184 protein-coding genes, 1 tRNA gene, 3 pseudogenes and 1 riboswitch (1 of these 189 cut by a window edge) are annotated in these 206,968 nt (G+C 67.3%); of the genes and pseudogenes, 110 read left to right on the forward strand and 78 right to left on the reverse strand.

What is annotated here, in order from left to right; all coding sequences use genetic code 11:
• Positions 1-247 carry the 3' portion of a cobyric acid synthase gene (locus H9Q09_RS04065; RefSeq protein WP_187389982.1) on the forward strand. 1,238 nt of this gene lie to the left of the window's left edge, so 247 of the gene's 1,485 nt are visible here — the last part of the coding sequence; its start codon lies off the left edge, out of view; its stop codon occupies positions 245-247.
• A 10-nt stretch (positions 248-257) separates the two neighbouring features.
• On the opposite strand, the gene H9Q09_RS04070 is transcribed toward H9Q09_RS04065, so the two are convergent.
• The 9 genes and pseudogenes from H9Q09_RS04070 to H9Q09_RS04110 all read right to left on the reverse strand — a co-directional run bounded on the left by H9Q09_RS04070 (position 258) and on the right by H9Q09_RS04110 (position 14,071).
• Positions 258-1,103, reverse strand: a complete 846-nt coding sequence (locus H9Q09_RS04070) for an SDR family NAD(P)-dependent oxidoreductase (protein ID WP_187389983.1) — start codon at positions 1,101-1,103, stop codon at positions 258-260.
• A 142-nt stretch (positions 1,104-1,245) separates the two neighbouring features.
• The gene (locus H9Q09_RS04075; protein ID WP_187389984.1) at positions 1,246-2,532 is read right to left on the reverse strand and encodes an FAD-dependent oxidoreductase; all 1,287 of its coding nucleotides are present in this window, start codon (positions 2,530-2,532) and stop codon (positions 1,246-1,248) included.
• A 1-nt stretch (position 2,533) separates the two neighbouring features.
• Positions 2,534-2,689 (reverse strand): DUF3096 domain-containing protein, encoded by a 156-nt coding sequence (locus H9Q09_RS04080; protein ID WP_081451439.1) that lies wholly within the window; start codon positions 2,687-2,689, stop codon positions 2,534-2,536.
• A 56-nt stretch (positions 2,690-2,745) separates the two neighbouring features.
• Positions 2,746-3,525: a 3-hydroxybutyrate dehydrogenase gene (locus H9Q09_RS04085; RefSeq protein ID WP_187389985.1), complete on the reverse strand. Its 780-nt coding sequence runs from the start codon at positions 3,523-3,525 to the stop codon at positions 2,746-2,748.
• Positions 3,526-3,719: 194 nt separating this feature from the next.
• A pseudogene (locus H9Q09_RS04090) lies at positions 3,720-4,670 on the reverse strand (methyl-accepting chemotaxis protein); the annotation flags it as partial.
• A gap of 692 nt (positions 4,671-5,362) precedes the next feature.
• Entirely contained in the window at positions 5,363-5,683 is a 321-nt protein-coding gene (locus H9Q09_RS04095; RefSeq protein ID WP_155898396.1) for a hypothetical protein, read from the reverse strand.
• 277 nt (positions 5,684-5,960) lie between these two features.
• A complete protein-coding gene (locus tag H9Q09_RS04100; RefSeq protein WP_246715990.1) occupies positions 5,961-7,832 on the reverse strand; it encodes a methyl-accepting chemotaxis protein in 1,872 nt (623 codons plus the stop codon).
• A 461-nt stretch (positions 7,833-8,293) separates the two neighbouring features.
• Positions 8,294-10,213: a methyl-accepting chemotaxis protein gene (locus tag H9Q09_RS04105; protein WP_187389987.1), complete on the reverse strand. Its 1,920-nt coding sequence runs from the start codon at positions 10,211-10,213 to the stop codon at positions 8,294-8,296.
• Between the two features lie 198 nt (positions 10,214-10,411).
• Positions 10,412-14,071: a hydantoinase B/oxoprolinase family protein gene (locus H9Q09_RS04110; RefSeq protein ID WP_187389988.1), complete on the reverse strand. Its 3,660-nt coding sequence runs from the start codon at positions 14,069-14,071 to the stop codon at positions 10,412-10,414.
• 108 nt (positions 14,072-14,179) lie between these two features.
• Between H9Q09_RS04110 and H9Q09_RS04115 the strand changes: the two genes are divergently transcribed.
• The 7 genes from H9Q09_RS04115 (at position 14,180) to folD (ending at position 19,334) form a co-directional block, all read left to right on the forward strand.
• The gene (locus H9Q09_RS04115) at positions 14,180-15,160 is read left to right on the forward strand and encodes a TRAP transporter substrate-binding protein (RefSeq protein ID WP_187390147.1); all 981 of its coding nucleotides are present in this window, start codon (positions 14,180-14,182) and stop codon (positions 15,158-15,160) included.
• Positions 15,161-15,242: 82 nt separating this feature from the next.
• Complete coding sequence (locus H9Q09_RS04120) at positions 15,243-15,779, forward strand: TRAP transporter small permease (protein ID WP_040325996.1); 537 nt, start codon at positions 15,243-15,245, stop codon at positions 15,777-15,779.
• Positions 15,779-17,086, forward strand: a complete 1,308-nt coding sequence (locus H9Q09_RS04125; protein WP_187389989.1) for a TRAP transporter large permease subunit — start codon at positions 15,779-15,781, stop codon at positions 17,084-17,086. The genes H9Q09_RS04120 and H9Q09_RS04125 overlap by 1 nt, the downstream gene beginning before the upstream one ends.
• 2 nt (positions 17,087-17,088) lie before the next feature.
• Positions 17,089-17,649, forward strand: coding sequence for a winged helix DNA-binding protein (locus H9Q09_RS04130; protein ID WP_187389990.1), 561 nt, complete (start codon positions 17,089-17,091; stop codon positions 17,647-17,649).
• A 68-nt stretch (positions 17,650-17,717) separates the two neighbouring features.
• Complete coding sequence (locus tag H9Q09_RS04135; RefSeq protein WP_187389991.1) at positions 17,718-18,020, forward strand: BrnT family toxin; 303 nt, start codon at positions 17,718-17,720, stop codon at positions 18,018-18,020.
• The gene (locus H9Q09_RS04140) at positions 17,956-18,252 is read left to right on the forward strand and encodes a BrnA antitoxin family protein (protein ID WP_187389992.1); all 297 of its coding nucleotides are present in this window, start codon (positions 17,956-17,958) and stop codon (positions 18,250-18,252) included. The genes H9Q09_RS04135 and H9Q09_RS04140 overlap by 65 nt, the downstream gene beginning before the upstream one ends.
• Positions 18,253-18,416: 164 nt before the next feature.
• On the forward strand, positions 18,417-19,334 hold the full coding sequence (gene folD, locus H9Q09_RS04145; RefSeq protein WP_187389993.1) for a bifunctional methylenetetrahydrofolate dehydrogenase/methenyltetrahydrofolate cyclohydrolase FolD: 918 nt from the start codon (positions 18,417-18,419) through the stop codon (positions 19,332-19,334).
• Positions 19,335-19,389: 55 nt separating this feature from the next.
• On the opposite strand, the gene H9Q09_RS04150 is transcribed toward folD, so the two are convergent.
• From H9Q09_RS04150 to hrcA, 3 genes are all read right to left on the reverse strand, one after another.
• The gene (locus tag H9Q09_RS04150) at positions 19,390-19,848 is read right to left on the reverse strand and encodes a DUF411 domain-containing protein (protein ID WP_246715991.1); all 459 of its coding nucleotides are present in this window, start codon (positions 19,846-19,848) and stop codon (positions 19,390-19,392) included.
• Between the two features lie 79 nt (positions 19,849-19,927).
• A complete protein-coding gene (grpE, locus tag H9Q09_RS04155; RefSeq protein WP_187389995.1) occupies positions 19,928-20,656 on the reverse strand; it encodes a nucleotide exchange factor GrpE in 729 nt (242 codons plus the stop codon).
• A 121-nt stretch (positions 20,657-20,777) separates the two neighbouring features.
• On the reverse strand, positions 20,778-21,887 hold the full coding sequence (hrcA, locus tag H9Q09_RS04160; protein WP_024349400.1) for a heat-inducible transcriptional repressor HrcA: 1,110 nt from the start codon (positions 21,885-21,887) through the stop codon (positions 20,778-20,780).
• Positions 21,888-22,125: 238 nt separating this feature from the next.
• On the opposite strand from hrcA, the gene rph reads away from it, so the two are divergent.
• The 11 genes from rph (at position 22,126) to H9Q09_RS04215 (ending at position 30,803) form a co-directional block, all read left to right on the forward strand.
• Positions 22,126-22,851, forward strand: a complete 726-nt coding sequence (gene rph, locus H9Q09_RS04165; RefSeq protein ID WP_187389996.1) for a ribonuclease PH — start codon at positions 22,126-22,128, stop codon at positions 22,849-22,851.
• Positions 22,848-23,492 carry an RdgB/HAM1 family non-canonical purine NTP pyrophosphatase gene (rdgB, locus tag H9Q09_RS04170; protein ID WP_024349398.1) on the forward strand — a complete coding sequence of 215 codons (645 nt, stop codon included), beginning with the start codon at positions 22,848-22,850 and terminating at the stop codon, positions 23,490-23,492. The genes rph and rdgB overlap by 4 nt, the downstream gene beginning before the upstream one ends.
• Positions 23,489-24,685, forward strand: coding sequence for a radical SAM family heme chaperone HemW (hemW, locus tag H9Q09_RS04175; protein WP_187389997.1), 1,197 nt, complete (start codon positions 23,489-23,491; stop codon positions 24,683-24,685). Before rdgB ends, hemW begins: the two co-directional genes overlap by 4 nt.
• A 71-nt stretch (positions 24,686-24,756) precedes the next feature.
• On the forward strand, positions 24,757-25,038 hold the full coding sequence (locus tag H9Q09_RS04180) for a type II toxin-antitoxin system ParD family antitoxin (RefSeq protein ID WP_187389998.1): 282 nt from the start codon (positions 24,757-24,759) through the stop codon (positions 25,036-25,038).
• The gene (locus H9Q09_RS04185) at positions 24,971-25,345 is read left to right on the forward strand and encodes a type II toxin-antitoxin system RelE/ParE family toxin (protein ID WP_210315200.1); all 375 of its coding nucleotides are present in this window, start codon (positions 24,971-24,973) and stop codon (positions 25,343-25,345) included. The genes H9Q09_RS04180 and H9Q09_RS04185 overlap by 68 nt, the downstream gene beginning before the upstream one ends.
• Positions 25,346-25,360: 15 nt before the next feature.
• Entirely contained in the window at positions 25,361-26,260 is a 900-nt protein-coding gene (rsmI, locus tag H9Q09_RS04190) for a 16S rRNA (cytidine(1402)-2'-O)-methyltransferase (RefSeq protein WP_210315201.1), read from the forward strand.
• Complete coding sequence (locus H9Q09_RS04195) at positions 26,257-26,640, forward strand: YraN family protein (protein ID WP_187390001.1); 384 nt, start codon at positions 26,257-26,259, stop codon at positions 26,638-26,640. Before rsmI ends, H9Q09_RS04195 begins: the two co-directional genes overlap by 4 nt.
• A 111-nt stretch (positions 26,641-26,751) precedes the next feature.
• Positions 26,752-28,623: an ABC transporter ATP-binding protein gene (locus H9Q09_RS04200; RefSeq protein ID WP_246715992.1), complete on the forward strand. Its 1,872-nt coding sequence runs from the start codon at positions 26,752-26,754 to the stop codon at positions 28,621-28,623.
• Between the two features lie 32 nt (positions 28,624-28,655).
• Positions 28,656-29,465 carry a 4-hydroxy-tetrahydrodipicolinate reductase gene (gene dapB / locus H9Q09_RS04205; RefSeq protein WP_246715993.1) on the forward strand — a complete coding sequence of 270 codons (810 nt, stop codon included), beginning with the start codon at positions 28,656-28,658 and terminating at the stop codon, positions 29,463-29,465.
• 59 nt (positions 29,466-29,524) lie between these two features.
• Positions 29,525-30,145 carry a 2,3-bisphosphoglycerate-dependent phosphoglycerate mutase gene (locus H9Q09_RS04210; protein WP_187390002.1) on the forward strand — a complete coding sequence of 207 codons (621 nt, stop codon included), beginning with the start codon at positions 29,525-29,527 and terminating at the stop codon, positions 30,143-30,145.
• Positions 30,146-30,254: 109 nt separating this feature from the next.
• Positions 30,255-30,803: a formaldehyde-activating enzyme gene (locus tag H9Q09_RS04215; RefSeq protein WP_187390003.1), complete on the forward strand. Its 549-nt coding sequence runs from the start codon at positions 30,255-30,257 to the stop codon at positions 30,801-30,803.
• 21 nt (positions 30,804-30,824) lie between these two features.
• Here the strand turns inward: H9Q09_RS04215 and nth (H9Q09_RS04220) are convergent, their stop codons facing one another.
• The 3 genes from nth (H9Q09_RS04220) to H9Q09_RS04230 all read right to left on the reverse strand — a co-directional run bounded on the left by nth (H9Q09_RS04220) (position 30,825) and on the right by H9Q09_RS04230 (position 33,137).
• Positions 30,825-31,493: an endonuclease III gene (nth, locus tag H9Q09_RS04220; RefSeq protein WP_187390004.1), complete on the reverse strand. Its 669-nt coding sequence runs from the start codon at positions 31,491-31,493 to the stop codon at positions 30,825-30,827.
• A 122-nt stretch (positions 31,494-31,615) separates the two neighbouring features.
• Positions 31,616-32,536: a bifunctional helix-turn-helix domain-containing protein/methylated-DNA--[protein]-cysteine S-methyltransferase gene (locus H9Q09_RS04225; protein WP_187390005.1), complete on the reverse strand. Its 921-nt coding sequence runs from the start codon at positions 32,534-32,536 to the stop codon at positions 31,616-31,618.
• Between the two features lie 91 nt (positions 32,537-32,627).
• Positions 32,628-33,137, reverse strand: coding sequence for a DUF2244 domain-containing protein (locus tag H9Q09_RS04230; RefSeq protein WP_187390006.1), 510 nt, complete (start codon positions 33,135-33,137; stop codon positions 32,628-32,630).
• A 151-nt stretch (positions 33,138-33,288) separates the two neighbouring features.
• Between H9Q09_RS04230 and nth (H9Q09_RS04235) the strand changes: the two genes are divergently transcribed.
• Positions 33,289-33,963 carry an endonuclease III gene (gene nth / locus H9Q09_RS04235; RefSeq protein ID WP_187390150.1) on the forward strand — a complete coding sequence of 225 codons (675 nt, stop codon included), beginning with the start codon at positions 33,289-33,291 and terminating at the stop codon, positions 33,961-33,963.
• Here nth (H9Q09_RS04235) and H9Q09_RS04240 read toward each other — a convergent pair.
• Positions 33,920-34,699, reverse strand: a complete 780-nt coding sequence (locus tag H9Q09_RS04240) for a sulfate transporter family protein (RefSeq protein WP_187390007.1) — start codon at positions 34,697-34,699, stop codon at positions 33,920-33,922. The two genes, nth (H9Q09_RS04235) and H9Q09_RS04240, sit on opposite strands and share 44 nt — an antisense overlap.
• Before the next feature lie 130 nt (positions 34,700-34,829).
• Between H9Q09_RS04240 and H9Q09_RS04245 the strand changes: the two genes are divergently transcribed.
• The 17 genes from H9Q09_RS04245 to H9Q09_RS04325 all read left to right on the forward strand — a co-directional run bounded on the left by H9Q09_RS04245 (position 34,830) and on the right by H9Q09_RS04325 (position 56,177).
• Positions 34,830-35,831, forward strand: coding sequence for an adenosine kinase (locus tag H9Q09_RS04245; protein ID WP_187390008.1), 1,002 nt, complete (start codon positions 34,830-34,832; stop codon positions 35,829-35,831).
• Positions 35,832-35,916: 85 nt separating this feature from the next.
• Entirely contained in the window at positions 35,917-36,909 is a 993-nt protein-coding gene (locus H9Q09_RS04250; protein ID WP_187390009.1) for a Gfo/Idh/MocA family oxidoreductase, read from the forward strand.
• 146 nt (positions 36,910-37,055) lie between these two features.
• Entirely contained in the window at positions 37,056-38,051 is a 996-nt protein-coding gene (mepA, locus tag H9Q09_RS04255; protein ID WP_187390010.1) for a penicillin-insensitive murein endopeptidase, read from the forward strand.
• A gap of 141 nt (positions 38,052-38,192) precedes the next feature.
• Complete coding sequence (locus H9Q09_RS04260) at positions 38,193-39,218, forward strand: glucokinase (protein WP_187390011.1); 1,026 nt, start codon at positions 38,193-38,195, stop codon at positions 39,216-39,218.
• Between the two features lie 116 nt (positions 39,219-39,334).
• Positions 39,335-40,273 (forward strand): glutathione synthase, encoded by a 939-nt coding sequence (gshB, locus tag H9Q09_RS04265; RefSeq protein WP_024349379.1) that lies wholly within the window; start codon positions 39,335-39,337, stop codon positions 40,271-40,273.
• 121 nt (positions 40,274-40,394) lie between these two features.
• Positions 40,395-40,982, forward strand: a complete 588-nt coding sequence (locus H9Q09_RS04270; protein WP_188075253.1) for an SH3 domain-containing protein — start codon at positions 40,395-40,397, stop codon at positions 40,980-40,982.
• Between the two features lie 100 nt (positions 40,983-41,082).
• Positions 41,083-41,874: a 4'-phosphopantetheinyl transferase superfamily protein gene (locus H9Q09_RS04275; protein ID WP_187390012.1), complete on the forward strand. Its 792-nt coding sequence runs from the start codon at positions 41,083-41,085 to the stop codon at positions 41,872-41,874.
• Entirely contained in the window at positions 41,871-42,683 is an 813-nt protein-coding gene (locus tag H9Q09_RS04280; protein ID WP_187390013.1) for a metallophosphoesterase, read from the forward strand. The genes H9Q09_RS04275 and H9Q09_RS04280 overlap by 4 nt, the downstream gene beginning before the upstream one ends.
• A gap of 56 nt (positions 42,684-42,739) precedes the next feature.
• Positions 42,740-44,074, forward strand: a complete 1,335-nt coding sequence (locus H9Q09_RS04285; protein ID WP_210315203.1) for a YeeE/YedE family protein — start codon at positions 42,740-42,742, stop codon at positions 44,072-44,074.
• Between the two features lie 242 nt (positions 44,075-44,316).
• Entirely contained in the window at positions 44,317-45,291 is a 975-nt protein-coding gene (locus H9Q09_RS04290) for a hypothetical protein (RefSeq protein ID WP_187390014.1), read from the forward strand.
• Positions 45,257-46,813: a DNA polymerase Y family protein gene (locus H9Q09_RS04295; RefSeq protein WP_246716007.1), complete on the forward strand. Its 1,557-nt coding sequence runs from the start codon at positions 45,257-45,259 to the stop codon at positions 46,811-46,813. Before H9Q09_RS04290 ends, H9Q09_RS04295 begins: the two co-directional genes overlap by 35 nt.
• A complete protein-coding gene (locus H9Q09_RS04300) occupies positions 46,810-50,325 on the forward strand; it encodes an error-prone DNA polymerase (RefSeq protein ID WP_187390015.1) in 3,516 nt (1,171 codons plus the stop codon). The genes H9Q09_RS04295 and H9Q09_RS04300 overlap by 4 nt, the downstream gene beginning before the upstream one ends.
• 137 nt (positions 50,326-50,462) lie before the next feature.
• The gene (coxB, locus tag H9Q09_RS04305; protein ID WP_348646273.1) at positions 50,463-51,524 is read left to right on the forward strand and encodes a cytochrome c oxidase subunit II; all 1,062 of its coding nucleotides are present in this window, start codon (positions 50,463-50,465) and stop codon (positions 51,522-51,524) included.
• Positions 51,521-54,082 (forward strand): cytochrome c oxidase subunit I, encoded by a 2,562-nt coding sequence (gene ctaD / locus H9Q09_RS04310; protein WP_187390017.1) that lies wholly within the window; start codon positions 51,521-51,523, stop codon positions 54,080-54,082. The genes coxB and ctaD overlap by 4 nt, the downstream gene beginning before the upstream one ends.
• A gap of 9 nt (positions 54,083-54,091) precedes the next feature.
• Positions 54,092-54,469, forward strand: a complete 378-nt coding sequence (locus H9Q09_RS04315) for a hypothetical protein (RefSeq protein WP_009211180.1) — start codon at positions 54,092-54,094, stop codon at positions 54,467-54,469.
• Complete coding sequence (locus H9Q09_RS04320) at positions 54,469-55,761, forward strand: c-type cytochrome (protein ID WP_187390018.1); 1,293 nt, start codon at positions 54,469-54,471, stop codon at positions 55,759-55,761. Before H9Q09_RS04315 ends, H9Q09_RS04320 begins: the two co-directional genes overlap by 1 nt.
• The gene (locus H9Q09_RS04325; protein ID WP_187390019.1) at positions 55,758-56,177 is read left to right on the forward strand and encodes a metallopeptidase family protein; all 420 of its coding nucleotides are present in this window, start codon (positions 55,758-55,760) and stop codon (positions 56,175-56,177) included. Before H9Q09_RS04320 ends, H9Q09_RS04325 begins: the two co-directional genes overlap by 4 nt.
• On the opposite strand, the gene H9Q09_RS04330 is transcribed toward H9Q09_RS04325, so the two are convergent.
• From H9Q09_RS04330 to H9Q09_RS04340, 3 genes are read right to left on the reverse strand one after another with little or no spacing between them, the layout of a single operon-like run.
• Positions 56,123-56,371, reverse strand: coding sequence for a phage holin family protein (locus H9Q09_RS04330; protein ID WP_187390020.1), 249 nt, complete (start codon positions 56,369-56,371; stop codon positions 56,123-56,125). The two genes, H9Q09_RS04325 and H9Q09_RS04330, sit on opposite strands and share 55 nt — an antisense overlap.
• A gap of 53 nt (positions 56,372-56,424) precedes the next feature.
• Positions 56,425-56,631, reverse strand: a complete 207-nt coding sequence (locus H9Q09_RS04335; protein ID WP_187390021.1) for a DUF1737 domain-containing protein — start codon at positions 56,629-56,631, stop codon at positions 56,425-56,427.
• The gene (locus H9Q09_RS04340; RefSeq protein ID WP_246715994.1) at positions 56,628-57,512 is read right to left on the reverse strand and encodes a CoA ester lyase; all 885 of its coding nucleotides are present in this window, start codon (positions 57,510-57,512) and stop codon (positions 56,628-56,630) included. The genes H9Q09_RS04335 and H9Q09_RS04340 overlap by 4 nt, the downstream gene beginning before the upstream one ends.
• 147 nt (positions 57,513-57,659) lie before the next feature.
• Between H9Q09_RS04340 and leuD the strand changes: the two genes are divergently transcribed.
• Both leuD and H9Q09_RS04350 read left to right on the forward strand, forming a co-directional pair.
• A complete protein-coding gene (gene leuD, locus H9Q09_RS04345; RefSeq protein ID WP_187390023.1) occupies positions 57,660-58,265 on the forward strand; it encodes a 3-isopropylmalate dehydratase small subunit in 606 nt (201 codons plus the stop codon).
• Between the two features lie 164 nt (positions 58,266-58,429).
• Positions 58,430-59,044 carry a hypothetical protein gene (locus tag H9Q09_RS04350; protein WP_246715995.1) on the forward strand — a complete coding sequence of 205 codons (615 nt, stop codon included), beginning with the start codon at positions 58,430-58,432 and terminating at the stop codon, positions 59,042-59,044.
• A gap of 304 nt (positions 59,045-59,348) precedes the next feature.
• Here the strand turns inward: H9Q09_RS04350 and leuB are convergent, their stop codons facing one another.
• Positions 59,349-60,470 (reverse strand): 3-isopropylmalate dehydrogenase, encoded by a 1,122-nt coding sequence (gene leuB, locus H9Q09_RS04355; RefSeq protein ID WP_187390024.1) that lies wholly within the window; start codon positions 60,468-60,470, stop codon positions 59,349-59,351.
• 263 nt (positions 60,471-60,733) lie between these two features.
• Here leuB and H9Q09_RS04360 point away from each other — a divergent pair, with 263 nt between their 5' ends.
• The 4 genes from H9Q09_RS04360 to H9Q09_RS04375 all read left to right on the forward strand — a co-directional run bounded on the left by H9Q09_RS04360 (position 60,734) and on the right by H9Q09_RS04375 (position 66,460).
• On the forward strand, positions 60,734-61,633 hold the full coding sequence (locus H9Q09_RS04360; protein ID WP_348646274.1) for a mechanosensitive ion channel family protein: 900 nt from the start codon (positions 60,734-60,736) through the stop codon (positions 61,631-61,633).
• 249 nt (positions 61,634-61,882) lie between these two features.
• Positions 61,883-62,914: an aspartate-semialdehyde dehydrogenase gene (locus tag H9Q09_RS04365; protein WP_024349361.1), complete on the forward strand. Its 1,032-nt coding sequence runs from the start codon at positions 61,883-61,885 to the stop codon at positions 62,912-62,914.
• A 248-nt stretch (positions 62,915-63,162) separates the two neighbouring features.
• On the forward strand, positions 63,163-63,825 hold the full coding sequence (locus tag H9Q09_RS04370) for an OmpA family protein (protein ID WP_009211190.1): 663 nt from the start codon (positions 63,163-63,165) through the stop codon (positions 63,823-63,825).
• 301 nt (positions 63,826-64,126) lie between these two features.
• Positions 64,127-66,460, forward strand: coding sequence for an EAL domain-containing protein (locus H9Q09_RS04375; protein ID WP_024349359.1), 2,334 nt, complete (start codon positions 64,127-64,129; stop codon positions 66,458-66,460).
• A gap of 31 nt (positions 66,461-66,491) precedes the next feature.
• Here the strand turns inward: H9Q09_RS04375 and H9Q09_RS04380 are convergent, their stop codons facing one another.
• Positions 66,492-68,333 (reverse strand): thioesterase family protein, encoded by a 1,842-nt coding sequence (locus tag H9Q09_RS04380; protein ID WP_187390026.1) that lies wholly within the window; start codon positions 68,331-68,333, stop codon positions 66,492-66,494.
• Between the two features lie 228 nt (positions 68,334-68,561).
• Between H9Q09_RS04380 and H9Q09_RS04385 the strand changes: the two genes are divergently transcribed.
• The gene (locus H9Q09_RS04385; protein WP_024349357.1) at positions 68,562-69,215 is read left to right on the forward strand and encodes a hemolysin III family protein; all 654 of its coding nucleotides are present in this window, start codon (positions 68,562-68,564) and stop codon (positions 69,213-69,215) included.
• A gap of 37 nt (positions 69,216-69,252) precedes the next feature.
• Here the strand turns inward: H9Q09_RS04385 and H9Q09_RS04390 are convergent, their stop codons facing one another.
• The gene (locus H9Q09_RS04390; protein WP_187390027.1) at positions 69,253-71,637 is read right to left on the reverse strand and encodes a transketolase; all 2,385 of its coding nucleotides are present in this window, start codon (positions 71,635-71,637) and stop codon (positions 69,253-69,255) included.
• A gap of 166 nt (positions 71,638-71,803) precedes the next feature.
• Between H9Q09_RS04390 and H9Q09_RS04395 the strand changes: the two genes are divergently transcribed.
• Positions 71,804-72,274 carry an Lrp/AsnC family transcriptional regulator gene (locus tag H9Q09_RS04395; RefSeq protein WP_187390028.1) on the forward strand — a complete coding sequence of 157 codons (471 nt, stop codon included), beginning with the start codon at positions 71,804-71,806 and terminating at the stop codon, positions 72,272-72,274.
• A 24-nt stretch (positions 72,275-72,298) separates the two neighbouring features.
• Here the strand turns inward: H9Q09_RS04395 and H9Q09_RS04400 are convergent, their stop codons facing one another.
• A complete protein-coding gene (locus H9Q09_RS04400) occupies positions 72,299-73,891 on the reverse strand; it encodes a gamma-glutamyltransferase family protein (RefSeq protein WP_187390029.1) in 1,593 nt (530 codons plus the stop codon).
• A 296-nt stretch (positions 73,892-74,187) separates the two neighbouring features.
• Here H9Q09_RS04400 and H9Q09_RS04405 point away from each other — a divergent pair, with 296 nt between their 5' ends.
• From H9Q09_RS04405 to H9Q09_RS04435, 7 genes are all read left to right on the forward strand, one after another.
• Positions 74,188-75,123, forward strand: a complete 936-nt coding sequence (locus H9Q09_RS04405) for a dihydrodipicolinate synthase family protein (RefSeq protein WP_187390155.1) — start codon at positions 74,188-74,190, stop codon at positions 75,121-75,123.
• The gene (locus H9Q09_RS04410; RefSeq protein WP_187390030.1) at positions 75,113-75,901 is read left to right on the forward strand and encodes an SDR family oxidoreductase; all 789 of its coding nucleotides are present in this window, start codon (positions 75,113-75,115) and stop codon (positions 75,899-75,901) included. The genes H9Q09_RS04405 and H9Q09_RS04410 overlap by 11 nt, the downstream gene beginning before the upstream one ends.
• Positions 75,902-76,115: 214 nt before the next feature.
• On the forward strand, positions 76,116-76,979 hold the full coding sequence (locus H9Q09_RS04415) for an STAS domain-containing protein (protein ID WP_187390031.1): 864 nt from the start codon (positions 76,116-76,118) through the stop codon (positions 76,977-76,979).
• A gap of 3 nt (positions 76,980-76,982) precedes the next feature.
• On the forward strand, positions 76,983-77,351 hold the full coding sequence (locus tag H9Q09_RS04420) for an STAS domain-containing protein (protein ID WP_029702749.1): 369 nt from the start codon (positions 76,983-76,985) through the stop codon (positions 77,349-77,351).
• 10 nt (positions 77,352-77,361) lie between these two features.
• Positions 77,362-77,766 carry an ATP-binding protein gene (locus tag H9Q09_RS04425; protein WP_024349352.1) on the forward strand — a complete coding sequence of 135 codons (405 nt, stop codon included), beginning with the start codon at positions 77,362-77,364 and terminating at the stop codon, positions 77,764-77,766.
• Positions 77,763-78,764 (forward strand): ATP-binding protein, encoded by a 1,002-nt coding sequence (locus H9Q09_RS04430; protein ID WP_246716010.1) that lies wholly within the window; start codon positions 77,763-77,765, stop codon positions 78,762-78,764. Before H9Q09_RS04425 ends, H9Q09_RS04430 begins: the two co-directional genes overlap by 4 nt.
• Positions 78,761-79,879, forward strand: coding sequence for an ATP-binding protein (locus H9Q09_RS04435; protein ID WP_024349350.1), 1,119 nt, complete (start codon positions 78,761-78,763; stop codon positions 79,877-79,879). The genes H9Q09_RS04430 and H9Q09_RS04435 overlap by 4 nt, the downstream gene beginning before the upstream one ends.
• Before the next feature lie 49 nt (positions 79,880-79,928).
• On the opposite strand, the gene ltnD is transcribed toward H9Q09_RS04435, so the two are convergent.
• Positions 79,929-80,822: an L-threonate dehydrogenase gene (ltnD, locus tag H9Q09_RS04440; RefSeq protein ID WP_024349349.1), complete on the reverse strand. Its 894-nt coding sequence runs from the start codon at positions 80,820-80,822 to the stop codon at positions 79,929-79,931.
• A gap of 230 nt (positions 80,823-81,052) precedes the next feature.
• On the opposite strand from ltnD, the gene H9Q09_RS04445 reads away from it, so the two are divergent.
• On the forward strand, positions 81,053-82,315 hold the full coding sequence (locus H9Q09_RS04445; RefSeq protein WP_187390033.1) for an FAD-dependent oxidoreductase: 1,263 nt from the start codon (positions 81,053-81,055) through the stop codon (positions 82,313-82,315).
• Here the strand turns inward: H9Q09_RS04445 and H9Q09_RS04450 are convergent.
• Positions 82,312-83,253, reverse strand: a complete 942-nt coding sequence (locus tag H9Q09_RS04450; RefSeq protein ID WP_230787775.1) for a D-alanyl-D-alanine carboxypeptidase family protein — start codon at positions 83,251-83,253, stop codon at positions 82,312-82,314. The genes H9Q09_RS04445 and H9Q09_RS04450 overlap by 4 nt on opposite strands.
• A 316-nt stretch (positions 83,254-83,569) precedes the next feature.
• Here H9Q09_RS04450 and purU point away from each other — a divergent pair, with 316 nt between their 5' ends.
• Positions 83,570-84,424 carry a formyltetrahydrofolate deformylase gene (purU, locus tag H9Q09_RS04455; RefSeq protein WP_024350696.1) on the forward strand — a complete coding sequence of 285 codons (855 nt, stop codon included), beginning with the start codon at positions 83,570-83,572 and terminating at the stop codon, positions 84,422-84,424.
• A 74-nt stretch (positions 84,425-84,498) separates the two neighbouring features.
• Here purU and H9Q09_RS04460 read toward each other — a convergent pair.
• From H9Q09_RS04460 to H9Q09_RS04475, 4 genes and pseudogenes are all read right to left on the reverse strand, one after another.
• A pseudogene (locus H9Q09_RS04460) lies at positions 84,499-85,533 on the reverse strand (ABC transporter ATP-binding protein); the annotation flags it as partial.
• On the reverse strand, positions 85,530-86,354 hold the full coding sequence (locus H9Q09_RS04465; RefSeq protein ID WP_187390035.1) for an ABC transporter permease: 825 nt from the start codon (positions 86,352-86,354) through the stop codon (positions 85,530-85,532). The pseudogene H9Q09_RS04460 and the gene H9Q09_RS04465, both read right to left, overlap by 4 nt.
• Positions 86,351-87,268: an ABC transporter permease subunit gene (locus H9Q09_RS04470; protein WP_187390036.1), complete on the reverse strand. Its 918-nt coding sequence runs from the start codon at positions 87,266-87,268 to the stop codon at positions 86,351-86,353. The genes H9Q09_RS04465 and H9Q09_RS04470 overlap by 4 nt, the downstream gene beginning before the upstream one ends.
• A gap of 72 nt (positions 87,269-87,340) precedes the next feature.
• On the reverse strand, positions 87,341-88,369 hold the full coding sequence (locus tag H9Q09_RS04475; RefSeq protein WP_228239312.1) for an ABC transporter substrate-binding protein: 1,029 nt from the start codon (positions 88,367-88,369) through the stop codon (positions 87,341-87,343).
• Positions 88,370-88,828: 459 nt separating this feature from the next.
• On the opposite strand from H9Q09_RS04475, the gene H9Q09_RS04480 reads away from it, so the two are divergent.
• The 6 genes from H9Q09_RS04480 to H9Q09_RS04505 all read left to right on the forward strand — a co-directional run bounded on the left by H9Q09_RS04480 (position 88,829) and on the right by H9Q09_RS04505 (position 94,065).
• Positions 88,829-89,512 (forward strand): DUF1045 domain-containing protein, encoded by a 684-nt coding sequence (locus H9Q09_RS04480; protein ID WP_187390038.1) that lies wholly within the window; start codon positions 88,829-88,831, stop codon positions 89,510-89,512.
• A gap of 1 nt (position 89,513) precedes the next feature.
• Complete coding sequence (locus H9Q09_RS04485; protein ID WP_187390039.1) at positions 89,514-90,650, forward strand: alpha-D-ribose 1-methylphosphonate 5-triphosphate diphosphatase; 1,137 nt, start codon at positions 89,514-89,516, stop codon at positions 90,648-90,650.
• Entirely contained in the window at positions 90,640-91,239 is a 600-nt protein-coding gene (gene phnN, locus H9Q09_RS04490) for a phosphonate metabolism protein/1,5-bisphosphokinase (PRPP-forming) PhnN (RefSeq protein WP_187390040.1), read from the forward strand. Before H9Q09_RS04485 ends, phnN begins: the two co-directional genes overlap by 11 nt.
• 127 nt (positions 91,240-91,366) lie before the next feature.
• Complete coding sequence (locus H9Q09_RS04495; protein ID WP_187390041.1) at positions 91,367-92,251, forward strand: SMP-30/gluconolactonase/LRE family protein; 885 nt, start codon at positions 91,367-91,369, stop codon at positions 92,249-92,251.
• A 33-nt stretch (positions 92,252-92,284) separates the two neighbouring features.
• Positions 92,285-92,893 carry a glutathione S-transferase N-terminal domain-containing protein gene (locus tag H9Q09_RS04500; protein WP_187390042.1) on the forward strand — a complete coding sequence of 203 codons (609 nt, stop codon included), beginning with the start codon at positions 92,285-92,287 and terminating at the stop codon, positions 92,891-92,893.
• Positions 92,894-92,991: 98 nt separating this feature from the next.
• Positions 92,992-94,065 carry a tartrate dehydrogenase gene (locus tag H9Q09_RS04505; RefSeq protein WP_009211212.1) on the forward strand — a complete coding sequence of 358 codons (1,074 nt, stop codon included), beginning with the start codon at positions 92,992-92,994 and terminating at the stop codon, positions 94,063-94,065.
• A 66-nt stretch (positions 94,066-94,131) separates the two neighbouring features.
• Here the strand turns inward: H9Q09_RS04505 and H9Q09_RS04510 are convergent, their stop codons facing one another.
• The gene (locus tag H9Q09_RS04510) at positions 94,132-95,073 is read right to left on the reverse strand and encodes a hypothetical protein (RefSeq protein WP_187390043.1); all 942 of its coding nucleotides are present in this window, start codon (positions 95,071-95,073) and stop codon (positions 94,132-94,134) included.
• Between the two features lie 215 nt (positions 95,074-95,288).
• Here H9Q09_RS04510 and H9Q09_RS04515 point away from each other — a divergent pair, with 215 nt between their 5' ends.
• Together H9Q09_RS04515 and H9Q09_RS04520 are read left to right on the forward strand one after the other, a co-directional pair.
• Positions 95,289-96,038 (forward strand): response regulator transcription factor, encoded by a 750-nt coding sequence (locus H9Q09_RS04515; protein ID WP_187390044.1) that lies wholly within the window; start codon positions 95,289-95,291, stop codon positions 96,036-96,038.
• A complete protein-coding gene (locus tag H9Q09_RS04520) occupies positions 96,035-97,288 on the forward strand; it encodes an ATP-binding protein (RefSeq protein WP_187390045.1) in 1,254 nt (417 codons plus the stop codon). The genes H9Q09_RS04515 and H9Q09_RS04520 overlap by 4 nt, the downstream gene beginning before the upstream one ends.
• A gap of 3 nt (positions 97,289-97,291) precedes the next feature.
• Here H9Q09_RS04520 and H9Q09_RS04525 read toward each other — a convergent pair whose 3' ends face one another.
• Together H9Q09_RS04525 and H9Q09_RS04530 are read right to left on the reverse strand one after the other, a co-directional pair.
• Complete coding sequence (locus tag H9Q09_RS04525) at positions 97,292-97,849, reverse strand: metallophosphoesterase family protein (RefSeq protein WP_187390046.1); 558 nt, start codon at positions 97,847-97,849, stop codon at positions 97,292-97,294.
• Between the two features lie 213 nt (positions 97,850-98,062).
• Positions 98,063-98,275, reverse strand: coding sequence for a cold-shock protein (locus H9Q09_RS04530; protein ID WP_009211216.1), 213 nt, complete (start codon positions 98,273-98,275; stop codon positions 98,063-98,065).
• Positions 98,276-98,595: 320 nt separating this feature from the next.
• On the opposite strand from H9Q09_RS04530, the gene H9Q09_RS04535 reads away from it, so the two are divergent.
• The gene (locus H9Q09_RS04535; RefSeq protein WP_187390047.1) at positions 98,596-100,335 is read left to right on the forward strand and encodes a DEAD/DEAH box helicase; all 1,740 of its coding nucleotides are present in this window, start codon (positions 98,596-98,598) and stop codon (positions 100,333-100,335) included.
• Between the two features lie 82 nt (positions 100,336-100,417).
• Here the strand turns inward: H9Q09_RS04535 and H9Q09_RS04540 are convergent, their stop codons facing one another.
• Positions 100,418-101,548, reverse strand: coding sequence for an iron-containing alcohol dehydrogenase (locus H9Q09_RS04540; RefSeq protein ID WP_187390048.1), 1,131 nt, complete (start codon positions 101,546-101,548; stop codon positions 100,418-100,420).
• A gap of 341 nt (positions 101,549-101,889) precedes the next feature.
• On the opposite strand from H9Q09_RS04540, the gene ugpB reads away from it, so the two are divergent.
• The 8 genes from ugpB (at position 101,890) to H9Q09_RS04580 (ending at position 111,102) form a co-directional block, all read left to right on the forward strand.
• Entirely contained in the window at positions 101,890-103,197 is a 1,308-nt protein-coding gene (ugpB, locus tag H9Q09_RS04545) for a sn-glycerol-3-phosphate ABC transporter substrate-binding protein UgpB (protein WP_187390049.1), read from the forward strand.
• 108 nt (positions 103,198-103,305) lie between these two features.
• Positions 103,306-104,187, forward strand: coding sequence for a sn-glycerol-3-phosphate ABC transporter permease UgpA (gene ugpA / locus H9Q09_RS04550; protein ID WP_009211220.1), 882 nt, complete (start codon positions 103,306-103,308; stop codon positions 104,185-104,187).
• 18 nt (positions 104,188-104,205) lie between these two features.
• Positions 104,206-105,054 (forward strand): sn-glycerol-3-phosphate ABC transporter permease UgpE, encoded by an 849-nt coding sequence (gene ugpE, locus H9Q09_RS04555; protein ID WP_187390050.1) that lies wholly within the window; start codon positions 104,206-104,208, stop codon positions 105,052-105,054.
• 2 nt (positions 105,055-105,056) lie between these two features.
• Positions 105,057-106,130, forward strand: coding sequence for a sn-glycerol-3-phosphate import ATP-binding protein UgpC (locus H9Q09_RS04560; protein ID WP_187390051.1), 1,074 nt, complete (start codon positions 105,057-105,059; stop codon positions 106,128-106,130).
• A gap of 113 nt (positions 106,131-106,243) precedes the next feature.
• Positions 106,244-106,333: riboswitch (glycine riboswitch) on the forward strand.
• A gap of 150 nt (positions 106,334-106,483) precedes the next feature.
• A complete protein-coding gene (locus H9Q09_RS04565; RefSeq protein ID WP_187390052.1) occupies positions 106,484-107,779 on the forward strand; it encodes a D-amino acid dehydrogenase in 1,296 nt (431 codons plus the stop codon).
• Between the two features lie 126 nt (positions 107,780-107,905).
• On the forward strand, positions 107,906-108,739 hold the full coding sequence (locus tag H9Q09_RS04570; protein ID WP_187390053.1) for an N-acetylmuramidase domain-containing protein: 834 nt from the start codon (positions 107,906-107,908) through the stop codon (positions 108,737-108,739).
• A 125-nt stretch (positions 108,740-108,864) separates the two neighbouring features.
• Positions 108,865-109,608, forward strand: a complete 744-nt coding sequence (otsB, locus tag H9Q09_RS04575) for a trehalose-phosphatase (protein WP_228239250.1) — start codon at positions 108,865-108,867, stop codon at positions 109,606-109,608.
• Between the two features lie 78 nt (positions 109,609-109,686).
• The gene (locus tag H9Q09_RS04580; protein ID WP_024350717.1) at positions 109,687-111,102 is read left to right on the forward strand and encodes a trehalose-6-phosphate synthase; all 1,416 of its coding nucleotides are present in this window, start codon (positions 109,687-109,689) and stop codon (positions 111,100-111,102) included.
• Positions 111,103-111,127: 25 nt separating this feature from the next.
• On the opposite strand, the gene H9Q09_RS04585 is transcribed toward H9Q09_RS04580, so the two are convergent.
• On the reverse strand, positions 111,128-112,279 hold the full coding sequence (locus tag H9Q09_RS04585; protein ID WP_187390055.1) for a YbfB/YjiJ family MFS transporter: 1,152 nt from the start codon (positions 112,277-112,279) through the stop codon (positions 111,128-111,130).
• 211 nt (positions 112,280-112,490) lie between these two features.
• Here H9Q09_RS04585 and H9Q09_RS04590 point away from each other — a divergent pair, with 211 nt between their 5' ends.
• Positions 112,491-113,294 (forward strand): polyphosphate kinase, encoded by an 804-nt coding sequence (locus H9Q09_RS04590; protein ID WP_187390056.1) that lies wholly within the window; start codon positions 112,491-112,493, stop codon positions 113,292-113,294.
• 33 nt (positions 113,295-113,327) lie between these two features.
• Here H9Q09_RS04590 and H9Q09_RS04595 read toward each other — a convergent pair whose 3' ends face one another.
• Positions 113,328-113,738, reverse strand: coding sequence for a hypothetical protein (locus tag H9Q09_RS04595; RefSeq protein WP_050767596.1), 411 nt, complete (start codon positions 113,736-113,738; stop codon positions 113,328-113,330).
• Positions 113,739-114,027: 289 nt separating this feature from the next.
• Between H9Q09_RS04595 and glgX the strand changes: the two genes are divergently transcribed.
• Positions 114,028-116,262 (forward strand): glycogen debranching protein GlgX, encoded by a 2,235-nt coding sequence (glgX, locus tag H9Q09_RS04600; RefSeq protein WP_024350721.1) that lies wholly within the window; start codon positions 114,028-114,030, stop codon positions 116,260-116,262.
• 27 nt (positions 116,263-116,289) lie between these two features.
• Here glgX and H9Q09_RS04605 read toward each other — a convergent pair whose 3' ends face one another.
• The 7 genes from H9Q09_RS04605 to H9Q09_RS04635 all read right to left on the reverse strand — a co-directional run bounded on the left by H9Q09_RS04605 (position 116,290) and on the right by H9Q09_RS04635 (position 123,263).
• Positions 116,290-116,541, reverse strand: coding sequence for a DUF3329 domain-containing protein (locus H9Q09_RS04605; protein WP_187390057.1), 252 nt, complete (start codon positions 116,539-116,541; stop codon positions 116,290-116,292).
• A 62-nt stretch (positions 116,542-116,603) separates the two neighbouring features.
• Complete coding sequence (locus H9Q09_RS04610; protein ID WP_187390058.1) at positions 116,604-117,881, reverse strand: TRAP transporter large permease; 1,278 nt, start codon at positions 117,879-117,881, stop codon at positions 116,604-116,606.
• Positions 117,881-118,432 carry a TRAP transporter small permease gene (locus H9Q09_RS04615; protein ID WP_024350724.1) on the reverse strand — a complete coding sequence of 184 codons (552 nt, stop codon included), beginning with the start codon at positions 118,430-118,432 and terminating at the stop codon, positions 117,881-117,883. Before H9Q09_RS04615 ends, H9Q09_RS04610 begins: the two co-directional genes overlap by 1 nt.
• A 90-nt stretch (positions 118,433-118,522) precedes the next feature.
• Positions 118,523-119,488 carry a TRAP transporter substrate-binding protein gene (locus H9Q09_RS04620; protein ID WP_187390059.1) on the reverse strand — a complete coding sequence of 322 codons (966 nt, stop codon included), beginning with the start codon at positions 119,486-119,488 and terminating at the stop codon, positions 118,523-118,525.
• 358 nt (positions 119,489-119,846) lie between these two features.
• Positions 119,847-121,391: a tripartite tricarboxylate transporter permease gene (locus tag H9Q09_RS04625; RefSeq protein WP_187390060.1), complete on the reverse strand. Its 1,545-nt coding sequence runs from the start codon at positions 121,389-121,391 to the stop codon at positions 119,847-119,849.
• A 9-nt stretch (positions 121,392-121,400) separates the two neighbouring features.
• Positions 121,401-122,165, reverse strand: coding sequence for a hypothetical protein (locus tag H9Q09_RS04630; protein ID WP_187390061.1), 765 nt, complete (start codon positions 122,163-122,165; stop codon positions 121,401-121,403).
• A 90-nt stretch (positions 122,166-122,255) separates the two neighbouring features.
• Positions 122,256-123,263, reverse strand: coding sequence for a tripartite tricarboxylate transporter substrate binding protein (locus tag H9Q09_RS04635; protein ID WP_024350728.1), 1,008 nt, complete (start codon positions 123,261-123,263; stop codon positions 122,256-122,258).
• Between the two features lie 138 nt (positions 123,264-123,401).
• Between H9Q09_RS04635 and H9Q09_RS04640 the strand changes: the two genes are divergently transcribed.
• From H9Q09_RS04640 to H9Q09_RS22745, 3 genes are read left to right on the forward strand one after another with little or no spacing between them, the layout of a single operon-like run.
• Positions 123,402-124,421, forward strand: coding sequence for an SMP-30/gluconolactonase/LRE family protein (locus tag H9Q09_RS04640; RefSeq protein WP_187390062.1), 1,020 nt, complete (start codon positions 123,402-123,404; stop codon positions 124,419-124,421).
• 27 nt (positions 124,422-124,448) lie between these two features.
• Positions 124,449-125,504 carry a Gfo/Idh/MocA family oxidoreductase gene (locus H9Q09_RS04645; RefSeq protein WP_187390063.1) on the forward strand — a complete coding sequence of 352 codons (1,056 nt, stop codon included), beginning with the start codon at positions 124,449-124,451 and terminating at the stop codon, positions 125,502-125,504.
• Positions 125,501-126,205, forward strand: coding sequence for a GntR family transcriptional regulator (locus tag H9Q09_RS22745; protein ID WP_348646275.1), 705 nt, complete (start codon positions 125,501-125,503; stop codon positions 126,203-126,205). Before H9Q09_RS04645 ends, H9Q09_RS22745 begins: the two co-directional genes overlap by 4 nt.
• Positions 126,206-126,301: 96 nt before the next feature.
• Here H9Q09_RS22745 and H9Q09_RS04655 read toward each other — a convergent pair whose 3' ends face one another.
• The 4 genes from H9Q09_RS04655 to H9Q09_RS04670 form a co-directional block, all read right to left on the reverse strand.
• On the reverse strand, positions 126,302-126,631 hold the full coding sequence (locus tag H9Q09_RS04655; protein WP_187390064.1) for a putative quinol monooxygenase: 330 nt from the start codon (positions 126,629-126,631) through the stop codon (positions 126,302-126,304).
• A complete protein-coding gene (locus H9Q09_RS04660) occupies positions 126,628-127,716 on the reverse strand; it encodes an isocitrate/isopropylmalate family dehydrogenase (RefSeq protein WP_187390065.1) in 1,089 nt (362 codons plus the stop codon). Before H9Q09_RS04660 ends, H9Q09_RS04655 begins: the two co-directional genes overlap by 4 nt.
• A 361-nt stretch (positions 127,717-128,077) precedes the next feature.
• Positions 128,078-130,873, reverse strand: a complete 2,796-nt coding sequence (gene fdhF / locus H9Q09_RS04665) for a formate dehydrogenase subunit alpha (protein ID WP_187390066.1) — start codon at positions 130,871-130,873, stop codon at positions 128,078-128,080.
• Positions 130,870-132,549 (reverse strand): NADH-ubiquinone oxidoreductase-F iron-sulfur binding region domain-containing protein, encoded by a 1,680-nt coding sequence (locus H9Q09_RS04670; protein WP_187390067.1) that lies wholly within the window; start codon positions 132,547-132,549, stop codon positions 130,870-130,872. The genes fdhF and H9Q09_RS04670 overlap by 4 nt, the downstream gene beginning before the upstream one ends.
• A 270-nt stretch (positions 132,550-132,819) precedes the next feature.
• Between H9Q09_RS04670 and H9Q09_RS04675 the strand changes: the two genes are divergently transcribed.
• Positions 132,820-134,013, forward strand: coding sequence for a mandelate racemase/muconate lactonizing enzyme family protein (locus tag H9Q09_RS04675; protein WP_187390068.1), 1,194 nt, complete (start codon positions 132,820-132,822; stop codon positions 134,011-134,013).
• Between the two features lie 43 nt (positions 134,014-134,056).
• Here H9Q09_RS04675 and H9Q09_RS04680 read toward each other — a convergent pair whose 3' ends face one another.
• The 6 genes from H9Q09_RS04680 to H9Q09_RS04705 all read right to left on the reverse strand — a co-directional run bounded on the left by H9Q09_RS04680 (position 134,057) and on the right by H9Q09_RS04705 (position 137,665).
• Positions 134,057-134,413 carry an SH3 domain-containing protein gene (locus tag H9Q09_RS04680; RefSeq protein WP_187390069.1) on the reverse strand — a complete coding sequence of 119 codons (357 nt, stop codon included), beginning with the start codon at positions 134,411-134,413 and terminating at the stop codon, positions 134,057-134,059.
• A gap of 129 nt (positions 134,414-134,542) precedes the next feature.
• Positions 134,543-135,439 (reverse strand): YiiX/YebB-like N1pC/P60 family cysteine hydrolase, encoded by an 897-nt coding sequence (locus tag H9Q09_RS04685; RefSeq protein WP_187390070.1) that lies wholly within the window; start codon positions 135,437-135,439, stop codon positions 134,543-134,545.
• The gene (locus H9Q09_RS04690) at positions 135,436-136,359 is read right to left on the reverse strand and encodes an MBL fold metallo-hydrolase (RefSeq protein WP_187390071.1); all 924 of its coding nucleotides are present in this window, start codon (positions 136,357-136,359) and stop codon (positions 135,436-135,438) included. The genes H9Q09_RS04685 and H9Q09_RS04690 overlap by 4 nt, the downstream gene beginning before the upstream one ends.
• A 201-nt stretch (positions 136,360-136,560) precedes the next feature.
• Entirely contained in the window at positions 136,561-136,851 is a 291-nt protein-coding gene (locus H9Q09_RS04695) for a YARHG domain-containing protein (protein WP_050767741.1), read from the reverse strand.
• 118 nt (positions 136,852-136,969) lie between these two features.
• A complete protein-coding gene (locus tag H9Q09_RS04700) occupies positions 136,970-137,155 on the reverse strand; it encodes a hypothetical protein (protein ID WP_187390072.1) in 186 nt (61 codons plus the stop codon).
• A 425-nt stretch (positions 137,156-137,580) separates the two neighbouring features.
• Positions 137,581-137,665 (reverse strand) — tRNA-Leu (locus tag H9Q09_RS04705).
• Positions 137,666-138,191: 526 nt separating this feature from the next.
• On the opposite strand from H9Q09_RS04705, the gene H9Q09_RS04710 reads away from it, so the two are divergent.
• Positions 138,192-139,196, forward strand: a complete 1,005-nt coding sequence (locus tag H9Q09_RS04710) for a complex I NDUFA9 subunit family protein (protein WP_187390073.1) — start codon at positions 138,192-138,194, stop codon at positions 139,194-139,196.
• A 56-nt stretch (positions 139,197-139,252) separates the two neighbouring features.
• Positions 139,253-140,002, forward strand: coding sequence for a sulfite exporter TauE/SafE family protein (locus H9Q09_RS04715; RefSeq protein WP_246715996.1), 750 nt, complete (start codon positions 139,253-139,255; stop codon positions 140,000-140,002).
• Between the two features lie 21 nt (positions 140,003-140,023).
• On the opposite strand, the gene H9Q09_RS04720 is transcribed toward H9Q09_RS04715, so the two are convergent.
• Complete coding sequence (locus tag H9Q09_RS04720) at positions 140,024-140,917, reverse strand: undecaprenyl-diphosphate phosphatase (RefSeq protein WP_187390075.1); 894 nt, start codon at positions 140,915-140,917, stop codon at positions 140,024-140,026.
• 313 nt (positions 140,918-141,230) lie between these two features.
• Here H9Q09_RS04720 and H9Q09_RS04725 point away from each other — a divergent pair, with 313 nt between their 5' ends.
• From H9Q09_RS04725 to H9Q09_RS04740, 4 genes are read left to right on the forward strand one after another with little or no spacing between them, the layout of a single operon-like run.
• Positions 141,231-141,923 carry a glutathione S-transferase family protein gene (locus H9Q09_RS04725; RefSeq protein ID WP_009211238.1) on the forward strand — a complete coding sequence of 231 codons (693 nt, stop codon included), beginning with the start codon at positions 141,231-141,233 and terminating at the stop codon, positions 141,921-141,923.
• A gap of 58 nt (positions 141,924-141,981) precedes the next feature.
• A complete protein-coding gene (queG, locus tag H9Q09_RS04730; protein ID WP_187390076.1) occupies positions 141,982-143,127 on the forward strand; it encodes a tRNA epoxyqueuosine(34) reductase QueG in 1,146 nt (381 codons plus the stop codon).
• A complete protein-coding gene (locus H9Q09_RS04735) occupies positions 143,108-143,443 on the forward strand; it encodes a hypothetical protein (RefSeq protein ID WP_246715997.1) in 336 nt (111 codons plus the stop codon). The genes queG and H9Q09_RS04735 overlap by 20 nt, the downstream gene beginning before the upstream one ends.
• Positions 143,444-143,447: 4 nt before the next feature.
• Entirely contained in the window at positions 143,448-144,368 is a 921-nt protein-coding gene (locus H9Q09_RS04740; protein WP_187390077.1) for an SDR family oxidoreductase, read from the forward strand.
• Between the two features lie 15 nt (positions 144,369-144,383).
• Here H9Q09_RS04740 and H9Q09_RS04745 read toward each other — a convergent pair whose 3' ends face one another.
• The 5 genes from H9Q09_RS04745 to H9Q09_RS04765 all read right to left on the reverse strand — a co-directional run bounded on the left by H9Q09_RS04745 (position 144,384) and on the right by H9Q09_RS04765 (position 148,853).
• The gene (locus tag H9Q09_RS04745) at positions 144,384-144,773 is read right to left on the reverse strand and encodes a PIN domain-containing protein (protein WP_187390078.1); all 390 of its coding nucleotides are present in this window, start codon (positions 144,771-144,773) and stop codon (positions 144,384-144,386) included.
• On the reverse strand, positions 144,770-144,973 hold the full coding sequence (locus tag H9Q09_RS04750; protein ID WP_187390079.1) for a type II toxin-antitoxin system VapB family antitoxin: 204 nt from the start codon (positions 144,971-144,973) through the stop codon (positions 144,770-144,772). The genes H9Q09_RS04745 and H9Q09_RS04750 overlap by 4 nt, the downstream gene beginning before the upstream one ends.
• Before the next feature lie 118 nt (positions 144,974-145,091).
• Entirely contained in the window at positions 145,092-146,609 is a 1,518-nt protein-coding gene (locus tag H9Q09_RS04755; protein WP_187390080.1) for a RimK family protein, read from the reverse strand.
• 9 nt (positions 146,610-146,618) lie between these two features.
• On the reverse strand, positions 146,619-147,881 hold the full coding sequence (locus tag H9Q09_RS04760) for a GNAT family N-acetyltransferase/peptidase C39 family protein (RefSeq protein WP_210315205.1): 1,263 nt from the start codon (positions 147,879-147,881) through the stop codon (positions 146,619-146,621).
• A gap of 753 nt (positions 147,882-148,634) precedes the next feature.
• Entirely contained in the window at positions 148,635-148,853 is a 219-nt protein-coding gene (locus tag H9Q09_RS04765) for a hypothetical protein (RefSeq protein WP_187390081.1), read from the reverse strand.
• A 170-nt stretch (positions 148,854-149,023) separates the two neighbouring features.
• Between H9Q09_RS04765 and H9Q09_RS04770 the strand changes: the two genes are divergently transcribed.
• The gene (locus H9Q09_RS04770) at positions 149,024-149,755 is read left to right on the forward strand and encodes a glutathione S-transferase (protein WP_187390082.1); all 732 of its coding nucleotides are present in this window, start codon (positions 149,024-149,026) and stop codon (positions 149,753-149,755) included.
• An 82-nt stretch (positions 149,756-149,837) separates the two neighbouring features.
• On the opposite strand, the gene H9Q09_RS04775 is transcribed toward H9Q09_RS04770, so the two are convergent.
• Entirely contained in the window at positions 149,838-150,668 is an 831-nt protein-coding gene (locus H9Q09_RS04775; RefSeq protein ID WP_187390083.1) for a lytic murein transglycosylase, read from the reverse strand.
• Positions 150,669-150,974: 306 nt separating this feature from the next.
• Positions 150,975-151,925 (reverse strand): TAXI family TRAP transporter solute-binding subunit, encoded by a 951-nt coding sequence (locus H9Q09_RS04780; protein WP_187390084.1) that lies wholly within the window; start codon positions 151,923-151,925, stop codon positions 150,975-150,977.
• A gap of 188 nt (positions 151,926-152,113) precedes the next feature.
• Between H9Q09_RS04780 and H9Q09_RS04785 the strand changes: the two genes are divergently transcribed.
• Positions 152,114-154,285, forward strand: coding sequence for a malate synthase G (locus H9Q09_RS04785; RefSeq protein WP_187390085.1), 2,172 nt, complete (start codon positions 152,114-152,116; stop codon positions 154,283-154,285).
• 957 nt (positions 154,286-155,242) lie between these two features.
• On the opposite strand, the pseudogene phaZ reads toward H9Q09_RS04785, so the two are convergent.
• The 5 genes and pseudogenes from phaZ to polA form a co-directional block, all read right to left on the reverse strand.
• Positions 155,243-156,451 (reverse strand): annotated as a pseudogene (gene phaZ / locus H9Q09_RS22750) (polyhydroxyalkanoate depolymerase); the annotation flags it as partial.
• Positions 156,452-156,706: 255 nt separating this feature from the next.
• Positions 156,707-157,000, reverse strand: coding sequence for a DUF1330 domain-containing protein (locus H9Q09_RS04795; protein ID WP_187390087.1), 294 nt, complete (start codon positions 156,998-157,000; stop codon positions 156,707-156,709).
• A gap of 72 nt (positions 157,001-157,072) precedes the next feature.
• Positions 157,073-157,789 carry an orotidine-5'-phosphate decarboxylase gene (pyrF, locus tag H9Q09_RS04800; protein ID WP_187390088.1) on the reverse strand — a complete coding sequence of 239 codons (717 nt, stop codon included), beginning with the start codon at positions 157,787-157,789 and terminating at the stop codon, positions 157,073-157,075.
• Positions 157,786-159,033, reverse strand: coding sequence for a PAS domain-containing protein (locus tag H9Q09_RS04805; protein WP_187390089.1), 1,248 nt, complete (start codon positions 159,031-159,033; stop codon positions 157,786-157,788). Before H9Q09_RS04805 ends, pyrF begins: the two co-directional genes overlap by 4 nt.
• A gap of 92 nt (positions 159,034-159,125) precedes the next feature.
• Positions 159,126-162,056 carry a DNA polymerase I gene (gene polA, locus H9Q09_RS04810; protein WP_187390090.1) on the reverse strand — a complete coding sequence of 977 codons (2,931 nt, stop codon included), beginning with the start codon at positions 162,054-162,056 and terminating at the stop codon, positions 159,126-159,128.
• Positions 162,057-162,692: 636 nt separating this feature from the next.
• Here polA and H9Q09_RS04815 point away from each other — a divergent pair.
• The 4 genes from H9Q09_RS04815 to H9Q09_RS04830 all read left to right on the forward strand — a co-directional run bounded on the left by H9Q09_RS04815 (position 162,693) and on the right by H9Q09_RS04830 (position 167,314).
• Positions 162,693-163,802 (forward strand): S-(hydroxymethyl)glutathione dehydrogenase/class III alcohol dehydrogenase, encoded by a 1,110-nt coding sequence (locus tag H9Q09_RS04815; RefSeq protein ID WP_009211254.1) that lies wholly within the window; start codon positions 162,693-162,695, stop codon positions 163,800-163,802.
• Positions 163,802-164,638, forward strand: coding sequence for an S-formylglutathione hydrolase (fghA, locus tag H9Q09_RS04820; protein WP_187390091.1), 837 nt, complete (start codon positions 163,802-163,804; stop codon positions 164,636-164,638). The genes H9Q09_RS04815 and fghA overlap by 1 nt, the downstream gene beginning before the upstream one ends.
• 169 nt (positions 164,639-164,807) lie before the next feature.
• A complete protein-coding gene (locus H9Q09_RS04825; protein ID WP_187390092.1) occupies positions 164,808-166,199 on the forward strand; it encodes a M20/M25/M40 family metallo-hydrolase in 1,392 nt (463 codons plus the stop codon).
• A gap of 281 nt (positions 166,200-166,480) precedes the next feature.
• Positions 166,481-167,314 carry a MipA/OmpV family protein gene (locus H9Q09_RS04830; protein ID WP_187390093.1) on the forward strand — a complete coding sequence of 278 codons (834 nt, stop codon included), beginning with the start codon at positions 166,481-166,483 and terminating at the stop codon, positions 167,312-167,314.
• Positions 167,315-167,404: 90 nt separating this feature from the next.
• On the opposite strand, the gene H9Q09_RS04835 is transcribed toward H9Q09_RS04830, so the two are convergent.
• Positions 167,405-168,199 (reverse strand): SDR family oxidoreductase, encoded by a 795-nt coding sequence (locus tag H9Q09_RS04835; RefSeq protein ID WP_187390094.1) that lies wholly within the window; start codon positions 168,197-168,199, stop codon positions 167,405-167,407.
• Between the two features lie 397 nt (positions 168,200-168,596).
• Between H9Q09_RS04835 and H9Q09_RS04840 the strand changes: the two genes are divergently transcribed.
• From H9Q09_RS04840 to H9Q09_RS04880, 9 genes are all read left to right on the forward strand, one after another.
• Positions 168,597-170,864 carry a transglycosylase domain-containing protein gene (locus tag H9Q09_RS04840; protein WP_187390095.1) on the forward strand — a complete coding sequence of 756 codons (2,268 nt, stop codon included), beginning with the start codon at positions 168,597-168,599 and terminating at the stop codon, positions 170,862-170,864.
• A gap of 507 nt (positions 170,865-171,371) precedes the next feature.
• Entirely contained in the window at positions 171,372-173,300 is a 1,929-nt protein-coding gene (gene dnaK, locus H9Q09_RS04845) for a molecular chaperone DnaK (protein WP_024350766.1), read from the forward strand.
• Positions 173,301-173,539: 239 nt separating this feature from the next.
• Complete coding sequence (locus tag H9Q09_RS04850; protein WP_187390096.1) at positions 173,540-174,622, forward strand: acyltransferase; 1,083 nt, start codon at positions 173,540-173,542, stop codon at positions 174,620-174,622.
• 150 nt (positions 174,623-174,772) lie between these two features.
• Entirely contained in the window at positions 174,773-175,915 is a 1,143-nt protein-coding gene (gene dnaJ / locus H9Q09_RS04855; protein WP_024350768.1) for a molecular chaperone DnaJ, read from the forward strand.
• A 118-nt stretch (positions 175,916-176,033) separates the two neighbouring features.
• Positions 176,034-176,660 carry a phospholipid methyltransferase gene (locus H9Q09_RS04860; RefSeq protein WP_187390097.1) on the forward strand — a complete coding sequence of 209 codons (627 nt, stop codon included), beginning with the start codon at positions 176,034-176,036 and terminating at the stop codon, positions 176,658-176,660.
• Positions 176,661-176,690: 30 nt separating this feature from the next.
• On the forward strand, positions 176,691-177,332 hold the full coding sequence (locus H9Q09_RS04865; RefSeq protein WP_187390098.1) for a methyltransferase domain-containing protein: 642 nt from the start codon (positions 176,691-176,693) through the stop codon (positions 177,330-177,332).
• Positions 177,329-177,913 carry an NADPH-dependent FMN reductase gene (locus H9Q09_RS04870; protein WP_009211266.1) on the forward strand — a complete coding sequence of 195 codons (585 nt, stop codon included), beginning with the start codon at positions 177,329-177,331 and terminating at the stop codon, positions 177,911-177,913. The genes H9Q09_RS04865 and H9Q09_RS04870 overlap by 4 nt, the downstream gene beginning before the upstream one ends.
• 101 nt (positions 177,914-178,014) lie before the next feature.
• A complete protein-coding gene (locus H9Q09_RS04875; protein WP_187390099.1) occupies positions 178,015-178,620 on the forward strand; it encodes an HdeD family acid-resistance protein in 606 nt (201 codons plus the stop codon).
• Between the two features lies 1 nt (position 178,621).
• Positions 178,622-179,269, forward strand: a complete 648-nt coding sequence (locus H9Q09_RS04880; protein ID WP_187390100.1) for a hypothetical protein — start codon at positions 178,622-178,624, stop codon at positions 179,267-179,269.
• Between the two features lie 9 nt (positions 179,270-179,278).
• On the opposite strand, the gene H9Q09_RS04885 is transcribed toward H9Q09_RS04880, so the two are convergent.
• Positions 179,279-180,034: an SDR family oxidoreductase gene (locus H9Q09_RS04885; protein WP_024350773.1), complete on the reverse strand. Its 756-nt coding sequence runs from the start codon at positions 180,032-180,034 to the stop codon at positions 179,279-179,281.
• Between the two features lie 144 nt (positions 180,035-180,178).
• On the opposite strand from H9Q09_RS04885, the gene H9Q09_RS04890 reads away from it, so the two are divergent.
• From H9Q09_RS04890 to H9Q09_RS04910, 5 genes are all read left to right on the forward strand, one after another.
• On the forward strand, positions 180,179-181,423 hold the full coding sequence (locus H9Q09_RS04890; RefSeq protein WP_187390101.1) for an ABC transporter substrate-binding protein: 1,245 nt from the start codon (positions 180,179-180,181) through the stop codon (positions 181,421-181,423).
• Between the two features lie 67 nt (positions 181,424-181,490).
• Positions 181,491-183,221 carry an ABC transporter permease subunit gene (locus H9Q09_RS04895; RefSeq protein ID WP_187390102.1) on the forward strand — a complete coding sequence of 577 codons (1,731 nt, stop codon included), beginning with the start codon at positions 181,491-181,493 and terminating at the stop codon, positions 183,219-183,221.
• Positions 183,218-183,874: an ATP-binding cassette domain-containing protein gene (locus H9Q09_RS04900; RefSeq protein WP_187390103.1), complete on the forward strand. Its 657-nt coding sequence runs from the start codon at positions 183,218-183,220 to the stop codon at positions 183,872-183,874. Before H9Q09_RS04895 ends, H9Q09_RS04900 begins: the two co-directional genes overlap by 4 nt.
• Positions 183,871-186,357 carry an ATP-dependent helicase HrpB gene (gene hrpB / locus H9Q09_RS04905; protein WP_187390104.1) on the forward strand — a complete coding sequence of 829 codons (2,487 nt, stop codon included), beginning with the start codon at positions 183,871-183,873 and terminating at the stop codon, positions 186,355-186,357. Before H9Q09_RS04900 ends, hrpB begins: the two co-directional genes overlap by 4 nt.
• A 444-nt stretch (positions 186,358-186,801) precedes the next feature.
• Complete coding sequence (locus tag H9Q09_RS04910) at positions 186,802-189,345, forward strand: EAL domain-containing protein (protein ID WP_187390105.1); 2,544 nt, start codon at positions 186,802-186,804, stop codon at positions 189,343-189,345.
• 138 nt (positions 189,346-189,483) lie between these two features.
• Here H9Q09_RS04910 and H9Q09_RS04915 read toward each other — a convergent pair whose 3' ends face one another.
• A complete protein-coding gene (locus H9Q09_RS04915; RefSeq protein ID WP_187390106.1) occupies positions 189,484-189,909 on the reverse strand; it encodes a hypothetical protein in 426 nt (141 codons plus the stop codon).
• A 166-nt stretch (positions 189,910-190,075) separates the two neighbouring features.
• Between H9Q09_RS04915 and H9Q09_RS04920 the strand changes: the two genes are divergently transcribed.
• Positions 190,076-191,062: a site-specific integrase gene (locus tag H9Q09_RS04920; RefSeq protein ID WP_187390107.1), complete on the forward strand. Its 987-nt coding sequence runs from the start codon at positions 190,076-190,078 to the stop codon at positions 191,060-191,062.
• Between the two features lie 75 nt (positions 191,063-191,137).
• Here the strand turns inward: H9Q09_RS04920 and H9Q09_RS04925 are convergent, their stop codons facing one another.
• Positions 191,138-192,406 (reverse strand): PAN domain-containing protein, encoded by a 1,269-nt coding sequence (locus tag H9Q09_RS04925; protein ID WP_246715998.1) that lies wholly within the window; start codon positions 192,404-192,406, stop codon positions 191,138-191,140.
• 279 nt (positions 192,407-192,685) lie between these two features.
• Here H9Q09_RS04925 and H9Q09_RS04930 point away from each other — a divergent pair, with 279 nt between their 5' ends.
• Positions 192,686-193,048, forward strand: coding sequence for a hypothetical protein (locus H9Q09_RS04930; protein ID WP_187390108.1), 363 nt, complete (start codon positions 192,686-192,688; stop codon positions 193,046-193,048).
• 218 nt (positions 193,049-193,266) lie between these two features.
• Here the strand turns inward: H9Q09_RS04930 and H9Q09_RS04935 are convergent, their stop codons facing one another.
• Positions 193,267-194,487 (reverse strand): hypothetical protein, encoded by a 1,221-nt coding sequence (locus H9Q09_RS04935; protein WP_187390109.1) that lies wholly within the window; start codon positions 194,485-194,487, stop codon positions 193,267-193,269.
• A 202-nt stretch (positions 194,488-194,689) separates the two neighbouring features.
• Between H9Q09_RS04935 and H9Q09_RS04940 the strand changes: the two genes are divergently transcribed.
• The gene (locus H9Q09_RS04940) at positions 194,690-195,679 is read left to right on the forward strand and encodes an IS1595 family transposase (RefSeq protein ID WP_187390110.1); all 990 of its coding nucleotides are present in this window, start codon (positions 194,690-194,692) and stop codon (positions 195,677-195,679) included.
• A 25-nt stretch (positions 195,680-195,704) separates the two neighbouring features.
• On the opposite strand, the gene H9Q09_RS04945 is transcribed toward H9Q09_RS04940, so the two are convergent.
• Positions 195,705-196,187, reverse strand: a complete 483-nt coding sequence (locus H9Q09_RS04945) for an ImmA/IrrE family metallo-endopeptidase (RefSeq protein ID WP_187390111.1) — start codon at positions 196,185-196,187, stop codon at positions 195,705-195,707.
• Positions 196,180-196,617: a hypothetical protein gene (locus tag H9Q09_RS04950; RefSeq protein ID WP_187390112.1), complete on the reverse strand. Its 438-nt coding sequence runs from the start codon at positions 196,615-196,617 to the stop codon at positions 196,180-196,182. Before H9Q09_RS04950 ends, H9Q09_RS04945 begins: the two co-directional genes overlap by 8 nt.
• A 212-nt stretch (positions 196,618-196,829) precedes the next feature.
• On the opposite strand from H9Q09_RS04950, the gene H9Q09_RS04955 reads away from it, so the two are divergent.
• Positions 196,830-197,393, forward strand: coding sequence for a hypothetical protein (locus H9Q09_RS04955; protein ID WP_187390113.1), 564 nt, complete (start codon positions 196,830-196,832; stop codon positions 197,391-197,393).
• 479 nt (positions 197,394-197,872) lie between these two features.
• On the opposite strand, the gene H9Q09_RS04960 is transcribed toward H9Q09_RS04955, so the two are convergent.
• The 4 genes from H9Q09_RS04960 to H9Q09_RS04975 form a co-directional block, all read right to left on the reverse strand.
• The gene (locus H9Q09_RS04960; protein WP_187390114.1) at positions 197,873-198,049 is read right to left on the reverse strand and encodes a hypothetical protein; all 177 of its coding nucleotides are present in this window, start codon (positions 198,047-198,049) and stop codon (positions 197,873-197,875) included.
• Between the two features lie 265 nt (positions 198,050-198,314).
• Complete coding sequence (locus H9Q09_RS04965; protein ID WP_187390115.1) at positions 198,315-198,692, reverse strand: hypothetical protein; 378 nt, start codon at positions 198,690-198,692, stop codon at positions 198,315-198,317.
• On the reverse strand, positions 198,689-199,207 hold the full coding sequence (locus tag H9Q09_RS04970; protein ID WP_187390116.1) for a hypothetical protein: 519 nt from the start codon (positions 199,205-199,207) through the stop codon (positions 198,689-198,691). The genes H9Q09_RS04965 and H9Q09_RS04970 overlap by 4 nt, the downstream gene beginning before the upstream one ends.
• 129 nt (positions 199,208-199,336) lie before the next feature.
• The gene (locus tag H9Q09_RS04975; RefSeq protein WP_187390117.1) at positions 199,337-199,849 is read right to left on the reverse strand and encodes a hypothetical protein; all 513 of its coding nucleotides are present in this window, start codon (positions 199,847-199,849) and stop codon (positions 199,337-199,339) included.
• Between the two features lie 249 nt (positions 199,850-200,098).
• On the opposite strand from H9Q09_RS04975, the gene H9Q09_RS04980 reads away from it, so the two are divergent.
• Positions 200,099-201,352: a cation:proton antiporter gene (locus H9Q09_RS04980; RefSeq protein WP_187390118.1), complete on the forward strand. Its 1,254-nt coding sequence runs from the start codon at positions 200,099-200,101 to the stop codon at positions 201,350-201,352.
• Between the two features lie 546 nt (positions 201,353-201,898).
• Here H9Q09_RS04980 and H9Q09_RS04985 read toward each other — a convergent pair.
• Positions 201,899-202,180 carry a hypothetical protein gene (locus H9Q09_RS04985; RefSeq protein ID WP_187390119.1) on the reverse strand — a complete coding sequence of 94 codons (282 nt, stop codon included), beginning with the start codon at positions 202,178-202,180 and terminating at the stop codon, positions 201,899-201,901.
• Between the two features lie 1,156 nt (positions 202,181-203,336).
• Here H9Q09_RS04985 and H9Q09_RS04990 point away from each other — a divergent pair.
• Positions 203,337-203,786 carry a hypothetical protein gene (locus tag H9Q09_RS04990; protein ID WP_187390120.1) on the forward strand — a complete coding sequence of 150 codons (450 nt, stop codon included), beginning with the start codon at positions 203,337-203,339 and terminating at the stop codon, positions 203,784-203,786.
• A 447-nt stretch (positions 203,787-204,233) separates the two neighbouring features.
• On the opposite strand, the gene H9Q09_RS04995 is transcribed toward H9Q09_RS04990, so the two are convergent.
• The gene (locus H9Q09_RS04995) at positions 204,234-206,156 is read right to left on the reverse strand and encodes a methyl-accepting chemotaxis protein (protein ID WP_187390121.1); all 1,923 of its coding nucleotides are present in this window, start codon (positions 206,154-206,156) and stop codon (positions 204,234-204,236) included.
• A gap of 470 nt (positions 206,157-206,626) precedes the next feature.
• Here H9Q09_RS04995 and H9Q09_RS05000 point away from each other — a divergent pair, with 470 nt between their 5' ends.
• Positions 206,627-206,815 (forward strand): excalibur calcium-binding domain-containing protein, encoded by a 189-nt coding sequence (locus H9Q09_RS05000; protein ID WP_246716017.1) that lies wholly within the window; start codon positions 206,627-206,629, stop codon positions 206,813-206,815.
• Positions 206,816-206,968 lie beyond the last annotated feature (153 nt).

Consider the following 206,968-nt stretch of genomic DNA (forward strand, 5'->3'; position numbering starts at 1 on the left):
GGTCTGCCTCATCGACGGATCGCCGGACGGAGCGACGTCGCCCGACGGCCGGATCTTCGGCACCTATCTGCACGGGCTGTTCGGCGCCGATGGCTGGCGCCGCAGCTTCCTCGCCCGCTTCGGCCTCGAGGCCGCCGAAACCGGCTACCGGGACGGCGTCGAAGCGGCGCTGGACGCAATCGCGGACGAGCTGCAGCGGGTGATCGCCGTCGATCGCCTGCTCGCCCTCGCCCGCAACCGCGATTGAACCCGGAGCCTCAGCGCCCCGCGGCCCAGGCCTTGAACTTCTCGGCCCAGTCGCTGTGCCAGCGCGACAGCGGCGGCCGGTTCTCGACGATGTCTCCCGCCGCCCAGGCGATGCGCTTCTCGTCCATCTCGCGGGTCACCTCGCCATCCGGGCAGAGGATGTAGAAATCGTCGGTGCCGAGCTTCTCCAGCATGAAATCGGCGGTCTGTTCCGGCGTCCAGGCGCCCTCGGGCTTCTCGACCCGCTCGCCCCGCGTCAGCGGGGTGAAGACGAAGCCCGGAATCATCAGCCGCGCCTCGACCCGGCAGCCCTCGCGGTTGCGCAGATCGTGCTGCAGCGCCTCGGTGAAGGCCTTCAGCCCGGCCTTGGAGACGTTGTAGGCCGGGTCTCCCGGCGGCGTGGTGATGCCCTGCTTGGAACCGCTGACGACGATCAGCCCGGACTCGCCGCCGGCCACCATGCGCTCGCCGAAGATCTGGGCGACCTGGATGGCGCCGTGCAGATTGACCCGCAGCACCGCGTCCCAATTGGCCTGCGGCCCGAAGATGCTGCTGCCCGGCTGGATGCCGGCATTGTCGAACAGCAGGTGAATCGTGCCAAAGCGGCCGAAGAGGTTCTTGGCCAGCGCCTCGACCGCGGCGCGGTCGCCGACATCGGTGTTCGACGTCAGAACCGTGCCGGACGGGCTTTCGGCGGCGACGGCCTCCTTGGCGGCGGCGAGCCGCTCCTCGATCCGGTCGACCAGGCAGACGGTCATACCGGCGGCGGCAAAGCGCTTGGCGGCGGCAAGGCCGATGCCGGACGCGCCACCGGTGACGACGGCGACATTGCCGTCCGCAATGACGGGATGGGTCATTGTTGGTTCCTTCTCACGGGGCATGGCTTGTGGAAATGATCCGACGCCGGGGGCGTGCGACGGGCTAACATCGGCATTTCACGTCGATCCGCAAGGGGTCGGCGAACCGCCTGCCGCCACGGGAGAGCGACGGGCGGCAGCTCTAGCCGTGCAGCTTCAATGCGGGCCCGCGCGCCGGGCTGATGACGTCGGCGACGATCGCCACCGTGCCCCGCAGCGGTCCCAGCACCGCCCATTGATGCTGGCGCTGCAGGGCGTGATAGGCGGCGGTGGCGAACTGGCCGGCGACGTAGAAATCGTCCTTGCGGGCAAAGCCGATCAGCCCCACCGAACCGGCCCGGCCCAGCGACACCAGCTTGCCCTTGTCGCGGAAGACGAAGGGGCCCGGCGTTTCGCCGGCCAGTGCCTTCGGGATCGCCGAGGCGAGATAATCGGCCTGCTGGCTGGCGCATTGCGCCGTCGGCGGCAGCGGCATCGCGGCGCCTGCCGGCGTATGGCTGGCCGCGTCGCCCAGGACGTAGATCGCCGGATCGACGGTGGTGCGCAGCCGGTCGTCGACGACGATGCGGCCCTTGCGGTCCATCTCGAAGTCGGCGAGCCCCTTCAGGCAGGGATGGCCGACCAGCCCGGCCGCCCAGACGGCGATGTCGGCGGGCCAGCTCTTGCCGTCGGCGGAGCGGACCTCGCTGGCCGTGACTGCCGCGACCCTGGCGCCGGTCTCGACCGCGACGTCGAGCGCCTTCAGCCGGTCGGCAACACCGGTCCGCAGCTCGCCATTCGCCCCCGGCATCAGTTCGGGCGCCGCTTCCAGGATCGTCAGGTCGAGCAGCTTGCGGCGCGCGTGCTCGTCCTCGGGTTCGAAGAAGGCCTGTTCGGACAGGCGCAGATGGGCGGCAAGCTCGGTGCCGGTCGCGCCGGAGCCGATGATGACGATCCGCGCCGGATCGGCGCCCGCCCGCGCCGCGATCATCGCCGCGATGAACAATTCGCGGAACTCGTCGGCATCGGTCTTGGTGTCTAGCCTGATGGCGTGCTCGGCGACGCCCTCGGTGCCGAAATCGGTGGTGACGCCGCCCAGCGCGACGACGCAGACATCGTAGGAGAGGTGGCGCGCCGGGGTCAGGAGCCGGCCGTCTTGGTCGTGCATGTCGCCGAGCCGCACGGTCTTCGCCGCCCGGTCGATCGCCTCCACCCGGCCCTGCTCGAAGCGGAAGCCGCGCATCTTGGCCAGCATGTAGAAGCTGATCTCGGCAAGCGTCGAATTCACCGTGCCGGCGGCGAATTCATGCAGGCGCGGCTTCCACAGATGGGTACTGACCGCATCGACCAGCGTCACGGCACAGCTCTTGTCGGCGGCCGGTTCCGCCGCCAGTTCCAGCCCGCCGGCGCCGCCGCCGAGGATCAGGACGCGTTTGCGTTGCGCCTGCATGTCAGCCGGCCAGCCGGGCCAGCGCATCCGGGAACAGCCCGGTCAGACCGATGAAGATCAGATAGAGCGCCACGATGATGTTCAGAAGCCGCGGGATGACGAGGATGAGAACCCCCGCGATCAGTGCGACGATCGGCTGGATACTGATGATTTCCATGATGCTGTCCTTTCCATGGCGGATGCCCCGCGACGGGAGATAGGACCGGCATCGCGTCAGGCCATGTACCAGCCATGGCTGGGGACGATCGACTGGCCGGTCAGCGCATTGGAGCGGAAACCGGCGAGGAACACCGCGATCTCGGCGACGTCCTCCATGGTGGTGAATTCCTGGTCGACGGTGCCGCTCAGCATGACCCGGTCGACCACCTCCTTCTCGGAAATGTTCAGCCTGGCCGCCTGTTCGGGGATCTGCTTCTCGACCAGCGGCGTCTTCACGAAGCCGGGGCAGATCGTATTGGCCCGCACGCCGTGCTTCGCGCCCTCCTTGGCCATCACCCGGGAGAGGCCGAGAATGCCGTGCTTGGCCGCGACATAGGCCGATTTCAGCGCCGACGCCTCATGGCTGTGCACCGAGCCCATATAGATCAGCGAGCCGGATTTCTGCGGATACATGTGCTTCACGCAGGCCTTGGTCAGCAGGAACGAGCCGTCGAGATGGATGGCCAGCACCCTGCGGAAATCGGCATAGGGAAAGTCCTCGATCGGATGGACGATCTGGATGCCGGCATTGGAGACCATGGTGTCGATCCGGCCGAAGCGGCGCGCCACCGCGTCGACGCCGCCGTTCACCGCCTCCTCGCTGGTGACGTCCATCTCCACGGCCATCGCCTCGGCGCCGGCCTCTTCCAGTTCGCCGACGACGCGGCCTGCCGCCGCCATGTCGATGTCGCAGATCGCCAGACGCGCGCCCTCGCGGGCGAAACTCAGCGCGATCTGCCTGCCGATCCCCGATCCGGCGCCCGTGACGACCGCGACATTGCCCTGCATCTGCATGTGATCTCTCCACCGTTGTCGCGGCAGTTAAGAGAGGCAACGCGTGCAGTGCAACACAAACGATCGATCCGGCTTCGGGAACCGTCTCCGCCCCTGAACGCCAGAGCCCGAAGCAGTCACCTGCCCCGGGCTCCGTCTGCGCGTTCATTATTTTCGGATCCTCTGTGGCGCGCTCCGAATGGCGTCCCCTCGGGTCAGGCTGCGCGGCGGGGCGAAGCCGGGCGTCCTGCATGATGCGTGCGGTCGTCCCACCGGGCACCGGCATTGCCGGCACTGGTGCGGAACTTGGCCATGGCATGGGCCAGCTCGTCGGTCTCGTTGGCCAGCGTCTGGCTGGCCGCCGTCGCTTCCTCGACCATCGCGGCGTTCTGCTGGGTCACCTTGTCCATCTGGTCGGCGGCCCCCGAGACTTCCCGCAGGCTCGTCGCCTGTTCACGGGCGCTCGATGCAATGGTCGAGATGACTTCGGCCATGGCGCTGACTTCGGTGACGATCTCTTCCAGCGACTTGCCGGAGGCCGTGACCAGCTCGACGCCGGTGCCGACCTGCTCGCGGGAGGTGGCGATCAGGGTCTTGATCTCCTTGGCGGCTTCCGCCGAGCGCTGGGCGAGGCCCCGCACTTCCTGGGCGACGACGGCGAAGCCCTTGCCCGCTTCGCCGGCCCGTGCCGCCTCGACGCCGGCATTCAGGGCCAGCAGGTTGGTCTGGAAGGCGATCTCGTCGATCACCGAGATGATCGAGTTGATCTTCTCGGACGACTGCTCGATCTGACCCATGGCCGCGACCGCCTTGCCGACGACCTCGCCGCCCTTCTGGGCCTTTTCGCGGGCCCCCGACGCCACCTGCTGGGCCTTGCCGGCCCCCTCGGCAGTCTCGTTGACGGCCTGGGTGACTTCGCCCAGGGCTGCGACGGTTTCCTCGAGGCTCGCCGCCTGCTGCTCGGTACGGTGGGCGAGATCGTTCGAGGCGGTGTTGATCTCGCCGAGACCGGTGCGGATCGAGGCAATGGAGGTCACGACATGGCCGATGGCCTCTTCCAGCGAGGCGACGCTGGCGTTGAACTTGGCGCGGATCGGCTCGAATTCCTCGGCCACCCTGTCCTGCATGCGCACGGTCAGGTCACCGGCCGACAGGCGCTCGAAGCCCGCTTCGACGACGCCGACGAAAGCGCGCAGATCCTCGGCCTTGGCGTTGTCGAGGGCGGCGCGCCGGGCCTCCTTCTGAGCGTCGGCGTCGCGCAGTTCGGCCGCCTGTCGGTTCAGGCGCTCGGCCCGTTCCTGCTCCTCGCGGGCCGCGATGCTCGCGGCGGAGACCGCTGCGAACATGCCGCTTACCTTGATCGCCAGCCAGGTGAGGACGCCGGCCTCGACCAGGAGGATCACCGCATGCAGGCTGACCCGGCCGAGATCGGTGCCGCCGGGATAGATCGCCGCGGGAAGAAGGAAGTTCAGGAGGATGTGATGCAGCGCGGTGGCCACGGTCGCGCCGGCGATCACCCGCCAGTCGAACAGGGCGCCGATCACCGCAAGGCCGGCGAAATAGGCCATGTGCATGTCGACCTGCAGGTAGCTGCCCGACATGGTCGCCACGACGATGGAGATGTTGGCGACCAGCGCCACCGCGACCGCCATGCGGGCCGCTGCCGCAAATTCCGGCCGGGCCGACAGGACGAGGCAGACGATGCCGAGACCCGCCGACGTCAGCGCCGGCATGAAGGCCGCACCGCTGCCCGAGGCCAGGGAGATCAGCAGCAGCAGCGGCGCAACGGCCAGCTGCACCATCGCCAGGAGACGGACGAGACGGCTACGATGACGGTCGAGATCGACGAGGGCATCCATCAAAAACTCCTGTTGGGCGGTGGCGCGCAGCCGATCGTGGCGGCGTCGACGAGAAGGATCGCGCCGGCATTTCGCAGGCGGCGCGCAAGATCGGGGTCGGAAAAGGCGAACACGGCGACGGACGACCATCCACCGACGTCGAGAAGGCTGCCGGCGGAGGCGGCCGTGCGGATGACCCGGGCCTGCGACCACCAGGGCGGGAAGAAGGCTGCAACGCTCCGTGAGCCGGCGAAGCTCGGCTCCGGCAGGCTCGCCACGATGCCGGCCAGCGCGATGACCATCGCCCCGATCCAGACAGTGAGCTGAGAGTTGAGGACCACGACAATGCCCGATCAGGTGCGCGAGGGGCCGTGGCGCGTTCGCCGATGACCGTTGCCGGGACTATGGTGGTGATCGTTTACGAGACGGTTAAACTACGTGAACCATAGGGTTCACAGGGGCGTGAGACGGTCGCTTCCCGCGACCGGATCGGGCCCCGGCGCGCTGCCGTCTTGTCTCGATCCGGCCTCGATCGCGGGCACCCGGACGAACGTCACCCTCAAACAGACATGCCGGCCCGAAGGCCGGCATGAAGCATTTCAGCGGTGGAAGCCGGGATCAGAACTCTTCCCAGCTCTCCTCCTGGGCGCGCGGGGCGCGGGCCGCACCGCCCGCACCGGTCGGGCGAAGCTGGGTCACTGCGGCACTGCGACGCGGCGCCTGCGCAGGGCGGGCCGGGCTGCGATTCAGGTCGCCGGCACTGGTGCGGAACTGCGCCATGGCATGGGCCAGCTCGTCGGTCTCGTTGGCCAGCGTCTGGCTGGCCGCCGTCGCCTCTTCCACCATCGCGGCGTTCTGCTGGGTGATCTTGTCCATCTGGTCGGCGGCACCCGAGACTTCCCGCAGGCTCGTCGCCTGTTCGCGGGCACTCGAAGCAATGGTCGAGATGACCTCGGCCATGGCGCTGACTTCGGTGACGATCTCCTCCAGCGACTTGCCGGACGCCGTGACCAGCTCGACGCCGGTGCCGACCTGTTCACGGGACGTGGCGATCAGGGTCTTGATCTCCTTGGCGGCTTCCGCCGAGCGCTGGGCGAGCCCGCGCACTTCCTGGGCGACGACCGCAAAGCCCTTGCCCGCTTCGCCGGCCCGCGCCGCCTCGACACCGGCATTCAGGGCGAGGAGATTGGTCTGGAAGGCGATCTCGTCGATGACGGAGATGATCGAGTTGATCTTCTCTGAGGACTGCTCGATCTGGCCCATGGCCGCGACCGCCTTGCCGACGACCTCGCCGCCCTTCTGGGCCTTCTCACGGGCACCGGACGCCACCTGCTGCGCCTTGCCGGCGCCCTCGGCGGTCTCGTTGACGGCCTGTGTGACTTCGCCAAGCGCTGCAACAGTCTCTTCGAGGCTCGCCGCCTGCTGCTCGGTGCGGTGGGCGAGATCGTTAGAGGCCGTGTTGATCTCGCCGAGACCGGTGCGGATCGAGGCGATGGAGGTCACGACGCCAGAGAAGGCGGTCTCGAGCTTGGCGATGGCGTCGTTGAAAAGGCCGCGGACGCCCTCGTAATCCTTGGTGAATTCCTGGTCGAGACGCGCGGTCAGGTCGCCGCTGGCCAGTCGCTCGAAGCCTTCGGTCATCTCTGCCATGAAGAACGCATGCGCCTTGACGTAGCCCTCGCCCAGTTCGGCCTGGCGGATCCGCTCGGCCTCCTCGTCGGCGGCAGCGGTGGCGGCCTGCTGCTTCAGCTGATGCTGTTCGATGACAGCGTGTCGCAGATGCTCCACCGAATTGGCCATCCGGCCGATCTCGTCGGAGCGATCGAGCCCGACGACCTCGACGTCGGTCTTGCCGTCGGCCACTTCGGCGACGGTTTCGGTCAGCTTCTGGAGCGGTGCGAACATGCGCTTGGAGATCCACAGGACCGCCAGGCCGATCAGCACGGCGCCGATGACGGAGATGACGCCAAGCCGGATTTCCAGCGCCTTGACGGCGGTGAAGAACTCGGCCTCGGGCATGCCGACATAGAGGACGCCGATGGTCTTGCCGGCGACATTCTTGATCGGGTCGTAGGCGGTGAAGAAGGAGGTGCCCAGAATGTCCGCCTGCCCGCGGAACGGCCGACCCTCGATGAACAGCGCATCATGCACCGGGCCACGGGCGAGAACCGTGCCAACGGCGCGGCCACCATCGGGCTTCATGACGTTGGTGGAGACGCGGGTGTCGTTCATGAACACGGTGGCGGTGCCGCCGACCAGCGCCTTGACCTTGTCCACCGGCTCGAAGAAGTCGTTCAGCGGCTGGTTGCCGGCGTAAAGCGTGTCGCCCTCGAGGCGGAACTCGCCGCCATAATTGCGCAGAACCTCCCATGCGACGCGCATGTTGCTTTCCTGACGCTCGACCGCGCGCTGACGTCCTTCTTCCTGCAGGAGAACGACACCGGCGATGCCGAACATGGCGGTCAGGATCGCCAGGCAGGCGACCACCATCAGAGAGACTTTTGCTGGAAGGGACATTCGCGACAACATCGGCATCGAACCTTAGCTGGGATGCGTCGCCACCGCCGGGCGAACGCCAGTATCCGCGCAATCGGCGGGGTTTCGTGACGGACAGCGGGCCTTGTCGCGGAACGGTTTCCAGAAGGGCCAATCGGGCCGTCAGAAATTTCTAGCCGCGGCTGCTGAAATTTCCGTTACCGCGAAGTCCCTCGCGCCGGATAGTCCACGCCAAAGCTTGCGCGACGCCGGATCAGCACTTCTGCATGGCAGGCTTATTACTTCTCACGCATGTACAGCGGTATTCCGGGCAGTATCGCCGTCCGCACGGGATGCCGCGCGATGCCTGCCAATGTCGTCCAGACCGACGCAGAACGGCCCGGGGCGGCATCCCACCCCGGGCCGTTCTGAACATGTTGCTTCGCCGATTGCCGTGAGGGCGCCGGCGGGGCCGGTCAGAATTCTTCCCAACCATCTTCCTGTGCCTGCGGCGCCCGGGCGGCGCCGCCCGAACCGGTGGTGCGCATCTGCGTCACACCGCGGGACGGCGCATGGCGCTGCGGCTGCGCCCGGCCTTCGCTGCGGCGGGCGCCGGCATTGCCGGCACTGGTGCTGAACTTGGCCATGGCATGGGCCAGCTCGTCGGTCTCGTTGGCCAGCGTCTGGCTGGCTGCGGTGGCTTCCTCGACCATGGCGGCGTTCTGCTGGGTCACCTTGTCCATCTGATCGGCGGCGCCGGAGACTTCCCGCAGGCTCGTCGCCTGTTCGCGGGCACTCGAAGCAATGGTCGAGATGACCTCGGCCATGGCGCTGACTTCGGTGACGATCTCTTCCAGCGACTTGCCGGAGGCGGTGACCAGCTCGACACCGGTGCCGACCTGCTCGCGGGACGTTGCGATCAGCGTCTTGATCTCCTTGGCCGCTTCCGCCGAGCGCTGGGCGAGGCCGCGCACTTCCTGGGCGACGACCGCAAAGCCCTTGCCCGCCTCGCCGGCCCGTGCCGCCTCGACGCCGGCATTCAGCGCCAGCAGGTTGGTCTGGAACGCGATCTCGTCGATGACGGAGATGATCGAGTTGATCTTCTCGGAAGACTGCTCGATCTGGCCCATGGCCGCGACCGCCTTGCCGACGACCTCGCCGCCCTTCTGGGCCTTCTCACGGGCACCGGACGCCACCTGCTGCGCCTTGCCGGCACCCTCGGCGGTCTCGTTGACCGCCTGGGTCACTTCACCAAGGGCTGCAACTGTCTCTTCGAGGCTGGCCGCCTGCTGCTCGGTGCGATGGGCGAGGTCGTTCGAGGCCGTGTTGATCTCGCCGAGACCGGTGCGGATCGAGGCGATCGAGGTCACGACATGGCCGATGGCCTCTTCCAGCGAGGCGACGCTGGCGTTGAACTTGGCCCGGATCGGCTCGAATTCCTCGGCCACCCTGTCCTGCATGCGCACGGTGAGGTCACCGGCCGACAGGCGCTCGAAGCCCACCTCGACGACGCCGACAAAGGCGCGCAGGTCCTCGGCCTTGGCATTGTCGAGCGCCGCCTGGCGCTTCTTGGCGTCTTCCTGGCTGATGCGGGTGGCCTCGGCTTCCTGAGCCAGCTCATCGCGCTCGATCGCGGCCTTCTTGAAGGCCTCGACGGCACCGGCCATCTCGCCGATCTCGTCCTGGCGTCCGGCACCCGGGATCGCCACGGTCTTGTCGCCGGCGGCGAGCGAACGCATGGCGGCGGTCATTTGGGTCAGCGGACGGGAGATGCTGCGGGCCAGCGGCCAGGCGCAGGCGATCAGCAGGCCGAGCAGCGGCAGCGACCAGGCCAGCGACTTGGCGACTTCGCTCATGAAGATCGCGTTGAGATCGTCGACATAGACGCCGGTACCGATCACCCAGCCCCACTGCGGCACGGACGCCGAATAGCTGAGCTTGGCGATCGGCTCCTCGCCCTTGGTGCGCGGCCACAGATAGGGAGTGATGCCGCCGCCCTGGGCGGCCCTGGCGATGATTTCCTGGAACAGCGGGAAGCCGCTCGGGTCGCGGCTGTCCCAGAAGTTCTTGCCGACCAGCGCCGTGTTCGGGTGAACCAGCATGTTGGCCTTGGTATCGGTGACGAAGAAATAGTCGTCCTTGCCGTAACGCATGGACTCGACCACTGCCGCCGCCTGGGCACGTGCCGCATCCTCGGTGAGGACGCCATCGGTGACCATCGTCTGGTAGCGCTCGACGATCGCGACGGCCGATTCCACCTGCGTCTTGATGAGTTCGCCGCGTTGGGCTTCCACGACGTTGCGCAGCGACAGGAGCTGCGCGCCGGTAACGACGAGGCAGATGACGATCGACAGCGCGATCAGCGCGGCCAGTTTCTTCGATATGGTCAGAGGCATGTGAACGATCCCAAAAACGTGATCGTTCGAATTGACACGAAATCCTTTAACGGAACCTATCCGTGTGCCGCACGCTCGCGATTTCGCGACATACGCGACCGATATACTTTCATTCCCCTGGCAGAGTTCCCGCCGCCGGCCCGGCGATCGTGAGGACCGGGCCGACGGCGATGGCGATTGCCGCGTAACGACCGCGGCTTAGGGCCGGCCGTAGCCGCCTGGCGTCGGCGTCGTGACGATCACCGCCTCGCCGGCCTGCAGCACAGTCTGGTCGCAGCCTTCGAGCCGTTCGACGCCGCCATCCGCGCGGCGGATCTCGGTCTTGCCCATCTGGCCGTCCTCGCCGCCGGCGATGCCCCGTGGCGGCAAGGTGCGGTGCGACGACAGGATGGCGCAGTCCATCTCCTGCAGGAAGCGGATGGTGCGTTCGGTGCCGTCGCCGCCGGCCTTCTCGCCGCCGCCGCCGGAACCGGCGCGGATATGGAAGTCCTCCAGCACGACCGGATAGCGCATCTCAAGGATCTCCGGATCGGTGAGCCGCGAATTGGTCATGTGCACATGCACGCCCGACGTGCCGGCGAAGCTGGTGCCGTCGTTCATGCGGCCGGCGGGCGATCCCGAGCAGATGGTCTCGTAATACTGGTAGCGCGCATCCCCGAAGGTCAGATTGTTCATCGTGCCCTCCGAGTTCGACAGCGCGCCGAAGGCGCCGAACAGCGCATTGGTGACATGCTGCGAGGTCTCGACATTGCCGGCGACGACGGCGGCCGGATAGACCGGCTTGAGCATCGAACCGTCCGGCACGACGATGCGGATCGGGCGCAGGCACCCGGCATTCATCGGGATCGGCTTTTCCACCATCACGCGGAAGACGTAGAGGACCGCGGCCCGCGTCACCGGCTCCGGCGCGTTGAAATTGTTGGCCATGGACGGCGACGTGCCGGTGAAGTCGACGGTCGCCTCGCGAGCCTCCCGGTCGATGGTGATCGCCACCTTGATGATCTGGCCGGAATCGGTCGGATATTCGTAGGAACAATCCTCCAGCCCGTCGATGAGCTGGCGCACCGCCTCGGCGGCGTTGTCCTGGACGAAGCCCATATAGGCCCGGGCCGTCTCGAGGCCGAAGGTCTCGACCATCTTGCGCAGTTCGGCGACGCCCTTCTCGTTGGCCGCGATCTGCGCCTTCAGGTCGGCGACGTTCTGGTCGGGATTGCGGGCCGGATAGGGATGGTCGGTCAGCACCCGGCGGAGCTCCTCCTCCTGGAAGGTTCCGCCATCGACGAGGCGCAGATTGTCGATGAGGACGCCCTCCTCGTCGACCCTGGTGGCGCGCGGGGTCATCGAGCCCGGCGCGATGCCGCCGACATCGGCATGGTGGCCGCGCGAGGCGACATAGAAGAGGATCGTCCGCTTCGCGTCGTCGAAGACCGGGGTGACGACGGTGATGTCCGGCAGATGGGTGCCGCCATTATAGGGCGCGTTCAGGGCGAAGACGTCGCCCGGCCGGATCGCGTCCTTGTTCTGGGCGATGATCGTCTCGACCGAGCGGTCCATGGAGCCCAGATGCACCGGCATGTGCGGCGCGTTGGCGACGAGCGCACCGGTGGCGTCGAAGACGGCGCAGGAGAAATCCAGCCGCTCCTTGATGTTCACCGATGAGGCGGTGTTCTGCAGCGTCACGCCCATCTGCTCGGCGATCGACATGAAGAGGTTGTTGAACACCTCCAGCAGCACCGGATCGGCGCCCGCCTCGCCGGAACCGGCTTTGGCCGTGCCGAGCGCGGCATGGCGGGCCTTCTTCTCGGTGCGGGTCAGGAGGACGTCGTTGTGGACCGTGATCCCCGCCGACCAGCCCGGCTCGACGACGATGGTCTGGTTCGGCTCGACGATAAGCGCCGGTCCGGCGAGGCGGGCGCCCAGTTCCAGCGCCTCGCGGCGGAAGATGCCAGCCTCGCGCTCGGCCCCGCCGGTGTAGATGCGGCCGATCTCGGAGGCTTCGGCGTCGTAAGTCGCGACATTGCCCTCGCTCGCGTCGACGACCGTCTCGCGGCGCTCGGCGCCTTCCACCGAAACGTTCTCGACGACGATCGGGCGATCCTCGTAGACGAAGCCGAACTGCGCCCGGTGGGCGTCCTCGAAGGCCGTGCGCGCGGCCGCGAAATCACCAGTATGGACGACCGGCAGCGTGGTGTCGGTGCCATCATAGCGCAGTTGCAGCAGCAGCGTCGTGTCGACGCTCTCGTCGGCGACGCCCTGGGCCGCGAGTTCGGCGGCCACGGCCTTTCCGAGCTCTGCCGCCAGCGCGTCGATGGCGTCGCGGGACGCCTCTTCCAGCGGTGCGACCAGTGCTTGGCTGCGCGAGGAGAACAGCGAGGACAGGCCGATGCCGTAGGCCGACAGGAGGCCGGACATGGGGTGGATCAGCACCCGTTCCATCGACAGGGCATCGGCAACGAGGCAGGCATGCTGGCCGCCGGCGCCGCCGAAGGAATTGAGCAGGTAGCGCGAGACGTCGTAGCCGCGCTGCACCGAGATCTTCTTGATGGCATTGGCCATGTTCTCGACGGCGATGGTCAGGAAGCCCTCGGCCATCTGCCGCGGATCGCGATCCTCGCCGAGCGTCGCCGCCATCGCCTTGAACTTCTCGGCGACGATGCCGGCGTCCAGCGGCTGGTCGCGGCCCGGCCCGAACACTGCCGGGAACAGCTCCGGCTTGAGCTTGCCGAGCATGACGTTGGCATCGGTCACCGTCAGAGGCCCGCCCTTGCCGTAGGCCGCCGGCCCCGGATGCGCGCCGGCCGAATCCGGGCCGACCTGGAAGCGGCCCTGGTCGAGATGCAGGATCGAGCCGCCGCCGGCGGCCACCGTGTGGATGCGCATCATCGGCGCGCGGATGCGCACGCCCGCGACCTCCGAATCCAGCGCCCGCTCATAGGAGCCGGCATAGTGGGTCACGTCGGTCGACGTGCCGCCCATGTCGAAGCCGATGACCTTTTCCTCGCCGGCCAGGCGCGCGGTTTCGGCCATGCCGACGACGCCGCCGGCGGGGCCCGACAGGATCGCATCCTTGCCCTGGAAGAGGTCGGCGGCGGTGAGCCCGCCCGACGACATCATGAACTGCAGGGACGGCGCGGCGGCATCCTGCGTACTGGCGCCGAGCGCGCCGGCGACGCGGCTGACATAGCGTGACAGGATCGGCGTCAGATAGGCGTCGACGACCGTGGTGTCGCCGCGCCCGACGATCTTGACCAGCGGCGAGACCTCGTGGCTGACCGAGATCTGCGAGAAACCGGCTTCTTCCGCCAGGGTGCGGGCGCGCTGCTCATGGGCCGGATAGCGCCAGGAATGCATGAAGACGATGGCGACGGCGTCGATGCCGTCGGCCCTGGCGGCCGCCAGCGCGTCGCGGGTGCCGGCCTCGTCCAGTTCGCGCTCCAGCGTGCCGTCCGCCAGCACGCGCTCGCCGACTTCCGCCACCCGCTCGTAGAGCTGTTCGGGCAGGATAATCTCCTTGGCGAAGATGTCGGGCCGGGCCTGATAGGCGATCTTCAATGCGTCGCGGAAACCGCTTGTGATGAGCAGCAGCGTGCGGTCGCCCTTGCGCTCGAGCAGCGCATTGGTCGCCACCGTCGTGCCCATGCGCACCGTGCCGACGCGGTCCGAGACGATCGGCGCGTCGCTGGCGAGGCCCAGGAGGTCGCGAATGCCTTCGAGGGCAGCGTCCTCGTAGACGCCGGGATTTTCGGAGAGCAGCTTGCGCGGATGCAGGCCCCCATCGGGATCGCGGCCGATGATGTCGGTGAAGGTGCCGCCCCGGTCGATCCAGAAGTCCCACTTGCCGCTGTTGACTGCACTCATCTTCGGCACTCCGCTCAAGATTTCATCTTTATCGGCGATTTATCGACAGATTATCAGTGTGTTTGACGGAGGGCAATTTTCGTGGAAGTCTTTCTTCCGGAAACAGCCATGGAGACTGCGATGAAGCATCTGTCGACGATTACGCTTGCCGCCACTCTGGTTCTGCCGGGCGTGGCCCTTGCCCAGACAGCCTGGGACATGCCGACCCCCTATGCGGAAGGCAATTTCCACGAAAAGAACATCGCCACCTTCATCGAGGAGGTGAACGGCGCCGCCGGCGAGGCGGTCCAGATCACCCAGCACCCGAACCAGTCGCTGATCAAGCACCCCGATATCAAGAACTCGGTCCGCGACGGCATCGTGCCGATCGGCGAGCTGCTGGTCTCGCGGCTCGAGAACGAGAACCCGATCTACGGCGCCGATTCCGTCCCGTTCCTGGCCACCAGCTACGACGAGGCGAAGAAACTCTACGACGCCCAGAAGCCGATGATGGAAGAGGCGCTGGCCAAGGACGGCCTGAAGCTCCTCTTCTCGGTGCCGTGGCCGCCGCAGGGCCTCTACACCAAGCAGGCGGTGGATTCCGTCGCCGAACTCGGCGGCAAGTCGTTCCGCGCCTACAACACCTCGACCGAGGCGATCGCCAACGAGGCCGGCATGGTGCCGACCCAGATCGAGGCCTCGGACGTGCCGACGGCTTTCTCGACCGGCCGCGTCGAGGCGATGATGACCTCGCCCTCCACCGGTGTCGACACCAAGGCCTGGGACTTCCTGTCGAACTACTACGTCCTCAACGCCTGGCTGCCGCGCAACATGGTGATCGTCAACCAGGCGGCCTTCGACGCCCTGCCGCCGGAAGCCCAGACCGCCATTACCGAAGCGGCGGCCGCCGCCGAGACCCGCGGCTGGGAGGCGTCCGTCGCCGAGACCGAAGCGGCCACCAAGACCCTGTCGGAGAACGGCATTGCCGTCGAGGAACCGTCCGAGCAGATGAAGGCGGACTTCCAGAAGATCGGCGAGACGCTGACCGAGTCCTGGAAGCAGTCGGCCGGTGATCCGGGTGCCGCCCTGATCGAAGCCTATCGCAACTGATCATTGCTCCCATGAGACGGGCGGCGTCCATCGCCGCCCGTCTTCTGCCCCGAGCCTGCCCGTCAACCCGCCCGGAGCACCGATGCGTCGGATTCTCGATACGATCTACAGCGTGGCCGGCGGCATCGCCGCCTTCTGCCTTGTCGCCATTCTCGTCCTCGTCGCGCTGCAGGTGGGCGCCCGGCTGCTCGATTTCGCGCTGATCAGCCTCGGGGCGACGCCGACCCGTTTCGCGGTGCCCTCGCTCGCCGAGATCGCCGGCTTCCTGCTGGCGGGCGCCACCTTCCTGGCCCTGGCCGACACGCTGGCCCGGAACGTCCATATCCGCGTCGACCTCGTCACCCAGCGCCTGCCCGAGCGGGCGCGCCAGAATGTCGACGGCATCGTCGCGCTGCTCGGCGCCGGGATCGCCCTGTTCGGCGCCTATGCCACCGGCGGACTGGCGCTGAAGAGCTTCAGCTACGGCGACGTCTCCTACGGGATGATCGCCGTGCCCCTCGCTTTGCCCCAGGCGACGCTGGCGCTGGGCCTGTTCATCCTCGCCATCGCCCTCGTCGACGAAGCCGTGCTGGCCTTTCGCGGCATGGATCGCATTGCCGGCAGCGGAGGCGGCGTCTGATGGGCGTGTTCGAAGTCTCGCTGCTGCTCGTCGTCGTCCTCTTCGGCGCGCTGGCGTCGGGCCTGTGGGTCGCGCTCGCGCTGACGCTGACGGCGCTTGCGGCGCTGCTCACGCGGCCGGCGCTGCCCGACGCGCAGATCCTCGCCACCTCCTTCTGGTCGGCCTCCACCTCCTGGGACCTCACCGCCCTGCCGATGTTCATCTGGATGGGCGAGATCCTGTTCCGCTCGAAACTGTCGGAGGACCTCTTCGCCGGGCTGGCGCCGCTGATGCGGCGGCTGCCGGGCCGGCTGATCCACGTCAATATCGTCGGCTGCGCCATCTTCGCGGCGATCTCCGGTTCATCGGCGGCGACCACCCAGACCATCGGCAAGATCTCGCTGCCGGAACTGAAGGAGCGCGGCTATGACGAGCGCATCGCCATGGGCTCGCTGGCCGGCTCGGGCACGCTGGGCCTGCTGATCCCGCCCTCGATCATCCTCATCGTCTATGGCGCGGCGGTGGAGGAATCGATCGCCCGGCTGTTCATCGCCGGCGTCGTGCCGGGCATCGTGCTGGCGCTGTTGTTCATGGGCTACGTGGCGCTGATCACCACGCTGAAGCCCTCGCTGATCCCGGCCGCCGCCGACGTCATCGTCGAGGAGAGCGCCTTTCGCTCGCTCGGCCGCATTATGCCGACGATCCTGCTGATCGCCGGCGTCATCGGCTCGATTTATGGCGGCATCGCCTCGCCGACCGAGGCGGCGGTGATCGGCGTCATCCTGGCGCTGATCATCGCACGGGCGCAGAACGCGCTGAACTGGCAGAGTTTTCGCGAGGGGCTGATGGCGGCGACGCGGGTGTCGGCCATGATCGCCTTCATCCTCGCCGGCGCGGCGGTGGTCACCACCGCCATGGGCTTCACCGGCCTGCCGCGGGAACTGGCCACCTGGATCGGCTCGCTCGACCTGTCGCCCTTCGCGCTGCTGGCGGCGCTGACGGTGTTCTTCATGGTGCTCGGCTGCTTCCTTGACGGCATCTCCATGGTGGTGCTGACCACCTCGGTGATCATGCCGCTGGTGACACAGGCCGGCTTCGACCTCGTCTGGTTCGGCATCTACCTCGTCATTGTCGTGGAGATGGCGCAGATCACGCCGCCGGTCGGCTTCAACCTCTTCGTCATCCAGGGTCTGACCGGCCAGAACATCTTCAAGATCGCCGCCGCCACGGCGCCGTTCTTCGGCCTTCTGGCGCTGATGGTGGTGCTGCTGGCGGTATTCCCCGATCTTGCGCTCTACCTGCCCCGCACGATGTTCTCCGGAGGGTGACCATGGCCGGCGGGACTGACAAGACCAACCCCGAAGCCCCACCTCCTGGAGGACAAGGGGGCTTCGGCCCCATCGTCTCTTCGGCGCATCTGGCCGACGGCGCCATGCCGGCGCTGTCGGAGGTCGAGTTCGGCATGATCCTCGCCAACCATGCCTTCGAGCGCTGGATGATCCGCTGCATGACGGCGGCCGGCCAGCCCGGCCTGACGGCGACCGAGATCCTCGTCCTCCATACGGTGACCCATCGCGGCAAGCCCAAGCGCCTTGCCGACATCTGTCTCGTCCTGGGCATCGAGGACACGCATCTGGCGACCTATGCGATCCGCAAGCTGGAGGCGAAGGGGCTGGTGGCGCGGGAGAAAGCCGGCAAGGAACGGCTGATCGCGATCACCCCCGAGGGCGAAACTGCCTGCCGCCTCTACAAGGATTTGCGCGAGCGCATCCTCGTCTCCGGCGCCGAGGAACTCGGCATTTCTCCCGAGGCCATGACCAACGTCGCCCGCCTCCTGCGCGTCCTGTCGGGCCATTACGACCAGGCCGCCCGCACCGCAGCGAGCCTGTAGCGACTGCCCAAGGTCCGCTGACCACCGATCTTGAACCGTAAGACATTTTGTAAGACAATGGACGCAAGATGGACTTCGAGTGGGATCCCGCCAAGGACGCCACCAATTTCGAGAAGCACGGGGTCGATTTCGACTACGCCATCGGGATCTTCGAAAGCTTCACTCTCGAATGTGAGGATGATCGGCGGGATTATGGCGAAACCCGCCTGCAGGTGATCGGCGAAACCGCCGGACACATCCTGCTCGTTGTCCTCACGGTACGCGGCTCGAGACTGCGGATCATTTCCGCGCGCAAGGCGAGGCAGGATGAGCGACGACGATACTTCGAAGCCTTGGGTCAGGCGCTCCCTGACGGATCCCAGTCGTCCTAAGGGGCGCTTTCGGGCAACCGCGGACGAGGCCATCGACACCAGCGACATACCGGAACTGGACGCCGCGTTCTGGGAAAATGCCCGGCTTGTCGAGCCGCGCACGCGTCCAACGGTGACGATGCGCGTGTCGCCCGAGGTAAAGGCCTATTTCCAGGCGCAGGACCCCAAAGGCTATACCACCCGTATGGCGGCGATCCTGGAAGCCTATGTGAAGGCAAAATCGGCGGCTTGAGAGCCTGAGGACAGCATTGCCTCCGCCGGCGCCTTGACCGGCCAGCGAGCGGGGCTTTGCCTACCATCGACGCTGTTGCCCGAGAGAGCCTGCATTCCGCCCTTCCCCCGCACCGTGCATCTGACCTAGAACCACCCCGGCACCGGGAATGGGGAGACCGACGCATGACGGCACGGCGGATCGACGGCAAGGCGCGCGCGGCGCGGATCATCGAGGAGGTCACGGCGGCAACGACGTCCCTGACCGCCGAGACGGGCCTTCAGCCCGGACTGGCCGTGGTGATCGTCGGCGAGGACCCGGCCAGCCAGGTCTATGTCGGCTCCAAGGCCAGGCGCGCGGTCGAATGCGGCTTCAAGTCGGTCAAGCATGTGCTCGACGCCGACACGTCCGAAGCGGCGCTGCTCAAGCTGATCGCCGAGCTCAACGCCGATCCCGACATCCACGGCATTCTCGTCCAGTTGCCGCTGCCGCAGCAGATCGACGAGGGCAAGGTGATCCAGGCAATCGACGCCGACAAGGACGTCGACGGCTTCCACCTCGTCAATGTCGGGCGACTGTCCACCGGCGCGATCGACGAGGCCTTCGTACCCTGCACCCCGGCCGGTTCGATGATCCTGATCCGTGACGTCCTCGGCGACGATCTGTCGGGCCTCAACGCCGTGATCGTCGGCCGCTCCAACATCGTCGGCAAGCCGATGGCGCAGCTTCTTCTGGCCGCCAACGCCACCGTGACCATCGCCCATTCGCGCACCAAGGACCTGCCCGCCCTCTGCCGGAACGCGGATATCCTGGTCGCGGCGGTCGGCCGGCCGGAGATGATCGGCGCGGACTATGTGAAGGAGGGTGCCGTGGTGATCGATGTCGGCATCAACCGGATCGACGCGCCCGAGAAGGGCAACAATCCGGACGGCTCGGTGAAGACCCGGCTGGTGGGCGATGTGGCGTTCGCGGCCGCCTCGCAGAAGGCCGCGGCGATCACGCCGGTGCCGGGCGGCGTCGGGCCGATGACCATCGCCATGCTGATGGCCAACACGCTGGTCGCGGCCTGCCGCGCCGCCGGTCGCACGCCGCCTCGCTTCTGAGCCGGGCCAATCCGATCAGGCGCGACGCCCTATCCTGCCCCAAATTGGGGGCCCGTCAGCGGGCGCCGACAGCCTGATAGACAGACGGACCGCCTTCGCCACCGAAGCCGTAGACGTCGTAGCGGGCGTCCGGATCGTCGCCCATGCCGGGCGAGCCCATCGGCATGCCCGGTGCCGACAGGCCGGCCAGGGCGGGACGCTCGGCGAGGAGCCGGTCGATCGCATCCATCGGCACATGGCCCTCGATGACATAGCCGTCGATCCTGGCTGTGTGGCACCCTTCCATCGCCGCCGGCACCTTCGCCGCACGCTTGATCGGGGTCAGTTCATCGATGTTCGTGACGGTGACGTCGAAGCCATGCGCGCGGGCAATGTCCGTCCAGGCCTCGCAGCAGCCGCAGGTCGGCGACTTCCAGACCGACATGTGCCGGTCGGCGTGATCGGCCTTCACTGCCAGCGTGCCGAGCACGAGCAGTCCGGCCGAAACCGCGAACGGGAGGATGGTCTTCGTCATAAGTCGCCTGTCCTTGCCTGACATCCGTATCGCGAGTTGGTCCCGCGATACGGAAAAGCGTCGGCGGGCTTTGTGGCGATCAGATGGTGTCGCCGGCATCCTGCGGGGCGACGTCCGCCTCGGCCTTGGCGGCAGAGGCCTTCGGCCCGCCCTTGGAGACGCCGACCATGGCCGGGCGCAGCACGCGCTCGCCAATGGCGTAGCCTGCCTGCACGACCTGCAGGACGGTGCCGTTCGGCACTTCGGTGTTGGGAATCTCGAACATCGCCTGATGGAAGTTCGGGTCGAAGCGCTGGCCTTCCGGGTCGAGCTTCTTGACGCCGTGCTTCTCCAGCGTGCTGAGCAGCGACCGCTCGGTCACCTCGACGCCGTCGATGAGACCCGCCAGACCACCCTCGCCATCGGCCTTGGCTTCGGCCGGCACGGCTTCCAGCGCGCGGCGCAGATTGTCGGCGACCGACAGGATCTCGCGGGCAAAGCCGGTCACCGCATAGGTGCGCGCGTCCTTGACCTCGCGCTCGGTCCGCCGGCGCAGGTTTTCCATGTCGGCGGCCAGCCGCAGCAGGCGATCCTTGACGTCGGCGTTCTCGGCTTCCAGCGCGGCGATGCGTTCGGCATCGGCGCTGGCGGCCGCATCGGCGTCGGCAAAGCCGCTGGCGGCATCCGCATAGCCGCTGCCTTCGGCATTGGCATTGGCCGCCGCGCGCCGCGCCTCGGCCTCGCTCGCCGGGTCGGCGCGATCGCGGGCGGCCGGGTCAGCCGCCCGGTTGCGGGCTTCGTCGTGTTCGCGCTTGCCGGTATCGCTCATGCGTCATCACCTCGTGTCGGGGCCTGGCTGCGCAAGTCCGGCGGTGGGGGTCCCCACGCGAACCGCGCAGCGCGGCGGAAAATCGTTGTCGCGCCGCATATCGAATTGACGGGACGGAAAATCAAGCCTCGCGGGCAGCCGCGCCGGAGGTCAGAAGCCGCGATACGATGCGCGCGGTATAGTCCACCATCGGCACGATCCGCTTGTAGTTGAGCCGGGTCGGACCGATCACGCCCACCGCGCCGATGACGCTCTCGCCGCCGCCCTGATAGGGGGCGACCACCAGCGAGGATCCGGACAGCGAAAACAGCTTGTTCTCCGACCCGATGAAGATCCGCACGCCATTGCCCTTCTCGGCAAGGCCCAGAAGCTCGATAATGCCGCTCTTGGTCTCCAGGTCGTCGAAGAGCAGGCGCAGCCGCTCGATGTCCTCGGAGGCGGTGACGTTCTCCAGAAGATTTGCGCGACCGCGCACGATCAGCCGCGCCGGCTGGTCGGCCGAGGCGCCGGACCAGACCGCGAGCCCCTTTTCGACGAGCTGGCGCGACAGGAGATCGAGGGCGCTGGACGTGTCGTCCTTCAGCCGAGCGATCTCCTCGCTCGCCTCGCCCAGCGTGCGGCCGACGATATGGGCGTTGAGGAAGTTTCCGGCCTCGACGAGCTGCGAGGCGGTGACGCCGGCCGGCAGGTCGAGAATGCGGTTCTCCACCTCGCCATTGGCGCCGACCAGCACCGCCAGAGCGCGCGTCGGCTCCAGCCGGATGAACTCGATATGCTTGAGGCGCAGATCGGCCTTCGACGTCAGCACGATGCCGGCGCCGCGCGACAGGCCGGACAGAAGCTGGCTCGCCTCGGTCAGAAGCGATTCGAACGGGCGGCCGTCGCCCGACACCCGCACCTTTTCCTCGATTTCCTCGCGCTCGGAGGAGCCGAGATCGCCAACTTCCAGAAAGGCGTCGACGAAGAAGCGCAGCCCCAGTTCGGTCGGCATGCGTCCGGCGCTGACATGCGGCGCATAGATCAGGCCGAGCGCTTCCAGATCGCTCATCACGTTGCGGATCGAGGCCGGCGACAGCGCGTTGGTCAAAAGCCGCGATAGCATGCGCGAGCCCACCGGCTCGCCGATGTCGAGATAGCTTTCGACGATCAGCCGGAAGATCTCCCGCGAGCGCTCGTCCAGCGGCAGTGCTCCGGAAGCCAAATCGCTGACAGGCAAACGGAATTCAGTCATGGCGTCGCATCGTTTCCCGCATGACCGGACTATAGGGAATGCTTGGGCCCTCGCCAAGCCGTCCGGCCGCGATCGCCCTCCGCGCGGGCGCCGTTCCGGGCGATCTTCCGCCATCGCGCGGCGCCCCGCCATGACGGCGACGCGAAAATCTTTGATCCGCCGGGTCATCGTCGATACAAGCCCGGCGCAACCCGAAGCATCTATTCCCTTCTCCAGGACCGATTGTCAGGACCTCATCATGCGGCCATCCAAACGCGCCTTCGACGAATTGCGGCCCGTCAGCCTCGAGCGGAACTACTCGCGGCATGCCGAAGGCTCGTGCCTGGTCCGGTTCGGCGACACCCATGTCCTGTGCACGGCGAGCCTTGAAGAGCGCGTGCCGGGCTGGCTGAAGAATTCCGGCAAGGGCTGGGTGACGGCCGAATACGGGATGCTGCCGCGCGCCACGGGCGACCGGATGCGCCGCGAGGCGGCGTCCGGCAAGCAGTCGGGCCGTACCCAGGAAATCCAGCGCCTCGTCGGCCGCAGCCTGCGCGCCGTCGTCGACCTGCAGGCGCTGGGCGAGCGCCAGATCACCGTGGATTGCGACGTCATCCAGGCCGATGGCGGCACCCGCACGGCGGCGATCACCGGCGGCTACGTCGCACTGGCCGACTGCCTCGCCTGGATGGGCCAGCGCGCCATGGTCGATCCGGCCAAGGTGCTGAAGGACCACGTCGCAGCGATCTCCTGCGGCATCTACAAGGGCGAGCCGGTACTCGATCTCGACTACCCGGAGGATTCCACCGCCGAGACCGACGCCAATTTCGTCATGACCGGCTCCGGCGGCATCGTCGAGATCCAGGGCACCGCCGAGGGCACGCCGTTCTCGCAGGACGAGTTCCTCAAGCTCCTCGATCTCGCCCGCAAGGGGATCAACGATCTCGTCGGCATGCAGCGCCAGGCCATCGAGGCCGCGCAATGAAACGTCTCGATCCGAAGGACGGCCCCCTTCTCGTCGCCAGCCACAATATCGGAAAGATCTGGGAAATCCGCGAGCTGATGGAGCCCTTCGGCTTCGAGGTGACCTCGGCGAAGGACAAGGGCCTCGAGGATCCCGAAGAGACCGGCACGACCTTCGAGGCCAATGCCGAGCTCAAGGCGCTGGCCGCCATGCGCGCCACCGGCCTCGTGTCGCTGTCGGACGATTCCGGCATCGCCATCGACGCGCTGAACGGCGATCCCGGCATCTATTCGGCGCGCTGGGGCGGCCCGGATCGCGATTTCGCCATGGCGATGCGCAATGTCGAGGAAAAGCTGCAGGCGGCCGGCGCCACGACGCCGGAGCAGCGCCGGGCGAAATTCGTCGCGGTACTGTGCCTTGCGGATCCGGCCGGCGGCACGCATCTCTTCCGGGGCGAGGTCGAGGGGACCATCGTCTGGCCGCCCCGCGGCGAGCTCGGCTTCGGCTACGATCCGATCTTCCTGCCCGACGGCAGCGACCGGACCTTCGGCGAGATGATGTCGGCGGAAAAACACGCCTGGAAGCCCGGCCAGCCGACCGCCATGTCGCACCGGGCGCGGGCCTTCCAGAAATTCGCGCGCGACGCACTCGGAGTCGAATGACGATCCATTCCCGCCCAGGCCGTGACGTTCTCGCCTTCGAGCCGCAATCGCGCGCGCCGGGGTTCGGCGTCTATGTGCATTGGCCGTTCTGCGCGGCCAAATGCCCGTATTGCGACTTCAACAGCCATGTCCGCCACAAGCCGGTGGACCAGGAGCGCTATGCGGCGGCCTTCGAGCGGGAACTGGCCGAGATGGCCCGCCGCTCGGCGGGCGAGACGGTCACCTCGGTCTTCCTCGGCGGTGGTACGCCGTCGCTGATGGAGCCGGCGACGGTCGGCCGGATCCTCGATGCCGTGGCCGCCCACTGGACGATCGCCGACGGCGCCGAGATCACGCTGGAGGCCAATCCGTCGAGCGTCGAGGCGGAGCGGTTCCGCGGCTATCGCGAGGCCGGGGTCAACCGGGTGTCGCTCGGCGTGCAGGCGCTGAACGACCGCGACCTTCGGCTTCTCGGCCGGCTGCACAGCGTCGACCAGGCGCTGCACGCCATCGGTCTTGCCCGCGAAATCTTCCCGCGCCTGTCCTTCGACCTGATCTATGCCCGGCCCGACCAGACCGTCGCCGCCTGGGAGAGCGAGTTGAACCAGGCGATAGACCTGGCTGCCGATCATCTGTCGCTCTACCAGCTGACAATCGAGGAGGGCACGCCCTTCTATGCGCTGCACAAGGCGGGCAAGCTGATCGTGCCGGATGGCGACCTGTCGGCCGATCTCTACGAATCCACCCAGCGGATCACCGCCGAACGCGGCCTGCCGGCCTACGAGATCTCCAACCACGCCGTGCCCGGCGCCGAATCCCGCCACAACCTGACCTACTGGCGCTACGGGCTCTATGCCGGCGTCGGCCCGGGCGCCCATGGCCGGCTGATGGGCCCGGGCGGCCGCCACGCCATTTCCAACGAACCATTGCCGGAAACCTGGCTGAAGATGGTCGAATCCTGGGACAGCGGGGCGGTGGTTGATGAATTGCTGAGCCCGACCGAGCAGGCGGACGAATTGCTGCTGATGGGCCTGCGCCTGACCGAGGGCATCGACCTGAAGCGCTGGCGCAAGCTGACCGGCCGCGATCTCGATCCGGTCAGCGAGGCCGACCTGATGGCTCACGGCATGGTGGAACGCCTCGGGCCCGACCGGCTGCGGGCGACGCCCGCCGGCATGCTCGTCCTCGACGCGGTGGTCGCCGACCTCGCCTGAGGGAGCATCGCGGTCGACAGCACAACCGGCCGGAGATAAAATCGCGTCGCTATCAGCAGGAGCGCCTGACGATGACGCGGAATACAACTCCGGTTCTGGTCGATCTGGGCCAGCAGCGTGCGAGCCTCGACGCGCATCTTGAAAGCGGCGATTTCTCCGATGCCAGCGACGTGATCCGCGCCGGACTGCGGGCGCTGGATCGCGAAGCCGCCGGACGGGACGCGGTCGTGAAGGCCGGGATCGAAATCGCTCTCGACGATCCCCGACCGTCCCGCCCTGCCCGCGATGTCTTCGATCGTTTGCGCGACAAGCAAGGCGCGAGGGCCAAACGAACGGGCCCGGATGCGGCCTGAGATCAGGTTTCATCCGCTTGCGGAAGAGGATCTCAACGCGATCGACGACTTCGTCGCCCTGCGTAGCCCGTCAGGTGCGCGGCATCTCGTCGAACGCGTCGAAAACGCGGTCGAGCGGCTTTCCCGGTTTCCGGACAGCGGCAGACGACGAGACGATCTTGCGGCTGGGATCAGGACCCTTGCGATCGACCGCACCCTTCTCCTCGCCTATCGGATCGAGCACGATCACATCGTGATCCTGCGGATTTTCTATGCGGGACGCGACTTCGACGGCAATCTGCGCGAAGACAGCCCCGAACCTCTCTGACAAAGTTGCGTGCGAATGACACAGACTGACGAGCCCGCCCGCCGCTATCGCATCCGGGATGTGGCGCACACGGCGCCGAAGCCGGAGCCGGGCCTCTATCTGGTGGCGACGCCGATCGGCAATCTCGGCGACGTGACCCTGCGCGGGCTGGAACTCATCGCCGGGGCCGACCGCCTTGCCTGCGAGGATACGCGCGTCACCGCCAAGCTGCTGCATCGCTTCGGCATCGAGCGGCGGATGTTCGCCTATCACGAGCACAATGCCGAAGATGCCGGCGCCGCGCTCCTTGCCGATCTCAAGGCCGGCCTGTCGGTGGCACTCGTCTCGGACGCCGGGACGCCGCTGGTGTCGGACCCCGGCTACAGGATCGTGCGGGAGGCAATCACCGCCCAGATTCCAGTGGTGCCGATCCCCGGTGCCTCGGCGGCCCTCGCCGCGTTGCTCGCCTCGGGCCTGCCGTCGGACGCCTTCTTCTTTGCCGGCTTCCTGCCGCAGAAGGAGCAGGCGCGCGCGCAGCGGCTGGAGGAACTTGCCCGCGTTCCCGGAACGCTGGTCTTCTTCGAGGCGCCGCACCGGATCGCCGACAGCCTCGCGGCCATGGACCTGGCCCTCGGCGCGCGCCAGGCCGCCGTCTGCCGCGAGCTGACCAAGGCGTACGAGACCATCTATCGCGGCACGCTGGGCGATCTCGCGACCCGCTTCGCCGCCATGGAACGGGTGCGCGGCGAGATCGTCGTCTGCATCGCGCCGCCCAATGCGCCGCCAGTGGCGAGCGAGGCCGATGCCGACGCGATCCTGTCGGGTCTGCTGGCGGAGATGAAGCCGACCAAAGCGGCGCAGGAAGCGGCCCGGCTGACCGGCCTCGGGCGACGCGACCTCTACCAGCGCGCCCTCGCCCTCAAGGACCGGCAGTGACCTCTGCGGACGCTGCGCGCGCCCGTCGTCGGCAGCGCTTTCGCAAGGGCCATCGCGGCGAGTGGCTGGCGGCCATGGCGCTGCGGCTGAAGGGCTATCGCATCCTCGCCGTCCGGCACCGCACGAAAGCCGGCGAGATCGACCTGATCGCCCGGCGCGGCGATCTCGTCGCCTTCGTCGAGGTCAAGGCCCGCGCGACGCTCGCCGAGGCGATGGACGCGGTCGGCCCGCAGACCCAGCGCCGGATCGAGGCCGCGGCCGATCTGTGGATCGGGCGCCGGGCCGATTTCGCCCGGCTCTCGCGCCGCTTCGACATCGTCGCCGTGCTGCCATGGCGCTGGCCGGTCCATGTCACCGGCGCCTGGCAGGGTCGCGGCTAGGCTTCCAGTCATCCGGACCGTTGCCGATCGGCCAGTGCCGGCGGATTTCCGACGCGGCGCCCGCCCGGCCCCGATAGGCACCGGGCGCATGAGCCTCTATAGGACGTCGCGATGAGCAAGAAAACGACAGCCGGGCAGGCCGCCGGCGCGACGACGAAGAAGCGGATCTCCCTGAAGGAGCCGGGCGAGCGCGGTCTCGTGCTGCGGCTCCTGAAGCGGATCATCCAGGAGAACGGCCGGCAGTTCCTGCGCCAGTACGCGATGGCGATCGTCTGCCTCGTGCTGGTCGCGGCCTCGACGGCGTTTCTGGCCTGGATCATGCGCAGCGTGATCGACGACATCTTCGTCAACCAGAACCGCGCCGCCATCGTCACGCTGCCGATCGTCGTCTTCCTGGCCTTCGCCACGCGCGGCCTTGCCACCTACGGCCAGGGCGTGATCCTCGCCCGCATCGGCAACCACATCGTCGCGCGCTACCAGCGCCGGCTGTTCGCCCATCTGATGGCGCTGTCGGTGGACTTCTTCGGCGAGAACCGCTCGGCCCATCTGGCCGCCCGGATCAACCAGAATGTCGCCGGCATCCGCGACACGCTGAACCTGACGGTCACCTCGATCGCCCGCGATCTCCTGACGCTGATCTTCCTGGTCTTCGTGATGATCTACCAGGATCCGCTCCTGTCGATGATCGCGCTGATCGCAGGACCGCCGATCGCCCTGATGATCGGCATCCTGGCGCGCAAGCTGCGGGTGGTCACCCGCCAGTCGATCGACCTCAATGCGCGGGTGCTCGGCTCGATCCAGGAAGCCGCCCAGGGCATCACCGTGGTGAAGGCCTTCACCATGGAAAAGCCGCTGCGCGCACGCATCGAGACGCTGATCCTCGGCGCCGAGGAACGCTCCAACCGCATCGCCGTCATCACCGAGCGCACCACGCCGGTCACCGAGATCGTCGCCGGCCTCGCGATCGCCGGGGTGATCGCCTATTCGGGCTACCGCGCCATCGTCTACGGCTATTCGCCGGGTGCCATGTTCGCCTTCATCACGGCGCTGCTGCTCGCCTATGATCCGGCCCGCCGTCTCGCCAAGCTGCAGGTGCAACTCGAGCGGGCGCTGGTCAACGCCCAGATGATCTACGAGATCCTCGATCTTGAGCCGGGCCAGGCCGACAAGCCGGGCGCGCCGGCGCTGAAGGTCGACCGGGCCGAGATCGTCTTCGAGAATGTCGGCTTCGGCTATCATCCGGGCGAACCCGTCCTGAAGGGCATGAGCTTCACCGCCCGGCCCGGCCGCACCACCGCCCTGATCGGCGCGTCCGGCGGCGGCAAGTCCACCGTGATCTCGCTGCTGCAACGCTTCTACGACGTCTCCGAGGGTGCCATCCGCATCGACGGCCAGGACATCCGCGACGTGGCGACCGCCTCGCTGCGCGCCCAGATCGCCTACGTTCCGCAGACGCCGTATCTCTTCGAGGGCACGATCCGCGAGAACATCCGCCTCGGCCGGCCCGATGCGACCGATGAGGAGATCGCCGAGGCTGCGCGGCAGGCGCAGGCGGAAGAGTTCATCCTCGCCCAGCCCCAGGGCTACGACACGCCGCTCGGCGAAAACGGCATCTCGCTGTCGGGCGGCCAGCGCCAGCGGCTGTCGATCGCCCGGGCGTTGGTGCGCAACGCCCCCATCCTGCTTCTCGACGAGGCCACCTCGGCCCTCGACACGCGCTCCGAGACCCTGGTGCAGGCGGCGCTGGACGAGGCGATGAAGAACCGCACCGTCCTCGTCGTCGCGCACCGCCTGTCGACCATCGTCGGTGCCGACCAGATTCTCGTCGTCGATGGCGGCGAGATCGTCGAGCGCGGCAGCCACGAGGAACTTGTCGGACGCCGCGACGGCCTCTATGCCCGGTTCCACGGCCTGCAGTCGAGCGATCGCCGCAGCGGCACGGCAACGCGGCCCGAGGAAATCGCCGCATCCGTGCGGAGCTGACGCGCCAGGCCGCGCAACGAGGGAGAGACGCGATGGCACCGATGAAGCTGGTCGTCCTGGGCGCCGCCGGTCGCATGGGCCGCACGCTGGTCACCGTGATCGCCGAGACCGAAGGCGCCGTCCTGTCCGGCGCGGTCGAACGCGAGGGCTCTGAGGCGATCGGCCAGGATGCGGGCCTCCTTGCCGGCATCGGAACCTCGGGCGTCCTCATCACCGACGATATCGACGCGGCGCTCGCCGGCGCCGACGGCATCATCGACTTCACCGCACCGGCGGCCTCCGTCGCCATGGCCGAACGCGCTGCGAGCGGCTCGCTGGTCCATGTCGTTGGCACCACCGGCTGCTCGACCGATCAGGACGCGGCGATCGCAGCCAGTGCCGAGCGCACGCCGATCGTCAAATCCGGCAATATGAGCCTCGGCGTCAATCTTCTCGCCGGCCTCGTCGAGAAGGCCGCCCGGGCGCTCGGCCCCGACGCCTTCGACATCGAGATCCTGGAAATGCACCATAAGCACAAGGTGGATGCGCCGTCCGGCACCGCGCTGCTTCTCGGCGAGGCCGCCGCGAAGGGTCGCGGCATTTCGCTCGCCGACAACAGCGTGCGGGTGCGCGACGGCCATACCGGGCCGCGACCCGAGGGCACGATCGGTTTCGCCACCCTGCGCGGCGGTTCGGTGACCGGCGAGCATTCGGTGATCCTGGCCGGCGAGGGCGAGCGCATCGAGATCTCGCATCTGGCGACCGACCGGGCGATCTTCGCCCGCGGCGCCGTCCGCGCCGCCCTCTGGGCCAAGGACCGGGCGCCCGGCCTCTATACCATGGCCGACGTCCTCGGCCTCTGACAGCTGGCGCCCCGCCTGCCCCGCACGCTTCATCCGACCCACATGAAAGGTCCGCCGCGATGTCCAGAACCCTCGTCCTCGTCCGCCACGGCCAGAGCGACTGGAACCTCAAGAACCTCTTCACCGGCTGGAAGGACCCCGACCTGACCGAGAAGGGCGTCGAGGAAGCCAAGGATGCCGGGCGCCGCCTGAAGGCCGCCGGCCTGACCTTCGACATCGCCTTCACCAGCGAACTCTCCCGCGCCCAGCGCACGCTGACGCTGGCGCTCGACGAACTCGGCCAGCCGGACCTTCAGACGATCCGCAACGTCGCCCTCAACGAGCGCGACTATGGCGACCTGTCCGGCCTCAACAAGGACGACGCCCGCGCCAAATGGGGCGAGGAGCAGGTGCATATCTGGCGCCGCTCCTACGACGTGCCGCCGCCGGGCGGCGAGAGCCTGAAGGACACCGGCGCCCGCGTCTGGCCCTATTACATCCACGACATCCTGCCGAAGGTGATGAACGACGGCACGGTGCTGGTCGCCGCCCACGGCAATTCGCTGCGCGCCATGGTTATGGCGCTGGACGGTCTGACCGGCGAGGAGATCGTCGGCCAGGAGATCGCCACCGGCGTGCCGATCGTCTACCGGCTCAACGCCGATACCAGCGTCGCCGAGAAGACCATCCTCGAAGGCTGACGGCGCTCCGGTTTCGCTTATGCCCGCGCCGCCTTGGCGCGGGTTTGAGTGCGCCGGCGGAAGCTGCTAGGCCGCAGCGGGCGCCGGAAACCAGCGAGAGAATGCCATCATGACCGACCGTATCGTCCTGCGCAGCGGCGAAGCCCTTGTCGCCGGCGGCCCTCCGGGCACCGCCGCCGAACCGGAAGTCGTCATCGGCGAGCTCGACGGGCCGGTCGGCACCGCGCTCGCCACCCTCACCGGCGACCAGGTGAAGGGCCATAGCCGCGTCTTTGCCCTGCTCAACACCGACATCATGGTCCGCCCGGTCACGCTCTGCGTGTCGAAGGTGACCGTCGACGATCCCAAATACACCAACATCCTGATGGGCACGGTGCAGTTCGCCATTGCCAATGGCGTGCTCGACGCCGTGCGCGGGGGCATCCTGCCGAAGGACCGGGTCAACGACCTCGGCATCATCTGCTCGGTCTGGCTCGCCCCGACCATCGTCGACGTGCCGGATCTCGACCACAAGGTGCTGTTCGACATCCATCGCAAGGGCATGACCCAGGCGATCCGCAAGGCGATGGCGAACGAGCCTTCGATCGACTGGCTCCTGGAGAACCAGGACAATATCGTCCACAAATACTACCAGATGGGCCTCGACGGTAAGATCTGAGGCCATCCCGGCGACCGCCGCTCAGGGGGCGGCGGCGTCCCGGTTGGCGGCGAACCAGAGGCAGAGATCGGTGAGCATGCAGGCCTCGCAGCGGGGCCTGCGCGCCACGCAGACCGCCTTGCCGAACTGGATCAGCCAGAAATGCCCGTCGCCCTGCGCCCAGTCCGGGGCGCGTGCGGTGAGTTGGTCGGCGGTGGCGTCGGCCCCGCGTGCCGCCGTCAGGCCGATGCGGTTGGCGACCCGGTGGACATGGGTGTCGACGGCGATGACGTCCTGTCCGAAGGTGAAGCTGAGGACGATGTCGGCGCATTTGCGCCCGACGCCCGGCAGCGCCATCAGCCCGGCCCGATCCTGCGGGACGACCCCGCCATGGGTCTCGAGCAGCGCGTGGCAGAGCCGCGTCAGATTGCGCGCCTTCATGTTGTAAAGGCCGCAGGGTTTGATCGCCCGGGCAATCGCTTCTTCGCCGAGCATCAGCATCGCCTGCGGCGTCGTGGCCAGCGCAAACAGTGCCTCGGCCGCCGCGGCCGTGTTGCGGTCGAGGCTCTGGGCCGAGAGGACGCAGGAGACCAGCGAGCGGAACGGATCGGGCTGGTCCTTCGGCCCCTTGGCCGTTGCCGTGCGCCCCGGCATCCCGGCGGCAAGGCGCCGGAACACCGTCTCCACCGCCGCCTCCGGCAAAACCGCCATGTCGCTCATCCGTCCGGCCACCGGCCTCGTCCTCCCCGATCGGGGAATTCAGATAGGGGCACGTGAGAGCCTGCGGATGCGACTGCTTGCCTCGGCATGGGTCCTCGCCGGGACAAAGCATGTCATCCGTTGTCGCGGGCGAGAAGTCCGCTTTCCCAGCCGAGCATCGCCCGCTTGCGGGTGATGCCCCAGTGATAGCCGGTGAGCGCGCCGGACTTGCCGACCACCCGGTGGCAGGGCACCACGAAGGAGACCGGGTTGCGCCCGACCGCCGCCCCGACCGCGCGGGCCGCCTTCGGCGCGCCGATGCGCTCGGCGACGCTGGCATAAGTGGTCGCCTGGCCCACGGGGATCGTCAGCAGCGTTTCCCAGACCCGGATCTCGAAATCCGTCCCGATCAGCACCACCCGCAACGGCCGCTCGCTCTGCCAGTGGCCAGGCTCGAAGATGCGCCGGGCGAGCGGGGCGGTCCGGTCGGGCGCCGGCCGGAAACTCGCCTTCGGCCAGCGCCGGCGCATGTCGTCCAGCGCCGCCGCCTCGCCGCCGTCGCCGGGTTCGGCGAAGCCGATGCCGGCGAGGCCCCGTTCGGTGGCCACAACCAGCGCCAGGCCGAAGGGCGTCGCATGGAAGCCGTAGTCGAAGGCGATGCCCGCGCCCTTGGCCTTGTAGGCGCCCGGCGACTGGGCCTCGTGCTTGACGAAGAGATCGTGCAGCCGCGAGGGGCCGGAGAGGCCCACCTCGAAGGCGGCATCCAGCAGCGACGCCCCGCCGTCGAGCAGGCGGCGGGCGTGATCCATGGTGACGGCCTGCAGGAACGCCTTCGGCGTCAGCCCGGCCCAGCGGCGGAACACGGCAGTCAGCGCCTCTTCCGAACGGCCGAGCGCCGCGGCAATCTCGCCGAGGCTCGGCTGCTCGCTGTAATGGACCGAGATGAACTCGATGGCGCGGCGGACCGCCTCGTAATCGCCGAGGCTCTCCTGGCCGGCGGATGGCGTGATCACGGCGGGGTCGGTTCGGACCGTGTCGGGTGCGATCGACAACATGGCAATTCTCCCTTGCTGGCCGATCATCGCCTCCGCGGGCGGCGTCCGCCACCCGTTTTCCGACAATCGGCCCGACGGAGACGCCAGCCGGTCAGCGGCCCTTGGCGGTCAGCAGCGCGCGGTTGAATTCGCGGGCGAAGCTCTCGCGGTCGTCGGGATTGAGGAACCCGCCGATCTCGGTGGAAGCAGCCTTGGAATCGACGCTCATCCGTGTGATGCCGATCTCGTCGTGCCGGTCCACCTTGAACCGCGCCCAGAACGGATTGTGATGGGTCTCGCGGACCTCGCCGCGCGGCGAGATCTTGCGGATCGCCAGGTCGGTCCGAGAAACGGTGACGAGTTCGCGCGCCCTGGCCGAGCGGTAGCTGGCGCGAAACGCCCACCAGATCAGCAGCACGTCGACGCCGAAAAAGCCGAAGACCGGCCAGGCGCCCTTGGCGACGAAGGCGATGCCGGTGACGAGGCTGACCCCGCCGACAAAGACCATGAGGATGTTGAAGCCGCGCCGGCCGAGCGAGCGGTAGGGCGTCAGCAAGGCCTCGAAGATCGGCCGTTCCGACGCGGCGTCGGCCTGACCTGTGCCATCGCGATTGTCAGTCACGGCGTCGTCTCGCTATAGGGCAACGATGAGCGACAAGATTGGACCATCCGGCCAAGGGGTCAAGCGCGGCAAAAGCGACGCATCGCCTCGCGCGGCCAGTGCCAAGCGTCCGGCCAGGGCGGCGACACGGCGCCCGGCCCGGCCGCGCCGCGTGAAGATCCCCTATTCGGACGAGGAGATCACCGAGATCTTCCGGCGCTTCTCGGTGCAGCGGCCCGAGCCCGTGTCGGAACTCGCCTACACCAATCCGTTCACGCTACTGGTCGCCGTCGTCCTGTCGGCGCAGGCGACCGATGCCGGCGTCAACAAGGCGACGCGCGAACTGTTTCACGTCGCCGACAATGCCGCGGCCATGGCGGCGCTGGGCGAGGATGCGATCCGCGAGCATATCCGCACCATCGGGCTCTATCGCAACAAGGCCAAGAACGTCGCCGCCCTCGCCGAGACGCTGGTGGCGCAGCATGGCGGAGAAGTTCCCGGCGAGCGCGCCGCGCTGGAGGCCCTGCCCGGCGTCGGCCGCAAGACCGCCAGCGTCGTTCTCAACGTCGCCTTCGGGGAGGAGACGCTGGCCGTCGACACCCACATCTTCCGGATCGGCAACCGGCTGAAGCTGGCGCCCGGCGCAACGCCCGAGGCGGTGGAGCAGGGACTTTTGCGGATCATTCCGCAGCCCTATCGCCGCCATGCCCATCACTGGCTGATCCTGCACGGCCGCTATGTCTGCAAGGCGCGCAAGCCGGACTGCGAGGCCTGCGTTATCGCCGATCTCTGCAAGGCCGAGATCAAGACGAACGACGTTCCGGCGCCGCTGCATCCGATCCCCTGACGCGGCCCGCGGTCCGGTCCGCCTGGACCGGCAGGCCGCCGGTCTTTGCCGCGATGCGCTGGTGCAGATGCACCATCAGCGCCGCCGCAAAGAGTGGCGTCAGCAGATTGACGATCGGGATCGCCAGGAAGCCAGCGATCAAGAGGCCCGCCATGAACACCGTGCCGCCATGGCGCGAACGGATCGCCTTGGCCTCGTCCTCCGACCGGTAGCGCATCGCCGCGAACTCGAAATATTCGCGGCCGAGCAGATAGCCGTTGACCAGGAAGAAGGCGGCGATGTTGACGCCGGGCACCAGCAGCAGCACCAGCGCCAGCAGATTGCCGAGGATGACCACGCCGAAGAACTTCACCGACAGGACGAGCCCCGGCAGGAAGGCCATCGCCGTGCCGGTCGGGGCCTCCGGGTAGCTCTCGCGCTCGACCACCACCGCCACGTCGTCGAGGAAGAGGCTGGCAATGACCGCACTGATCGGGCCAATCAGGAAGGCCAGGAGCACCGCCAGAAGCAGGCCGGCGGCCCAGCCGGCCAGCGTGCCGGCCTGATCGAGCCAGCTCAGATCGTCCGGAAAGAGGTTGGACAAGAACGGCACGGCAAAAATCTCGGCGATGGCGCCGATGCCGAACCAGAGCGCGACGAGCACCACGGCCGTCAGCCCCAGGGTCTTCCAGAGGGCGACCCGGAAGGGCGGCGAGAAGATGTCGGCGAGCGCAAGCCGGGCGGCGGTGAAGATCATCGGGCGTCCTTTCCGTCCAGCCGAGATAGGCACGCCGACGCGCCCCCGCAACGCGGGCCGCGCTTGCCCCGCTGGCCATTTCGGCCTCCGCGGGTTAACCAGACGGCACGCTTCAACGACAGGATGGACCATGGCAGAATACGACGTTCTGACGATCGGCAATGCGATCGTCGACATCATCGCGCGGGCCGACGACGCTTTTCTGGAACGCGAAGGCGTGCAGAAGGCCGGCATGACGCTGATCGACGCCGAACGCGCCGAGCATCTCTACGACGCCATGGGGCCGGGCACCGAGACCTCGGGCGGCAGCGCCGGCAACACCATTGCCGGGCTGGTCAGCCTCGGCGGCACGGGTGCCTATATCGGCAAGGTCGCCAACGACCAGCTCGGCCGGATCTTCACCCACGACATCCGCGCGCTGGGCGTCAAGTTCGACACCACGCCGCTGGACACCACGCCGCCGACGGCGCGCTGCATGGTGCTGGTCACGCCGGATGGCGAGCGCTCGATGAGCACCTTCCTCGGCGCCTGCACCGAGCTCGGACCGCAGGACATCGACGCTTCGCTCGTGGCCGCTGCCAAGGTCACCTATTTCGAAGGCTATCTGTGGGATCCGCCCCGCGCCAAGGAGGCGATCGTCGCCGCCGCGAATATTGCCCATGAGAACGGCCGCGAGGTCGCCATGACCCTGTCGGATTCCTTCTGCGTGCATCGCTACCGCGCCGAATTCCTCGACCTGATCCGCTCGGGCACGGTCGACATCGTCTTCGCAAACGAGGCCGAGGCCAAGGCGCTTTACGAGACCGAGGACATGGACGCGGCGATCGACGCGCTGGCCAAGGACGTCAAGCGCTTCGCCGCGGTCACCCGCAGCGAGAAGGGCTGCATCGTGGCCGAAGGCGAGCAGCGGATCGCGGTGCCGGCGACGGCGGTCGACAAGGTGGTCGACGCGACCGGTGCGGGCGATCTCTTCGCCGCCGGTTTCCTGCGCGGCTATACGATGGGCCTCGACCACGAGAAATCGGCCCGGCTCGGCGTCGCGTCGGCCGGCCACATCATCGGCCAGATCGGCCCGCGGCCGCAGCTGCCGCTGACCGAGCTGGACGCCGTGAAGGCCGTCCTGAACGGCTGACGGGACCTGCGACCGGCCGCCTGGCGAGGGGCGGCCGGTCGCGGCAAGGACAATGACGACCAACGTCCACAAGGGGGGAACCGGCATGCTCAGATGGGGAATTCTGTCCACCGCCAAGATCGGGCGGGAACATGTGATGCCCGCGATCGCCAAGGCGACCAATGGCCGGCTGGCGGCGATCGCCAGCCGTGACGTGGAGCGGGCGCGCGAAGTCGCCGAGATGTTCAGCATCCCGCGCGCCTATGGCAGCTACAACGAGCTCTTGGCCTCCGACGAGGTCGACGTGATCTACGTCCCGCTGCCGACGTCCCAGCACGCCGAATGGACGCTGAAGGCGATCGAGGCCGGCAAGCACGTCCTGTGCGAAAAGCCGATGGGCATGACCGCCGCGGAGATCGCGACGATCGCGGATGCGGCGAAGGCGGCCGGCGTCACGGTGTCCGAGGCCTTCATGGTCACCTATCACCCGCAATGGGCCAAGGTGCAGCAGCTGATCGCCGACGGCGCCATTGGCCGGCTGATGCATATCGAGGCGGCCTTCAGCTACTACAATGTCGACGCCGCCAACATGCGCAACCGGCCCGAGCTGGGCGGCGGCGCGCTGCGCGACATCGGCGTCTATCCCATGGTCACCAGCCGCTTCGCGACCGGCATGGAGCCGGTGCGGGTGCGCGCCAAGGTGGTCACGGATGCCGAGTTCGGCACCGATTCCTTCGTCACCGGCACTGTGGATTTCGGCGACTTCGAGATGAGCCTGTATCTGGGCACCCGCATGGCCAACCGGCAGGGCATCGTCTTCCACGGCCAGGACGGCTTCATCGAGATCGCCGCGCCGTTCAACGCCAGCCTCTATGACGGCGACAAGGTGTTCCTGCACGACCGCACGCACCGCCACACCGAGACCTTCCGCTTCCCCGGCATCGACCAGTACCGGCTGCAGGTGGAGAGCTTCGCCGACGCGATCGCCGGCAAGGGCACCGAACTGTTCTCGCTGGAATCCAGCCGCCGCAACCAGGCGGCGATCGACGCCCTGTTCGAGGCCGGCCGGACCGGCGACTGGGTCGAGGTTTCCGGCTGACGGCCACGAAAACGGCATAAGCCTGCGGCAGTCTTCGCATGATGATCCGGGCCGGCGTCTCGCCGCGCCCGGGCGCCTTCCCGCAAGCCTCGGCCCAACTGCGCCCGATAGGCTCGCGGACGCGACGACGGGGGACGACGAGGCTGATGACGGCAACGGGCAAGACGCGGACACGCACGGCGGCGGGCGCGCTTCTGGTCGCGGCGATGATGGCATGCACGGCCGTCGCGGCCGAGCCGACCGCCAAGCAGATCTTCGGCAGCCAGCATGCGGCGGCGGCCCTGCCCTCGGCGAGCCACGGCTTCTACTCCAAGGGCTGCCTTGCCGGCGCGGCGCAGCTGCCCGCCGACGGCCCGGCATGGCAGGCGATGCGCCTGTCGCGCGATCGCCGCTATGGCCACCCCAACACCATTTCCTTCCTCGAGCGCCTCTCCCGCGAGGCGGCGGCGCGCGGCGTCTGGCCCGGCCTTCTCGTCGGCGACATCTCGCAGGCCCGTGGCGGCCCGATGCCGTCCGGCCATGCCTCGCACCAGATCGGGCTGGACGCCGACATCTGGCTGCAGCCGATGCCGGCCCCCCGGCTGACGCCGGAAGCCCGCGAGGATTTTCCGTTCCGCTCGGTGCTGAAGCCCGGCACCTTCCAGGTCGACGACCGGGTCTGGACCTCGAATTATCGCGACCTCATCCGCATGGCCGCCGAGGACCCCAAGGTGCAGCGCATCTTCGTCCATCCGGGCATCAAGAAGAAGCTGTGCGAGACCTCGGGGCGCGAACGCGCCTGGCTGAACAAGGTCCGCCCCTATTACGGCCATCACGAACATTTTCACGTGCGGCTGTTCTGCCAGCCCGGCTCGCCCGGATGCACGGCCCAGCGCTCCACCGGCAGCGGCGACGGCTGCGGCGATCTCGACTGGTGGTTCGACGTGGCGTTGCAGCCGCCCAAGCCCGGCGGCAAGCCGGCCAAGCCCAAGCCGCCGATGATGCTCGCCGACATGCCCGACGCCTGCCGTCAGGTCGCCAACGCACCGGCCCGCTTCGACGGCGGCGGCGTGGTGGCCGCCAGCATGGCCGCCCCGGCCGGGGCGCTGGGCTATGCGCCCGAAGTGCGGGTTCCGATCCCGACCAACCGCCCGATCCGCTGAACCGCATCGGTCCGTCCTGCGGGCCGCCGCCCGCCCCGCGGGAGGGGCCGGAGCCGGCGCGCGCGGCGGATCGGCGTTTTGCCTTCGTCACGGCAATGGCCTATGTGGCAGTCATACGAATCGATTGAAGCGGGCATTCCCATGGCAGGCAAGCGCGACGAAAACGACGCGTTGAAGTTTCCGGTCCTGATCGGCGATATCGGCGGCACCAATGCGCGCTTTTCCCTGCTGGTCGACGCCTTCGCCGATCCCAAGCCGTTCCCGGTGATCCAGACCGCGGATTTCGAGACGATCGACGATGCGATCCAGGCGACGGTTCTGGACAAGACCTCCATCCAGCCGAAATCGGCGGTCCTGGCGGTTGCCGGCCCGGTGGACGGCGACGAGATCGACCTGACCAACTGCCCCTGGGTGGTGCGGCCGCGCAAGATGCTGGCCGAGTTGGGGATCGAGGAGGTCATCGTCCTCAACGATTTCGAGGCGCAGGCGCTGGCGATCTCCGCGCTGGGCGACACCTCGCGCTCGCAGATCGGCGGCGGCACCGTCCATGAAGGCGCCAGCCGCGCCGTGCTCGGCCCCGGCACCGGCCTCGGCGTCGCCGGGCTGGTGCGGGCCCGAAGCATGTGGATTCCGGTCGCCGGCGAAGGCGGCCATATCGATCTCGGTCCGCGCACGCCCCGCGACTACGCGATCTGGCCGCATCTGAAGACCATCGAGGGACGGGTGTCGGGCGAGCAGGTCCTGTGCGGCCGCGGCCTCGTCAATCTCTACGAAGCGATCTGCGCCGCCGACGGCGTCGACCCGGTCCACAGCTCGCCTGCCGAGATCACCGAGGCGGCGGTCAACCGCAAGGATGAGCCGTCGAGCGAAGCCGTGGACCTCTTCGCCACCTATCTCGGCCGCGTTGCCGGCGACATCGCGCTTCTCTTCATGGCCCGCGGCGGCGTCTACATCGCCGGCGGCATCTTCCAGCGCATCATCCCGATCCTGAAGGCCGACCAGGTGCGCGCCGCCTTCGAGGACAAGGCCCCGCACAGCGCCTTGATGCGCGAGATTCCGCTCTTCGTGGTGACCGAGCCGCTGGCCGCGCTGGCCGGCCTCGCCGCCTTTGCCCGCACGCCGCGCTTCTTCGGGCTGGAGACCACCGGACGCCGCTGGGTCGCCTGACCAGGGCCCCGCCCCGGGGCCTTGCCGGCGACGATCCGTCCATTGCCATTGCGCATGTCGCCGCTCGGCGCTACGTCGCAGCGCGGTCGTACCCGTTCCCAGGCGAAGGAAACCCCATGGCGCTCAAAGTCGCGGTCCAGATGGACCATGTCTCCTCGATCTCGATCAAGGGCGATTCCACCTTCGCCCTCTGCCTGGAAGCGCAGAACCGCGGCCACAGCCTGTTCCACTACACGCCCGACCGGCTGTCGCTGCGCGACGGCCGCGCCACGGCCCGCGGCGAGGTGCTGGAACTGCGCGAGGAAGAGGGCAACCATTTCAGCCTCGGGCCCCAGGAAAAGGTCGATCTGGCCGAGATGGACGTCGTCCTCCTGCGCCAGGACCCGCCCTTCGACATGGCCTACATCACCTCGACCCACATTCTCGACCGCATCCATCCGAAGACGCTGGTCGTCAACGACCCGACCTCGGTGCGCAACGCGCCGGAGAAGATCTTCGTCACCGAATTCGCCGATTTGATGCCGGAGACGCTGATCACCAAGGACCCGGAAGAGGTCATGGCCTTCCGTGCCGAATTCGGCGACATCGTCATGAAGCCGCTCTACGGCAATGGCGGCGCCGGCGTCTTCCACATCACCCCGGACGACCGCAACCTGACCTCCTTCCTGGAGACCTTCGGCCTTCTGTTCCGCGAGCCGTTCATCGTGCAGCGCTACCTGAAGGACGTGCGCAAGGGCGACAAGCGGATCATCCTGGTCGACGGCGAGTTCGCCGGTGCGATCAACCGCGTGCCGGCCGAGACCGACACCCGCTCCAACATGCATGTCGGCGGCCAGGCGACCCCGACCGAGCTGACGCCGCGCGAACGCGAGATCTGCGAGCGCATCGGACCGGCACTGCGCGAGCGCGGCCTGATCTTCGTCGGCATCGACGTGATCGGAGACCTCCTCACCGAGATCAACGTCACCTCCCCGACCGGCATCCGCGAGGTGAAACGCTTCGGCGGCGCCGATATCGCCGCGGTCCTGTGGGACGCGATCGAGGCGAAGCGCTGACTTCCTGCCGTTGCGGAAGATGAACGCCGGATAACAGGTGCGTTCGGGAACCGTTCGGACTGACTGTGGCTTACTGCAGCAAGAGAACCGGAGAGGTTCCGGCTCAGTCCGAGGGAACGCCATGAACAAGATGCTCTTTGCAGCGCTCGCGGTCGCGAGCGCCATCACGCTGCCGGCGAGCGCACAGGCGCAGTCGCGTGCGATCGCCACCACCGACGTCAATCTGCGCGCCGGCCCGTCGACCTCCTATCCCGCCGTCAACGTCGTCGGCGCCGGCGACCGGGTCCGCGTCTTCGGCTGCCTCGACACCCGCGCCTGGTGCGATGTCGGCTATGACGGCCAGCGCGGCTGGATGTCATCCAACTATCTCGCCGACGCCCGCGAGCGCCGCTACACCGGTCCGCGCTATGTCGACCGGATGGACGCGCCGGTCATCTCCTTCTCCATCGGCCGCTACTGGGACGACCATTATCGCGGCCGCAATTTCTATCGCGACAGGGACCGCTACGACGACCGCCGGGGCCGCGACCGCCGCGACTTCGATCGCCGCGACGACCGGCGTGATGCCCGTCGCGATGCCCGCCGGGACTTCCGCGAAGACCGGCGTGACGACCGGCGCGAATTCCGCGAGGATCGGCGGGACGATCGTCGCAACTATCGCGAGGAGCGCCGCGACGAACGGCCGGTGCCCCTCTACCGGGTGGACTGAGGCCTCCCCACATTGAACGATGATCGAGGCGCGGGCGCCCCCCGCGCCTCGATGCTTTTGCGGCCCGCAGTTCCCGGCCGCCGTGCCGCCGAGGACAGCCTTGCCACCGATCGATCCCACCACCAGCGCCCCTGCCCTGCCGGAGAACGGCGTCGCCATCTGGCTGACCTTCCTGGTCGATATCGGCGACAGCGAGCGCGCGGCCTATCGCAAGCTCCTCGACCCGCACGAGGTCGAGCGCCACGACCGCTACAAGGTGGCCGGCGCCCGCGACGAGTTCCTGGTCGGCCGGGCGCTGGTCCGCACCACCCTGTCGCGCTACCGCGACACCGCGCCCGCCGACTGGCGCTTCGAGACCAACCGCCATGGCCGGCCCGCGATCATCGGCGAGGCGGCGGGCGGCCTCGTGTTCAACCTCTCCCATACCCGCGGCCTCGTCGCCTTGGTCGTCTCCAGGGGCTGCGAGATCGGCGTCGACGTGGAGGCGGTCGGCCGGGAAAGCGCCACCTTCGATCTGGCCGGGCGCTATTTCTCGCCGTCCGAAGCCGAATGGGTGCGCGCGGCGACCGGCCCTGCGCTGGCCGAGCGGTTCTTCGCGGTCTGGACCCTGAAGGAAGCCTATATCAAGGCCCGCGGCATGGGGCTGGCCCTGCCGCTGGACGGCTTCTCCTTCGCCCTCGACGACGCCACCGACAGGCCGACCATCGCCTTCCATGAAGGCTGCCCGGACGATCCGGCCCGCTGGGCATTTTTGCGCCGGCGTATCTCGAACGACCATCGCCTGGCCTTCGCGGCCTCGCCGCCGGACCGGATCGACAGCGTGCGATTCCTGCGCACCGTTCCGCTGTCGGGCTCCGTTACCGATATCGGCGCCACGGACGGCGCATCGTGAAGCTCTTCGCCGTCGCAGACCTGCATCTAGGCCACCCGGCCAATCGCGAGGCGATCCACGAGATCGCCGCGCATCCGGACGACTGGCTGATCCTCGCCGGCGACGTCGGCGAGACCGAGCGCCATCTGGATCTGGCCCTCGACGTCCTGCAGCCGAAATACCGGCAGGTCGTCTGGGTACCGGGCAATCACGAACTCTGGGCCGTGGCCTCGGAGGGTGTGCCGCTGCGGGGCGAGGCGCGCTATCACCACTTCGTGGAACGCTGCCGGGCCCGCGGCGTGCTGACGCCCGAGGACGCCTATCCGGTCGTTGCCATCGACGGGCAGGACGTGCGCATCGTGCCAATGTTCCTGCTCTACGACTATTCCTTCCGGCCCTCCGATGTCGCCCATGAGGACGCCGTCGCCTGGGCCCGCGAGGGCGGGCCGGTCTGCTCCGACGAGCAGTTCCTGCCGGCCGATCCACATGCCAGCCGCAGCGCCTGGTGCGCGGCGCGCGTGTCGGCGACCGAAGCCCGCCTCGACGGGCTCGACGACGGCGTGCCCAACATCCTCGTCAATCACTGGCCGCTGCGCCGCGATCTGGCCCGCCTGCCGCGTATTCCGCGCTTCTCGATCTGGTGCGGCACCACCCGCACCGAGGACTGGCACACCCGCTACAACGCCCGGGCCGTGATCTCCGGCCATCTGCACATGCCCTCGTCCAGGACCATCGACGGCGTCGCCTTCGAGGAGGTCTCCTTCGGCTATCCCAAGCAATGGCGCGGTCGCCGCGAACCGGCCGACGCGCTGCGCCGCATCCGGATGTAGCCGGCTCACGAAAGCCTCACGGCAGCTGAGATGATGCCCTTCGCGCGGATCGGCGCTTGCGGGGAACAATCTTCGCCTCCCGCTGCCGGGCGGAGCATGCTGTGCGTCGTCGGTCCCGCAGCCCGACCCTATCTGTCGTCGCAACAGCTTGCATTTCCACGGAGACATCCATGTCGCAGATCACCATGGCGGGCCGCGCCCCCGGCAGCGGCGCCGTGAGCCCGGCCGCCTGGGTCGCGCTCGGCCTCGCCCTTATCGGCGCGCTGGGTCTTGGCTTCGGCCAGAGCCCGCGCATTGCCGCGCTCTTCGTCGTCGGCGGCGCCTTCGGCCTCGTCCTCTACCATGCCGCCTTCGGCTTCACCTCGGCCTGGCGCAACTTCATCCGCGACGGTCGCGGCCGGGGCCTGCGCGCCCAGATGGTGATGCTCGCCATCGCCGTCGCGCTGTTCTTCCCGGCGCTGGCCGCCGGCAGCCTGTTCGGCCAGGAGGTCTCGGGCTTCGTCTCGCCGGTCGGCACCTCGGTGCTGGTCGGGGCGTTCATCTTCGGCATCGGCATGCAGCTGGGCGGCGGCTGCGCCTCCGGCACGCTCTACACCGCCGGCGGCGGCAATGCCCGCATGCTGATCACGCTGGCCTTCTTCATCATCGGCTCGCTGCTGGCGACGATCCATTTCGACTGGTGGATGGCGCTGCCGGCCTTCGAACCGGTCTCGGTCGTCGACAGTGTCGGCGCGCCGCTGGGCATCGTCCTGTCCTTCGCCGTCTTCGCGGCCATCGCGGCGGTGACGATCCTCGTCGAAAAGCGCCACCATGGCGGGCTGGAGCAGGCCGACGCACCAAAGCGCCACGGTCTGGCGCGCTTTGCCCGCGGGCCGTGGCCGCTGGTCGCCGGCGCCATCGCGCTGGCGCTGCTCAACTTCGTCACGCTGGCGCTGGCCGGGCGCCCCTGGGGCATCACCTCGGCCTTCGCCCTGTGGGGCGCCAAGCTGTCGGAACTCGGCGGCGTCGATCCCTCCGCCTGGTCCTACTGGCAGCAGCCGGGCAATGCGACGGCCCTGTCCTCCAGCATCTTCGCCGACATCACCTCGGTGATGAATTTCGGCATCATTCTCGGCGCCCTCCTCGCCGCGGCCCTTGCCGGCCGGCTGGCGCCGAACTTCGCCATTCCGCTGCGCTCCATCCTGGCCGCGGCGGTCGGCGGACTGATGCTCGGCTACGGCGCGCGAATCGCCTTCGGCTGCAATATCGGCGCCTATTTCGGCGGCATCGCCTCGGGCAGCCTGCATGGCTGGCTGTGGCTGGTCGCAGCCTATGCCGGCTCGGTTCTCGGCGTGCGCCTGCGGCCGTTCTTCTTCGTCGGCGAACGGCCGCACGTCACCAAGGACGCCTGACCGCACCCATCATCCACAGACCTTTCGAAAGGCCGTCGCGACACCCTCGCGGCGGCCTTTTTGCGTGGTTGTCGCAAGACAGGCGATTAGGAATCCTGCCCTTTCCGGAAACGGCGCCCGGGCCCTGAGCAGACTCGGCTTGACTCTCCAGGGCCGCTCTGGAATCCATAGGAACATATCAGGAACAAACCTCTTGGTGAGGCGGAGCGATCGCGAATCCCTTGTGATCGAAGGAGAATCCTATGGCCTCGACCGATCCCGCCGCGCTGACCGCCTCCCGGCGCGCGGCCCCGCCCGCGCCCGTTCGCCTGTATGGCACGGACCGGGACTTTGCTAGGAATCGTGCCCTGTCGGATCTGCGCGAGCGCATCGCGCAGATCGAGGGCGAGCCGGTCTGCCGGCTGGAAAACACCGCTGCGGACACCCGCCGCCAGGGCGACGCGGCAGCCGTGCGGCGCGCGGCGCCGAAGCTCCTGTCGCTCGGCAACGCGGCGGCCGATACGGCGCTCGGCGGCGGCTTTCCGGCGGCGGGACTGGCCGAGATCCATCTCGACGAGACCCGCGACGGCGGCTCGCTCGCCGGCTTCGCGCTGGCGCTGGCGATCCGCTTCGGCGCCCGCCCGGGCCGGCCGCTCCTGTGGATCGGCGACATGATGGCGTTTTCCGAGGCCGGGCTTCCCTATCTGCCGGGGCTCGCGAGCTTCGGCCTCGACCCGGCCGCGCTCTGTCTCGTCAAGACCCGCAAGCTCGACGAGGCGGCCTGGGCCGGCGAGGAGGCCGCCACCTCGCGGGCGCTGGCCATGGCGATCCTGGAAGTGCGCGGCAATCCCGCCCGGCTCGGCCTCGACGGCACCCGGCGGCTGCATCTGCGCGCCCGCGAGGCCGGCCTGCCGCTGCTGCTGCTGCGCCAGAGCGCCCGCCCCGAGGCCACCGCCGCGCCGCTGCGGCTGCGGATCCGGCCGGGGCCGGCGAGCCGCGTCGCCGACCTGGCCGACCGCGACAAGCTTATCGGCCACCCGGTCTTCGACGTCACGGTGGAGAAATCCCGCGACGGTCGCCCGCAGCATGTAGTCCTGGAGTGGAATTCCCATGAGCGACGTTTCGGCCCCCCGGCCCGTTCCGAACCGCTATCTCGCCCTGTCGTTTCCACGGCTGTCGACGGACCGGATCCGGCGCGAGCGGATGGGACGGTCGTGGCGCTCCGACGCGCCTCGTAAGGGAGCGGCCGGCGGCGGCGACGGCGAAAGCGGCCGCCCGGCGCCGCTGGCGCTCTACGAGACCGTCGGCAACGCCAACCGCATCGTGGCGACCTGCGAGGCGGCCGAGGCCATGGGGCTTGCGGCGGGCAGCGGCCTTGCCGAGGCGAAGGCGCGGTTTCCGGACATGGAGGTCATGCTTGCCGACCCGGCGGCCGACCGGCGGCTGCTGGAGGCGGTCGCCGACTGGTGCGACCGCTATACGCCACTCGTCGCCCTCGACGCGCCACATGGTCTCGTCCTCGACATTTCCGGCTGCGCCCATCTCTTCGGCGGCGAGAAGGCGCTGATGGACGATCTCCTGGTGCGGTTGTTCCATCAGGGCCTCGCCGCGCTCGCGGCGATCGCCAGCCATGCCGGCACGGCCCTGGCGCTGGTCGGCGGCGGCAGGGGGCGCGGCGGCGCCATCGTCGCCGAGAACGACGAACTGGCCGCGGTTTCGCCGCTGCCCGTCGCCGCGCTGCGGCTGGAGCCGCCGGTCGCGGCGATGTTTCGCCGTCTCGGCCTGAAGACCATCGACGCGCTGCTGGCGCTGCCCCGCGCCGGGCTGGCGCGGCGCTTCGGCGAGGATCTCCTCGCCCGCCTCGACACCGCGCTCGGCCGCGCCTCCCGGCCGATCAGCCCGCGCCGGCCGGTGCCGGACCTGACCGCCGAGCGGCGATTGTTCGAGCCGATCAGCCTGACCGACGACGTCGAGCGCATCCTCCTGTTGCTGGCGGCGCGGCTGAAGGGCGACCTGGAGCGGCGCGGCGTCGGGGCGCGGCAGCTCGAACTGTCGCTGTTTCGCGTCGACGGCGCGGTCAACCGGCTGGTGGTCGGCGCCTCGCGGCCGGTGCGCGAGCCCGCCGCCATCCAGCGCCTGTTCCGCGAGCGCATGAAGGGCCTTGGCGAAGAGTTCGACGCCGGCTTCGGCTACGATCTCGTCAAGCTCGCCATCTACGCCACCGAGCCGATGCCGGACCTGCAGACCGACCTGTCCGGCGAGACCGTCGGCAGCGACGCCTTCGGCAGCCTCGTCGACCGGCTCGGGGCGCGGCTCGGCGAGGCCAGCGTCCTGCGGCTCGACGCCGTCGCCAGCCACTGGCCCGAGCGGGCCGAACGCTGGCGGCCGATGGCGGCGGGCGCGGCCGCTCTGGCAAGGCCGGCACCGGTCGCCGCGCCGCAGACGGCGCCGCGGCCGCTGCGGCTGCTCGCCATGCCGGAAGCGATCGAGGCGAGCTTCGAGGTGCCGGACGGCGCGCCGCTGAAATTTCGCTGGCGCCGGGCGCTGCACGTGGTGCGCCGCGCCGAGGGGCCGGAGCGCATCGCCGGCGAATGGTGGCGCCAGCCCGACGCGGCGGCCCGCGACTATTACCGCGTCGAGGACGAGGCCGGCCGCCGCTTCTGGCTGTTCCGCCAGGGCTGCGCCGATCCGGCCGTCGATCCCGAGCTGCAGGTGCCGGACGGACGCCCGGCCTGGTTCCTGCACGGCATCTTCGCATGAGGATCGAGCCCTATCGCGAGCCCCGGGCCTTTCCCGAAATCGGCGTCGCCAGCTGCTTTTCCTTCCTTGCCGGGGCGTCGCAGCCGGAAGAGCTGGTGGTCACCGCCCACCGCCTGGGGCTTGCCGGCCTCGGCATCGCCGACCGCAACACCGTGGCCGGCGTCGTGCGCGCCCATCAGGCCGCGCGCGAGGCGGAACTGCCCTATGCGCCCGGGGCCCGGCTGGTGTTTTCCGACGCGACGCCCGACATCTTCGCCTATCCGCGCGATCGTGCCGGCTGGGGCCGGCTCTGCCGGCTTCTGAGCCGCGGCAATCTGCGGGCGACCAAGGGAAGCTGCATCCTCACCCTTGCCGACCTCCTGGAATGGGGCGAGGGGCTGAACCTCGCGATGATCGCGCCCCAGGCGCTCGGCTGCGGCCAGGACGGCGACGCCGCGGCAATGGAGGCCGGCCTCGCCGACCCGCTGCACCGGCTGCGCGAGGCCTTCGGCGGCGCCGTCCGTCTCGCCGTCGCGCCGGCCCATGACGGGCTCGACCAGCGCCGCATGGCCCGGGCGGCGCATCTGGCCGCGCGCTGCCGCACGCCGATGCTGGCCACCAACGACGCCTTCCATCACGCGCCCGGCCGGCGCCGGCTGCAGGACGTGATGACCGCGATCCGCGAGCATGTGCCGCTGGCCGAGGCCGGCTTCCTGCTGGCGCGCAACGCCGAGCGGCATCTCAAGGCGCCGCACGAGATGGAGCGGCTGTTCCGCCATTATCCCGAGGCGATCGCCGAGACCGGCCGGTTCTTCGCCGAGCTGCAGTTCGACCTGAAGAGCCTTGCCTACGAATATCCCGACGAGGCGCTGAAACTGTCGCGCTCGCCGGCCGAGGAGCTGCGTTATCTCGCCCATGAGGGCGCCCGCTGGCGCTATCCGGAGGGCGTGCCGGCCAGCGTGACGACGCGGATCGACTACGAGCTGAAGATCATCGGCGAATTGCAGTACGAGCCGTATTTCCTCACCGTCCACCACATCGTGAAGGGCGCCCGCGAGAAGGGCATCCTGTGCCAGGGCCGCGGCTCGGCGGCCAATTCCGTCGTCTGCTTCTGCATCGGCGTCACCGAGGTCTCGCCGGAGCGGGCCGGCCTCCTGTTCGAGCGCTTCATCTCCTCGGACCGGCGCGAGCCCCCGGACATCGACATCGACTTCGAGCACGAGCGCCGCGAGGAGGTGATCCAGTACATCTACGAGCATTACGGCCGCGACAACGCCGCCATCGCCGCCACCGTCATTACCTATCGGGCGCGCTCTGCCGCCCGCGAGGTCGGCAAGGCGTTCGGCCTGTCGGAAGATGCCGTCTCGGCCCTGTCCGGCTCGGTCTGGGGCTATTCCTCCGCCGATCTCGGCGAGCGCGAGGCCGCGGCCGCGGGCCTGTCGGCCAAGGACGCCACCACCGCCAACGTCCTGTCTTTCTCCGCCGAGCTCGCCGGCTTTCCCCGGCATCTGTCCCAGCATGTCGGCGGCTTCGTCATCACCAAGGGCCGCATCGACGAGGTCGTGCCGATCCTCAATACCGGCATGGAGGGGCGCACCATCGTCGAGTGGGACAAGGACGATCTCGACGAGCTCGGCATCCTGAAGATCGACATCCTGGCGCTGGGCATGCTGTCCTGCCTGCGCCGCGCCTTCGATCTCCTGCAGCAGCATTACGACCTGCCGCTGACGCTGGCCGACCTGTCGAAGGCCCAGGACGACCAGCCCACCTATGCGATGATCCAGCGCGCCGACACGCTCGGCGTCTTCCAGATCGAGAGCCGGGCGCAGATGACCATGCTGCCCAAGCTACGGCCCGACTGTTTCTACGACCTGGTCATCGAGGTGGCGATCGTGCGGCCCGGGCCGATCCAGGGCGACATGGTCCACCCCTATCTGCGCCGCAAGATGGGGCTGGAGCCGGTCACCTTCCCCAAGGAGGAACTGCGCGAGGTGCTCGGCCGCACCCTCGGCGTGCCGCTGTTCCAGGAACAGGCGATGAAGATCGCCATCGTCGCGGCGGGCTTCACGCCGAACGAGGCCGACCGGCTGCGCCGCGCCATGGCGACCTTCCGGCGGGTCGGCACCATCCACACCTTCCAGAAGAAGATGGTCGAGGGCATGGTCGCGCGCGGCTACGAGCGCGACTTCGCCGAGCGCTGCTTCAAGCAGATCGAGGGCTTCGGCGAATACGGCTTTCCCGAAAGCCACGCCGCTTCCTTCGCGCTGCTGGTCTACGCCTCCTGCTGGCTGAAATGCCATTATCCGGACGTCTTCGCCGCCGCCCTCCTGAACGCCCAGCCGATGGGCTTCTACGCCCCGGCGCAGATCGTGCGCGACGCCCGCGAGCACGGCGTCGAGATGCGACCGGTCGACATCAATCGCTCCGACTGGGACCAGACACTGGAGGCTGCCGCCTTCGACCCCGGGCGGATGAAGGCCAGCAATGCCGGCATGCGCGACCATATCCGCACGCACCACGCGGTCCGTCTCGGCTTCCGGCAGGTGAAGGGCCTCGGCGAGGTCGACATGCGCACGCTGGTGGCGGCACGGGGCGCGGGCTACGATTCCGTGCGCGACCTGTGGCTGCGCTCGGGGCTGAAACGCGCGACCATCGAGCGGCTGGCCGATGCCGACGCCTTCGCCTCGCTGGGCTACAGCCGCCGCGACGCGCTGTGGGCCTGCCGGGCGCTCGACGCCAAGGGCTCGTCGGAGCGGCTGCCGCTGTTCGAGCAGGCGGCGACCCGCGACCTGCAGGCCGAGCCCGACGCCACGCTGCCGCCGATGCCGGTCGGCGAAGAGGTGATCAACGATTATCGCTTCCTGTCGCTGTCGCTGAAGGCGCATCCGGTGAGCTTCGTGCGCCGCGACCTCGAGGTCCTGCGGGTCATCCCCGACGAACGGCTGGAGCGCCTGCGCTCGGGCAGCTGGGTGACGGTCGCCGGCCTCGTCCTGATCCGCCAGCGGCCCGGCTCGGCCAAGGGCGTCATCTTCATGACCATCGAGGACGAGACCGGCACGGCCAACATCATCGTCTGGCCGAAGGTCTTCGAAAGCCACCGTGCCCTCGTCCTGGGGGCCCGTTTCGTCAAGGTGACCGGCCGGATGCAGTCCGACCACGGGGTCATCCATGTCGTCGCCCAGACCATCGAGGACCTGACGCCGCTCCTGATGCGCGTTGCCGATGGCGGCGCGACGACGGACTACGCCCTGGCCCCGGCCGATCACGTGAAGAGCCCGCTGCGGCGCCCCTCCAGCCGTCCGGCGGGCCTTGCCCCCGATGCGGCGAAGGCCGGCGACGTGGACGCGGCGGAGCTCGCCGTCTCGCTCGGTGCCGCCCTTGCCCGCGCCGACGAGGTGCGCCGGCCGATCGACGAAAAGCGGCTGGCCCACCGGCATCTGCGCATGGTGGCGGCAAGCGACGGCCCGATCCAGCGCAGCATGGCCGAACGCCAGAGCCGGGAGGTGCTGCCCAAGGGCCGCAATTTCCAATGATCCGGCTCGCTGAGAGCGATGTGGGCGCGGTCGTCACTTTCGTTCTGGCCGAAGCCCGGACAGCGCCTATCTGCCGATAAGGGCGCCACGAGGGGCGTCCGGAAATCCGGCGACCGCGCCATATCGAAAGGATGACGATGCCGGCATCGCGGCCGCTCACGACCGGGACCTCCAGCCGTCGCAGATTGCCCGCCGCCTTGCGGCCGGGCCGGCTCGCGCGTCTCGCCGCCCCGGCCGGACTGGCGCTCCTTGCCGGCTGCGCCGGACCGCAATCGGTCTTCGAGGGCGCCGGCGCCGAGGCCACCGACGTCGCCTTCCTGTTCTGGGTCATGCTGGTCGGCTCGGTCGCCATCTGGCTGTTCGTCATCGGCCTCGGCATCTACGCCACCAAGACCCGGCCCCGTGCCCATAGCGAGCGTACCGGCCTCTACCTGATCATCTGGGGTGGCGGTGTCTTTCCGGTCGTCGTCCTCGCCGGCCTGCTGATCTGGGGGCTGGCCATGATGCCGGAGCTGCGCCGCCCCGCAAACGGCCCGACCATCGCGGTTTCGGGCGAGCGCTTCTGGTGGCGCATCTCCTACGATGTCGAGGGCGAGCCGGGCGCGGTGCGCAGCCTGCCCGCCGGCGGCGTCGAAAGCGCCAACGAGCTCTGGCTGCCGCTTGGCCGGCGCACGGAGATCCTGCTCGGCAGCCCCGACGTGATCCATTCCTTCTGGGTTCCCGCCATCGCCGGCAAGACCGACGCCATTCCGGGCCGGGTCAACCGGCTGGTGCTCGAGCCGACCCGCGAAGGCGTCTATAACGGCGTCTGCGCCGAATTCTGCGGCGACGCCCATACCCAGATGGGGCTGCGCGTCGTGGTGGTGCCGCAGGCCGAGTACGAGGCGCGCGTTGCGGCCCTGGCGCAGCCGGCCGCCATCACCGACGATCCCGGCGCGGCGCTGTTTCTGAAGAATGGCTGCGGCGCCTGCCATACGGTCCGTGGCACCGAGGCCAACGGCCGCGTCGGCCCGGACCTCACCCACATCGCCTCGCGCCAGACCATCGCCGCCGGCCTGCTGCCGACGAATGTCGCCAATATCGCCCGCTTCATCCACTCCACCGATCACGTCAAGCCGGGCGTCGAGATGCCGTCCTTCGGCGTCCTGCCGGACACCGAGATCGACGCGATCGCCCAATGGCTCGGACGCCTCGAATGAGCGAGACACCCTTCGACAACCCGGCGATCACTGGCGCGAGCGATCGCGACCAGGAGGATCCGGCCGTCCGCCGCGAGCAGGAGGACCGGCTGCGCACGGTCTGGGCCGCCCCCAAGGGCTGGCGCTACTGGTCGGCGGTCAACAACACCGAAGTCGGCATCTGGTACACCGCCACCTCCTTCGGCTTCATGCTGTTTGCCGGCGTTCTCGGACTGATGATCCGCAGCCAGCTGGCCGTGCCCGACAACGACTTCCTGACCGCGTCCTTCTACAATCAGGTCTACACGCTGCACGGCACCGTGATGATGTTCCTGTTCGCGGTACCGATCTTCGAGGCCGTGGCGATTATCCTGCTGCCGCAGATGCTGGGGGCGCGCGACCTGCCGTTCCCGCGCCTGTCGGCCTTCGGCTACTGGTGCTTCCTGATCGGCGGCGTCTTCGTCTGCGGCTCGATCTTCTTCGATTCGGCCCCCGAGGGCGGCTGGTTCATGTATCCGCCGCTGACGACGCAGGAGCGGTTCTCGCCCGGCTACGGCCCGGACATCTGGCTCTTGGGCCTGTCCTTCATCGAGGTCGCCTCGATCGCCGCGGCGGTGGAGCTGATCGTCGGCACGCTCAAATGCCGGCCGCCCGGCATGCGGCTCAACCTGATGCCGCTCTATGGCTGGTACGTGCTGGTCGTCGCCGGGATGATCCTCTTCGCCTTCCCGCCGCTGATTGCCGGCGACATCCTGTTCGAGCTGGAGCGGCTGTTCAACTGGCCCTTCTTCGACCCGACGCGCGGCGGCGACCCGATGCTGTGGCAGCATCTGTTCTGGATCTTCGGCCATCCGGAGGTCTACATCGTCTTCCTGCCGGCGATCGCGCTTCTGGCGATGATCGTGCCGACCTTCGCCCAGCGGCCGATCCTCGGCTATTCCTGGATCGTGCTGGCGGCCGTCGGCACCGGCTTCCTGTCCTTCGGCCTGTGGGTCCACCACATGTACGCGACGGGCTTGCCGTCGATCTCGCTCGGCTTCTTCTCGGCAGCCTCCGAGGCGGTGGCGATCCCCACCGGCGTGCAGATCTTCGTCTTCCTGGCGACGCTTCTGACCGGCCGGGTGATCTATTCGGTGCCGATGCTGTTCGTCTCCGGCTTCTTGGCGATCTTCGTCATCGGCGGGCTGACCGGCGTGATGATCGCGCTGGCGCCCTTCGACTGGCAGGCCCACGACACCTATTTCATCGTCGCCCATCTCCATTACGTCTTGATCGGCGGCATGCTGTTCCCGCTGATGGCCGGCGTCTATTATTACTGGCCGCTGATCGGCGGACGGAAAATGTCCGACCGCTTCGGCAAGATCGCCTTCTGGCTGATGTTCGTCGGCTTCAACGTCGCCTTCATGCCGATGCACTGGTCCGGCCTGATGGGCATGCCGCGGCGGGTCTGGACCTATCCGGAGGCGCTGGGCCTCGGGATCCCGAACCTGATCTCGACCATCGGCGCCTTCGTCTTCGCCGCCGGTTTCCTGGTGGTCGTGGCCGATGTCCTGCGGCCGCGCGGCAAGGAGCCCTATGCCAAGCGCAATCCCTGGAACGCCGGCACGCTGGAATGGCTCGGCGAGATGCCCGGCGAAGCCTGGGGCGTGCGCTCAATCCCGCTGGTGCGCACGCGCTATCCGATCTGGGACCAGCCGAACTTCATCGACGATGTCGACAAGGGCCGGTTCTATCTGCCCGACGCCGTGGAGATGAAACGCGAGACCATCGTCACCAGCGTTCTCGACGGCCGGCCGATCCAGTGCCTGCGGGTGCCGGGCCCGACCTTCATGACCTTCTGGGCGGCGATCTTCCTCGGCGCGGTCTTCATCCTGGCGACGTTCCATTACTGGTACGCCACCATCGCCGCGATGGTGCTGGCGACGGCGGCGATCATCCTCTGGCTGTGGCGCGGTACCGCCGTCGTCCCGGAGAAGATGGAGAAGGACGTCGGGCGGGGCCTGTCGCTGCCGCTCTATACGTCGGGCCCGCATTCGGTCGGCTGGTGGGCGATGTTCATCACCATGATCGGCGACGGCACCGCCTTTGCCGGGCTCGCCTTCGGCTATTATTTCTTCTTCACCATCCATGCCGACTTCCCGCCGCCGGTCTCGGAAGGCCCGGGACTGCTCTGGCCGCTGGTGTCGCTGGGGCTGTTCGCGGCGGCCTGGATCGGCGCGCAGGCGGCGCTCGTCGCCAACAGCCGCGCCCATGTCGGCCTGTCGCGGCTCCTGATGGGCGGTGCGGCGGCGATCAGCCTGGCGGCCGCGGCGGCCCTGGTCTGGGCACCCTACGCCACCAACATGGACCCGACAGTCCATGTCCATCCGGCGATCGTCTGGACCCTGGTCATCTGGACCGCCGCCCACGGCGCCGTCGGTGCGCTGATGCTGGCCTACTGCCTTGCCCGTTCGCTGGCCGGCAGGCTGACGCCGGTCTTCGACATCGATATCCACAATGTCGCGCTCTACTGGCACTTCATGGCCGCGACCGCGTTGGCAACCGTGGTGACGATCTCGCTCTTCCCGCTCTTGGTCTAGGAGGCGAACATGTCGGTCGACAAACGCACCTATGACGATCTGTGGACGCTGATCGCGGCACCGCTGGTCTGGGCGCTGCACTTCCTGTTCAGCTACACGGTGGCGGCCTATGCCTGCGCGCCCCAGAGCTGGCTGTTCAAGGATCTTGCGACGGCGCGGATCGCCATCGGCGTCGTCACGCTCCTGTCGCTGCTGGCCATCGCCTACGGCTTTCGCCGCGCCTGGCGGGACTGGTCGGCAGGAGGCGGCGGCCATCGCCACGATCGCGACACGCCGGAGGACCGCGAGCGGTTCCTGGAATTCTCGACGCTGCTGCTCGCCGCCCTGTCCTTCGTCGGCGTCATCTTCGACGTCCTGCCCGTCATCATGATCGCGGACTGCCGGTAATGCGCAAGCGGATCGATTTCATCCTGACCTGGAAGCGGATCGGTGCCGCCGCGGCCGCCGGCGTCGTTGCCGCCTTTGCTCTCGGCTGGTCCGGCATGGTGCCGATCTCCGCCTCCTCCGGGCATTTCCCGCCCTTCGGCTGGTTCCTCCACTGGGTCATGGGCAACGCCGCCGAGAAGCAGTCGCTGGCGGTCAGCGTTCCCGACGATCTCGACCTGTCCGACCCGGCGCTGGTCAAGCGCGGCGCCGGGCATTTCGCCACCGGCTGCGCCGTCTGCCACGGCAGCCCGACCGAGGCGCAGTCGCCGGTCGTCCTGTCGATGACGCCGCACCCGCCGCGCCTCGAGGGACGTGTGCCGGAATGGTCGGACCGCGAGCTGTTCTGGATCGTCCAGCATGGCATCAAATATACCGGCATGCCGGCCTGGCCGACGCAGGCGCGCGCCGACGAGGTCTGGGCGCAGGTGGCCTTCCTGCGCGCCCTGCCCGGCATGTCGCCGGCCGCCTATGACGATCTGGCGCTGGCGAGCGGCGCCGATGGCGGGCTCGACGGCGGCAATGGCGGGCAGAACACCATCCTGTCCAACGGCGCGGAACTCGCTTTCGAGGACGCGCTAGCCGATTGCGCCCGCTGCCACGGCCGCGACGGCTATGGCCGCGGACCTGCCGGCGCCTTTCCGGTTCTGGCCGGACAGCCGGCCGACTATCTCCTGGCCAGCCTGCAAGCCTATTCCAACGGCGAACGCGCCAGCGGGTTCATGCAGCCGCCGGCCCGGCGCTACGACGCCGAGATGCTGGCGCGTCTCGCCGAGCATTTCGCCGGCGTCGAAGGACCCGGCAGCCCGGCGGCGACCGGTGGGGTCGGAACAGACGCAGCCGCAGCGACGCCACCTGCCGAAACGCCGAAGACCGAGACCGAACGCGCGGTGCCGGAGGAAGCGGCATCAGGCCCGCCCGACACGCGCGAAGGGCTTCTGGCGCTGGGCCGAAGGCTTGCCGAAGACGGCCTGCCGGAGCGCAAGCTGCCGGCCTGCGAAAGCTGCCACGGCGCCGATGGCGCCAATCGCGAGCCGGCCCGCAATGCCGTCTATCCGCGGCTGGCCGGCCAGCCCGAATGGTATCTGAAGACCCAGTTGCATCTGTGGAAGGAGGGGGAACGCGGCGGCACCGCCTATGCCCACGTCATGACGAACATCGCCAAGCACCTCACCGACGAGCAGATCGACGCCGCCGCGGCCTGGTACGGCCAGACCGCGCCCGGCGCTGGCCCGCATCAGGAGATCCGCTCATGAGCGGCGCGACACCAGCGGATTGGGAAGGGCGGATGGCGCCGGGGCTCGACGTGATCGAGGCCATCGCCATCAAGGCCTATGACGAACTGCCGGCCGAGTTCCGAGCGCTCTCGGGCGAAATCCGCTTCCTCATCGCCGAGTTTCCCGACGAGGACGTCGTCAAGGAGATGGCGCTCGACAGCCCCTTCGACATTCTCGGCCTGTTCGAGGGCCGCGGCATCGGCGATCTTGGCAGCCCGGTCACCGGCGAACTGCCGAACCGGATCCTGCTCTATCGCCGGCCGATCCTCGACTATTGGGCCGAGCACGAGGAGACGCTGGGCAGCCTCGTCTCACATGTCCTGATCCACGAGATCGGGCATCATTTCGGCCTGTCGGACGAGGACATGGAGGCACTGGAAGATTCGGTCGCCTGACGCCGACGCCGCTTGCGCCAACCGAGAAAGGCCAGCACCGCCAGTGTGCCGGTGACGATCGACACAGTCATCGGCATGGCCAGCGCCAGCAGCGCGAAGACCGTCAGGCAGGCGGCGCCGAACAGGCCGAGCACGGCACAGCCGATGCCGTAGCCGACGGCCGATTCCAGATGGCGTTTCGTCTTGTCGGGCATGGCCACGCCGCGGTCCGGGCACCGGCCCGAGCCGCTCCCTTGCAGACTGTCGGCTATTGCTCGCCGAGCTTCATTGCCGGGTCGTAGTCGCGGCCCTCGACGGTCTTGGTGACCGCCTGGCCGCAGCGCATCGCGCCGGCCGCGGCGTCGAAGGCGTAGGTCGGCGAGCCGTACAGTTCCCAGCCCTTGGAGAGGGCCAGCGAGACCTTGTGGCAGAAGCTGGAATCGTCCGGCCCGGACAGGAAGCGGTAGAGTTTCATGCCGTGGTCCCACGTTCGGCGATGCTGTCGCGCATCCGGAGGAGTGCCTGCGCCTGGGTCAGATGCAGCCGCTCGACCATGCGGCCGTCGATCTGCAGCACGCCCTTGTCCCGGTTTTCCAGCTCTGCGAAGGCGGCGACGATCCGCTCGGCCCAGGCGACGGCGTCCGGATCGGGCGAGAAGGCCTGATTGGCCGCCGCGATCTGGCTCGGATGGATCAGCGTCTTGCCGTCGAAGCCCATGCGCCGGCCGGCCGCGCATTCGGCGGCAAAGCCCTCCGCGTTGCGGAAATCGGCATAGACGCCGTCGAGAACGGCCAGGTCGTAGGCCTTTGCCGCGACGACGATCTGCATCATCCACGGCATCATCTCGGCCCGGTCAGGTCCCGGTTCGATGCCCGTCGACAGGGCGATGTCGTTGGGCCCGACGATCAGCGCGCCGAGCCGGTTCCGGCTGCCTTCGCGGGCGATCGTACCGACGTCGAGAATGCCCAGCGGCGTCTCGATCATCGCCCAGAGCTTGAGCGTGTCGGGCGCGTCGGTTTCCGCCAGCGCGACGGCGGCCTCCTGCAGCATCGCAGCAGTCTCGACCTTGGGCAGCAGGATCGCGTCGACCCCGGCGCCGCGCGCCATCAGAAGGTCCTCGGTGCCCCATTGCGTGTCGAGGGTGTTGATCCGCACGATCCGCTCGCCCTTGCAGGAGCTGTCCTGCAGATGCGAGCGCAGCCGCTCGCGCGCCGCGGCCTTTTCGTGCGGGGCGGCGGAATCCTCGAGGTCGTAGATCAGGCCGTCGGCGGCGAGACCGTCGGATTTCTCCAGCGCGCGGGCATTGGCGCCGGGGACGAAGAGCAGCGAGCGGCGGGGGCGAAAGGACGTGATCATGGCCGATGTCATGGCCGATTCAGCCGCGCGAGGCAATCGCCGGGACGGCTGCGCGCGACGCCTCGGTTTGCGCCTTGGCGGCGCCATGCTATCTCCCCGGGCGAGGAACATCCGCCGACACTATCGGCGAGCCAAGGGGATGGAGCCATGCAGAAATTCGACCGCCTGACCGGGATCGCGGCGCCACTGCCGATCATCAACATCGACACCGACATGATCATCCCCAAGGACTATCTGAAGACGATCAAGCGCACCGGCCTCGGCGCCGGCCTGTTCGCCGAGTCGCGCTTCAACCGGGACGGCTCGGAGAACCCGGACTTCGTCCTCAACAAGCCGGCTTACCGCAATGCCGAGATCCTCGTGGCGGGCGACAATTTCGGCTGCGGCTCGTCGCGCGAGCATGCGCCCTGGGCGCTGCTGGACTTCGGCATCCGCTGCGTGATCTCCACGTCCTTCGCCGACATCTTCTACAACAACTGCTTCAAGAACGGCATCCTGCCGATCACCGTGACGCCCGAGCAGCTCGAACTCCTGATGGACGACGCCGAGCGCGGCGCCAATGCCCGCCTGACCATCGATCTGGAAGCCCAGACCATCTCCGGCCCCGACGGCGGCGAGATCACCTTCGAGATCGACCCGTTCCGCAAGCACTGCCTGCTCAACGGTCTGGACGACATCGGCCTGACCATGGAGAAGGCCGAGTCCATCGGCTCCTACGAGCAGGACCTGGCCGAGCGCCGTCCCTGGGCCTGAGCCTGTTCCGCTGTCATCGCAGGGGGCCTTTCCAGCCAGCGGTCGATAGACGGCGGATCATTCGGCCGGTTGCCGCGCGCTCCGGCCGCGGCAGTTAGGCAGAGCATTGCCGGCGCGATCGCCTTCTGGTCGCCGCAGGCGCAGAACCGGAAGGATCGGCCGGCATGCTCACCTGGATGACCGACAACAGCGGCGCGCTCAACGTCGTCCTGAATGCCGCCATGCTCGGCGTCTGGGGTGTCTATCTGCAGATCATGGTGAACAGCTACCGGCGCCAGCGCCGGTCATCCATCCTGATCACCCGCGGCGCCGGCCACGGCATCCGCTCGCGCTGCCTGATCACCAATATGGGCGCCGAACAGGTCTATGTGACAAGCCTTCTGGCCACGGTCACCGCAGGCGACGACACCCGGGAATACACGCTCACCGATCTGCGCGACCTGCCGGAAGACCTTGGCGACGATCCGCACTCCGCCATGCGCCAGGGGAGCCTCGGTACCGGGCGCTACATGGATCTGGGGCATTTCGACGAGTTGCTGAAGGAGATCACCAGCACCGATCCGGAATTCACCCGCAACGCCACGATAGACACCTTCGCGCTGACCGTGGTGGCGCTCTACGGCACCGAGCGGATGCCGGTCGGGGCGACGCGCAGTTTCGCCATCAAGAAAGACGGGGATGGCAACCGGCACATCGTGCCGGATTCGGTGGAGACGCGGCAGATGCGCAGTCGCCGCGACCGCAAGACCCTGCGCAACAAGCTGATGAAGCACATGTAGGCTTCGCCGCCGCGGCTCTCTTCGAGGCCCTCAACGCGAAACGGCCGACCTCTCGCGAGGCCGGCCGTCTTCGTGTCAGCGCCTGTCGGCGGCGGACGGGGTCAGGCCCGGCGCGGTGCCCGGCGGGGCTCTTCGCCACGGCCGAGGAACTTCTTGGCCACCCAGCCGACGATGACTGCCTTGAGAATGCTCTTGATCATCCTGCGCTCCTGTCGAAGTTATCTTGCGCAAACAACGCAGATGTCCCCAACCGGTTGCGTCGCAGTCACGCAGGATGATCGGTCTTGCCGTTGCTCGGCCCCGTTCAGGCGACCTTGGCGAGCGTCTCGCGGAAGCGTGCGGCCACCGCGTCGCCCATCTCCTCGGTACCGACCTGGCGGCAGCCCTCGCCCATGATGTCGCCGGTGCGCACGCCAGATTCCAGCACGTCGGCGACCGCGCCCTCCAGCGCATCGGCCTCGGCGACCATCTGGAAGGAATAGCGCAGGCACATGGCGAAGGAGGCGATCATCGCCAGCGGATTGGCGATGCCCTTGCCGGCGATGTCCGGCGCCGAGCCGTGCACCGGCTCGTAGAGCGCCCGGCGCGTACCGGTCTTCTCGTCGGCAGCGCCCAGCGAGGCCGAGGGCAGCATGCCGAGCGAGCCGGTCAGCATCGCCGCGATGTCGGACAGCATGTCGCCGAACAGATTGTCGGTGACGATGACGTCGAACTGCTTGGGCGCGCGGACCAGCTGCATGCCGCCGGCATCGGCGAGCATATGCTCCAGCTCCAGATCGGAATATTCGTCGCGATGAATGCGGGTGACGACCTCGTTCCAGTAGAGGCCCGACTTCATGACGTTGCGCTTTTCCATCGACGTCACCTTGCCGCGACGGGTGCGGGCAAGATCGAAGGCGGCCCGGGCGATGCGCTCGATCTCGTAGGTATCGTAGACCTGCGTGTCGATGGCGCGCTTCTGACCGTTGCCCAGATCGATGATCTCCTTGGGCTCGCCGAAATAGACGCCGCCGGTCAGCTCGCGCAGGATCAGGATGTCGAGACCTTCAATCACCTCGCGCTTCAGCGACGACGAGCCGGCCAGCGCCGGATAGCAGATCGCCGGGCGCAGATTGGCGAAGAGCTCCATGTCCTTGCGCAGCCGCAGAAGTCCGGCCTCGGGGCGCTTGTCGTAGTCGACGCCATCCCATTTCGGCCCGCCGACGGCCCCGAACAGCACCGCGTCGCTGGCCATGGCAATGTCCATGGTCGCGTCGGAGATCGGCGCGCCTTCCGCGTCATAGGCGCAGCCGCCGACAAGCGCGGTCTCGGTCTCGAAGCCGGCGCCGACCATCTCGTTCATCAGGGCGGTGAGCTTCTCCACCTGTGCCGTCGTCTCGGGGCCGATCCCGTCGCCGGGCAGAAGCAGGAGCTTGCGGGTCGTCATCTTGGCGTATCCTCCATGGTGCCAGTCATCGTGCCGGCTTTACACCAAAGGGCGCCGCTGGACACCCCGCCGATCCGGCACGCGGGCCGCCGATTGTGGCCGGGCCGGCAAGGGCGCTCCGACAAATGCCGCCAAATGGCCTTGTTCCGTCAAGGCGCCGTTAACCGCCCGGGACCATAAGCGGGCGATACAAAGGAAGCCTCGGCGCATGTCTGGCAGCCGGCCCGCCAGGGGCCCGGCGCGGCAACGCCATGGAGAGTAGCGTGCCGTTCTTCATCCCGACCCCGATCGCCGACAATCTGATGTGGAGCCTCGCGATCCTCGTGGCGACGCTCGGCCTGCGCTGGGCCGGCGAATGGTTCGCCACCCGCAACACCGATCCGATCGAGGCCCGCCAGCGCCGCTTCACCATCCGCGCCATCACCCATGCCGTCGTCGCCGTGGCGCTGCTCGGCATCTGGCTGAGCGAGATCCAGAACCTCCTGTTCTCGCTGGCCGCCGTCATGGTGGCGCTGGTTGTGGCGACCAAGGAGCTGATCATGTGCATCGCCGGTTCGGTGCTGCGCTTCGGCGGCCATCTCTTCAAGGTCGGCGACCGCATCGACATCAACGGCATCCATGGCGAGGTGATCGACCACGGCCTGTTCTCCACGACGATCATGGAGCTGCCGCCCCATCATCTTGGCCATTCGGGCACCGGCCGCGTGGTGATGCTGCCGAACGCGATCCTCCTGACCGGGCCGGTGCGCGTCGGCGCCCAGCCCCGGCACTTCTTCCCGCACCGCTTCACCCTGACGCTCGAAGGCCCGGTGCCGGTGCGCGAGACCAAGGCGCGGATCGAGGCGGCCGCCGAAGCCGCGCTCGCCGACGATCTCGACCGGGCAACCCGCTTCCACCGGCTTGCGGCCGGCAAGGCCGGCGCCGAGATCGCCGGGCCGGGCTACGAGGTGACGGTCGGCACCTCCGACATCGGCAAGTTGCAGTTCCACGTCATGCTCTATTGCCTCGTCCAGGATGCGGGCGCCCTGCAGCAGGCGATCACGCTGGAGGCGCTCGAGGGCCTCGGCGCCGCCCGCACGGTCAAGCCCGGCGAGCAGCGGACCTGGGACGAGATCGCCCGGCAGCTCAGGGAAGCGGCGCGACCGCGCGAGGCCGCCGCCTGAGCGGCGACAAGGCCCTGCCAGGCAGGGGCCGAAGCGTGGTCAGCGGGCCCGAGACCAGGGCGTGTCGGGTGGGCCGAACCCGGGCCGCACAATTGACAAGCCCCGTGCATCCGCGCATATCGCGCCTCATGTCCGTACGCTGCACCGTCAAACCGTCGACTCTGTGACGCCGCCTGCCCCGCTGGTCTCCCCCGGGGCAGAGACGCGAGCGTGCGAAGAGTGAGCGGGGAGAGCGAAGGATTGCATCCCATGGGTTACAAGGTCGCCGTCGTCGGCGCTACCGGCAATGTCGGGCGCGAAATGCTGGAAATCCTGGCCGAGCGCGGATTTCCCGCCGACGAGGTCGTGGCGCTGGCCTCGCGCCGCAGCCAGGGAACCGAGGTCTCGTTCGGCGACAAGACGCTGAAGATCGTCGCGCTGGACCAGTATGATTTCAACGGCACCGACATCTGCCTGATGTCGGCGGGCGGCGACATCTCCAAGGAATGGTCGCCGAAGATCGCCGCCACTGGCTGCGTCGTCATCGATAATTCCTCGGCCTATCGCTACGATCCGGACGTGCCGCTGGTCGTGCCGGAAGTGAACGCCGATGCCGTCGAGGGCTTCCGCAAGAAGAACATCATCGCCAATCCGAACTGCTCGACCGCGCAGCTCGTCGTGGCGCTGAAGCCCCTGCACGACGTCGCGACGATCAAGCGGATCGTGGTGTCGACCTACCAGTCGGTCTCCGGCGCCGGCAAGGAAGGCATGGACGAGCTGTTCAAGCAGAGCCGCGCCGTTTTCGTCGCCGACGAGATCGAGCGCAAGAAGTTCACCAAGCGCATCGCCTTCAACGTCATCCCCCATATCGACGTCTTCATGGAAGACGGTTCCACCAAGGAAGAGTGGAAGGTGATGGCCGAGACCAAGAAGATGCTCGACCCGAAGATCAAGGTCACCTGCACCGCCGTTCGCGTGCCGGTCTTCATCGGCCATGCCGAAGCGGTGAACATCGAGTTCGAGAAGCCGATCACCGCCGACGAGGCGCGCGATATCCTGCGCGAGGCACCGGGTTGCCTCGTCATCGACAAGCATGAGGACGGTGGCTACATCACCCCCTACGAGTCGGCCGGCGAGGACGCGACCTACATCTCGCGCATCCGCGAGGACCAGACCCTCGACAACGGCCTGAACATCTGGGTCGTCGCCGACAATCTGCGCAAGGGCGCGGCCCTGAACACGGTTCAGATCGCAGAATTGCTGGTCAATCGCGGTCTCCTGAAGCAGCGCGACGCCGCCTGAGGCACTGTTCCGCGATCGCCCGGTCCGCCGGGCGATCGCTGACGCGCGGCCTTCGTGCCGCGCCCGTTTCGCTCCCCCTTCTTTCCGGTCTGCGTCCGGCTCCGGCGTCTGTGCCGGCAACGCCGCCGCATCTGTGGCCGTGCCGCAACGTTCCAGCCACATTCCAGACATCTGTGCTGTCTAACGGCCATCGGACCGGGACATTTCGTGCGGGCTTCGCCCCGCCTCACACATCTGGACTTTCGCTGATGAAGAAGCTCGCTTTCGTTCTCGCCCTCACCGTGGCCTTCGCCGGCTGCACGACCGACCCCTATACCGGCGAGCAGAAGCTCTCCAACACCGTGGGCGGTGCCGGCATCGGCGCCGGCGTCGGCGCGCTCGGCGGCTATCTGGTCGGCCGCGCCGCCGGCGTGGATTCCGGCCGCGCCGCACTGATCGGTGCCGGTATCGGCACGCTCGGCGGCGGCGCCGTCGGCGCCTATATGGACAACCAGGAAGCCAAGCTGCGCGACCAGCTGCGCGGCACCGGCGTGTCGGTCACCCGCGTCGGCGACCGCATCATCCTGAACATGCCGTCCAACATCACCTTCCCGACCGACCAGTCGTCGATCCTGCCGGCCTTCTACCCGACCCTGAACTCGGTCGCGCTGGTCCTGAAGGAATACGACAAGTCGATCGTCAACGTGTACGGCCACACCGACAGCCAGGGCTCCGACGGCTACAATTTCACCCTGTCGCAGCAGCGCGCCTCCTCGGTCAGCCAGCTTCTGGCGTCCCAGGGCGTCGATCCGCGCCGCCTGAACACCCAGGGCTTTGGCGAGAGCCAGCCGGTCGCCTCCAACGACACCGAGTCCGGCCGCGCCCAGAACCGCCGCGTCGAGATCGCGATCTCGCCGCTCACCGCAGGCTGAACGCGGCGCGCCCATCCGGCGCGGCCATCATCGACGAACATGCAAGGCCGCCCGGGATATCCCGGGCGGCCTTTCCGTCTGTTGGGCGCCTGCGATGGACCGACGTCAGGGCGCCAGAATTGTCGCGAACATGGCGTACAAAGCGTTGCGGGAGATCAATCTCCGGTCGCCTTAACCCCATGCAGGATCAGGCTTTCTCGCTCCGGTTGCGGCCGCCGTTCAGCATAAATTAAGAGCCGGCCCCTAACACTTCGTCGGTGTGCCTGAAACCAGCCCGCTGCGGGCGGTAGGATGGATCGATTTGTTCAGGGCCCTGGCCTCCTATCTGATCGACATGGATCGCAAGCCCCGCCGGCTGGAGCTGCAACTTCAGGAGCGGGTCCGCGTCGAGCAGCTGGACTTTGCCCTCCGCCTCGCACCCTTTACCGTCATCACCAGCATCAGCGTCGTCCAGGTCGTCTCCTACCTGTTCTGGCGGTCCGAGCTGGCCGGCTATCTCGTGCTCCTGCAATGCCTTGCGATCCCCGCGACGGTGATCGCGCTGGAACGCTGCTGGCGCTGGCGCAGCTCGGCCAAGCCGCAACGGGTCGACAGCAGCTATGTCGAATGGTTCGCCCGGCTGGCGCTGTTCGCCGGCACGCTTCTGGGATCCATTCCGCTGGTGCTGTTCGCGCAGGCCGGCGCCGACGGGCGGCTGCTCATCGCATCGACCTGCGCCGGCCTGATCGCCACCGGCATCGGCCTCGCCGTCGTGCCGCGTGCGGCGATCAGCTTCACCGGTCCGATCGTGGCGGGAAGCTTCGTGGCGCTGGCGACCACCGGCGAAGCCTTCTACATTTTCGTGGCCGTGCTCCTGGCCATCTATTCGGGCTTCATCTTCGCCACGATCGTGCATCTCAGCCGGCTCGTGACCATGCGGGCCGCCTCGCAGGTCGAGCTGGAACGCCAGCAGGAACTGACCAATCTCCTCCTCAACGATTTCGAGGAGAATGCCAGCGACTGGCTGTGGGAGACCGACGGCGATCTGCGGCTGCGCCATGTCTCGGCCCGCTTCGGCGAGGTCGCCAATACCCGCATCGAGGATCTGCAGGACCGCCCGCTCGGCGAATTGCTGCCGCCGCCGGTTCGCACCGGCGAGGCCCATGCGGCGGCCATGCTGTGGTCGTCGATCGGCGCGCGCCTGCCCTTCCACAAGATCGTCCTGCCGGTGGATGTCTCGGGCAGCGACCGCTGGTGGGCGCTGAGCGGCAAGCCGATCATCGACACGGCCGGCCGGTTCTCGGGCTATCGCGGCGTCGGCTCCGACGTGACGCAGAAGAAGACCACCGACGACCGCCTCGCCTATCTGGCCAGTCACGACGCCCTGACCGAGCTGCCCAACCGGTCGCTCTTCCAGGAAAAGCTCGCCGAGGCGCGCAACGGCGATCCGGACCAGGTCCGCTTCGCCGTGCTGCGGCTCGATCTCGATGCGTTCAAGAGCGTCAACGACACCTTCGGCCACGGCATCGGCGACGCGCTGCTGCGCAATGTCGCCGGGCGTCTCCTGAGCTTCGCCGACCCGGCCCGGACGATCGCGCGGCTGGCCGGCGACGAGTTCGCCATCGTCGCCAACGGCCACGACCGCGAGGCGGCGGCCGAGCTTGCCGGCCACCTGGTGGACCGGATCAGCGCGCCCTACCGGATCGGCGATCTGAGGATCTCCGTCGGCGTCAGCATCGGCATCGCCACGGCGCCGGAGAACGGCTCGGAAGAGGTCATGCGACGCGCCGACGTCGCGCTCTACCGGATGAAGCAGGAGGGCGGGCGCAGCTTCCGCTTCTACGAAGCGCAGATGGACGAGCAGATCGAGGAATGCCGCGCCCTGACCGGGGAGCTCCGCGGCGCCCTGGAGCGGCGCGAATTCATCCTCCACTTCCAGCCGCTGGTCTCGGCCCGGGCCGCAACCATCGAGGGCTTCGAGGTGCTTCTGCGCTGGCAGCACCCGACCCGCGGGCTGGTGCCGCCGGACGAGTTCATCCCGCTGGCCGAGCAGAGCGGCGCGATCATCCCGCTGGGCCAGTGGGTAATTCGCGAAGCCTGCCGCATCGCCGCCGCCTGGCCGTCGAAGCTGACGGTCGCCGTCAACCTGTCGCCCATCCAGTTCCGCCACAGCGATGTCGTCGCCATCGTCCGCGACGCGCTGCAGGAGAGCGGGCTCGCCGCCGAACGGCTGGAGCTGGAGATCACCGAATCGGTGTTCCTGGAGGCCACGCAGGAAATCCTCGACATCCTGCGGACCCTGCGCGGCATGGGCGTCAGCCTGTCGCTCGACGATTTCGGCACCGGCTATTCGAGCCTCAGCTATCTGCGCCGCGCGCCCTTCACCAAGATCAAGATCGACCGCAATTTCGTCCGTGACCTGCCCGACGCCAAGACCGACGTCGCCATCGTCCGGGCGGTGGTGCAACTGGGCACCAGCCTCGGCATGACGGTGACGGCCGAAGGGGTCGAGACCCTCGCCCAGCAGACCTGCCTCGCCGAACAGGGCTGCCACCAGTTCCAGGGCTATCTCTACAGCCGCCCGGTCCCGGCCGAAGAGGCCGAGGCCCTGATCCGCAAGCCGCGGCTGAACCTCGTAAACCCGCACGCGGCATGAGCGCCGCGCGCCTGCGCCTCTCGGTCGCCGTTCAGATGCTGTTCTGGGCCGCCCGCGTCGGCAGGCCGGCGACATCCGGCGTCTCGCCCAGATGCGGCGATTCCTTCGGCCAGTAGGGCAGGAAGCCGCTGATGATGTCGCGCGGAATGTCCAGCGGCCGGTATTGCTCGGTATCGACGAACATCAGCGATTGCTCGCCGCGTCCGAGCAGACCCTGGCTTTCGCTGTGGATCTCGTGGGCGAGCGTGACGAACTTGCGGTTGTGGCGGGCGATCCTGATGCGCACCGTCACCGGATCGAACTCGCTCGCCTCGCGGCGGAAGTCGTGATTGAACGACTTGGTCAGCACGTAATAGTTCGTCGTCTTCAGGTCGAAATCCGGCATGCAGATGTTGAAGAACAGCTCGCGCGCCTTGCCGACCCAGCGCACGTAATTGGCGAAATAGACGTTGCCGACCGAATTGGTGTCGTCATAGGTCGGCATCAGCTTCATCACGAAGGTCTGGCCGTCGAAGCCGTGGGACAGGCTCGTATTCGTCGCCGGGCTCGGCACGTTCTCGTTGCGCGGGACGAGCTCGACCCGCGTCGGGATCGGTCCGGATGGCATCGGCGCAAGCCCGGTGGCCACTTCCGGCGGCGCGCCGAAGAGCAATTGCCCCAGCATCGGGAAGGCGCCGATCAGCGCCAGCAGCGGCGCCCCGGCAACGAAGGCCGGGATCGGGGCCACATGGCCGATCAGGAAGATCAGCATGGCGGCCAGCCCGATCAGATAGCACAGCACCGGATCGTAGCGCCGTGTCGCCCCCAGCACCTCGCCGACGAGGCAGGCCGCGCCACCCACCAAGAGCGTCGCGAAGGGCAGCATCAGGGCGATCTGGGAGAGCTGCGCCGACAGGGCAAGACCGGCGACGCCGGCGGCGGCCCCCAGAAGCCACAGGGGCGACGACACCAGCCCGGCCGGAACGAAGGCAAGCAGCGGGCTGAGGCTGCGCTCCGTCAGCGCTCCCAGATGCCAGCGAGTCGCCACGTAGAAGCTGTCGATGGTGGTCAGCGCGGCGACCACCGACCAGACCAGATAGGCGAGGATCGCCAGACCCGAGCCGCTGCCGGCCAGCGCCAGCGCCACGGCGGGCTGCGCCTGGGCAACGCCATCGGCCGAGGTGAAGGTGATCAGCCCCGCGGCCCCGGCGAGAACCGCGTTGAGGCACAACAGCCCGAGGAACAGGAGCGATCCCGCACCATAGGCGACGCGCACCGAGCCGCCCTCGCGGTGGATTTCCAGAACCCGCTGCCATTGCTGCACGTCCATCCACGGCCCCAGCAGGAAGCCGACGAGGGTCGGGATGACGAGGCCGTAGAAGGTGGCATCGAGCGAGGCCAGCGGCACATTGGGCAGGTTGGCGTTCGCCGGCAGGCCGGTCAGGGCGACGCCGGCCGCGGTTATGCCGACCAGGAGCATCGCCACATGCAAGAGCTTCAGCCGGACGAGCGGCAGGGCGTGGCCGATGGCGCAGCCCATCAGGACGAGCAGCCCCACCATGATCGCCGCATCGCCGCCGAAGAGCGGCTGCCACACATAGGCGACGAAGCCGAATATGGTCAGCGCCACGGCGCCGAGCTGGCACAGGAGGAAAATACCGCCATAGGCGCTCTGGACCTGCCGGAAGATGGCGGCGGGGTCCCGGTTCGGCGCGCCGAGGACCCAGCCGAACAGGAACAGTCCGGTGATGTTGGCGGTGGCGAAGGCGGCAAAGGCCAGCCACCCATGGGTCAGGGTGACGTGGATCGCATAGAAGAAGCCGAGGCCCCACAGCCAGGACATCGCGATGGTCGGCGCCCAGAGAACGGATCTGAGAATCGAAAACTGGGTCATTGCGCACCATGTTCCTGAGAATCGCGGCTGGCGCGACGGCGCCCGGATGTTAACCTTCGATTAACAAAACCCACACTGCAATCAAAGACTACGGACACAAGTCCACGAGGGGCGACGGCGCTACGGCATGTCGCATCCCCAAGCGAAGACGACGCCGTCACAGTCGGCGAAACGACAGATCCATGGCATTTCGTCGCGGGATCGCAGGAAGAAGGATGATGGAGCCGAATGCCAGACGCACATCCCGGCGCCGTCCGCTGGAGCTATTCCGTCAGTGAACTGCGCGCCGACGCGGCCGTTCACGCCGTCGGCGTCCTTGCGGCGCTGAGCGGCAGCCTCGTCTTCCTGATCGCCATGGTCGGCGAGGTGTCGGCGGGAGTCTTTGCGGCGGTGACGATCTATCTCGCCACGCTGCTGTTCTCGATCGGCATTTCGGCCGCCTACAATGTCTGGCCGGTGTCGCGGATCAAGTGGATGCTGCGCCGGCTCGACCATTCGGCGATCTACCTGCTGATCGCCGGCACCTACACGCCCTTCCTGGTGCGCAGCCAGACCTGGTGGCTGCTTACCGGCGTGTGGAGCATCGCCGCGGTGGGCATCACGCTGAAGATCGCCCGGCCGGGACAGTTCGACCGGCTATCGATCCTTCTCTACCTCGCCATGGGCTGGAGCGGGATCGTCGCCTACGACCACCTGTCGACGCAGCTCCCGCCTCAGGTGCTCTGGCTGATCGTCGCCGGTGGGCTGGTCTATTCGATCGGCGTCATCTTCCATCTGATGGAACGGCTGCGATTCCAGAACGCCATCTGGCACGCCTTCGTCGTGGCCGCTGCGGCGATCCATTTCGTCGCCGTCTGGGATTCCACCCTGATCACCGTCTAGGCGGTCCCGGTCCGCACAGCCGTCCCGTTCGCGCCTGCTAGTGCGCTGCCACGGCCGCGATCTCGGCGGGCAGTTGCAGGGCGCCGTTGGCCGCCGCGACGATCGCCTCGGCATCGATCCCGAAATGGCGGTAGAGATCGCCGATCGTCCCGGTCTGGCCGAAGCGTTCGACGCCGAGGGGGATCGTGCGGTGGCCACCGACGCCGCCGAGCCAGGACAGGGTGGTCGGATGGCCGTCGATGACGGTCACGACCCGGCAATGCGGCGGCAGGCGTGCGAACAGGCGCTCGGCATGGCTGGTCGCCCGGCGATCTCCCTGCCGGCGGGCCCGCTGCGCGGCGCTCCAGCCGGCATGCAGCCGGTCGGCCGAGGTGACCGCCAGGACGCCGATGTCGCGATGGCGCTGGCCGAGCCTGCCGGCGGCGGCGATGGCCTCGTTCGCCACGGCGCCCTGATAGGCGATGACCAGTTCGCAGTTCGGCCCCGGCTCGCGCATCCAGTAGGCGCCGTCGACGACGCCCTGTTCGAAATCGGCGCCGGAGCGGCGGCCCGGCTGTTCCAGCGGGTTGGTCGTCAGCCGCAGATAGACCGAACCGCCGGCCGCATCGCCGAGGCTTGTGCGGGGATCGGGCGTCGGCTCCCCGTCCCGCTGCATATGCGCGAAGCCCCAGCCCATGATGATCGCCAGCTCGTCGACGAAGCCGGGCTCGAAGGCGGCGAGCCCATCCTGGGTCATGCCGATCAGCGGCGAACCGATCGACTGGTGGGCGCCGCCCTCGGGCGCCAGGGTCACGCCGGAGGGGGTACCGACCACCATGAAGCGGGCGTCCTGGTAGCAGGCGTAGTTCAGGGCATCGAGGCCGCGCGCCACGAAGGGATCGTAGACGGTGCCGATCGGCAGCAGGCGCCGGCCGTTCAGCGAATGGGACAGCCCCGCCGCCCCGAGCAGCAGGAAGAGGTTCATCTCGGCAATGCCGAGCTCGATATGCTGGCCCTCCGGCGCGAACTCCCATTTCGCCGTGGACGGGATCTTCTCGGAGATGAAGGTGTCAGTCTGGGCCTTGCGGGCGAACAGCTTGCGCCGGTTCACCCAAGGTCCGAGGCTGGTCGTGCCGGTCACGTCCGGCGACATGGTGACGATGCGCGCGGCCAACTCGGTGTCGGTCTTGGAGATGTCGTCGAGGATGCGGCCGAAGCCGGCCTGGGTGGAAATCTCGCGCTCGGCTCGCGTGGCGATCGCCGGAACGGGAATCGGCCGATCGGCATGGCGGCGCGTGCCCTCGGCGAAGAACGGCACGTCGGCCAGAAAGGCGCGCAGGGCGTCCGGCTCCTCGACGGTGGCCAAGGGGTCCCATTCGGCGCCCTCCGCGACGCCCATATGGGCCTGCCATTCGGCCATCTGCGCCTTGTTCATCAGGCCACCGTGATTGTCCTTGTGGCCGGCAATCGGCGTGCCCCAACCCTTGATCGTATAGGCGAGGAAGCAGACCGGCCGGTCGTGGTCGATAGCGCGGAAGGTCTCGGCCATGGTGTGCACGCAATTGCCGCCGAGATTTTCCATCAGTTCGGCCAGTTCGTCGTCACTGCGCCGGTCGATCAGCGCGGTGACGTCGCCCTGGTCGCCGAGCGCGTCCATCAGCCGGGCCCGCCAGACGGCGCCGCCCATAAAGGTCAGCGCCGCATAGAGCTGGTTCGGGCAGGCGTCGATCCACGCCTTCAGCGTCTGGCCGCCCGGCTCCTCGAAGGCAGCGCGCTGCAGCCGGCCATACTTGATCCGCACCACGTCCCAGCCAAAGGCGTCGAAGATTTTCTCGACCCGCTGGAACAGCCCCTCGCGCACGATGCCGTCGAGGGACTGGCGGTTGTAGTCGATGACCCACCAGGTGTTGCGCAGGTCGTTCTTCCAGCCCTCCTGGAGGCATTCATAGACATTGCCCTCGTCGAGCTCGGCGTCGCCGACGAGGGCGATCATCCGGCCGAGGGGAATGTCGGCGCCCCAGGATTTGGCCTGGACATAGTCCTGGACCAGCGAGGCGAAGGAGGTGATGGCGACGCCGAGGCCGACCGAACCGGTGGAGAAGTCGACGTCGTCCACGTCCTTGGTCCGCGACGGATAGGACTGGACGCCGCCATAGCCGCGGAAATTCTCCATCCGCTCGCGGGTCTGGTGGCCCATCAGATACTGCATCGCGTGGAAGACCGGCGAGGCATGGGGCTTGACCGCCACCCGGTCCTGCGGCCGCAGGGCCGAGAAATAAAGCGCCGTCATGATCGAGACGAGCGAGGCCGAGGAGGCCTGGTGGCCGCCGACCTTGATGCCGTCGACCTTTGGCCGGACATGGTTGGCGTGGTGGATCATCCAGTGCGACAGCCACAAGAGGCGCTGCTCGACGGTTTTCAGATGGTCCATTTCGCTCGACATCGGCAGCTCTCCGGTAGTCTTCTCCCTCCCCGGCGGGGCGCAGCGGCGCGGGCCGCGACTGCCGGAGACCCTGCGGACGCTATCACCGGGCGCGAAGCGCTTTCTTGCGAAGACCTGCGCATGAGGGTAGCGACCCAGCAGCTTTCCACTCTGCGAGAGGCTCACCGTGGTGAATACCCCCAAGATCGACGAGATCGACCTACGCATCCTGCGCGCGCTGCGGGCGGACGGGCGGATGTCGGCGGCCGATCTCAGCCAGCGGGTCGGCCTCAGCGCGACGCCGGTCATCCGCCGGCTGCGCCAGCTCGAGGAGAGCGGGGTGATCACCGGCTATGCGGCGCTGATTGACGAGGTGGCGCTGGGCTTTGCCCTGTCGATCTTCGTCTCGGTCAAGCTCGACCGCCAGGTGGACGTGGCGCTGCGCAGCTTCGAGGCCGCGATCCTGCGCTTTCCCGAGGTCGTCGATTGCTGGCTGATGACCGGCAATCGCGACTATCTGCTGCGCATCGCCGTGACCGGGCTGAAGGAGTTCGAGACGCTGATGATCGAGCGTCTCGTCAAGATCGACGGCGTCGCATCGATCGAATCCTCGATCCCGCTGCGGCGCATCAAGTCGGGCATCTCGCGCACGCCCTGACGCGCCGGCTCTTGGTCAGTACCGTCAGAAACCGACAGCCTGCCCGTCCTTGCGCGGATCGGAGCCGGCGACATAGCCGCCCTCGACCCGGTGGACGAGCTGCGCCCCGCCGAAGCCATAGGAGGTGTCGGGCATCTCGCGGCTGATGCGGTGGCCCATCGCCTCGAGCTGCGCGATCACCGCGTCGCCGGCCGCCGCCTCCACCGCCACGTCCAGCCCCTCGACGATGCGCCAGCGCGGCGCGTCCACGGCGGTCTGCGGATCCTGGCCCCAGAGCTGGGTCCGCAGCACCATCTGCACATGGCCCTGCGCCTGGATCGGGCCGCCCATGACGCCGAAGCTCATCAACGGCTGGCCGTCCTTCATCAGGAAGCCGGGAATGATGGTGTGGAAGGGCCGCTTGCCGCCGGCAACCTCGTTGGGATGGCCCTTTTCCAGCGAGAAGCCGGCGCCGCGATTCTGCAGGCTGATGCCGGTGCCCGGCACGACGACGCCCGAGCCGAAGCCGGCGTAGTTCGACTGGATGAAGGAGATCATCATGCCGTCGGCATCGGCGGCCGACAGATACACGGTGCCGCCCTGCTTCGGCGCGCCGGCCTTGAAGTCCTGCGCCTTCTGCGGATCAACCAGCGTGGCGCGGCTTTCCAGATAGGCCGGATCGAGCAGATGCGTCTCCTCCACCTCGCGCATGTGCTCGCGATCGGCGACGAAGGCCCACATGTCGCGAAAGGCGAGCTTCATCGCCTCGATCTGCAGATGCAGCGCCTCGGCGCTGTCCGGCGCGTAGCGTTCGAGGCCGAGATGCTTGAGGATTCCCAGCGCCATCAGTGCCGCGATGCCCTGCCCGTTGGGCGGGATCTCGTGCAGATCGACCCCGCCGTAATCCTGGCTGATGGTGCCGCACCATTCGTTCTCGTGGGCGGCAAGGTCGGCCTCGGTCATGGCGCCGCCGGTCTCGCTGGCGAAGGCGGCGATGCGCGCGGCCAGTTCGCCGCGATAGAAGGCCTCGCCCCGGGTCTCGGCGATCAGGCGTAGCGAGCGGGCGAGATCGGCACTGCGATAGAGCGTGCCGGCGGCGGGCGTCGTGCCACCCGGCATGAAATGCTCGGCGAAACCGGGCTGCGCAGTGAGGATGTCGGCCCCCCGCGCCCACAATTCGGCAATGATCGGCGACACCAGGAAGCCGTCCTCGGCATAGGCGATGGCCGGCGCCAGCAGGTCGGCGAAGGGCAGCTTGCCGAAGCGCTCCGACAGGTCGCGCCAGGCGGAGACGGCGCCGGGCACGGTCGCGCTGTCCCAGCCGCGCTGGGGCATCGCGGCCTTGCCGGCAAAGCGCTCCGGGTTCCAGGCCATCGGCGCACGGCCCGAGGCGTTGAGGCCATGCAGTTCGCTGCCGTCCCAGACGATGGCGAAGGCATCGCTGCCGAGGCCGTTGCCGGTGGGCTCGACCAGCACCAGGACGGCCGCCGCTGCGATCGCCGCGTCGACGGCATTGCCGCCCTTGGCGATCATCGACAGGCCGGCCTGCGAGGCCAGCGGCTGCGAGGTGGAGACGATGTTGCGGGCAAAGACGGGTGAGCGACGGGACGCGTAAAGCGTGTCGTGACGAAAGTGCATGCGGGACTGTTCCTCCTGAGAACCGGCGAGCCGGACCCCCTCCCGAGTCCTGCGCGGCGAGAATGCGCCGCGTCCGGCACCGATGGCAACCGGCATGCCAGCGCCACGGGATGGACAGCCGCCCAACGATCTTTCCGGCCCGCCTCCCGGGCGCCGGAGAGACGTCGTCGCAGGTTGCATACAATCATGCAGGGGGCTACGCCGTGTCGGGGGAAATCGCGCGCCGGCCGGTTTCGAGGTCTCGAAACGCCGGCCGCAGACAGCATTCAGGGAGAATCATCGCCGTGCCAGCCACAATGATCGACCGCGACAGTCGCGGCGTCTTCATCATCGCCGCAACGCCCTTCACCGACGACGGCGCACTCGATCTCGCCAGCACCGACACGCTGGTCGACTTCTATCTCGACAGCGGCGTCAACGGCATGACGATCCTCGGGATCATGGGTGAGTCGAACAAGCTCACCCCCGAGGAATCCCGCACCTTCGCCAAGCGCGTGCTCGACCGGATCGACGGCCGCATCCCGGTGATCGTCGGCGCTTCGGGTGCCGGCATCGACAACATGAAGCGCTCGGTCGATTCCGTCATGGAAGCGGGCGCGGCCGGCGTGATGATCGCCCCGACGCCGGGACCGGCGGTCGAGGACCGGATCATCAATTATTTCGGACAGGTCTGCGATGCGCTCGGCCCCGACGTGCCGATCTGCTTCCAGGATTTCCCGCAGACCACCGGCGTGCCGGTCTCCTCGGCGACGATCCTGACCCTGACCCGCAACCACAAGCAGATCGTCATGCTCAAGCATGAGGATTCGCCCGGCCTCGCCAAGATCACCGCGGTGCGCACCAAGTCCGGCACCGCTGACACGCCGCGCATGTCGATCCTGTGCGGCAATGGCGGGCTCTATTTGCCGCAGGAGCTGCAGCGCGGCGCCGACGGCGCGATGACCGGCTTTGCCTATCCGGAGATGCTCGTCGAGGTGGTGCGTCGCCACCATGCCGGCGACGTGGACGGCGCCGAGGATCTGTTCGACGCCTATCTGCCGATCTTGCGCTACGAACAGCAGCTGGTCTTCGGCCTTGCCGCCCGCAAGGAAGTGCTGCGTCGCCGCGGCGCCATCGCCTCGGCCCGCGTGCGCGCGCCGGGACCCAAACTCTCACCTGCCGATCACACCGATATCGACCGGCTGATGAAACGCACCGAAATCAAACTGGAAAGGCTCGGCCATGGATCTTGATCTCAACGGCAAGCGCGCCCTCGTCCTCGCCTCCTCGCGCGGCCTCGGCCTCGGCATCGCCGAGGCGCTGGCCGCCGAAGGCGCCAACGTCCTCCTGTGCGGGCGCAGCGCCGACAAGCTGGCGGCCAATTGCGAGGCGATCAACGCCCGCGGCGCCGGCAAGGCCGACTACATCGCCGCCGACCTCGCCGATGCGAGCTTCGTCGAGACGCTGCATCAGGCGGCCCTCGACAAGCTCGGCGGCATCGACATCCTGGTCAACAACACCGGTGGTCCGCCTCCGGGCGGCGCCGTCGGCATGGATGTCGGCGTGCTCGAGAAGCAGTTCCAGATGATGGTGCAGCGGGTCATCGACCTGACCAACCGCGTGCTGCCGGGCATGCGCGAGGCAGGCTGGGGCCGGATCCTGACCATCGCCTCCTCGGGCGTCATCCAGCCGATCCCGAATCTCGCCCTGTCCAACACCCTGCGTTCGGCGCTGGTGGGCTGGTCGAAGTCGCTGTCGAACGAGGTTGCCGGCGACGGCGTCTGCGTGAACATGCTGCTGCCGGGCCGCATCCACACCGAGCGCGTCGACGAACTCGACAACGCCAATGCCTCCAAGTCCGGCAAGGCGGTCGAGGACGTGCGCGAGGCCTCGCGGCTGGCCATTCCGGCCAAGCGCTATGGCGACGTCGCGGAATTCGCCGCGGTGGCGGCGTTCCTCGTCTCCGGCAAGGCCAGCTACGTCACCGGCTCGGTGATCCGCTGCGACGGCGGCGCCACCAAGTCCGTCTGACGCCGATCGGGTGCGTGGCGGGCGGGGCCGACAGGTCTCGCCCGCCGCGCACCGCCGTCGCATCCCCGCCCGACAACTCGAAAACTCCTGCCTGCCACCTGTCCGCCGACGGCCCAAAGGGTTGTTGCGGCTGCATTTCCGGCTGCCGCGTTGCATGCGGCGCCGCGACGGGCCATAGACGGTCAGGGACATATCAGGACAGGCAAGGCACGAAATGGCGAGCGAAACGACGACGACGGCCTCTCTTCTGCAGGACGAATTCGAGAAGATCCTCTCGGCCTGGATGAAGGCCCAGGCCAAGGAAGGCGTCAAGCGGACCGATCTGGTCTCGGCGAAAGAGACCGAGCGTCAGAGCCGGGACCTCCTGACCGCGCTGGCACGGTCCAGCCAGACGGCGGCCACCGACGCCAGCTTCGACTTCGCCAATCCGGGCTGGGACCCGGTGCGCGACGCGATCGAGGAGATCACCGAGAGCCGCACCCAGCGCGGTGTGACGCCCTCGGAGATGGGCTGGTTCATCGCCTCCCTGAAGCAGCCGCTGTTCGACCATCTGGCCGCCGATCTGGCCGAGAAGCCGAAGCAGATGAGCGCCGAGCTGTGGAACACCACCCGCATGGTCGACCAGATCGTGCTGCAGGCGATCGAGTCGCTGGTGTCGAAGCGCGAAGCCGTCATCGAGCGCCAGCGCGAGGAAATGACCGAGGTTTCGGCGCCGGTGGTCAAGATCTGGGACCGCATCGTCACGGTGCCGCTGATCGGTACGCTGGATTCCTTCCGCGCCCAGACGGTGATGGAAAACCTCCTCGACGCCATCGTCCAGTGGGAAGCCGAGGTCGCGATCATCGACATCACGGGCGTGTCCACCGTCGACACGCTGGTCGCCCAGCATCTGCTGAAGACCGCCGCGGCCGTCCGCCTGATGGGCGCCCATTGCGTGATCTGCGGTATCCGCCCGAAGATCGCCCAGACGGTCGTCAATCTCGGCGTCGAGCTGCCCAACATCACCACCCGGGTCGATCTGCAGAGCGGACTCGCCTACGCCTTCGAGCGGATCGGCGTCTCCCCCAAGGAGCGATGACGGGTGGAAGCCTCGGTTGGAACCACCCCGATCGTCACGATCACCGGCTGCGTCATCGTGGCGATCCGCGATGATCTGGACGATCACGACATCCTGGCCCTGCAGGACCAGCTGGTCGAGGAGGTGTCCCGCAAGAATGCCGTCGGCGTGATCATCGACATCGGCAGCCTGGAGATCGTCGACACCTTTGCCGGCCGGATGCTGGGCGCCATGGCGCAGATGGCGCGGATGATGAACGCCCGCACTGTCGTCGTCGGCATGCGTCCGGCGGTCGCCATGACGCTGGTCGAGCTCGGCATGACGCTCGAGGGCGTCGAGACCGCGCTGAACGCCGATCGGGCGATCAACCTGATCCTGGGCGAGCGGAACTAGGCGCCGTTTCTTGGCTGAGAGCGATCTGACCGTCACGCTGTCGCGCCCGAGCGACGTCGCCTACGCGCGCCAGGCCGCGATGCAGGCGATGACGTCGATCGGTGCGAGCGCGATCAAGAGGACGAAATTCGTGACCGCGGTGTCGGAGATCGCGCGCAATGCGATCGTCTATGGCCATGGCGGCAGAATCTCTTTCGAGATCGTGGGGAACGGCTCGCAGCGCCGCGTCGTTGCGGAGTGCACGGACAGGGGGCCCGGCATCGCCGACGTCAATCAAGCTTTGAAAGACGGCTTCAGCACCGGCAAGGGCCTCGGCCTGGGCCTCAGCGGAGCGCGGCGCCTGGTCGACCGGTTCAAGATCACGTCGTCGCCCGATACGGGCACGACCGTCATATTGGAGTGCGCGTGTCGATGATCTCACTGCCGATCCTGGAAACCAGTCAGATCGGCGCCGCGCGCAGAAGAGCCCTGCAGGAAGCCGAGACGATCGGCCTGGCCGAGGATGATCGCGACCGGCTGGCGCTGGTCGTGACCGAAGCGGGCACCAATCTGCTGCGCCATGCCACCGGCGGCGAGATCCTCCTGTGCCCGCACCAGGGCAAGACCACGGCCGGCATGGATGTCATCGCCCTTGACGACGGCCCGGGCCTGCCGAATGTCGAAGCGGCCATGGCCGACGGCTTCACCACGGCCGAGGAAGGCGAGCGCAGCCTCGGCAGCGGCCTCGGCGCAATCGCCCGCATGTCGGACGGTCTCGACATCTACAGCGACAGCCGCGGCACCACCCTGACGGTCAGCATCGGCAAGACCGGCCGCCCGGCCAGGGGGCCGATGGAAACTGCCGGCCTGATCGTGCCCAAGCCCGGCTTCGATGCCGGCGGCGACATCTACGGCATCCGCAAGGATGGCGGCGCCACGATGATCATGCTGATGGACGTGCTCGGTCACGGGCCGACCGCCGCGAAGGACGCCGAGACCGGCCTGGCCGCGTTCCTCGCCGCCAAGGGCAAGTCGCTGGAGGACACCGAGATATTCGTCGCCGACGCCATGGCCGGCAGCCGCGGGGCGGCGTCGCTGATCGTCGAACTGCCCCATGGCGGCGACAGGCTGCGGGCCCTCGGCCTCGGCAACGTCAAGGGCGAGATCATCTCGGCCGACGGCAGCCGGCACGGCATCCCCTCCTCGCCCGGTATCGTCGGCGCTTCGACCCGCCGGCCCCGGGTCACCGAACATGCATGGGGAAAGGGCGCCATGCTGCTCCTCACCACCGACGGCCTGAAGGGCGGCGAGCGCTTCCCCGAACCGTCCGCCCTGTTCTTCCGCGACGTCCTGACCATCGCGGCAACGCTCTACAAGCGGCGCCGGCGCGGGAGCGACGACAGCGGTGTCGTCATCGCGCAGGCCCGCCAATGAAAGCCGTCGTCACCTCGATCAATCTGGAGCAGGATGCGGATGTCTCGCATACCCGCCGCACCGCCCGGCTGATCGCCAAGGTCGCCGGGGCGCCGGCGCGCGACCAGATCCGCTTCGCCACCGCCGTCTCCGAGATTTCCCGCAACGCCCTGCAATACGCCAAGGGCGGCGTGACCGAATTCGCCTTCGACCGCAGCGCCAAGATCACTCGGCTGATGGCGCGGGTGCAGGACAAGGGCGGCGGCATCGCCGCGGTCGAGACCATGCTGCGCGGCCGCCACCAGTCCCATACGGGCCTCGGTCTCGGCCTGAGCGGCTCGCAGAAGCTCGTCGACGATTTCGATTTGAAGACCGGCTCGGGCGGTACCGTCATCACGCTGGGCCTGCAGCTGGCAACGACCAAGCGGCCCGAGGAACTGGCGGTGGCCACCGCCTCGGCGCTGGTGGAAGCGAGCCACGGGTCGCCGATGGAGGAACTGGCCGAGCAGAACCGCGCGCTGCGCGATTCGCTCGCCGAGCAGCAGTTCCTGCTGCGCGAACTGCATCACCGCACCAAGAACAACCTCGCCATCATCCAGTCACTGGCGATCATGCAGGCGCGACAGGCGACCACCGAGGAAACGCAGGACGCGCTGTCGGTGCTGACCAACCGCATCCAGGCCTTCGCCAACGCCCACAATTTCCTGCACCGGGCCGAAGACGTCACCCAGGTCGATCTGCAGCAGCATCTGGAAAGCCTGACCGACCGGCTGGCGTCGGCGATGGGCGATCACCAGCTCACCATCACCTGCAAGGTCGATGCCGTGCCGGTCGCCTTCGACACGGCCACCGAGCTCGCCCTGATCGTCAACGAGCTGGTTACCAACGTCACCAAGCACGCCATGCAGGCGGGCCAGACCAAGGGGCGCGTCACCATCGAGGCGCATCAGTCGGACGGCACGCTGCATCTGCGCATCGCCGACGACGGCGAGGGACTGGCCGACGCCGAGACGGTGCTGCGAAATTCCAAGTCGCTCGGCTGGCGGATCGTCGAGGGCTGCGTGCGCAAGCTCAACGGCACGATCGACGTGGATGGCAGCGACGGGCTCGCCATCTCCCTGACCTTCCCGATCTGACCCGGCGCCAAGGAACGGGCGGCACGCCGTGTGCCGCCCTGCCCGTCGGTCAGTGCTTGCCGGAATCCGGCAGGTCGATGCCCGGGAACACCTTGATGACCGCGCTGTCGTCCCACTGGCCGTAGCCGGCGTTGCTGGCCGTGGCGAACATCGAATAGGCGGTGGTGGCCAGCGGCAGCGGGAACTTCATCGCCAGGCCGGTCTCGGTGACGAGGCCGAGATCCTTGACGAAGATGTCGACCATCGAGGTCGGCGTGTAGTCGCCGTCGACCACGTGGCGCATCCGGTTCTCGAACATCCAGGAATTGCCGGCCGCGTTGGTGACGACGTCGTACATGGTCTCGAGCGGGATATTCGCCTTGGCGGCCAGCGCCATCGCCTCGGCGCCGGCAGCGATGTGCACGCCGGCCAGAAGCTGGTGGATGATCTTCACGGTGGCGCCGTCGCCGATCTTCTCGGAAATCCGGTAGACCTTGCCGGCCACCGCATCGAGCACCGGCTGGAGCTGGTCGAAGACGGCGGCAGGACCGGCGGCCATGACCGTCATCTCGCCCGAGGCCGCCTTGGCGGCGCCGCCCGAGACCGGCGCGTCGAGCATGGTCAGGCCGGCGGCCTCCAGTTCGGCGGCGATGGCCTTGGCGTCGGCGACCGAGATCGTCGCGGAGACCATGACCGGCGTTCCAGCCTTCAGATGCGCGGCGAGGCCCTTCTCGCCGAACAGCGCATCACGGCACTGGGCGGCGTTGACGGTGAGCAGGATGACGGCGTCGAGGTCGCCGGCAAAGTCGCGCCCGTCGCTGGCCGCACCGGCTCCGCCCGCCTTGACGAAGGCCTCGCAGGCCGTGTCGCGCGGGTCGATGCCGTAGGTGGTCAGGCCCGCCGCGACGCAGGAGGTCGCCGCGCCCATGCCCATCGATCCCAGGCCGACCACGGCGACGCGCATCGACCCGCCTGTTGCGCCTGCGGCGGTGTTGTCCTCGTTACCCATCGTCGTCTTCCCCTTTTGGTCGATTCCCGCACGGCGGCGCGTGACATCATCATCGGTCATGCTGACATAGTCGGGCGAGCCCCCGGCAGTCTACCGCCCCGCCCGATCGCGTGCCGCCGGACCACAGGATTGGCTGCGCGCTGGCGTGTTCGTGATCGCGGCGGGATTGCCCTGCGGCCAAGGGGATGCTTGGCGACAGATCAGGACCGGGCGGCGCTGCCGCCCTTGCGAACGGAGCCAAGCCCCTGCCCCAGACCCACAGCGGCCGACGCGAGCATCTGGTGCTTCTGGGCGCCGGCCATTCCCATGTGGCAGTGCTGAAGGCCTTCGGCGAACGACCGCACCCCGATGTCGACCTGACGCTGGTGACGCGGGACGTCGCCACGCCCTATTCCGGCATGCTGCCCGGCTTCGTGTCCGGCGAATACACCCATGCCGACCTGCATATCGACGCCGGCGGGCTTGCCCGCTTTGCCGGCGCGACGCTGGTGACCGGCGACGCGACGGGCCTCGACACCACCGGCCGGACCCTCAGCATCGCCGGCCGGCCGCCGCTCGCCTACGATCTCCTGTCGATCGACATCGGTTCGGCGCCGAGCCGGCCCGCCGGCATGCCGGGCATTCCGGTCAAGCCGATCGGCGGGTTCGTCGAACGGCTGGAAAATCTGTCGGCGGAGCTGGCCGCAAGCCCGGACCCCGTCCGCATCGCCGTGATCGGCACCGGGCCGGCCGGGGTCGAACTGGCCCTGGCGCTGCACCGGCGCCTGTCGGGCGTCGCCTCGCAGGACAAGGAACGCGGCGCGGCGAAGGTCGCGATCCGATTGCTCGGCCGCGCCGACACAATTCTTCCCGAACGCAGCCGGCGCACCCAGCGCCGGATCGCTGCCACGCTCGCGCGCCGGGGGATCGACCTGCGGACCGGATTCGACGTCACGGCCTTCGAGGACGGCACGGTACGGGCGGCGGACGGCCGTACGGTCGCGGCCGACATGCTGCTCTGGGCGACCAACAGCGCCGCCGCGCCCTGGCTGCGGGAGACGGGCCTTGCCTTGGACGAACAGGGCTTCGTGCGGGTGGATGCCTGCTTGCGATCGCTCTCGCATCCCGAGATCTTCGCGGCCGGCGACATCGCCGCGCTGCCCGATCCGCGGCCCAAGGCCGGCGTCTTCGCGGTCAGGCAAGGCCCGGTGCTGGCAGAGAATTTGCGCGGCGCGATCGACGGCGAAGCGCTGCAAGCCTACCGGCCCCAGAAGCACTGGCTGACGCTGCTCTCCACCGCCGACGGCCGGGCGGTCGCCGACAAATGGGGCCTGTCGCTGGAAGGGCGCTGGGTCTGGCGCTGGAAGAACTGGAACGACCGCCGCTTCGTCGACGGCTACAACGCCCTCGCCGCAGCGGCCGGCCGCGATGCCGGCGACGCCGTTCGCAACAGCACCGGACGCGGCTAACGGGTCAGGGAGAGACCCGGCAGACCGGCCATGGTGCCGGATGCGGGGCCGAGATACTGGTCGATCAGCGCCTCGACCCTGGCATTGCGTTCGCGCCCGGTGCGGCCGCCCATCACCACGACGATGATCCGCCGGCCCCGGCGGGTGGCGGTGGCGGCCAGGTGGAAGCCGGCATCGCGGATATAGCCGGTCTTCAGACCATCGACGCCCTCAACGCTGCCGAGCAGCTTGTTGGTGGCGTTGTAGCGGCGGCCATTATAGTCGAAGCCGGTCCGGGTGAAGAGCGAGGCATAGGCCGGAAAGCGGTTCAGCAGGGCCCGGCCGAGGGTGGCCATGTCGCGGGCCGTCGAGATCTGTCCCTCGTCCGGCAGGCCGGAGGCATTGACGAAGCGCGTCCGGCTCATGCCGAGCGCGCGGGCCTTGGCGGTCATGGCATTGGCGAAATTGGCCTCGCTGCCACCGAGATTCTCCGCGATCACCGTGGCGACGTCATTGGCCGATTTCACCGCGATCGCCTGGGCGGCGTCGGCGACCCGGATCGTCTCGCCGGCCTTGAGGCCGAGCTTGGAGGGCGGCTGCGACGCGGCGTTCTCGCTGACCCGCAACTCGCTGCTCATCGACAGCCGACCGGCCTCGATGGTCTCGAACAGGAGATACAGCGTCATCATCTTGGTGAGCGAGGCGGGATAGCGCAGGCCGTCGGCCGCATCCTCGTAGAGCGTGCGGCCGCTGGCAAAATCGAGCACCAGCGTCGATTCCCCGCGCACTTCCGCAACGCCCGGCGAGGCCGTGGCCGCGCCGACCCGGGCATAGGGCAAGAGCCCGGCGGTCGTCAGCTCGGTCGACTGGCAGGCGACGAGCGTCAGCGCCAGGAGCGCGGCAAGCGCGGCCTTGAGGGATGCGAGCGGGCGAAGCCGGAACGACAGGCGCTGGGTCAAGATCATCTCGTCTGGATCGGATGGCCGAAAGCTAAGTCGTCCCGGCACGGCCCTGTCAAATAACAGTCCCGCCTTCATGATCGCTTAACGCTGGTTGTGCTTTCGCGACCACACCTCCCCGGGTTGGCAGAAGACACGCCGTCCGTGTCGCGGCGCCGCGCCGGGGGTGCAAGGCGGCAGTGGCGTTCCCATGTTGCGGCGGTCTAGAAGAGCCGGCAGGACGCAGACCGACGGAGGCGCCCGGTCGCCTCGCCCGTCATCCCCGCCGTGCCCCGTCCCGAACGTCTCCCCGCCGCCCATCCATCCCGGACCCGCCATGACCGAACACGCCTTCATCCTCACCCTGTCCTGCAGCGACCAGCCGGGCATCGTCGCCGCGGTGACGACCGAACTGGCCGATGCCGGCGCCAACATCGCCGAAAGCGCCCAGTTCTGGGATCGCCAGACGGGCCGGTTCTTCCTGCGGATCGCCTTCACGGCGCCGGCGAGCGCCAGCCGCGATGCCCTCGAGCGCCAGCTCGCACCGGTGGCCGCGCGGTTCGACATGAAGCTCGCCATCACCGACGAGGCACGGGTGCCGAAGATCATCCTGATGGTCTCGAAATTCGACCACGCGCTGCTGCACCTGCTCTACCAGATCAGGGTCGGCTGGCTGCGGGCGGAAGTCGTCGCCATCGTCTCCAACCACGAGGATTCGCGCCGCACGGCCGACCATGAGGGCGTGCCGTTCCACCATTGGCCGGTGACCCGCGAGACCAAGGCCGAGCAGGAGGAACGGGTCCTGAAGCTGGTGCGCGACAGCGATGCCGACCTCGTCGTCCTCGCCCGCTACATGCAGGTTCTGTCGGACAATCTCTCGCGCCGGCTGTCGGGGAAGGTGATCAACATCCATCATTCCTTCCTGCCCAGCTTCAAGGGCGCCAAGCCCTACCACCAGGCCCATGAGCGCGGCGTCAAGCTGATCGGCGCCACCGCGCATTACGTCACCGCCGATCTCGACGAGGGGCCGATCATCGAGCAGGAGACCGAGCGGGTCAGCCATGCCATGTCGCCCGACGATTTCGTCGCCGTCGGCCGGGACGTGGAAAGCCGGGTGCTGGCCCGGGCGGTGAAGATGCATCTGGAACGCCGGGTGATGATCAACGACCACCGCACCGTGGTCTTCCGCTGATCGGAGCGGTCGGTCCCGCCTCGGGCGGGCTCGGCTGCCTTTGCCGACGTCGCGTCGTCCGGCTGGAGCGCGAAGACGTCGGCCGGTGAGAAGTGCAGATCGACCTGCGCGCCGCGCGCCGGCGGCGGCGTCGTCGGTCGGTTGAAGGTGTCGGCGAGGACCGTGCCGCCGGCGACATTCAGTTTCAGCCGCACCACCGAGCCGAGGAAATGCGCGTCCTCGACCACGCCGACGAGCCGGTTGGTCCGGTCCGGCGACGCCTCCAGCCGCATCGCCTCGGGGCGAAGCGCCAGGGTCACCGGCGTACCCGCAGCACCGAGAGGCGGTTCGGCGAGGATGATCGGGCAGCCCTCGACCATGACCGATCCGTCCGCCGCGACGATCCCCTCGACCCGGCTCAGCGTGCCGACGAACCCCGCGACGAAGCGGCTTTGCGGCCGGTTGTAGATGGCGAAGGGCGCGTCGCACTGTTCGATCCGGCCTTCGCTCATCACCACGATGCGGTCAGACATGGACAGCGCCTCCTCCTGGTCGTGGGTGACGAAGATGGTGGTGATGCCGAGTTCGCGTTGCAGCGCGCGGATTTCCTCGCGCAGCGACAGGCGGATCTTGGCGTCGAGGGCAGACAGGGGCTCGTCGAGCAGCAGCACCCGCGGGCTCGGCGCGAGCGCGCGGGCCAGCGCAACACGCTGCTGCTGGCCGCCAGAGAGCTGGTAGGGGTAGCGGTCGCCAAGATGCGGCAGGCCGATCAGCGTCAGCATCTCCTCGACGCGCGCCACGACGTCCGGCTTCGACCGGCCTGCGACCTTCAGGCCGAAGGCGACATTGTCGGCCACCGACAGGTTGGGAAACAGCGCGTAGGCCTGGAACACCATGCCGATCCGCCGCCGGTTCGGCGCCAGCGCGGTCACGTCCTCGCCGTCGATAACGATGCGGCCCGCCGAGGGCGTCTCGAAGCCCGCGATCATGCGCAGCATCGTCGTCTTGCCGCAGCCGGAGGGGCCGAGGAAGGACACGAACTCGCCCTTCGCCACGTCGAGGGAGAAGTCGCCCACCACGGTGCTCTGGCCGAAGCTCTTGGACACGCCGTGAATTTCCAGAAAGCTCATCGCGCGGCACGCCTTGCAAGCTTGAACAGGGAACGCCCGGAGCGCCGCCGACCCGGCGCGCGGTTGGCGAAGAGCTGCAGCAGCCCCATGCAGGCCCAGGTGATGGCGAAGGCGATCATCGCCAGCGCCGCCGGCTCGTAGGCCCGGTTGGCGCCGATCAGGGCGAGATAGGGGCCGAAGGCCGGGCGGTTGAGAAGGCTCGCCAGCACGAACTCCCCGATGACGATGGCGAAGGTCAGGAAGGCGCCGGACAGGACCGCGGCCCGCACATTGGGCAGGATCACCCGGAACAGGATCGTCGAACGCTTCGCCCCGAGGCTTTCGGCCGCCTCGGTCAGGGTGCGGATGTCGATCGCCGCCATGCCGGTGTCCACGGCCCGGAACATGTAGGGCAGCGACAGCACCACATAGCCGAAGACGAGAAGGAGGTTGGTTCCGCCCGCACTGTTGGTGAAGGGCAGCCAGGACGACGAATTGTAGAGCCTGATATAGCCGAAGACGAGGACGATGGGCGGGATGACCAGCGGCAGCAGGGTGATGAACTCCACCAGCGGCCGCAGCTTCGCAAAGCGCAGGCGGACCCAGTAGGCCGTCGGCACGACGAGCAGCGCGCCGAGGACGATGGTGGCCAGGGCCGCGATGACGGAGAAGGCGAAGGTCGTGCGGAACTGCGGGTCGGCGAAGACCACACGGTACGCCTCGAAGCTCCAGATGCCGCGCAGCATCGACAGCGAAAACTCGAAGGTCGCGACCAGCGGCAGGACGAAATAGAGGGCGCCGAGGAGGACGATCACGGCCGGTCCGATGCGCGAGGCCGTCATCGCTGCCACCGTTCGGCGCGCGCGCGCAGCCACAGATAGAGAAGGTTGGAGCAGCCGGTGATGACGATCATGCCGAAGGCCAGCGCGTAGCCGAGATTGGGATTGTAGAGAACGTCGCCGCGGATCTGCGCATAGAGCAGGATCGGCACGATGTTCAGCGACGATCCGGTCAGCGCATATGCGGTGGCGATGGCGCCGAAGGAATTGGCGAAGAGCAGGAGGAAGCAGCCGAGGATCGACGGCGCCAGCACCGGCAGCGCCACCATGCGCCAGTATTGCCAGCGCGTTGCCCCGAGGATCGACGCGGCCTCGCGCCATTCGCCCTTCAGCCCGTCGAGGGCCGGCGTGACGATGAGCACCATCAGCGGAATCTGGAAATAGAGATAGGTGATCGTCAGCCCCCAGAAGGACAGGAGGTTGAAGCCGAGAGCGTAGATGTTGACGCCCGCCGCCTCCTTCAGGAACAGCGTCACCAGTCCGAGCCTGCCGAGGGTGGCCAGGAAGGCGAACGCCAGCGGGATGCCGGCGAAGTTCGAGGCGACGCCCGAGAAGGTGACCACGGTGGGACGGATCCAGGCCGGCAGACGGCCGTGGACGATGGCGTGGGCGAGGAAGAAGCCGATCAGCGCGCCCAGCGCCGCCGAGGCGAGGCTGACCTGGATCGAGATGGCGTAGGCCGCCATGATCTGCGGCGTGAACAGGCCGAGAATGTTGTCGAAGGTGAAGGCGCCGCTGCGGTCCTGGAAGGCGCCGGCGACGAGGTAGAGCGTCGGCCCGATCAGGAACAGGATGGCGAAGCCGAAGAAGGGTGCGAGGCCCAGCCAGGCGAGGGAACGCGAAGGCCGGCGCGACGGCGCCGCGTCCGTTTCGCCGTGGGCGGTCCCAGCCGTGGCTGCGTCGATGGCTGCGCCCATGATCCCCCGCTGCTGACAAATCGGGACGGAGGGGGCGGCGAACGGGCCGCCCCTTCCGAACTCGCTGTGTTGTTACTGGACGGTGGCGCCGACGACGCTGTCCCACTTGGCGGCGATCTCGGCCTTGGCGGCGTTCTGATCGTCGAGGGTCGGGAACACGGCCTTCTCGTAGGCTTCGGCCGGCGGCAGCTTGTCGAGCAGGTCCTGCGGGATCTTGCCGGCCTTCGACATGGCGTTGAAGCGGATCGGGTGGCAGTAGCCCTTCAGCCAGGTCAGCTGGCCCTCGTCGGAATACAGATACTCCATCCACAGCTTGGCGGCGTTCGGATGCGGCGCGTAGGCGCTGATTGCCTGCACATAGACGCCGGCGACGACGCCGTCGGACGGCACCACGACCTCGATCGGCGGGTTGCCGTTGAGATTGTCGCGCATCGACAGGAGGTTGTAGTCCCAGTTCATCGCGACCGGCGTGGTGCCCTGGGCGATCGGGGCCGCCTCGGCGTCGACGGTCACGAAGTTACCGGCTTCGTTGAGTTCCTTGAAGAACTCGAGGCCGGCCGTCGCGGCCTCCATGCCGGTCTTGCCGCCCCGGGCGATGCCGGCTGCATAGAGCGACATGATGGCGTTGTTGGCGCTGCGCGGATCACCGGCAAGGGCGACCGAATTGGCGTAGTCGGACTTGAGGAGATCCTCGAAGCTCTGCGGCGCGGTGTCGATGACGTCCTTGTTGATGCCGAAGGCCAGCACGCCGTAATAATCGCCGTACCAGTAACCGTCGGCATCCTTGGCGTCGTCCGGAATCTCGTCCCAGGTCGCGACCTTGTAGGGCATCAGCAGGTCTTCGGCCTTGGCAGACGGGCCGAATGACAGGCCGACATCGATGACGTCTGGCGCCTGCGGGCCGGTGTTGCCCTTGTTGGCCTTGATCGCCTCGATCTCGTCGCCCGAGCCCGCATTCGGGTTCAGCTCGTTGATCTCGATGCCGTACTTGGCCTTGAAGCCCTCGATCATCTCGCCGTAATTGCACCAGTCGTGCGGCAGCGCGATCGTGGTGAGCTGGCCTTCCTTCTTGGCGGCGGCAACGAGATCGTCCATCGACATCTCGCCGGACTGGGCGAAGGCGAGGCTGGTGGACAGCGACAGGACCGTCGCCAGTGCCGTCGTGGACATGCGGGAAATCTTCATGGGTCACCCTCTGGGGAGCCGCGGCCATTGACGGCGCGGGCGAAAAACCGGACTGCGCCTCCGTTGCGGGGAAGCGCCAGTCCGGTAGCACCGGCCCATGACAGTTGCGTGTCGCATGCATCGCCGGGGCCACTGGCGCACAGGGCTTGCCGGTGTCATCAAGCGGACAGGCGCGGGCGCTAGAAGCGGCCGCGATCCGCGCCGGTCCCCGCTGTCGCCGCGACCTTCGGGTGCCGTGCGACACCTCCGCAGGGTGGCCGGATCGAAATGCCGCTTATATCCCCCGCGGACCCACCCTCTCCCGCGACCAAGCCGAACGCGAGCGTCGCCGACCGACATGCCCTTCCGCTGCCCTCCAGTCCCAGGACCCTGACCATGCGCGCCGCGATCTATTTCACGCCCCCCGCCGGCGCGCCGCTGACCCGCACCGCCGCCGAATGGCTGGGCCGCAGCGCCTTCGACGGCGAGCCGACCCGAGACCCCGATCCCACCGTCGATCCGCTCGTCGCCTCACCGGCGCGCTACGGCTTTCATGCGACCATGCGCGCGCCGTTCCGGCTTGCCGAGGGCGTCGATCTGTCCGAGGTGGATGCGCGGCTGGCGGCCTTTTGCGCCTCGCGCGACCCGGTGCGGATCGCAGAGCTTGTGCTGGCGAGGCTCGGGCCGTTCTTCGCGCTGGTACCTGAGACCACGCCACCGGCCCTCGGCGAACTGGAATCGGCCGTCGTCCGCAGCTTCGAGCCGCTGCGCGCCCCCGCCACGGCCGAGGAAATCGCGCGCCGCAAGCCGCACAAGCTGACCGAACGCCAGCGCGACTATCTGGAGAGATGGGGCTATCCTCACGTCTTCGAGGAATTCCGCTTCCACATGACCCTGACCGGCAAGGTTCCGGCCGCCGAGCGCAAGCCCGTCGAAGCGCGGCTGCGCGACAGATTCGCCCCATTCGATGGCGCCCCGCTTGCCATCGACCATCTGGCTCTCTTCATGGAGCCGGAGCCGGGCGCACCGTTCCGCGTCCATTCGGTCCATCCGTTCCGCCGCCCTTCGGAAGAAGCCTGACATGCCCGACGAGACCATCCTCACCAATGCCCGCATCGTCACGCCGGAAGCGGTGATCGACGGCCATGTGGTCTTGCGCGACGGCGTGATCGCCGGCTTCGCCGAAGGCCCGGCCACCGGCGAGGACATGGGCGGCGACATCCTCATCCCCGGCCTCGTCGAACTGCACACCGACCATATCGAGGGCCATTTCAATCCGCGGCCGCGGGTGATGTGGAACAAGATGGCCGCCATCCAGGCGCACGACAATCAGATCGCCGGCTCCGGCATCACGACCGTCTTCGACGCGCTCAGGGTCGGCACCGAGGAGAACGGCACGCTGACCGCCGACGACATGGCGGAGATGGGCCGGACCATCGACCGCGCCGTCGCCGAAGGGCGGGTGCGGGCCGACCATTACATCCATCTGCGCTGCGAGGTCTCGGCGGCGGACGTGGTCGAGGGCTTCGACAAGATCGCCGCCAATCCGCGGCTGAAGCTGGTGTCGCTGATGGATCATGCGCCCGGCCAGCGCCAGTTCGCCGACATGGACGCCTATCGCGCCTATTTCCAGAAGAAGCTGAACCTGTCGGATGCCGATTTCGACGCCTTCAGCGCCCGCCGGCTTGCCGAATCCGAGCGCCATGCGCCGCCCGCCCGGCGCGCCATCGCCGGGGTCTGCCGCGAGCGCGGCATCGCTGTCGCCTCCCATGACGACGCCACCGCCGCCCATGTCGCCGAAGCCATCGAGCTGGGCACCCGCATCGCCGAGTTCCCGACGACGGTCGAGGCGGCCGCCGCTTCGCGGGAGGCCGGGCTGCACGTCCTGATGGGCGCGCCCAATATCGTGCGCGGCGGATCGCATTCCGGCAATGTCTCGGCGATCGACCTCCTGCGCCGGGGCACCCTCGACATCCTGTCCTCGGACTATGTTCCCTTCTCCATGTTGCAGGCGGTGTTCGCTTTGGCCGAGAGCGGCGAATGCGACCTGCCGGCGGCGATCCGGCTGGTCACCGCCAATCCGGCCGCCGCCGTCGGCCTCGCGGATCGCGGCGCCATCGCCCGGGGGCTGCGCGGCGATGTGGTGCGCGTTTCCACCAGCGCCGGCGATCCGCCGGTGGTGCGCGCGGTCTGGCGGGAGGGCCGGCGTGTCGCCTGATCCCGCGCGCAGCGCAGGCGGAACGCCCCCGACCAGCCCCGGCCTGTTCGTCGCCGTCGTCGGCCCGAGCGGCGCCGGCAAGGACACGCTGCTGGCGCTGGCGGCGGAAGATCTGGCGAAGACACAGGGCATCGTCTTTGCCCGGCGGATCGTGACCCGGGACGCCATCGCGGCGATCGAGGATCACGACGTGATGAGCCGCGCCGATTTCGCCGCGGCGGAGGCGTCCGGGGCGTTCTGCCTGTCGTGGCGGGCCCATGGCCTCGCCTATGGTTTGCCGGCGTATCTTGAGACCGCGCTGACGGACGGAACCATTGTCGTCGCCAATGTCTCGCGCCGGGTCCTCGCCCAGGCCGCAGAGCGCTTCACACGGCTTGCCATCGTCGAGATCACCGCGCCGCCCGCCGTGCTCGTCTCCCGCATCGCCGCGCGCGGCCGCGAAACGCCGGAGGAGATCTCCGCCCGCATCGCCCGGCAGGTGGAACTGAGCGTGCCGCCCGGCGCCGAGGCGCATCATCGCATCGTCAATGATGGCAGCCCGCAGGACGGCCGCCGCAGACTGGTCGAGATCCTGCGCGCCGCAAGCTGACCGTCCTCGCAGGCCGAGGCTCGACAGGGGCGGCCGGCCAAGTCATCTTCGGCCCCGATTTGCGGCGGCGCGCGTCCGCCGCGCTGCGGCTGCCGAGCCGCCAAGAGGACAATCCGGACCCAGCATCATGCGCGACGCCGACATATCCGTCAGCCTCTATTCCGACATCGCCTGCCGGCTCGGCGAGGGTCCGACCTACGATCCGGCGACGGACACCGCCTTCTGGTTCGACATTGAGGGCCGGATGCTGCTCGAAAAGCGCGGCGACGCGGCCGAGGCGACGGCGCATCCGCTGCCGGTGATGGCGAGCGCGCTGGCGGTGATCGACGGCGATAGGCAGATGATCGCCGCCGAAGACGGGCTGTATATCCGGGAGACCGCCACCGGCCGTCTGTCCCTGCACACACCGCTGGAAGCCGACAATCCGGTCACCCGCTCCAATGACGGCCGCGTTCATTCCTCCGGCGCCTTGTGGATCGGCACGATGGGCAAGCAGGCCGAGCCGCAGGCCGGGGCGATCTACTGGTACCGCGCCGGCGAGCTGAAGCGCCTCTATGCGGGCATCGGCATTCCGAACTCGATCTGCTTCTCGCCCGACGGCGCCATCGCCTATTTCGTCGACACGCAGACAAACCGCCTGATGCGCGTCGCCGTCGATCCGGCCAGCGGCCTGCCGGCCGGTGACCCGGCACTCTTCCACGACCATTCCGGCGGCGACGGCGGCCTCGACGGCTCGGTCTGCGACGCCGACGGCACGCTCTGGAATGCCCGCTGGGGCGGTGGCACGCTCGACGCCTATTCGCCGGACGGCGTACGCGTCAGGAGCGTCGCGCTCGGGGCGCGGCAGGTCACCTGCCCGTCCTTTGTCGGCCCGAATGCCGACCGGATGATCGTCACCTCGGCCTGGACGGGCCTCGACGAGGCCGGCCGGCGCGCCGATCCCGATGCCGGCAAGACCTTCCTCGTCGACCTGCCGGTGCGCGGCCGGCTCGAACCGAAGCTGGTGCTGTGATGGAAACCGCCTGTTCCGACCGCGAGCGCTGACATGCCGACGCTCCTGAAGAACAACACCTCGCCCTTCGCCCGGATCGCCCATGCCGCGCTGATCGACGCGGCGGTGCCCGATCTGACCGTCCAGATCGCCGACCAGTGGAACGATGATCCCGCGCTGCTGGCCGTCAACAGCGCCGGCCGCGTGCCCTGCCTCGTCCTCGACGACGGCACGGCGATCGCCGAATGCCTGCTGATCGCACGCTACGCCGACAACGTGGGAGAGGCGCCGTCGCCCGGGAATGATGCTCCACAAATCCTGTCGATCGCTGGCCTGGCGCTGGGCGTCTGCGACGCCGCGGTGCAGACGCTGGTCGGCCGCAAGATCGTCAGCGGCGATTTCGCCGACACGACCTTCGACGCCAGCCCGATCGGCCGCAAGCGCCGTCGCACGATGGTGGACGGCTTGGCCGAACTCGACGCCCGGATCGACGCGCCCGGCGAACGGCTAGATCTCGCGACCATCGCCGCGGTCACGGCGCTCGACTATGTCGCGCTGCGGTTTCCCGGGGCCGACTGGGTTCCCGACACGCCGCATCTCGCCGCTCTGCGCTCCGCAACGGCCGAACGACCGGCGTTTCGCGACACCCGGCCATTTCTATGACGGGCTTACTTCCGCTATAGCTCGTCGGCGGGCCGCGCGCGGCCCTCCCATTCCACTTCGCCGGCATCGCCGGCCATCGCAGCCAGAACGAGGTCTCCATGTCATCCAACGCGCTCAGGATCGCGGTCATCGCCGGCGACGGCATCGGCAAGGAAGTCGTACCGGAAGGCCTGCGGGTCCTCGAAGCGGCTGCCGCGAAATTCGACCTGGCGCTGGAGTTCGACGAATTCGACTTCGCCTCCTGCGACTATTTCGCCAAGCATGGCGAGATGATGCCGGGCGACTGGAAGGCACAGATCGGCGGCCATGATGCGATCTATTTCGGTGCCGTCGGCTGGCCGGAGACCGTGCCCGACCACATTTCGCTCTGGGGCTCGCTGCTGAAATTCCGCCGCGAGTTCGACCAGTACGTCAATCTGCGCCCGGTCAAGCTGATGCCCGGCGTCAAGAGCCCGCTGGCCGGCCGCGAGCCGGGCGACATCGACTTCTTCGTGGTGCGCGAGAACACCGAGGGCGAATATTCCTCGGTCGGCGGCCGGATGTTCGAGGGCACCGACCGCGAATTCGTGCTGCAGGAAACGGTGATGACGCGGACCGGCGTCGACCGCATCCTGCGCTACGCCTTCGATCTCGCCCAGACCCGCGAGAAGAAGCACCTGACCTCGGCGACCAAGTCCAACGGCATCTCGATCAGCATGCCCTATTGGGACGAGCGGGTGGAGGAGATGGCGAAATCCTATCCAGACATCGCCTGGGACAAGTACCATATCGACATCCTGACCGCCCATTTCGTGCTGAATCCGGACCGGTTCGACGTCGTCGTCGCCTCGAACCTGTTCGGCGACATCCTCTCCGATCTCGGCCCGGCCTGCACCGGCACGATCGGCATCGCGCCGTCGGGCAACATCAATCCCGAGCGCGACTTCCCCTCGCTGTTCGAGCCGGTCCACGGCTCGGCGCCGGACATTGCCGGCAAGGGCGTCGCCAATCCGGTCGGCCAGATCTGGGCCGGCGCGATGATGCTCGACCATCTCGGCCACAAGGACGCCGGTGCGGCGATCGTTCGGGCGATCGAGACCGTGCTGGCGGAAGACAAGCTGCGCACCGGCGATCTCGGCGGCCCGCTCGGCACGGTCGATTGCGGCAAGGCCATCGCCGACGCGCTCGGCTGAGACCACGCATGAAAACGGCCGGCCCCGAAGGGCCGGCCGCCTGGCGTTCGTCAATGGGCGACAAGATCAGCCGCGGTCGGGGCGCTGCTCGCCGCCGCCATGGTGGCGCTGGTGCCGGCGCTCGCCGCCATCGCGCTTGTCGCCGCCGTGATGCCGGCGATGCATCTCGCCATGGTCACGGCCACCGCCGCGCTCCATCCGGCCGTGATGACCGCCGCGCTCGCCGCCGCGACCACCGCGCATTTCCATGCGGGCATCGCGCATCATGGAGCGCACGATCTTGCGGGCCGTGGTGACCTGCTCCGGCGTCAGCGTCGCCTGCAGATCGGCGAGCGCGCTCTTCAGCGTCTCGGCCTTGTCGCCGCGCTCGATGGCGCGGTCGGCCATGCGGTCGAGCATCCGGAAGGCGCGGTCGCCCCGCGCGGCCGCGTCGTCACCTGCCTCGGGCGCATCGGCCTCGGCCATGGTGTCCGCGTCGTCCGTCTCGTCCGCATCGATCGTGGTCTGGTCGTCGGCGGCCTCGTCATCGGCCGCATCGGCCGGGCCGGCGTCGTCATTCGGCATCATCCGCATGCCGCCGCGGTCGTTGCCCCGGCCCATGCGCGGCGGCTGCGAGGCGTCGGCGAAGTCCACCAGCGCCGCGGTGAAGGCGCGCCAGCTTTCCATCTGGTCGGGCCGCACGCCGATACCGGTCTCGATCGCGGCGAGCGCGCCGGCGACCTTGGCCGGGGTGAACATGCGGTGCATGGCGTGATGTCCGCCACGGCCCCCACGGCCGGCCCGATGATGCTTGCCGCCGCGCTCGCGCCGATGCTCTGCGACCCGCTTGTTGTCGCCGCGCTGGCCGGCATTTTCGGAAGAGGCGGTGGCCGCGGCCGGCGCGGCGGGTGCCGGCGTCGTCTGGGCAAAGGCCGAAGTGGCGGCGGCGCTGGCGAGGAGCGCGGCGCCGGCGAGACCCAGAAGGCGGTGCGAACGGCGGGTGTTCGTCTGGCTGTGCTTGGAGGTCATGGAGATTCCCTTCCCTTGGTGACTACCGAAACCGAAGCTAGTGCGCCGATGTTGCGAGGATGCGGCAGAATGTTGCGAAGCGTGTCGCCGACACGGAAACTTGTTACGCAATGTTGCGGGCCGCGGTTCCTGCAACGCGCCGTTACAAGAATGGTCTCGCGTCCCGCGCGCAGCCCGGTCACAGAAGGGCGAGAGCCATCATTCGAGAGCCCCGCATGAGCCAGCCCCACATCCTCGTCGTCGACGACGACCCCGAGATCGGACGCCTGCTCGGGAAGTATCTGGAGAGCCAGGGCTTCCGTTGCACCATCGCCGCCAGCCGGCGGGCCTGCGAACAAAAGATCGCCGACGCCCGCATCGATCTCGTCGTGCTCGACGTGATGCTGCCCGACGGCTCGGGTCTCGACATCTGCCGCGACCTGAAGGACCGGCGACCGGAGATCGCCATCATCCTCCTGACCGCGCTGAAGGAAGACGTCGACCGGATCATCGGGCTGGAAATCGGCGCCGACGACTATCTGGGCAAGCCGTTCAATCCGCGCGAACTGGCCGCGCGCATTCGCGCCGTGCTGCGCCGTGGCGGCGGCGGGGACGCCGCCCAGGCTGATGCGGCACCGACGCGCTTCACCTTCGAAGGCTTCACCGTCGATCCCGAGCGGCGCCTCGCCACCGACCCGGACGGAGCCGAAGTGGTCCTGACCGGGGCCGAGTTCGATCTCCTGATGATCTTTCTGGAGCGGCCGGGCCGTGTTCTGTCCCGCGACATCCTGATGGATCTTCTGCACGGGCGCACCGCCGATCCCTTCGACCGCTCGGTCGACGTGACGATGAGCCGGCTGCGGCGCAAGTTCAACGACGGCGGCGTGTTCCGCCTGTTCAAGACGGTGCGCAATGGCGGCTACCAGTTCGCCGCCCGGGTGGAGCGGAGCGAAGCTGCCCCGGGCACCGGGGACGGCCAGCCATGAGGTCGCTGCGCTCGCGCCTGGCGCTGCTCCTGGTCCTCGCCATCGTCGGGGTTGTGGCGGTCGCCTCGCTGGTCTCCATCGTCGTCCTGGAACGGCCGGACCGCGACAGTTTTCGCGAGGTCTTCGCCGAGGAGGTACGGATCGTCGCCGCGCTGCTGGTCGAGGACCCGGCGGCCGCCGACAGGCTCGGCATCGAGGTCGGTCCGGAGCCGGTGCGCGAAGACGACATGCGGGTGCGCGACGCCCGCGGCATCGCCAGCGCCGTGGCGGCCAAGGGCTTGTCGATCCCGGTGCGGGTCGTCGGCGACCCGGCCGCGCGCACCCGGCAACTGGCGCTGGAATTTGCGCCGGGCCGCTGGGCCTATCTGCCCTATACCGGGTTTCCGCCCCGCAACTGGCCGATCTTCGTCTTTTACATGACGCTGGTCGTCGTCGGCGCCGCCGCGGTCTCGATCTTCGTCGCCACCAAGATGACCCGCCCCTTGCGCATTCTCGACCAGGCGGTCTCCACCGTCGGCCGCGACGGCCTGCCCGCCCATATTCCCGAGGACGGGCCGGCAGAAGTGCGGGCCACCGCCGCCGCGCTCAACCGGCTGACCACGCGGGTGCGCGAGGCGGTGGAGAGCCGCATGCGCCTCGTGGCGGCCGCCGGCCACGATCTGCGCACGCCGATGACGCGGATGCGGCTGCGCGCCGAGTTCCTGCCCGACGAGGACCGGGAGGTCTGGCTGAAGGATCTGGCCGAGCTCGACCGCATCGCCGACAGCGCGATCCGGCTGGTGCGCGAGGAAGTGGATGCAGGTTCGCTCGAAGAAGTGCGGCTCGACCGCCTGCTGACCGAGATCATCGCCGAGCTGCGCGAGATCGGAAGGCCGGTGGAGCCGCCCCGCCTCGACGGGCCGGCGCTGTCGATCCGGGCCCGGCCGCTGGCGGTCAAGCGGGCGCTGCGCAACCTCGTCGACAATGCCGCCGTGCATGGCGGCGGGGCGCGGGTGGCGCTGACCCGCGACGGGCAGGATGCCGTGGTGAGCCTCGCCGACGACGGGCCGGGCATTCCCGAAGAGCTGCTCGGGCGCGCCTTCGAGCCGTTCTTCCGGGTCGATCTCGGCCGCCGCCAGTTCAAGCCCGGTGCCGGTCTGGGCATGGCCATCGCCAAGGAGATCATCGACCAGACCGGCGGCTCGATCGTGGTCGCCAACCGCGCCGGCGGCGGTCTCGACCAGACCATCCGGCTGCCGCTGGCGGACTGACGCCTACGGCCTCGCGGGGCTCGCCTGGGGCTTGGAAGATGCCTTGTCGACGGGACCGGCCGCCTTGCGGCGCTGCGGCCGCGAGGCCAGCATCTGGTCCAGCGTGACCGGCCGGAAGTCCCAGGCATCGACGCCGACGTCGAACTGACGGGTCATCTTCTTCAGCCGCGCGTGGGAATGGCCGTGCAGGTCGATGGCGCCCTTGCCCATGCCGTTCCAGGTGCGGAAGGCGTAGTGGCACAGGACGATTCGGCGGTCGGCGATGGTGAGTTCGCGATAGGCCTGGACGGTTTCCCAGCCGGGCGCGGCGATCGTGTCGGCATCGTCGTTGTTGCCGGTGACGAGCTGCTTGCGGCCGTTGAGGCGGGACAGAAGGGCGGCCTTGGCGGCGGCATCGCCGCGCGCGAAATCGCCAAGATGCCAGACGATGTCGTCCGGCCCCACAACGGCATTCCAGCGATCGATCAGCGCGGCATCATGGTCGGCAAGATCGGCAAAGGGGCGCCGGTCGATCCGCAGGACGCGTGGATCGTTGAAATGCGTGTCGGCCGTGAAGAACATTGATCGGTCTCGTTGCCGTGCCGGGCCTCAGGAAGGTCCGGCACGGTCGTGTCTGCCACCCGCGGCGGGCATCCGGGCGATCGCTTCGGCCAAGCCGGTGCAGCGATCGAGCCCGTCTGCGGGCAGGTCGATCAGCGGGCGTTTCGGCGCCTGCCGGAAACCGTCTCGCGACGGGCCCGACGGGGAGCGGACGAAACGGTCCAGCTGGCCGAATTATGCGGGCTGAATGTTGACCGCCTTGGGGCCCTTGCCGCGCGGATCGGGTTCCGTGTCGAAGGAAACCTTCTGATTCTCCGTGAGGGAAGTCATGCCGGAGCGCTCGACGGACGAGATGTGCACGAACACATCGCTTCCGCCCGCATCCGGACTAATGAAGCCGAAGCCCTTGTCCATGTTGAAGAACTTCACCGTACCAGTCTGAGCCATTTTACTACCTGTTTTTCCAGTCGGCGCCGGACGTACCGCCCGCGCGCCGGCACAGAATGGTGGGCAATGACGCGCGATGCAAGCGGGGGCTGTCCCGGAATGACGATATTCCGCTGCGGCAGTGCACAGTGCATGCACCATCGGGACGGCGATCGGCGCGCAAAAACTGCCTGCGTGGGCCGCCCGGAGAGCACCGGCAGGCGCCGTTTCGGTTGAGCCGCGGCCCTGCCTGTGCAATAGGGGGCGCGGCTGGGCGGAAATGCCGCCACTCGCGCGCGTGCTCGTTGCCGCCGCCACTGCCGATACCCAAGGATTACCAGATGCCGTTTCGCACGACGAGCACGCCACTCGCTCACGCGCTCGCAGAGCGCGGTTATGTCGACCCGACCCCCGTCCAGGACGCCGTCCTGGAGCCGCAGGCGGCCGACCGCGACCTCCTCGTCTCCGCCCAGACCGGTTCGGGCAAGACCATTGCCTACGGGCTCGCCCTCGCCCCCACCCTGCTCGGCGAAGCCGAGCGCTTCGGCCCGGCCGGCGCGCCGATGGCGCTGATCGTCGCGCCGACGCGCGAACTCGCCATGCAGGTGACGACCGAACTCGCCTGGCTCTACGCCCAGACCGGCGCCGAAATGGTGACCTGCGTCGGCGGCATGGATCCGCGCACCGAGAAGCGCAAGCTCGCCCAGGGCGCCCACATCGTCGTCGGCACGCCCGGCCGCCTGCGCGACCATCTCGAACGCGGCGCCCTGCAGATCGGCGGCCTGAAGGCGCTGGTGCTCGACGAAGCCGACGAGATGCTCAATCTCGGCTTCCGGGAGGATCTGGAGTTCCTGCTGGAGGCCACCCCGCGCGAGCGCCGCACGCTGCTGTTCTCGGCGACGCTGCCGAAGCTGATCTCGTCCATGGCCAAGCGCTACCAGCGCGACGCCCTGCGCATCGAGGCGACGCGCAGCAGCGAAGCCCATGCCGACATCGAATACAAGGCGATCCGGATCGCGCCGAACGAGCTGGAACATGCCGTCGTCAACGTCCTGCGCTACAACGATGCGCCGAGCGCGATCGTGTTCTGCAACACCCGCGAGGCGGTGCGCCATCTGTCCTCCGGCCTTCTGGAGCGCGGCTTTTCGGCGGTGACGCTGTCGGGCGAACTCGGCCAGGCCGAGCGCAACCAGGCCATGCAGGCGCTACGCGACGGGCGTGCGCGGGTATGTGTGGCCACCGACGTTGCGGCGCGCGGCATCGACCTGCCGGGTCTCGCGCTGGTCATTCACGCCGATCTGCCGAGCGACGCCGAAACCCTGCAGCACCGCAGTGGCCGCACCGGCCGCGCCGGGCGCAAGGGCATCTCGGTTCTGCTGGTGCCGATCTCGCGCCGCCGCAAGGCCGAGCGGCTTCTGGCCGAAGCGCGCATCCGGGCCGAATGGGGCGGCACGCCCTCGGCCGACGCGATCCGCAAGCTCGACGAAGACCGGCTTCTGACCGATCCCGTGCTGGCGCAGGAGTCCAGCGAGGAATATCTCGCCGTCGCCCGCAGCCTCCTGGAGAAGCATTCGCCCGAAGCCGTCGCCGCAGCGCTGGCACGGCTCTATCGCTCGCGCCTGCCGGCGCCCGAGGACGTCTTCGATCCCGGCTTCGGCCCCGACCCGAAGGCCGGCAAGGATTTCGCCGGCAAGGAACGCACGCCGCGCAAGGAGCGCGATCAGGCCAGCGGCCCGATGGTGTGGTTCCACATGGATGTCGGCCGCCGCAACAACGCCGATCCGAAGTGGATCCTGCCGCTGCTGTGCCGCCGCGGCAAGATCACCCGGCAGGAGATCGGCATGATCAAGATCTTCGATCGCGAGACGAAGTTCGAGATCTCCGAGAGCGTCGCCAAGCGCTTTGCCGATGCCGCCGAAGTCAGCGACGGCGACGACATCACCATCTCCCCGACGGGCGCACCGGGCGGGGGCGATTCCGACCGCAAGGGCGGCTTCAGCAAGAAGCCGTTCAACCGCAAGGGCGGCACCGGTCCCGGCAGCGCCAAGCCACGCCGTCCGCGGCCCAAGCCGAAGGGCTGATCCAGCCAATGACGACCGGGCGCCCGGCGCCCGGTTCGTCAATCCTCGATAACCTCCCGAGCCAGGCGTTGCGCCTTTCGGCTCAATAGGCCTCTTCGAGCAGTTTCAGGAAGTCGGCTGTGACGGCCGGGCGCGGATTGGTGGCCGTCGAGTGGTCGCGCTCGGCGCCCTCGGCGACGAGGCCGAAGCAGTCGCGCGGCACGTTCATTTCCGACAGGGTCGTCGGCATGGCGAGATCGCGGTTGAGCGCGGTGATCGCCGCGGCCAGATCGGCGCCCGCCTCCAGCCCCATCGCAGCGGCCAGCGCCCGGTATTTCTCCTCGGCGGATGGCGCGTTGTAGCGCAGCACCGCCGGCAGCAGGATGGCGTTGATCGTGCCGTGATGCAGGCGCACGCTCTTCAGTCCGCCCAGCGGATGCGACAGCGAGTGGACCGCGCCGAGCCCCTTCTGGAAGGTCATGCCGCCCTGCAGCGCCGCCATCATCATCTCGCTGCGCGCGGTGATGTCGTCGCCGGCCTCCGTCGCCCGGCGGATCCAGCGCATGGCGCGGGCCAGCCCGTCCAGCGCGATCGCCTCTGCCGGCGGATTGTAGCGCGGCGACAGATAGGTCTCGATGCAGTGGGTGACGGCGTCCATGCCGGTCGCGGCGGTCAGCCCCGAGGGCAGGCCGACGGTCAGTTCCGGATCGCAGATCGCAACGCTCGGAATCATGTGCGGCGAGATGAAGCCGAGCTTGCGTCCGTCGTCGAGCGTGACGAGCGCGGCGCGCCCGACCTCGCTGCCGGTGCCCGCGGTCGTCGGAATGGCGATCAGCGGCGGCTTGTTCGCGGTGATCTTCGGAATGCCACCGAGGATCGCGGCGTATTGTTCCAGCGGTCCGGCATGGGTGGCCAGCAGCGACACCGCCTTGGCCAGGTCGATGGGCGAGCCGCCACCGATCGCCACGAGGCTGTCGCAGCCATGCTCGCGATAGAGCGCCAGCGCCGCGTTGACCGCCGCTTCGGTCGGGTTCTCGGGCGTGCCCTCGAAGACCACCGTGTCGACAGGCAGGCCGCCGGCCGACAGCACCCGCCCCACCAGCCCCGCCGCGACGATCCCCTTGTCGGCGACGATCATCGGCGTGCGCACGCCCAGTTCGCGCAATTCCGCGCCGAGCAGGCTGGCGGCGCCGACCTCGAACTGGATCTTCGTCAGATAGGTGATCAAGGCCATGCGTATCTCCCCAATGGCATTTGGCACGCGGGCCCTGCCCCCTCCGGCGGACGCGCACGGGGACATGTCCTAATCCTTGCGAACGATTTTGGGAATGCCGCCGCAGCTTGCGCGGGCCAGTGCTGCGCGGTTCGCACGTTGCAGCCTGAATCCGGCTGACGGCCGCCAACAGGCGCACGACGTGCGCCGGATCACGGTCGTTACAGCCGCCATACCGAGTTTTTCCACTGTCATCGAACCTTCATGCTTGTGTCACCGATCGGTTTTGAAGCACTCCTAGAGAAGCGGCTTGCAACGAGCTCGGCAACAGGGCCCGAGAGTCGCATCAAGGGTGAGGAAACATGATGAACCGCAAAATTCTGGGCGCCGCCGTCGCGCTGGGCGCGCTGGTCGCTGGCGCAGGTCAGGCCATCGCCGTGACCGAGCTGCAGTGGTGGCACGCGATGTCGGGAGCCAACAACGAAGTCGTTGACACGCTCGCCAAGGAATTCAACGAGAGCCAGGACGCCTACAAGATCACCCCGGTCTTCAAGGGCACCTATCCCGAGACGCTGAACGCCGGCATCGCCGCCTTCCGCGCCAAGCAGCCGCCGGCGATCATCCAGGTCTTCGACGTGGGCACCGGCGTGATGATGGGCGCCGAGGGTGCGGTCATGCCGGTCGCCGACGTCCTGGAAGCCGGCGGCTACAACTTCGACAAGTCGAACTACCTGCCCGGCATCGTCGCCTATTACTCCAAGCCGGACGGCACGATGCTGTCCTTCCCGTACAATTCCTCGTCGCCGATCCTGTACTACAACAAGGACATCTTCGAGAAAGCCGGCCTCGACGTCGACAGCCCGCCGGAGACTTGGCAGGACGTGTTCGCGGCGGCCCGCACCATCAAGGAATCGGGCGCGGCCGAGTGCGGCTACACCTCGACCTGGCTGACCTGGATCCACCTCGAGAATTTCGCGGCGTGGAACAACGTGGCCTATGGCACCAACGAGAACGGCCTGGCCGGCACCGACGTCGAGCTGAAGCTCAACGAGCCGCTCTATGTCCAGCACTTCCAGGACATCGCCGATCTCGCCAAGGACGGCGTCTTCCGCTACGGCGGCCGCACCTCGGAAGCCAAGCAGCTCTTCCTGTCGGGCGAGTGCGGGATCCTGACGGAATCCTCCGGCGGTCTCGGCGACATCGTCAAGTCGGGCATGAACTACGGCATCGGCCAGCTTCCCTATGACGCCAATGCCGAGGGCGCGCCGCAGAACACCATCCCGGGCGGTGCCAGCCTCTGGGTCTTCGGCGGCAAGTCCGACGAGGAGTACAAGGGCATCGCGGAGTTCTTCAACTTCCTGTCCCAGACCGAGATCCAGTCGCGCCTGCACCAGGTGTCGGGTTACCTGCCGGTGACCATGGACGCCTACGAGGCGACCAAGGATTCGGGCTTCTACGAGAAGAACCCGGGCCGCGAGACGCCGATCCTGCAGATGATGGGCAAGGAGCCGACCGAGAACTCCAAGGGCGTGCGCCTGCCGAACCTGCCGCAGCTGCGCGACATCGAGAACGAGCAGTTCGAGCTGATGCTGTCGGGCCAGCAGGACGCCCAGGCCGCGCTCGACAAGATCGTCGAACTCGGCAACGAGGCGATCGCCGAAGCGCAGTAAGCGCCAAAGTCACCGACGCCGGGCGGTTCGACCGCCCGGCGTTGTTCTGCCTGTCGCCCTTTTCCCGTCGTCACGCGCCATGCGCGGCGGCCCAGTCCCAGAGACGCCGTGTCGAAAGCCGTCTTTCCCAACAAATGGCTGCCCTATCTGCTGCTCGCGCCGCAGGTGGCGATCACGCTGGTGTTCTTCTACTGGCCGGCCAGCCAGGCGCTCTACCAGTCGGTGCTGCGCCAGGATCCGTTCGGGCTGAAGACGACCTTCGTCGGCCTCGCCAATTTCCGCTCGGTGCTGAGCGATCCCGGCTATCTCAATGCGGTGAAGGTCACGGCGATCTTCTCCTTCTCCACCGCGATCCTCGCCATGGCGCTGGCGCTGCTGCTGGCGTCGGCGGCCGAGAAGGTCGTGCGCGGCAAGGGCTTCTACCGCACCCTGCTGATCTGGCCCTATGCGGTGGCGCCCGCCGTCGCCGGCATGTTGTGGCTGTTCATGTTCAACCCCGCCATGGGCACCTTCGCCTACATGCTGCGCCGGTCGGGCTACAACTGGGACCCGCTCTTGAACGGTGACCAGGCGATGCTGCTGGTGGTGGTGGCGGCCGCCTGGAAGCAGATCAGCTACAACTTCCTGTTCTTCGTCGCGGCGCTGCAGTCGATCCCGAAATCCCTGACCGAGGCCGCCGCCATCGACGGGGCCGGCTCGACCAAGCGGTTCTGGACCATCGTCTTCCCGCTGATCGCGCCGACGACCTTCTTCCTGCTCGTCGTCAACACGGTCTACGCCTTCTTCGACACCTTCGGCATCATCGACGCGGTCACCGCCGGCGGGCCGGCGCGCGCCACCGAGACGCTGGTCTACAAGGTCTATATCGACGGCTTCGTGAATCTCGACCTCGGCAGCTCGGCGGCCCAGTCGGTGATCCTGATGGCGATCGTCATCGCCCTGACGGCGGTGCAGTTCCGCTACGTGGAACGGCGGGTGCACTATGGCTGATCCCCGGAACCGCCGACCATGATCGAACGCAGCCCCATCGGCCGGCCGGTCGCCCACGTGCTTCTCGTGCTGGGCCTGGCGATCGTCGCCTTCCCGATCTACTACACCTTCGTCGCCTCGACGCAGACGCTGCAGACCATCCTGCGGCCGCCGCTGCCGCTGGTGCCGGGCGACCAGTTTTTCGACAATTACGGCGAGGCGCTGTTCGGCGGCGTCGACCGGATCGGCGGCGTCAGCGTCTGGACCCTGCTGTTCAACACCTCGGTGATGGCGCTGGGCATCGCGGTGGGCAAGATCGTCATCTCGATCCTGTCCGCCTTCGCGATCGTGTTCTTCCGCTTCCCGCTGCGCATGACCTTCTTCTGGCTGATCTTCATCACGCTGATGCTGCCGGTCGAGGTGCGCATCCTGCCGACCTACAAGGTGATGGTCGATCTCGGCATGATCGACACCTATGCCGGGCTGATCCTGCCGCTGATCGCCTCGGCCACCGCGACGCTCCTGTTCCGGCAGTTCTTCATGACCATCCCGTCCGAACTGGTGGAGGCGGCGCGGGTCGACGCGGCGGGGCCGATGCGCTTCTTCCGCGACATCCTGTTGCCGCTCTCCAAGACCAATATCGCGGCGCTGTTCGTGATCCTCTTCATCTATGGCTGGACGCAGTATCTGTGGCCGCTGCTCGTCACCAACGACAACCAGATGAACACGATCGTCATCGCCCTGAAGAAGATGGTGTCCTTCGCCGACGCCGATACGCCATGGCATCTGGTCATGGTGACGGCGATCCTGGCGATCGCGCCCCCCGTCCTGGTCGTCGTCCTGATGCAGCGCTGGTTCGTACGCGGCCTCGTCGAAGCGGAGAAGTAAACTTGGCAGGCATCGAACTGAGGGACGTGCGCAAGGTCTATGCCGGCAATGTGGAGGCCGTGAAGGGCGTCTCGCTGGACATTCCCGATGGCGAATTCGTCGTCCTCGTCGGCCCGTCCGGCTGCGGAAAGTCGACGCTCTTGCGCATGGTGGCCGGGCTGGAAGCGATCTCCTCCGGCACGATCACCATCGGCGACCGGGTGGTCAACGACCTGGAGCCGGCCCAGCGCGACATCGCCATGGTGTTCCAGAACTACGCCCTCTATCCGCATATGAGCGTGCGCCAGAACCTCGAATACGGCCTGAAGAACCGCAAGATGGCGAAGGACGAGATCGCCCGGCGCGTCGAGGAGGCCTCGAAGGTGCTGGAGATCGCGCCGCTCCTGTCGCGCAAGCCCGGCCAGCTCTCCGGCGGCCAGCGCCAGCGCGTCGCCATGGGCCGCGCCATCGTGCGCGAGCCGGCGGCCTTCCTGTTCGACGAGCCGCTGTCCAATCTCGACGCCAAGCTGCGGGTCCAGATGCGCGCCGAGATCCGGCGTTTGCAGCGCCAGTTCGCCACCACCAGCCTCTACGTGACCCACGACCAGCTCGAGGCGATGACGCTGGCCGACCGGCTGGTCGTGCTGAATGCCGGCCGCATCGAGCAGGCCGGCTCGCCGATGGACATCTACGAGCGTCCCGCGAGCCTGTTCGTCGCCACCTTCATCGGCTCGCCGGCGATGAACCTCGTGCCGATCGGCGGCGAGGCCGCGCACGTGGCCGGCATCAGCGGCCTTGATGACGCTGGTGCCAGAACCGCGTCCGGCGTGACGCTCGGCATCCGCCCCGAGCACATGCGGCTTCTCGCCGACGCGCCAGCCGCGCCCGGCGAGTTCGTCTGCGACCTCACCGTCAGCGGCGTCGAGGTGGTCGGCGCCGAGAGCTACGTCTACGGCGCGCTGCCGGACAAGGGTCCGGAGATCGCCGTGCGGGTGGCCGGCTACAGCCATCTGGAGCCGGGCACGAAGGTCCGCGCCGCCGCGCCGGTCTCGGCCCTGCACCGCTTCGACACGTCGAGCGGCCTGCGCATCGACTGAGGCGCGCCGTCAGCGAGCCGCCAACCGCGAGGCTCATACCTGCGTTGCCGACATGGCTGGCCGCGCGCCGACGCCGCTTGCCGGCGCCCCGCGAAAAGCATAGGATAAGCCCACAGACGCTAGCGGGAGAGACCGGCCGCAAGGCCGGCGCCGAAGGAGCAACCGCCCCGGAAACTCTCAGGCAAAAGAACCGCCTGCGTCTCTGCAAATTCCGAAGAGCGACGGCCATTCATCGGGCGTCCGCCGAAGGAGAAAGTGGCTGCCGGAAATTCCTCCGCGGCCGCGAAGCTCTCAGGCTCATGACGGGAGGGGCATGAACGACGCCCCCGCTGCGGCGGGGCGAAAGGATCGTCATGACCTCCATCGCCGTCATCGGCGCCGGCATCACCGGCGTCACCACCGCCTATCAGCTCGTCCAGCGCGGCTTCGACGTGACCGTCTTCGACCGTCACGCCCATGCCGCCATGGAAACCTCCTTCGCCAATGGCGGACAGCTTTCGGCCTCCAACGCCGAGGTCTGGAACCAGCCGAGCACTTTCCTCAAGGGCCTGAAATGGATGCTGCGCAAGGACGCGCCGCTGCTCGTCCATCCCTCGCCCTCGTGGCACAAGCTGTCCTGGATGATGGAATTCGTCCTCGCCGCCCGCAGCTACGAGGCCAACACCATCGCCACCACCCGGCTGGCGATCGCGGCGCGCCGGCACCTGCTGGACGCCGCCGAACGCGAGGGCTTCGACTTCGACGCCGAGAAGCGCGGCATCCTGCATGTCTATGAAAGCCGCGCGGAGATGGCCCATGCCGCCGGCGTGAACCGGCTCCTGGCCGAGGGCGGCCTGCGCCGCGACGCGGTGACGCCGGCCGAGATCGCCGCCATCGAGCCGACGATCCGCGGGGATTTCGTCGGCGGCTTCTTCACCGAATCCGACTTCACCGGCGACATCCACAAATACACCCGCCACCTCGCCGAGGCCTGCCGGCGGAAGGGCGCGACCTTCGCCTTCGATGCCGACGTGCGCAAGCTCGCCTCGCGCGGTGCCGAAGGCGTCGACGTGACCTGGAAGGATGGCCGCCGGCCCCAGGACGCGCCGCGCCAGCAGCGCTTCGACGGCATCGTCGTCTGCGCCGGCGTCGCCAGCCGCGCCTTCGCCCGCCAGCTCGGCGACCGGGTCAACATCTACCCGGTGAAGGGCTATTCGGTGACGGTGAACCTCACCGACGAGGCGAGCCGGGCCGGCGCGCCCTGGGTGAGCCTTCTCGACGACCACGCCAAGGTCGTCACCAGCCGCCTCGGCGCCGACCGGCTGCGCATCGCCGGTACCGCGGAATTCGCCGGCGAGAACCGCGACATCAAGGCGGCCCGCATCCGGCCGCTGGTCGAGTGGTGCCGCACGCGCTTCCCGGAGATCGCCACGGATTCGGTCGTGCCCTGGGCGGGCCTGCGCCCGATGATGCCGAACATGATGCCGCGGGTCGGCGCCGGCCGGGCGGCCGGGGTGTTCTACAACACCGGCCACGGCCATCTCGGCTGGACCCTGTCGGCGGTGACGGCGGACATGATCGCCGGCGAGGTCGAGGCCCGCTATGCACGCCCGCGTGCCGCCGGTTTCCGGCAGATGCCGGCCGAGACGGACCTGCCCGCAGCCGCCTGACGTTGCGGCTTCGCATACATCCACCCCGTCCATTTCGGCCGTCCCTCGCCTGAGGGGCGGCCGTTGTTTTCTCCCCGCCCGCTTTGATGCGGCGACACTGATCGTGGTGACGGGACGGAGGGAGCGATGAGGGTGGATCAGGCGGTTCTCGGCGCAGCGCGCCATGTATCGAAGACGAGCGGCATCGACGCGGCGGTGCTGGTCGCCGTCGCGCTGGTGGAAACCAACGCGGTGGCGTTCGCGCGTATCGGCGATCGCCGCGAACCGCTGATCCGCTTCGAGGGCCATTATTTCGACCGGCTGCTGTCGGGGCCGGCGCGACAGCGCGCCCGGGCGGCGGGGCTGGCCGATCCGCGGGCCGGGCGTATCCGCAATCCCGCCTCCCAGAGCGCCCGCTGGACGCTCTTCGACGCAGCGGCCGCGATCGATGCGGCGGCGGCCGCTGCGTCGGTCTCCTGGGGACTTTGCCAGGTGATGGGCTCGCACTGGAAGGCGCTCGGCTATGGCGATGCCGCCGATCTCGCGGCGGCGGCGCGCGCCTCGGCCGAAGGGCAGTTCGAGATCGCGGCGCGGTTTCTCGCCGCCGGACGGCTCGCGGACCGCCTGATCAATGGCGACGTTGCCGGCTTTGCCCGGCGCTACAACGGCCCGGCCTATCGCCGCAATCGCTATGACGAGAAGATCGCCGCCGCCCTGCGCAAGGCGAGAGGCCTGCTGGGTACGGACCCGGCAACAGGCGAGTTGCGCCGCGGGGCGCGCGGCGACCGTGTCCGCCGGCTGCAGGGCGCCCTCGTCGCCCATGGCCACCGCCTCGTCGTCGACGGCATCTTCGGTCCCGGCACCGAGGCCGCGCTGACGGCTTTCCAGGCAGCGCACGGCTTGCCGGTCTCGGCGGCGGCGGATGCCGCGACCGTGGCGCGGCTGGGTGTTTCGGCAAAGCCCTGCGCCAAGGCCCGCTAGCCGGCAGAGCGGCGATCCGCGCCCGGCGTCACTTCCCCGGGCGCATGCGGTCGGGGAGAAACCGGTCGACTTTCGTATCGATCCTGTGGCCGCGGGCGTTCCGGATGCTATGTACTGCAACCGAGATGGTACAAGAATCCGCATTCCCCCCCGCCCTCGACACGACCCGTCACGCCGTCTTTCTGGACTTCGACGGGACGCTGGTCGAGCTCGTCGACGATCCGCAGGCCGTGGCGATGCAGCCCGCTGCCCAACGGGAGCTGGCCGGCCTTGCCCGGAAGCTGGACGGCGCGCTCGCCGTCGTCAGCGGCCGCCGCATCGCCGATCTCGACCGCTTCCTGTCGCCCGACCGCTTTGCCGCGGCCGGCGTCCACGGGCTTGAGCGTCGGCGCAGCCCCGACGGCGCGGTGGAGATGCTGGCCGGTCCGGAGACCCTCGACCCGGTGCGTGACCGCATCGCCAGCGCGGTAGAGTCCGCCCGGCGCCTGCATCTGGAGGACAAGGACACCGCCCTCGTCCTGCATTACCGCACGGCTCCGGACCTGCAGGATCTGGCCGAGCGCATCATGGCGCAGGCGACCGAAGGCCGCGACGACCTCGTCGTCATGCATGGCGACTGCATCGTCGAGGTGCATCCCGCCGGCATGGACAAGGGCAAGGCCGTCGCCGCGATGATGGAGGATGCGCCCTTTGCCGGCCGCATTCCCGTCTATGTCGGCGACGACACGACGGACGAATTCGCGTTGCGCCACGTGCGCAACCAGGGCGGCGTCTCCATCAAGGTGGGCGGCGCCGAGAAGACCAGCGTGGCGGAGTTCCGGCTGCCGGACATCGCCGCCGTTCACGCCTGGATCGCCGCGGCCTCCTGAGGGAGCGCCGGAGGCTGGACCAAACGGCAATCACGACGACGAAGCCGAAGGCGGCTTTGCAACAGGAGACGGGAGACGATGGCGGACGGGCAGCGGCGACTGGTGGCGGTGTCGAACAGGGTCGGTCCCCTCAATGACGAGGGCAAGGCCGGCGGCTTGGCGGTCGGGCTGTCGGACGCGCTGAAGCGGCGCGGTGGCCTGTGGTTCGGCTGGAGTGGCGACACGTCGGAACAGGGGACCTTCAGCGAAGCCCATACCGAGGTGCAGGACAGCGTGTCGATGACCACCATCGACATGAACCAGGAAGAGCTCGAGGGCTTCTATTTCGGCTATGCCAACCGCTCGCTCTGGCCGCTGCTGCACTACCGGCTCGACCTCGCCCAGTTCGACCGGCAGTCGGAACGCGTCTACCGCTCGGTGAACCAGCGTTTCGCCGCCCGGCTGGCGCCCATGCTGGACGACGACGACATCGTCTGGGTCCACGATTATCATTTCTTCTTCCTCGGCTCCGAACTGCGCCAGTGCGGCTTCGAAGGCCGAATCGGCTTCTTCCTGCACATCCCCTTCTGCCCGCCGGAAATCTTCACGGCGCTGCCGGCCAGCCACGACATCGTCCGGGCGATGCTCGCCTACGATCTCGTCGGCTTCCAGACCGACACCGACCGGCGCAATTTCCTCGCCTTCTGCATCCGCGAACTGGGCGGCCAGAAGCTGTCGGACAATCGCATCCGGGTCGGCGACCGGGTGGTGACGGCGCGGGTCTTCCCGATCGGCATCGACGCCCCCGGCTACGAACGGTTCGCCGTGTCGCCGGAAGCCGGCGAGCACGAGGAGATGCTGCGCGACATGGCCGGCGAGCGGCTGCAGATCGTCGGCGTCGACCGGATGGACTATTCCAAGGGCCTGGTGGAGCGCTTCCGCGGCTTCGAGCGGCTGCTCGAGGATTATCCTGAGAACCGCGGCAACGTGCAGTTCCTGCAGGTGGCGCCGCTGTCGCGATCCGAGCTCGGCGCCTATGTCGAGCTGCGGCGCGAGCTGGAGGAACTGGCCGGCCACATCAACGGCCGCTTCGCCACCCTCGACTGGACGCCGATCCAGATCATGACCCGCGGCTTCACCCGCCGGGCGCTGGCCGGCATCTACCGCGCGGCAAGGGTCTGCCTGGTCACGCCGCTGCGCGACGGCATGAACCTCGTCGCCAAGGAATTCGTCGCCGCGCAGGACCCCGACGATCCGGGCGTCCTGGTGCTGTCGCGCTTTGCCGGAGCGCGGGCCGAGCTGCCCGATGCGTTGATCGTCAATCCCTACTCGACCGACGATGTCGCGCGCGCCCTGCAGCGGGCCCTGACCATGCCCTTCGACGAGCGCAAGCGGCGCTGGGAGGGCATGCGCGAGGCGGTCTTCGCCGGCACGTCGGAAATCTGGTGCGACACGTTCATCGAGGCGCTGGAAAACGCCGACGCCAGCCTGCCGGAGGACGCGCCGCAGCCCTGACCTGCACCCGGGGGATGATGACGGGTCAGACGGTGGCGGGCCGCATCCGGATCGCCGCCGCCAGGGCCACCAGGCCGATCCCGAGCACGGCGGCCGATCCGGCCAGCGCCATGTCGTAATTGCCGTCGCCCGCGACGAGGAAGCCGGCGATCAGCGGGCCGAGCATCTGGCCGAGGCCGAAGCCGGCCGTCAGGACGGCAAAGCCGCGACCGCCGAGACCGTGCCGCCCCAGCGGAATGGTCAGCAGCGTGATGGCCATGAAGGTGCCGCCGAAGAGCACCGCGGCGACGAGCGCGGCCGCGCCGGAGTCCGAGACGACCGGCAGCAGGACGCCGACGATCTGCGCCGCATAGGCGGCCATCAGCGCGGCGGAGAAGCCGAAGCGTTCGGCCATGCGCGACCAGAACAGGCAGCTCGGCAGGCCGGCCAGCCCGGCGATGATCCAGACCCAGTCGCCCATGCCCTCCAGCCCCGGTCGCGACTTGACGATCGCGACGATGAAGGTGGCGAAGACCGAATAGCCGAGCCCTTCGCAGCTGTAGTTCAGCATCAGCGGCCAGAACGGCAGCGGTCGTGGCACACGGCGGCGCGGATCGGGCGCCCGCAGGGTGGCGGGCAGATCGCGCTCGCCGATCTCGATGAAGACGATGGGCGCCAGGATCGCCGTCAAGAGGCCCGCCGCCATCCACAGCCCGGCCGAATCGATGAAGGGCGCGGCGAAATGGACCAGCAGCCCCGATCCGGCAATGCCGATGCCGACCCCGCCGAACATCCAGCTCAGCCGGGCTTCGGCGCCGATCGCGGCGAGGGCCTCGGCGACCATGCCGGCCGCGGCGATCATCGCGAAGGCGCTGGCGAGGCCCGAGACGGTGCGCAGGACCAGCCAGAGCGCCAGATCGTCGGTCATCCCCATGGCGAAGGTGGTGACGATGCTGGCGACGATGCCGATCCGGAAGGCGGCGAGCCGCGGGGCGCCCCGGCTGATGAAGGTCGCCATCAGCGAGCCGGCGAGATAGCCGGCAAAGTTCGCTGCCGCGACGATGCCGGCGATGTCCGGTCCGAAGCCGTAATCGCGCTGCATCAGGGGCAGCAGGGGCGTGTAGTAGAAGCGGCCGACGCCCATAACGATGGCCAGCGTCAGGAAACCGCCGAGGAGCATTCGATTGGTCGGGTGCATGTCACGCACTGGTCGTCGGGTGTGAGCACGGCGCTCGGTTCGCCGCTTGTAGGCCATATGGCCGGCTGACGATATGCCCGCCGGCGCATGCCCCCCTCGCCGCCGCTGCATGGCCGTCTTGCGCGCGGGTGCCCTGAATTCGTCCCGCCTCGTCGGAATCCGGTGCACGTGCCCTAATTGGGGGCGTGACAAACCCTGATGCGAGGACGGCATGGACGATCAGAGCGGCAAGCGGCGCCTCGAAGCGCTCGACATGAGCGCCAAGCTGGGCAGCAAGGAATACGATGCCCGGCTCGAGGCCGTGCAGCTTCGCTTCCGACAGATCCAGCAGGCCTATCTGAACAGCAAGGAGAAGGCCGTCGTCGTCTTCGAGGGATGGGACGCGGCCGGCAAGGGTGGCGCGATCCGCCGCATGGCCGCCGTCATGGATCCGCGCGGCTTCAAGGTCTGGCCGATCGCCGCCCCGACGCCGACCGAGCTGTCGCATCATTACCTGGCGCGGTTCTGGTCGCGCCTTCCGGCCAAGGGCGAGATCGCCGTCTTCGACCGCTCCTGGTACGGCCGCGTGCTGGTCGAGCGGGTGGAAGGCTTTGCCAGCGAGCCGGAATGGCGCCGGGCCTATGACGAGATCAACGGCTTCGAGAAGCTGCTGGTCGACGACGGCGTGAAGATCGCCAAGATCTTCCTCTATATCGACCGCGACGAGCAGCTCGACCGCTTCGAGCGGCGCCTGCACGACCCGCTGAAGCGCTGGAAGCTGTCCTACGAGGATTTCCGCAATCGCGACAAATGGGACGAGTATCTGACGGTTGCCGACGACATGCTGGATCGCACCGATACGGCCGCCGCGCCCTGGACGGTGATCGCCGCCAACAGCAAGAAATATGCGCGGGTCACCGCTCTGGTGACCATCGCAGACCGGCTGTCGGCCGGGGTGAACCTCGCACCGGCCGAGCTGGACCCGGAGCTCGAGAAGCGCTTCACCGCTGAGATCGCGGCGGCAAAGCCCGGCTGACCGGGTAAGCCGCGATGGCGACGCGAGCGGCGTCTAGGGCAGGATCTTCTTCAGCGCCTGGTCGATCAGCGCGTTGGCGATCTGCATCCGGGTCGTCGCCTGGACGGGAAAGTCGTGGCCGTAGCCGTCGGGATGATTGCGCCGGGCAAAGCTGCGGCGCACGCCCTGCAGTTCGGCGGCCGTCATGCCCGGGCGCAGGCCGAGTTCATCGAGGATCACTGCCGGATCGACGCTCGGCGGCTGCGCCGCGTCGGGCAGATCCATCGGCTCCGGCGTCACCGGCTTCTTGCGGGCGCTCCCGGCCGTAGCCGAGCGAGGCGGAACGATGCGGGCGAAGGCCGACCAGAATCCCGGCGAACTGCGAGGACCCGCGCCATTCTGGGCCAGTGCGGCTTCAGCGGTGGCGACCTCGTCGAGGATCTGTTCAAAACTTGGGGCAGGCATCGTCGGTCACTCGGTTCATTGCGTGCCGATCGTCGCCGGAACCGATGAAGCGCCCGTTAAATGGGCGATACCCGTGTCCCGTAATGGTTATCGGGACCTGTTCCGCCGATCGTCAAAGACGAAACACGCGGCGGCGACGGAAGTTGCGACGTTCCCTCAATGCTGGGGCAATAGCCGGCAACATGGTTACCGCCGGGTTCACGGATTCGCACATGAGCGCGCATGCGCGGGGAACCGGACCGCGGGGTCCGGCGTTGCTGCCTGCCTTCTTACCCAGGAAACCTGATTCATGATCGACTCGCCCAGGCAGTCCGCCCCGCAAGTGCAGCAGCGCGCCGTGGTCCGCGAAGGGCGGCCCTTCCCTCTGGGCGCCACGTGGGATGGTCTCGGCGTCAACTTCGCCATCTTCTCGGCCAATGCTACCAAGGTCGAACTCTGCCTGTTCGACGACGACGGCGTCACCGAGCGCGAGCGGATCGAACTGCCCGAATATACCGACGAGGTCTGGCACGGCTATCTGCCGGAAGCGCGTCCGGGCACCGTCTACGGCTTCCGCGTCCACGGCCCCTACGAGCCCGAGGCCGGCCACCGCTTCAACGCCAACAAGCTGCTGATCGACCCCTATGCCAAGCAGCTGGTGGGCAATCTGGAATGGGGTCCGGAGCTGTTCGGCTACCAGCTCGACCATGCCGACAAGGATCTGTCCTTCAACGACCAGGACAGCGCGCATCTGATGCCCAAGTGCCGGGTCATCGATCCGGCCTTCACCTGGGGCTCTGCGACCCATCCCATGGTGCCGTGGGAGCGCACGATCACCTACGAGATGCATGTGAAGGGCTTCACCAAGCTCAACACCCGCATTCCCGAGGCCGAGCGCGGCACCTTCGCCGGTCTCGCCCATGCGCGCGTCGCCGAATATCTGCGGGCGCTCGGCGTCACCTCGGCCGAGCTCCTGCCGATCCATGCCTTCGTCGACGACAGCTACCTGATCGAGAAGGGGCTGAAGAACTACTGGGGCTATAACAGCCTCGCCTTCTTCGCCCCAGCGCCGCGCTACCTCCAGACGCCGTTCGTCAACGAATTCAAGGAGATGATCAACCAGTTCCACAATGCCGGCATCGAGGTGATCCTCGACGTGGTCTACAACCACACCGCCGAAGGCAACGAACTGGGCCCCACGCTCTCCCAGAAGGGCATCGACAACGCCAATTACTACCGGCTGCTGCCCGACCAGAAGCGCTACTACATCAACGACACCGGCACCGGTAACACGGTGAACCTGTCGCATCCGCGGGTGCTGCAGATGGTGGCGGATTCGCTGCGCTACTGGGTCAACGAAATGCGCGTCGACGGCTTCCGCTTCGACCTCGCCACGATCCTCGCCCGCGAGCCGCACGGCTTCGACGAGGGCGGCGGCTTCCTCGACGTGTGCCGCCAGGACCCGGTGCTGAGCCGCGTCAAGCTGATCGCCGAGCCGTGGGACATCGGCCCGGGCGGCTATCAGGTCGGCCAGTTCCCGCCGGGCTGGGCCGAGTGGAACGACAAGTTCCGCGACACGGTCCGCTCCTACTGGAAGGGCGACGACGGCGTGCTGCCGGAGTTCGCCCGCCGCATCTCGGGTTCGGGCGACCTGTTCAACAGCCGCGGCCGCAAGCCGTGGGCGAGCGTCAACTTCATCACCGCCCATGACGGCTTCAACCTGAACGACCTCGTCTCCTACAACGACAAGCACAACGAGGCGAATGGCGAGGACAACAACGACGGCCATTCCAACAACCATTCCTGGAACCACGGCGTCGAGGGTCCGACCGACGATCCGGAGATCCAGGAGCTGCGCGAGCGCCAGAAGCGCAACATGCTGGCGACGCTGCTCCTGTCCCAGGGCACGCCGATGATCCTGGCGGGCGACGAGTTCGGCCACACCCAGGACGGCAACAACAATTCCTACGCCCAGGACAACGAGATCAACTGGCTGGACTGGAACAACATCAGCAAGGACGGCCGGGCGCTGCAGGAGTTCACGCGCAAGCTGATCGCCGTGCGCCGCGCCTATCCGATCCTGCATCGCGGCCGCTTCCTCGTCGGCGAGTACAACGAGGAACTGGACGTCAAGGACGTGACCTGGCTGTCGCCCACCGGCGACGAGATGGCGCAGGAGCAGTGGGACGAGGAGGGTGCGAAATGCTTCGGCATGCTGCTCGACGGCCGTGCCCAGCCGACCGGCATCAAGAAGCGCGGCGACGACGCCACGCTGCTGATCATCACCAATTCCTACCACGACGTGGTGGAGTTCACACTGCCCGAGGTGCCGGAAGGCAAGCGCTGGGTCTGCCTGATCGACACCAACACGCCGGATCGCACCGACGTGCCGTCCTTCAAGTTCGGTGAGGTCTTCGAGGTGACCGGGCGCTCGCTGCTCGTCTTCGTCCTCAGCCAGGAAGACCGGCAGCCGAAGAACCTGCGCGAGGCGATCGGCGCCATCCTCGACATCAAGGAGCGGCCGCTGGACATCTCGCGGCCCTGACGGCGGCGCGGGCCACGGCTCGTCGCATCAATCCGGCTCGTTCGCGCCCTCCGGCGCGTGCGGGCCGGTGTCGTTCTTGGCGCCCTTTGCGGCGTTCGGATCGTAGGTGACGAAGAAGGTCCAGATCGCCCAGACCGCCGCGGCGGCGGTGACGATGCCCCAGAAGGACGCGGCGTGGAACCACTCCAGCGCCGACCAGCCGATCAGCGACGCGACCAGGCAGACCCGCACCCAGAGCGGGCGATAGAACGGGTGCGCGGCCTCGTTGCTGCTCATCATCCGGGTGAAGTCCTCATCGCCGCCGTATCGTGACAGGGAGGCCGGCAGAACCGGCCCCCGCGTCATCCACCATAGCCGAGCGCCGCCGGCAGGGCGAGGGTGAGCTGGGGAACGTAGGTTACCAGCAGCAGCACCACGACCAGCGGAATCAAGAACGGCACCAGCGCACGGGCGAGCTGCGTGACCGGCAGCTTGGCGACGTCCGCGACCACGAAGAGGCACAGCCCCACCGGTGGCGTGATCAGGCCGATCATCAGGTTCAGCACCATGACGACACCGAGATGCAGCGGGTCGATGCCGAGCAGCGTCGCCGATGGCAGCAGCACCGGGGCGAGCATGATGATCACAGGTGCGGAGGCCATGAAGCAGCCGAGAACGAATAGGATGAGGTTCACCAGCAGGAGGAAGACCCACGGTTCGGCGGAGAAGCCGATGATCGATTCGGCCAGATGGATCGGAACCTGCTCGGCGGTCAGGATCCAGCCGAGCAGTGCGCTGGCGGCGATGATGAACAGGACGTTGGCCGAGCTGCGCGCGGTCTCCATCACCAGTTCCGGCACGTCGCTCCAGCGCACGGTGCGATAGACGAACTTGCCGAGGATGAAGGCGTAGAGAACCGCGAAGGCGCCTGCCTCGGTCGGGGTGAAGACGCCGCCCAGAATGCCGCCGATGATGATCACCGGGGTCATCAGGGCGAGGAAGGCGTGGACGAAGGATGCGCCGAGTTCGCCGAAGCCGAAGGGCTGCGAGCGGCCATAGCCCCGCTTCATCGAATAGAACGCCACCATCACCATCAGCGCGGCGCCCATCAGGAGGCCGGGCACCAGTCCGGCCGCGAAGAGCCCGCCGATGGAGACGCCGGCGGTCAGGCCGTAGATGACGAAGGAGATGCTGGGCGGGATGATCGGCCCGATGGTCGAGGAGGCGGCGGTCAGGGCGGCGGCGAATTCGACATCGTAGCCGTCCTCCTTCATCGCCTTGATCTCGATCTTGCCGAGCCCGCCGGCGTCCGCCACGGCCGAGCCGGACATGCCGGCAAACAGCATGCTGGCGACGACGTTCACATGGCCGAGGCCGCCGGGCACGGCGCCGACGATCGCCTTGGCCAAGCGGAAGATGCGGTCGGTGATGCCGGCATGGTTCATCAGCTCGGCCGCCAGCATGAAGAACGGGATCGCCAGCAGCGGGAAGGAATCGATGCCGGTCGCCACGCGCTGGGCCGCGATCAGCGGGTCCATGCCCATGACCAGCACCACGTAGCCGAGGCCGACGACCACCATGACGGCGGCGATCGGCATGCCGGCCGCCAGCAGCAGGAAGAAGACGAGAAGATAGGTCATTACTGATCCCTCAGATCGCGGGATGCGGTCGGATCGTCGGGACGGACCTCGCCACGCAGGGCGTAGCGGGCATCATGGACCGCGTGGATCACAAGGTGCAGGACGAGAATGCCGACGCCGGCCGGCAGGCTGAGATAGATCGCCGAATAGGGGATCTTCAGTGCCGTCGAGGTCTGGTTGGCCGCCAGCCCCATCAGGCGGATGCCGAGCCAGGCGAGATAGGCGAAGCCGAGCGCCGCGATCAGCTGCATCAGCGCCGAGAGCGCAAGGCGCAGGCGCGGCGGGGCGAGGACGAGAAAGGCGTCGACCTTCATCAGGCGGCGCCCGGCGGCCAGATGCGCCGCCGTCATGAAGGTCACCCAGAACAGCGAGATCTGGGCGACCTCCTCGGTCCAGCCGAGGGAATAGCCAAAGAAATAGCGCGAGATGACCTGCAGCCAGGCCGACGAGACCATGGCGAGAAAGGCGAGGATGATGACGAACGCGACCAGCCGGTTGAGCAGGGCGAGCGCGCGCGCCGGGCCCGGCCGGTCGGCAGTGGACAGGGACATGGTTCGCCTCTCAAGCGGTCGCGGATATGTCTCAGACAAGCATTCGGCGGCGCGCGGCATGCCGGAGCCGCCGCGCGCCGCCGACAGGCATCACATGGATTTGGCGGCTTCGAACACGTCGTTGCCGATGACCTCGCGATAGGCCTCGTGGACCTCTTCGGCGCGTTCCTTGAAGCCCGAGACGTCCGGGTCCTCGACGATGGTCATGCCCTTTTCACGCAGCAGCGCGACATACTCGCCGCTGATCTTGCTCATCTTCTCGGCATGCCGGGTCTCGGCATCGGCTGCCGCGTCGACGATGACCTGACGGTGCTCCTCGCTGAGGCTGTCGAGGAAGCTCACGCTGGCATTCAGGAAGAGCCGCGTCTGCATGTGGTTGGTCAGGGACAGATTGCCGGCGACCTCGTAGATCTTCCAGTCATGCATGACCTCGATCGGGTTCTCCATGCCGTCGACCGTGCCGGTCTTCAGCGCCAGGAAGAATTCCGACGAGGACAGCGGCGTCGGCTGCACGCCGAAGGCCCGCCAAGTGTCCATGTAGATGTCGATGCGCGGCACCCGGATCTTCAGGCCCTGGATGTCGTCGACCGAATTCACCTCGGTCTCCTTGGTGGACAGGATGCGCGGGTTGCGGTTGAGGAAGGCGAGCGTGCGCACGCCGGCCTGTTCGGCCATGTCCTCGGTCCAGCCCTTGGCGGTGTCGCTGGCGAGGAACGCGTTGAGGTGGTCCTGGTCGCGCCAGAAGAAGGGCAGGTTGATGATCGACCATTTCGGGTAGAAGTTCGAGACGATCTCGCCGTTGAGGGCGAGCTGGGTCAGTCCGCCCTGGAGCTGCTCGAACACCTCGCGGTCCTTGCCGAGGGTGGAGTTCGGGAAGATCTTGACGGTGATCTCGCCGCCGGTCTCCTCCTTCACCTGCTCGGCGAACTCGACCAGCGTCTCGTGGCGCGGATCGTTGATCGGTGCGAGATGCGCCAGATTGATCTCGCGGGCATCAGCCTGCGCCGTCAGCGCACCGCCCAGAAGCAAGGCCATCGCGGCCGTCATCATCTTCATGGTCATCTCTCCTCCCTAGAGCCAGTGGACCGCACATGCGAAGAGCGGACCGGCACGATGGGTGCCGCTGGCCGCCTTCGCGCTCCTCGCGATCCGGCCGCACTATGCTCGCATGCCAGCGCATTCGTCAATGCATACGCTAGATTGTACGGAAAGAATGCGCAGTGACAGGCCGGGAGATCCGGCGCTGAGACATATTCACTTTGAGGTTCCGGAGGCGATTGGGCGAGCGCCATGATTGATCGGCGATCATCGCGTGATGTGTCCGTCGCTTACACCGAACGTATGGTGACGGACCGCCCCTCAGGCGCAGGCGGCGGCCTCCGCCATCGACGCCCGAGCGGCATCAACCGGTCGCTCAGTCGCGGTTCCGGATCCGCGAGAACGCACGCCCCAGCCAGGCGTTCTGCCGTTGGCGCAGGCGGCGATAGGCCGGCAGCTGGACCAGCACCATCAGGACAATGGCGAGGATCAGGATCAGGCTGACCGGACGGGTGAAGAAGCCGGTGACATCGCCCTGCCCCACCATCAGCGCGCGGCGCAGGTTGGTATCGGCCATTGGCCCGAGGATCACCCCGATGACCAGCGGCGCGATGGGATAATCCATCTCGGTCAGAAGGTAGGCGGCGAGCCCGACGAGCACCATCAGGTAGAGATTGAAGACGCTGAGGCCGAGCGCATAGGAGCCGAGGACACTGATCACGGCGACGACCGGCATGAACAGGGTCACCGGGATGCTCAGCACCCGCACCACCTGGCGGGCGAGGAAAATGCCGTTCAGCCACATGGCGAGCGAGGCCAGCACCATGATCGCGGCCAGTTCGGTCAGGAAGGTCGGACGCTCGATGGAGACCATCGGCCCCGGCGTCAGGCCGTGCAGCATCAGCGCGCCCAGCAGCATGACCGCCGGCGGGCTGCCGGGAATGCCGAGCGTCACCAGCGGGATCAGCGCACCGCCGATGCAGGCATTGTTGGCGGTTTCGGCGGAGATCAGGCCGACCGGCTCGCCCTTGCCGAACTCCTCCGGTGTCTTCGACATGCTCTTGGCGGTGCCGTAGGAGACCCAGCCGGCGATGTCCTCGCCGATGCCGGGCACCGCGCCGATGCCGACGCCGATCAGGCCGGACCGCACGATATGGCGGAGATTGCCGAAGATGGTGCGGAAATCGGGCAGCACCCGGCCGACTTTCTGGATCGGGCCGGCGACGTGGCGCTCCTGCAGCGACCGGATGATCTGCGGCACGGCGAAGGCGCCGATCAGCACCGGCACCACCTCGAGGCCGGAATCGAGCTCCGGCAGGCCGAAGGTGAAGCGCGGAAAGAACATCAGGAGGTCGCGCCCGACGGTCGACAGCGCAAGACCGATGAAACCGGCGATCCAGCCCTTCAGGACCAGGTCCGGGCTGGTCAGGGTGCCGGAAATCAGGATGCCGAACAGGGCCAGGACGAAGAATTCGTAGGAGGTGAACTGCAGCGCCAGTTCGACGATCAGCGGCGCCGAGACGACCAGCGCCAGCATGCCGATGACGGTGCCGATGAAGGAGGCGGTGGTGGTCAGCCCCAGCGCGCGGCCGCCATCGCCGCGCCGCGCCATCGGATAGCCGTCGAGGGCCGAGGCGGCGGAGGCGGCCGTGCCGGGAATGTTCATCAGGATGGCGGAATAGGAGCCGCCATAGACCGCGCCGACATACATGGACAGGAGCGCGATCAGCGCGACGTCGAGGTCGAAGCCGTAGGTCAGCGTCGCCAGGAGCCCGACGCCGAGGGTCGCCGTCAGACCGGGCAGCGCCCCGAAGACGATCCCCAGAAGGCTAGATCCGATGAGGAGCGCCCAGTTGGACGGGCTCGCCAGGAGCGTGCCGAGGGCCGTGAAGAACGAGCCGAAGGTGTCGAGGAGCCACATGGAGATCGCCTAGAAACTGGAGCGGAGCAGCGCCCGGACTTGGTCGCTCGCCACGATCGTCAGCCCCTCGTGGGGTAGCGGCACCAGGAGCCCGTATTTGAAGACGATGTCCAGGATCAGCGGCGCGAGCAGACTGAGGCCGACGCATTGCCTTGCATGGCGCGCGGCATCCTTCGGCATGCGGGTGGCGCGCAGAAGCGCGGCGCAGGCGGCTAGGACGGCCAGCCAGATCAGCGCGTCGACGATCAGCGCGGCAGGCGTCCGCACGCCGGTCTCCAGGCCGAGGAGCGCCGCTCCGCCGACTGCCAGGGACACGCCGAAGAACAGCGCCAGGATGAGCCGGGTCGCAGGGGCCGCGGTCAGGTGGAAGAGCGTCGTGAAAGCCAGGAGGAACAGCGCCGTTGCGGCGATGAAGTCGACCCGCGGCACGAGGGCGTAGACATAGAAGACGATGAGCGCGGCGATCAGCCAGAAGGTGGCGCTGCGCTCGGACAGGCGGCCGGGCGCCATCCGCCGCATCGACGCCAGCGCCGCGGCCGCCCCGCCGGCGCGCCGGGCGCGGGCCAGCAGCATCAGGCTCAAGACGATCAGGCCGGTGGCGACGATGAGCGGAAACAGCGCCGGTGACACGTACCAGGCGTTGCGCACGCCGGCGTAGCTGCCCTGTAGGGGGTAGGTCAGCGACCGAACCAGCATCGCCGTGGCGGCGGCCAGAATGGCGAGCCCGGCCCAGAAATCGGCGCGGGCGTCCTTCAGCGAGCGATCTCGATCCATGCCCTGCGGCACTCCTCACATTCCCGGAAAGGCCGGGGGCAAGCGGTCTGGCCGCATCGCCCCCGGTGATGGTCCTGTCGGGTCTGCCGGTTACGGGCGCGGAATCCCCAGCTTTTCCGGGCTGACCGTCGCCGCGCCGAGATCCTCGAGCGTCCAGGCGAACAGCGATTCCAGCCGGTTCATCTCGGCACTCGCCTCTTCGCCGGTGAGGCCGGACAGGGTGTAGTGATTGTCCGCCGCCCATTCGACGACCGCGTCGGTGGCCATGGCCGCATCGAAGGCGCTGACCAGCTTGGCCTTGACGTCGTCGGGCGTGTCGGCCCGCACGGCGAGGCCGATGGCCTGCTTGACCGGCAGCGTCTCGGTCAGGCCCGGATAGGCGTCGAAGGCCGACGGCACGGTGCCGATGTCGGGAAGCTCCGTGGCATCCGCCACCAGCATGGCGAGCGGCCGCAGACGCTTGGCCTGGATGAGCTGCTGCTGCTCGGCGAGCGAGGTGACGACCAACGTGACCTCGCCGGAAATTGCCGCATTCTGGGCCGGGGCCGAGCCGGTATAGGGAATGAAGTTGAACTCCGTCCCCGTTCCCTTCTGCAGGGCCAGGAGGTTCAGATGGTGGATCGAGCCGGCCGCACTGGCGCCGGCGCGAATGGTGCCGGGAGCCTCCTTGGCGGCGGCGATGAGCTCGTCGAGGGTCTGGTACGGGGCGTTCGCCGAGACCGAGATGATTTCCGGCGAGCCGCCGACGAGGAAGAAGTCCCAGACGTCCATGCGCTGGTCCCAGCCGCCCTGGATGCCGGCGGTGACAACGGATTCCGAAATGCCGGCCAGCGTGTAGCCGTCGGCGGGCTGCGAATGGACGTAGCTCATGCCGACCGAGCCGCCGACGCCGCCGGTGCGGTTGGAGACGTTGATATTGACGCCCAGCCCGTCCTGCATCTCCGCCGAAATCAGCCGGTTCAGCGTGTCGGTTCCGCCGCCGGCGGCCCAGACGACGACGTTGGAGATGTCGCGATCCGGGTAGTCCTGCGCCATTGCGGGCATTGCGAGGGCCCCGGCCAGCAGCGCTGCCGCGCCTGCAGTTTTCCAGTCAAGCATCTGATTTTCCTCCCATGAGACGTTCCACTCGGTATTCCTCCGACCTCCCAGTCGGAGCAATCTCGGCACATTGTATGCGCTTATGTATTAGTCTACTGATAAGGTACTGCTCTTTTATATCCTTGTCGAGGTCGCCTGATGCTCAGTCTTTCCGGGATCGCTTTTCACGGCCACGGGCTGAACCGTCCGGAATGCGTCCTTGCCCATGCGTCAGGGCTTTTGATCACCGCCGACTGGACCGGTGGCGGCGGCGTCTCGATCATCGAGCCGTCGGGGCGGGTCAGCCGGCATCTGGCGCAGAACCCGCCCCGGCCGCTGCGACCGAACGGCATCGCGCTGGAGCGCGGCGGCAGCCTGTTGTTGACCGAGCTCGGCGTCGACACCGGCGGCGTGTGGCGGCTTCACCCGGACGGCACGGTGGACCCGGTGCTGCTGGAGGTGGACGGCACGCCGCTGCCGCCGTCCAATTTCGTGCATCTGGATGCGGCCGGCCGCATGTGGGTGACGGTCAGCACGCGCATGAATCCGCGCCATCTGGCGGCGCGCGGCGACGTCGCCGACGGCTTCATCGTCCTCGTCGAGAACGGAGATGCGCGCATCGTCGCCGACGGGATCGGCTTCAGCAACGAATGCCTCGTCTCCCCCGACGGCCGCCATCTCTATATCAACGAGACCTTCACCCGGCGCCTCACCCGCTTCACCATCGTGGAGGGCAAACTGGAGGCGCGGCACGTGGTGGCGCAGTTCGGCCCCGGCACCTATCCCGATGGCATGACCTTCGACGCGGAAGGCTGTCTGTGGATCACCAGCATCGTCAGCAACCGGGTCATCCGGGTCAGCCCCGACGGCGACCAGACCCTGATGCTGGAAGACTGCGATGCCGGTCACGTCGCCTATGTCGAGGCGGCCTATGCGTCGAAGACCATCGAGCGCTCGCATCTCGACACGATGAAGAGCCAGAAGCTGCGGGCGATCTCCAGCCTCGCCTTCGGCGGGCCCGACCTTCGGACCGCCTATCTCGGCTGCCTGCAGGGCGAGGCGATCGCCAGTTTCGAGAGCCCGGTGGCCGGTCTTGCGCCGCTGCACTGGTCGCTGCCGATCGAGGCGCTGGAGCGGCGGATCGCCGACCTGCCGACCGTCGCCCCGAACCCGTCCTGATCCTGAACGCCGAGGAGCCCGAGACCCATGAGCACACTGCGCGTTGCGACCATCGGCGCCGGCTATTTCAGCCGTTTCCACCATGATGCCTGGTCGCGCATCGAGGACGCCACGCTGGTCGCAATCTGCGACCAGGATGCGGCAAGGGCGCAGGACTATGCCGAGCGCTTCGCCGTGCCCGCGGTCTATACCGATGTCGACGCGATGCTCGAGGCCGAGCGCCCCGATCTCGTCGACATCATCACGCCGCCGCACACCCATCTGGATCTGATCCGCAAGACAACGGCGCGCCGCATTCCGACGATCTGCCAGAAGGCCTTCTGCACCAGCGTCGCGGAAGCCGAAGAGGCGACGCGGATCGCCGCCGAGGCGGACACCATGCTGGTGGTGCACGAGAATTTCCGCTTCCAGCCCTGGCACCGCGAGATCCGCCGCCAGATCGAGGCCGGACGGATCGGCAGCGTCTACCAGGCCAGCTTCCGCCTGCGGCCCGGCGACGGGCAGGGGCCGCGGGCCTATCTCGATCGCCAGCCCTATTTCCAGAAGATGGAGCGCTTCCTCGTCCACGAGACGGCGATCCATTTCGTCGACACGTTCCGCTACCTCTTCGGCCCGGTCGAGGCGGTGATGGCACGGCTGGTGCACCTCAATCCGGCGATCGTCGGCGAGGATGCCGGCATCATCCTGTTCGAGTTCGCGAACGGCGCGCGGGCCATGCTGGACGGCAACAGGCTGGGCGACCATCAGGCCGACGACCGCCGCCTGACCATGGGCGAGATGCTGGTCGAGGGCTCGGACGGCACGATCCGGCTCGACGGCTACGGACGGCTGTTCTTCCGCGCCTTCGGCAGCAATGACGAGAGCGAGATCGCCTATGAGCGCAACATGGAGGGGTTCGGCGGCGACAGCGTTCTCGCCCTGCAGCGCCATGTGGTGGACCATCTCCTGCGCCAGACACCTGTCGTCAACGCGGCAGCGGACTATCTGGCCAATCTGCGGATCGAGGCGGCGATCTATGCCTCCGCCCGCGACGGAATGCTAAAGACGGTCCAAGATGATTCTCATGCGGAAGGTGCCTTGTGACAGTGGCAACAGAGACTGGAACGCCCGCTTCCGTCGCGGAGGAGCGGATCTCCTATGCCGAGCGTGCGTATCGTGAGATCCGCAGGCTGATCCTGAACAACGAGATGCCTGCCGGCACGCACGTCCTGGAAAAGGAACTGTCGGTTCTTCTGGAGATGAGCCGCACGCCGATCCACGAAGCCATGATCCGCCTCGCCGAGGAAGGCATGGTCGAGATCAAGCCGCGGCACGGCATGCGCGTCCTGCCGGTCTCGGCCGACGACATGCAGGAAATCTACCAGATCCTGACAGCGCTGGAGTCGGAGGCAGCCGAGGAGATCGCCCGCGAGGGCGTCGCCGACGAAGCGATGAAGGCCATGCGCCAGGCGGTGGACGACATGGATGCCGCGCTCAAGAGCGACGATCTCCTGGCCTGGGCGCAGTCCGACGATCATTTCCATCGCCTGTTGATGGAAAACTGCCCGAACCGGCGCCTGCGGGCACTGGTCTCGCAGTTCCTCGCCCAGTCGCACCGGGTCCGCATGCTCACCTTGCGCCTGCGCCCCAGGCCGGTGGGGTCGAACGAGGACCACGAAGCGCTGCTCGATGCGATCGAGCGCCGGGACGCCGATGCTGCCCGGCAGATCCACCGCGAACATCGCTTCCGCAACGGCCGCATGCTGGTCGGCCTGCTGCGCGACTACGGCCTGACCCAGCTCTAGCCGCCAAGGAACGACGCACGGACCAGCGGCTGACCGTTCGAAGAGAATGGGCGTGGCTTGCCCCCTCGCCCGCCACGCCCCGTCGCAGCCGGGCGATCAGCCCGACGCGCCAGCCAGAAGCGTGAGCTCGGTCACGCGCTTGCCCGTCACCATGTCCCGCGACGCCGCGTCGAAGGTCTGGAAATGCGACGAGGCCAGATGGGCGTCGAACGCTGAGCGATCGTCATAGACTTCGTAGAGGACGATCCCGTAGGCGTCGCCGGGCCGGGCGCAGACGTCGAAGACACGGCAGCCGGGCTCGTCCAACAGCGAGCGGCGGGCGTTCTCGACGATCAGCTTTTCGAAGGCCGGACCGGACCCGGCGGCAACCGCGAATTCCACGAGAATGACGTAGGGCGCAGCGGCGGCCGCTTTGGCTTCGCTCATTTGGCAGCCTCGATTTCAGCGATGACCGCGCGGGTGATGTCCGCGGTGCCGTTGCTGCCGCCGAACTCGAAGGGCCGGATGCGCTCGGCATAGGCCTTGTCGATCGCCGCCTCCAGGATCAGCGACGCATCGGTCAGCGCGTCCAGCTTGTGGCGGGCGCCCAGCCAGTCAAGCATCATCGCGGTCGACAGCAGCATGGCGGTCGGATTGGCCTTGCCGGTGCCCACGATGTCCGGCGCACTGCCATGGCTCGGCTGGAACAGCGCATGCTCGTCGCCGATCTCGGCGCAGGGCGCCAGCCCCATGCCGCCGACGAGGCCGCCGCCGAGGTCGGAGATGATGTCGCCGAACATGTTCTCCATGACCATGACGTCGAAGTCCCAGGGCTTGCGGATCAGGTCCAGCGCCGTCGCGTCGACATAGGCGGAATCGGCGTCCACGCCAGGGAAGTTCACCGCCCGCTCGTGGAAGATCTTGCGGAAGAAGGCCATGGCGACGAAGACGTTCGACTTGTCGACGCAGGTAACGCGGCCGGTCTTGCCGCGCAGCCGCTGGCGCCGCTCCGCGAGGCGGAAGGAGAAGTCGAACAGCATCTCGGAGGTCGACCGCGTGATGACCATGGTCTCGCGGGCGACCTTGTCGTCCTCGACCGTGCCCTTGCCGCGGGAATAGAACAGCCCCTCGGTGGATTCGCGAATGATGACGAGGTCGATGTCCTTGGCGCGCGGATCGGCCAGCGGGCTCGGCGTGTTGGGCAGATGGCGGACCGGGCGGACGCCGGCATAGAGGCCGAATTCCCGGCGCATCTCCAGATGCGGGGCGATCTCGGTGCCGTCCGGATAGCGGATGTCGGGAAGGCCCATGGCGCCGAACAGGATCGCGTCGCAGGACCTCGTCGCGTCGGCGGCCTCATCGGTCAGGGCGATGCCGGTTTCCTTGTAATATGCCGCGCCGCCCGGATGCTGGTGGCGCGCCAGACGGAAGCCGCAACGTGCCTCCAGAGCGTCCAGAACCGCCAGACCGCTGTCCATCACCTCGACCCCGATCCCGTCACCGGGAAGGACCACGATCTCCAGATCACTCATTCGGACACTCCTGTCGCCACTCAATCCTCGCGATCAGGCCTAGCCCCATTCAATGAATGCGTCAATGCATGCATTATTGTAGCGGTCGCGAATCTCGAGCTTGGCGCGCCTGTCGATCGCGCCTGATTGCGTTTGGTTAGCCGGATTCAGCAACGCCCCGAAGCTGTTGGGTCGGGACGCATGCCTGCGGGCAACAGGTGGGAAGGCACGTGAACGGCAAGCCGCCGGGACCACTCCACAGCAGCGCTTGGGCGCCCACGAGGCAAATCGCAAATGAAGGAGGCAGCTGCCGGGCCGTGCTGCACGGGGGCTGCCCGATGGTCCGCCGGCGCTACGAGGAGCGCCGGCGGGCCTTGATCTGTTACTCCGCGGCCTCCCGGCTGGTCGCGGGCGCGACGATGCGGGCGGCGCAGTATTTGAACTCCGGGATCTTGCCGAAGGGATCGAGCATCGGGTTGGTCAGCATGTTGGCCGGGCTCTCGTTGAAGCAGAACGGCATGAAAACCATGCCGTCGGCGACCTCCCGGTCGGCCCGCAGGATGGCCTCGACCGTGCCGCGCCGCGTCTCGATCGCGATCATCTCGCCCTGTTGCAGGCCCCTGCGACCGATCTCGCGCGGGTTCATTGAGGCGATGCCCTGGGGCTCGATGGCGTCCAGCACCCCGGCCCGGCGGGTCATGGCGCCGGTGTGCCAGTGTTCGAGTAGCCGGCCCGTGGTCAGCACGAGCGGATAGTCCGCGTCGGGCACCTCGTCCGGCGGCAGCAGATCGGCCGGCACGATGCGGCCGCGGCCGTCGGCGGTCGGGAAGCTGGTCGAGAAGATGATCTCGTTGCCCGGCTGGTCGGGACCGTCGGCCGGGTAGATGACCGATTCCTCCCGTTCGACGCGCTCCCAGGAGATATGCTTCAGCGACGGCATCACCGCCGCCATCTCCGTATAGACCTCCGAGACATGGCCGTAATTCCAGTCGAGGCCGATGCGGCGGGCAAGGTCGATGATGATATCGAGATCCTGCCGGGCCTCGCCCGGCAGGTCGAGCGCCGGCCGGCCGATCTGCACCTGCCGGTTGGTGTTGGTGAAGGTGCCGAGCTTTTCCGCATGGACCGAGGCCGGCAGCACCACGTCGGCATGCCAGGCGGTCTCCGTGAGGAAGATGTCCTGCACCACCAGATGCTCGAGCTTGGCCAGCGCGCCGCGGGCATGAGCCTGGTCGGGATCCGACATGGCCGGATTCTCGCCCATGACGTACATGCCCTTGATGACGTCGTCATGGATCGCGTCGATGATCTCGACGACGGTCAACCCGGTCTTGGGGTCGAGCGTCTGGCCCCAGAAATTCTCGTAGGTCCCCCGGATGTCGGGATTCTCGACGGATTTGTAGTCGGGATAATACATCGGGATCAGCCCGGCATCCGACGCACCCTGGACGTTGTTCTGACCGCGCAGCGGATGCAGGCCGGTGCCCGGGCGGCCGATCTGGCCGGTGATCAGCGCCAGCGCGATCAGGCAGCGGGAATTGTCCGTCCCGTGGGTGTGCTGAGAAATGCCCATGCCCCAGAAGATGATCGAGCGTTCGGCCTTGGCATAGGTGCGGGCGACGTCCCGCAGCGTCTCGGCCGGCACCCGGCAGATGTCGGCCATGGCCTCGGGCGAGAAGTCCTTCACCTTCTCCTTCAGCGCCTCGAAGCCGGCGACATTGGCCTGGATATACTGCTCGTCATAGAGCTGTTCCTCGATGATCACGTGGAGCAGCGCGTTCAGCATGGCGACGTCGGTGCCGGGCTTGAACTTCAGCGAGTGGGTCGCGTGGCGCATCAGGTCCTGGCCGCGCGGGTCCATGACGATGAGCTGCTTGCCCAGCTTGGCGGCCTGCTTGAAATAGGTCGCGGCGACCGGGTGGTTGGTCGTCGGGCGGGCGCCGATGACGATGATGCACTCGGCCTTCATGGCGTCGTTGAATGGCGCCGAGACCGCACCGGAGCCGACACCCTCCATGAGCGCGGCCACCGACGAGGCGTGGCAGAGCCGCGTGCAATGGTCGATGTTGTTGGTGCCGAAACCCTGCCGGATCAGCTTCTGGAAGAGATAGGCCTCCTCGTTCGATCCCTTGGCCGAGCCGAAGCCGGCCAGCGCCTGGCCGCCATGGGCTGCCATGATCGATGTCAGCCCGCCGGCAGCGCGCTCCATCGCCTCTTCCCAGGTCGCCTCGCGAAAGACGGTCAGCGGATCGACGTTGCGCATGTCGATGTCACCGGCCTTCGGCGCATCGTCGCGGCGGATCAGCGGCCTGGTCAGGCGTTCGGGCGACATGGCGTAGTCGAATCCGAAGCGGCCCTTCACGCACAGCCGGTTCTCGTTGGCATAGCCGTCGCGGCCGTCGACCTGGACGATGCGGTTGTCCTTGACCGCGACCTTGGTCTGGCAGCCGACGCCGCAGAACGGGCAGACGCTGTCGACGACCTTGTCGAAGTCCTGGATCGCGCGGACGGTGCGTGTCTCGTCCATCAGCGACTTCTCGTACAATGCACCGGTCGGGCAGGCCTGGACGCATTCGCCGCAGGTCACGCAGGTCGACAGGCCCATCGGGTCGTGGATGTCGAAGACCGGCACGGAGCGGTTGCCGCGCTCGGCCATGCCGATGACGTCGTTGACCTGCACCTCGCGGCAGGCGCGCACGCAGGCGCCGCAGGTGATGCAGGCGTCCATGTTGACGGCGATGGCCGGATTGGTGACGTCGAACTCGGCCGTGGCGTGCCCATCGGCGAATTTCGACGGATAGCGGTCGCTGCCGGCCACCCCCATGGAGGACGCCCAGTCCCAGAACATCGACTGATTGTCCGGGCTTTCCTCGGGCGGCCGCATGTTGCTCGCCAGAAGCTCGACCACCATCTGGCGCGACTTTACTGCGCGCTCGGTGGCGGTACGCACCACCATGCCCTCGGCGGGCTTGCGGATGCAGGAGGCGGCCAGCACCCGTTCGCCGTCGATCTCCACCATGCAGGCGCGGCAATTGCCGTCCGGCCGGTAGCCCGGCATGTCGACATGGCACAGATGCGGGATGCGCGTGCCTTCGCGCTTGGCCACTTCCCAGATGGTCTCGCCGGCATCCGCGGCGACGGACTTGCCGTCGAGTTCGAAGGTGATCTTGCTCGTCATCGCGACAGCTCCTCGCGGAAATGCGTCAGAAGATGATTCACGGGATTGGGCGCCGCCTGGCCGAGACCGCAGATCGAGGCGTCGCGCAGGACGGTCTCCAGATCGCGGATCGCCGTTTCGTCGATCGGCTCCCGGGACTCGAGCAGCGACACCAGCTTGCCGGTGCCCTCGCGGCAGGGCGTGCACTGGCCGCAGCTCTCATGCTCGAAAAAGCGCAGAAGGTTGAGCGTGGCCTCGCGGATATCGTCCTTGTTGGAGAACACCACCACGGCATGGGAGCCGACGAAGGCGCCGTGGCGGGCGAGCTCGCCGCCGAAATCCAGCGGAATGTCGCCAAGCGCCGCGGGCAGGACGCCGCCCGAGGCGCCGCCGGGCAGATAGGCCTTGAACGCATGGCCCTCGGCCATGCCGCCGCAATGCTCCTCGATCAGTTCGCGCACGGTGATGCCGGCCGGGGCGAGCTTGACGCCCGGCTCGCGCACGCGGCCGGAGACCGACCAGGAGCGCAGCCCCGGAAAGCCCGGCTTGCCGAGGCCGGTGAACCATTCGGGCCCGTTGTCGACGATGTCGCGGATCCACCACAGGGTCTCGACATTGTGGTTCAGCGTCGGGCGGCCGAACAGGCCGACTTCGGCGATGTAGGGCGGGCGGTGCCGCGGCAGGCCGCGCTTGCCCTCGATGCTCTCCAGCATCGCGCTTTCCTCGCCGCAGATATAGGCGCCGGCGCCGCGGCGCAGCTCGATGAAGCCCGGCGTGATCAGGCCGCCGGCTTCCAGCGCGGCGATCTCGGTGCGCAGGATGTGCAGCACGGCCGGATATTCGTCGCGCATGTAGAAGTAGATGCGCTCGGCCTCGACCGCATGGGCGGCGACGAGAGCGCCTTCCAGCGTGCGGTGCGGGTCGCGCTCCAGGTGGTAGCGGTCCTTGAAGGTGCCGGGCTCGCCCTCGTCGCCATTGATGGTCATCAGGCGCGGCCCCGGATAGGAGCGCACGAAGCCCCATTTCTTGCCGGCCGGGAAGCCTGCGCCGCCGAGCCCGCGCAGGCCCGCGGACTGCATGGTCTCGATCAGCGTGTCGACGGCGAGCGACCCGTCGCGGATCTTCGACAAGAGCTTGTAGCCGCCGGCGGCGAGATAATCGGCCAGATTGGTGTAGTCGGGCACGCGGACGGTGGTCTCGCCGGCAGCGGCCAGGGCGGCCAGCCCCTCGGCGCTGGCGTGATCGACTTCGCGGTCGCCGATGCGGGCGGCCGGCGCGGTCGCGCAGCGGCCCATGCAGGGTGCGCGCACGACGCGGATGGCGGCCGGATCGACGCCTGCCGACACTTCACCGATCAGCGCTTCGGCGCCGGCCAGCGCACAGCTGATCGAATCGCAGATCCGGATGGTCAGTGGCGCCGGCTTCTCCTCGCCTTCGCGTACTACGTCGAAATGGTCGTAGAAGGACGCCACCTCGTAGACTTCCGCCTGGGACAGCCGCATCTCCTCGGCCAGGGCGCGCAGATGGGCCGCGCTCAGGCAGCCGAAGCGATCCTGGATCAGATGCAGATATTCAATGAGTAGGTCCCGTCGCCGCTCCCGTTCACCGAGGAGCTCCCGTATGTCCGACCACGCCGTCTCGTCGAGTTCCCGTCCCTTGGGCCCACGATCCCGTGGCCGAAGCTCCCGCACCGCCATTCTTCCTCCTTCACGGTGCCCACCATGAACCTCAATGCCGCATAACGCCTTGAGGCAAAAGACCGTACCAAAAAATATCCCGACATGGCGACCGCAACGGCGCCCCGAACCGGCGATTTTCGTACTTGTAGCTTACGGAACGATGCGTCAGCCTGACGAGGGGAGAGGGAGATGCGGGCAGACCGGTTTCGCGTGCGCGGCATCGGTCTGCATTCGCGCGGGCTCCAGCGGCTGCGTTGTGGCCCCACCGGTTGCAAGGGAGGGACGCCGATGAAGATCGAGCGCATCGACACCTATGTTCTCAAGGTCTCCAGCCGCGAGAACGCGTTCTATTCGTCGCAGGATTATTTCGCCGAGCGCACCAGCCTGCTGGTGCGGATCACCTGCGACGACGGGACGACGGGCTGGGGCGAAGGCGGCCAGTACGGCCCGCCCGAGCCGCCGGCCAGTTGCATCCGGGACGTCATCGGCCCGCGGCTGATCGGACGCTATCCGGCCGCGCCGACGGCGATCTTCGAGGAGTTCTACGCCCGCACCCGGGATTTCGGCCAGAAAGGCGCCTATGTCGAGGCTCTGAGCGCCATCGACATCGCCCTGTGGGACATCTTCGGCAAGATGGTCGGCCAGCCGGTCCACGCGCTTCTCGGCGGCGCCATCCGCCAGCGCGTGCGGGCCTACGGGACCGGCTGCTACTACCCGCCGGACTATGCCGACCGCCCGGTGATGCTGGAGAAACTGCGCGAAGAGGTGCTGCGCATCCGCGCCACCGGCGTCGCCGCCGTCAAGATGAAGATCGGTCTCCTGCCGATCCGCGACGACATCGAGCGCATGCGCCTCGTGCGCGAGACCCTCGGCGACGACGTCGAGATCATGGCCGATGCCAACCACGCCTATAACTACGCCTCCGCCGTGCGGATCGGGCGGGTCATGGAAGAGCTGGATTTCCGCTGGTTCGAGGAGCCGGTGGTGCCGGAGGACCGCGAGGGCTATCGCCGCCTGCGCGAGACGCTGGACGTGCCGATCGCCGGCGGCGAGGCCGAATTCACCCGCTTCGGCTTTCGCGACCTCATCGGCGGCGGCTGCATCGACATCGCCCAGCCGGATATCTGCGCGGCCGGCGGCTTCACCGAATGGAAGAACATCCTGGCGCTGGCGACGAGCCACAACATCATGGTGGTGCCGCATGTCTGGGGATCGGGCGTGGCCGTCGCCGCCGCCTTGCAGGCGCTGGCGATCGTGCCCCATGCGCCCTACACGGCGCGTCCGGTGCCGCTGCAGAACGAGACGATGATCGAGTTCGACCGCACCTACAATCCGCTGCGCGACGACATCCTGACGGAGACATTCGTGCTCGAGAACGAGTGCCTGGCGATCCCCACCGGCCCCGGCCTCGGTGTCACGGTCGACGCGGACGCCGTGCGCCGGCACTGCGTGCGGCACGAGACGATCGGCGCCGGCGACTGACGGCTATCAGCGACCGTCGCCAGCGCCGGCATCCAGCGATGCCTCAGGGGCAGACGCCCCGGGCACGCACATAGCGGGCGGAGACCCAGCCGGACGGAGAGGCCGGGCCCCATAACGGGTCCTCGCAGTCCCCTTCCATGCAGGTCACGTGGTACCAGTTGCCGCGCCGGTCGTAGACCGACAGGAGATCGCCGGCATAGACCTCGCCGATCTGCCGCGCGGCGGAGGACGGCCCGCGCCGCACCGCCAGAAATCCTGCGCCGGTCCGGTGGTCGTAGGAGGAGATCGGGCGCACGCCGCTCACCCGTCCGGTGCAGTCGCCGGCGAGCGCTTGGGGCGCGGTGCCAAGCCCCGCAGCGACGAGAACCGCCGCTGCGATCCCAGATGTCAGTCGCGTCATCCGATCATCCTTTCGAAGCGCCCGTCGGGGGCAGGTGCCGTACCCATCCTGCCGAAGACGGCGGCCGGCCCCTTGATCCGGATCAAGCGGCGCGGCCGGCCCGGGCCTTTCTGCGCCGACAGGTCGGCGTCAGGGCTGTGCCGCCCAGTAGCGCGCGAGATCGCCGCGCAGCCGGGCCGGCGATCGCGTTCCCCATTCGTCGCGATGGCCCACCAGATAGAGGACCGGCCGCAGCCGCGACGGACGGGCGGCCGCGAGATCGGCGAACTGGTCGGGTACGAAGACGTGCCGGCCGTAGATGTGTCGGGCCTCCACCGGCAGGCTCGGAAGGGCCCGGCGCACGAGTTCGCTGCAGAAGAAGCAATCCGCCGTATCCGCGTCGAAGCGGAAATCGAAGGGCTGGCCGACGGCGCCGAGCAGGAACCGCATCGCCCGGCGGCGTTCGGCCCGCGCGGCGAGCGCCGGGCGCAGCACGACCAGATAATCCGCGTTGAGGACGGTCTCGGCAGAACTCAGATGCACCCCGTCCTGATCCGCTTCGATGAAGGTCCGGCCTGCGAGGATGTCGGGCGCCTGCCCCTGCGCGACCGCATCGCTCCAGACGCCCAGCCGGCGCATGTCGGCGTTCGACCCCAGATAGATCGCGACATGCTTGAACAGGCCCGGCAGGGTGGCGTTGGTCAGCCGCCCGCCCGAGGTCACCAGAACGATGTCGAGCGGCCGCAGATGCCGCCGCAGGAGCCGGACGGCGCCGTCCCGGCCATACAGATGGCCATCGCGCCATTCGACCGCGGCCACGACGCGGCCGATCACCGGCGCGACCGGGTCGAGCACCGCCACCAGCCAGTCGGGATAGCGTTCGACATTCGCGCAGCATTTGCGGATCGCCGGCGGTGGTGGCTCCGGGCCGAGATCGCCGCCTGCCGGCCCGGTGACGCAGCCGGCAAGCGCCAGCAGAAGCAGGGTGCAGGGCAGGAGCAGCAGGCGTATCGGCCAACGCGTCCTCAGGTACCCGGGGCCTGTCATGGAAAGCGCGCCGGTTCGCCGATCGACAGGGTGCGGGCGTTCCTCGTCACGCCGGCCTGCAGGAACCGCCGCGATGGTTCGCCGCGCGGCTCCGGCGACAGGGCGAAGGTGCCCCAGTGAATGCCGATCGCCGCCTTCGCCCTTACATCGTCCGCCAGCCGGACCGCCTCTTCCGGGGTCATGTGCATGTCGCCGACCAGGTGCCGGGGCTCGGAAGCGCCGATCGGCACCAGCACGAGGTCATAGGGTCCGCGCCGGCGACCGATCTCTGCAAACACCGGTGCGTAGCCGCTGTCGCCGATGAACAGGACGCGGTGGGACGGGTCCCTGAGCTCCCAGGAGAAGGCCGTCCCGTCCGGGATGCCGAGAAGGTTGCGCCGGGTGGCGTGGATCGCCGGCAGGCCGGTGATCGTGACCGCGCCGATCCTGGCGGATCCGTTCAGCGGGAGCGCGTGGATGCGCCGGAATCCTGCATCGGCCGCCAGATGTGCGAGACCGTCCGGCACGACGATGGCCGCCTCCGGAAACCGTCCGGCGAGCATCCGCAGGGAGGGGGCGTGGAGATGGTCGAAGTCGCCATGGGAGAGGACCACCGCATCGATTCCCCGAAGCTGGTCGAGGTGCAATTGCGGCCAGCCATAGCGAACCGGCAGCGGGCTTGCGAGCGAGACGGCGCCCGCCAGCACCGGATCGGTCAGGATCATGGTCTTCCCAAGCTGCAGGAGAACGGTCGAATGACCGTACCAGGTCGCCGTCATTCCGCCCCGCTGCGGCGGCCCGGCGGATGGCGAGGCTTCGCGCGCCTCCTCCGGTCCGGGGGGCTCGCCGGGTCCCCGCAGGCGTTCGGCGAGCGCATAGACCCCGGTGGCCATCGAGACATGATGGATGGCGAGGCCGACACCGCGCAATGGCTGCGGCACGAGCACAACCGGTGCCGGGTCACTGCGCGGCGTTCTGCCTGGCAATGACGCGGCACAGCCGCAGAGCAAGACCGTCAGGCACAGCGCAGCCCGGATGCCCCGAAGACGCAACATGAGGAAATCCCCGGAACACGGAAACAGGCTGCGTCGCGAGCCGACCCAGGAGCCGGCCGGCGACGGATCAGCGGTGGCGTTCGCCGCCTAGCGGCAGCCCTTGCGGCGCTCCCATCGCTGGATCGCGGCGACCTCCCGCCTGTCGGGGCCCGACAGTTCGCCATAGGGCGGGAAGCAGCTGCGGCCGAAGGCGCGGCGCGCCCGGCGGGTTTCGAAGCAATAGCCATTGTCGGCATAGATGGCGTTGCGGGCATACCAGAGCTCGTCGCAGCTCATGCTCCGATAGCTCTGGGCAACCGCCTGCGATGCGCCGGCAAACGAGACGAGCGCAGCGACGATCAGCGTGCCTCGCAGGGTTCCAGTTGTCTGCATCTTCATGTTGGGCGCCTCCCGCCGGGTTGTCGATGCCCGAGCGTGACGGCCATTCGCGCGCTCCGACTTGACGTGCATCAAGACTACCCGCGTTTCTTCCCCAGCGGAAGACAGGCTGGACGCGCTAAGCCCAGGAGTCGTCGGCGGCGGTCAGGATCAACGTTTCCACATGGGCGTCCGGCTGATGGTCGACCGAGGCACAGACGGTCTCGGTGACGATATCTTCGCCGATCCTGAAGCGCGGCGCGCCGTTGGCAGCAGTGTCGCTCATCGAGGCCTCGACGCTCGCGCCGCGCAGGCGACGATCCATTGTCGTCGTCATCCATCCCAAACCACACAGCCCGGCCTGAGGCTTTTGCGTTCCTCGCCTGGAACTCTCCGCAGACAATACACTCAAGATTCGCCACGCTTTTCCCCGATCCCGTGCACGCTCCCCGGCGTCCGGAAAGGCAGCATGACGACAGGCCCTGCGGCACGCGCAGGATTAACGTCAGTCTTTCGGCAGGCTGCAAGCAGGTGCGGATATCGTGAGGAACATCAGGCGATTGCGCCCGGATCGCAGACCAGCACTTTGTCCGGCCGTGACGGCAGCGCGCAGGCACCACCCGGCATCCGCGCGTCGAAGCAAAATGGTGCGCACGCCATGCCCGGCCGATGCCGGAGCCATCATATCGCGAAGTGTTCGGGGGGTGTGGCTACTGTCCGGATCGCTGCGGATCATCTCGAACAGTCAATTGGTGCCCAGGAGAGGACTCGAACCTCCACGCCTCGCGGCACACGGACCTGAACCGTGCGCGTCTACCAATTCCGCCACCTGGGCACGGCGCGGAGCATTAGAGGGAGGCCGGGTCGCTGTCAACGCAGTTTTGCGACGATTGGCGCCGGCGCACGAATTTTCTGTCGCAGTGCAGCGGACCGGCGTGGACGGCGCGGTTTTCGCAGGGGATGGCGCGGCCTTTTTTCCGCAGGCGACGTCAAACCGGACGCGGATGCCGGACGCGTCCGTCGGCTGTCGGGGGCAAGCCAGGGCGCGCAGCGGGAGCGGGGCAATGGCGCCGGGCGGCGGGCGTTCCCGTGGCCGCGGCAGGGCCCTGCGACCGTTTGTGCCGCGGGCTTGCGGACCGGGTGCGGTGCGCCATCTGCGCGATTGTGCGGGACCGGCGCCCCCGGTCCGGCGGACGCGGCGTGAAACAGCCGGCTCGCGGCGCGGCGCCGCCTTCACCTGACGCCGCAGACGGGCTATGACGCGGCGGAACGGGGCCCGCGCCGGGCGGCACGAATCATCCGGCCCCGCCCGGACGGGAACCGGGCCGACGGGCCACAGGCAAGGCAGGAGCTTGAGTACGATGAGTGTCGACACGAACAAGACGGTGGTGGTGTTCGGCGGTTCGGGCTTTGTCGGCCGCTACCTGGTGCAGGCCCTGGCCCGCCGCGGCCATCGCATTCGCGTCGCCTGCCGGCGCCCGGATCTGGCCTATCACCTGCAGCCCAACGGCAATATGGGCCAGATCATGCCGATCCAGGCCAATCTGCGCTATCCGTGGTCCGTCGAGCGGGCGGTCGAAGGGGCCGACCATGTCGTCAACCTCGTCGGCATTCTGGCCCCGAGCGGCCAGCAGAGCTTCGACGCGCTGCAGTCCTTCGGCGCCCGCACGGTGGCGGAGGCGACCGCGAAGATCGGCGCCGGCATGACGCAGATCTCGGCCATCGGCGCCGACGAGACCTCCGAATCCGAATATGCCCGCACCAAGGCCGAGGGCGAGAAGGCGGTGCTCGACGCCATTCCCGGCGCCTACATCATGCGCCCGTCGATCGTCTTCGGCGCCGAGGACCAGTTCTTCAACCGCTTCGCCGACATGGCGCGGTTCTCGCCGTTCCTGCCGCTGATCGGCGGCGGCAAGACCCGGTTCCAGCCGGTCTATGTGGGCGATGTCGCCGAGGCGATCGCCGACACGGTGGACGGCAAGGTTCCCGGCGGACGGGTCTACGAGCTCGGCGGGCCCGAAGTGCTGACCTTCCGCCAGATGATGGAGGAGATGCTGCGCATCATCGAGCGCAAGCGCAACTTCGTCACCATCCCGTTCGGCGCCGCCGCCTCGATGGCCAAGCTGATGCGTTTCCTGCCCGGCGCGCCGCTGACGCCCGACCAGGTCACCCAGCTGCAGACCGACAATGTCGTGTCGCAGGAGGCGATCGGCGACGGCCGCACGCTGGAGGCCTTCGGCATCCGGCCGCGCACCGTCGACGCGATCCTGCCGACCTATCTGGTTCGCTTCCGCAAGCACGGGCAGTTCACCCACCCGCAGCCCCAGGCCGGCGGCGTGCGGATGCCCGACGACGAGGCGGTCTGAGCCACGGCGACCGGTGAGGCCGACATGGCCGTGACCGGCTGACCGGCTTGGACGCGATGCTGCTTCCGCCGGGCCTTGCGGCCGGCACCGCGCTGCTGCTGGTCGTGGCGAGCTTCTTCACGTCGGCCGCCACCGCCGCCTTCGGCATCGGCGGCGGCCTGTCGCTCCTCGCCATCATGAGCACGGTGCTGCCGGTGGCGGTGCTGATTCCCGTCCATGGCCTGGTGCAGCTCGCCTCCAATCTCGGGCGCGTCCTGGTGCAGCGGCGGGCCGTGTCCTGGCGCGCGCTGCTGCCGTTTCTGGCCGGCGCGGCGCTGGGCGCGCTGATCGGCGCGCGCTTCGTCGTCACCCTGCCGGAAGCGGTGCTGCAGACGACGCTCGGCGCCTTCATCCTGATCCTTGCCTTGGCGAAGCTGCCGGCGATCGGCCGGATCGGGCCGCCGGGCTTTGCCTTCGCCGGTCTCGTCACGACGTTTCTGTCGATGTTCGTCGGGGCCACGGCGCCGATCAACGCGGCGTTCTTCGCCAAGGCCTTCGACGACCGCATGGAACTGGTTGCGACGCTGGCGGCGACGACCTTCCTGCAGCATCTGTTCAAGAGCCTCGCCTTCTTCGCCCTCGGCGTCGGGCTCGCCGCCTATGCGCCGCTGATCGCGGCGATGATCGTCACGGGCTTTGCCGGCACGCTGGCCGGAACGGCGCTGCTGAAGCGCATCGACGAGCGGCTGTTCCGCTTCATGCTGACGGCGATCCTCGTCGTGATCTCGCTCGACCTCCTGCGCCGCGGCCTGACCGGGCTGCTGTGAGCCAGACTTCGACGGCCTAGGCTAGCGCGCGGGCGGCGTCCCACCGTCGGTGGCGAGCGGCTGCGAGACGGAGGCCGGCACGGGCGTCACGGCCTCGCCGCCATCCTCGGCCGGCAGGGCCAGCAGCAAGACCATGCCGACGAGGCCGACGCCGATGCGCCACCAGGCGAAGACGGCAAAGCCGTGCCGCGAGACGAAGTCGAGCAGGAAGCGGACGACGAAGAGCGCCGAGACGAAGGCCATGACGAAGCCGATGACGATCAGCCCGGTATCGTCGACCGACAGAAGGTCGCGGTTCTTCATCAGGTCGTAGGTGAAGGCGCCGAGCATGGTCGGCATGGCCAGGAAGAAGGAGAACTCGGCCGCCGAGCGCTTGTCGGTGCCCATCAGGAGCGAGCCGGCGATGGTGGCGCCGGAGCGCGACGTGCCCGGGATCAGGGCGAGGCACTGGAAGATGCCGATCTTCAGGCAGAGCGACAGCGGATAATCCATGACGTCGTCATAACGCACGATCCGCGGCATGCGGTCGATGACGAGAAGCAGGATGCCGCCGACGATCAGCGCGACGCAGATCACCATCGGCGTTTCGAACAGGATGGTCTTGATGAAGTCGTGCGCCAGAACGCCCACGAAGGCCGCCGGCAGGAAGGCGAGCAGGATGCCGGCGGTGAAGCGGCGGCTGCGGGGGTCGGTCGGCAGGGTGACGAATATCCGCCAGAGCCGGCCGAAATACAGGATCAGGATGGCGAGGATCGCGCCGAGCTGGATCAGCACCTCGAAGCTGCGGGCGGTGGACTGGAAGCCGAGAAAATGGCCCAGCAGCAGGATATGCCCGGTGGAGGAGACCGGAAGGAACTCCGTCAGTCCCTCGGTGATGCCCAGAATGACGGCGTCGCCGACTGCTGCGAAATCCATGACAATCCCCTGCCCCGTTCCAGCGCGGCGTCTACCCGATCTGCCGGCGAAGGGAAACGGGGACGGCCATCCGATAGCCGGAATCCTCGGCCAGTGTGGCGAGTGCGCCCGTTCGCGGCGCAGCCCGCGCCGCTTGCCGCCGGTGCGATTCCGGCTATGTCGCTCAAAGCAAAGGCAGACCCGTTGACGGTCCATTGACGAGTGTCTGCCATCATGACGCGCAGGGACGTCCTTTCGGGCGCGCCGTCGATCATTTCAAACAGGGGCAGCCCGCGCGCGGGTGATCCATCCGAAGAGCACCCGATCCAACCGCATGCTGAAGCTACACCATCATCCGATGTCCGCCGCCTCGCGTTTCGTGCGGCTCGTCCTCGGGGAATATGGCGAGCGCGCCGAATATCTGGAGGAGCGTCCGTGGGAGAAGCGCCGCGACTTCCTGGCGCTGAATCCGGCCGCGACCCTGCCGGTGATGCTCGAGGATGACGGCCCGGCGATTGTCGGCGCGACGGTGGCGGGCGAATATCTCGACGAGACCCGCGGTGTCTTCCAGCGCGACAAGCGGCTCCTGCCGGAAAAGCCGCTGGAGCGGGCCGAGGTGCGGCGGCTGACCGAGTGGTTCCTGGGCAAGCTCGACAGCGAGGTCACGCGCTATCTCGTCCGCGAGCGGGTGTTCAAGCTGGAAATGAGCGCCGATGCCGGTGGCGGACCACCGGACGCCTCGGCGATCCGGGCGGCACGGGCCAATCTGAAGCATCATCTGCGCTATCTCGGCTGGCTGGCCGAAAGCCGCGACTGGCTGGCCGGCCCGCGACTGTCCTATGCCGATCTGGCGGCCGCGGCCGAACTCTCGATCCTCGACTATCTCGGCGAGATCCCGTGGGAGAAGGAGCCGGCGGCCAAGGACTGGTACATGCGGATCAAGTCGCGCCCGTCCTTCCGCCCGCTCCTGACCGAGCGCGTGCGCGGCCTGCCGCCGGTACATCACTACGTCCAGCTCGACTTCTGAGCCACAACGCGGCCCCCGGGGGCGTGCGCCGGACCGACGAACCGCCTATATCCGCCCCATGACCGCGCGCGAGACACTGACCGACTTCATCCGCAAGGACGCCGGCCGGCTTGGCTTTTCGGCGGTCGGCATCGCGCCGGGAACCGGTGATGTCGCGGCCGGACCCCGCCTCGACGAATTCATAGCCAAGGGCCGCTACGGCACGATGGGCTGGATGCCAGAGACGGCGGAGCGTCGCCGTTCCGCCCGGGCGCTGTGGCCCGAGGTGCGCTCGATCGTCGTTCTCGGCATGAATTACGGCCCACAGGACGATCCGCTGGCGATCCTGGAACGCCCGGATCGCGGCGCGATCTCGGTCTATGCCCGCCATCGCGACTATCACGACGTCATCAAGGGCCGACTGAAGGAACTGGCCGGCCGCATGGTTGCGAAAGCCCGCCAGTCCGGGCTCGGCGACCACGACGCCAAGGTCTTCGTCGACACCGCGCCGGTGATGGAAAAGCCGCTGGGCGAGATGGCCGGCCTCGGCTGGCAGGGCAAGCACACCAACCTCGTCTCGCGCGAGCACGGCTCCTGGCTGTTCCTCGGCTCGATCTTCACCACGCTGGAGATGGCGCCCGATGCGCCGGGTCGCGATCTCTGCGGTTCCTGCCGGGCTTGCCAGGACGTCTGCCCGACCGATGCCTTTCCCGAACCCTACAAGCTCGATGCCCGGCGCTGCATCTCCTACCTGACGATCGAGACCCGCAAGCCGGTGCCGCAAGAGTTCCGGGCGGCGATGGGCAACCGCATCTATGGCTGCGACGATTGTCTCGCCGTCTGCCCCTGGAACAAGTTTGCCGGCACAGCCAGCGAGGCAAAGCTGATCGCCCGCGAGGATCTCAACGCGCCGAAACTCGCCGATCTCCTCGCCTTGGACGATGCGGCCTTCCGCGCCCTGTTCTCCGGTTCGCCGATCAAGCGGATCGGGCGCGACAAGTTCGTCTCCAACTGCCTGATCGCCGCCGGCAATTCCGGCGATGCGGCGCTGCTCGGCGCCGTGAGGGGCCACCTTGAGGACGCGGCGCCCCTCGTGCGGGCCATGGCGGTCTGGGCGCTGGCCCGGCTGTCCCCCGAAGATGCCTTGCAGCGCCGGCCCGCCGCGCTTGATAGGGAAGACGACCCCGTCGTCAGGAGCGAATGGCATGCTCTTCAAGGACCGTAAGGTATCCCGATCCGATGCCCGCCATGCGGCGGTCGAAGCCAAGGTGCGACGGGCCGTCGCCCAGCTGCGTCACGGAATGCCGGTGACGCCGGCCGCGGCCACGGATTCCGGGGCGCTCGGTGCCGGCGCAATCGGCGCATTGGCCATCGGCGCGCTGGCGATCGGATCGGTGGCGGTGGGCGCCTTTGCCATCGGGCGATTGTCCGTCGGGAGCGCCCGTATCGGAACGGCCGACATCGGCAGGCTGCGGATCGGCCGGCTGGAACTCGGCGAGATGGCCCGGCCGCACGATTCCGCCGAACCCTGGAGCGACTGACCCCATGCATTTCTTCGTCTTCGGCCACGGCTATTCGGCCGGGCACTTCGTCGACACGCTCGATCCGCACGACGTCACCGGCGTGACGGTGCGCACGGCGGATAAGGCGAGCCGGCTGGCGGCGCATCATCTGAAGCCCTTCGTCTTCGACGGCGAGCACCCGACCGACGGCATCTCGCCGGCGCTCTACCGCGCCACGCATCTGCTCGTCTCGGTGCCGCCGGGCCATGCGGCACCGAAGGGCGCCAGTGTCGGCGGCGCCAATGCGCGGCCGGGCGACCCGGTGCTGCGCTGGTATGGCGACGCGATCGCCCATGGCTGCCCGAACCTCGAATGGATCGGCTATCTCTCGACCGTCGGGGTCTATGGCGACCATGATGGCGGCTGGGTGGACGAGGACAGCGAGACGCGGCCGGTCTCGGAGCGATCGAAGGCCCGCATCGCCGCTGAAGTCGCCTGGCAGGAGGCGGCGGCGACGCGGCGGGTGCCGCTCGCGATCCTGCGCCTGTCCGGCATTTACGGCCCCGGTCGCAACGGCTTCGTCAATCTGGCGAAGGGGACGGCCAAGCGGCTGGTGAAGCCCGGCCAGGTGTTCAACCGGATCCATGTCGACGACATTGCCGGGGCACTCGGCCTCCTGGCGGAACAGCGGCTCGGCGGCATCTACAACGTCACCGACGACGAGCCGGCCCCGCCGCAGGAGGTGGTCGCCCACGCCGCGGCGATGGCAGGCGTCGCACCGCCGCCGGAAATTCCCTTCGACGCCGCCGAACTCTCGCCGATGGCGCGCAGCTTCTATGGCGAGAACAAGCGGGTCTCCAACGCCCGGATCAAGGCGGCGGGCTATCAGTTCCGCCATCGGACCTATCGCGAGGGACTGGAGAGCGTGCGGGCCGATGCGGCGCTGATCGGCGCCGGCGGCTAAGGGCGGCCTTCCGCGTCAGGCGGTCAGCAGCCCGCAATGAGCCGCCAGCGCCGTCATGTCCGGGTCGGCGTGCAGGACGCGATGTCCCCGGTCGATGGCATGGGCGGCGATCAGCGCCGCTTCGGGCCGCTGCAGCACGACGCTTCTGTCCCGCAGAATGCGGGCGAGACCGGCAGCCCGCCCGACCGACCGCTCTCCCGTGACGGGCAGGATCGGGAACTGGCGCAGATAGCGGCCGATGCGGTCGGCGGCGCGATCATCCGCCGCCCCTGCCAGCAGCCGAAAAAGGGTCAGGTCGGCGATGCCGATCTCCGACAAATCGGGGCTCTCCCGCAGCAGGCGGATCTCGCGCGTGTCCTCGCCCCTCAGATTGGCGATCCAGACCGAGGCGTCGACGAGGATCATCCGCCGGCCGCGTCCGTCTGGCCAGGTCCGCCCGTCCCCGGCCAGCCCATGCCGTGCATGTCGGCGAGAGCGCGGCGGCGGCGTTCCTGGGCGATCAGCCGGCGCAGGGCCTCCTCGACCGTCGCCTTCTTGGTCGACAGGCCCGCGGCAGCCATCGCCTCGGCCATCAACCGGTCGTCGATCTCGATATTGGTGCGCATTGACCCGCTCCGATGTGCAGACAGGCCCAGCGGTCTACACATCGCCCCGCACCGCTTCAAGCCGCGCGCCTTTCGGCCGGGCGGTCCAGGAACGGGCGAAGCACAGCAGCAGAAGGTCCTAGCGTTCGATGCGGTCGATGAACCAGCGGGTGAGCCGGGTCCAGACCTCGTCCTTCTCGGCGTAATCCTCGACGCCGTGTTCGAGGTTCGGATTGTCGTTGACCTCGATCAGGAAGACGCCGTCGTCGGTCTCCTTCAGATCGACGCCATAGAGCCCATCGCCGATGCAGCGGGCGCCGCGCAGGCCCGCGTCCAGCACATGCGGCGGCGCCTCGCCCAGCGCGAAGGGCCGGAAGCCGCCCTCCATCGGCCGGCCGCCGGTCTCGTGGTTGATGATCTGCCAATGCTCGCCGGCCATCAGGTACTGCACGGCGAAGAGCGGCTCGCCGCCGAGGACGCCGATACGCCAGTCGAATTTCGTCGGCATGAACTTCTGGGCGATCAGGAGGTCGGAATCCTCCAGCCATGCGGTCGCCAGCCTGACCAGCCCGGCCATGTCGTCGACCTTCTTGACGCCGCGCGAGAAGGAGCCGTCGGGGATCTTCAGCACCATGGGGAAGCCGAGTTCGTCGGCCGCCTTCTGGAAATCCTCCTTGCCGCCGATCATCACCGAGGGCGGCGTCGCCACCCCGTTCGCCGCCATCAGCTCGTTGCAATAGACCTTGTTGGTGCAGCGGATCATCGAGATCGGATCGTCGATGACCGGCATGCCCTCCTGCATGGCGCGCCTTGCGAAGCGATAGGTGTGGTTGGAGATCGAGGTCGTCTCGCGGATGAACAGCGCGTCGAAATTGGCCAGGCGCGGCAGGTCGCGGCGGGTGATCGGCTCGACGTCGACGCCGAGCCGGGCGGCCGTGCGGGCCCAGTGCTTGAGGGTGTCGACCGAGGATGGCGGCAAGGCCTCGTTGGGATCGTAGAGCGTCGCGAAGGCATATTTCGCAGGCGTCTTCGCCTTGGCGGCTCGCCATTCGCGCGCGGTGTAGCGCTCCATGGCGGCCAGCAACCGGCCGGTCTCGACCGCATCCAGCTTGGCAGGCGCGGCAAAACCGATACGGCGGATTTTCGCCCGCCCGTCCTGCGGCGCCTGGATGCCGGTCCGCCTCCCGGACGCGGCAGACGCCGGTCGCTCCGCGGGTTCGGCACCGTCCAGATGCACCTCCAGGGCCGGGGCGCGGAACCAGTCGAAAACCAGCTTGGCGAAGCGTTCAAGGCGCGGATCGTCGGTGTAGCCGAAATAGATGCGGATCGGCGATGTCGGTCGCTCGCCCTTTTCCAGCGCCCTGGCGAGGGCCGCGTCCAGTTCCGGCAGGGCGTTCTCGTAGAGCTTCTTCTCCGACAAATCGATCATCGTCTCGACCGAGGGGATGATGCGATGGCCCCGCGCCTCGGCGAGCAGCGAGCCGTAATAGGCGCGGCTCTGATAGGCGTAGGAGCGCGACAGATTGATAATCTTGGGGCGCTGGCCGCGGAACAGGCCCGGCCGCGCGAGATAGTCGCGCACCGTCATGACCTTGTGCGGCGTCGCGCCGTTGTCGAGATCGGACAGGCGTCCGACGAGAACCACCCATTGGGACATGAAAGACGGCTAAGCCTCGCGCCTGGACAGGAACACCGCGGCCCGGAGGCCGACCTTGCCGAAACGCGCGATCCGGTCGAAGGTCTCATAGGGGATCGGAAGATTGGCTGCGTCGGCGACCGTCTCGCCGCGCTCGTCGGCGACCCAGGGGTCGTGGATGACGATATGGCGGCCGTCGTCGCCATGGGCGAGCACCCAGTGCGGCACCTTCTTGCCGAACATGTGATAGCCCGAGATCAGCACGACGGCGGTCTTGCCGGCGGCGATCGCGGCGCGCAGATCGTCGAGGGTGAAACGCCCGATGGTCACGTCGATGGCGTAGCGTTCGGCCCGGCGGCGAAAATCCTCCTGGGCGAGCCCCATCACCACCTGCTTCTCGGGACTGCGGACGCCCTCGAGGAACAGATCGCCCGGCTCGGAGACGTGGATCTCGGCGGCGAGGCCCGCCTCGTGGGCGGCGACCGCCAGACCATAGGGCTCGCAGCCGCCCGGCCCCGACATCATGAAGATGGTGGTCGCCTCGCGCCACAGCCGGATCTCGGTCACCGGCTCCAGCACGAAGCCCGGAATGTCGCGGCCCATCGCCATCATCAGGCAGCAGGCACCGCAGGTGAAATCGGTGGTCTGCTCGTAATAGGGCACGCCGGTGTCGATCGGGTGGTCGCCGCGCAGGGTCTTCTCGAAGCGCAGCGCCGTCTCGTGGTCGGCGTAATAGTCGAGATAGGTGCCGATGGGGCGGAAACCCTCGCCGCGATAGAGGGCGATGGCCGCGTCGTTGTCGGCGCGCACTTCCAGCCGCAGGGCGATGCGGTCGCGCGCGAAGGCCGCGGCTTCCGCCGCTTTCAGGAGGGCTCGGCCGATGCCGCGTCCCGCCGCCTTCGGAGAGACCGCGATGGAATAGAGGCGGGCGAGACCGGTGCCGCGCCGCACGAGAAGCGCGGCATAGGCAAGGATCGGGCCGGACCGCGGCGCATCGCCAGCGGGGCGCGGCGCGCCAGCCGTCGTGTCGACGGCCCCGTCGCCCACGCCGCTCGCCTCGACGACGAGAACGACGGCACTGGGCGAAACGATGAGGTTGCGGAAGGAGCGCCGGGAGATCCGGTCGGCCTCGAAGACCGCGGTCTCGATCGCCACGAGGGGCTCGAGATCGCCCGGCCGCGCGGGACGGATGACATATCCGGTGTGTGCGGCGGCTTCGGATTGGCGATGGGGGGATCGGGGGTGCCCGTCTTCCCGCGGGGAGACGGAGCTGGGCGACGGCTGGTGCAGCATCGGGGTGTCATCGGCAGGGAGGTGACGCAAACGACACGATGCCGCCGCGTGTCCCTTCATAGGCTATCGCTTATAGGCCTCTGCCAGAGGGAATGCGACGGGAATCGGTGGCGGTGACGCGCTGGTGATGGGCGCCGCACGGCGTCGCCATCGGCGCGACCATGCCTGCCATACAGGCGTTCGAGGGCACTGGATTGCGGCTTCGCCGAGGCATCTCGGCCAACCGGTTCGTGCCGTCGCGCAAGTCCGGCCCGTAGCCTTCGCGCCAAGGCGGCCAGCGGCCCTAGGCGCGCGGCAACGAGACGCCAGGCGAGCGAACGGCGCAGCACCCCCGGAGACCACGCCCCGGAGGCTTACACGCAGGCACCCGCATCGCAGAACACGCGATCCGGCGCTCGGAATCGGTTTCGGCTCAGACGCCCGCACTCATGCGGACGGGCGTGATGGAGACTTGGGAGCAGCTATGGTTCGGGCCTTCGACGAGTGCAACAGCCCGTCAGCCGCTCCCAAGGCCTGTCAGTGAAAACGCCGCTATGCGGAGGCCCGTACAACAACCTCGGCAGTCCGTGCGGCGACATGCATAGGTGGTTCCATTCGACACCTCCCGCAGCGTCATTGACGCAGTTATCAGCCTACGCTTTCAGGGCTGTGCGTCAAGTCCATGACAGCAAAATCGGTTGCCGCTCCGTCAGTTCCGGCCAAGGCTCGCGCCCTGCCCATCGAGGGTCGGCCGCCTTCATCGGCCCGCCGTCGTCAGCCCAAACCGGCAACGAAAGGCCGGCGCCCGGTCGGCGTGATCGTCTCGACGTACCGCAGGGCCTGCAGCCGCTGGTGGGGCGTCAGCGTGTGCAGCTTCGCCTCCGCTTCCGTCGAGACCCGGTATTCGCCGCAGTGCTCGCAGTGGATTGCTCTCTGGTCCGGCTTTTCCGGCTCGAGCAATGTCGCGTCGCCCTCGCAGATCGGGCATTTCATACGCTTCCTCCTCGAATGTCAGACGCCGGCGATGATACGCGACGACGGGCTCCCCGACGAGGGCCTGCGGGGCGATTGCGGGACAGGGGTTCAGACGCGGCCCGAGACCCCTATAGTCACGGCCGATGGACGGGCGTGCGATCGCCGCGATGTCTTTTGCAGGAGCGACAATGGCCTATGATTTCTATTACTGGCCGATGATCCCGGGCCGCGGGGAATATCCGCGGCTGGTCCTGGAAGCTGCCGGTGTCGCCTATCGCGACGTCGCCCGCCTGCCCGAATCCGAGGGCGGCGGCATCGCCGCCATGCAGGCCTTCATCGCAGGTCAGAAAGGCCACCTGCCGCCATTCGCGCCGCCCTTTCTGGTCGACGGCGATCTCGTCGTCTCGCAGGCGGCGGAGATCTGCATCCTTGTCGGCGAGCGGCACGGGCTGGCGCCGAAGGGCGAGGCGGAGCGGCTGTTCGCCCGCTCGATCGCGCTCACCACGGCCGATCTCGTCGCCGAGGCCCACGACGTCCATCATCCCCTCGGCGTCGGCCTCTATTACGAGGACCAGACCGATGCGGCGCGCGAACGCGCCGTCGGCTTCCGCGAGGAGCGGCTGCCGAAGTTCCTCGGCTGGTACGAGCGGATCCTGGCCGGCAACCCGGCAGGCTCCGGCGTCCTCGTCGGGGAAGCCATCAGCTATGCCGATCTCGGCCTGTTCCAGACGGTGGCGGGCCTGCGCTACGCCTTCCCAGGGCGCATGAAGACGCTCGCCCCCGACTATCCGGGCATCACGGCGCTGGTCGAGCGGGTGGCTGCCGCGCCGCGCGTCGCGGCGTATCTCGCCAGCGACCGCCGCATGGCCTTCAACGAGGACGGCATCTTCCGAAACTACCCCGAACTCGACGCGGACTGACCCCCAAGCGAAAACGCCCCGGCGAGAGGCCGGGGCGCGAAACGCAGCAAGGGGCCGGACCCTGGTCTGGCCGGCTGGCCGATCAGTTGGCGAGCTTGGAGGCGAAGAGCGCCAGGGCCTTCTGGTAGACGCCGGCCCGGTTCCAGTCGCGCAGGATGGCGAAGTTCGGCTCGCCCTGCTGGTAGCCGGCGCCCGGACGCCAGCCGTGCTGGCGCAGGAAGTTCGCCGTGGAAGCGAGCACGTCGGCCTTGGAGTTGATCAGGTCGCGGCGGCCATTGCCGTCGCCGTCGACGGCGAAGCGCAGGTAGTTCTTGGCGAGGAACTGGGTCTGGCCGATCTCGCCGGCCCAGGCACCCTTCATCTGGCTCGGCTTCATGTCGCCGCGATCGACGATCGCCAGGGCCGCCAGCAGCTCTTCGGTGAAGAAGGCCGAGCGGCGGCAGTCATAGGCCAGCGTCGCCAGCGAGCTGAAGATGTTCATCGAGCCGGAATTGGCGCCGAAGCCGGTTTCCATGCCCCAGATCGCGACGATGATCTCCTTCTGGACGCCGTAGCTCTTCTCGATCGAGTTGAGCAGGCCGGCATTCTGCTGGATGATCCGCTTGCCCTTCTTGACGAAGGAGGCCGGCGCACGGCGCTGCATGAACGCCTCGAGCGAGATGTTCATGGAATGCTGGTTGCGGTCCAGCTTGATGACCTGGTTGGAATAGCTGGTCGGCATCAGGGCCGACTGCACGGTGCCCTGGGAGATGCCGGCGCGCACGGCTTCCTGGGCGAATTCCTGCTTCCACTGGTTGAAGCCGCCGGCGCTGTTGCCGCACTGGGCGGCAAGGGCCGGAGCGGCGGCGCCGAGGCCGATGGTCAGGGCGAGCGATGCGGCGAGCGTCCGCAGGGACGTCAGGCGTACCTTCATGGGTCTGCTTCCTCGTTTCAGGTCGTGGGGCCGCGCGGGCCGCGTTGCGTCGAATGGGGTGAACGGCGGCGCCGGGGCGCATGGCCATCACCGGCGGACACCGTCCGGGTGCATCCTATCACCCACTTTCCTAACCGATTGCGCGGTGTCTGCGTAGTGCAGCACTGCGACACGGGGCACGGGAAGTGCCGCGCGGGCGCTCTTCGGGCCGCAGCCCTGCCCTCAGACGCGAACGGCCGCGCCGCCCCCGGGGGCGACACGGCCGTCACAGCTTTGCGGCGCCCGAAGGCGCCGCACGTCGTCCGACTAGAGCAGGCCGGCTTCCTTGTAGTAGCGCTCGGCGCCCGGATGCAGCGGCACCGGCAGGTTCTTGCCGGCGGTCTTCGGGTCGATGCCCTCGGCCGCGTTGTGGGCGGCGATGAGCTCCGGCAGGTTCTCGAAGAGCTGCTTGGTCATCTGGTAGGCGAGTTCCTCGTCGACTTCCGCGGAGGTCACGAGAATGTTGGTGATCGCCAGGGTCGGAACGGCGTCGTCCTGGCCGTCATAGGTGCCGGCCGGGATCTCGGCCGCCGCGAACGGCGCACCGAGCTTCTCGGCGATCTCGGCGGGGACCGCCACGACGGTGATCGGCAGCGAGGAAGCCAGATCGCGGATCGAGGCGACGCCGAGGCCGGCGGACTGGAGCGTCGCGTCGAGCTGGCGGTTCTTGATCAACTCGACGGATTCGGCGAAGGGCAGATATTCGGTCTTGCCGAGATCGTCATAGCTCATCTCGGCGGCGCCGAAGATCGCCCGGGCGTTCAGCTCGGTGCCCGAGGCCGGTGCGCCGACGGACAGGGCCTTGCCCTTCAGGCCGGCCAGATCGGTGATGCCGGATTCCTGCGAGGCGACGATCTGCACGTAGTTCGGGTAGATCGCGGCGATGGCGCGCAGGTTCTCGACCGGCTGCTGGAAGCCGGCGTCGGCATTGCCTTCGGCGGCGGCCTTCACCGTGTCGCCGAGGGCGAAGGCGATCTCGCCGCGACCCTGGGTGACGAGGTTGACGTTCTCCACCGAGGCCTTGGTCGACTGGACCTGCGTCTTCACGCCCTCGATGTTGTCGGCATAGACCTTGGCCAGCGCCACGCCCAGCGGATAATAGACGCCCGAGGTGCCGCCCGTCAGGACGTTGATGAACTGCTGGGCCGAGGCGGTGGCCGGCGCGAAGGCCAGGCCCGCGACCACGGCCGAGGCGGCGATGCGGTGGAAAAGCTTCATGAAGTGTCCTCCCAGTGGCGGGCCGACGGGCCCGTTCGGCCAATAAGTACCAGCCGCACGGGAAAGCTCAAGGGTCGGGTACCCCGACCATCGTCGGTGGCAACTTGCCCGGGCGCGGTGCCGTGCCTCGATTGACTTCGCCGATGCCATGTCCGATGTCGATCGCAAAGCATCTCTGGAGGAAGCGCATGCCTGAAATGACAGACGTCCACGGTTTGAGCGTCGCGACGACCCTGAAGACCTTCATCGACAGTGAAGCCCTGCCGGGCACGGGCCTCGAGCCGGACGCCTTCTGGAAGAACTTCTCGGACCTCTTGAACGGCCTGGCGCCGAAGAACCGCGAATTGCTGCAGATCCGCGCGGACATGCAGCGCGCCATCGACGAGTGGCACGTGGCCCGTCGTGGCAAGCCGCAGGACATGGACGAATACCGCGCCTTCCTCGACCAGCTTGGCTACATCGTGCCGGAAGGGCCGGACTTTGCCATCGAGACCGCCAATGTCGATCCGGAGATCGCGCTGGTGCCGGGTCCGCAGCTCGTCGTGCCGCTGATGAATGCGCGCTACACGCTGAACGCCGCCAATGCCCGCTGGACCTCGCTCTACGACGCGCTCTACGGCACCGACGCCATGGGCGACATGCCCGAGGGCAAGGGCTATGACCGCGCCCGCGGCGCGCGTGTCGTCACCTGGGCCAAAAGCTTCCTCGACGGCGTCGCGCCGCTGGAAGGCATCTCCCATATCGACGTCACCCGCTACACCGTGGACAGCGGTGCGCTGGTCGCCGAATTCGGCGCGGGCAAGACGGCGCGGCTGAAGACCCCCGCCGCCTTTGCCGGCTATCGCGGCGACGCCGCGGCCCCGACCGCCGTGCTGCTCAAGCATAACGGCCTGCATGTCGAGGTGACGATCGACGCCGAGCACCGGATCGGCAAGAACGACACCGCCCATGTCGCCGACATGCTGATGGAATCGGCCATGTCGACGATCTGCGACTGCGAGGATTCCATCGCTGCGGTCGACGCCGAGGACAAGACGGCGGTCTATCGCAACTGGCTCGGCCTGATGAAGGGCGACCTGGAAGACAGCTTCGAGAAGGGCGGCGAGACCGTCATCCGCAAGCTGAACCCGGATCGCGACTATACCGGCCCCGACGGTTCGACCCTGACGCTGCCGGGCCGCTCGATGCTGCTGATCCGCAATGTCGGCCACCTGATGACCAACCCGGCGATCCGCCTCAAGGACGGCTCGGAGGCGCCGGAAGGCCTGATGGACGCGATGATCACGTCGATGATCGCGCTGCACGACCTGAAGAAGACCGGCGGCCTGCGCAATTCGCGCGCCGGCTCGGTCTACATCGTCAAGCCGAAGATGCACGGCCCCGACGAGGTCGCCTTCTCCAACGAGATCTTCGGCCAGGTCGAGGATGCGCTGGGTCTTGCGCGCTACACGCTGAAGATGGGCATCATGGACGAGGAGCGCCGCACGACGGTGAACCTCAAGGAGTGCATCCGCGCCGCCAAGCACCGCGTCTTCTTCATCAACACCGGCTTCCTCGATCGCACCGGCGACGAGATCCACACCTCGATCGAAGCCGGCCCGGTCGTGCGCAAGACGGTCATGAAGGACCGCACCTGGATCCAGGCCTATGAAGACTGGAACGTCGATGTGGGTCTGGCCTGCGGCCTGCGCGGCAAGGCGCAGATCGGCAAGGGCATGTGGGCCATGCCGGCCAAGATGAACGACATGCTCGCCGCCAAGATCGGCCATCCGCAGGCCGGCGCCAATTGCGCCTGGGTGCCGAGCCCGACCGCCGCGACGCTGCACGCGACCCATTATCACACGGTCGACGTGCTCGCGCGGCAGGAGGAGATTGCGCAGAAGGGCCGCCGCGCGGTGCTTTCCGACATCCTGACCATTCCGCTGGCCAACCGCGCCAACTGGCCGGAAGAGCAGGTGAAGGCCGAGCTGCGCAACAACGCCCAGGGCATCCTCGGCTATGTCGTGCGATGGGTCGACCAGGGCGTCGGCTGCTCCACCGTTCCCGATATCAACGATGTCGGCCTGATGGAGGATCGCGCGACCTGCCGCATCTCGTCCCAGCATATTGCCAACTGGCTGCATCACGGCGTCGTCTCGAAGGACGAGGTCATGGACGCCATGCAGGAAATGGCGGCGAAGGTCGACGCGCAGAACGCCGGCGATCCGGCCTACGAGCCGATGGCCGGTCATTTCGACACGTCGATCGCCTTCAAGGCCGCCTGCGAACTGGTTTTCGAGGGCCGCGAGCAGCCGTCCGGCTACACCGAGCCGGTGCTTCATCGCCGGCGGCTGGAGAAGAAGGCCCAGCAGGCCGGCTGATCAGCCGAGCATCAATATCGGCCGCGCTGGTTTCCCGCGCGGCCGATATGCTTCGGAGAGTAGCGGTTCGGGACGTTCCCGGCGCGGAAACCGGCGCATGCATCGCCCCGCCGGTGAGGCGGATGCGCTTACGATGAGCTGACAAGACCCCGCGGACGACGCCTTGGCGCCGTCCGTCATGCCATTCGGTCGATAGCCGCGTCAGCGGCGGCGGCGCGTGGCGGCGGCGCGCCGGGTCTGGCGGTTGCCGCCGGTCTCCGGCTTGCCCGCCACCGGCGTCGTCGCCTTTGCGTCCGGCGCCGTGTTCCCTGCGGATGCCGAGGCCGCCACCTGTTCGGGCTTCGCAATATCCGGCTTGGCCGCTGCAATGTTCTCGGCGGGCTTTGCGACTTCGACTGCCGGCTTGGCGGCCGCGACGGTCCCGGCCGGCTTTTCAACCTTCGCCGCCGGCTTCACCGCTTCGGCCACAGGCTTCGTCTCGGCCACAGGTGCCGGCTTGGCGGCGCTAGCCGAGGCTGGCTGATCGTTGGCTGCGGGGCGCGGCTGCGGCGCAGGCGCCTTCGCCGGCTTGGCTTCCGCCACGGGCGCGGCTTTGGCAGCAGCCTTGCGCGCCGCCGGCTTGCGGGCGGTCGCCGGGGACTTGGCGGTCGTCTTTGCCGCTGCCGTCTTCGCCACGCCCTCGGCGCTCTTCTTCGCCTTGGCCGGGACGACAGCCTCAGATGCCGGGGTCACGGCCGCCTGCGCGGCGGCTGCCACGGCCTTGGCGGCGCCGCCTTCGGAGACGACGGCGCCGGCCAGAACCGTCTCGCCGGCACCGGTCATGTCCTTGCCGAGGGTCTCGGCCTTGGCCTCGCGCTCGGCGACGGCGCCTTCACGCTCGGGCGTGCCCGTGGCCTTTGCCGGCTGGCCCCGCTTCGGCAGCGACGCCGCCGAATGGGTGGTGCCGTGGGTCAGGGCGAAGTCGACGATGCGCGGGCAGATCTCGGCCCGGAAGCGCGAGCCGTTGAAGACGCCGTAATGGCCGACCTTGGGCTGCACGTAATGGACGCGCTTGTCGTCGGGGATGTTGACGCACAGATGCTGCGCGGCCTCGGTCTGGCCGACGCCGGAAATGTCGTCGTTCTCGCCCTCGACGGTCAGCAGCCCGGTGCGCCTGATCTTAGTCAGGTCGATCCGCTGGCCGCGATGCATCATCTCGCCCTTCGGCAGCGAGTGCTTGATGAAGACCTCGTCGACGGTCTGCAGGTAGAACTCGGCGGTCAGGTCCATGACCGCGTTGTATTCGTCGTAGAACTCGCGATGCTTGTCGGCGGAGTCGCCGTCATCCTTGACCAGATGCCAGAAGAACTCCTTGTGGGCCGTCATGTGCCGGTCGAGATTCATCGACATGAAGCCGGTCAGCTGCAGGAAGCCCGGATAGACCTGGCGCATGAAGCCCGGCTGCGGGAAGGGCACCGGCATCACGACATTGTCGCGGAACCAGTCGATGCCCTTTTCCTGGGCGAGCTGGTTGACCGAGGTGGGATTGATGCGGGTGTCGATCGGGCCGCCCATCAGCGTCATGGTGGCCGGCGCGCAATCGTCGCCCTCGGCCTCCATGTGTGCCACCGCCATCATCACCGGCACGGCCGGCTGGCAGACGCCGATGACATGGGTGTCGGGCCCTAGGAACTGCAGCATCTCGATCAGGTAATCGACATAGTCGTCGAGATCGAACTTGCCGTCGGCCAGCGGCACCTTGCGGGCGTCGCGCCAGTCGGTGATGTAGACGTCGGCATAGGGCAGCAGCGCCTCGACCGTCCCGCGCAGCAGCGTCGCGTAGTGGCCGGACATCGGCGCCACCACGAGGAAGCGCGGGTCCTTGCCGTGCCGCTTGGGCAGTTCGCGCTCGAAATGCAGCAACTGACCGAAGGGCTTCTGCCAGACGACCTTGTCCTGCACCGGAATGCGCTGGCCATCGACGACGGTCTCGTGCAGGCCGAATTCCGGCTTGCCGTAGACGCGGGTGGTGCGCTCGAACAGCTCGGCGGCGGCCGCCATGGAGCGGCCCACCGGCATGTGGGACAGGGGATTCAGCGGGTTTTCGTAGAACAGCTTCGTGGCGTCCGCGGCGGCGCGGAGCGGGACGAGCGCGGCATGGTTCCATTCATAGAAGTGGTACAGCATCGGCTCTCGCTCGTTTTAGTTTCCGGCAATCTAGCAATTATTGCTGCAATGCACAAATCCGCTCACGGTGCGGCACGCCGGGATGCGCCCTTGCCAATGCGGCTTCCCAGGTTGCAACGCAGCGACGACCTCGGCGTTCCGGAGCCGCCGACGACGTTCGGTCAAGCATGCGCCGAAATGCTTGCGCCAGACAGTCACGGGACCCTCGCACCCGGCCATGCAGTCGGGTGCGGGGCTCATGCGCTGCGGCCGGTCTCAGCCGTCATAGCCCTCGACGATGACCATCTCGGCGTCGGCATAACGCTGCCGGATCGCCTTGGCCTTCTGGTACTGCTCGCTCTCGTAGCAGGCACGCGCCGTCTCGACGCTGTCGAACTCGATCACGACGTTGCGGCTGCGCGCCGTGCCTTCCAGTTCGACGAAGGGGCCACCACGCACCAGGAAGCGCGCGCCATATTCCTTGAAGGCCGGCCCCGCGGTCTCGACATAGCCCTTGTAGCCTTCTGCGTCGTGCACATCGACGCGTGCGATCCAGTATCCCTTGGCCATGAGTTTCCCTCCCGTTGCGCCGCGTCCCCAACGGCCGCGGCGGCGATGCGTGACATCGGCTTGGTCGTGTCGTCAGCCCAGCGCGGCGGCCATCTCGTCGAGAATGGCGATGGCGGCCTGGCGCGGATCGCCGGCGGCCACGATCGGCCGCGCCACCACCAGATGCGAAGCCCCTGCCCGCAGCGCATCGCCGGGCGTCGCCACCCGCTTCTGGTCGCCGGCTGCGGCACCGGCCGGGCGGATGCCGGGCGTGACGATCGCCATGTCCGGACCGATCAGTTCACGCATCGGGCCGGCCTCGGACGCGGCCGAGACGATGCCGCCCATGCCGATGTCGCGCGCCTGCTGCGCCCGCCGGGCCACCAGCTCGGGCACGGTGAGGCCGTAGCCGGCATCCTTCAGGTCGGAATCGTCCAGCGAGGTTAGAACGGTGACGCCGAGAAGCGTCAGGGGCGATCCGCTGGCCGCCTCGACCGCCGCCTTCATGGCGTGGGGATAGGCATGGATCGTCAGCATCGCGGCGCCGAGCGCCTGGGCGCTCTCGACGCCCTTGGCGACGGTGTTGGAGATGTCGAGGAGCTTGAGGTCGAGAAACACCTGCTTGCCGGCGCGGGCGAGCTCGCTGACCAGCGGCAGGCCGCCGGCATAGGCGAGCTGGTAGCCGATCTTGTACCAGAGCACCTCGTCGCCGAGCGTATCGACGATCGTCTCCGCCTCCGCCCAGGTGGGCACGTCGAGGCCGACGATCAGCCGGTCACGGGCTGCCGCGCGGTTTGTCACTGCATTCAATTGGAATCCTCCGGGGGAATGTCGACGGTCACGACCGTCCCCGCCATTTCGCTGCTGACATCGATCCGGGCGTTCAGCCCCTGTACGAGCGATAGGGTGATCCGTCCGCCAAGGCCACCCTGCGCCTGGGTCCGGCGCTGGCGGGCAAGCGCGTTGCCGCTGGTATCGACGACCTCGCTGCCGGTCTCTGCCTCGGCGTCATCGTCGCTGCCGGCGCGGCCATGGCCGATGGATTCGGCGATCTGGCGGGCGACATTGGGCTCCTGCGCCGCATCGGCGGCGCGGGCGCGATCGGCCGGCCGGTCGTCGCTCCGGTAAGGCCACTGGCTGCCCTCGGGCAGGCCGATGCCGTCGTCGGACACGGTCATGCGGATGACGCCGGAGGACAGCATCTTGAGGCGCGCCTCGACCAGCCCTTCCTCGCGGCCCTCAAAGGCGTGCTTGAGCGCATTGGTCAGGAGTTCGGAGAACAGGAGCCCGATCCGCGCCGCCCGCTCCACGTCGTCCTCGATGGCGTCGCAGTCGATGTTGACGCGGATCGAACGACGCCCGTCGAGATGGCCGATGGTCGATGCGATCCGGCTGACATAGGCGCCCAGCGGCACGCGCTTGGACCGCGTCGACGCGATCCCGGCCTCGGTCATCTCCTGATAGAGGAGCTGCAGGCTCTCGATGCGCCGTGCCAGCGCGTCGAAGGCTTCCTTGCTGGTCTTGGCCCGGGCCTGCATGCGGATCATGCCGACGACCATGGCCAGATGGTTCTTGACCCGGTGCTGGACTTCGCCGAGCGCCGCGTCGATCCGCTCGGCCTCACCGCCCTGCCGCGACGGGTCGAAATCCGCCCCCTCGCTCATGTCGCGCTGGACGCCGAGGAAACACTGGAGATTGCGTTCCTCGTCATAGAGCGGCGTGATCATCAGCCGGTTGAGGAACTTCGTGCCGTCGGAGCGGTAATTGACAATGTCGACGGAAAAGTCGCGCTCCTCGCGCACGGCCTGCGCCAGCTGGCGGACCTGTGCCGGGTCGGTGTCGTCGCCCTGCAGGAACCGGCAATTTCGGCCGATCACCGCGTCGGAGGAATAGCGGGTGATCTTCTCGAATGCCCGGTTGGCGTAGACAATGGGATTGTCGTCCAGATTGGGATTGGTGAGGACCAGAGCCAGCGGCATCTTGGCGAGGGCAGTCGTGCTGATGTCCTCGGGCATGGCGGGCGTGCCATGCGCATCTCCGTCGAAACGCCCCATCGAACCTCTCTCACCGTCGTCTGCCCGCGTTCCGGGCCGTCGGGCAAAGATAAAGCCGATTGCCCGTCAGGCAATGTCCGGATGCCGCCGACCTAGTGCGCCTCGTCCCAGTTCGCCGCCGCCTTGGCATCAACCTCGATCGGCACCGAAAGCTGGACGACCGGCATGGCCGCTTCCTCCATCACCTTGCGGACCACCGGAATGGTCGCTTCGACCTCCTCGTCCTCGACTTCGAAGATCAGTTCGTCATGGACCTGCAGCAGCATGCGCGCCGACAGGCCGGCGTCGGCCAGCGCGGGCTCCATGCGGATCATGGCGCGGCGGATGATGTCGGCAGCGGTACCCTGGATCGGCGCGTTGATCGCCGCCCGCTCGTTGAAGGCGCGGACCGAGGCATTGGGCGAGCGGATGTCCGGATAGTGCACCCGCCGGCCGAACAGGGTCTCCACATGGCCGTGTTCCTTGGCGAAGGCCTTAGTGGAATCCATGTAGTCGCGGATGCCGGGGAAGCGCTCGAAATAGCGCTTGATGTAGGTGCCGGCCTCGTCGCGCGGGATCGACAGCTGGTTGGCGAGGCCGAAGGCCGAGATGCCGTAGATGATGCCGAAATTGATCGCCTTGGCGCGGCGGCGGATCTCCGATGGCATGCCCTCCACCGGCACCCCGAACATTTCCGACGCGGTCATGGCGTGGATGTCGAGCCCTTCGCGGAAGGCCTCCTTCAGCTGCGGGATGTCGGCGATATGGGCGAGGATCCGCAATTCGATCTGGCTGTAGTCGGCCGAGACCAGGCTGTGGCCGGCCGGCGCGACGAAGGCGGTGCGGATCGCCCGCCCCTCTTCGGTGCGCACCGGGATGTTCTGCAGGTTCGGCTCGGAGGAGGAGAGCCGCCCCGTGGTGGTCGAGGCCATGGAATAGGAGGTATGGATGCGGCCCTGCGCGTCCATGTGACCCGGCAGCGTGTCGGTATAGGTGCCCTTCAGCTTGGTGAGCTGGCGCCAGTCGACGATGCGGCGCGGCAGCGGATGGCCCTCGGCGGCGAGGTCCTCGAGGACGCGCACGTCGGTGGACCACTGGCCGCTCTTGGTCTTCTTGCCGCCGGGCAGGCCGAGCTTGCCGAACAGCACCTCGCCGAGCTGCTTGGGCGAGCCGGGATTGAAGGTCTCCCCGGCGATCTCCGCGATCTCGGCTTCGAGGCCCGCCTGCTTCTGGGCGAAGCGGCCGGACAGGCGCGACAGGATCTGCCGGTCGACCTTGATGCCGCGCTCTTCCATGCGGGCGAGGACGGCGACCAGCGGCCGCTCCAAGCGCTCGTAAACGGTGGCGAGGCCTTCGGCGACCAGGCGCGGCTTGAGCACCTGCCACAGCCGCAGCATGACGTCGGCGTCCTCGGCGGCGTAGGCGGTGACCTTGTCGATGGCGCAGGCGGCGATCGGCCTGGCGCCCTTGCCGGAGCCGCAGAGCTCCTTGTAGCTCATCGGCTTGTGGCCGAGGAAGCGCTCCGACAATTCGTCCATGCCATGGCCGGCCAGCGAGGCCGAGGCGTCGAGGGCGTAGGAGATCAGCATGGTGTCGTCGAAGGGCGCCATGGTGATGCCGTGGCGGCGCATGACGAGATAGTCGTATTTGACGTTCTGGCCGATCTTCAGGACGGAATCGTCCTCCAGCACCGGCTTCAGGATGGCCAGCGCCTCGTCCATCGGCAGCTGCGGACCGATCTCGTCCTCCACCGCCTTGTCGGACAGGAGGTCGGCCTCGCCCGAGGGCGAGACATGGGCGAGCGGCACATAGGCGGCGCGGCCCGCACGGGTCGCAAACGACACGCCGACGAGGTCGCATTTCATCGCCGACAGCGAACTCGCCTCGGTATCGAAGGCGAGAAGGCCGGTCTCGCGCGCCTCGTCCATCCAGGCCGACAGCGTCGCCGCGTCGCGAATGGTGACATAGGCGCTGTGGTCGAAGACCGAGGCCGCGGCGGCGGCCCGGCGGCTCTCGACAAGGGCGGAGGGCGTCAGCGGCAGGGCGGCGTCGCCGGCACCGGGCGCCGCGACGGCCGATCCGGCCGGGTCGAGGTCGGGCCCGCGCGCCGGCGTGTCGACGGCGATCGCCGCGCTCTCGACCTCGGAGGCGTCGGTGCCGAGCTGGGTCGCGGCCCGCCGGGTCAGGGAGGTGAACTCCATCGCCTTCAGGAAGGAGATCAGCTTCTCGCCGTCCGGCTCGTGGATGAACAGGTCGTCCAGCGGCACGTCGAGCGGCGTGTTCTGGTCGAGGGTGACCAGCGTCTTCGACAGCCGCGCCTGGTCGGCGAAGGCGATCAGGTTCTCGCGGCGCTTGTTCTGCTTGATCTCGGCGGCGCGCTCCAGCAGCGTTTCGAGATCGCCATATTCCACGAGCAGCTGCGCGGCTGTCTTCGGCCCGATGCCCGGCACGCCCGGCACGTTGTCGGAGGTGTCGCCGACCAGCGCCTGCAGGTCGATCATCTTGTCCGGATGAACGCCGAACTTCTCCTTCACCTCGTCGGGGCCGAGACGCTTGTCCTTCATCTGGTCGTAGAGGATGACCCGCGGCCCGACGAGCTGCATCAGATCCTTGTCGGAGGAGACGATGGTCACGTCGCCGCCCGCCTCGACCGCATGGCGCGTATAGGTGGCGATCAGGTCGTCGGCCTCGAAACCCTGCTTCTCGATGCAGGGCAGGTCGAAGGCGCGCACCGCCTCGCGGATCAGCGCGAATTGCGGAACGAGGTCCTCGGGCGGCGCTTCGCGATTGGCCTTGTAGTCGGCGTAGAGCTCGTTGCGGAAGGTCGTCGAGGAATGATCGAAGATCACCGCGAAATGGGTCGGCGCGACGCCCACCGAGGTGTCGCGGGATTCCTCGACCAGCTTCCACAGCATGTTGCAGAAGCCCGAGACGGCGCCGACCGGCAGGCCGTCGGACTTTCGCGTCAGCGGCGGCAGCGCGTGGTAGGCCCGGAAGATATACGCCGATCCGTCGACGAGGAAGAGATGGTCGCCCTTGTTCATGGGCCGGTCGTAGCTTGGCGTCTCGCGCGAGTCCATCCGGTTTGCAGCCTCTCCGGAGCATGTGCCGACATGGCCTAAAGAAGGAGTTGGCGCCGCCGTTTCCGCGGCTTTCCCGGGCCGCGGCGCGCCCGGTCGGCGCACAAATTAGCCCGCCCCCCTTGCAATCACACGATTGTTGCTGTTTGCTACGGTTTGGCAATTGTGCGATCACGGCGATGTGATCGCCCTTCACGAGTCCATTGCTTGATTTCCCCCACCCCACGACGCATCTCTTGTTCAACGACGCCCCGAGCGTCGTGTTCGGCCACAAGCACGTCCCCCGCTTATGTGCCGGAATGGAGAGCGACACGGCCCCTTTCCCCCTCTCCGGGGCGCGCCGCTCGGACTAAGCGAGAGAGTCGTTGCGGTGTATCCCCCTCCAGGCCGCGGCGGCTCTCTTCTCGCGTCCCCTCCCCTCTTCCAGGCCATCATCGTCGCAGGCTGAATCTCGTCGGCCCCTGCCGCTTCGGCGCTGATCGCAAACGTTTGTCGCGGCTTGCCGGCTGCCATTTGTCGGCGGCGACCGCCTTTCGGGGTATTTGCATCGCGGCCCGAAACGTCTAGCAGGAACCCGGCACCGACAGTCTGGAGACCTCTATGAAGACCCGCGCCGCCGTCGCATTCGAAGCCAAGAAGCCGCTGGAGATCGTCGAACTCGACCTCGAAGGCCCCAAAGCCGGCGAGGTCCTCGTCGAGATCATGGCGACCGGCATCTGCCATACCGATGCCTACACGCTGGACGGCCTCGATTCGGAAGGCCTGTTCCCCTCGGTCCTCGGCCATGAAGGCGCGGGCATCGTCCGCGAGGTCGGCGCCGGCGTCACCTATGTAAAGCCCGGCGACCACGTGATTCCGCTCTACACGCCGGAATGCCGCCAGTGTAAGTCGTGCCTGTCGGGCAAGACCAATCTGTGCACCGCCATCCGCGCCACCCAGGGCAAGGGCGTCATGCCCGACGGGACCTCGCGCTTCTCCTACAAGGGCAAGCCGATCTACCATTACATGGGCTGCTCGACCTTCTCGAACTTCACCGTGCTGCCCGAGATCGCGGTCGCCAAGATCCGCGAAGACGCGCCCTTCAAGACCTCCTGCTATTGCGGTTGCGGCGTGACCACCGGCGTCGGCGCCGTGGTCAACACCGCCAAGGTCGAGCCGGGCGCCAATGTCGTGGTCTTCGGCCTCGGCGGCATCGGCCTCAACGTGATCCAGGGCGCCCGCCTCGTCGGTGCCGACAAGATCATCGGCGTCGATCTCAACAACGACAAGAAGGAATGGGGCGAGCGCTTCGGCATGACCCATTTCGTCAATCCGAAGGAGATCGAGGGCGACATCGTCGCGCATCTGGTCGAGCTGACCGGCGGCGGCGCCGACTACACCTTCGACTGCACCGGCAACACCATGGTCATGCGCCAGGCGCTGGAAGCCTGCCATCGCGGCTGGGGCGTCTCCGTGGTCATCGGCGTCGCCGAGGCCGGCAAGGAAATCTCCACCCGGCCGTTCCAGCTGGTCACCGGCCGCGTCTGGAAGGGCTCGGCCTTCGGTGGCGCGCGGGGGCGCACCGACACGCCGAAGATCGTCGACTGGTACATGGACGGCAAGATCCAGATCGATCCGATGATCACCCACACGCTGACGCTCGAAGAGATCAACAAGGGCTTCGACCTGATGCACGAGGGCAAGTCGATCCGTTCGGTGGTGGTGTTCTGATGGAGACCGTCTCCACCAACACCGCCCATAGCGGCGTGCAGGGGGTCTACCGCCACGCGTCGACGGAAACCGGCACCGAGATGACCTTCTCGGTGTTCGTGCCGCCGCACGCCGACGGCGCGAAGCTGCCAGTGGTCTGGTACCTGTCGGGCCTCACCTGCACCCACGCCAATGTCACCGAAAAGGGCGAGTACCGGCGCATCTGCGCCGAGCTCGGCCTGATCTTCGTGGCGCCGGACACCAGCCCGCGCGGCGAAGGCGTGCCGGACGACGCCGAGGGCGCCTACGATTTCGGCCTCGGCGCCGGCTTCTACGTCGACGCCACGCAGGCGCCCTTCGCCGAGAACTACCGCATGTGGTCCTATGTGACCGAGGAACTGCCGGCCCTCGTCGCGGCCGAATTCCCGGCCGACATGGCCCGGCAGTCGATCCTCGGCCATTCCATGGGCGGCCATGGCGCGCTGACCATCGGGCTCACCCATCCGGACCGCTACAAGGCCGTCTCGGCCTTCGCGCCGATCGTCGCGCCTAGCCAGGTGCCGTGGGGCCACAAGGCCCTGCCGCTGTATCTCGGCGACGACAAGGCCGCGTGGCGCAAGCACGACGCGGTGGCGCTGATCGAGGACGGCGCACGGGTGAAGGACCTTCTGGTCGACCAGGGCGAGGCCGACAATTTCCTCGCCGAGCAGCTGAAGCCGGAACTCCTGGAAAAGGCCTGCGCCGACGTCGGGATCGCCCTGACGCTGCGGCGCCAGCCGGGCTACGACCACAGCTACTACTTCATCTCCTCCTTCATGGAAGACCATCTGCGCTGGCACGCCGAACGGCTCGGCTAAACGCGCGACATCCTGCCGGGCGGCGCCGCGACGCGCCGCCCGGCATCGGCCTTGATCCCCACCCGATGTCTCCCGTAACGAAGGACATCGCGTGCCTGCGCCCCATCTTCACGGGCACGACCCGGCCCCGCCCGCCGCGCGGCCGCTCCCTTGCAGAAACGGATCTCCCATGGCCAATCTCGACAGCGTCCTTGCCTGCCTCGACCTCAATCTCGAGCGTTCGCTCGGCCGGCTCACCGATCTTCTGAAAATCCCGTCGATCTCCACCGATCCGGCCTATGCCGCCGATTGCCGCCGCGCGGCGGAATATCTCGTCGGCGATCTCGACGCGATCGGCTTCGACGCCTCGCTGCGCGAGACGCCGGGCCACCCAATGGTCGTCGCCCATCACGACGGCCCTGAGGGCGCGCCGCACGTCCTGTTCTACGGCCATTACGACGTCCAGCCGGTCGACCCGCTGGAGCTGTGGGAGACCGCGCCCTTCGAGCCCGTCCTCAAGGACGGCCCGGACGGCACCAAGCGGATCGTGGCGCGCGGTTCGGCCGACGACAAGGGCCAGCTGATGACCTTCATCGAGGCCTGCCGCGCCTACAAGGCCGAGACCGGCGGCCTGCCCTGCAAGGTCACCATCTTCCTCGAGGGCGAGGAGGAATCCGGTTCGCCCTCGCTGACCCCGTTCCTCGACGCCAATCGCGACGAACTCTCGGCCGACGTGGCGCTGGTCTGCGACACCAATATGTGGGACCGCCAGACCCCGGCGATCTCGACCGGCCTGCGCGGCCTCGTCGGCGAGGAAATCGTCCTGACGGCGGCGAACCAGGACCTGCATTCGGGCTATTTCGGCGGCGCCGCGCAGAACCCGATCCGCGTCCTCGCCCGCATCCTTGCCGACATCCACGACGCCGACGGCCGCGTCACCGTCCCCGGCTTCTACGACGGCGTCCAGGACATTCCGGACGAGGTGCGCGCCATCTGGGACGGGCTCGACTTCTCGGCCGAGGAATTCCTCGGCTCGGTCGGCCTGTCGGTGCCGGCCGGCGAGACCGGTCGCTCGGTGCTGGAGCAGGTCTGGGCGCGCCCGACGGCGGAGTTCAACGGCATTTCCGGCGGCTATACCGGCAAGGGCTTCAAGACCGTCATCGCCTCGCAGGCGATGGTGAAGGTCTCGTTCCGGCTGGTCGCCGGCCAGGACCCGGACAAGATCCGCGCCGCCTTCCGCGCCTTCGTCGAAGCCCGCCTGCCGGCCGACTGCTCGGTCGAATACCATCCCCATGGCGGCTCGCCGGCGATCCAGCTCCCCTTCGATTCGCCCTGGCTCGGCAAGGCCCGCGCCGCGCTCTCGGACGAATGGCCGAAGCCTGCCGTGATGATCGGCATGGGCGGCTCGATCCCCGTGGTGGGCGAGTTCAAGGCGCGGCTCGGCATGGAATCGCTGCTGATCGGCTTCGGCCTCGGCGACGACCGCATCCATTCGCCGAACGAGAAGTACGAGATGAGCTCCTTCCACAAGGGCCAGCGCTCCTGGGCCCGCGTGCTGGCGGCGCTGGGCGCCGGCGACTGAGGTCACCCGGGTTCTCCGACCGCTCTAACGAAAGGGCGCGGCGCCAACCGGCTGCCGCGCCCTTTTTCGTGTCGGATCGGGGTTTTGTCGGACGCGCAAACGCGCCCTGCCGGCCTGCGCCATCCGGTCACTGTGCCTGCGGCGCAACGGCGCCCCGGCAAAGCGTCGGCGGGGCTCTTCCGGCAATTGATGGATCGCGAAATTCCCGTATGAACGAAGGCAACAACACGCCACGCGGTCCGATGGATCGAAGAATGGCGTGACAGGCTGGAGTATCAGACATGCGCATTCGTACCGCCGCCTCGGCCCTCGCCCTGCTGCTCGCGACCTCGCTGAGCGCGGCTGCCGCCGATGCCGTCTACGCCCCCTACGACCCGGCACCGGCGCCGCTGGCACCCGCCGCCAACGACTATGGCGATACCGACTTCGTCTTCGAGCTCGGCATCTCCGGCATCGTGTCGCCGGAATATCTCGGCTCGGACGAGTACCAGATCAATCCGTCGCCGATCATCAGCGTCGAATATCTGAACCTGCCGGGCATCGGCGCCTTCGGCGGCAAGGACGGCCTCGGCCTGTCGATCGGACCCTCCTTCGACTATATCGGCGACCGCGACGCGAGCGACTATTCGGAGCTGACCGGCCTCGACGATCTCGACGCAACCTACGAGCTCGGCCTGAAGGCCAGCTACGAGTGGCAGAGCGCCGAAGTCTACGGCGCCGTGCGCTATGCCTTCGGCGGTGCCGACGGCTTCGTCGGCGACATCGGCGCGAACCTGATCGCCCGGCCGACCGAGCGCCTGGTGCTGAAGGCCGGCCCGACCGCCAGCTTCGCCTCCAGCGACTACATGGATTCCTATTTCGGCGTCAGCGCCCGCGAATCGGCCGCCTCCGGCTTCCGCCTCGGCGCCTACGATCCCGATGGCGGCTTCAAGAGCGTCGGCGTCGCCGCTTCGGCGCGCTACGAGATCTTCACCGACTGGTTCATCAATGCCGACGCCAAATACGACCGGCTGGTCGGCGACGCCAAGGATTCGCCGATCGTGCAGGCCGGCGACGAGAACCAGTATTTCTTCGGTCTCGGCGTCTCCAAGCGCTTCTCGCTCGACCTCTGGTAGGACGGCAGGCTTTCAACGCCTTTCTCTTCAAGGGCCCGGTCGCCAGCGACCGGGCCCTTTTCGTATTGGGCTCCGCGTACCGGTAGCCCGTCAGGCGATGGTGTCGACCACGCCGCCATCGACGCGCAGCGCCGCGCCGGTGGTGGCCGACGCCTCCTTCGAGCAGGCATAGACGATCATGTTGGCGACCTCCTCGACGGTCGCGGGCCGGCCGATGATCGAACTCGGACGCGCCGCCTTGACGAAGGCGACGCCCGCCTCCTCGATCGAGATGCCCTGTTCCGACGCCATCTCCGCCAGCATTCCCTCGACGCCCTCCGACATGGTCGGTCCCGGCAGCACCGAATTGACGGTGACGCCGGAGCCACCGGCCAGCTTGGCAAGCCCGCGCGAAATCGACAGCAGCGCCGTCTTGGTGAAGCCGTAATGGATCATGTCGGCGGGAATGTTCAGCGCCGATTCCGACGACAGGAACACGATGCGCCCCCAGCCGCGCTCCATCATGGCCGGCATCCACGCCCGCGACAGGCGCACGCCGGACATGACGTTGAGCTGGAAGAAGTCCTCCCAGACATCGTCCCCGATCTCGAAGAAGGGTTTCGGCCCGAAGATCCCGACATTGTTGACGACGATGTCGGGGTCGGGCACGGCGCGGACCAGCGCCTTGCAGCCGTCGGCGGTCATCAGGTCGGCGGCGGCACCCGAGACGTCGGCGCGCGGCACGGCGTCGACCACCTTGCGCACGGCGGTCTCCACCCGGTCCTCGCCGCGCCCGTTCACCACCACGCTGGCGCCGGCGCGGGCCAGGCCGATGGCGGCGGCCAGACCGATCCCGCCGGTCGAACCGGTGACGACGGCGCGCTTGCCGGACAGGTCGATGTTCATGGCGTCTTCCTTCTCGCAAATCTCCGGGTCGGGGCGCCAGGCGTCCCCGTTTCGGCGGGACATGGCGCAGCGCTTCGGGCGCATCAATGGCGTCTCGTGGCAGCGCGAGGCGGCTGGCAGGCTGGCATTCGCGGCGTTCCGGCCGCTGCCGCATTGCTTAATGCCCCGTTAATTCGCCGCATTTAAGCTGCATCGCGGATCTGCGGAGACGTTTGCGACGGGGCTTGGGGGCCCGGTCGGTTGGCGCATGGACCGGTCCGACGCAGCTCGGCGATCCGGCCGGGCGACGTCTCCTGCGCGACACTTGGGGTTGGAGGCCGATCCGCGCGCGACGCGCAGCGGCCTTCGCGTAACGAACAGGACCGGCCCTGCCGGTTCGTGAGGGAAAGACGTCCGAATGGCGGCACGACGGCACGAGCGCATCGAACCCAGCTTCGGCGGTTCCGAACTCGGCGACGACGACTTCCGCATCAGCGCCGACGATCGCGCCGTTCCGAACGCTTCCAGCGGTCCGCGCCGCAAGACCGCGAAGAAACCCGTCAACGACCGCAAGACGGCCAAGCCCGCCGCCCCCAGCCGGCGCGGCCGCGGCAAGACGCAGGGCGGCGGCGGCTCGGGCCGCGGCGGCGGACGCCGCCGGCGCAGCTTCCTCGGCCACGTCTTCCGGCTGTTCCTGATGCTCGGCGTCGTCGGCGGGCTGACGGTGGCGGCCGTCGTCGGCTACATGGCCGTCAAGCTGCCGCAGGAAGCCTGGGCGATCCCGGACCGGCCGCCCAACGTCAAGATCGTCTCGGTGGCCGGCGAGCTGATGGCCAATCGCGGCCTGACCGGCGGCAAGGAAGTCTCGCTGGACGAGATGAGCCCCTATATCCCGCAGGCGGTGATCGCCATCGAGGACCGGCGCTTCTACGACCATTGGGGCGTCGATCCGATCGGCATCACCCGCGCCTTCATGCAGAACATGGCGGCCGGCGAGACCGTGCAGGGCGGCTCGACCCTGACCCAGCAGCTCGCCAAGAACGTCTTCCTCAATCCCGACCAGACCATCCGCCGCAAGATCCAGGAAGCGATCCTGGCTTTGTGGCTGGAGCAGAAATTCACCAAGGACCAGATCCTCGAGATGTATCTCAACCGGGTCTATTTCGGCTCCGGTTCGACCGGCGTCGAGGCAGCGTCCCGGCGCTATTTCGACAAGCCGGCCGAAGAGGTGAATCTCGGCGAGGCAGCGCTGCTGGCGGGCCTCCTGAAGGCGCCCTCGCGGCTGTCGCCGGCCAACGATCCGGCCGCCGCCAAGGCGCGGGCCGAGGTGGTGCTGGCGGCGATGCGCGACGAGGGCTTCATCAGCCAGACCGAATATGCCGACGCCAAGGCCCAGAAGCCGACCAATGCCAAGAGCTACTGGACGGGCGGCGAGCATTACGCCGCCGATCTGGTGATGCGCGACATCAAGCAGCTGGTCGGCGACATCGACCAGGACGTCATCGTCGAGACCACCATCGACCTCGCCCTCGAGAAGAAGGCCGAGGAGGTCGTACGCAAGACCGTCGACGGTGCCTCGCAGAATGTCAGCCAGGGCGCCCTCGTGGCGGTGGACGGCACCGGCGCGATCCGTGCGCTGGTCGGCGGCCGCGACTATGCCCAGAGCCAGTTCAACCGCGCGGTCGACGCCAAGCGCCAGCCGGGCTCGACCTTCAAGCCCTTCGTCTATGCAACTGCTCTCGAAAAGGGCTGGCGGCCGGAATCGATCATCGACGACGCCCCGGTGCGGATCGGAAACTGGTCGCCGCAGAACTACGACAACAAGTTCCGCGGTCCGGTCACCGTCGCCGACGCCCTGCGCCAGTCGCTCAACACGGTTGCGGCGCGGCTGGTGGAGAGCGCTGGCGCCGACGCGGTGATCGAGACGGCGCATCGCATGGGCATCAAGTCCGACCTCGTCGACAACGCCTCCATCGCGCTCGGCACGTCGGAAGTCTCGCTGGTCGAACTGACCGGTGCCTTCACGGCACTGGCCAATGGCGGTTACCGCGCGACGCCGCATCTGGTGAACCGCGTCGTCACCGAACAGGGCAAGGTGGTCTGGGAGCGCGGCGCCGAGGTGCCCCCGGTCGTCGTCTCACCGGAGATCGTGGGCATGATGAATGCCATGCTGACGCGCGTTGTCTCGGCCGGCACCGGGCGCCGGGCGGCGATCGACGGCTGGCAGGCCGCCGGCAAGACCGGCACGACCCAGGACTTCAAGGACGCCTGGTTCGTCGGCTACACGGCCAATCTCACCACCGGCGTGTGGCTGGGCAACGACAACGGCGCCAAGATGCGCAAGGTCACCGGCGGTTCGCTGCCGGCCGAGGCCTGGCACGATTTCATGACGGCCGCGCATGAGGGGCTCGACCCGATCCCGCTGCCCGGCGACTACCGGATCGGCGAAGCGCAGGCGCCGCTGACGGCCGATAGCGGCTATTCGGATGGCGGGTTCTACGAGGGGGAATCGGCCGATCCCTATTACCGTCAGAACGGCGAGGCGCCGATCCCGCCGCAGGGTCTGCCGGCCCAAGGGGGCGGCCGCGTCTATGACAGCGCACCGCCGCCGGGGGTGACCGTCGAGGGCCCTGCCCGGGGCCGCTCCAGCGACCGCTCGCTGTTCAGAAGCATCTTCGGGGGCTGACCGGCCCTTGTATTGGCCGGCGGCATGTCCGCCGGCTGTCTTTCTCGGTTCTGCCCGTTCCCGGACCCTCCGCGACCCTTGGGGCGCGTGAGGCGAACGCGTCGCGTTGAGTCCTTACAGGACGCCGAGCAGCGACAGGACGATGGCGACGACGACGACCAGGCCGACGAGATAGATGATGCTGTTCATGGCTTGTCTCCTTCAGACCGGCAGGAGGCGGACCATCCGCGCGCCGGCGTATTCGGTGGGGTAAGTCCCGACCGTCCGTTGCGGTTCCAACCATTTTCGGATTCAGCCGCCCGCAAGGCCCGCAGGATGCGAACTCACGAAAGCGCGACCATCCGTCTTGCACCCCCAAATGCCACTTCATATATACCCGCCAGCCCCGCCGAAGCCGGCGACGCAGTCGTTTCGGCCCTGCGGTTCATCCCAGAATTTCCAGGGGCTGCCCAATCCGGAATGCCTCTTCGAGGGTCCCGGGCGGCTCGCTAAACAAGGAGACTATGCATGGCGAAGGTAATCGGAATCGACCTTGGCACGACCAATTCCTGCATCGCGGTCATGGACGGCAAGAATGCCAAGGTGATCGAGAATGCCGAGGGCGCGCGCACCACGCCCTCCATGGTGGCCTTCACCGACGACGGCGAGCGCCTCGTCGGCCAGCCGGCCAAGCGCCAGGCGGTGACCAATCCCGAAGACACGCTGTTTGCGATCAAGCGCCTGATCGGCCGGACCTTCCAGGATCCGACGACGCAAAAAGACAAGGGCATGGTCCCCTACAAGATCGTCAATGCCGACAATGGCGATGCCTGGGTCGAGGCGGCCGGCGAGAAATATTCGCCCTCGCAGATCTCGGCGATGATCCTGCAGAAAATGAAGGAAACCGCCGAGGCCTATCTCGGCGAGAAGGTCGAGAAGGCGGTCATCACCGTTCCGGCCTACTTCAACGACGCCCAGCGTCAGGCGACCAAGGACGCCGGCAAGATCGCCGGTCTCGACGTCCTGCGCATCATCAACGAGCCGACCGCGGCGGCGTTGGCCTACGGCCTCGACAAGAACGACGGCAAGACCATCGCGGTCTACGATCTGGGCGGCGGCACCTTCGACGTGTCGGTCCTGGAGATCGGTGACGGCGTCTTCGAGGTGAAGTCCACCAATGGCGACACCTTCCTCGGCGGCGAAGACTTCGACATGCGTCTGGTCGATTACTTCGCCTCGGAGTTCAAGAAGGACCAGGGCATCGACCTGAAGAACGACAAGCTCGCCCTGCAGCGCCTCAAGGAGGCCGCCGAAAAGGCCAAGATCGAGCTGTCCTCGGCCTCGCAGACCGAGATCAACCTGCCGTTCATCACCGCCGATGCGTCGGGTCCCAAGCACCTTACCATGAAGCTGACCCGCTCCAAGTTCGAGAGCCTGGTGGACGACCTCGTCCAGCGCACGATGGACCCGTGCAAGGCGGCCCTCAAGGATGCCGGCGTCACCGCGTCGGACATCGACGAGGTCGTTCTGGTCGGCGGCATGACCCGCATGCCGAAGGTCCAGGAAGCGGTGAAGAACCTGTTCGGCAAGGAGCCGCACAAGGGCGTCAACCCGGATGAGGTCGTCGCGATGGGCGCCGCCATCCAGGCCGGCGTGCTGCAGGGCGACGTCAAGGACGTGCTGCTGCTCGACGTGACGCCGCTGTCGCTCGGCATCGAGACGCTGGGTGGCGTGTTCACCCGCCTGATCGATCGCAACACGACGATCCCGACCAAGAAGAGCCAGGTGTTCTCCACCGCCGAGGACTCGCAGAACGCCGTGACCATCCAGGTCTTCCAGGGCGAACGCGAGATGGCCCAGGACAACAAGTCGCTCGGCCGGTTCAACCTCGAGGGCATCCCGCCGGCACCGCGCGGCGTGCCGCAGATCGAGGTCACCTTCGACATCGACGCCAACGGCATCGTCAACGTGTCGGCCAAGGACAAGGGCACCAACAAGGAGCAGCGGATCACCATCCAGGCTTCCGGTGGCCTGTCCGACGCCGATATCGAGCAGATGGTCAAGGACGCCGAGGCCAATGCCGACGCCGACAAGAAGCGTCGCGCGGCCGTCGAGGCGAAGAACCAGGCCGAGAGCCTGCTGCACTCGGCCGAGAAGTCGCTCGAGGATTACGGCGACAAGGTCTCCGAGGAAGATCGTGCTGCGATCAGCGCGGCGATCGAGGACCTGAAGGCCGAAGTCGAGAAGCCGGAAGCCGACGCCGAGGCCATCAAGGCCAAGAGCGACCGGCTCGCCGAAGCGTCGATGAAGCTCGGCCAGGCCATGTACGAGGCCGCCCAGGCCGAACAGCCCGAGGGCGAGGACGGCGCCGATGCGTCGGAAGCGGCCAAGGACGACGTCGTCGATGCGGACTTCGAGGAAGTCAACGACGACGCGGACCAGAAGAAGTCGGCCTGATCCAACAGGCAGCGGGCGGGCCGGATCGGCCTGCCCGCAGATCGCCAAGACCTGCAAAGCCCCGGCCCAAGCGCCGGGGCTTTGTCGTTTCGGGGCACACCACACCGAACAAGCACGGCGTTTACCGTTAATTCATCCTTGGCTTGCAGGCTGCGGTGTCTCGCGCGCCTATGGGCACGGCGGACAGGGCGCGCGGCGCAAGGCCCGCCCGTTCCGATCGGGTCGCGACAGGAGCAGCCATGCACTTCCGTGTCTTCGATTGCTGGCGTCTGACCGCCGCAATGTTGATCATGGCCTATCACTTCCTGTTCTTCGCGCCCTATGGCGTCGAGGCCGGTACGCAATTCCTGCACCGGCTGCTGCCGCTGCTCGACATGTTCTTCATGATCTCCGGCTTCCTGATCGCCAGCCGCTACGCGACCCGCATCGCCTCGGTCGCCGACTACGCCAATTTCATGCGCCGGCGCATCGCGCGGCTCTATCCGCTGCATTTCCTGACCACGATGTTCTTCGCCGCCATCGCGCTGGTGGCGCTGGTCGTCGGCTCGGCTCACCATCCCTGGGCGCGCGACCTCGCGGCGCTGCCGCTGCACCTTCTCGCCCTCCACGGCCTCGGCACGACGGACGAGCTGGCGCTCAACTATCCGTCCTGGTCGGTGAGTGCGGAATTCTTCGCCTATGCGCTCTTCCCGGTCATCCTCCTGGCGTTCCGCTGGAAGGGGCTCGCCGGATTGTTCGCGCTGTTGGCCGTCTGGGTCGGCGGGCTGGAATACGCCTCCTCGCGCGGCGTGTTTCCCTCCGGCCACTGGACCGGCGCCGACACGATGGGCGCCTACCGCGCCTTTGCCGACTTCATCGCCGGCTCGGCGATCGCCGTCGTCGTCGGGCGGCGGATGATCTCCATCACCGCCCACTGGCCCGGCATCGTCCTCAGCGTCGCCGCCGTCGCGGCGATGATCCTGCAGGCGCCGCCCTACCCGACCCTCCTTCTCCTGGCGCTGGCGCTGACCGCCACGGCGCTGGCCGAGACCGCCCGGCCGGACTCCACCGCCATGCTGGCGCCGCTGATGCCGGTGACGCGGGTCTCCTTCGGCATCTATCTCCTGCATCCCGTCATGGAGTTCGTCTTCCTGACGGTGATCTGGCAGCGTGTGCTGGAGCCGCTCGGGATCATCGATTTCTACGTCTACTGGACCCTGCCGATGGTCGCGACGGTCGCCGTGGCGATGCTCTCCGACCGCTTCGTCGAGCGCCGGTTCGGCGGCTGGATCGCCGGTCCGCGCCGGCCCGAGGGCAAGCCCGCGCGCATGGCCTCGGCCTGAGCCGCAAAGGAAGCCGCGGTTCCTTTCGGGACGCCGCTATGGTATCGCGCCCCAGCCGTTCCTACATCGAAGGCATGTTGTCGCGGGCGCGGCGGGCGAGAGCCCCTGCTGCCGCGCAAATCGTCTGTCCAGAACCCATGGAAGTCCTGAATGAAGGCCGATTACTACGAGATGCTCGGCGTGCCCCGCGATGTCGACGAAAAGGGGCTGAAGTCCGCGTTTCGCAAGCTCGCGATGCAATACCACCCCGACCGCAATCCCGGAAACGCGGACGCCGAGGTGAAGTTCAAGGAACTCGGTGAAGCCTACGAGGTCCTGAAGGACGGGCAGAAGAGGGCCGCCTACGACCGCTTCGGCCATGCCGCCTTCCAGAATGGCGGCGGCGGCAATGCCGGCTTCCGCGGCGATTTCTCATCCTCCATGGCCGACATCTTCGACGATATCTTCGGCGAGATGATGGGCGGGCGCGCCCGCGCCGGACGCCAGCCCGGCAACGGCCGCGAGCGCGGTTCGGACCTGCGCTACAACATGGAGATCAGCCTCGAAGAGGCCTATGACGGCAAGACTGCCGAGATCGGCGTGCCGACGACGATCCAGTGCGACGAATGCACCGGCAGCGGCGCCAAGCCCGGCACCAGCCCGAAGACCTGCCCCACCTGCGCCGGCGTCGGCCGCGTCCGGGCCGCCCAGGGCTTCTTCTCCATCGAGCGCACCTGCCCGAACTGCCAGGGTCGCGGCCAGGTCATCGCCGATCCCTGCGGCAAGTGCGGCGGCGACGGCCGGCTGCCGGAAGAGCGCAACCTGTCGGTCAACATCCCCGCCGGCATCGAGGACGGCACCCGCATCCGTCTTGCCGGCGAGGGCGAGGCGGGCCTGCGCGGCGGGCCGCCGGGCGATCTCTACATCTTCCTGTCGGTGAAGCCGCACGAATTCATGCAGCGCGACGGCGCCGATCTGTTCTGCCAGGTGCCGCTGTCCATGGTGACCGCCGCGCTGGGGGGTCATTTCGACGTCTCGACGCTGGACGGCAACACCACCCGCGTGAAGGTGCCCGAGGGCACCCAGACCGGCAAGCAGTTCCGGGTGAAGGGCAAGGGCATGCCGGTGCTGCGCTCGCCGCAGGTCGGCGACCTGTTCATCCAGGTCTCCGTCGAGACGCCGCAGAACCTGTCGCGTCGTCAGCGCGAACTCCTGGAGGAATTCGAGGAGATTTCCTCTTCCGACAATTCTCCCCAGTCCACAGGCTTCTTCTCGCGGATGAAGGAGTTCTTCGAGGGGTTGAGTGAAAATTGATCCGCGACATGTTTAGTGAGACGCAGAGCGCATCGACGGCTGCGTCGTAAAGCCGTTACACAGGCACGGCATCACGTGTTGCCGGACCTCGGCCGTCGGGCCGGACTGGAGGACACGAGTGTTGGGAACCCCGGAGCCGCGTCAGACCAACCCGTTGCGCAAGCGCAAGAAGGTCAGCGACGAGGCGCGCTTCTTCCGGGGATGGCTGCAGCGGCCGCTGGTGATGGGGGCGGTGTCGCCCTCCTCGCGCACGCTCGGCCGGGCGATGGCCGCCTATGTGCCCGATCCCGCCGGTTTCGACGCCGATTCCCGCGTTCTGGAGCTGGGCCCGGGCACCGGCGTCGTCACCCAGTGCCTCGTCGACCGGGGTGTGCCGGAAGCCGCCCTCGTCCTCGTCGAATATTCTCCCGAATTCTGCATCCTGCTGCGAGCCCGCTTTCCCGCCGCGCTGGTCATCCAGGGCGATGCCTACGCGCCCAGCGCCGCGGTGACCCGCGCAATGGAGGGAAAGCGCCTGGAAGCCGTCGTTTCCAGCCTGCCGCTGTTCACCAAGCCGGACGCCAAGCGCGAGGCCGTCATCGGCGGTTCGCTGGCGCGCATGGCCCGCGGCGCCCCCTTCATCCAGTTTTCCTACGCGCTGACCATGCCGGTGAAACCCGAGCGGATCGGCGCCGAACTGATCACCAGCCCGTGGATCAAGCGCAACCTGCCGCCCGCCCGCGTGTTGGTGTATCGATCCGCCTGACGGCGGCAGCATCACGGGAGAGGACGGCAGATGGCGGGCAACGGCGCACGGGGCGAGACGACGCAGGCAGGTGAACGCTACGAAGGCGACTGGGCGCGCTTCTTCGCCAACTGGGTTCGCCATCCGGTGAAGATGGGCGCGGTCGCCCCGTCCAGCCGGGCTTACTGCAACATGATGGTCCGCCACGCCACGATCGATCTCGACGGACCGATCCTGGAACTGGGACCCGGCCTCGGCGTCGTCACCCGCACCCTGCTCGAGCATGGCGTCGCCCCCGAGCGGATCACCTCGATCGAGTATGATTCCGAGTTCGCCCGGCAGCTCCAGCGCCGCTTTCCCGGCGTCAACGTGATCAACGGCGACGGTTTCGACCTCGACCGGACCCTCGGCGACCGCCGGGACGAGAAATTCGCCGCGATCCTGATGGCCATCCCGATCGTCAGCTTCTCGCAGGAAAAGCGCCAGGCGCTGTTCACCGACTATCTCTCGCGGCTCATGCCCGGCGGAAACCTGACGGAGCTGTCCTACATGCTCACCCCGCCCGTCAGGCCGGTTCCGGGCGTGTTCTCGGTGTCGTCCTCGCCGCGGGTCTGGAACAACATCCCGCCCGCCCGGGTGTGGATCTACTCGCAGGACACGGCCCCGGCAGAGAATGCGGCGACGGCTTCGTGAGCGCCAACATCCTCGTCCTGCCGGGCTCGCTGCGGCTTGCCTCGCACAATCGCAAGCTCGCCGCCGAGGCGACGCGCATGCTGGCGCTGTCCGACGCGGTGGTGACCCGGCTCGATCTTGCCGATTATCCGCTGCCGCTCTATGACGGCGACCACGAACAGGACAACGGCATTCCGGAGAACGCCGTGCTTCTCGCCCATCGCATCGCGGTGCAGGACGGGCTGCTTCTGGTGAGCCCCGAATACAATCACTCGATCCCGGCAGTGCTGAAGAACGCCATCGACTGGGCCAGCCGCGTGCGCAAGGTGCAGGGCCGGCCGGTGCAGCCCTTCAAGGGGCTGGTGGTGGGTCTCGCCTCGGCCTCGCCCGGCCGCTTCGGCGGGGCGCGCGGCCTCGAAGCGCTGCGGCTGGTGATGCGGGCGCTGGGCGCCGAGGTGCTCACCCAGCAATGCAGCGTCGCCGACGCGGCCAACGGCTTCGACGAGAACGGCCGCCTGTCCGACGACATCGCCCGCACCTCGCTGGAATCGCTGGTCGACAAGCTGCTCGACACCTCGCGCAGCCTCAGCCGCCGCGGCTGACGCATTCCGCCGAGCGTCGAACGCGGTGAGTGCCAAGGCTTGGAACCGGGCACGGGCGCCGCGAATTCCGGTTCGAACAGGCGACGGCAAGGGAACGCGACATGAGCATCGACCCGGACCATCCGCAGACGCTGCGTCCGCAGGATCTCCAGCGCACGGTGGAACGCCATCTCCACGACCACTGGAAATCCTACGCCTTCCAGGGCGGCCTGATGGTGGTCGTCGGCGTTCTGGCGATCCTCGCCCCCTTCGCGGCGACGCTGGCGACGACCCTGCTGTTCGGCTGGCTGCTGATCTTCGCCGGCATCGTCGGTGCCGTCAGCGCGTTCCGGGCGAAGGGCGCACCGGGCTTCTGGTCGAGCCTCCTCCTGTCGCTGCTCGCGGTCGCGCTGGGCGCCGTCATCATCTACGATCCGGTGGCCGGCTCGATCACCCTGACCTGGATGCTGAGCTTCTATTTCCTGTTGTCCGGCGTGTTCAACTTCTCCATCGCCCGCGCCTTCCGGCCGTCGACCGGCCGGTTCTGGCTGCTGGTGGTCTCCGGCCTCGTCGATATCGTGCTGGCGGTCTTCCTGATCCTCGGCCTGCCGGGCACCGCGGTCTGGGCTGTCGGCCTGTTCCTCGGCATCTCGCTAATCACGTCGGGCATGGCGCTGCTGTTCTCGGCGCTCGACGCGCGCAACAACGCGCCCACCCGGGGGGCGTGACATGAGCCGGTCGCAGGAGGATCTGGTCGCGCGCCTTCTGGAGCGCAGCGGCGGCGCGACCTTCGCCGACGATCTGGGCGTCGATCTCAGCCGCAACGAGCCGATGGGGCTGTTCCTGTGGCTGGTCGCCGCAAACCTGTCCTCGGCGCGCATTTCCGCCGATCAGGCGCTGCGCGCGGCCAAGGCCCTGAAGGATGCCGGGCTGACGACCGCGCAGCACATGGCCGACGCGACCTGGAAGGAGCGCGTCGTCATCCTCAACCGCAACGGCTATGCGCGCTTCGACGAGAAGACCTCGCGCTTCCTGCAGGACATGGCCGACCACTGCCTGGCCGAATATGACGGCGACCTGCGCAAGCTGCGCGCGGCGGCCGGAGAGGACCCGGCCGAAGAGCGAAGGCTCCTGAAAGCCTTCAAGGGCATCGGCGATGTCGGCGTCGACATCTTCTTCCGCGAGGCGCAGATCGCCTGGGAGGAGATCTATCCCTTCGCCGACAAGCGCGCGCTCAAGGCTGCCGAAGAGCTCGGCCTCGGCAAGGATGCCGAGACCCTGGCCGGCCTCGTGCCGAAGCCACGCTTTCCGGCGCTCCTGGCGGCGCTTCTCAAGGCCGATCTCGACAAGGCCCTCGACGAGATCGCGAAGGGCTGAACCCCGGCGTCAGACGTGCTGGCCGCCATTGATGTGCAGCTCGGAGCCGGTGACGTAGGACGCCTGCCCCGAACACAGGAAGTAGATCACGTCGGCGACCTCCGCGGTCTGGCCGAGGCGGCGCAGCGGGATGTCGTCGATCATCTTCTCGGTGCCCGGCGACAGGATCGCCGTCTCGATCTCGCCCGGCGCGATGGCGTTCACGCGGATGCCGGCCGGGCCGAAATCATGGGCCATCTCGCGGGTCAGCGAGTTCAGCGCCGCCTTCGACGTGGCATAGGCCGTCCCGGCGAAGGGATGCACCCGGCCGCCGGCGATCGAGGTGATGTTGACGATCGAGCCCCGCGCCTTGGACAATTCCTTGAACAGGCCGCGCGCCAGCATGATCGGGGCGAAGAAGTTCACCTGGAACACGTCCCGCCACGCATGCATGGGCGTGCGGATCGAATCCATGCGCGAGCCGCCCTCGCCCTTGGGCGAGATCGCCGCGTTGTTGACCAGTGCATGCAGTTCCGAGCCGTTGGCCTCCAGCCGGCGCCGGATCTCCGACACGGCGAAGCCGACATCCTCCTGGTCCGACAAATCGACCCGGATGTGATCCTCGGGGCCGGCCGGCCACGGGCAGTCGTCGGAGAAATCCTGACGCGAGCAGGTGATCACCCGCCAGCCTTCGCGGGAGAAGCGCTTTACGGTCGCGTGACCGATGCCCCGCGACGCGCCGGTCAGAACCAGCGTCTTGCGGTCGTCCTGCGGGGTGTCCGCCATTGGTAGAGGCCCTCTTCGAAACTCGAATTCCCGCGCCCGGCGATCACGGAATGATCAACTTGTCCGATGGCGCGCGACATGCGGTTGCTTCTAGCACGTTCGCCGATGCACATAGGCGATCCGGGAAGCGGAGACGAACAATTGATGGTGCGTGTCGGCAAAAATGCTCGTCTTGTCGCAAGACAGTGCGTCGCTGCTCTGGCGACGGCACTGCTGCTGGCAGCGCCGGTGCGTGCGGCCGATCCCGATCTGTCCGACTGGCCTGCGGTTCTCGACGCGGCCAAGGGGCAGACCGTCTATTTCAACGCCTGGGGCGGCTCGCAGAACATCAATGATTACATCGGCTGGGTCGCCGACACGGTGAAGGACCGCTTCGGAGTCACCCTGCAGCACGTCAAGCTCGACGACACCGCCAACGCCGTCGCCGCCGTCGTCGCGGAAAAGGCGGCCGGCAAGGATACGGGCGGGTCGGTCGACCTCGTCTGGATCAACGGCGAGAACTTCGTCTCCATGCAGAATGAGGGCCTCCTGGCCGAGGGCTTCGCCACCGCCCTGCCCAACTGGGAATTCGTCGATACCGACAATCCCAGCGTGACCACCGACTTCACCGTGCCGACCAAGGGCCAGGAATCGCCCTGGGGCGGCGCCAAGATGGTGTTCTTCGCCGATACCGCCCGCAGCGGCGCCATCGCCGACATGCCGCAGGACACCGACGCCTTGCTGGAATGGGCCAAGGCCCATCCCGGCCGGTTCTCCTATCCGGCGCCGCCGGACTTCATCGGCTCGAGCTTCCTGAAGCAGGTGCTGATCGAGCAGGCGCCCGACGCAGCCGTCCTGCAGGAGGCCGCGACCGATGCGAATTTCGCCGAAACGACGGCGCCTTTATGGGCCTGGCTCGACGCGATCCGCCCGGTGCTGTGGCGCGAGGGCCGCGACTATCCGCAGAATTACCCGGCCATGAAGCAGCTTCTGGGCGATGGCGAACTCGGCATCATCTTCGCCTTCAACCCGTCCGAGGCCTCGGCCGGCATCGCCGCCGGCGAACTGCCGGACACCGTGCGCTCCTTCACCTTTCCCGGCGGCACGCTGGGCAACACCCATTTCGTCGCCATTCCGTACAATTCCTCGGCCAAGGCCGGCGCGATGGTGGTCGCCGACTTCCTGATCTCGCCGGAAGCGCAATTGCGCAAGGAAGACCCTGCCTATTGGGGCGACCCGACGGTTCTCGCCATGGACCGGCTGGATGCGGCGGATCGCGCGGCCTTCGCCGCCATCGACCGGGGCGTCGCCACGCTGCCCCCGTCCGAGCTCGGTCCGGTCCTGCCGGAACCCCACGCCTCCTGGATGACCCGCATCGAGGACGAGTGGAAGCGCCGCTACGGCGGCTGATGGCGCGCACGGATGCCCCTGCCCGGACGGCTGGTCCACCTCGGGCGGCGCCCGGCGGCCTGACGCCATGAAGGGCGATGCGCCCTCCTGCCGGCTGTGTTTCACCGCGCTCCTGCCGGCGCTTCTGGCGCTGCTCCTCGCCGCGCCCGTTGCCGTCGGGCTGGCCGGGGTGGCGCTGCCGGCCTTGGGCTATCTGCCGGCGCTGGGCGGCGACGCCTTCTCCCTCGCACCGCTGCGGGCGGTTCTGGCCGCCCCGGGCATCGGCGTCTCGGTCGGGCTCAGCTTTGCGGCCGGGCTCCTGACCACGGCCGTCTCCGTCGTCGGCGTCGCGCTGTTTCTCGCCGCCTTCTCCGGCAGCCGCGCTATGGTCGTCGTGCGGCAGGCACTGGCGCCGCTTCTGGCCGTGCCGCATGCGGCGGCCGCCTTCGGCATTCTGTTCCTGATCGCGCCGTCCGGCCTTCTCTTCCGCCTCGCCGCGGTGCCGCTGGGCCTGGAGCGTCCGCCGGATCTCCTGATCGTCGGCGACCCGCTGGCCCTGTCGATGATGGCGGCGCTCGTCGCCAAGGAAATGCCCTTCCTGATGCTGGTCGCCTTCGCGGCCCTGCCGCAGGCCGATCCCGAACGCCGGCAGCGGCTCGGCCGTTCGCTCGGCTATGGGCGGATGGCCGCCTTTCTTCTCACCGTCTGGCCGTCGGTCTATCGCCAGATCCGGCTGCCGGTGATCGCGGTCGCGGCCTTCGCCTCGGCCGTCGTCGACGTCGCGCTGATCCTCGGGCCCTCGACGCCGGCGCCGCTCGCCGTTCGGCTGATCGGCTGGATGAACGATCCCGATCTCGCCATGCGCTTTAAGGCTTCCGCCGGCGCGCTCGTGCAGCTGGTGGTCACCCTCGCCGTCATCCTCGCCTGGCTCGGCCTCGAACGGGTTGGCGGCTGGCTTATCCGCCGGGAGGCGGCCAAGGGCCGGCGCCATGCCTCCGACGCAGCCCTGCGTGGCCTCGCAGCCCTGCCGGTGCCGCTCGCCGCTCTCGCCGTGTTCGTCGGGCTCGCGCTCCTTCTCCTGTGGTCGGTCTCCGGTTTCTGGGGCTTTCCCGATCTCCTGCCGCCGACCCTCAATTTGCAGAGCTGGCGCCGCGCCGTCGACGCCGCTATCGGACCATTGTGGACGAGCTTCGTCGTCGCGCTGGCCGCCGCGACCATCGCCCTCGGCCTCGTCGTCACACTCCTGGAAGCCCGTCGCCGGCGGTTCCCCGCCGCGCGTGCCGGCGAGATCCGCCTGCCCTCGGCCATCGCGGGCCTCATCTACCTGCCGCTGATCGTCCCCCAGATCGCCTTCGTCTTCGGCCTACAGGTGTTGATCCTCGTGGCCGGCCTGACGCCGTCGGTGCCGCTGCTGGTCGCCGCCCATCTGATCTTCGTCGCGCCCTATGCGGCGCTGGCGCTGGCCGATCCGTGGTTTGCCCTCGACCCGCGCTACGAGCGGGTCGCAGCCGGGCTCGGCCGGTCGCGCCGGGCGATCTTCTTCCGCGTCCGCCTGCCGATGCTGACGGCGCCGATCCTGACCGCGCTGGCCATCGGCTTTGCCGTCTCGATCGGCCAGTATCTGCCGACCGTGCTGATCGGCGCCGGCCGCCTGCCGACGATCACCACCGAGGCGGTGGCGCTGGCCGCCGGCGGCAACCGGCGGGTCATCGGCGCCTATGCCCTCCTGCAGACCGCGCTGCCCTTCCTTGCCTTCGCCGCCGCCAGTCTCCTGCCGGTCTTGCTTGCGCGCGGCCGTCGCGGCATGAGGGCACCATGACCCCAGACGAAGGATTGCGCCTCGACGCGGTCGAGATCAGCCTCGGAACCCGCCGGCTCCTGACCCTCGACCGGCTGGTGCCGCCGGGCCAGACCCTCAGCGTCATGGGACCGTCCGGCTCCGGCAAGTCGACGCTGTTCGCGCTGATCGCCGGCTTCCTCGATCCAGCCTTCACCGCAACGGGGCGGGCGCTTCTGAACGGCCGCGACCTGACCGGTCTGCCGCCGGAGCGGCGGCGGGTGGGCCTCCTCTTCCAGGATGCGCTGCTCTATCCGCACATGTCGGTCGGCGGCAATCTGCTCTTCGGCCTGTCGGCGCAGGTGAAGGGCCGCAGCCGTCGCCGCACCGCGGCCGAGGCGATGCTGGAGCGCGTCGGCCTGCCTGGCTATCTCGACCGCGATCCAGCAACCCTGTCAGGCGGCCAGGCTGCCCGCGTCGCCCTTGCCCGCACGCTGCTGGCCGACCCCGAGGCGCTGCTTCTCGACGAGCCCTTCTCGCGGCTCGACACGGATCTGCGCCAGACCGTGCGGCAGCTGGTCTTCGACCTCGTCGCCGAGCGGCAGATCCCGGCCTTGCTCGTCACCCATGACCGGGCCGACGCCGAAGCCGCCGGCGGACCAATCGTCGATCTCGGCGCGGGAGCTGCCTCGTGACGTCCGCGCCTCTGCCCGATCTGCCGGTCAAGGACGTTCTCGGCGACTTGTCGGCGGCGATGGCGGCGCGCGGCCGCGCCGTCCTCGTCGCGCCTCCCGGCGCCGGCAAGACGACGCTGGTGCCGCTCGCCTTCCTGGCCGAGCCATGGCTGGGCGACGGCAAGATCATCCTCGTCGAGCCGCGGCGCCTTGCCGCCCGCGCCGCCGCCCGGCGCATGGCCGACCTTCTCGGCGAGGCGGTCGGCGACACGGTCGGCTGGCGCATGCGGCTCGATACCAAAGTCTCGCGCAGGACCCGCATCGAGGTCGTCACCGAAGGCGTCTTCACCCGCATGATCCTGTCCGACCCGGAGCTGTCCGGCGTTTCGGCCGTCCTCTTCGACGAGTTCCACGAGCGCTCGCTGGACGGCGATTTCGGCCTGGCGCTGGCCATCGACGTCGCCTCGGCGCTGCGCGAGGATCTGAAGCTCCTCGTCATGTCGGCGACGCTGGACGGCGCCCGCGTGGCGACGCTTCTGGACGATGCGGCAGGCGACCCGGTCGCCGTCGTCGAAAGCCATGGCCGCGCCTTCCCGGTGACCCTGCGCTATCGCGACCGACCGGGGACCGAGCCGGTGGAGGATGCCGTGGTGGCCGCGATCCGTGCCGCGCTTACCGAGGAAAGCGGCAGCCTGCTGGTCTTCCTGCCCGGCCAGCGCGAGATCGAGCGGGTCGCCGAGCGCCTGCGGCCGCTGGTGGCCGAAACGGTCGATGTCGCGCCGCTCTACGGCGCCATGGAGGGCGCCGCCCAGGATCGGGCCGTGCGCCCCGCCCCCGAGGGACGCCGCAAGGTGGTGCTCGCCACCTCCATCGCCGAGACGTCGCTGACCATCGACGGCGTGTCGTTGATCGTCGATGCCGGGCTGCGGCGCCAGCCGGTCTTCGAGCCGGCGACGGGCCTCTCGCGACTGGAAACCGTTCGGATTTCCAAGGCGGCGGCCGACCAGCGCGCCGGCCGCGCCGGACGCACCGCGCCGGGCACCGCCATCCGCCTGTGGCGCGAGGAGCAGACGGCGGCGCTGGCGCCCTTCGACCGGCCGGAGATCCTTGCCACGGACCTCTCCGGTCTCGTCCTCGACTGCGCCGCCTGGGGCGTTGCCGAGCCGGCCGACCTCGCGTTTCTCGATCCGCCGCCCGGCCCCGCCGTCGCTGAGGCGCGCGCGCTCCTGACCGAACTCGGCGCGCTCGACACCGACGGCCGGCTGACACCGACGGGCGAGGCCATGCGCGGCCTGCCGCTGCCGCCGCGGCTGGCCCATATGGTGGTCGCGGCCGGCGATACGGCCCGGCGCGACGCGGCGCTGCTGGCGGTGCTCCTGACCGAACGCGGCCTCGGCGGCACCGGCATCGATCTCGGCGAACGCCTGCGCCGGCTGGCCGGCGACCGCTCGCCGCGCGCCAGGGCCGCTGCCGGTCTTGCCGGCCGGATCGCCAGCGATGCCAGAGCGACCGCGCCGCCGCCCTCGGCGGAACCTGCCACCGAGCCCGGCGAATTGCTGGCGCTTGCCTATCCCGATCGCATCGCCATCGCCCGCGGGGCGCACGGCCATTTCGTCCTGGCCAATGGCCGCGGCGGCGTCGTGGATGCAGCCTCCAGCCTTGCCCGCGAACGCTTCCTCGTCGTCGCCGAGCTCCAGGGCCAGGCCCGCGCCGGGCGCATTCTCTCGGCCGCCCACCTGTCGTCCGAGGCGATGGACCGGCTCGTTGCCGACCGCGGCGTCAGCGAGGATGTTGTCACCTTCGACACGGCGTCCCGGCAGGTGCGCGCCCGCCGGGTGCGCCGGCTCGGCCGCGCCACCCTCTCCGAAGCGCCGCTGCCGACCCCGACGGGCGAGGCGACGATTCGCGCGCTGGCCGATGGCCTGCGCCGTCTCGGCTTCGCTGCCCTGCCGCTCGGCAAGGACAATGAGCGGCTGCTCCGCCGCCTGCGCTTCCTCGCCGCCGCCTACGGCCCGCCCTGGCCGGACCTCTCCGATGCCGCGCTCCTCGCCGGCCTCGAGGACTGGCTGATGCCCTATCTGCCAGGCGTCACCGGTCTGGCGCAGATCACGTCCGGGCAGATTTCGGAGGCCCTGCGCGGCCTCGTCCCGCCCGCGGCGGCCAATCGGCTGGAAGCGCTGGCGCCCTCCCATTACGAGGCGCCGACCGGCTCGCGCGTGCCGATCCGCTACGAGGCCGATCACCCGGTGCTGGCGATCCGGGTGCAGGAGCTCTTCGGCCTGTCGCAGCATCCCACCATCGCCGATGGCCGCCTGAAGCTCACCGTCGAGCTTCTGTCGCCGGCCCATCGCCCGATCCAGATCACCCGGGACCTGCCGGGCTTCTGGGCCGGCTCATGGTCCGACGTGCGCGCCGACCTGCGCGGCCGCTATCCCCGCCACGCTTGGCCGGAAGACCCGGCCAACGCACACCCCACCGCCCGCGCCAAGCCCCGCGGACAATAGGGGCCCGGGGCGCCGCAGCATCGTCATGGGGCCGCGGCGATCTGCAGGGGAAGAGCGGGAGGGGATGGCGGCGACGCGCGGCGCCGTCCGGATCGCTCGATGAGCCGAAGTTCGTTCTTGGGCCGCGTCAGGCTCCACCAGCGCACCATCGCTCCTTGCCGTGCGCCCCCGGATCAGTTAGGGAGATTTCGGTCATGCCGATCCGTTCACCGGATCCTGCCCGCGACCCGGGCACCCGTAGCTCAGCTGGATAGAGCGCTGCCCTCCGAAGCGTCCGCTACTACCTTCGCAGCCCCTACATCCGCAAGGGTTTGAGCGCTCTGCTCAAGTTACTCGACGGCTAAAGCCACATGTCCGGCACAGCGTCAGATCTCTCATCAATGATTTCGTGAGACATGATCTGCTACCGGTTCTGTGCGGCCTCGCCGCTCGGTGGAGTGAGGAATGAGCCAAGCAAGCGCAAAGAATGATCCGATTGCACGAGATCCCTCTATTGATCGTTTCGAATGGGCTGTCGACAGCGCTGATCTCGGCGTTTGGGACGCTGATCTCCTAGGTAACCAGTGCTTCTACTCCGATGGGTGGAAGCGTATGCTGGGTTATGACCCCGACGTCCTCTGCGACGATCCGGATCTGTGGCTCCAACTCATACATCCCGACGACCGCGAAAAGGCGATCGCCAGCGGCGAGCAGCATCTGGCAGGTGTCACCGAGCAGATTGAGACCGAGTTTCGATTGCGGCATCGCGACGGTCACTACATCTGGGTTCTAGATCGCGGTCGTGCCGTAGCGTGGGACGAGGACGGGCAACCTACGCGACTGATCGGCGTCCAAACCAACATAACGGCTCAGAAGCAGTTGATGCAGGATCTCGTTCTGCAGAGACAACGCGTCGAACTTGCCTTGGAAGTCGGTCGCATTGGTGTTTGGCAGTTCGAGCCTTCGACCGGGCGAACGATCTGGGACCGACGCATGCGTGACATTTACGGGCTCGACGCCGGCCCGAATGAGGTTCCGCAGGCGACATGGCATCAACGGTTGCACCCGGACGATGCAAAAGCTGCTGAACACTCTGCAACTCGACTGTTGCAGAATGGCATACCCGTCGACATGACATATCGGATCGTCCGCCCCTCGGGAGAAATCCGCCATGTTCACGCGTTGACCCGTAGGGTGTGCCTCAACGACGGCTCCACCCTGCTTATTGGGAGCGTTTTCGATATTACTGAACGAGTTCTCCGAGAGAACGCAGTTCTGGCTGAGAAGGAATTCCTCCGGAACTCCATCAACGCAATCGCCGATGGCGTGGTGATCGTCGATCGCGAACAAAGGATTACCTACGCCAACAATGCTGCCTGTCACCTCTTGCAACATGACTGCACCCGGGTTCTCGGAACCTTGCTGTCAGATACGATGCCAGTAGTCGATGCAACGAACCTTCAGCCGATTCTCAACATCGCCAGCCAAGCCCTCGCCCTCCAATCTTCAGTCTCGGGTCACGAGGATGCCTGCCTACTCCGACAGGACGGTTCGGTCTTGCCGATCAGTGACCGCGCGTCCGCCATGTTCGATGCCGACGGCTTCCTTGTCGGAGCCATCACAATTTTCCAGGACGCGACGGAGCAGAGGGAGCATCAGAGGTCGCTGGCCTACGCAGCCGAACATGATCATCTGACTGGCCTCTTGAACCGCGCGACATTTGATGCGCGCCTCGACGACATCGTCGCTGACCTCGCGGGCTCAACTGCCTACGGACTGATCTTCATAGACCTCGACCGGTTCAAGCTCGTCAACGACACGGCAGGGCATGCAGCTGGCGACGCGCTTCTCCGACGGATCGCTGAGGTTCTTCAGTCTTGCCTACCGGATGGAGCATTAGCGGCTAGATTAGGCGGGGATGAATTTGCCGCCGTTGTCATTATGAATGACGTCCATACACTATCGCAGATTTGTGAGACCATCATTGCGCAGATCAACAACGCACGCCCCATCTGGAGCGGGCGATCTTATGACATAGGCTGCAGCATAGGCGCGGTTATGTTAGACAGTAGCTTTCGGGATCGTCAATCAGCCATGGCCTTTGCGGATGCTGCCTGCTACGCGGCCAAATCGTCTGGGCGCAACAAGTCGGTGATACACAATTCAGGCGCATGCTCTGCGGAAGAAGACCTAGCGGACGTTCAGTCTGCTGGAGAGCTTCTGGATGCACTGAGAGAAAATCGCATTATCTTATATGCCCAAGCAATCGTTCCATTGTCCTCATCGCCTTGCCTAGATGAAAGTTTCGAGGTTTTAGCTCGCCTGCGGAAGCGTGACGGAACTTTGCTGCCCCCTTCGAAATTCATTCCAGCTGCCGAGCGCTTTGGCCTAATGGTCGCTTTGGACCGCTATGTTATAGACCATTGTTTCTCGTTGCTGCAGCGTTCCGACCATTCATCCGGCACAATCCTGTCGATCAACGTCTCCGCGCAGTCCATAAGCGATCCGTCTTTACTCTCCTTTGTTGTGAACGGTCTCATGCGCTCGGGGATTGCTCCTGCCAGGATTTGCTTCGAGATCACGGAAACAGCGGCGATCAACAGCTTCCGCGCCGCGGCCGATTTCGTAAATGGCGTTCGGGCGCTTGGTTGCAGGGTGAGCCTTGATGACTTTGGCAGCGGTCTGAGCTCCTTCTCCTACCTCAAGAAATTCTCGGTCGATTATCTCAAGATCGACGGTCAGTTTATCCGACAAATAGCAAACTGCGAGATTGATTTGGCAATATGTCGATCTGTTGCGGACATCAGCAGGAATCTGGATATCTCTGTTGTAGCGGAATGTGTTGAGGACGCAGCATCGGTTGCGATTTTGCAGGATATAGGGGTCGGTTTTGCTCAAGGATTCTATTTTCACCGACCTTGTTCCCTCGAGGGTATCCTCAATTCCAAACCGGGAGTGCCAGGCGTAGAGTCGAACACTGCCTTAGCAGAGCAGCACTCTCTCGCCTGATCACAGCCGGGAGATCCTTGCCAGCCAGACGTAAAAGACCTGGATTGATGATATCGTGCTCGCACCGATAGCGGATCGGCACAATCGCGGCACATCACCGCCGAAGGCACTGAAGAGACGTTGCCCGAGCTCTTGGCGTTAGGCGTTTGCTGACGAGCCTGCGAGCAAGAAGGCCACGACGTTAAGCGCCGTCGGGGCCATCGCCTGACGATATGGGCCACGCACGCCGGTGCGCTTTTCAAACCACCACGAGGACGCTGAAGTCGGCACGCCGAGCACCAAAGCCGCCACAGTGGCTGTGACGCAGGCCCAAAGCTCGCCATCCCAGATCGGACCGAGGGCGAGCACAACGACGACGACGGTTAAGGCCGCGCAGGCTGCCGCCATGGGGACGTAGACGGCGCGCAGCACGATCTGCATCGCAACCGTAGGCACCATCCCTTCTGCTTTGAGCGCCTTGTCGTGATGAACCGCCGGGGCTGGTCCAAAGGCGTATTTGGAAGCCATAGCCAGCACGCCCGCGGCCACGAGAAGATACAGCACGACTCCGGCAATCAGCATCATCACCCCCTGTCGTCTTCCCCCGAAGCTCGAAGCTAGCCGAGAGTCACGGACGCGGGAAGGCGCGAGGGCTCGGCTGCAACCCTCTTAAGTCGGGATAACCGGGATTGATCCTTGGCGCCGAGTCACCGGTCTCCTACGCGTGAAGGTGCAGACGAGGAGCACTTTCATGGCGACGATACGGAAACTACGTGGACGCTGGCAGGCGATGGTTCGCCGTAAAGGGCTGCAGCCGCGTGCGAAGAGCTTCGACGCCAAGACAGACGCCGAGAAATGGGCTCGGAGCCTCGAGGCTGAACTCGATCGCTGTGGCAATCTTCCAGACACGCGCATCGCGGAGAAGATGACAGTCCGCGAGCTCCTCGAGCGCTACGTCGCCGAAATCACGCCAGTTAAGCGCAGCGCATCGTCGGAGACGTATCGGATCCGGGGAATGCTGACGCGCCCGATCTGTTTTCGCACGCTCGCGATGCTAACGCCGGCTGATGTCGCCAAATACCGCGACGAGCGGCTTGGTCAGGTCGCGCCCGCGACCGTCATCCGAGAACTGAACACCCTCGGGCACGCGATCGACATCGGCCGCAAGGAGTGGGGCATTCACCTTGCACAGAACCCGTGCCGGATGATCCGTCGCCCAGTCCCACCGCGCGGCCGCAATCGCCGCCTAGAAGAAGGCGAGGAACAGCGCCTGCTGGAAGCCGCCGACGCTGGCCGTAACCCATTCATGCGCGCCATGATCATCCTCGCCGTCGAGACAGCGATGCGACAGGGTGAGATCCTGGCGCTGACATGGGACAACGTCGACCTTGATCGCCGCGTCGCCCACCTGCCCATGACCAAGAACGGCGACAGTCGAGACATTCCCCTGTCCCAACGCGCGACAGAAACGCTCAGGAGCCTCGCCAGCGAGCGTTCGGGCGCTAGGGTGATCGCGACCACCAAGAGCGCCGTGGAGCAAGCCTGGGGCCATCTGAGGACTCGTGCGGGCATCCCTGATCTTCGCTACCACGACCTCCGCCACGAAGCAGTGACCCGATTGCTGGAGCGCGGGTTCAACGTCATCGAGACCGCGACGATCTCCGGTCATAAGGAGCTCCGGATGCTGCAGCGCTACAGCCATCTGAAGGCGGTGGATCTTGTGGAACGGCTTGGCTGACGGGAATAACCTCTCGATCAATGCGGGCCAAGTTTTTGTGAGACCAGCCCTGCGGCACCTTGTGTCGCCTAGCGGTTAATCCAGCTCGACGATCGTAGCCGGCTCGAAAGTCTCCAGTTTTTTCACGCCACTCACCATACCGTCTCGGAAGTTCGGCTCACTGGCAGAGCCCTTCAGCCAACACTCGTTTCTGCCACGGACGAAAGTGAATGCGATACACCGGTCATTCTTCACGCAGGAAAGTCGGCACTGCTGCATGGATTTTGCGCTTCGTTCAGGCCGTTGCGAGAGATCCCCTCCGGGCAGATCCACTTTATCGAATATGCCAGCCTTGGGATCTATAACTCCCATTGTGAACGAGCCAGGATCGCGATCGTTACTCGTCAGAAGCTCGCCGGAAATCGCGAACATATTCGCATCAACAACGCCTTTATTCGACTTCAGGAAGCAATTCGGACCACTGAGGATGCGCTCGTTCGCGTTGTAGGTGAACGCTTTGCATTCACCATTCAACGCGAGGCAGGCACGCGCACATGATGGCGCGTCGTTCACTCGCTGCGAGCCAGTGTCTCCACCATAGAAATCCAGGCCAGCATAAACGGCCATGCGAGTGGGTCGGCGGGCGTAGTCCTCGATCGCTGATAGTTTCGCCGCCGAACTGCGACCCAGATCGGGTGCAGAGCGATTGTCTGGATCGCCAGTGGCTGCATTCTCCTCTCGCGTGCTCATTTCATCTGAGAACGGTTCCATACTCGCAAGCGGCTCTGCCCTCTGGGACGCCGTATCACCGTGCCGCCGGTTGATCTCGTAACGGGCGATCTCTTCGTCGGAGAATACGTGCATGTCGTCCGGCGGGGTCCGAAACATGACCGTTAGGACTTCCACCGGTGTATCAAAACGGTTGAGAACGTCGAGGATGTCCGAAATGGATAACTGGGCGCTCACTAGGTCCCGATTGTCTGAGGTGATTTGATGCACACCGAGCTCGCCGTCCGCCTGCCGTTCGTCTCCTGCAAGAAAAATCAACGCGCAAGATGAGTAACAGCCTGAGCCGGACGGAATCATCGTTGCCATCTTGCGCTGATAGACATCGTCCGCAATCAGCAACCCCATGGCGACAAGGCCACCAGGGCTGTTGAGGACGAGGAGCTCGGCGTCGGGCGTTGCCGCGAGAGCGCGCCTGAAATTGAGTGCCGAGCCCCCGTCAATATCGCCATCGAGCAAAATGACGTTTGGCCGTCCATCGTCGACGGAGAACGGCCCAAAGGTTCGCACCTTCGCGTCAACGGGAAATGCGGCCAGAAGGGCAAGCGAGAAGACTGCCATGACGAGGCGTAGGCGCATTGGCGAGGCTCCATTCTTTCCGCAAACTGATTGGCCAAAAGGAACACTTCACTCGCCCCAGGAGCAAGGGATCATCCTATGCCACCCAAACTAATCCAACGGCGACAGTGAACAGAGATTTAGCCGCTGCCCGCAATCTTGGGCGGTCGTCCTTGGCACCGCTGTGCCGTCGTTCTAAATGTCCAGCGAACCACCGGAGATTGCAATGGCGACCAGGAAGCTCAAGGTTTGTTGTCGAGAGCAGGTAAAGTCGCGCTACGCCGTAGGCACAGACGAAAGATGAGACTGCGATTTCAAGCGAAATGGGGCGTGATAGTTTTATTGATCTCTTCGTCCGCAGCGACCCTTGCCGCTTCTCGAACCATAGTCGGCCAATGGCAGATCGTTGGGGAGAAATGCTCTCCAACCTTCGGTGCCATCTCAATCTCACCGCTCGGTATCACCGGCGATGAAGAAGCATGCGACTTCGACAGCGTGAAGAGGGATGGCAGCATCGTCACTTGGAAGGGCGTTTGCTTCTCATCCGGCGATGCCGGCACAAGAACGACCGTCGTCGCCGTCGAGGATTTCCGAGGTCGGCTCCACATGACCTACAACGGAATTCCAGACGTAAATGGTCCTTACGTCCGTTGCGATCGGTGAGGAATCAGCGCTTGGCACTTCCAGTCGGGGTAGGCCGTGGGATAAACTCACTGTAGATCAGCTTCACTGTCGGTCCACAGCAAGTTTCTCCCACCAAATTCCGGCGCCGGTTCGATTTTGGCCGGGCTTGAAGGCCAAGCAGCCTTAGGTCTGCCGCGTCGAAGCCGGTTGGCGGTCTGATAACTTGTTATTCTACACACTCAACCACAGCACTCTCCCTACCTGACCCCTACCCTCCTCATCTCTGTTTCCTCTCTTTCCCTCAGATGCCGGAGCGCTGTCTCGACAGCCTTGTTCATCTCGTAATAGGCAACAAAAGTCAGCGCGCTCCCGGTGCCGGTGCGTCTGAGCGGTCGCGGCTTCCGGCCGGCGTATCTCAGATGGCGGATGAGTTCCCGTCGTCCGGCAGCTTTCTGTTCTGCATCTGCTTCGTCCATCGCCCTGAGCCCGATAACCCCGGATGTCAGGAACTTCTCTCGTCGTTGTCGTTCTAGCCAAGCCGGGACAGGCTGCCCGGATCCAGTTCGCCTGAAGGTTGGCTGCATGAAAGCGAAATAGCGGCTCTGCAGCTTTTCAAACCGAAACCTCGCCAGATCATCCGGCCAGACCAGGCCTAGATGGTCCAGTTCGCTGGAGCCGAGGGTCACCTCTATGCGAACACGCTTCTCGCTCTCTGCCAGGTTCTGTGCCTTCCCGGCTGGTCTGTTCTGCCGGTCGACCTCTTTGTCCATGATCCTCCAGAGGACCGGCCCATCTCGGCTGCCCACGTAGTAGGTCGAGTCGCCGAAGGCAGCCCGATCGCTAGAAGCGCTGCTCACGAGGTTTCGTGCGCGTCCCGGCGTTCTCGCTATGGGTAAGACTGCAGCTGTTCGATCGCTCCCCTCGCCCCACGAGAAGCGGGGGCGTTCTGTCCGGTCTGCCAGCACGTCTCTATGGGGCCAGTGGTGCCGGTGCAGCACCGCAAACAATTGGGAGCGCGCATCTGCGGACGGTGCGCGCGGGTAGAAGTCGATGCTCACTTCCATCTTCCGGAGAAACAAAGGGATCTCCAGTCGCCGTGCATCTTGTAGCGCGGCTTCCAATTTCACCACATCCGCGATCCGCGGCTCTTGCAGCCGGACGGCGAAGGCCTTGCCTGTTCGCGTCTCCCCTTCGGCATCGCTCTCGTGCAAGAGCTCCACGTAGCAATTCCCACCGAGCGCGGCGTCAACCATCCTTTTGACGTGGATCGCTTGGCTTGGCGCCGGAAGGATCACCCCGACGTCGAGCCAGTCGATGACGGCCTGGCGACGAAAGGACTGCAAGGAGATCGCCGGCGCGAGCGCATACCGGCCCCTGAACCGCGCCTGCGTCCCGGGAATACGGACCTCATTGTAAGCGAGAGGCACCGGCGGTCGTGAGCTCTTGGCGAACTCGATGTTGATGGTGCTACTCGGCAACTCGAATTCCTCGCTGCATTGGCGTTTCCATCGACGACGATCATCTATTGGACGTGCCGATCGATCACATGGGTGCTGAATCAGCCGATGGGTGTCAGCTTCAGGTGAAGCTACTTGGAGGATGAAACAAGGAACGAAGTCCCAATTATATACTTGACAAAAGTGCCGTATGGTCAGATATTGGGATCAAGGAGATAGCCCAATGGCCAACTTGCAAAACCCGATCTTCAACGACGACACCGCAGCCCGTGAAGAGCTGGAGCGAGTGCGTTGGCCGAACGGCCCGATCTGCCCTCATTGCGGCAACTGCGACGTAACCCGCATTGCAATGGTCGAAGGCAAGAAGCAGTCGCATCGCCCCGGCCTGCGCTACTGCAACGAGTGCAAAGGTCAGTTCACCGTCACCGTGGGCACCGTGTTCGAGCGCTCCAAGGTTCCGTTGTCCAAGTGGTGGCTGGCCGTTCACCTTCTGGCTTCGTCCAAGAAGGGCATGTCGGCCCATCAGATCCACCGCATGTTGGGCGTCACCTACAAGACCGCTTGGTTCATGTGCCATCGCATTCGCGAGGCCATGAAAGACGGTTCATTCGAGACGACGCCTATGGGTGGCGCTGGCAAGACCGTGGAAGCCGACGAGACCTACATCGGCAAGCGCGAGACGCCCCGCACCCTCGCTCGTGGTCGCAAGCCGACCTATACCAAGTCCGGCAAGTCAGGCGGCGCGCAGAAGCGTATCGTCGTGGGTCTGGTCGAACGCGATGGCCGCGCCCGTATGATGCACCTGAACAGCGCAACCGCTTCGACCGTGCGCGAAGTGCTGGTCCGCAACGTCACCCGCGATACAGTGCTCTACACGGATGAATCCCGCCTCTACACCGAGACGGGCAAGGAATACGCGACCCATCGCACCGTGAAGCATTCGGCCAAGGAGTACGCCCGTCGCGAGGGCGAAGTCGTCGTCCATACCAACACGATCGAAGGCGTCTTCTCTGTCTTCAAGCGTGGCATGATCGGCGTTTACCAGCATTGCGGCGAGGCTCACCTGCACCGCTATCTGGCCGAATTCGACTTCCGCTATAACCGCCGCACGAAGCTCGGTTTTAACGATGCCCAGCGCGTCAACGACATTATGCGCGGCATCGAAGGCAAGCGCCTGACCTATCGGCGGATTGGTGAAGCCGCGCACGCTTAAGCAGAAGGCGCGACGTTTTAAAGCGCTACGCCGTAAGTCCGAGCGCTTTTAGCCGGATGCGCATCGCTGCCGGTGAGACCTGAAAGCGGGCGGCTAGTTCGTTCAGACCTTCCATCCCATAATAACGCTTAACCTGCGTGGCTGGCATAAGGATTTGCGCAGCTAGCTTATTCGCCTGCACTTCATGCTCTGGAGACAGCGGCTCGGAGGGGTTAGAAGCACGAACCTCATACAGGCGGTCCAAGTGGCCATGCTCATCGATTAAATCTCGATGCAGTAAGTAGTGAGCCAATTCGTGAGCGGCTGTGAAGCGACGCCTCTGTAGGCCTTCCCGGGCGTTGACCCTGACCTCATACTCCCCGCTTCTGCGGCGGCGTATATCGCCAGATGCTCCTTCCGGCATTTCTGCCGTGGAAAAGCGGACGCCAAGCGCGGTCAATATACTCTCGGGATTTACCGGTGGGCGCGACATGTGGCGCTTAACCACCGATAGTTCGCTATCATCCACCGTTTTCTCTCCCAAACTCGGTCACAAGATCATTCAAATCTTCGTCGGAACCCACTTGCGCCCCGGCAATCAAACCCTCTCCGTCCATTACCTCACGGAGTATCATCGGGTAGAGTTCGTCTCGCGCCAGTTTCGGAGCGATCTCCTCCAATTCCTTCAATGCCGCAGAACGCACCTCGCTTCTCAGGAGCCAAAACCCACCTACCGCGACTACCGCTAGAAATGTCTGGAGCACTGTCATCGAAACCGATAACCCCGAGGTGTCAGGATTACCATCAGAGTTCCAGATCAACACAATCAGGAACCCCCAAAGCATATGTAGGCCCCAATTGATGCGGGTCCAAGGGAGGGCCCCCCACTCGTCGGTTAACCGCCACCCGCTCATGCGGGCCAATAACCGACTAGTTCGAGTTTGGTCGTCGTGGCTCATGAGAACGACTATCGCCGCTCTTCGTTACGCTTTCCTTTTCCTTCTTCCCACCCTTAGGCTGGGGAGGCGTGCTTACTAGGCGCGCCATGATGCGCCTGGTTTCACCCCAACTCTGATCGTCAGGTTTATCAGCCATGGAACCATTCGCCTCACTGCAGCCCAACGTTCGCTCGTACGCGCTTGTTGGATATTATCTTAGCGGATGGGGCGCGATGGAACACGCCCTGAATGAGTGTATCCGTTTGGCCCTCAATCTCGATTTTGCTCAGGGGCTGATCGTCACGAAGAACCTTCAATTCCGCAATAAGCAAAAGATACTGCGAGTCCTCATCAACGAGACATTTCAGGACAGCGAGAAGAAAAGTTCATACGAGAGGACCGCGATTGATATCGGCAATATGAGCGACGACCGCAACATGATCGCTCACGACTGGTTCGGCCCGGATGAGAAGGGTGATGGCGTCTCGTTCCTCGTCACCAAGGCCAATGCCAAGCTGGTTTTTCCTGAGGTGCGGTGGTCCATCCTCGACTTCGCCGAGCGGCATAATCAACTCATGGAAGCCGCTCAACAACTCAAGCGCATGGAACCAATGTTCCAGTTGTCGGACGCCTTCAAGGCTCTATTCTCTGGTCAATCTGCACCACCCAATCCAGAGCCCTTTTCGCAAGGGATCGGACTTCTGGGAGCCCTCCTGTCTCCATCAGATCAAGATTATTCCCCTCCTTCGACCACTCAATCCATAGATCCTCAAACGCCTGAAGATCCTTCGACGTGATCTCCGTCTCGATCTCAGTCTGAGCCGGCCTGTCGCGAATCACCATAGGACTATTTTCACTTTTGTCACGTATATAATTGGGAACGAAGTCCTAGGTTGACCGCGATTTCGGTAGGGGGATGCGCCCTGTGTCTGCCCACTTCCGGCCGCCTATCCTTGGCTCCGGCTTCAAGCCTTTGGGGTCGGGGTGTTCACATTCGTTCACGTTCGGCATTCACGTCCGTTACACGTTCCTAGGGTTCGGCATTAACAAACATTAACCCTCTGGCCTGTGAGGGATTTTTTCTCCAGGTGTTCACATTCAGCCGCCTGCACGGCGCGCCTTAAGTCCACACTTCTCGATATACTCGAAGGATGAGATAGCGTTCGAAAAGGCGCTCCGAAACTGTGCGCACGGCGGTCCCGGATCCTATCCTTTCCTCCGGCCGGCGGTCCCTACCCGAACTGCCGATGACCTGGTTGCCGGCCTATGAGACGCCTCAGCGAGCTGCCTGCCGTGCGTTCTCCGAAATCAGCATCGGGCTCGCCCGATCTAACCGTTTGTCGATGAGCGTAACGACAGCGAGCAGCCCGAGCACAGTCGCCAGCACGGCGAAGCTACCGACCGCCCGGATCATCAACCTGTGCCCAATCTGGATCTCAATTTTACTCGTCATCGCCGCCTCCTCGATCTTCTACCGTAAGATATTGCGGCCGATCGGATAGCGGGGGAAAAGTCGTCGGTATGAACTGCTGTGGAATCTTATACTGAGTCACCAGCGAGCGTTTGGCGCCGACTGCAACATATGAAGCTCTGAGGCCGTGGAGCGCGCCGGTGAGCTCTCCTGACACGCGGGAGCTGATTCAACCTCGCCTATGTAATTCAACGTTAGATCAGAAGGAGGAGGCGCACCGGGTCAGCGGCCGGCGCGCCTACCATTCCTAGCTCAGCGACTCTCTCGGCTGAACGGTCTTCATGATCACCGGAACCCGCAACCGCGGCTTATTCGCCCTCATGTGCCATCGCATGAAGCGCGCGCCCCCTGCATAATCGAGGGGAGGAACGTCGTGCATTCCTGCCATTTCCTCGAAATCACAAAAGACAAACCAGGGAAGCAGGTCACCACAGTTCCAAAGCCGCCCACAGAGTGCCCAAAGGCTTGCGTGCATCGTGACTGTCATTGCGTCACCGTGGACATAAGCGGCAACAAGATCATTGAACGCCGCGCGCAGATGTCCGGCGGCTTGCCCCTCGCCCGAGGGTTCGAAGGCGGCCCGATTGGACGGCTTTGACCTGATAGCAGTGGCAGGGAAATTCATGCTGCTTCCGCCTCAATAATCTTTGAGGGGTCGAGCGCTGTCTCGGCAATCAAAGCCAGGCTGCCGAAACTGATCAAGCCTCGCCAGATGGGGGCTTCGACAAATTTACGGAGCTTTCCCTTCTCGGATGCGCTCATCGCCACGGAGCTATACGCCAGCGGTGTTGCAGCCTTTGCGAGTTTCAGCCGGTTTTCCTCAGTCGGATTACTGCAGAACGCCTCGATCGCCTCCCTTGCGGCGTCAACGTGACCCAGCGCATTGTGCGCACGAGAAACAAAGCCTCGAAGATCGTTCACGGCGTCGTTCATAGATTTGATGACTTCTTCGATTTCGAAGAGGATATCGTCGACACTGTCATTGGGTGCCGCGTCCTGAATGAGGGACTCGATCCATGCGATTCTTTCGCGAGCTTCCTCCCCAGCTTGGATGCTCCAGTCAGCTGAAGGCAAAAGAGCGTCAGCCTCTTCTGAATGGAGAATCTCAGTAAGCAGATAAATCGCGTTTGTGCTGGTCATAGGGTATAAGCCTTTCGCCCTTTCAAGGGCCGTGAGGTGTTGCAAGTCACTTCGCTACGCCGCCCGCAAAAGCGGCGCCTCTTCCTGCCGGCGCGGGGTGCAAGCCGCGTCGGTAGGTCCAAAGGCCTCTCAGCCCTTGATCTGGTATTCCGGGAAGGTCAGCCGGGCTTTCTTCGCCAGGCGCGCCTGGATCCGGTTCAATTCGACGATGTCGTCCAGCGCCTGCTTTCTTGCTGCCGCGTCCGGTAGTTCTGCTGCCTCGAGTTCGGCGATGCGGGCCTCGACCTCCTCCCGTTTGAAGCGCGAGATCTTCTCGGCCAGAATTCGGAGACCATCCTGCATGGCGTCCGCGAGCATCTCCGCCTTGCCGAGTGACAAGCGGTTTTCAGTTCCTGAGCCCTCCACCTCGAACTCGTCATACTCAGGCCACTCGTTTCTCTCGAAGTCAGGAAGCGTCACGCCGGCGAGGTCAAAGGTCTGCTGAACGCTGCTCCAATCTCCAGCGTCATCCTCGATATCGGCCAGGAAGAAAGCCGCGAAGGACCGCTTCAGGTATCGATTCGCCGAGTCCTTCTGATCGCGCCGGATCGCGAGCTGCTTTTCCCGATAGCGCCTCTGGCGCTCCGCATTTGTCATTGCCATTCCCGTGCTCCTTTCTGACCGTGTTGATACCTCGTTTCCTGTTACTGTTATACGTAACAATAACTAGCTAGCTAACAGATAACGCCGCGATAACGGAATTCACTTCGGCCCCACGGATCGCTTCAGTGAGCGCGTATAAGCTTCTCAGCGCTACGCGTCCTGGCGGCGAGCGTTGATCTGCACTCACGGAATGCGCAGAGGAGTGCTGGCGGCATTGCCACTCCAGCACAGCGTAGCAGCTATAGCGCGATGGAAATCTACATCCTCCTGCTCGCGGTCTTCGGCGCCGTTGTCCTTCTGACTGCTTGGCTGCCCATGCTCCTGAAGGAGCTGCCGCTCTCGCTGCCGATCGTGTGTATCACCATCGGGATGCTGCTCGTCTGGTCGCCGCTCTTTCCCGTGATCGCAGCGAACCCGCTGGAGAACCGTCTGGTGACCGAACGCCTGACCGAGTTCGTCGTGATCGTCTCTTTGATGGGCGCTGGGCTCAAGCTTGACCGAGTGCTCAGCTGGAGCGGCTGGGAAAGCACGTGGCGGCTTCTCGGCATCGCCATGCCGCTGACGATTTTCGCGATCGCTCTTCTGGCGGGAGCCATCCTCCGGCTCGATCTGGCGGCGGCGCTTCTGCTCGGCGCGGCCCTTGCCCCCACCGACCCGGTGCTCGCAAGCGACGTCCAGGTGGGTCCGCCGCAATCGGGCGAGGACGACGACGTGCGCTTTGCCCTGACGTCTGAAGCGGGTCTCAACGACGGCGCAGCGTTCCCCTTCGTCTACCTCTCCATCGCCATCGCTCTGTCACAGGTCTCCGGCGAGCCATTCTTCGCCGACTGGTTGCTGGTGGATGTCCTGTGGAAGCTCACGGCCGGCGTTGCCGTCGGGTGGATCGGCGGCAAGATCATGGGGCACCTGATGTTCCGGCTGCCCAATAGGGCTGGACTCTCGGAAACCGGCGACGGCTTTGTCGCGCTCGGCATTACCTGCCTTGCCTATGGCTCCACGGAGCTGATCAACGGTTACGGGTTCTTGGCGGTCTTCGTGGCGGCGCTGGCGATGCGCTCGGTAGAGCGAAAGCACGATTACCATGAGCGCCTGCACGGTTTCGCCGAGCAGATCGAGCGGCTGGTGATGATGGTCCTGCTGGTCTGCTTCGGAGCGGCCATCGCCGAGGGTTCGATCTTCGGCGCCTTAAACTGGCAGGTCGTCGTTCTCGCGGTCCTGATCCTGCTCGTAGTTCGCCCGATCTCTGGTTGGATCAGCCTTATGGGGTTCTCTGCACCGGCAAAGGAGAAGGCGGTGATTGCCTTCTTCGGCATTCGCGGGCTCGGGTCGTTCTACTACCTCGCCTATGCGCTGGGGCAGGCCAAATTCGCCCAGGCGGAGGTCCTGTGGGTGACGGTCTGCCTCGTCGTCCTGATGTCGATCGTCCTGCACGGCATCGTCGTCACGCCTGTTATGCGCCACCTTGACCAGGGCAGACCACCAGTTCGGCAAGCGGAGAAATGAACCTCACGGGGTCTCGGAGGACTCTTCCATAGGGTCATCTTAGATGCTGGAGATCGAGCTTGCTGGCGCCCGCGGATACAACTTCGCGCTCAATATCATGAAGCGCGCGACCGAGGCGCCATGAGTGACGACGAGCACAGGCGTAGCGCTTTAGCGAGTGCTCCCCGGCGACGGCAGAAGATCTGGCAAGGTGACGAGGCTGCTTGCTCGGGTGACAAAAGTTTACATAGACGCGTTCAGGCGCCGGTTTTCATGTCGAACTTGGTTCAAATCTCAGGGTGACGGTGACATCTGTCACCCAACAGGAAAGGCCGAAAGCCACCTTTTGCGGGCGACAGGTTCACGCAAACGTTACGCAAAGTTGACACGCGCACCGTCGATTTCGATTTTTCGCGATTTTGTCACCTTTCGCCCCTCATCAGTGGATGAGCGCTCGCTGCATGTTTGTCTGGGTCGGCCTGATGAGGACGGTGCCGATCAGCGGAGGATGATTGTCCGGATCGTGCTCTTCGCCTATGAGTGGCATCGATCGGATTGCGCGGAGCCTCAACTCCAGTCGATGCTGATCGCTCGATCCGCATAGCAGCCATCTCCGCGACGGCGCATGATCCTCGAACTGCTCCGGCGCAATCGCGTCGGTGAGCGTCGCCACCAAGATCGTTCATCCGGCGCGGCGTTCCAGACCACTCCGACAGGCGCATTCCGTTCGAGTCGATCGCTGACGATCAGCACGGTGACGAGAAAGCCGAGCACGATCAGCAGCACAGCGAAACGGCCGGCGGCACGGATGACAAGTCTGCGTCCGACCCTGATCTCGATCCCGTTCATCCTCGCCGCCTCCTGTTCCGATTACGGGAGCATTCTGCAGGCGAGCGGTGAGGGTGGGGAGTAACCGACGCTCCGGTTTGCATGGATCGTCATGCAGACTCGCTGGCGAGCGTTCCTCGTCAGATGCAGGATCCACAACAGTGGAGGCCACGGAGCTCGCCACAGGGCTTTCTCGAGTCTTGGCGGCGCATTCCCGCCTGGGACTATCGACTGGGCAGATATTCGAAGGTGACATCGCCGGATCTAAACGTATTCGCAGTTCGACGATCTCCCCTCCTCTGCCGGAGGACTTGCAGAAGACCGATCGAAATGCACGAATGACGATGGGGAATATGAACGTAGCGCCGAGCGGGATCTGGTGGAGAGGAGGATCGTGTGAAGACCGATATTCGAAAGGGCCGGCTGATGCCTATGCAACGGGGCAGTGATGATTGGCTCCATCGTGGCTCCTCGCTGAGCCTGTGGTGGATTCAGCGAGTGCGATGCCGATGAGGTGGACAGGTCTGCTCGCGTGGTTCCGTGCGCCGAAGGAGGTCCGGCGGGAGGCCTCGGTCCTCGTCGCCATGCACGGGCCGCAGGGCGCATGGGTAGCCGCCCGCGACAAACGCCACTTGGCGGAAGTAGTCGATGCGCTCGACGACGCGCGCCAGTGGAACGCGGTGATGCGCGAGATCGAGCGACAGACCGGGTATCTCCATCAGCCTGACACTGCGACACGGATGGCTGAGCGTGACTAACTCGGGCGATTAGGATCGCAAGATCGTCCGGTCGGCGCTTTACAGGATCCGACGAGGAGATGTGGGACGGCGGACGGCGCCGATCGTCAGGGAGAGTCACCGGCGAGCGTTCCGCGCCGGATGCAACCAGCCTAGCATAGGAGGCCACGGAGCTCGCCAGTGAGCGCCCCTGAGTCTTGGCGCCCACATCCCGTCGCGCACCGTCGACAATCTTCTCGATCGAATTAGCGGATCGCTCAGACGAGTGGTGGATGCTCCTCGCCGGAGTGTGCGCCATATCCACTGTCAGCTCGTGAAACGACCACGGATGCAGAGCTATTTATGCGAAGCCGCACATGTGGGCTATACGTTCCTCGCGAATAAGCGTAACGCTGGGGAATATAAAGCGTCCGGCTCAATCATCGTTTGAGAGAAGAACTATGGCTACCTTGTATTCTCGAATCGGGCGGTGCAGTCTTTCGTTCTTGCTGCCGATTGCTCTTCTTGCATACGGGTTGTCCGACGGAGCAGCGCAAGGCATAGAGCGGGGTGGCGCCACCATGCTCAAGCCTACTGTAGCGCAGCGCAGCGAACGGAACGCGATCAACAAAATCAATCCAGCTCAGTTGAAACGCGGCGAAAACCTGATTGAGCGCGCACCGTCTGGCTTTGCTCTCATTTGTATTGCCGCAAGCGGTCAGCCTCTGAAATTTGTCGTCAAGGACCCCCGGGGCGCGGCTATTCCGACAACAACCACAAAAAAGGGCACAAAGTGCTGGTCATGCGGTGTCGATGCTGCTGGAGATACGCATTGCTGGCAGATACCTTGCCCTGTGATTACAGGGCCGTGGAAACCGGCCGCGGCGGCCCAGCAAAATTTCCGTCAGTAGAGCAACCAAATTTTTCTTATCTAGACTAAGGGGCGCATCCATAAGTTTCGCGTCCTTGGCCAGTGCTGCCAGCCGGCTATATGCACCAGCCCGACACCGCGACCCGGATGGCTGAGCGTGACTGACGCGGGCAATGAGGATGGCGAAGATCGTCCGATCGACGCCCTACTGGATCTGACAAGAGAGGTCGGCCGACGGACTGCGCCGATCGCCGTGGGGTCTCATCGGCGAGCGTTTTCTGCCGGCTGCTACCCAACCACATCAGGAGGCCATGGAGCTCGCCAGCGAGCGCCCCTGAGTCTTGGCGGCCCACCGCATCCCATACTCGCCAACAATCTTCCGATGAGCTTAGCGGGTTGCGCAGACGAGTAGCGGGTGCGCCTTGCCCACTGTCAGCCCGTAGGAACGATTTTGGGCCAGCAGTTATCGCTGGCCCAACAACTATCATCAGAACTCTTCCCAGCTGTCCGCATCGGACTGCGGCGCTCGGGCCGCGCCGCCTGAGCCGGTCGGGCGGAGTTGTGTGACCTTCGCGCTCTGACGTTGCGGAGCTAGGGTGGGCTGCCGACGTTGCGTCGCATCGCCGGCGCTGGTGCGGAACTTCGCCATGGCATGGGCGAGTTCGTCGGTCTCGCCCGCCAGCGTCTGGCTGGCCGCCGTGGCCTCTTCCACCATCGCGGCGTTCTGCTGGGTGACCTTGTCCATCTGGTCGGCAGCACCCGAGACTTCGCGCAGGCTCGTCGCCTGTTCGCGGGCCGAGGAGGCAATGGTCGAGATGACCTCTGCCATGGCGCTGACTTCCGAGACGATCTCTTCCAGCGACTTGCCCGAGGCCGTGACCAGTTCCACGCCGGTGCCGACCTGCTCGCGGGACGTCGCGATCAGGGTCTTGATCTCCTTGGCGGCTTCCGCCGAGCGCTGGGCAAGCCCGCGCACTTCCTGGGCGACGACCGCGAAGCCCTTGCCCGCTTCGCCGGCCCGTGCCGCCTCGACCCCGGCATTCAGCGCCAGGAGGTTGGTCTGGAAGGCGATCTCGTCGATGACCGAAATGATCGAGTTGATCTTCTCCGAGGACTGCTCGATCTGGCCCATGGCCGCGACCGCCTTGCCCACGACCTCGCCGCCCTTCTGGGCCTTTTCGCGGGCACCGGAAGCCACCCGTTGGGCCTTGCCGGCGCCTTCGGCGGTCTCGTTGACCGCCTGGGTCACTTCACCCAGCGCCGCGACGGTTTCCTCGAGGCTCGCCGCCTGCTGCTCGGTGCGGTGGGCGAGATCGTTCGAGGCCGTGTTGATCTCGCCGAGACCCGTGCGGATCGAGGCGATCGACATCACGACGTGACCGATGGCGGTTTCCAGTGCGGCAACGCTGGCGTTGAACTTGGCGCGGATGGGCTCGAACTCCTCGGCCACCCTGTCCTGCATGCGCACGGTCAGGTCACCGGCCGACAGGCGCTCGAAGCCCACTTCGACGACGCCGACAAAGGCCCGCAGGTCTTCGGCCTTGGCGTTGTCGAGCGCGGCCTGACGCTTCTTGGCCTCGTCCTGGCTGATGCGGGTGGCCTCGGCTTCCTGCGCCAGCTCATCGCGCTCGATCGCGGCCTGCTTGAAGGTCTCAACCGCGCCCGCCATCTCGCCGACTTCATCCCTGCGGCCGGCGCCGGGGATGATGACGGTCTTATCACCGGCGGCAAGCTTCCGCATCACGCCAGTAATCTGGACGATCGGCGTGGCGATGCCTCGGGACAGAACCCAGCCGAGGCCCACCGAAACCAGAATCAGCGCTCCCATCCCGATCAGGAGGGCTGTTTCTGCAGCGCCCTTGGCCTCAGCTTCGGCCTGGCTTGCCAAAGACAAGCCAGCCATGGTGGCCTCGCGAACGCCATCGAGAATGTTCTCGATGGGCTCGATGAATTCGTCAGCCTTGCCGGAATTGAAGAGCGTCAGGGCCTGTGGGTAAGTCAGCTCCGTGCGGGCATTGCGGATGACGGGATCGGCAATTTCATTCTGCCAAGCCTCCATCGCAGCGGATGCCTGGGGCAATTGCGCGGCGATCTGGCTGCCGGCGCCTGCAATATCGCCAAGGCGAGCGATATCTTTCTTGAAGGTCTCGTAATGCTCCTTCACCCGCCCCGAAAAATAAGCGTCGCGGGTGATCATGAAGCCGCGCAGCGAATTTTCTTGCCGAGCGAGCGCGAAGCGCGCGTCGATCGCTGCGTTGGACAGGCTGACTTGGTGGTTTTTGTCCTCTCCGGCGGTCTCGATCTTCGTTAAGGATTGGAACAGTAGCACGCCCATGCAAGCGGCTATCACCACGAGCGTCGCGAAAGCTGCCGCTATCTTCGTAGATATCTTGAGGTTTGCCAGCTGCATTGTTCCGATCGTCCTATTGGGATTGCGCAGGAAAGGTTCCCGAGCTCGAGATTTCCCTCACAAAATAGTGAGTGATGATTAAGAGATCCTTCTCGCGAACCCTCAGGGTGAGCATACATGCCGCGATACCCACCCGGCGTCACTGGCGAGCGTTTCGTGTCAGCTTGAGGCCAGGGAACTTGCCAGTGAGCGCCCCTGAGTCTTGGCGAGCATATCCGATCGCCCATCGGCGAGAATCTTCACGATCCGATTAGCCGATCGTTCAATCGAAAGGCTGATGCTCCACGGCGGAGGTATGCGCCATGTCCACTGTCAGCCCGTGGAAGCGACAGGATCGTCTTGACAGTGCTGCCCGGCTGCGGCGGCAGTTTGAACGTGTTCCACGACGTCGCCAGCGATCCCGCTGGTCGCGAGACTTGTCGATGCTGCTCATCAAGATTGTTGCGATCATCGGCGTTGGCGGCGCAGCCATGTATGCCGCTCCGGAGCGAACGGGCACAGGATCCGGGATCACGACGAAGCATATTCTCGCGTATCGGAACTGCGACGCTGTGCGCGCCGCAGGGAAGGCGCCGCTAAGGCGAGGGCAGCCGGGGTATGCTCGCCATCTGGATCGAGACAATGACGGGATCGCTTGCGAGCCATGGTCGGGCAGGTAGTGAAAGAGATCAGGTTCAGGGAGGATTAGGTGTTTGATCCCGGGTTTTGATGGTGCAGTCTTTTCGCAGGGATGGAAGGATGCGCTATGGTCCAAGTTCTTCATGGATGCGCCACGACGACAGAGGCGGTCCGTCGAGCGATACAGCATAGTC

Origin of the sequence: Aurantimonas sp. DM33-3 (assembly GCF_014334315.1) — a bacterium.
Classification (GTDB): domain Bacteria; phylum Pseudomonadota; class Alphaproteobacteria; order Rhizobiales; family Rhizobiaceae; genus Aurantimonas; species Aurantimonas coralicida.

Bases quoted from the DNA above. Each gene is read 5' to 3' on its own strand.
- H9Q09_RS04565 (WP_187390052.1), top strand. From the start codon at position 106,484: ATGACCTCCATCGCCGTCATCGGCGCCGGCATCACCGGCGTCACCACC.
- H9Q09_RS04415 (WP_187390031.1), top strand. From the start codon at position 76,116: ATGGCGAGCGAAACGACGACGACGGCCTCTCTTCTGCAGGACGAATTC.
- H9Q09_RS04530 (WP_009211216.1), bottom strand. From the start codon at position 98,275: ATGGCTCAGACTGGTACGGTGAAGTTCTTCAACATGGACAAGGGCTTC.
- H9Q09_RS04585 (WP_187390055.1), bottom strand. From the start codon at position 112,279: ATGCACCCGACCAATCGAATGCTCCTCGGCGGTTTCCTGACGCTGGCC.
- dnaJ (WP_024350768.1), top strand. From the start codon at position 174,773: ATGAAGGCCGATTACTACGAGATGCTCGGCGTGCCCCGCGATGTCGAC.
- H9Q09_RS04955 (WP_187390113.1), top strand. From the start codon at position 196,830: ATGGAACACGCCCTGAATGAGTGTATCCGTTTGGCCCTCAATCTCGAT.
- H9Q09_RS04900 (WP_187390103.1), top strand. From the start codon at position 183,218: ATGACCCCAGACGAAGGATTGCGCCTCGACGCGGTCGAGATCAGCCTC.
- H9Q09_RS04400 (WP_187390029.1), bottom strand. From the start codon at position 73,891: ATGCACTTTCGTCACGACACGCTTTACGCGTCCCGTCGCTCACCCGTC.
- grpE (WP_187389995.1), bottom strand. From the start codon at position 20,656: ATGAGCGATACCGGCAAGCGCGAACACGACGAAGCCCGCAACCGGGCG.
- polA (WP_187390090.1), bottom strand. From the start codon at position 162,056: ATGAACAAGGGCGACCATCTCTTCCTCGTCGACGGATCGGCGTATATC.
- H9Q09_RS04590 (WP_187390056.1), top strand. From the start codon at position 112,491: ATGGACGATCAGAGCGGCAAGCGGCGCCTCGAAGCGCTCGACATGAGC.
- H9Q09_RS04500 (WP_187390042.1), top strand. From the start codon at position 92,285: ATGCCGACGCTCCTGAAGAACAACACCTCGCCCTTCGCCCGGATCGCC.
- H9Q09_RS04435 (WP_024349350.1), top strand. From the start codon at position 78,761: ATGAAAGCCGTCGTCACCTCGATCAATCTGGAGCAGGATGCGGATGTC.
- H9Q09_RS04605 (WP_187390057.1), bottom strand. From the start codon at position 116,541: ATGATGAGCAGCAACGAGGCCGCGCACCCGTTCTATCGCCCGCTCTGG.
- H9Q09_RS04965 (WP_187390115.1), bottom strand. From the start codon at position 198,692: ATGAATTTCCCTGCCACTGCTATCAGGTCAAAGCCGTCCAATCGGGCC.
- H9Q09_RS04740 (WP_187390077.1), top strand. From the start codon at position 143,448: ATGCATTTCTTCGTCTTCGGCCACGGCTATTCGGCCGGGCACTTCGTC.
- H9Q09_RS04880 (WP_187390100.1), top strand. From the start codon at position 178,622: ATGAGCCGGTCGCAGGAGGATCTGGTCGCGCGCCTTCTGGAGCGCAGC.
- H9Q09_RS04615 (WP_024350724.1), bottom strand. From the start codon at position 118,432: ATGTCCCTGTCCACTGCCGACCGGCCGGGCCCGGCGCGCGCGCTCGCC.
- H9Q09_RS04630 (WP_187390061.1), bottom strand. From the start codon at position 122,165: ATGGATCGAGATCGCTCGCTGAAGGACGCCCGCGCCGATTTCTGGGCC.
- H9Q09_RS04920 (WP_187390107.1), top strand. From the start codon at position 190,076: ATGGCGACGATACGGAAACTACGTGGACGCTGGCAGGCGATGGTTCGC.
- H9Q09_RS04085 (WP_187389985.1), bottom strand. From the start codon at position 3,525: ATGCAGATGCAGGGCAATGTCGCGGTCGTCACGGGCGCCGGATCGGGG.
- rsmI (WP_210315201.1), top strand. From the start codon at position 25,361: ATGACACAGACTGACGAGCCCGCCCGCCGCTATCGCATCCGGGATGTG.
- H9Q09_RS04765 (WP_187390081.1), bottom strand. From the start codon at position 148,853: ATGAAATGCCCGATCTGCGAGGGCGACGCGACATTGCTCGAGCCGGAA.
- H9Q09_RS04785 (WP_187390085.1), top strand. From the start codon at position 152,114: ATGCCTGAAATGACAGACGTCCACGGTTTGAGCGTCGCGACGACCCTG.
- H9Q09_RS04640 (WP_187390062.1), top strand. From the start codon at position 123,402: ATGCTCAGTCTTTCCGGGATCGCTTTTCACGGCCACGGGCTGAACCGT.
- H9Q09_RS04405 (WP_187390155.1), top strand. From the start codon at position 74,188: ATGATCGACCGCGACAGTCGCGGCGTCTTCATCATCGCCGCAACGCCC.
- H9Q09_RS04915 (WP_187390106.1), bottom strand. From the start codon at position 189,909: ATGATGCTGATTGCCGGAGTCGTGCTGTATCTTCTCGTGGCCGCGGGC.
- H9Q09_RS04495 (WP_187390041.1), top strand. From the start codon at position 91,367: ATGCGCGACGCCGACATATCCGTCAGCCTCTATTCCGACATCGCCTGC.
- H9Q09_RS04540 (WP_187390048.1), bottom strand. From the start codon at position 101,548: ATGGCCTTGATCACCTATCTGACGAAGATCCAGTTCGAGGTCGGCGCC.
- H9Q09_RS04975 (WP_187390117.1), bottom strand. From the start codon at position 199,849: ATGGCAATGACAAATGCGGAGCGCCAGAGGCGCTATCGGGAAAAGCAG.
- H9Q09_RS04910 (WP_187390105.1), top strand. From the start codon at position 186,802: ATGAGCCAAGCAAGCGCAAAGAATGATCCGATTGCACGAGATCCCTCT.
- H9Q09_RS04505 (WP_009211212.1), top strand. From the start codon at position 92,992: ATGTCATCCAACGCGCTCAGGATCGCGGTCATCGCCGGCGACGGCATC.
- H9Q09_RS04715 (WP_246715996.1), top strand. From the start codon at position 139,253: ATGCTGCTTCCGCCGGGCCTTGCGGCCGGCACCGCGCTGCTGCTGGTC.
- H9Q09_RS04995 (WP_187390121.1), bottom strand. From the start codon at position 206,156: ATGCAGCTGGCAAACCTCAAGATATCTACGAAGATAGCGGCAGCTTTC.
- H9Q09_RS04135 (WP_187389991.1), top strand. From the start codon at position 17,718: ATGGACTTCGAGTGGGATCCCGCCAAGGACGCCACCAATTTCGAGAAG.
- H9Q09_RS04970 (WP_187390116.1), bottom strand. From the start codon at position 199,207: ATGACCAGCACAAACGCGATTTATCTGCTTACTGAGATTCTCCATTCA.
- H9Q09_RS04980 (WP_187390118.1), top strand. From the start codon at position 200,099: ATGGAAATCTACATCCTCCTGCTCGCGGTCTTCGGCGCCGTTGTCCTT.
- H9Q09_RS04750 (WP_187390079.1), bottom strand. From the start codon at position 144,973: ATGCGCACCAATATCGAGATCGACGACCGGTTGATGGCCGAGGCGATG.
- H9Q09_RS04610 (WP_187390058.1), bottom strand. From the start codon at position 117,881: ATGACCTATCTTCTCGTCTTCTTCCTGCTGCTGGCGGCCGGCATGCCG.
- H9Q09_RS04210 (WP_187390002.1), top strand. From the start codon at position 29,525: ATGTCCAGAACCCTCGTCCTCGTCCGCCACGGCCAGAGCGACTGGAAC.
- H9Q09_RS04990 (WP_187390120.1), top strand. From the start codon at position 203,337: ATGGCTACCTTGTATTCTCGAATCGGGCGGTGCAGTCTTTCGTTCTTG.
- H9Q09_RS04865 (WP_187390098.1), top strand. From the start codon at position 176,691: ATGGCGGGCAACGGCGCACGGGGCGAGACGACGCAGGCAGGTGAACGC.
- H9Q09_RS04635 (WP_024350728.1), bottom strand. From the start codon at position 123,263: ATGCTTGACTGGAAAACTGCAGGCGCGGCAGCGCTGCTGGCCGGGGCC.
- H9Q09_RS04390 (WP_187390027.1), bottom strand. From the start codon at position 71,637: ATGTCGAGCGAAATGGACCATCTGAAAACCGTCGAGCAGCGCCTCTTG.
- H9Q09_RS04535 (WP_187390047.1), top strand. From the start codon at position 98,596: ATGCCGTTTCGCACGACGAGCACGCCACTCGCTCACGCGCTCGCAGAG.
- H9Q09_RS05000 (WP_246716017.1), top strand. From the start codon at position 206,627: ATGTATGCCGCTCCGGAGCGAACGGGCACAGGATCCGGGATCACGACG.
- H9Q09_RS04080 (WP_081451439.1), bottom strand. From the start codon at position 2,689: ATGGAAATCATCAGTATCCAGCCGATCGTCGCACTGATCGCGGGGGTT.
- H9Q09_RS04410 (WP_187390030.1), top strand. From the start codon at position 75,113: ATGGATCTTGATCTCAACGGCAAGCGCGCCCTCGTCCTCGCCTCCTCG.
- H9Q09_RS04595 (WP_050767596.1), bottom strand. From the start codon at position 113,738: ATGCCTGCCCCAAGTTTTGAACAGATCCTCGACGAGGTCGCCACCGCT.
- H9Q09_RS04295 (WP_246716007.1), top strand. From the start codon at position 45,257: ATGGGACGGTCGTGGCGCTCCGACGCGCCTCGTAAGGGAGCGGCCGGC.
- H9Q09_RS04245 (WP_187390008.1), top strand. From the start codon at position 34,830: ATGGCAGAATACGACGTTCTGACGATCGGCAATGCGATCGTCGACATC.
- H9Q09_RS04430 (WP_246716010.1), top strand. From the start codon at position 77,763: ATGATCTCACTGCCGATCCTGGAAACCAGTCAGATCGGCGCCGCGCGC.
- H9Q09_RS04655 (WP_187390064.1), bottom strand. From the start codon at position 126,631: ATGAGCGAAGCCAAAGCGGCCGCCGCTGCGCCCTACGTCATTCTCGTG.
- fdhF (WP_187390066.1), bottom strand. From the start codon at position 130,873: ATGACGAGCAAGATCACCTTCGAACTCGACGGCAAGTCCGTCGCCGCG.
- H9Q09_RS04250 (WP_187390009.1), top strand. From the start codon at position 35,917: ATGCTCAGATGGGGAATTCTGTCCACCGCCAAGATCGGGCGGGAACAT.
- folD (WP_187389993.1), top strand. From the start codon at position 18,417: ATGACGGCACGGCGGATCGACGGCAAGGCGCGCGCGGCGCGGATCATC.
- H9Q09_RS04770 (WP_187390082.1), top strand. From the start codon at position 149,024: ATGGCCTATGATTTCTATTACTGGCCGATGATCCCGGGCCGCGGGGAA.
- H9Q09_RS04200 (WP_246715992.1), top strand. From the start codon at position 26,752: ATGAGCAAGAAAACGACAGCCGGGCAGGCCGCCGGCGCGACGACGAAG.
- H9Q09_RS04950 (WP_187390112.1), bottom strand. From the start codon at position 196,617: ATGAGCCACGACGACCAAACTCGAACTAGTCGGTTATTGGCCCGCATG.
- H9Q09_RS04700 (WP_187390072.1), bottom strand. From the start codon at position 137,155: ATGGATCGTCGCCTGCGCGGCGCGAGCGTCGAGGCCTCGATGAGCGAC.
- H9Q09_RS04140 (WP_187389992.1), top strand. From the start codon at position 17,956: ATGAGCGACGACGATACTTCGAAGCCTTGGGTCAGGCGCTCCCTGACG.
- H9Q09_RS04465 (WP_187390035.1), bottom strand. From the start codon at position 86,354: ATGACGGCCTCGCGCATCGGACCGGCCGTGATCGTCCTCCTCGGCGCC.
- H9Q09_RS04105 (WP_187389987.1), bottom strand. From the start codon at position 10,213: ATGCCTCTGACCATATCGAAGAAACTGGCCGCGCTGATCGCGCTGTCG.
- hemW (WP_187389997.1), top strand. From the start codon at position 23,489: ATGACGATCCATTCCCGCCCAGGCCGTGACGTTCTCGCCTTCGAGCCG.
- H9Q09_RS04940 (WP_187390110.1), top strand. From the start codon at position 194,690: ATGGCCAACTTGCAAAACCCGATCTTCAACGACGACACCGCAGCCCGT.
- H9Q09_RS04780 (WP_187390084.1), bottom strand. From the start codon at position 151,925: ATGAAGCTTTTCCACCGCATCGCCGCCTCGGCCGTGGTCGCGGGCCTG.
- H9Q09_RS04735 (WP_246715997.1), top strand. From the start codon at position 143,108: ATGCTCTTCAAGGACCGTAAGGTATCCCGATCCGATGCCCGCCATGCG.
- H9Q09_RS04890 (WP_187390101.1), top strand. From the start codon at position 180,179: ATGGTGCGTGTCGGCAAAAATGCTCGTCTTGTCGCAAGACAGTGCGTC.
- H9Q09_RS04815 (WP_009211254.1), top strand. From the start codon at position 162,693: ATGAAGACCCGCGCCGCCGTCGCATTCGAAGCCAAGAAGCCGCTGGAG.
- glgX (WP_024350721.1), top strand. From the start codon at position 114,028: ATGATCGACTCGCCCAGGCAGTCCGCCCCGCAAGTGCAGCAGCGCGCC.
- H9Q09_RS04755 (WP_187390080.1), bottom strand. From the start codon at position 146,609: ATGTCCCAATGGGTGGTTCTCGTCGGACGCCTGTCCGATCTCGACAAC.
- otsB (WP_228239250.1), top strand. From the start codon at position 108,865: ATGGTACAAGAATCCGCATTCCCCCCCGCCCTCGACACGACCCGTCAC.
- H9Q09_RS04830 (WP_187390093.1), top strand. From the start codon at position 166,481: ATGCGCATTCGTACCGCCGCCTCGGCCCTCGCCCTGCTGCTCGCGACC.
- H9Q09_RS04385 (WP_024349357.1), top strand. From the start codon at position 68,562: ATGCCAGACGCACATCCCGGCGCCGTCCGCTGGAGCTATTCCGTCAGT.
- H9Q09_RS04300 (WP_187390015.1), top strand. From the start codon at position 46,810: ATGAGGATCGAGCCCTATCGCGAGCCCCGGGCCTTTCCCGAAATCGGC.
- fghA (WP_187390091.1), top strand. From the start codon at position 163,802: ATGGAGACCGTCTCCACCAACACCGCCCATAGCGGCGTGCAGGGGGTC.
- H9Q09_RS04325 (WP_187390019.1), top strand. From the start codon at position 55,758: ATGAGCGGCGCGACACCAGCGGATTGGGAAGGGCGGATGGCGCCGGGG.
- H9Q09_RS04290 (WP_187390014.1), top strand. From the start codon at position 44,317: ATGGCCTCGACCGATCCCGCCGCGCTGACCGCCTCCCGGCGCGCGGCC.
- H9Q09_RS04510 (WP_187390043.1), bottom strand. From the start codon at position 95,073: ATGACCTCCAAGCACAGCCAGACGAACACCCGCCGTTCGCACCGCCTT.
- coxB (WP_348646273.1), top strand. From the start codon at position 50,463: ATGCCGGCATCGCGGCCGCTCACGACCGGGACCTCCAGCCGTCGCAGA.
- H9Q09_RS04720 (WP_187390075.1), bottom strand. From the start codon at position 140,917: ATGGATTTCGCAGCAGTCGGCGACGCCGTCATTCTGGGCATCACCGAG.
- H9Q09_RS04745 (WP_187390078.1), bottom strand. From the start codon at position 144,773: ATGATCCTCGTCGACGCCTCGGTCTGGATCGCCAATCTGAGGGGCGAG.
- H9Q09_RS04960 (WP_187390114.1), bottom strand. From the start codon at position 198,049: ATGACGAGTAAAATTGAGATCCAGATTGGGCACAGGTTGATGATCCGG.
- H9Q09_RS04645 (WP_187390063.1), top strand. From the start codon at position 124,449: ATGAGCACACTGCGCGTTGCGACCATCGGCGCCGGCTATTTCAGCCGT.
- H9Q09_RS04320 (WP_187390018.1), top strand. From the start codon at position 54,469: ATGCGCAAGCGGATCGATTTCATCCTGACCTGGAAGCGGATCGGTGCC.
- H9Q09_RS04885 (WP_024350773.1), bottom strand. From the start codon at position 180,034: ATGGCGGACACCCCGCAGGACGACCGCAAGACGCTGGTTCTGACCGGC.
- H9Q09_RS04840 (WP_187390095.1), top strand. From the start codon at position 168,597: ATGGCGGCACGACGGCACGAGCGCATCGAACCCAGCTTCGGCGGTTCC.
- H9Q09_RS04380 (WP_187390026.1), bottom strand. From the start codon at position 68,333: ATGACCCAGTTTTCGATTCTCAGATCCGTTCTCTGGGCGCCGACCATC.
- ugpB (WP_187390049.1), top strand. From the start codon at position 101,890: ATGATGAACCGCAAAATTCTGGGCGCCGCCGTCGCGCTGGGCGCGCTG.
- rph (WP_187389996.1), top strand. From the start codon at position 22,126: ATGCGGCCATCCAAACGCGCCTTCGACGAATTGCGGCCCGTCAGCCTC.
- H9Q09_RS04695 (WP_050767741.1), bottom strand. From the start codon at position 136,851: ATGAAGATGCAGACAACTGGAACCCTGCGAGGCACGCTGATCGTCGCT.
- leuD (WP_187390023.1), top strand. From the start codon at position 57,660: ATGCAGAAATTCGACCGCCTGACCGGGATCGCGGCGCCACTGCCGATC.
- H9Q09_RS04125 (WP_187389989.1), top strand. From the start codon at position 15,779: ATGGGCGTGTTCGAAGTCTCGCTGCTGCTCGTCGTCGTCCTCTTCGGC.
- H9Q09_RS04485 (WP_187390039.1), top strand. From the start codon at position 89,514: ATGCCCGACGAGACCATCCTCACCAATGCCCGCATCGTCACGCCGGAA.
- H9Q09_RS04875 (WP_187390099.1), top strand. From the start codon at position 178,015: ATGAGCATCGACCCGGACCATCCGCAGACGCTGCGTCCGCAGGATCTC.
- ugpE (WP_187390050.1), top strand. From the start codon at position 104,206: ATGATCGAACGCAGCCCCATCGGCCGGCCGGTCGCCCACGTGCTTCTC.
- H9Q09_RS04670 (WP_187390067.1), bottom strand. From the start codon at position 132,549: ATGGCGGTGCGGGAGCTTCGGCCACGGGATCGTGGGCCCAAGGGACGG.
- H9Q09_RS04625 (WP_187390060.1), bottom strand. From the start codon at position 121,391: ATGTGGCTCCTCGACACCTTCGGCTCGTTCTTCACGGCCCTCGGCACG.
- H9Q09_RS04660 (WP_187390065.1), bottom strand. From the start codon at position 127,716: ATGAGTGATCTGGAGATCGTGGTCCTTCCCGGTGACGGGATCGGGGTC.
- H9Q09_RS04350 (WP_246715995.1), top strand. From the start codon at position 58,430: ATGCTCACCTGGATGACCGACAACAGCGGCGCGCTCAACGTCGTCCTG.
- H9Q09_RS04365 (WP_024349361.1), top strand. From the start codon at position 61,883: ATGGGTTACAAGGTCGCCGTCGTCGGCGCTACCGGCAATGTCGGGCGC.
- H9Q09_RS04895 (WP_187390102.1), top strand. From the start codon at position 181,491: ATGAAGGGCGATGCGCCCTCCTGCCGGCTGTGTTTCACCGCGCTCCTG.
- H9Q09_RS04240 (WP_187390007.1), bottom strand. From the start codon at position 34,699: ATGATCTTCACCGCCGCCCGGCTTGCGCTCGCCGACATCTTCTCGCCG.
- H9Q09_RS04930 (WP_187390108.1), top strand. From the start codon at position 192,686: ATGAGACTGCGATTTCAAGCGAAATGGGGCGTGATAGTTTTATTGATC.
- H9Q09_RS04710 (WP_187390073.1), top strand. From the start codon at position 138,192: ATGAGTGTCGACACGAACAAGACGGTGGTGGTGTTCGGCGGTTCGGGC.
- H9Q09_RS04260 (WP_187390011.1), top strand. From the start codon at position 38,193: ATGGCAGGCAAGCGCGACGAAAACGACGCGTTGAAGTTTCCGGTCCTG.
- H9Q09_RS04185 (WP_210315200.1), top strand. From the start codon at position 24,971: ATGTCTTCGATCGTTTGCGCGACAAGCAAGGCGCGAGGGCCAAACGAA.
- H9Q09_RS04525 (WP_187390046.1), bottom strand. From the start codon at position 97,849: ATGTTCTTCACGGCCGACACGCATTTCAACGATCCACGCGTCCTGCGG.
- H9Q09_RS04580 (WP_024350717.1), top strand. From the start codon at position 109,687: ATGGCGGACGGGCAGCGGCGACTGGTGGCGGTGTCGAACAGGGTCGGT.
- H9Q09_RS04835 (WP_187390094.1), bottom strand. From the start codon at position 168,199: ATGAACATCGACCTGTCCGGCAAGCGCGCCGTCGTCACCGGTTCGACC.
- H9Q09_RS04725 (WP_009211238.1), top strand. From the start codon at position 141,231: ATGCTGAAGCTACACCATCATCCGATGTCCGCCGCCTCGCGTTTCGTG.
- H9Q09_RS04120 (WP_040325996.1), top strand. From the start codon at position 15,243: ATGCGTCGGATTCTCGATACGATCTACAGCGTGGCCGGCGGCATCGCC.
- H9Q09_RS04475 (WP_228239312.1), bottom strand. From the start codon at position 88,369: ATGTCGATGGACGATCTCGTTGCCGCCGCCAAGAAGGAAGGCCAGCTC.
- H9Q09_RS04130 (WP_187389990.1), top strand. From the start codon at position 17,089: ATGGCCGGCGGGACTGACAAGACCAACCCCGAAGCCCCACCTCCTGGA.
- H9Q09_RS04685 (WP_187390070.1), bottom strand. From the start codon at position 135,439: ATGACAGGCCCCGGGTACCTGAGGACGCGTTGGCCGATACGCCTGCTG.
- H9Q09_RS04110 (WP_187389988.1), bottom strand. From the start codon at position 14,071: ATGAGTGCAGTCAACAGCGGCAAGTGGGACTTCTGGATCGACCGGGGC.
- H9Q09_RS04100 (WP_246715990.1), bottom strand. From the start codon at position 7,832: ATGGTGGTCGCCTGCCTGGCGATCCTGACCGCCATGTTCGGCATCGCC.
- H9Q09_RS04445 (WP_187390033.1), top strand. From the start codon at position 81,053: ATGCTTGGCGACAGATCAGGACCGGGCGGCGCTGCCGCCCTTGCGAAC.
- H9Q09_RS04340 (WP_246715994.1), bottom strand. From the start codon at position 57,512: ATGATCACGTCCTTTCGCCCCCGCCGCTCGCTGCTCTTCGTCCCCGGC.
- H9Q09_RS04675 (WP_187390068.1), top strand. From the start codon at position 132,820: ATGAAGATCGAGCGCATCGACACCTATGTTCTCAAGGTCTCCAGCCGC.
- H9Q09_RS04520 (WP_187390045.1), top strand. From the start codon at position 96,035: ATGAGGTCGCTGCGCTCGCGCCTGGCGCTGCTCCTGGTCCTCGCCATC.
- H9Q09_RS04470 (WP_187390036.1), bottom strand. From the start codon at position 87,268: ATGGGCGCAGCCATCGACGCAGCCACGGCTGGGACCGCCCACGGCGAA.
- H9Q09_RS04370 (WP_009211190.1), top strand. From the start codon at position 63,163: ATGAAGAAGCTCGCTTTCGTTCTCGCCCTCACCGTGGCCTTCGCCGGC.
- H9Q09_RS04850 (WP_187390096.1), top strand. From the start codon at position 173,540: ATGCACTTCCGTGTCTTCGATTGCTGGCGTCTGACCGCCGCAATGTTG.
- rdgB (WP_024349398.1), top strand. From the start codon at position 22,848: ATGAAACGTCTCGATCCGAAGGACGGCCCCCTTCTCGTCGCCAGCCAC.
- hrcA (WP_024349400.1), bottom strand. From the start codon at position 21,887: ATGACTGAATTCCGTTTGCCTGTCAGCGATTTGGCTTCCGGAGCACTG.
- mepA (WP_187390010.1), top strand. From the start codon at position 37,056: ATGACGGCAACGGGCAAGACGCGGACACGCACGGCGGCGGGCGCGCTT.
- H9Q09_RS04115 (WP_187390147.1), top strand. From the start codon at position 14,180: ATGGAGACTGCGATGAAGCATCTGTCGACGATTACGCTTGCCGCCACT.
- gshB (WP_024349379.1), top strand. From the start codon at position 39,335: ATGGCGCTCAAAGTCGCGGTCCAGATGGACCATGTCTCCTCGATCTCG.
- H9Q09_RS04775 (WP_187390083.1), bottom strand. From the start codon at position 150,668: ATGAAGGTACGCCTGACGTCCCTGCGGACGCTCGCCGCATCGCTCGCC.
- ltnD (WP_024349349.1), bottom strand. From the start codon at position 80,822: ATGCGCGTCGCCGTGGTCGGCCTGGGATCGATGGGCATGGGCGCGGCG.
- H9Q09_RS04150 (WP_246715991.1), bottom strand. From the start codon at position 19,848: ATGACGAAGACCATCCTCCCGTTCGCGGTTTCGGCCGGACTGCTCGTG.
- H9Q09_RS04925 (WP_246715998.1), bottom strand. From the start codon at position 192,406: ATGCGCCTACGCCTCGTCATGGCAGTCTTCTCGCTTGCCCTTCTGGCC.
- H9Q09_RS04225 (WP_187390005.1), bottom strand. From the start codon at position 32,536: ATGTTGTCGATCGCACCCGACACGGTCCGAACCGACCCCGCCGTGATC.
- H9Q09_RS04480 (WP_187390038.1), top strand. From the start codon at position 88,829: ATGCGCGCCGCGATCTATTTCACGCCCCCCGCCGGCGCGCCGCTGACC.
- H9Q09_RS04270 (WP_188075253.1), top strand. From the start codon at position 40,395: ATGAACAAGATGCTCTTTGCAGCGCTCGCGGTCGCGAGCGCCATCACG.
- H9Q09_RS04075 (WP_187389984.1), bottom strand. From the start codon at position 2,532: ATGCAGGCGCAACGCAAACGCGTCCTGATCCTCGGCGGCGGCGCCGGC.
- purU (WP_024350696.1), top strand. From the start codon at position 83,570: ATGACCGAACACGCCTTCATCCTCACCCTGTCCTGCAGCGACCAGCCG.
- queG (WP_187390076.1), top strand. From the start codon at position 141,982: ATGACCGCGCGCGAGACACTGACCGACTTCATCCGCAAGGACGCCGGC.
- H9Q09_RS04795 (WP_187390087.1), bottom strand. From the start codon at position 157,000: ATGGCCAAGGGATACTGGATCGCACGCGTCGATGTGCACGACGCAGAA.
- H9Q09_RS04825 (WP_187390092.1), top strand. From the start codon at position 164,808: ATGGCCAATCTCGACAGCGTCCTTGCCTGCCTCGACCTCAATCTCGAG.
- nth (WP_187390004.1), bottom strand. From the start codon at position 31,493: ATGGCGGTTTTGCCGGAGGCGGCGGTGGAGACGGTGTTCCGGCGCCTT.
- dapB (WP_246715993.1), top strand. From the start codon at position 28,656: ATGGCACCGATGAAGCTGGTCGTCCTGGGCGCCGCCGGTCGCATGGGC.
- H9Q09_RS04760 (WP_210315205.1), bottom strand. From the start codon at position 147,881: ATGCTGCACCAGCCGTCGCCCAGCTCCGTCTCCCCGCGGGAAGACGGG.
- H9Q09_RS04570 (WP_187390053.1), top strand. From the start codon at position 107,906: ATGAGGGTGGATCAGGCGGTTCTCGGCGCAGCGCGCCATGTATCGAAG.
- dnaK (WP_024350766.1), top strand. From the start codon at position 171,372: ATGGCGAAGGTAATCGGAATCGACCTTGGCACGACCAATTCCTGCATC.
- H9Q09_RS04335 (WP_187390021.1), bottom strand. From the start codon at position 56,631: ATGAAACTCTACCGCTTCCTGTCCGGGCCGGACGATTCCAGCTTCTGC.
- H9Q09_RS04620 (WP_187390059.1), bottom strand. From the start codon at position 119,488: ATGAAGATGATGACGGCCGCGATGGCCTTGCTTCTGGGCGGTGCGCTG.
- H9Q09_RS04215 (WP_187390003.1), top strand. From the start codon at position 30,255: ATGACCGACCGTATCGTCCTGCGCAGCGGCGAAGCCCTTGTCGCCGGC.
- H9Q09_RS04330 (WP_187390020.1), bottom strand. From the start codon at position 56,371: ATGCCCGACAAGACGAAACGCCATCTGGAATCGGCCGTCGGCTACGGC.
- H9Q09_RS04515 (WP_187390044.1), top strand. From the start codon at position 95,289: ATGAGCCAGCCCCACATCCTCGTCGTCGACGACGACCCCGAGATCGGA.
- H9Q09_RS04985 (WP_187390119.1), bottom strand. From the start codon at position 202,180: ATGAACGGGATCGAGATCAGGGTCGGACGCAGACTTGTCATCCGTGCC.
- H9Q09_RS04180 (WP_187389998.1), top strand. From the start codon at position 24,757: ATGACGCGGAATACAACTCCGGTTCTGGTCGATCTGGGCCAGCAGCGT.
- H9Q09_RS04315 (WP_009211180.1), top strand. From the start codon at position 54,092: ATGTCGGTCGACAAACGCACCTATGACGATCTGTGGACGCTGATCGCG.
- H9Q09_RS04070 (WP_187389983.1), bottom strand. From the start codon at position 1,103: ATGACCCATCCCGTCATTGCGGACGGCAATGTCGCCGTCGTCACCGGT.
- leuB (WP_187390024.1), bottom strand. From the start codon at position 60,470: ATGACGACCCGCAAGCTCCTGCTTCTGCCCGGCGACGGGATCGGCCCC.
- H9Q09_RS04805 (WP_187390089.1), bottom strand. From the start codon at position 159,033: ATGGGGCGTTTCGACGGAGATGCGCATGGCACGCCCGCCATGCCCGAG.
- ctaD (WP_187390017.1), top strand. From the start codon at position 51,521: ATGAGCGAGACACCCTTCGACAACCCGGCGATCACTGGCGCGAGCGAT.
- H9Q09_RS04680 (WP_187390069.1), bottom strand. From the start codon at position 134,413: ATGACGCGACTGACATCTGGGATCGCAGCGGCGGTTCTCGTCGCTGCG.